Source organism: Luteimonas suaedae (assembly GCF_008312895.1).
Classification (GTDB): domain Bacteria; phylum Pseudomonadota; class Gammaproteobacteria; order Xanthomonadales; family Xanthomonadaceae; genus Luteimonas; species Luteimonas suaedae.
Genome location: NZ_VSSP01000005.1, coordinates 1 through 227,251 on the forward strand (window position 1 = coordinate 1; position 227,251 = coordinate 227,251).

Genomic DNA, 227,251 nt, shown 5'->3' on the forward strand with positions numbered 1-227,251 from the left:
TTGAAGACACTCCTGAAGTGAGATCAGGGTGTCCACTGAACCGTAGGAACTACCGATCCGGCTTGCATGAATTGCTAGGGTGCACTCGACGGCTCATGCTGCAAGATGTTGACGAGTTTTCCCAATGGATCTCGAACATAGAACCGGCGCACTCCCCAGGGCTCGCTGACGGGACCATACTCGATGGGAGTGCCGGAGTCCTTTACTCTCCGAAGAGCCTCCGCAAGATCGTCGACCTCGATCGAAAGCTCGGGAACCGGCGTGTCAGAACCGCCCTGGCTGGCGAAACTGACCTGCACCGACATCATTGACGGGGAAGCGTAGGTACGGAGCCAGCCATGATCCATGACCAGATCGAGACCGAGAACGCCACGATAGAAAGCATCCGCTGCCTCAACGTCAGTGGTTTCGACATTGGCAACGATTCGTTGAACTTTCATCACGCACTCCCAAGATCCTGCCGTGCGCCATAGTGCCTGAATCCAGGCCGAAGCGGCTTCGGTCGTCAGGCGTCGTCGCGGCGATCGATCGTGGAGATGGTACCTTGCGCCAGCGCGCATAGAACCTCCGTGTCGCCGTCTTGACTTGAAATTTCGCAGCGGCAGACGGCCTGCTTCCTTCCCGCATGGACAACGACGGCTCGAGCGATCAGGACACGCCCTAGAACTGGGCGAACATAGTTGATCTTGAACTCGGACGTCACAACAGAAGGTCCCAATGCGAATCCACCGGCAAAGGTGAGTGCATTGTCTGCGGCGTAAGCAATGACGCCGCCGTGGACGAAGCCATGTTGCTGCTTCAATTGCTCGGAGATCGGAACACGGAGTTCGATCCCCTCTGCGGAGAACTGCACAAGCTCAGCCCCCAACAATTCGCTGAAGGGTTGGGCATGTAACACTTGCTGTGCGTCATGCAGGGAGAGTGGCATATCACAAGCTCACGGAATGATTGTGGTGACGCGTAACACCTGAGCTAAATCGTGAAGCGGCTCCGGGTCGAATGAGCGGCTAGACACTGTTGATGCTGGCATCGAGCAACCTGCTTGCTTCGTGCTTCACCAAGTGAACGAACTTGGTCAGCTGGTCCGGGCGCATGGCCAGACGATCCTTCTCATGGCCGAGATAGGCCCGTCGCGCCTCCTGCAATACCGGTCGAAGCTCGACGGGCAAGCGCGAACTCGATGATACCCGCAAGAATGTCCCTGTGCAGCCATTCTCCGAACTGCAGCTCCCGCCTGGCCGGATAACGCCAAGGGACGATGTCGCCGCGGACGACGACGGTGACCTCCAGGGCGCGGAGCGTCTCGCTTTGACCGGGTGGTGCTGAGACGTTCAGCAGATCGAGCAACAGAGCCCGGCGTACGGCGTCATCAGGTCGTGCAGACACGGTAACCAGCAAGTCGATGTCGCTGTATGGCTTCAGGCCACCGTCCAACGCGGAACCATACAAATGGACGGCCAGTAAAGTCGATGCCAGATGACTCTGGATGACATCGCACGCCCGTGACAGCTGTGCTGCTGCTTCGGCGGGTACCGAGTTGCTCATGATGTCCCACACCCGAGTTAGACCGACCGGCGAAGCGGGTTCGGCTTGAAACGAATTGTTAGGCGGCGTTGCCGTGACTCTCACCCCTGGCTAACGCCGCAACGCTTAGTTCAATGGTCCCACGATCTAGATGGAGATCAATGCATGAAGATGGAACGACTCCGTCTGTCCGGCGGCACCGAGCTGTCGTTCGTCACGGCAGGCGAGGCGTCCAAGCCCGCCGTGCTGCTGCTGCACGGAACCCCGAACTCGGCGCGAATGTTCCGGGGAGTCGTGCCCGCGCTGGCGCAGGCCGCCTATGTGATCGCGCCTGATCTGCCCGGCCATGGCGAGTCCGACGTGCTGCCGACAGTCTCGTTTGCCGCGATCGGTCAGGCCATCTGCGAACTGCTCGACCGGCTCGAGATCGGGCCGCGATTCATCTACCTGCATGATTGGGGAGCGCCGGTGGGCCTGCAGATTGCGATGCAGGCGCCCGAGCAGGTGCTGGGCCTCATCATCCAGAACGCCAACGCGCATCGAACGGGGTGGGGACCAGGATGGGCTGCGCAGCTGGCCTACTGGTCGCAGCCGAACGCGGAAAACGAGGCGGCGGTCACCGCACATCTGACCCTCGCGGGCACGCGCGACACGTACATCTCAGGCGTTCCATCGGACGTGGCCGAGCGGATCCCCGCCGAACACTGGGAAGAGGATTGGCGGGTGATGAATCTGCCAGGACACATGGACACGCAGCGAGCGCTGATCGCAGACTATGAGAACTACGCCGCCCGCTTCGACGCCATTGCCGAGTACCTTGAGCGCTGGCAGCCGCCTGCCCTGATGGTCTGGGGAAGGCACGATATCTATTTCGAACTCGCCGAGGTGCTGTCTTGGATGCGCGCGCTGCCAAGGATGGAAGCCCATGTCCTCGACGCCGGCCACCTGCTGCTTGAGACGCATGCGGCCGAAGCCGTGTCGCTGATGCTCGACTTTATCAGGCGCTGGCAAAAGGAAGGCGAAGGAGCGGAACGGCATGAGTGACGCCGATTCGTACAAGCCAATTGTTAGGCCGCACTCCGTGAAATCCGCAGCATCCCTTCTTCATCTTCTCGCTCTGCCACCTCGAATCGCGCACCTCTCATGCAACGCCGTGCAGCTTCATTGTCAGGCTCTACGGCCCCGATAAAGGCCTTTACCTCCGCCAACCCGTCCAAAGTTTGCAAGTTGGAGAGAATTCGCCTCCCTATGCCCTTCCCTCGCATAGCCGGGGCAACCGCTAAGGCGAGCCCGGCTGTTCCATCATCATATCGCTCGACATCCACAATCCCGACAGGGCTTCCTGTCGTATAAACAATCCATGCGTGACGGGCCAGCACTCTACGGCCTCGAAACTCCACTCCTGGTGAGTCTTGCAGGAGCGCTGGAATACGGCGGAGCCATTCGCGCCCTCCGAGAAAGCGCTGTGTGTCCGGATCGTCGAACCATCCCTCAACTTCTTTGACCGAGGCCGAGGTGAACGGAATGAAGTTGAGTGCGTTTTCGTTCTGATGCATGAGAACCTCGCGTTGTGATGCGGTCTAACGCCTGAATTAGGTCGACCCGCGAAGCGGGTTCGGCTTGGATGAATTGTCGGGCCGCGCCTCGGTCACCACTTGGCGCTCGGCGACGTGGCCAGGATTTCGTAGAGTCCAAAGACGTCATTGTTGTCGGCGCCAGGATCGCCGATGGCGTAAAGGGTGCCAAAGACAGCCTCGTAGGTGGCGCTACGACTGATAAGACAGAGATCTTCGGGCGAGACGCCGGCTGCCAGCACGCGCTCGATGGCCGGGCCAACCTCGGCAAAGGACCCATCAGGATTCCGCTTGCAGTTGGCAACGATGTTGTCGAGCGTAGATGGGTCGGCAAGCGGATTTATGATCTCTCGCCAAAGATGTTCGACCAGATCTTCTCTCGATGCCATGGGGAAGGCTCCCTAGTGGCCTAACGCCTGAATCAAGCAGCGCCGCGAAGCGGCGCTGCTTGGATGGATTGCCAGACCGTACGCTGTCCATGATACGGCATCAGTGCGCTGCCGCCGGGAGTTCGGTTGGCGAAGGCGTGTGCGGTGCGCTCCGGCGCTGCGGCGCGGCGTTCGGGTTGTCCATGTCCGAGAAGATCAACCATGGTCCGCCGGACGCACGGCGTAGAGTGAGCGTGAACTTTCCGGTATCGCCGGGCGTATTGTCGTAACCATATGCACCGATGATGTAGCCGATCGTGTCTCCGGCGGCAAAAGCGAGCGCGCGTAGCCGTAATTGGCCGCCCCCCTGGCCTTCATAGACTGCCCGGATGGCCGAGCGTCCGCGGATTGGCGGACGATTGCTTTGCAGCACAAATCCATCTTCCGCAAACAGCGAGGCGAGGGCGACCGCGTCGCCCGCGCGCCATGCGCGCTCATAGTCGCGAAGCACTCGATCCAGCTGAGGCGGCAACGCGACTTCGGGAAGCCCTGTGGACGCGACTGGTTCTGGGGCATTCTGGCCAAGCAGTGGTCCCGTCGCCAACATGAGGCCGAAGACGACAACAGTGAGGATGGAACGGCTCATATGTCTCAATCCGATTGGAGTGTCGACGGTCCAACACCTGAGTTAATCCGATCCGTCAAGCAGCTTGGGCTTGAACGGATGGTTGGCGATCACTAGAAGACCATCACGTGGTCAACAAGATACCTGCCGTCTTGTTGGACAAGAACCATCTCTGCTACGAAGTCTCCCGGCTCTTTGGTGAAGCGCTGCTTCCAGACAACAGCGACAGACTCTGGGCGCCGGAAGGTAGCGACGAACTCGCGGTCTGCGAAGAAGCCCTTTGTGCTCTGGTAGTCCTGGCAGATCCACTCCAACTGCTCCTTGGAGAGACGCTTTTCAGGCGATCAGTGAAGTCCACGATGTGCCTGTCATGGTCGATTGCGGTTGAGGCATCCATCAAGTTGTCCATGATCGGATCGGCAACCGACAAGATTTCAGTGTCTGATTTTCCGGACAGATCCATGTGACTCCTCCTATGAACGCTAACGTTTGAGCTGAGCGGCGTGCAGCGGCCAGGGCGCCTTGTCGTTGCGTGTCCACTCGAGCAAAGGGTTAGGCATCCCTGGTGTACGCCGGTGCTGACGGATGTGTGTTGTGGAACGCCCCATACCGTCGGTCCGACGGATAGTACTCGGAAGCGAACTGCACTTTTGCAGCAGCTTCCTCGCCCGCAACCTCAGCAATGAATGCAAGCGTCAGGTCGATACCCGCAGACACGCCAGCAGAGGACCAAACGTTGGCGTCCCGTACGAAGCGTTCTTCGACCACCTCAACGCTTCCCAGCGCACGAAGGCGCTCAAGCGATCCCCAGTGTGTGGTCGCCCTCTTGCCCTCGAGTAGGCCGGCAGCATGCAGAACGAAGGAGCCAGTGCAGACTGAGAGGACAGCCTTGCAAGCCTTGCCTCGCGCGGCTACGAAGTCGAGCAGCTTCGCATTGTTGATCTCGGTTCGGGTTCCCTGGCCACCAGGCACCAGAAGGTAGTCGAGCGCCGGGCACTCCTCGAAGGAAAAATGCGGATTTATTGAGAGACCCTTGGCGCAACTGATCGGTGCTGCGTGCTCCGCGACCACCAGGCAGTTGGGGCCGCCGGCAACCTGCTGCCACATAGTGACCATTTCCCAGGGGCCGACGAAGTCAAGTTCTTCGACGTTGGGAAAGACGAGTATTCCGAAGGTCATAGCGGGCCGCTACTGGAGTTCTGGGATAGCTAACGTGTGAATTAATCCGTGCCGCGAAGCGGCATCGGCTTGAATGAACTGTTATAAATTGTTGCCGCTACATTTCTCACGGAATAACTGGAGTGGCATATCTCCTAGGCCTCGTATACGGCCATCCGAGTAGGTCGTAGCCATTTTCATCTCTGCTGGTAACCCAACGAAGAAGATGATTTGCCCGTCTCCTCGATTTACGTCTTCTTTTATGTAGTAGCTAGCCGGAGGGTATTCGTCCCCGATGCTATAGTGGAACTCCGAATTTGGTTCCTTCTTCAGGAATTCGTTGATTATTGCCTTGAATTTCCCATCGGCAGATGGCACATAGTTGACCAAGGCGATCACACTTGCCTCCCGGATCTGATCTTCAACCGAGAGTTCATAGAAGTTTTTCTCCGCCTCTCTTGCGTAGATCTCTGGATCAATTCCTACTTCGCTTCCCCCGACCTTATGGAATCCATTCGGAATAAGAACTGGCATTGCAAAGAATGCGACGAAGTAGGAGATTGCGAGGAATGAGAGAGCAAATCCGCCACCGAACGCAAGCCCTTCAAGGAACTTCTTGGTCATGATCTATCCTTAATGCATAACGCCTGAATTAAGCCGACCCGCGAAGCGGGTTCGGCTTGAATGAATTGTTAGGCGCCACGTTGCACCAATGGGACGAGGAACGCGTGTATTGCAGCCATTGCTAAGAGGCCCGCAAGGAGGGACAAAGCGCTGAATTGCCAGCCATGTGGAGCCAGAAGACCTGCCAGGACGATGCTAAAGAGGAATGGCGTGACCGCCAACATTGCGGCTGGAGGGACGGAGATGCGCTTGCCACAAGCTTTGCACTGAGCAGATAGCGCTGGGCCCAAGAATGACTTCCTGAGTTGCGACATCGCTTGATTATGGCAGTACGGACAGGTGGTCATATCTATGGCTGCAGTGATGCTTGTGGTGGCGCCAAACTTCTTTATCGACCCCAAATCGGGGTGATAGCGCCGAGTATTCATGTGGTCGGCTGCGTCGTCAACTTCCACAAAGGTTTGTGAAATCAGCAGCTTGGCAGTGGATCAGCGTTCTTATCGGAATGGCTGGCGCGGCCCGCATGTCGTGTTGGATGCAGTGATATCTGTTATCGCCGTTAAATCGTGGTGGTAAACGGATGTTGCAGCCGGCCATAGGTTTGGCCGGCTCCGTCGACCCGGCAAGTCGCATGGCTGCATCGATGAGGTCGATCCAGCCTGCGCGCGAAGCTCCGCTTCACCCCGTCTTCCTCTCCGCAATCTGTCGCAGCGCCCGCTCGAACACTTCTATCGGCTGGCCACCCGAGATCAGGTCGCGCTGTTCGATGATGACGGCCGGCACGGCATTGATACCTTTGCGCGAGTAGAGCTGTTGTTCCGCGCGCACCTCGGCCGCGTAGGCGTCTGAGGCGAGGATGTCATGTGCGCGGTCCGGTGCCAGTCCGGCCATGCCCGCGATGTGGACCAGGGTGTCGTGGTCCGAGACGTCCCGCCCGTCGGTGAAGTACGCGCGCAGCAATGCATGCTTGAGTGCAACCTGGCTGCCTTCGAGCCGGGCCCAGTACAGCAGTCGGTGGGCGTCGAACGTGTTGTAGATGCGGCGGCGGTCCGCCGCGAAAGTGAAGCCCAGCTCGGCGCCGCGCTGGCGAATGCGTTCATGGCCTTCGGCAAGCTGTGCAGGGGACAGGCCGTACTTCGTCTGCAGGTGCTCGGCGATGTCCTCGCCTTCGGGCGGGAGCTGCGGGTTCAGTTCGAATGGACGGAAATGGAGCTCGGCCTGTATCTCGCCCTGCATACGTTCCAGTGCCCGTTCCAGCGACGCCAGCCCGATGGCGCACCACGGGCAGACCACGTCGGAGACGAAGTCGATGCGCAGCGGCACGCCGCCGGTCGCTGTCGCGTTCATGCCTGCAGCATCGGCAGCTTCAAGTCCTGTTCCGTCGCGCACTGCCTGGCGATGTCGTATCCGGCATCCGCATGCCGCATCACCCCGGTGCCCGGGTCGTTCCACAGCACCCGCGCGATGCGCTTGTCGGCTGCTTCCGTGCCGTCACACACGATGACCACGCCGGAGTGCTGCGAATAGCCCATCCCCACGCCGCCGCCATGGTGCAGCGACACCCAGGTCGCGCCGCCGGCCACATTGAGCATGGCATTGAGCAGCGGCCAGTCGCTGACGGCGTCGCTGCCGTCCTGCATGGCCTCGGTCTCGCGGTTGGGTGAGGCGACGGAGCCGGAGTCGAGATGGTCGCGGCCGATGACCACCGGCGCCTTCAGTTCGCCGCTGCGCACCATCTCGTTGAAGGCCAGGCCCAGCTTGTGGCGCAGGCCCAGGCCGACCCAGCAGATGCGCGCGGGCAGGCCCTGGAAGGCGATCCGCTCGCGGGCCATGTCCAGCCAGTTGTGCAGGTGCTTGTCGTCGGGGATGAGCGCCTTGACCTTGGCATCGGTCCTGTAGATGTCCTCCGGGTCGCCGGACAGGGCCACCCAGCGGAACGGACCGATGCCGCGGCAGAACAGCGGGCGCACGTAGGCGGGCACGAAGCCGGGGAAGTCGAAGGCGTTGGCGCAGCCTTCGTCCTTGGCCATCTGGCGGATGTTGTTGCCGTAGTCGAACGTCGGAACGCCCTCGGCCGCGAAGGCGAGCATGGCCTCGACATGGGTGCGCATGGAGCGCTTGGCGGCGTCGCGCACCTTGTCCGGGTCGGCCTTCTGCTCGGCGAACCACTGCGCCACGGTCCAGCCGATCGGCAGGTAGCCGTGCACCGGGTCGTGGGCGCTGGTCTGATCGGTGACGGCGTCGGGGCGCACGCCGCGCTCGACCAGTTCCGGCAGCACTTCGGCGGCGTTGCCGAGCAGGGCGATGGACTTCGCCTCGCCGGCCTTCGTGTACCTGTCGATGCGAGCGAGGGCGTCGTCGAGATCGGTCGCCTGCTCGTCGACGTAGCGGGTCTTGAGGCGCATGCCGATGCGGCTCTGCTGGCATTCGATGTTGAGGCTGCAGGCGCCGGCCAGGCTGGCGGCCAGCGGCTGCGCGCCGCCCATGCCGCCGAGGCCGGCGGTGAGGATCCACTTGCCGCTGAGGTCGCCGCCGTAGTGCTGGCGGCCCATCTCAACGAAGGTCTCGTAGGTGCCCTGCACGATGCCCTGGCTGCCGATGTAGATCCAGCTGCCGGCGGTCATCTGGCCGTACATCATCAGGCCCTTGCGGTCGAGTTCGTGGAAGTGCTCCCAGGTGGACCAGGCGGGCACCAGGTTGGAGTTGGCGATCAGCACGCGCGGCGCGTCGGCATGGGTAGGGAACACGCCGACGGGCTTGCCGGACTGCACCAGCAGGGTCTCGTCGTCGCCGAGGGTCTTGAGTATCTCCAGGATCCGGTCGAAGCAGGCCCAGTCGCGGGCGGCGCGGCCGATGCCGCCGTAGACCACCAGGTCCTCCGGACGCTCGGCCACGTCCGGGTCCAGGTTGTTCTGGATCATCCGGAACGGGGCCTCGGTCAGCCAGGACCTGCAGGTTAGGTCGCTGCCGCGCGGCGCGCGGATGCTGCGGGTGGGATCGTGGCGGGGGTCGGACATGCGTGGCTCCGGGAGCGGTTGGCGATGCGCCGAGGTGAGGCGGGGCGCGGAATATCGGGATTATCGCATTGGGGTGCAGAAGGCCCGGAGGTGCGGGCCGCGACGATCTGCTCCCTCCCCCGTTTATGGGGGAGGGCTGGGGTGGGGGCGACGGAGCCGCGACTGCGTCCGGTGTATGGATATTTCGAGTGAGCGGCTTGTGGATCTGCCCACTCGATGGCGAGTGGCGGCGTTCGATGTGCCTGCGCCGGTTTGCCCCCATCCCAACCTTCCCCCGCAAGCGGGGGAAGGAGCGGAGTGCGGGTGTTTGCGGGAGCGGGTGTGCGAATGAGTGGGCGCAGACTGCGTGCGCCAGCGACGGCGGGCGGCAGGGGCGGCCTGCCGTGGATGGCCGGCTCAGAACAGCAGGTTCACCATCGCCACCACCACCAGGGTGTAGGTCAACGACAGCGGGGCGCCGACACGCCACAATTCACGTGCGTTGTAGCCGGCGGGGCCGGTGATCATCGACAGCACCGGATTGGACTGTGTCATGAAGTTGTTCGAGGCCGACAGCGCCACGATCAGGGCGAAGGCGGTCGGGTCGCCGCCGGCGGCGAGCGCGAGGTTGATCGCCAGCGGCACCACCACGATGGTGGCGCCGACGTGGCTGATGACCAGGGAGAAGGCGGTGGTCAGGATGGCGACGGCGATCTCGATCACCCACACCGGCAGCCCGCGGGGCAGCTGTTCGATGGTATGGCCGGCCACCCAGGCGGCGGCGCCGCTGCTGTCCATGGCCCAGCCCAGCGGGATCAGGCAGGCCATCAGGAACACCGTCTTCCAGTTGATGGCGCTGTAGGCCTCGTCCATCTTCAGCACGCCGCAGACCAGCATGCCGGCCACGCCGGTCATCAGCGCGATCGAGGTGGGCACGCGCGAGGACAACGCGATCAGGATGGTGACGGCAAAGATCGCCATCGCGATCTTGAACTTGTGCGGGCGCTGCTCGCCCTTGGGGAAATCGGTCACCACCACGAAGTCGCGGCTGGAGCTTTCCGACAGCGCCTGCCAGAAACTGTGCAGCACCAGCATGTCGCCGGCGCGCAGCGGCAGGTCGCGCACGTTGTCGCGGATCACCTCCTCGTCCTTGCCGCGGTTGACCGCCAGCAGGCGGATCCCGTGCTGGCGCCGCAGCTGCAGCTCGTTGGCGCTCTTGCCGATGAACTTGGAGGTTGGCGGGATCACCGCCTCCGAGATGCCGGCGCGGGCCGGATTGAACAGGTCGCCGAAGTTGCGCAGGCGCGTGCTCATGCGCAGGAACTGGTTCTGCGCGAAATCCGACACCTGCTGCCGCGTGCCCATGGCCCCGAGCACGCTGCCGACCCAGATACGGGTGTCGGCAGCCGGCGCCAGCTTCGCCTCGTTGTCGCTCTTGAGCGCCAGCAGCACGGGGGCGTCATGCAGGGCCTCGGCCTCGCCGAAGGTCATGCCGACCAGTGGGCTGTCGGCGGTGACGGTGAGCTCGTACACGTCGCCTTCGATGCCGTAGACGCGGGCGAAATAGCTCTGCGTGCGCGCCGGGGTCACGTTGCTGTCGTTGCCCTCGCGCAGCTGCCGGTTGCCGAAGAAATGGAAGTAGGCCAGGCCGGTGGCCAGCAGCACCAGGCCGATCGGCAGCGGGGCGAACATGTTCAGTGGTTCCAGCGTCGCCACGCCGGAGGGCAGGTTGGCGTTGGCGGCCACCAGCAGGTCGTTGAGCAGGATCAGCGGCGAGGTGCCGACCATCGTCAGGCTGCCGCCCATCACGATCGCCACGCCCAGCGGCAGCAGCAGTTGCGACAGGCTCATGCCGGTGCGTGAGGCCAGCCGCGAGGCCACCGGCAGGTACAGCGCCATCGCCGCCGGGTTCTGCATGAACGAGGAATTGAGGCCGGCGACCGCCGAGGTCAGCAGCAGCAACCGCTGCTCCACGCCGTGCGCGCGCCGCAGCAGCCAGGCGGCCAGGCGGTTGAGGGCGCCGGTGCGGTCCAGGCCCATGCCCAGGATCATGGTGGCGATCACGCTGATCACGGCGTTGGACGAGAAGCCGTTGAACACGTCTTCCGACGCCACCTGCCCGGTCAGTCCCAGCAGCACCAGCACCACCAGCGCCACTAGGTCGGCGCGTACCCGCTGGAACACGAACAGCAGCATCGTCAGGCTCACCAGACCGAGGACGATCTTCATGTCCGTGGTGAGCGAGAGGGCGGTGTCCATTTAGGGCCGGGATTGGGGATTCGGGAGTCGGGATTGGGAAAGCGGGCCGCAGCGGCGGACCGTCAGCCGGTGGACCCGATGCCGTTGTCCCGACAAGGGCCGGGGTCCAGTTCGCTTTGCCGGCGGATTACGATGGATCCCGGCCTTCGCCGGGGCGGTGTCGGGTCCGGCGGCCGGCGGCGCCGGGTTCCGTGCCGCGAGACGCGCATCTCAAATGCCTTTCGCTTTTTCGAATCACGAATCACGAATCACGAATCCCGGTCGTAAAGCAAATCCCACACACCGTGGCCCAGGCGCTGGCCGCGGGTCTCGAAATGGGTCTGCGGGCGCCAGTCCGGGCGCGGCACGTGCCCGCGCGCACCGGCGCGGTTGCGCAATCCCGCCGTTGCGTCCAGGACGTCCCACATCTGTTCGGCATAGTCCTGCCAATCGGTGGCGAGGTGCAAGCGCCCGCCGGGCGCCAGCTTGCGCACCAGCAGGTCGGCGAAGGCCGGTTGCACCAGGCGGCGCTTGTTGTGGCGCTTCTTGTGCCAGGGATCGGGGAAATAGATGCGGATCTCGTCGAGCGAGGCGTCGGCGATCTCGTGCTCGAGCACCTCCACCGCATCGTGGTGGTAGATGCGGGCGTGGTCGCTGCCGTCCTCGGCCAGGGCATTCAACAGGCGGCCGACGCCTGGGGCGTGCACCTCGATGCCGATGTAGTCGCGCGTGGGGTCCTGGCGGGCGGCGTAGCGCAGCGCCTCGCCGTTGCCGAAGCCGATCTCCAGTACCCGTGGCGCGCTGCGGCCGAATACGGCGTCGAAGTCGCGCGGGCCGGTCTGCTGGTCGGCGGGGCGGAAATCCAGTCCGAAACGCGGCCACGACTGGTCGAACGCCCGCTGCTGGGCCTCGCTGAAGCGGCCCTGGCGCAGTACGAAGCTGCGCACCCGGCGACGGCCGGGCTCGACGGTGAAGGGCTTGTCGCGGCCGGTCTCGCTCATGCCGCCGCTGCGCGCGGAACGGCCCGCGCCGGGCAGTTCGTAGGAGCGCGCCGTGCGCGCGATGCCGTGGGCAGGTCGTCGTCTGCGAATTTCCCTGACCGACGCGCCTGCCGGTCCAGAATCGCCGCATCCACCGGATCCTGCCAGTACCCGCGGCATCGCGCCCGTGGGGCGCTCCTACGGGAGGGCGATTGACGTCGGGCGTGGCGCATCGCCATCAGCCGATCAGACCGTCCACCGGGCTGGAGGCGCTGGCGTAGCGCTTGCGCGGGATGCGGCCGGCGAGGAAGGCGTCGCGGCCGGCCTCCACCGCCAGTTTCATCGCCCGCGCCATGCGCACCGGATCCTTGGCGCCGGCGATGGCGGTGTTCATCAGCACGCCGTCGCAGCCCAGCTCCATCGCGATCGCGGCGTCGGACGCGGTGCCGACGCCGGCATCGACCAGCACCGGCACCTTGGCGTTCTCGATGATCTCGAGCAGGTTGTACTTGTTCTGGATGCCCAGGCCGGAGCCGATCGGCGCGGCCAGCGGCATCACCGCCACGCAGCCGATCTCCTCCAGCCGGCGCGCCAGGATCGGATCGTCGCTGGTGTAGACCATCACCTGGAAGCCGTCGGCGACCAGTTGCTCGGCGGCCTCGAGCGTCTGCACCACGTCGGGAAACAGCGTTTTCTCGTCGCCCAGCACCTCGAGCTTGGTGAGGTTGTGGCCGTCGAGCAGCTCGCGCGCCAGGCGGCAGGTGCGCACCGCGTCGGCGGCGGTGTAGCAGCCGGCGGTGTTGGGCAAGATGGTGTAGCGGTCGGGCGGCAGCACGTCGAGCAGGTTGGGCTCGCCCGGATTCTGGCCGATGTTGGTCCGGCGGATGGCCACGGTGACGATCTCGGCGCCGGCGGCCTCGGTGGCGGCGCGGGTTTCGTCGAGATCCTTGAACTTGCCGGTGCCGGTGAGCAGGCGCGAGCGGTAGCGCTTGCCGGCGATGACCAGTGGGTCGTGCGCAGACGAATCGTTCATGACCGGATTATGGCGGTTCACGCCGTCGAAATGTAGGGACGCGGTGAATGCCCGCTCTTGTAGGAGGGACTTCAGCCGCGCCCCCGCACTTCTGTAGGAGGAGCTTCAGCCCCGACCCCGCACATGACGGCAGGTCCGTCCTGCCGTTGTTCCCCTTCGCAACGCGCGGCGCGGCTTCATCGCCGCCGCCGACGGGCTGCGCGGCGCGGCACGTGTCATCAAAACTGAACCTTCGCCATGCAGCATCGGCGGCCGTCGCGCAGCTCCGCGATGTCCTTCCCCCGTATCAGGATTGATTCACATGCAGATGAAGCGCCGCCGCCTCAGCGGTTCGATCCGCCGTGCCCTCGTCGTCGGTGCCTGCGCCGCGATGGCTTCCGCCCCGGCCTGGGCACAGCAGGACGCAGCATCCGCCACGGACGGCATCGACCGGCGCACCGACGCCACCGAACTCGACAGCATCGTGGTGACCGGCCGCGCCGGCACCGGCATCCGCACCAAGGCCGAGACCAGCTACTCGGTCACCAACATCGAAGAGGAGACGCTGCGCCTGCAGGCGCCCACCAGCGTGACCGAATCGCTCAAATCGGTGCCCGGCTTCTGGGTCGAGGCGTCCGGTGGCGAGGGCAGCGGCAACGTCCGCGTCCGCGGCATCCCGGTCGACGGCTTCGGCTCGGTCAACATCCTCGAGGACGGCGTGCCGGTGGTGCACGATCCCTCGCTCGGCTATCTGAACGGTGACCAGGCATTCCGCCTCGACGAGACCATCGAGCGTATCGAGGTGGTGCGCGGCGGCCCGTCGTCGGTGATCTACCCCAACGCCCCGGCCGGCGCGATCAACTACATCCCGCGCCAGGTCGGCGACGAGGACGAGGGCATCGCCAAGGTCACCGTGGGCGACTACGGCCTGAAACGCCTCGACTTCTGGTACGGCACGCCGGTGGCCGGCGACTGGAAGCTGGGCCTCGGCGGCTTCTACCGCCAGGACGACGGCATCCGCGATCCCGGCTACACCGCCAACGACGGCGGACAGTTCCGCGTCAACCTGGCGCGCGAGTTCGAGCGCGGCCGCCTCAGCATCGACGCCAAGCACCTGGACGACAAGGTCATGCTGTACCTGGGCATCCCGATGCGCACCGACGAGAACGGCGATATTCGTGCGGTGCCGGGGTTCGACGGCCACCATGGCACCGTGGCCGGCCCGGAAACCCGCCGCCTGGCGATGCCAATGGGCGGTGATGGCGGCGACGGCGGCGTCTGGGACTACGACAACGCCAAGGGCACCCACGTCCGGCGCGACCAGCTGACGGTGAAGTTCGACTACGACCTGGGCGCGGGCTGGCAGGTGTCCGACGCGCTGGGCCTCACCCATACCAAGACCACCCGCAACGGCGTGTTCGCGCTGAACCTGCAGAGCGCGTCGAGCTTCCTGGAGAACCAGGCCGAGGACCTCGCGTCGCAGATCGCACAGGTGCCGGGTGCCGCCGGCCTGCAGCTGAGCTACGTCAACGCGCCGGGCGGCGTCTTCGACGTCGCCGGCCAGAACGGCAACGGACTGATGATGGTGGGCGGCCTGCGTGGCCTGGAGATGCCGGTGAAGGAGCTGGTCAACGACCTGCGCCTGTCGCGCGACTTCGATGTCGGCGGCCAGAACCACAATCTGACCCTGGGCTACTACTACGCCAACACCAACGAGGACTTCGACCGCTATTCCTCCAACGTACTGCTGGACGCGCAGGACAACGCGCGCCTGCTGAACCTGGAGGTGGTGGACGCCGACGGCAACGTGCTGGCCGCCTTCACCGAGGACGGTGTCCGGCGCCACGGCTACGAATGGGGCAATGCCTCGGGCGAGTCCACCACTCACGCGCTTTACTTGGCGGACGAGTGGCAGGTGAACGATGCCCTGCGCATCGACGCCGGCGTGCGCTGGGAGGAGATCACCGCCGAGGGCTGGACCGAGGTGCGCACCACGGCCGACGGCGGCACCCCGGCCACGGCCTCGATGCTGACCGGCTCGGGCCGGTTCCTGCACTACGACACCAGTTCCGACAAGGTCGGCTGGACCTTGGGCGCGAACTACCAGTTCGGGCGGAATTCGGGCGTATTCGGCCGCTGGACCTCGGCCTTCCGCCTGCCCAGCCTGGGGAGCTACGTCACCCGCGGCGACAACGCCTGCGATGACAGTACCGGAGCGGAATTCGACCAGTGCGTGTCCGAGCGGCAGGCCACCAACAATGATGCCGCCATCACCCAGACCATGGACCTGGCGGAGATCGGCTACAAGTACAGCGACGCGTTGTTCAGCCTGTTCGCCACCGGGTTCTACACCAAGTACGACAATGTCGGGTTCAACAACTACGTGTTCGACGTCAATACCGGGGTCTCGACCCGGGAGCAGGGCTACGCCAGCACCCGCACCTACGGCCTGGAGCTGGAGGGCGCCTGGTATCCGGCCGACTGGTTCGACCTGCAGCTGACCGCCACTTTGCAGAATCCGGAATACCGGGACCTGAGATACACCGAGGACTCGGACGAGGGCCCGATGCTGCGCGACTTCGTTGGCAACCGCCTGATCCGGGTGCCGGAGACCAGCGTGCGCCTCGTGCCCGGCGTGAATCTGCTGGACGGCCGCCTGCGTCTGCAGCTCGCCTGGGAATACCAGGGCGACCGCTACGTCGACAACGCCAACTCGGTGAAGCTGCCGGCGTACGACGTGTTCAACGCCAGCGCCCGGCTCGAGATGACGCCGCAGTTCGCGCTGTATGGCTACGTCGACAACCTCGGTAACTCGCTGGGCCTGACCGAGGGCAACCCGCGCGCAGGTGAGCTGCAGAGCGGTGACGCCGGCGCCAACAGCTTCATCGCCCGGCCGGTGCTGGGACGGGCGTTCCGCCTGGCGGTGATGTACCGCTTCTGACGAAAGCTCCCGGGGGAGAGGGCTGGGGTGAGGGGGAGCGCCGGAGCAGTCGAGCGTTCGGTAACAACGCAGATTCGAGTGAAGGCCCCTCGGCTCCGCTCCCACGACGGACTCGCAATGAAATCAAGCATAGTCATGCAAAGCCTCGTCCTGCTCGCTGCTTTCCTGCCGTTCGCGGCATCGGCCGCCTGCGACCTCGCAGCCCCCGACGCCCGTGCCGCCGGCGCCGACTGCGCGCAGGCCTGGATGGATGCCAACCTGCGCCTCAACGACCTGCAGGTGATCGGCACCCACAACAGTTACAAGCTGCCCACCTGGCCGCATCTGCTGGCCGCGCACCGCGAACGCGATCCGCAGGGCGCGGACGGCATCGACTACGGCCACCTGCCGTTGCGCGAGCAGCTGGCACGCGGCGTGCGCGCATTCGAATTCGACGTCTACCATGACCCAGAAGGCGCGCGCTATCGCCATGATTCGCTGCCGCGCGACCAGCGCGCCGCCCTGCGGCGCCCCGGCTTCAAGGTCATGCACCTGTCCGACATCGACTACCGCAGCAGCTGCCAGCCGTTCGCCGAATGCCTGCGGATCGTCCGCGACTGGTCGCGCGCGCATCCGCGGCATGTCCCGCTGCTGATCCAGATCAACGCCAAGGACGGTCCCGCCGCGCCCGGCGCGGTGCAGCCGCTGCGTTTCGATGCGGCGGCGTTCGATGCGCTGGATGCCGAGATCCGCAGCGCGTTCCCGGACGAGGCGCTGATCGTGCCGAACGAAGTGCAGGGCGACGCCCCGAGCCTGCGCGACGCGGCGCTCGCCGGCCGCTGGCCGCGCCTGGGCGAGGCGCGCGGGCGGGTGCTGTTCGCGCTCGACGAGGGCGAAGAGAAGGTGGCGCTGTATCGCGGCGAACGACGCGCGCTGGAAGGCCGGGTGCTGTTCGTCAATGCCGCCGCGTCCTCCCCGGCCGCGGCATGGCTGACGCGCAACGAGCCTGTGGAGCAGGGCGTGGACATCGCCGAGGCCGTAGCCGCGGGCTTCCTCGTCCGCACCCGCGCCGACGCCGACACGCGGGAGGCGCGCCGGAACGACACGCGCCGCCGCGAGGCCGCGCTGGGCGGAGGCGCGCAGGTCGTCTCCACCGATTACATCGAACCCGATCCGCGGTTCGGCGACTACCGGGTCGGACTGCCGGGTGGTGCGGTCGCGCGCTGCAATCCGCATCGCGCCGCGCAACGCTGCGGCGGCCTGCCCATCGAGGAATGATCATGCTGCGTCGCCTGTGTTTCGTCGTCCTGACTATTTGCGCCATGGCCGCTGCGGCCGCGGAACGCGACTCGCTCGTGCTGCGCGGCGAGATCGACGGCGGCGACCACCAGCGCTACCGCGAGGTGCCGTTCACCGTGCCGGCGGGCACCGCGCGCATCACCGTGGCGTTCGACTACGACGGCCGCGAGGACAAGACCACCATCGACCTGGGCCTGCTGGGGCCGGACGGCTTCCGCGGCTGGAGCGGCGGCAACAAGCGTGAATTCACCGTATCGGCGTACGACGCCACGCCCTCCTACCTGCCGGGCGCGTTGCCGGCCGGGGAGTGGCGGTTGCTGCTGGGGATTCCCAACATCCGCGCCGGCGCATCCGCGACCTATACGGCCGAGGTCCGTTTCACGCCGGTCGGCGCGGAAGAGCGCCTGCCCGGGTCGCTGCAGCCGGTGCTCGGGAAGGAGGCGCGGTGGTACCGCGGCGACCTGCACATGCACAGCGCGCACAGCGACGCCAGCTGCGACAGCCAGGGCGGCGAGCGGGTGCCGTGCCCGCTGTTCCTGACCCTGCAGGCGGCCGCTGAGCAGGGCCTGGACTTCGTCGCCCTGACCGATCACAACACGGTCTCGCACCTGCACGACATCCGCGGGCTGCAGCCGTACTTCGACCGCCTGCTGCTGATCCCGGGCATGGAGGTGACCACGTTCCAGGGCCACGCCAATGTCTTCGGACTGCAGGCGCCGCTGGATTTCCGCGTCGGCGACACCGTACCGGACTGGAACGCGCTGCTGCGGGAGGCGCAGGCGCGCGACCTGCTGCTGTCGGTCAACCATCCGGTGCGGCCGTCGGACGAGCGCTGCATGGGATGCGGCTGGACGCCGAGCGGCGGGACGGACTGGTCGCGGATCGCGGCGGTGGAGGCCATCAACGGCGCCGACGCCGACACGCCGATGTCGGGCATCCCGTTCTGGCATGCGCAGCTCGATGCCGGCCATCGGCTCACCGGCGTTGGCGGCAGCGACAACCACGACGCCAAGCTGACGCAGTCGCAGTTTGGCCGCAGCCGGATCGGCGCGCCGGTGACGGCGGTGCATGCGGCGTCGTTGTCGCAACCGGCGATCCTCGACGGCATCCGCGCCGGCCGCGTCTTCGTCGACGTCGAGGGCAGCCGCGATCGCGTGCTCGACCTGATCGCACGCTACCGCGCGAACGAGATCGCCATGGGCGGCACGCTGGCGTTGCCGGCCGGTGCCGAGGCCGATTTCGAGCTGCGCCTGGCCGGCGTGGCGGATGCGCGCGTGGAGGTGATCGTCGACGGCGAAATCGCGCCGCTGCTCGCCGATTCCGTCGTGCCCGACACCGGGCAGCCCCTGCGCTGGCGCTGGCGCAGCGATGGCGGCCGCCACTGGCTGCGCGTGGACGTGCGCGACGCCGGCGGCCGGCTACTATTGGTCGGCAATCCGATTTACGTCAATTTCTGAGAAGTGAGTGAGGAGGAGTGGGAAATGAGAGAAGAGCGTGATGACCTGCTCTTCTCTCATTTCTCACTCCTCTCCACTCGTTTCTCGCTCCTCATCCGCCACCGAGCGCGTGCACGATCTCCACTCGGTCGCCGTCATGTAACGCATGCGCATCGTGGCGGCCACGCGGCACGATCTCGCCGTTGACCTCCACCGCGACGCGACGTTCGGCCAGGCCCTGAGTCCGGAGCAGGTCGCTGATCGTGGCCGGGTCGGGCAGGGCGACGCGGTCGCCATTGAGCTGGATATCCATGGCCGCCATTGTCGCCGCTCGCGCGGCGACATTCAGCCCCGTCCGGCAAAACATGATGCGCTGCGGCGTGAGCGCCCATGCCGATCGTGGAACCATGCGCGACCATCCGCCGCCGTATGTCCCTTGCCGGCGGCCTTTGCCACGATTCTGGAGAAGTCATGCGCCTGCCACGCCTTGCCCCCGCCGCCCTCGCCACCGCGCTCGTGCTGGCGGGCGGCTCCGCTGCCGCCGACGAAGGTCAGTTCTCGCGCACCATCTTCTTCGGCGACAGCCTGACCGATGCCGGCTTCTTCCGCCCGCTGCTGCCGCCGGAAGTGCGGGCGGTGACCGGGCAGTTCACCACCAATCCCGGCTGGGTCTGGGCACAGTTCGTCGCCGACCACTACGGCACCGACGCTTCCGCCAACGGCAACGGCCAGGACGGCGACAACTACGCCGTGGGCGGCGCCTGGGTGGTTGGCGACCGGACCGGGGATCTGGGGCCGACGCCGTCTGTGACCAGCCAGGTCTCCACCTATCTCTCGTCGACCGGCGGCGTCGCCGATCCCGACGCCCTGTACTCGATCTGGGCCGGCGCCAACGACATCTTCGCGATCGCCGCCGGCGCGCCGGTGGAGGAGACGCTCGGGACCGCCGTGGCCGGCCAGGTCGGCCTGGTCGGCGCACTGCAGGGCGCCGGCGCGCGCTACATCCTGGTGCCGACCCTGCCCGACATGGGCATCACCCCCGCCGCACGGGCGCAGGGCCCGCAGGCCCAGGCGCAGCTGACCGCGCTGGCGACGGCCTACAACGAGGCGCTGTTCGGTGGCATCGCCAGCGCCGGATTGCGGGTGATCCCGCTCGACACCTTCAGTTTTCTGCAGGAGGTGGTCGCCGATCCGGGCCTGTACGGCTTCGCCAACGTCACCGGCACCGCCTGCCAGCCGCAGATCACCGCGCAGTCGCTGACCTGTAACCCGAGCAGCTACGTCACGCCGGATGCGGCGAAGACCTACCTGTTCGCCGACGGCGTGCACCCGAGCGACGCCGGCCATGCGGTGATGGCGGACTTCGCGATCTCGGTGCTCGAGGCGCCGGCGCAGATCGCGGTGCTGCCGCAGTCGGCGGCGGTGATCGGCCGCGCCCGCGCCGACCGCGTCGCCTGGCATCTGGACGGCAAGCCGGCCGGCGACGGCAGCAACTGGTGGGTCGACCTGCGCGGCGACTACCAGCGCTACGACGACGGCGACGCCTACGACGGGCTCGCGCCGGCGCTTACCGGCGGCGTCGACTGGACCCGCGGCAACCTGGTGTTCGGCGTGTTCGGCGGCTACGGCGTGACCAAGCAGGACTGGGGCCTGCGCCGCGGCAGCTTCGAGCATTCCGACCTCACCCTCGGCGGCTTCGCCGGCTGGTACGGCGAGCGCGGCGGCTGGGTCAATGGCCAGCTCAGCTATTCGCGGCTCGACTTCGACAGCGACCGCGACGTCTGGCTGGGCCCGGCACGGCGCACCCACCACGGCTCGGCCGACGGCGACAACCTGACCGTCGCGGTCAACGCCGGCTGGGACTTCCAGCACGGCAACCTGCGCCATGGCCCGGTGCTGAGCCTGGTCTCGCAGCGGATCGACGTCGACGGCTTCGCCGAGAGCGATCCCGACCTGTCCACCTCGCTGGCGTACCCGGACCAGAACTTCGACTCGCTGATCGGCAGCGTCGGCTGGCAGCTCGCGGTGGCGGAGGGGCACCTGCGCCCGTACGCGCGCCTGACCTGGGACCGGGAATTCGAGGACGCGCCGGAAGAGGCGTTCGCGCGTGCGCAGTCGATCCCGGGCACGGACTGGTTCGCGGTGCCGGGCATGGCCTACGACGACAGCTATGCCACCGTCGCCCTCGGCGCGCGCACCACGCTGTTCGGCCTGGACGCCAACTTCGGCCTGAGCACCACGCTGTCGCACGCCGACAACGGCAACACGACCGTGCACGCGACCTTCGGCAAAGGGTTCTAGAGCCCAGCGCAGGCCGGACCCCAGGTACACGTCGGAGATCCGTAGGAGCGCGCCATGCGCGCGATGCCGCGGGCATGTGCCGCCGCGATTCCGTCTGCCGGCGCGTCTTCCGGTTCACGACGGGACTGTCGATGCCCCGAGACCGGAGATGCCCGCGGCATCGCGCGCGTGGCTCGCTCCTACCGGGTGTCGGCGCCCGGATTGCCAAGCCCCGCCCGGCGGCTCTAGACTTCCACCGCAACGCGGGTGTAGCTCAATGGTAGAGCTGTAGCTTCCCAAGCTACTGACGAGGGTTCGATTCCCTTCACCCGCTCCATCGCATTGTCTGCGGACTTCCGTAGAAGTCAGGAGAGCTACAAGTCCTTGTTACGCAAGGACTTTTCCTCTCTTCTATGTTCTGCCGTAGTCCACTGTGATCCGCCTGCAGCCTAGACTTTTAAGTTCATGAAAGTCCATTTTTGAGGGCACGGCTGATTCCGGATTGTTGATGGAGGGGCGAGATCGACGTGACCAGCATCTGGTTCCTGACTCATGTTCAGGAGCAAGAGCGTGACACTCCCAGACCGGGCTCTGTCCGACTAGATCGACCATGTCGCGCTGCACGCATCATGGACACCATGGACCTGCGAACCGGCGTTGGGATCTCGCCACGGTCGTTTTCCGCGTCCGTCGGCTTACGCCAAGCCTGGTCGACCAAGTTCGAGTTGCGATCCGCGCGATACGATCAGGTGGAACGAGCCGCTATCGCAGAGGACGAAGAAGTGGTGGATTACCTTGCTTCGGTCTGCTGTGGTGCGGGGGAAGCCACTGCTCGCTCTTCAGCGACGATGCGCACCGGCACACCCAAGGCATCCGAGAGAGCCGCCTGACTATCCACTGCAGCCTCGTTTCCAATGTCGACCGTCAAAACCAGATCGCCGGCACGCTCATCGATGTAGCCGCCATAGCCGGAGGGGAGAAAGTGCGTGATGATGTCGCGACGTTTAAACGCGGCGCGCAGCTGATCGACAGAATGTAGCGCGCCGGTCTGGATTTCCACTCGCACCCTATCGTCTCCGAACTGGTAAGGCAGGGAGCCTTCTCCCTCTTTGCCAGTCAGCCTGACCACGACATGGAAATCCGGCTCTCGCTCGATATAGATCCCGGCGATACGATCACGAAACCGCTCCTGGAGAGCTGCCGTAAGCGGCCCAGTGTCGGGTTCACTTATATTGGTCTCGACTCTCATGGGGCCTTCGGGAACACCCGCCGGTCGGACAGGTCCGGAAACCATTCCGCCCGCACTCGGCAGCTCTTGCGCCAAGGTTGGAGTCGCTGCAAGCAACACGAGCGGTAATACGGTGGTAGGCCATCTATTCATGTTTTCTCGCGACATACGGCCAGTTTTCACCGGCCGTACTGTATCACTGTGACTAAGGCCAATTATGGCCTCACGGGTAGACGAGGTTCAGCCCGAAATTGCTGCAAGCATAGTCTGTGCTCGTGTACCAGCAAGTATGCCGGTATGCCGCGTCGATACCGGTGCGGTTCACAGATGTCGGACATGGATCCTCCTGAGTTGTGGGAGCGACGACGACCTGCAATGGGTGTCGCACGCCTCTGCGCCGGCGAGTTCCGGTGGCGAGATGAGCGGTACGAGTCGTCGGTGCTGGCGCGGGTCAAATGCAGCCGCGGATGAGATCCGCCGCGCGCTCGGCGATCATGATCACCGGAGCATTGGTGTTGCCGCCGGGCAGGACCGGCATCACCGAGGCGTCGATCACGCGCAGGCCGTCGACGCCGCGCACGCGCAGTTGCGGGTCCACCACCGAGGCCGCGTCCTCGCCCATGCGGCAGCTGCCGGCGGGGTGGTAGACGCTCTCGGCCTTGGCGCGGATGAAGGCTTCCAGCTCGCAGTCGGATAGGTCCTCGCGCGCCGGATAGATTGGAGCGCCGCGATATGGGGCGAACGCCGACTGCTTCAGGATCTCGCGCGAGAGGCGCGCGCACTCGACCATCATCTTCAGATCGAAGCCATCGGCGTCGCTGAGGTAGTTCGCCTCGATGCGCGCCTTGTCGCTGGCGCGCGCGCTGGCCAGGCGAATGCGGCCGCGACTGCGCGGGCGCAGGAAGCAGGCGTGCAGGGTGTAGCCGTCGCCGGCCAGGCGTTTGCGGCCGTGGTCGTCGAGCATCGCCGGGACGAAGTGGAGCTGGATGTCGGCGCGGTCGTCGGGCGCCAGGCGCGAGCGCACGAAGCCGCCGGCTTCGGCGATGTTGCTGGTGCCGGCGCCGGAGCGGTTGCGCAGGTAGTAGCCCCAGGCGATGCGCGCATCACTGAGGCGGTCGTAGGTGAGCCGCTGGGTGGCGTGGTACAGCGTGCAGATGTCGAGATGGTCCTGCAGGTTGCCGCCGACGTCCGCCGCCTCGACCTGCACCGCGATGCCATGGGCGCGCAGTTCCTCCGCCGGGCCGATGCCGGAGAGCATCAGCAGCTGCGGCGAATTGATCGCGCCGCCGCACAGCAGCACCTCGCGCGCGGCGGGCTGGTGGAAGGCCCGGCCACGCGCGCCGTACACCACGCCGCTGGCGCGTCCGCTTTCGAAGGTGATGCGATTGACCAACGCACCGGTCTCGACGGTGAGATTGGGACGCTCGCGCGCCGGGCGCAGGTAGGCCACCGCGGCCGAGCAGCGCGCGCCGTCCTTCTGCGTGACCTGGTACAGGCCGACGCCCGCCTGCTGCGGACCGTTGAAGTCATCGTTGTGCGGAAATCCCGCCTGCTGCGCGGCTTCGATGAAGACCCGCGACAGTGGATTGACGTGGCGCAGGTCGGAGACGGCCAGCGGTCCGTCGCCGCCGTGCAACGCATCCGCGCCGCGACGGTTGCCTTCCGAGCGCCGGAAGTAGGGCAGCACGTTGTCCCAGTGCCAGCCGGTCGCGCCGCGCGCGGCCCAGTCGTCGTAGTCGCCGGGCACGCCGCGGATGTAGCACATCGCGTTGATCGAACTGGACCCGCCCAGCACCTTGCCGCGCGGCCACCACAGCGTGCGGTTGTCCAGCTGCGGTTCGGGCGCGGTGTCGTAGTTCCAGTTCACGCCCTTGCGGTTGACCAGCTTGGCCAGCCCCGCGGGCATGTGGATGAAGGGATGCCAGTCGCGCGGGCCGGCTTCCAGCAGCAGCACGCGGACGTCGGGATCCTCGCTCAACCGGTTGGCGAGCACGCAACCCGCGGAACCGGCGCCGATGATGATGTAGTCGTAGGCGGGCGCGGCGGGACGGACGGGCATCGTGCGACGCTAAGCGGCGGCGCTAGAGCATATGCTCTTGCCGGCGCAGGCGTCGCGCCGGCCTTGCGACTGTTCGAGGAGTGGCCGCGCGGACCGCGTCCGCCAGACGCCGTGGCGATGTCGGTGCCGCGAAGCCGGCGTTGACGCGCGGAGAGGTTCGGGCCAGATTCCGCTGGACTCCCGCGACCGGCCGACGCATGCAGCCTTCTTTCAAGGACGCCCTTCGCGTCTGGCTCAAGATCGGCCTGGTCAGCTTCGGCGGACCGGCCGGGCAGATCGCGCTCATGCACCGGTTGGTCGTCGAAGAGAAGCGCTGGATCAGCGAGGCGCGCCTTCCTGCACGCGCTGAACTACTGCATGTTGCTGCCGGGGCCGGAGGCGCAGCAGCTGGCGACCTACATCGGATGGCTGCTGCACCGGACACGCGGCGGGTTGGCGGCCGGGCTCCTGTTCGTGCTTCCCGGTTTCGTGCTGATGCTCGGCATCGCCGCCGTGTATGTCCTGTACGGGGACGTGGGCGTGATCCGGGGGCTGCTGTTCGGCATGCAGGCCGCCACCCTGGCGATCGTGGTCGAGGCGGTGCTGCGGATCGGCCGCAAGGCGCTGAAGCATCGGCTGCTGTGGGGCATCGCCGCGTTGTCGTTCCTGGCGATCTTCGCCTTCGGCGTGCCGTTTCCCCTGGTGATCCTGGGCGCCGCGCTCGCCGGCGTGGCCGGCGCGTGGCTGCGTCCGGCGGTGTTCCTGCCGGCGCAGACCGATGGGGCGGACGAGGTGGCGCTTGCGCAGCAGACGCATCCGTCGGCGGGCTGGACGCTGCGGGTGCTGCTGAGCGGCGCGGCGCTGTGGGGCCTGCCGCTGTTACTGTTGCTGGCGACGCTGGGTGTCGGCCATGTCTTCGCCGACGAAGCCCTGTTCTTCAGCAAGATGGCGCTGGTGACGTTCGGCGGCGCCTATGCGGTGCTGGCCTACATGACCCAGCAGGCGGTCGAACGCTACGGTTGGCTCGGCCCGACCGAAATGGTGCAGGGCCTGGCGCTGGCGGAAACGACGCCGGGGCCGCTGATCCTGGTGATCACCTTCGTCGGCTTCCTCGGTGCCTACGGCGACCCCGGCGCACTGCATCCGTTGCTTGCCGGCGTGCTCGGCGCGTCGCTGTCCACCTGGGTCACGTTCGTTCCCTGCTTCCTGTGGATCTTCCTCGGCGCGCCCTACATCGAACGCCTGCGCAACCGCCGCCTGCTCTCGGCCGCGCTGACCGGGATCACCGCGGCGGTGGTCGGCGTCATCGTGAACCTGTCGCTGTGGTTCGCGATCCACGTGCTGTTCGCCGAGGTCGGCCGCTGGCAGGGCTGGGGCCTGCGCCTGCCGTTCCCGGTCGTTTCCTCGCTGGACGTCGCGGCGTTGGCGCTCGGCGCCTTCGCGATGCTGGCGATGCTGCGCTTCGGGGTCAGCCTGCTGAAGACCCTGGCCGCCTGCGCGTTGCTCGGGTTGCTGGCGCAAGGGGCAGGCATCGGCTAACGTGCCGCGGAATGCTCCCGGGGCGTCTGCCGCGCAGCCACGTTCATGACCGCCGAAGTCCCGAAGCAGCGCATCGCGCGCTTCCGCGCCGCGCTCGTCGCCTCGCCCGCGCTGTGGTGGGCGCTGCTGTACTTCTTCTCGCTGCTGTGCGGGTACTACGTGCTGCGGCCGGTGCGCGACGCCATGGGCGCCTCGAGCGATGCGGCCGCGGTGTTCCCGCGCTGGCTGCTGGACCTGGCCGCCGCGCACGGCATCGCGCTCGACGACTACACGCTGCAGATCCTGTTCACCGGCACGTTCTTCGCGATGCTGCTGCTGCAGCCGCTGTACGGCGCGCTGGTGGCGCGGTTTCCGCGGCGGGTGTTCCTGCCGGTGGTGTACCTGGTGTTCATCGCCTGCCTCGGTGGTTTCTGGTGGGCGTTCGACACCGATGCGTCGGGTCGCGGCGCGGTGTTCTTTGTGTACATCGCGGTGTTCAACCTGTTCGCGGTGACGGTGTTCTGGAGCTTCATGGCCGACGTGTTCGACAACGACCAGGCCAAGCAGGTCTACGGCTACATCGGCGCCGGCGGCACCCTCGGCGCGCTGTCGGGGCCGGTCATCACCCGGGTGCTGGTCGAGCCGCTGGGCGTGGCCAACCTGTTGCTGGTGTCGGCCGGGTTCATGGCGCTCTGCCTGCTGTGCATCGTTAAGCTGCGGCCCTGGGCGGTCCGCCGCGAGCGGACCCACCGCGAGCAGAGCGGCGAATGGCCGATGGGCGGCTCGGTCTGGGCCGGGTTGCGCCTGGCCTGGCAGGATCCGCTGCTGCGCGCGCTGTCGATCCTGATGTTCTTCGGCGTCGGGGTCGGCACGCTGCTGTACAACGAGCAGGCGGCGATCGTGCGCGAGTTCTACCCCAGCGCCGAGGCCGCGACCCGTTACTACTCGACCATCGACTGGGCGGTGAACACGCTCACCATCTTGGTCCAGGTGCTGCTGACCCGCTGGCTGCTGCGCCGCTACGGCGTGGCGCCGCTGCTGTTGCTGCCGGCGTTGGCGATCCTGGTCGGCTTTTCGCTGCTGTCGGCCTCGCCGTTGCCACTGCTGGTGGCGGTGGTGCAGGTGGTCACACGGGCCAGCGAGTTCTCGCTCAACAAGCCGGCGCGCGAGACCCTGTACACGCGCATGGCGCGCGAGTCGCGCTACAAGGCCAAGGCGGTGATCGACACCGCGGTCTACCGCGGCGGCGACGTCACCTTCGTCTGGGTACACAAGCTGCTGGCCGGGTTCGGCTCGAACGTGGTGTTCCTGGCGGGCCTGGGGGTCGCCGCGGGCATGACCTTCGGCGCATGGCGGGTGGTGCGGGAACAGCGCAGGCTGCCGGAACACGCCAGCGAGGTCCGCCGCCATGCAGAGTCGTCGTGAGTTCCTGTCCGCCGGTCTGGCGACCGCCAGCCTGTTCGCGTTGCCGGCCTCGTTGTGGAGCGCCTCTGGGCGTGCCGCCGAACCGCTGCGCATCCTGGTCCTCGGCGGCACCGGCTTCCTCGGTCCGCATTTCGTCGAGGCGGCGCGGGCACGCGGGCACCGGCTGACGCTGTTCAACCGCGGCAAGAGCAATCCGACGCGCTTCGACGGTACCGAGTTCGCGGACATCGAGCAGCTGCGCGGCGACCGCAAGAGTGATCTCTCGGCACTGGAGGGTGAGCGCGAGTGGGACGCGGTGCTGGACACCTCGGCCTACATTCCGGCCGACGTCACCTGCAGCGCCGAGCTGCTGGCGTCTCGCGCGAAGCACTATCAGATCATCTCGACGGTGTCGGTCTATGCCCGCAACGACATCGCCAACGACGAGGGCAGTCCGCTCGCGACGCTTGCAGACCCCGCGGTGACCGAGGTCACCGGCGAGACCTACGGCGGGCTCAAGGCCCTATGCGAACGCGCCGCCGAGACCGCCATGCCGGGGCGCGTGACGGTGGTGCGGCCGGGTCTGATCGTCGGGCCCGGGGATCCCACCGACCGCTTCACCTACTGGCCGGCGCGTGCCAACCGCGGCGGTGAAATCCTGGCGCCGGGCAGCGCCGGTGACCGCACGCAGTTCATCGACGTGCGCGACCTGGCGGCGTTCATGCTGCACCTGATCGAGACCGGCACCGTGGACGTCTTCAATGCCGATGCCCCGGCGGGGGCATTGACCATGGGTGCGCTGCTGACCAGTTGCCAGGCGGCGGCCAGGCGCGCCAACACGATCCACTGCGTCCGTGCGCCATGTCCGCAGCCGCCGGGACACGATTCGGCCGTGACCTGGGTGCCGGCGGAGTTCCTGGCCGCGCAGGCAGTCAGTCCGTGGCAGGACATGCCGGTGTGGATCCCGGCCGAAGGCGACTACGCCGGCTTCGGCCGCACCAGTACCGAGCGCGCGCAGCGCGCCGGCCTGCGCTACCGGCCGCTGGACGAGACCGTGGCCGACACCCTGGCGTGGTGGCGCGCGCTGCCGGAAGAGCGGCAGGCGGGGCTGAAAGCCGGGCTGTCGGCCGAACGCGAGGCCGAGGTGCTGGCGGCCTGGCACGCCGCGAAACCCCCGGCTCCGTAGGAGCGCGCCATGCGCGCGATACCGCGGGCGCGTCCGGTGCCGGCGATTGGCGGCGCCTGTGGCGAGCCGGAAGGTGCGGCGGTGTCCGGAATCCCGTGGCGGCGAAATGCCCGCGGCATCGCGCGCATGGCGCGCTCCTACGGTCGATGCATGCGCTACGGGACGGCCACGAAGACATCGAGCCGCATCGGGCAGGCCGCGCGCATGGCGCGCCGCTTCAGGTCATCAGCGGCAGTGCGAACAGGATCGCGCCCAGCACGAACGTGCCGGTCAGCGCATGCACCAGCGGATGGTTCACCCGCAGGAACACGAACTGCTCGATCGTGCGCCCGACCCAGAACAGCGCCATGAACAGCAGCAGCGCGCGTCCGAGCGGCGTAGCGCGCAGTTCGGTCGGGAACAGGAAGCAGATCGCGGCGATCCCGGCGAACACGTAGATCAGCCGCAGATTGAGGATCTGGGTGATCGCACGGGTAGGCAGCGCCGCCTTGCGCAACTCGTGTTTCCAGCCGAACAGCTTCCAGAACGCCAGGTGGAACAGCGCGAAACCGAGGCTGTGCAGCCCGCAGAGCAGGATCAACCATTCGTTCGACATGGCGCGGCCTCCGCTATCCGGCGGTTGCAGCGCGTTCGCCCGCGGCGGCACGCGGCGAGACCCACATGGAGATCCGGGCTCGGAGCACCACGTCGCCTTGCGGATCGCTGACGACCACCTGCACCGGAAGCTCGTAGCCCGCATCCGCCGCGTGCGGCGGGAAGTCGGGCGTGGCGACGGCACGCATCGTGCCGCGCGCCTTCTTCAGGTAGTCGACCTGCATGCCCTTGGGAATCCAGCGCATGCCGGCCGGGAGGCTGGCGTCGGTGGTCAGCCCGCCGATGAACTCGGCCAGGTTGCACAGTGCGATTGCATGCACCGTGCCCAGGTGGTTGGTGACGCGACGGCGGTGACGGATCGTCGCTTCGCCGCGGCCGGGCTCCAATGACACCAGCGCGGGGCGGATGCCGGCGAAGTACGGCGCCTTCCAGCACACCAGCCGCGAGAACAGCCACCGGCCCAGCGGCCGGGGTTCGAACCTGCGATACAGCGACAGCACCGATATCCCCATGACACTGGCTCCATTTCGAGCCCCTCTCCCTCCGGGAGAGGGGTTGGGGTGAGGGTACGGCGAAGCCGCAATGGTTCGGGCTCCTACCGCCTCCGGCCCCGCCGCGTGGCGGGGCATCCCATCATCGGTAGTGGCGTGCGGCATGCTCCGTGGACACGCCTGCGTACGGCTCAGGCCGCTTCGCGCGACGAACCTTTGCCCTGCGACCGGTCGTAATGGCTCGCGGCGACCAGTTCATGCGGATCGAAGTCGTCGACGCTGATGGTGTCCAGCGTGAGTTCGCGCAGCTCTTCCAGCAGCACGCGCTCGTCGGCGGTGATCCAGCCCTCGCGCACGCCCTCGTCCAGCTGGGTGTCGAAGTCCAGCGCCTCGATATCACTGTTCTTCAGCGCCTTGAGGAACTTGCGCTCGACCGGCTCGGCCTGGATCGCCTTGACCAGGTAGCTGTTGATGCGACCGGCGGGGTTGTTGTCGCAAGGCGTGGTGAACACGTCCTCGGCGAGGCGGTCGCGGGCGTCGTTGGGATTCATCAGCAGCGAGGCAACGCGGTGCCCGAGGCGATCGCTCGGCGCCACCGCGCGGCGGCCGAACGGGAAGATCAGCGCCCACAGCAGCCAGCCGACCGGACGGATCGGGAAATTGCGCAGCGCGCCGGAGAACGCCATCTCGATCTTGTGCACGCAGTCGTGGAACGCCCAGGCCAGCAGCGGCTGGTCACCCGTGGGGCGCTCCTGGTCCTCGTAGCGCTTGAGCATGCTGCTGGCGATGTAGAGCTGGCTGAGCACGTCGCCCAGGCGGCCGGACAGCGACTCCTTGAACTTGAGCTTGCCGCCGAGCAGCAGCATCGAGGTATCGGCCATCAGCGCCAGCGCCGCCGAGTAGCGGTTGAGCTTGCGGTAGTAGCGACGGGTGTAGGCGTCGCCCGGGGCGGTGCCGAACTTCGCACCGGTCAGGCCGAACCACAGGCTGCGCACGGCGTTGGAGATGGCGAAGCCGATATGGCCGAACAGGTTGCGGTCGAACTCGTGCAGGCGCTCGCGCTCGTCCTCGAGTTGCGCGGCCTTCATCTCCTTGAGTACCCACGGATGGCAGAGGATCGCGCCCTGGCCGAAGATCATCAGGCTGCGGGTCATGATGTTGGCGCCCTCGACCGTGATCATGATCGGGACCGCCTGCCAGTTGCGCCCGGCGTAGTTGCGCGGGCCGAGGATGATGCCCTTGCCGCCGTGGATATCCATCACGTCGCGTGAGACCTCGCGTGCCATCTCGGTGCAGTGGTACTTGGCGATGGTGGAGGGCACGGCGGGGTTCTCGCCACGCGCGACCGCGGCGGCGGTCGCCTGCGCCAGCGCGCTGATCGCGAAGGCACGGCCGCCGATGCGCGCCAGTGCCTCCTCCACGCCTTCGAAGCGTCCGACCGACAGCCCGAACTGCTTGCGGATGCGGGCGTAGGCGCCGGTGACGATCGCTCCCATCTTGGCGCCGCCGCTGCCCGAGGACGGCAGGGTGATCGAACGGCCGATCGACAGGCACTCGACCAGCATCTGCCAGCCCTTGCCGGCGTAGGCCTCGCCGCCGATCAGCTGGCTGAGCGGGATGAAGACCTCCTTGCCGCGGATCGGACCGTTCTGGAACGGGCTGTTGAGCGGGAAATGGCGGCGGCCGATCTCGACGCCGGGTGTCTCGCGCGGCACCAGCGCCAGGGTGATGCCGATGTCCTTCTTCTCGCCGAGCATCCCTTCCGGGTCGTACATGCGAAACGCCAGGCCGATCAGCGTCGCGACCGGCGCCAGGGTGATGTAGCGCTTGTCGAAGGTGAGCTTGACCCCCACCACGCGCGCGCCGTTCCACTCGCCCATGGTGACGATGCCGTAATCCGGGATCGAGGTGGCGTCGGAGCCGGCGAACGGACCGGTCAGGGCGAAGCAGGGCACCTCGCGTCCATCGGCCAGGCGCGGCAGGTAATGCTCCTTCTGCTCCTGGGTGCCGTAGTGCATCAGCAGCTCGCCGGGGCCGAGCGAGTTGGGCACGCCGACGGTGGAGCTGACCACGCTGGAGATCGAGGCCAGCTTCTGGATCACCTTGTGGTTGGCCAGCGCGGTGAAGCCGAGCCCGCCGTACTCCTTCGGGATGATCATGCCGAAGAACTTGTTCTTCTTGATGAACTCCCACATGTCCGGTGGCAAGTCGGCGTCGACGTGGGTGATCTCCCAGTCGTTGGTCATCCGGCACAGTTCCTCGGTGGGCCCGTCCACGAACGCCTGCTCCTCGGCGCTCAGCAGCGCCTTGGGCTGGTCGAGCAGCACCTGCCAGTCGGGCTTGCCGGAAAACAGCTCGCCCTCGAAGCCGACGGTGCCCGCTTCCAGCGCGGTGCGCTCGGTCTCCGACAGCGGCGGCAGGATCTTCAGGTAGAAGCCCAGCAACGGCTTGGTGATCAGCGGCCGGCGGATGCCCGGGATCAGCAGCGGGACTGCGATCAACGCGACCAGCACGGCCGCGATCGCGGTTGCGACCGCGTTGGCGCCGAGCAGCCAGCAGGCGACCAGCAGGGTGGCGGTGATCGCGACCCACACCGCCAGCCGCAGCCGGTGGTAGGCGGCGAAGGCGCCGGCGAGGAGAAGGGCGAGAAAGGGAATCGCGACGCTCATGTGGCACTCCAGGGACCGCGAGGCTTGGTGGATGGAGTCGTGGCCGCCCCCGCGGGCAGCATTGACCATACGCTCAAGTATGGTAAGCCCGTCCGGTCCTGTCAATGATGCCCGGCGGGACGTCCCGGACGCATGACGAACCTTTTGCGCACGCCGGCGTATGGATACACTGACCGGCATGACATCCGCCGCCGCCCCGGCTTCCGGCAAGCCGAACCCGAAACCGCCGGAACGCAGCGGCCGCCTCAGCGCCGAGGACTGGGCACAGGCGGCCCTGGACCTGATCGCCGAGCAGGGCGTGGCCGCCGTCGCGGTGGAACCGCTGGCGCGGCGCCTGGGCGTGACCAAGGGCAGCTTCTACTGGCATTTCCCATCGCGCGATGCGTTGCTGCAGGCGGCGCTGGAGCGCTGGGAGACCGTGGAACAGGAAGCGGTCTTCGGCGAACTGGAGAAGATCTCCGATCCGCACGAGCGGCTGCGCGCGCTGATCCACATGGTCGCGCACGAGATCAAGTCGCACGTGATCTACAGCGCCATGCTGCAGGCGCTGGACCATCCGATCGTGCAGCCGGTGATCGGGAGGGTCTCGGAGCGGCGGCTGGAATACCTCACCGCCTCGTTCCGCCAGGTGGGTTTCGGCCGCAGCGCGGCCCAGCACCGTGCCCGTCTCGCCTATACCGCGTATGTCGGCTTCCTGCAGCTGTCGCTGCAGCTGCCGCAGTCGCGGCTCGATCACGACACGTTCGACGAGTACATCGAACACGTCATGGCGACGCTCATCCCGCGCTGACGCGCTGCCGCCTTCGGCCGGCCGCCGGCACCTCCCAGGCAGGAGGGGCTTCAGCCCCGGCCGCGCCGCTCCCTTGTAGGAGGGGCTTCAGCCCCGATCGCGCGCGAACCAGCAAGATGCCCTCTGCCGTTGTATCCCTTCGCAGTGCGCGGCGGCGCGTTCATCGGTGAGCGCTAACGACAGGTCTGCCTGGCGCGGTCGGGGCTGAAGCCCCTCCTACAGGAGAGTTCCCGCGGCTGCGGCGGAGCGGCAACGGATGTCCGCACGCCAGCAGCACGATGCGACCGGGTTCACACCGAATGTCGCGTTCAGCCCCTGGTGCAGGTGCAGCAAGACCCGGCCGGCGGCGATCCCTAGAATGTCCCGGGACAACACTGCCTGGGAGGGCGCATGAACGCAGTCACGCCGTTACACGACACCGATCCCACGCGGGGCAGCCGCCTGGAGGCGCTGAACCGCTGGGTGAAGGAGGTGGCGGCGCTGACCCGTCCGGAGCGCATCCACTGGTGCGACGGCAGCCAGGCGGAGTACGACTGCCTGCTTGCCGCGATGCAGGCTGAGGGCACGCTGCTGCCACTCAATCCGGATACGCACCCGAACTGCTGGCTGCATCGCTCCGACCCGGACGACGTCGCCCGCGTCGAACACCTGACCTTCGTCTGCACCCGCGAGCGCGACGACGCCGGCCCCAACAACCACTGGATGGCGCCGGCCGAGGCCCACGCGAAGATCGACGCGCTGTTCGAGGGCTGCATGCGCGGGCGCACGCTGTACGTGGTGCCGTACTGCATGGGCCCGATCGATTCGCCGCTGGCGCGCTGCGGCGTGGAGATCACCGACTCACCGTACGTGGTCGCCAACATGCGCATCATGACCCGCATGGGCGAATCGGCGCTGGCGCGGATCGAGCGTGAGGGGGCCGAAGGCGCCGCTCGCGGCGAGCGGGCGGACACGTTCGTCAAGGGACTGCATTCGCTCGGCGAACTCGATCCGGAGCGGCGTTTCATCATGCATTTCCCGGAGGAACTGACGATCAAGTCTTACGGTTCCGGCTACGGCGGCAATGCGCTGCTCGGCAAGAAGTGCCATGCCCTGCGCATCGCCTCCTGGCAGGCGCGGCAGGAAGGCTGGCTGGCCGAGCACATGCTGATCGTCGGCATCGAGAACCCGCAGGGCGAGACGCACTACATCGCCGCCGCATTCCCCAGCGCCTGCGGCAAGACCAACCTGGCGATGCTGATCCCGCCGGAAAGCTACCGCGAGGCCGGCTGGAAGGTCTGGACCGTGGGCGACGACATCTGCTGGATGCGGCCGGGCGCGGACGGCCGGCTGTGGGCGATCAACCCGGAGGCCGGCTTCTTCGGCGTCGCGCCGGGCACCTCGGCCAGGTCGAACCCAAACGCGCTCGCCACGATCGCGCACGACACCATCTTCACCAACGTCGCCGTCACCGACGACAACCAGCCGTGGTGGGAAGGCCTGGACGATCGCGTGCCGACGCTGGACTGGCAGGGGCGGCCGTACGATCCGGCCAACGGCCCGGCCGCGCATCCCAACTCGCGCTTCACCGTCTCGGCGAGGCAGTGCCCGACCTACTCCCCGCATGCGGAGGATCCGCAGGGCGTGCCGATCTCGGCGATCGTCTTCGGCGGCCGCCGCGCGTCGCTAGTGCCGCTGGTATTCGAGGCCCGCGACTGGACCCACGGCGTCCTGGTCGGCGCCGCCATGGCCTCCGAGACCACCGCCGCCGCCGCCGGCAAGACCGGCGTCGTCCGCCGCGACCCGATGGCGATGAAGCCGTTCTGCGGCTACCACTACGGCGACTATTTTTCCCACTGGCTGTCGTTCGACGAACCGGGGGCGAAACTGCCGAAGATTTTCCACGTCAACTGGTTCCGTAAGGACGCGGACGGCGGGTTCATATGGCCGGGCTTCGGCGAGAACCTTCGCGTGCTGGAGTGGATCGTCAGGCGGGTCGAGGGTCGTGCCGGTGCAGTCGATACGCCGATCGGCAAGGTGCCGAGCATACGGGATCTCAACCTCGGCGGCGCGAGTGTGTCTGCGGCCGCGATCGAGGCCCTTGTTGCCATCGACAGTGATGGTTGGCAACGGGAGCTCGACGAGATCGGTACGTTCTTCGACGGTTTGGGCGATCGGATTCCGCCCGCGTTGCGGACCCGATAGAGGAAGGCGGGCCGGAACCCTCCTTCGAATCGATCCGCGAACAGCTCGGTCGTGAATGTCTGAGTCGAAGCGGAACGCCGATTTCCGGGCCGATCAGCAATGTCTCGCTACCGGCGACCTAGTCTCCTGTCGCGATCCCGTAGGCCACGCAAAGCTGTGGACGCGCTGGCCCAGGAACATAGGGGCCGATAGAATGGATCCGCGCCGGTCCGGCGGGATACGGAACAGGTTCGTGAACACGCAGCTGTCGTCTTTGGTGAACGCCGCCGGGGCCGCCGCAGCCGGTGGACGCTGGCAGGAGGCCGAAAGACTATGGAGCCAGGTGCACGCACTGGCCCCGGGCAACGTGCAGGCACTCTTCAGTCTGGGCGTGCACGCCTTCCAGCGCGGAGACTCGCAGGCCGCGCTGGAATTCCTCCAACAGGCACGCACGCGGGCGCCGCGCGACCCAATGGTCCTGCTGACCATCGGCCGGGTTCATCGCGAAGCCGGGCGGCCGGAGCAGGAGTGGAGCGCGATCGTCGCCGCGCTCGAGATCGATCCCTATTTCCTGCCGGCACTGCTGGGAAAGGGCGAGTTCCTCGAGCAGCAGCGCAAGCCAAGGATGGCCGCGGACGTCTTCCGCAATGTGCTCAAAGTCGCGCCGGCCGAGCCCGAATGGCCGCCTGCGCTGCGCCGACGGCTTGCGCATGCGCGCGAGGCGGTCGAGCGTGATACTCAGGAGCTCGTCGACTACCTGGGGCACCGGGTGGCCGCGAAGCAGGCCACGGTGGACCAAGCACTGGCGGGACGTTGGGACGAGGCGGTATCGATCCTGGCGGGGCGCACCCGGCCTTACCATTCGCACTGCAACCAGCTGCACGTGCCGCGGCTGCCGGCGCTCACCTTCTACGACGACGCACTGTTCCCATGGATGTGCGAGCTCGAATCTCGCACCGACGCGATCAAGACCGAGTTGCAGGAAATGATCGTCAGCCGTGGCGAGGAGTTCGTCCCCTACATCCAGTACGCGCCGGGCGATCCGGTCAACCAGTGGGACAAGCTCAACCACTCGCGCAACTGGAGCGGTTTCCATCTATATGCGCACGGCGAACCGGTGGAGGAGCACTTGGCGCAGTGCCCGCGGACGGCCGAGGCACTGGCGCTTGTGGATTCGGCGGACATCCCGGGCCTTTGCCCGAACGCGATGTTCTCCGCGCTGGTGCCGGGCGCGCATATCCCGCCGCATACCGGCGAAACCAACGCACGGCTGGTCGCGCACTTGCCGCTGGTGGTGCCGGACAAGTGCAGCTACCGCGTCGGCTACGATTGGCGGCAATGGCGCGAAGGCAAGTGCTGGGTGTTCGACGACACGATCGAGCACGAGGCGCGCAACGACAGCGACCAGCTGCGCGTAATTCTGATGTTCGATGTGTGGAATCCGCTGCTAAGCCCGGCCGAGCGGGAAATGGCGACGGCGCTGGCGGCTGCGATGCGCGAGTGGCGCACCGCGAGCGACGTGGTTTGAGTCGGGAGGTTATCCTGGTTGTACCGCCCAATGGATGATGCTGATGCGCTGTCTCGTGCTCTCGTTCTTTTGGTTGTTCGCACAGCCGTTGGCTGCGCAACAGATCACCCATGCCTGCTCCAGCGTGGCGCAACCTGCCGCGCGACTGGCCTGCTACGACAAGGCGTTTCCGCCGCCGCCAGAGGTGATCGAGGCGGCAACGGAAAAGGCACAGGCCGGCTTCGGTTTGAACCAGCCGCGCGAACCGTTGCGCAATCCAGGGCAAACAGTCGAGCAGGTCGACCCGGAACGCATCGAAAGCCAGGTGATGAAGGTCGATCATGGTCGCGACGGACAGCGAATTTTCACGCTTGAGAACGGACAAGTCTGGACGCAAACCGAGTCGCGCAGCAGCGGTCACGTGCAAGCCGGTGATGCCGTGCAGGTGCGTAAGGCCTTAATGGGCGGCTATCACCTGGTAATGCCGAACGGCGTGGTCGTGCGCGTGCGTCGCGTGCGTTGAGGGCATGGCGTGTCGGCATCTAGCGGCCAGCCGTTGAATGCAGCGCAGGCAGAGCGCTTCAGGCAGGCTCTGCGGATGTTGCAATCCGGGCAGCGTGAGCAGGCACAGTCCATTGCCGAAACCCTGACCGAACAGGCGCCGCAGGCAGCGGATGCGTGGCAGTTGCTGGGCATGTGCCTGGCGGATAATGGCCGCCAGGAGCAAGCCAATGCGGCGTTTGAACACGCATTGGCCTTGCTACCGAACAATGCCGTGGTGTTGCGCAATTACGGCGTGTCCCTCGCCCGGCACGGCAAGGTGTTGCGTGCACAAGGCCAGTTGGGAGCAGCCGAGTCCGTACTGCGCAAGGCGCTTGCGTTGTCGCCGGAACAGGCGTCTGCCTGGGTCGATCTGGGCGTGGTGCTGCGTTTGCTGGGGCGCGCCGACGAGGCGCTGGCCGCGTTCCGGCGGGCAGAAGGAATGCTGCATCAGCGAGGCGCCAGCCAGCCTGAATTGCAGGGCGCCATTAACGGTGTATTGGTCGACTTAGGCCGTCCGGCGGAAGCATTGGCGGGTGCGCGCAAGCTCGTCGCCCTGCATCCGGGGCATGCACCGGCTCATGAAACATTGAGCAATCTGCTGTGGGAGAACGGCGTGGAACTCGCGCCGGGCGAAGATCCACTGAGCGAGTTTCGTGCCGCGGCGCAGGCCCAGCCGGAAAATCGCGCGCTGCAACTGGCCTTCGCGCGAATGTTGTTGACGGCGAAGCACGCGGATGAGGCCTTGGTGCTGCTGCATCCGTTGCGCAAGCGCGAACCAGGAAACGCATTGCTGGATTGGTTTGTCGCCGACGCGCTGGACGCGCTGCAACAGCACGAGCAAGCCGCACCGTTGTACGCAGCCGCGGCGCGCGGCGAATTGGGCGTGTTGCCGGAGTTTCTCAACGCACGTGCGCGACATGCGTTTCGCACTCAGCATTTTGATTTGGCCGCAAGTTGCGCGGAAAAAGCGGTAAAGATCGATCCGCACGATCAGGAAGGCTGGAGCCATCTGGGAACGGCATGGCGGCTGGCGGGTGATGAACGCGAACATTGGCTGTGCGACTACGAAAGACTGGTGGGCTATGTCGAAATCGTGCCACCACCGGGTTTCAGTGACTTGTCCGTGTTCCTGCGAACATTGGCAGCCGCGCTGGAAACCATGCACAGTGCAAAACGGGAGCCAGTGAACCAGAGTGTGCGTGGCGGTACGCAGACGGCGGGCCAACTGTTCGGACGTGGCGATGCGGTCATCCGCGCGGCGGAGGCTGCCCTGGGCACGGCAGTGGAAAATTGGCTGACCACACTGCCGGATGATGCGACGCACCCGTTCCTGTCACGCAAACAGCGCGGCGTGCGCTTCGTCGGCTCGTGGTCGGTGAAGCTCAGATCATCGGGGCGTCATTCCAATCATATCCACCCCAAGGGCTGGGCGAGTTCTGCCTTCTACGTCGCGCTGCCCAGCAGCGTGCTTGAACCGGACAGCGAATCCCGCGCCGGATGGATCCAGTTCGGGCAGCCGTTGGAAGATCTGGGGCTCGACCTGCCGCCGCGTCGCGTGATACAGCCCAAGCAGGGTCACTTGGCGCTGTTTCCTTCCTACATGTGGCATGGCACCACACCATTCGATGGCAGGGAATCGCGCCTGACCGTTGCCTTCGACATGCAGCCAACCATGTAGATGCCGCCGCAGCGGTTCGTAAGCCGGTGAACGAGTGCGGAGTGCCGAATCGACGGCGACGGATGTTCCCTGATTTCGGCAATTGCGCAGAGATTGAATAGCTTTTACGCTGCATTGGCACAATATTGCGCATCCTGCCGCTTCCGTAGCGGGCCTTCAATCCTGTCGAGAAAGCCGCCATGCACCTTGAGCTCGCTTGTTCCGTCCGTCCGTCAATCCCTTCCCCAGTCCGTAAGCCTCGACAGTGTCGCATTCAGCATCTGCCGCTCGCCATCGTGGCCGTCTGGCTCTTGGCCATGGGACAAGTGTTCGCGCAGGACGCGGCGGACCTGGCGTCCGTGCCCGCTGCCGAGCAAACCTCGCCGTCGGCCAGGACGGGAAGCAATGGCAAGGTGTGTCATTACGAGGTTGTCACCGGCAGCCGGATGAAGAAAAGGGTGTGCCACACGCCCGAGCAATGGGAGGCCCGCGAAAGAGCGGCGAGGGATCTGGTGCGCGAAATTGATGGCAAGTCGTTGCCATACACGGACGACAGAGGCGGTTAATACCAGGTTTTCGCCCAGCCCGGGAACTCTGCCCGGAGACTGAGGAAGAAGTGGCTATCATCGCGATAGCCGCGCGCAATGCGCTTGAGGATATTGATCCAGTTGTCGATGCCTTCGAGCAGGCGGATGCGTACGGGCGACCGCACCTGGCTGATGATGTCGCCATCGTCGGGTTCAAGACATTCTGCGAAGTGCATTCGGGTCGGGATCCCGCTTTCCCGGGCATGGCGTAGCCACTGATTTCAGAGGCTGTGCCGGTCCCACGCCGTGAATTCGGAGTGCGATTGAAGCCGGGGCTCGATCCAATCTCTGGCTCCCGCGGCTTGGGCGGTCGGCCAGTGCGGTCGAGTTTGGCGTCTGTTTTCGGGGTACAAGAAAAGCGGCGGGCCAAGGCCCGCCGCTTTCTTTTGACTCGAAACGCTTTCTTGGATCAGAACTTCAGCGAGATATTGCCGAAGATGTAACGGCCTACCTGATCGTAACCGCCCAGGGCGTTGGCGTTGGCGGACAGGCCGCTGTCTCCCGAGAACGGCGGCTCCTTGTCGAGCACGTTGTTCACGCCCAGAGAGATCACGGCCTGGCCAAAGGACAGGCTGCCGTTCAGGTCGAGATAGTTGTACGACGAGACACCATCGTCAAGCCAGATGACACGATCGTCGCTCAAGAGCGGGCTGCCGTCCACGTCCTTGTAGTCCATCCCGCCAATATGGCGCCAGCGCAGGCCTGCGGTGTAGCGATCCCACGCATAGCTCACCGAGGCGACATGACGCCACTTCGGGGTCTGGCAGAGGCGGGTTTCGTTGACCAGGCCTTTGCAGTCGTAGCCGGTGCTCGGCTCGCTGGCCAGCGTCTGGGTGAAGTCCTTTAGGACGTAGTTGCCCACCAGGCTGGTGCGCAACTGGCCCGGACCCATGGAGAAGGAATAGTCCGCTGCCAGGTCGAGACCCGTACGTTCGAAAACGCCGATGTTGTCGGGCAGGTTGTTGATGTGACCAGTCGCTGGATCCGAAGCCAGGCCCACCCACAGGTCATACTCACCTGCGCGTGCGTCGCGGTGGATCCGGTCGCAGTACAGCTGCTGTTCCATGCACAGGATCTGGATGGTGTTGTAGCCAATGCCGCCGATCGCGCCCTCGATCTCGATGCTGTACCAGTCCAGGGACAGGTTCAGGTTTTCGATCGGCTCGATGGCGAAGCCGATGGTGTAGGTATCGGCCTCTTCCGGTGCCAGGTTGGGGTTGCCGCCGGTCAGGTTGAAGTACTGGTTGGCCGGGTTGCCCGGTACGTTGCCGTAGGCGTCGACCGGAACGCCGGTCAGTGCGCACTGGGCCGCGGTGTAGGACGGGTTCGGGCCGGCGCAGAGGTCGGTGCCGCCGTCGTTCAGGGCAATGCGCTGCGTGTAGTACAGGTCGTTCAGCCCCGGCGCACGCACGGCGCGGTTGTAACCGCCACGCACCAGCAGCTTGTTGTCCCAGAACACGCTGCTCAGGCCCAGCTTGTAGGTGTCGTAGATGCCCGAGGTTTCGTCGTCCGAATAGCGATAGCCCAGCGAGGCATCGAAACGGTTGAAGGCACCGTCGCCCACGTAGATCGGCAGCGCGGCTTCGAAGAAGAACTCGTTCACGGTGTTGGAGGCATCCACCGGCAGGCTGGCGGCACCGGCGCCGGCGAAGTTGCCCGCGGCGGAGTCGGAGTCGTATTCGCTGAAGAAGGAGTAGTCGCTGCGCTGCATGCCGACAGCCAAGCCGATTTCCTCGCCATCCGCGGTCGGGAAGCCCCATCCGAGGTAGCCGTTGGCCTCCGCGGAGAATGCGCGGTAGCCGGTCTTGAAGCTGCTGAAGCTGGTGCCGGCCATCGCCTGTGCAGCTTCTGGATCGATGTCGTCGGTCCAGATGTCGTACGGCTGGCAGCCCTGGAAGGTGCCATAGACCGGGTCGTTGCAGCCCAGCGCGGCGGCGGCGATCCTGCTGATGAGGAAGTCGTTCTTGCCGATTTCAATGGACTTGGTCTTGCCGGACACCAGCGACACATCGTAGGTCCAGGACGAGTCGAAGAAGTTGCCCCTCAAGCCCGCGGTGATGCGGTGGGTGTTGTCGTCCCACATGCTGATGCGCGGGCCGCCTTCCACGTTGCGCTTCCACATGGTGATGCGGGCCATGTCGGTGTCGACGCCGGCGTCGGCGCACAGGGTGCCGATCCGCGGATTGGTGCAGTCGACGTTGACCGGCACGCCGAAAGCGCCGGATTCCGCGATCTGGATGTCGGAGCTGCGTTCGAGGAACAGCGCCTCGATGTACGGCTCGAAGTACTCGTTGATCTCATAGCTGCCCATGAAGCCAGCGGTAATGCGCTTGTCTGGACGCTGGTAGAAGTTGATCGGCGCGTAGTTGTACACATAGGAGCCGTTCTCATACCCGCTGCCGTTGTAGACGTAGTTGGCATTGGTGCCTTGCGGCCAGGGGATGACGCCACCGGCCCCGTCGTTGAGGGTAGGGTCCCACCGGTTGACCGTGAAGCGGCCCGGGTGGGCCGTGCCGGAGCCACCGCACTGCGGGGCGTCGTACCACACCGAGCAGTGGGAATAGTCGCGCTGGCCGTGATAGAGGGCGTCGTTTTCACGCCAGGTCAGCCAGCCCACCGCGTGCCCCCGGTTGTCGGCGAAGCTGCCTCCCAACACGATGTCGGCGTTGCGGCTGATGCCGTCGAAGCCGGAGTTGCCGCTCGGGGCCTCAAAGCCCGCATCTTCGTTGAGGCCCTGCCAATACTCGTTGTCGTTGTCGTGCTGGTAGGCCGAATAGCCGAGATTGAGGCTGAGGCCTTCGAACTTGTCGTCCAGCACGAAGTTGACCACGCCGGCCACGGCGTCCGCACCGTAGATGGCCGAAGCACCGCCGGAAAGAATGTCGACGCGTCGGATTATCGCCGCCGGGACGATGGATGGGTCGACGACTTCATTGCGGCTGAACGGCAGGCGACGGCCATTGACCAGGGTCAGCGTACGCTCGGGGCCCAGGCCGCGCATCGAAATCGTCGCATGGCCGAAGGCGCCGTTGTTCTCGAAGTTGTCGAAACTCAGGTCGACCTGCGGGTACTGATTGACCAAGTCCTCAACGGTGGTGGCGCCGAAGGTCGTGAATTCTTCGGAGCTGATCTCCGTTATTGGGCTGGACGCGGTGAACGTCTGGCTTTTGATGCGTGAGCCGGTGACCGTGATCGCATCGAGTTCGACCGCCGTACTTGTTTCGGTCTGCTCCTGCTCCTGCGCCATGGCCAGGCCGGTGCCTGCCATGGTGGTGGCGCTCACCGCGAGCGCGAAGACGATCGCGTCGCGGAGCTTGGTGGTCTTCAGTGTCATCTCTCTCTCCAGTCTGGAAAATTCCCCGATAAACCTGCCATTCAGCGTCAAGCGAGACAGCAAAGTCGGCAAGGTCAGGTCGATATTAGCCCCGTGGCAGTTAGAATTAAAGTGCGGTTAAGTTTTTGCTTCAAATCCGTTACTTCGGGTGATCGTTCTAAAAACGGAACAATGTGGCAGCAGGATCCTGCAGGGCCTGGACAGCGGCTGTCGGAACCACGGCTGCCAAGATCTTTCGAGGCCGGCACGCCTTCGCGACAAGCCAAAAACTACGGTCCCGTAGGGGGCGTAGCAAAAGCATCTGCGTGCAATACCTGAAGCGGTCGGCGCATCGCGCATCGAACTGATCAGCCCAACGCCGTTCATTGCAGGCTGGAGTTTTCCGATCCCGCCATGCATGCGCCGAGGAAATCATCCTTTGAGGCGCCCTGTTAATGGGGTGAATGCAGGATTGTCCGCAACAAGAGTGCGGATCCGAGCCCGCTTGGTTCAGCAGGGCATACCTCTCCGGAAACGACAACGACCCCGTACGGGGCCGTTGTCGATGGGCATGTCAATCCACAACTTCGATCGGCAAAATCTTGCCTCAGAAGGACTGTTTGTAGTTGAAGTAAATGAACCTGCCCGGGATCAAGTACTGGGCGTCGAAAGTGTTCGCAAAAGCATTCGAAGACAGCGGCGGATGCTTGTCGAACAGGTTGCGTACGCCGAGGGTGAACTCGGCATTCCAGGGCACCGTCCAACCGGCCTGGACGTGCGTGTAGGTGGTGCCGCCAAGATAGTTGATCGGAGTCAGTGTCGGTGCCGCGACAATCTCGGTCGTACCAGGACGGAACTGGTACTGGTCGATCGTGAAGTTCGGGTCCGAGCAAAGATTGATCAGGTCCGCGTACTGAGGGTCGATCTCTGTAAGCGCAACAGCAGTGTTGCGGAAGTTCGTGCAGCTTTCGCGCACACGGCTCCTGTATTCCAGCGTCGCCGACGCAGTGAAGTCGGCATACTGCCAGGCGGTTAGGTTGGAACGCAGGCGATGGTGCGGAGCACCCTGGGACGAGCCGCTCTGCACCTGGCCGACCAGGTTGCCACTTGAAATGTGGCCGTCACCATTGAGCTCGCCGTGCGCCGGCTTGCCGACGTCGCCGAAATGGGACACGTATGTGTTGTCCCAGCGGAACTGGAAGTTGCCCGAGTCGCCGCCTCGAATCGGCAAACAATCCGACAGTAGCGCCGCGCTTACAAAACTAAAGCTCGTTAATTAAATCATCACAGTGCGGGACTTATTGCGGAGCGGGAGTCTTACGTCTGTTTGAGACGGTAAGGGTCAGTGAGTTATCGGGCGCCTCAGACCGAGGAAGAGCCAAAAAAGCACGGCCCCTTTCGGGGCCGTGCGAAGTGAAGCCGAAAAGGACTGGATTGATCAGAAGCGCTGCTGGTACTTCATGTACATGAAGCGGCCGATGTCGAAACCACCGTAGTAGTTGGTGTTCGAGCTCGGCTGCGTGTACATCGGCGGACCAAGGCGGTCGAGCACGTTGTTGGCGCCCACCGAAATGGTGGCGTTCCACGGGGCCTGCCAGCGGAACTGCACGTCGTTGAAGGTGTTCGAGCCGACGCGGTTGAGCGCCCGGGTCTGCGCCGGGTTGGCCGCCACGTAGTCCGGATCCGAGCACTCGCCCGCCGCGAAGGTCGTGCTGAGACAGGACTCCTTCATCGCCGAGTAATAGCGCATGTTCCAACTGGCACCGAAATCGCCTTGCTCCCAGGTCAGGCCCAGGTTCGAACGCAGCCGGAAGTTGGCACCGTTGGTGTCGGCGAAGCTGTTGTTCTGGGTCACGAACGGCGCGGCATTGTCGGTCTTGAACTCGTTCTTGGTGACATAGGTGCTCTGCCAGTCGATGCCGAAACGGCCGTAGCCGGTGTCGAAGCGGTAGGCGGCGCCGAAATCAAAGCCTTCCATCTCGATGTAACCCGCGTTGCGGCTACCGAACTCCATGAAGTTGACGATGCCGAGGATTGGATCACGGGTGAACGAGGTGCAGCGCGAAGCGATGTTCTCCACATAGCAGTCGTTGAGCATCTGCGTGGGCGTGTCGGCGACGATCGTGTTCTCGATCTTGATGGCCCACCAGTCGACGTTCATGCTCAGGCCGTCGGCGAAGCCCGGGCTCCAGACGAAGCCGACATTCTTGCTGGTCGACTCTTCCGGGGTGAGCTGCTGGTTGCCGGCGCCCGTGAAGAACGCCAGCGGGGTCTGCGCGTTCGCCTGTGCCGTGGGGACGAAGCCCTGCTGCAGCTGGCGGTAGGTCTCGATGTTGGCGATGTCCTGGCCGCAACGGGCCTGCACGGCGGAGTCGCCCGCCGCTGCACCGCGTAGGCTGTCGCACGGATCGGTGAAGAACGAGAACGTCTGCGAGCCGCCACCGTAGAGGTTGTTGATGGTCGGAGCACGAAAGCCCTGGGCCCAGGTGGCGCGGATCAGCAAGTCATCGATCGGTTTCCACTTCAGTCCGAACTTGCTGTTGATCGTGTCGCCGAAGGTGTCGAAGTCCGAGTAGCGACTGGAGATGTTAAGGCTCAGCTCCTGCGCGCCCGGGGCGCCCATCAGGATCGGCACGAACAGCTCGCCGTAGATGGACTCTTCGCTGTAGCTGCCGCGGGTGGCGCGACCGGCCAGGTTGGTCGAACCACCGGTGACCGCCAGGCCGTCGGGGATGAATTCGCCCTGTTCCTTACGGTGCTCGACGCCGAGGGCGAAGGACATCTCGCCGGCCGGCAGCTCGAACAGGCCGCCGGTGATGTTGGCGGTATAGATGGTGGTTTCGGTCTCCCCCGTCGAATGCTCGCGCTGGAACAGGAAGTCCTGCACCTCCTGGCTCGCCAGGCTGCCCGGGCCGGCTTCACCGTAGTGCAGCAGCGGGTTCCACGGCACGCAGGCGGTGAATGCGATCGGGTTGTCGGGCGTGCCGCACTGCACCTGTCCGAGGTCGTTCAGGAAGGACGGCCCGAGCGCACGCTGCACGTTGGCCAGGTTGAAATTGCCATAGGACGCCTGCAGCACCTTGTTCTGGTTGTACATGGCGCCGACGTCCCAGTCGAAGTAACGCTCGCCGACCTCGAAGCTGCCTTCCAGAGCGCCGGTGAAGCGCCAGGTGGTCACGTCACTGGTCGAAACGCGCGGCACTTCCCAGCCGCGGCGCCACCAGTTGCCGATGTCGTTGCCGACCGGGTTGAAGTAGCTGTCGGCGTCGAGCGGTACGCCGTTGCCGGCGTCGAACGAGGCGAACGAACCCGCCTGCATCGGGTAGCCGGCGATGGAGCGGTCGGTGATGCGATTGCTGTACATCATGTTGCTGCGGAAGCGCACGTTGTCGGTAATGTCGTAGCTGCCATCTACGAACAGCGACTTGCGCTCCAGCGGGGTACGCAGGTGCATCTGCAGGCCGGCATTGCTCTTGTGGGTCGGGTTCTGGCCGCCGTCCTGGTTGATGTAGTCGGCCGGATTGCGCGGATCGCCGCCCGGACGCACGATGACACGCGCGTTGCGATTCGGATTGCTGTCGGAAGCTGGCGGGTAGATGACGTTAGGCAACGGATTGTTGGTCGGGTTGCTGACGAAGCCGCCGTACTCGCCCACCACGGTCCAGTTGCGGCCGGGATGGCGGTCGCCCAGCGGCTCAGCACTGAACGGACGGTCGCGCTGCCAGACTTCGTCTTCCCTGGCGTACTCGACGCCCATGGTGATCGAGCCGCGGTCATTGCTAGCGCCCATCACGAAGTCGTACTTCTCGACCGCGCCGTCGCCTTCGCCGTACTGGCCGTAGTAGACGCTGCCCTGGATGCCTTCGTAGTTGGAGCGGGTGATGATGTTGACCACGCCCGCCATCGCGTCGGAGCCGTACACGGCCGAGGCGCCATCCTTCAGCACCTCGATACGCTCGACCATCGCCGCCGGGATGGTGGAGATGTCCTGGATGCCGGTGGTGGTGATGCCCAAGCGTTTGCCGTTGACCAGCACCAGGGTGCGCTGGGCGCCCAGGTTGCGCAGGTCGATCGCCTGACCACCGGCGGCCTCACCCGAGGACAGCGGCGCAGCGCGGCTCAGTGGTGGCGAACCGGCGGCGGTAATGTTCTGCAGGATGTCGGCGACCGACTGGAAGCCCTGGTTCTCGATCTCGGCGCGGCTGATGGTCAGCACCGGCTGCGCGGTCTCGATATCGACCTGGCGGATACGTGAGCCGGTCACCTCGATGCGATCGAGGGTGGTGGCTTCGCCTTCCTGAGCGTAGGCAACGCCCGTGCCCGCGAGGGCGGTGGCACCTGCAGCGAGCGCGAGGGTAATCGCGTCGCGAAGCTGGGTGGTCTTGAATGTCATCTCTCTCTCCAAGTGAGTCTTGGGAAAATCCCATGGGAACCCGCCGTTGGCGTCAAATGAGACGCCTAATTCGGCAAGGCCGGGGCCGATGGTAGCCCCCCTTGGAGAAAAATTAAAGTGTCGTTAATACGCGAGCGGACAGCGGGAACTTCACGCCATTTCCGGTGCGGAAACCAGCTCTGCTTAGAGGTCTTGCTCGTAACGGACGTAAGGCACGGTGCCCTCGTCCTCGCCGTTCTCGCCGCGTGGTGAGAACGGGTTCCTGCCGCGGGTGACGACGTTCTCGGCGCCCACGGTCAGCTGGCCGCTCCAGGGCGTGCGCCAGGTCAGCCCCAAACCCAGGCCTTCCCAGCGAGGTTGACCTGGGGTGTCGATCACCTGGCCGATGACATTGGCGCCGAAGTCGCCGAAGCCGCCGCCGACGCTCAGCGACTTGCTGTCCCAGCGGTCGGCCATCCCATCGGGGGCCTGGGTAAAGGGAATGAGCCGCGCCTTGGCGACCGTGCCGGCGATCGAGACGTAACCCTGGTCACGGATGTTCTTCTGCACGAAGACGGTCAGATCGTTGCCGTCCACCTGGCCGCCACCGCCGCGCGCGGCGCCACTGGAAGTCAGCCAGGCTGGCAGGTTGCCGCTGGTTTCGCCGACCGAGACGCCGACGCTGCCGCCGGGGCGGCTGAGTGCGGCGGTCGCGGTGTTGCGGCGTCCGCCGTCGTCACCGCCGATACCGTCGTCCAGCGACGCCAGCAGGCAGTTGTTGGCGAGATTGCCCAGCGCATGCGACAGGCCGCTCTGGTGGTCGCAGAGCAGGGCCAGCGAGTCGCCGGCCTCCAGGCCGAACGCGGCATCGAGGCGGTTGCCGCCGAAACGGAGTCGGGCGCCGGAGCTGGCGACATCGTCGTCGGTGGGCTCGAGCACCAGCAGCGCCTCGAGCTGGCCGCTGGCGTTGTTCCAGATCGGCAGTACGGTCTGGTCGTCACGCCTGGGCTGGCTCTGTGCGTGCGCACCCGCCGCAACGCCGAAGGCGAGCAGGGCGGCGAGCGCGAGCTTGGCAGGACGCAGCGGCATGGCGGACGGTCGACCCGAAGGCGAAGTCGGAAGTTCCCCGGAACAGCGGGATCCGACTCTACGCCGTTTATGTTTATTTAACAATCCCCTGCTCCCGTCGAACGACCCCGTGAGGGGCTACTGCAACCGCGTCGGAGCCGACATTGGAACCGGTCCGGCGGTGAACAAGGCGTCAATGGCGGCGTGGTCGAAAGTGTAATTCTGGCCGCAGAATTCACAGCGGACGTGGACGCGGCCGTCGACCTGCGCGGCCCGGGCCTCGTCCTGACCCAGCGACTGCAGCACGGCCGCCACCCGGTCGCGGGAGCAGGAGCAGCCGAAGCGCAGCGGCCGTTGATCCAAGAGCTGTGGCGACTCCTGATGGAACAGCCGTTGCAACAGGGTGGAGGTGGGGCAGGTGAGCAGTTCCGGCGCCGTCAGGGTGTCGAACAGGGCGCTGGCGCGATTCCAGCCGTCGGCGTCGCCCTCGTCGCCCGGCAGCTTCTGCAGCATCAGCCCGGCGGCAGCGGTGTCGTCGGCCGCCAGCGCCATGCGCGTCGGCAGTTGCTCGGACTGGCGGAAGTACTCCTCGAAGGCGACCGCCAGCGAGTCCGAGGCGAGCGCCACCAGCCCCTGATAGCGCTGCGGCTCGCGGTCGCCGGCGCGCGGGTTCTCGATGGTGATGGCCAGGGTGGCGCCATCGCCGGCCTCGCGCAGGCCGTGCGACAGGGTCGTGGCGCCTTCGGCGAGGCGGACGATTCCCCGCAACGTACCCGCGGCGGTGCACTCGGCGAACAGGGTGCGCAGGGCGCCCTCGCCGCGCAGTTGCACCGACAGGCGCCCGTCGATCTTGGCGTGGCCGGTGAACAGCGCGGCGGCGGCGCTCGCTTCGCCCAGCAGTTCCGCGGCCGCGGCAGGATAGTCGTCGCGCGTGCGGATGCTGCTCCAGGTGTCGCGCAGGTGCACGCGCACGCCGCGCACGCCGGCGTCGGGCAGCAGGAAACGGGTCAAGCGGTCGCTGTCGGGTCGGGGTGCGGTCATGCTCGGAGCGGTGGATGGGGCGGGCCGCCATCATGTCGGATAATGCGCGCGATACGCCGGACAAGATGGAGAGACGAACGTGATAGATGGGGCTGCGGTCGCGAGGCGCAAGCCCAGGGCTCGGCAATGAACGCGCGCACTCGGGCGCCGCGTTGGCGGCGTTGGCGCAGGCGCTTGCTGATGTTGCCGCTGGTGCTGGTGCTGCTCAGCATCCTTCAGGTGCTGGCACTGCGCTTCATCGACCCGCCGTTCTCGATGTTCATGGCGGCGCGGCAGCTGCGGGCCTGGACCGCGGGCGACGGCGACTTCCGCGTTGCCTATCGCTGGCGCGACTTCGATCGCATCGCGCCGACGCTGCCGCTGGCGGCGATCGCCGCCGAGGACCAGAACTTCGCCGCGCACCACGGTTTCGACCTGAAGGCGATCGAGAAGGCGCGCGCGCACAACGCCCGGGGCGGGCGGCTGCGCGGCGCCAGCACGATCAGCCAGCAGGTGGCGAAGAACCTGTTCCTGTGGAACGGGCGCAGCTGGGTGCGCAAGGGCCTGGAAGCCTGGTACACGCTGCTGTTGGAGCTGATGTTGCCGAAGCAGCGGATCCTCGAGGTCTACGTCAACGTCGCCGAGTTCGGCGACGGCGTGTACGGCGCGCAGGCGGCGGCGCGGACTTTCTTCGGCAAGGACGCGGACGCGCTCGGGACTGCCGAAAGCGCGCGCCTGGCCGCGGTGCTGCCCAACCCCAAGGGCTACAGCGCGGCGCGGCCGGGTCCCTACGTGCAGCGCCGCACGCTGGCGATCCAGCGGCAGATGCGGCAGATCGGGGGCGTGGCGCATCTCGATCAATTGCAGTGAGGCGTCCGATGTCAGCGGCCGGGCCTTTGCCGTTTGTAGGAGCGGCTTCAGCCGCGACCCCGCGCATCCGGAGCGCGGACAATGCGCCTGCCAAGCCGGATCCGGTCGCGGCTGAAGCCGCTCCTACAGGAGGGGCCGATGCCGGGGAGGCGGCGGGTTAGGATGTGAAGATGCCCCGTGACCTGCTGACCGTCATCGTCGCCGCCTACAACGAGGCCGAAGCGTTACCCGTGCTGCAGGCGCGGATCGCGGCGGCGCTCGACACGTTGGCGGCCGATGCCGTGGACGGCCGCGTGCTCTACGTCGACGACGGCAGCCGCGACCGCACTTGGGAGGTGCTGCGGGAGTTCGCCGCCGCCGACCCGCGCGTGTCGCTGCTGCGGCTGTCGCGCAACTTCGGCAAGGAAGCGGCGCTGACCGCCGGCCTGGACCTGGTGGAGGAGGGCGCGGCGCTGATCCTCGACGCCGACGGGCAGGATCCGCCGGAACTGATCCCGCAGTTCGTGGCACGCTGGCGTGAAGGCTACGACGACGTCCACGGCACCCGGCTGCAGCGCGAAGGGGAGGGCTGGCTCAAGCGCGCCTCCGCGCACCTCTTCTATCGCGTGATGCAGCGGTTGTCGAAGACGCCGATCCCGGTTGACACCGGTGATTTCCGCCTGCTGTCGCCGCGGGCATTGGCGGCATTGCGGCAGTTGCGCGAGCGCCATCGGTTCATGAAAGGGCTGTTCGGCTGGGTCGGGTACAACCGGGTGGCGATTCCCTACCTGCGCGAGCCGCGGCTGGCGGGCGCCAGCAAGTTCGGCTTCTGGCGGTTGTGGAACTTCGCCCTGGAGGGCATCACCAGCTTCTCCACCGCACCGCTGCGGCTGGCGACCTATGTCGGCCTGGGGACCGCGGCGCTGGCGTTCGTGTACGCCGTGTCGATCGTGATCAAGGCCCTGTTCCTGGGTGACCCCGTCGCCGGTTGGCCGACGATGATGTCGGTGATCCTGTTCCTCGGCGGTGTGCAGCTGATCGCGCTGGGAATGATCGGCGAGTACCTTGGACGCCTGTACGACGAATCGAAGCAGCGGCCGCTGTATCTCGTCGACACCTGGCTGCCGGCGACCGGAGTATCCTCGCGCCAGGACCAGCCGAGCGGAGGCGAGCATCATGCGTACGGTGAGACAGCTGCTGGAAGCGAAGGCGCCTGAGATCTTCGCCGTCGGCCCGGATGTTCCCGTGCTCGAGGCGATCCGGCTGATGGCGCAGAAGCACATCGGCGCGGTACTGGTGGTGCAGGGCGGCCGCCTGGCCGGAATCCTGTCCGAGCGCGACTACGCGCGCAAGATCGTGCTGGAGGGCCGCTCCTCGAAGGACACCCCGGTGCGCGACATCATGACCGCCGAGGTGATCACGGTACAACTGGACGACAACGTGCAGCGCTGCATGCAGATCGTCACCCGCGAGCGCATCCGCCACCTGCCGGTGACCGATGCCGCAGGCAACGTGCTCGGCGTGGTTTCGATCGGCGACCTGGTCAAGGCGGTGATCGAGGACCAGCAGCTCGAACTGGATCAGTTGCAGCGCTACATCTCGTCCTAGGGTCAATGGCGCTTACCGGCGTTCTCTTGCGCGTGTACGCGGACACACAAGGCATCGGCCGACCGGCCGGAGAACCGTAGGAGCGCGCCATGCGCGCGATGCCGCGGGTGTCGGCAGAATCCGGTGGATGCCGCGATCCTGGCCCGGCAGGCGCGCCGGTCATCGGAATTCGCGGGCGGCGCAATGCCCGCGGCATCACGCGCATGGCGCGCTCCTACGGTATCAGCGAAGGGCCGCCTATTTCGCGTATTCGCCGCCGCAGTCGCTGTCCTCGCCGCCGCCCAGTTCGATGGTCGCCAGCAGCGCCGCCGGCGGCGCGATGCTGCCGAGCGTCACCGCCAGCGCGCCGCGAAGGCCGAGCCGGCCGAGGTCGGGGCGGATGCCAGGATTGGCGAACGTGCCGTCCACCACCAGCGGCGAGCGCAAGGTGAGAATGCTGCGATCCTTGGGGCGCGGCCGCAGAATCAGGTCCAGCGTTTCCTCGCCCAGGTCGATGCTGCCCTCGCCGACGATGATGGTGTCGGTGGTGTCGAACGCCAGCGCACGCGCTTCCATCACGCCGTCCTGCACGGCGAAGTCGCCGAACGCACAGCGGACCGGGATGATGCGGTCGCCGGTCAGCAGGAAGGCCAGCGCTTCGGCGATGTCGATGCCGGCCAGTTCCAGCAGCAGGTTGCTGATCTGGCCACGGCCCATGCCGATGGCGATGTCGCCGTCGGCGCTGCCGAGCATCTGCGCGACCGAGTTGCCGCTGCCGGTGATCGCCAGCCGCCCACCGATGTCGCCGGTGGCCTCCTGCGCCAGTTCCGCGTCGGGAAACAGCCGGCCCAGGTCGAGGCCGCGCAGTTCGGCGTCCAGGCGCGTGCGGATCGGCTGGTCGCGGGCATTCATGCGGACGCTGGAACGGATCTCGCCCCCGGCGGCGCCGAAGTTCAGCGGCTCCAGGCGCACCAGGCCGTCCTCGAGCAGCAGGCGGCCGTCCATGTCGTCCAGCGGCAACACCGGGGACTCGATGCGCTGCGCGCGCAGACGCACGTCGGCATTCATCGCGTTCAGCTTTTCGAGCTCATAGGGCGTGTCCGGAAGCACGCGGCCATCGGCCGCTGGCCGCGCCTGCGGCCCTCCCTCGTCATCTGCCTGGGGATCGCCGCCGATGAAACCGGCAAGATCGTCGAAGTCGAGCAGTTTCGAGGTCAGCTGTGCCCGGAAGAACGGGCGCTCGCCGCCGAAGGTGACGCTGGCGTCACCGCTGAGATCGCTGTCGCCGACCGTTCCGGTGAATCCGTCGTAGCGCCAGGTGTCGCCGTCGCGGCGGAAGCGGCCGTCCAGCGAGTACGGCGGCGTCGGCGGCAGCGCGATGCCGAGCAGGGGATAGAGGTCTTCGAGATCGTCGCCCGACAGGGCCAGGCGCAGGTCGAAATCCCGCAGCCGGAACACGTTCACCAGCGCGCCGCGGGCATGCGCGTGCGTTGCGCCGGCGCTCGCGCGCAGGTCGACGCGATACGGCTGCCCGGTGTCCTGCAGGTCGAGCGGCGACTCCGCGCGCCCGCGCAGGCGGAAATCGCTGCCCCGCCAGCGGCCCCCGCCCTCGAGCACGACCGGCGGCGCGGCGTTTTCGGTGCGTGATGCGCGGCTGGCGACGTCGACCTCGATCTCGGTGTCGCGCGCCGCATCGACGAACAGCAGGCGGCCGTCGTCGACCCAGAGCTGGCCGAGCTGCGGTGGCGTGCCGTCGCCGTCCTGGTCGTCGAAGTTCCAGTTGCCGCCTTCGGGTCCGGTCTCCAGGCGCAGGTGCGGCTTGGCCAGCCGGATCCCCGGAATCAGGAACTTGCCGCGGAACAGCAGCGATGGCACATCGACGCCGAATTCCAGCCGCTCGGTGCTCGCCATCAGCGGCTGTTCGGACCAATCGGCGTTGCCGAGCCGCAGTGCATCGGCGCGGACCGTCGTGACCCGGCCGAGGCCGACGTCGAGGCTTCCGATCTCGAAGCTGCGACCGGTGCGCGCCTCGACCGCGCGTTCGACCGGACCCTTGAACCAGTTCCAGTCCCACAGCGCGAACAGCACGATCAGTGCCAGCAGCACCGCGGCAAGCGCGGTCCACCAGGGATGGTCGACGATCGCGTCGAGGTGCCGCGACCGATGTCGGGGAGCGGGCATCATGGCCTTCGCCGCAATGAAGCATTTCCCGCACCATCGGCAGACGCCGGTCAAGCGGGAGTGAATGCGGTCGGCGCCGGTTCAGTCGCGGTGGACGTGGCGGCGGCGCCGAGCGTGTCCCGGCGGTTCTTCGGAACGGCGCCGGCGGCCCCCCGCGGCCGCCTTCTATTCGTCCGCCCGCTCGCAGCGCAGCGTGCGGCCGGTATCGTCCTGGCTCAGCGCGGCATAGTCGCCGTCGACGACAAAACGTAGGCCGACGTCGGACCAGGTACGTGGCTTGCTGCCCGTGATCGCGCCCAGGCTCACCACGCGGCCGTCGCTCATGCTGACTCGGGCGCTGCGCCCGTCGCCGAGCAGGTCGACACGATTGCCGCCGTCGCAGTGGTAGCGCGCGTCGATGGCTTCGTTCTCGACCGTGGCCGCGGTCGCCGGCTCGGGCTCCGGTGCGGTGTCGGCGACGTCGGCGGCAGGCGCTTGGTCGACCTGCTGCCGGCAGGAGGTCGCGAGCAGCGACAGGCCGATTGCAAGACAGAAGAGGAATCTGGTCATGAGGAGTTCGCCTCCGGGCACGGGATGGCCGGAGGCCAATGATAAGCATCCCGCGTCAAGCGGGCGCGACCACCTGGGCCATCACCGCGATGTAATGGCAGACGCTGCCGGCGATGCAGAACAGGTGCCAGATGGCGTGGGAGTACGGCACCGACTCGCGGTGGTAGAAGTACGTGCCCAGGGTATAGGCGACGCCGCCGGCCATCAGCCAGCCGAACGTCCACGCGTCCAGCGCCGCGATCACCGGTTTGATCGCGACCAGTACCAGCCAGCCCATGGCGAGGTAGATCAGCGTCGACAGCCGCTTGAAGCGACCGGTGAAGAACAGCTTGAAGATCACGCCGGCGAGGGCCAGCGTCCAGATCGCGGCGAACAGCGACCAGCCCAGCGCGCCGCGCAGGGGAATCAGGGTGAATGGCGTGTAGGTGCCGGCGATCAACAGGTAGATCGCGCAATGATCGAACACCTTGAGCCGGCCCTTGAGCACCGGATGGGCGACGGCGTGGTATAGCGTGGAGGCGAGATAGAGCAGCAGCAGGCAGAGACCGAACACGATCGATGCGCCCAGCTGCCAGGCGTTGCCGTGCAGCGCCGCCAATGTGATCAATACCGCACCGCCGGCGAGCGCCGCGGCCGCGCCGACGCCATGGGTCAACGCGCTCGCCAACTCCTCGCGTTGCGCACGCAGTTCCGCGGTCAGGATCATGGCGACACCTTCGGCGGGACGGGTGGAGCAATTGCTCGGTTTTCGCGGCGTACGCGGAAGCGGCAGACTGGAGACGGGGTCGTTGCGATGGCAGGCGTCATTGGATCGGTTGGCGATCGCGGCCACGATCGCAGGTGTTATCCATGGGCTCCGGTGTCGCGGGGGTCACAACTTGCTGCAGTTCCGTGTCGGGCCTTCATCCTGGTGCAGCTGCACGTCCGGGCCGTCGACCATCAGGCTCAGTGCTTCGCCGACGTAGGCGTCGCCGCCGCCCTGCGAGGCCGACTCCGCACGCGGCAGGGTGATGGTGCGGCCGTCGGGCAGGGTGACGTCGGCGATGGCGCCGGCATAGGAGATGCGCAGATCGCTGTCGTCGTCGCATCGGTAACGGACGGCGACGTCGTCTGCCGCGACCGGCGGATCCACCGGAGCGATCGCGCCGGGCGCGGTCTCGATGTCGGCCGTCGCGCCCTCGGCGTCGGAGGACTCTCGCGGTTGGCAGGCGACGCACGACAGGACCAGCGTCGCGCAGAGCACGGCATGCCATTTTTCGTTCATCGCTCGCTCCCGTGCGTGGGCAAACGCGAAGCCTAGCGCGGCCGCCGGTAACGACAGGTGATGGCGAGGCGTCAGTCCACGGCCATCGCGTGCGCGTGCTCGCGGGTGGCCAGCAGCGCCACGTCGGGCCAGCGCTCCGCCGTCAGCTGCAGGTTGACCCGGGTGGGTGCCAGGTAGACCAGGTGGCCAGCGGCGTCGATGCCGAGATTGGAGGCATTCTTCTCGCGGAATTCCTCCAGCTTCTTCGGATCATCGCAGCGCACCCAGCGGGTGGTGACCACGCCGACCGGCTCGAAGCCGGCGTCGACGCCGTATTCGTCCTTGAGCCGGTAGGCGGCGACGTCGAACTGCAGCACGCCGACCGCGCCCAGGATCAGGTCGTTGGACATCAGCGGGCGAAAGAACTGGGTCGCGCCTTCCTCCGACAGCTGCGCCAGGCCCTTCTGCAGCTGCTTGAGCTTGAGCGGGTCGCGCAGGCGCGCGCGGCGGAACAGTTCCGGGGCGAAGTTGGGAATGCCGGTGAAGGCCAGCGCCTCGCCTTCGGTGAAGGTGTCGCCGATCGAGATGGTGCCGTGGTTGTGGATGCCGATCACGTCGCCCGGCCAGGCCTCGGCGGCGATCTCGCGATCGCTGGCCATGAAGGTCAGGGCGTTGGCGAGCTTCTGCTCCTTGCCGCTGCGCACGTGGAAGGCCTTCATGCCGGCGACGAACCGGCCCGAGCACACGCGCATGAAGGCGACGCGGTCGCGGTGCTGCGGGTCCATGTTGGCCTGGATCTTGAACACGAAGCCGGTCAGCTTGTCCTCGGTCGGCTGCACGGTGCGAGTGGTGGTCGCGCGCGGCTGCGGCGACGGCGCGTGGCGCACGAAGAAGTCCAGCAAGGGCTGCACGCCGAAGTTGTTGACGGCCGAGCCGAAGAACACCGGCGTCTGCCGGCCGGCCAAGTAGGCTTCGGCGTCGAACGGGTGCGAAGCGCCCTGCACGAGCTCGAGCTCGTCGCGCAGTTCGGTCAGCATTTCGGTACCGATGCGCGCCTCCAGGCCCGGATCGTCGATCGAGGTGAAGATGGTCGAGTCCTGGCGGGTGAAGTTGCGGCCCGGTTCGTACAGGTGCACCTCGCCGCTGACCAGGTGCACCACGCCCTTCAGGCGCTGGCCCATGCCGATCGGCCAGGTGACCGGCGCGCACTGGATGCCGAGCACGGACTCGACCTCGTCGAGCAGGTCGATCGGATCGCGGCCCTCACGGTCGAGCTTGTTGATGAAAGTCATGATCGGCGTGTCGCGCAGCCGGCAGACCTCCATCAGCTTGATGGTGCGTTCCTCGACGCCCTTGGCGACGTCGATCACCATCAATGCGGAGTCGACCGCGGTCAGCACGCGGTAGGTGTCCTCGCCGAAGTCGGCGTGGCCGGGGGTATCGAGCAGGTTGACGATGCGACCCTCGTACGGGAACTGCATCACCGAGCTGGTGACGGAGATCCCGCGCTCCTTCTCCAACGCCATCCAGTCCGAGGTGGCGTGGCGCGCGGCCTTGCGGCCCTTCACCGAGCCGGCCATCTGGATCGCGCCGCCGAACAGAAGCAGCTTCTCGGTCAGCGTGGTCTTGCCGGCGTCGGGGTGCGAGATGATGGCGAAGGTGCGGCGTCGCGCGGCTTCTGTGGAAACGTCGGACATGGGAAGTGGCGCCGAGGGGCGCCGTTCGGGAGGCGGGAGGGAGCAATTATAGGATTTCCGCCCATGTTCTGCGCTGCAGCGTGTCGCGGCCGGATGCCGGCACCGTGCCCTTAGCTCGTCATCCCGGCGCAGGCCGGATCCATTTCCCGCAGTTCAGCGCGCAGTGGCGCGATGCATACGGCAGAAAGACGTTTGGTTCAAGGGCTTCGGAGACAGCGGCGCCCGGGCCGGGGCATGCTCCCCGGCTCGGTCAGCCATCCATGGCTGACTCGCCGCCGCAGGCCATCCATGGCCTGCTTTCCGCATACCCCGACCCGGGCGCCGCACCGGTCATTTGCTTTCGGATGCTTGGAAGCCCTCCCACCGAAGCCGTCGGGGGTTTTAGCGGGAGACGTGCCGCGGGGATTGCGGAGAGCTGACCATGGATGGTCAGCGGCCCTGAGTCCGGCCATGGATGGCCGGACCGAAGGGCGGAGTAATCCCCGCGGCGCGGCTCACGCCCCGCGCGGCAAACCGAAGGCGCTTTCGTGCTTTAGAAGCGATGGGATTCTCGGGCTTCGGGTCCGGCGACATCGGCATCGGCATCCGGATCGCGGAAGCGCAGGATCCCGCGCGGGCCGAACATGCGGAACGGGATCGACTGCAGGCGCATGCCGCGGTTGACCTGGACCACGAAGTGCAGGTGCGGGCCGCTGCTGAAGCCGGTGTTGCCGGACAGGGCGATGCGCTGGCCGCGACGCACGCGCTCGCCGGCGCGCACGAACACGCGATCGGCGTCGAGATGCGCGTACACCGCCATGCTGCCGTCGTCGTGCAGGATGCGCACGAAGTTGGCGCGAGCGTCGTAATGGTCCTCGGTGCCGGCATCGCGGAAACCGGATTCGATCTGCATCACCACGCCGTCGCGGGCGGCCAGCACCGGGGTGCCGACGTCCACCGCGAAATCGACTGCGTGCCGGTTCTCGATGTCGGCGTGGCTGAAGGCGCCGCCCCAGCCCTGCTCGACGTACAGCTGGCGGGTCTGCAGTGGCCAGGCGTATTCGACGTCCCGCGGGCGGGCACTGGGGTGGCCGGGCACGGCCTGCAGGCGTAGCTCGGCACGGCCGGACGCGTTGCCGGCGATCCGGGCGACCAGCGTGCTGTCGTGGGCGGGGACGGTGGCGCGGGCCGGCAACGCCGGCTCCGACTGCGACTGCGCTCCGCCGGTGGCGTGCAACACCACCTCGATCGGTCCGTCGAGCGGGTTGTCGGCCCAGGCGAGGATCAAGCCTTCACGCTGCTCCAGCCGCAGCCGCGCGACCGGGCCGGGTGCAACCTCCACCGGGACGACCGTGACCTCGGTGTCGCCGGCGTGCTCGCCGACACGGTCGCCGTAGTGCACAACGCCGTCGGCGCCGATCCAGCGATAGACACGCGCGGCCTGCGCGGATGTCGCCGTCAACAGCGCCGCGAACAGCAGTGCGGCCGGGTGTGCGCGTGGGCGCATCGGATCAGCGCAGGCAGTCGGGGTCGAGCTGCAGCGCCTGGACCACATCCTGCAGGTCGAATGCGGTCACGGCGCGATCATCGTGCACCGCGTACAGCACGCCGGCCGGGAACCGCGGCGTGGCCGCGGCGTGCAGGGCGATGCCGTCGGTGTTCGCGGTCAGGCGGCCGCTGAAGCTGCCGCGCGGGGCGAGGTCGGCGCGATCGAAGACATGGAATGTGGTCAGCGGTGTGAGCTGGTCGACCGCGATCCAGTAGCCGCCGTCGGCGCGGCAGGACCACAGCGCCACGCCCTCGGCCTCGCCGACGAAGCTGTCGTCCGGAAGGCTGACGCCGGTGTAGCGGCCATCGAGCGTGTACGCGTGCAGGGTGGAGACGTTGCTGCGGTCCTCGTCGGCGATCAGCAGGCGGTCGTGCAGCGGATCGCCGGCGATCGACTCCACCATGCGCAGCGCGCCGCGCTCGCCGGTATCGCCGAAGGCGCCCAGGTACTCGGCCTCGAACGTCCCGTCGTCGTCGAGCTGCAGGCGGTATCGTCGAACCCGCTGGTCGAGTTCCTCGCGCGGGGGCACCACGTCGAAATGCTCGCCGTACATGAAGCTGTCGGTGATGTAGGCCTGCAACTCGTCGGGTGCCGCCTCGTGCAGCCACAGGCCGTAGGGGCTGCGCAGCTGCTGCTCGCCGAAGCTGCCGAGCGGGCGGAAGTCCGGAAGGCGCAGCACCTGCGCACGCGGCACGTCGCGTTCGACCACGAACACCCGATCGCCGTAGACCAGCAGCCCGTTCGGGCGGGTGAACTCGCCCAGCGCCTTGCCCTTGCCGCCGATGGTGCGCAGGCGTTCGCCGCTGTCGCCGTCGAACAGGATCAGCCGATGGCTCGACTTGGCGGTGGCGATCACCCAGGTGGCACCGTCCGGATGGGCCCAGGTGGTCAGCGAGTCGAGCTCGTCGGCGTGATTCTCCTCCGTGACGAAGACCTCCCCGACCGTGACCGCGTCGCGGGCCGTGCCGATGATGTGCCCGTCGGACTCCGGCTGCGGCGGAGGCGCGAGGCTGGCGCAGGCGGCAAGCAGGCTGCAGGCAAGCAGCAGGGCGAGGCGGCGGAAGGTCGGCATCGCGGAAGTATGGCGGAGCAGTGCGCGAAACGGGCATGCCGGATGTGGTGCGGCCGTCACAGAAATTCCATCTCTCGATCCGCATGAAGCGATTGACATTGCGAAAAACCGCTGGCAATCTGCGGGCTATCCATCGAGACCGGCGGAGGGACAGGCCCTTTGATGCCGGGGCAACCTCAACCTGAGCCGCATGCGGCTCCGGGTGAAAGGTGCCAAGTCCTGCGGGGACCTGAGCGTCCACCGGAAGATGGTTGCGGACCGCCTCCCCCACGGCGGGCGCAATTCCGCCGACCGGCTTCCTGCAGACATCGATGGCTCCTCCACTTCCGGAAGGTGCCATGAGCCTGGTCGAACCTGCGGTCGCCACCCCCGAACCCCTGCCACGTTTTCCCGTGCCGGCCGAACGCGCCGTGCCGGCGGGCGACGCCGCTGCGCGCGGCAGCGTCGAGATCGACCTCGCGTTGCGCCATGCCGGTGTGCGGCGGGTGCGCCTGGCCTGGGAGATCCAGGGCCAGGCCGATGCGCCGGTGGTCCTGGTGGCTGGCGGCATCTCGGCGCACCGCCATGTCGCCTCCAGTTCCGCCTTTCCGGAACGGGGCTGGGTGCAGGACCTGGTCGCGGCCGGGCGTACGCTCGATCCGGCGCATTGCCGCATCCTCGCCTTCGACTACGTCGGCGCCGACGGCCGCCTCGATGCGCCGATCGACACCGCCGACCAGGCCGATGCCGTCGCCATACTGCTCGACGCGCTGCGGATTCCTCGCCTGCAGGCGTTCGTCGGCTACTCGTACGGGGCGCTGGTCGGACTGCAGCTGGCCGCGCGCCATCCGGCGCGGCTCGAGCGTCTGGTCGCGGTCAGCGGCGCGCACCGGGCCCATCCCTACGCCGCCGCCTGGCGCGCGCTGCAGCGGCGCGCGGTCGCGCTCGGGCAGCTGCAGTGCGCCGACCTGCAGGGGCTGTCGCTGGCGCGGCAGTTCGCGATGCTGAGCTACCGCACCGAGGAAGAGTTCGGCGAGCGCTTCGATGCGCCGCCGGAGATCGTCAACGGCCGCGTGCGCGTGGCCGCCGAGGACTATCTCGACGCGGCCGGTGCGCAGTACGTGGCGCGCACGCCGGTGACCGCGTGGTTGCGGCTGTCCGAATCGATCGACCTGCACTGCGTCGACCCGGCCGCGGTGCATGTGCCGACCACCGTGGTCGCCGTGGAAGGCGACCGCCTGGTGCCGCTGTCCGATTCGGTGGCGCTGGTGGAGGGGCTGGGCCGACGCGGCCGGTTGCGCGTGCTGCGCTCGCCCTACGGCCACGACGCATTCCTGAAAGAAACCGACCGCATCGACGCGCTGCTGCGATCGGCGCTGCACAACGAAGGAGACGCCGCATGAGCATCATCGAAGACACCACCCCCGCGAACGCCTGTCCGGGCGCCGCCACCCGCGCGGTGCGCGCCGGCATCGATCGCGACCCGGCCTGGGGCGCGGTGACGCCGCCGCTGGTGCTGTCGTCGAACTTCAGCTTCGCCGGCTTCGCGGCCAAGCGCGAATACGACTACACCCGCAGCGGCAATCCCACCCGCGACCTGCTCGGCGACGCCCTGGCCGAGCTCGAGGGCGGCGCCGGCGGCGTGGTCACCTCGACCGGGATGTCGGCGATCACCTTGCTGTTGCATGCGCTGCTGCAGCCCGGCGATCGCCTGGTGGTGCCGCACGACGCCTATGGCGGCAGCTGGCGGCTGTTCGATGCGCTGTCGCGCAAGGGCCATTTCGAGCTGGTCACCGCCGACCTGACCGATCCGCGCGCGCTCGCCGACGCACTGGCGCAGGCGCCGAAACTGGTGCTGGTCGAGACGCCCTCCAACCCGCTGCTGCGGATCACCGACCTGCGTTTCGTGATCGACGCCGCGCACCGCGCCGGCGCGCTGGTCGCGGTCGACAACACCTTCCTGTCGCCGGCGCTGCAGAATCCGATCGCCGCGTTCGGCGCCGATGCGGTGCTGCACTCGACCACCAAGTACATCAACGGCCACAGCGACGTGGTGGGCGGTGCGCTGGTGGCGGCCACGCCGGAGCTGCACGAGCAGTTCACCTGGTGGGCCAACGCGCTCGGCATCACCGGCGCGCCGTTCGACAGCTTCCTCACCCTGCGCGGATTGCGGACGCTGGATGCGCGGCTGCGCGTGCACCAGGAAAACACCACCGCGATCGCCGCGCAGCTCGATGCACATCCGGCGGTCGCGCGCGTGTATTGGCCGGGCCTGGCGTCGCACCCGGGCCATGCGGTCGCGGCGCGGCAGCAGAAGGGCTTCGGCGCGATGCTCAGCCTCGAGCTCGCCGGCGACGGCCGCGCCGCGCAGGAGCAGGCGGTACGTGCCTTCGTCGACGGGCTGCAGTGCTTCACCCTGGCCGAATCGCTCGGCGGCGTGGAAAGCCTGATCGCGCATCCGGCGACCATGACCCATGCGGCGATGACGCCGGAAGCGCGGGCGCAGGCGGGCATCTCCGATGGGTTGTTGCGGCTGTCGGTGGGGATCGAGGCGGTCGAGGACCTGCAGGCCGACCTGGCCGCGGCGCTGGTGCGTGCCGAAGCCGCGCAGCGCGGTGCCGCGCGCAAACGGGTGGACGCATGAGCACGGTCGCCAGCCTACCGCTGCCGGCGCGGCGCGGCGCGCGTTCGCCGACGCAGCGGCCAGCGCCGCGGCTGGCGCTGCTCGGTACCGGTACCGTCGGCAGTGCCTTCGTCGCCCGCTGCGAACGCCTGCGCGCGCAGGGCGTGGCGTTGCCCGCGTTCGCGTGGCTGTCGAATTCGCGCACGCTGGTGAGTGGCGGCGGCGATCCGCGACGTGCGGTCGAGGAGGCGCGGGCGGCGCCCGCGCGCGCCGGCAGTTGGCCGCCGTGGGTGGAGAGCGAGGGCTTGCGCAGCGGCGACATCGTCGTCGATGCCACCGCCAGCGACGGTGTCGCCGGCTGGCACAGCGAGTGGCTGGCGCGCGGTATCCATGTGGTTACCGCCAACAAGCTTGGCAACGGCGCCGACCTCGCGCGCGCCCAGGCGATCGCCGCTGCGCAGCGCGAGCGTATTGGCGTGCAGTATGGCGACAGCGCCACCGTCGGCGCCGGGCTGCCGTTGCTGCGCAGTATCCGCGAGCTGGTCGCCGGCGGCGACCGCATCCGCACGATCGAAGGCGTGCTCTCGGGATCGCTGGCCTGGCTGTTCGATCGCTACGATGGCACGCGCGCGTTCTCGGACCTGGTGCGCGAGGCGCGCGATGCCGGGTTTACCGAGCCGGACCCGCGCGAGGACCTGGGCGGCGAGGACGTGCGCCGCAAGCTGCTGATCCTGGCGCGCGCCGCCGGGCTGCCGTTGGAACCGCACGCCGTGCGGGTCGAGTCGCTGTTGCCCGAGGAACTCGCGCGCGCCGCACTCGCGCAGGTGGACGAGCGGCTCGCATTGCTCGATGCCGGCCTGGCCGAACGCCAGCGCCAGGCCCGCGCCGACGGTGCGCGGCTGCGATTCGTCGGCTGTTTCGACGACGCTGGTGCCAGCGTCGGGCTGCGCGCGCTGCCCGACGCGCATCCGCTATGCGCCGGCCGCGGCACCGACAACCTGGTCGCGATCGGGAGTTGTCGCTATCGCGAGCAGCCGCTGGTGATCCGCGGCCCCGGCGCCGGCGCCGAAGTCACCGCGGCGGCGTTGCTCGACGACGTGTTGCGGATCGCGCGCGCGGCGGCGTAGTACGTTGCCGGTCGTTCGCAACGCGCACGCTCCGCGGTTTCGGCTGCGGCGCGTCCGGGCAACTCATTCCACCTGCAACAGGCGCTGGTAGATCCGCAGGTCCTCCGGCGAGAAGCAGCAGAACAAGACGCGGCCGATGCCGTCCAGGCGCGCCGCGGTCTGGCGCACCGTCGTCACCGCAACATTCGCCGCGGCAGCGGCCGGATAGCCGTAGAGGCCGGTACTGATGCACGGGAAGGCGACGCTGCGCAGCCCGTGGGCGTCCGCCACTTCCAGCGAACGCCGATAGCACGAGGCCAACAGCTCCGGCTCGCCAGCGCCGCCGCCGCGCCAGACCGGACCGACGGTGTGGATGACGTGGCGGGCCGGCAAGCGGTAGCCGCCGGTGAGCCTGGCGTCGCCGGTGTCGCAGCCGCCGAGGCCGCGGCATTCGGACACCAGCTCCGGACCGGCCGCGCGGTGGATCGCGCCGTCCACGCCGCCGCCGCCGAGCAGCGAGGGATTGGCGGCGTTGACGATGGCATCGAGCTGCAGCGTGGTGATGTCGGCCTGCAGCGCCTCGAGGATGGCGGTCATCGTGGTGCGCGGCTTTCCGTCAGTGCGCTTCCAGCGCCTGCAGCAGCGCGGCCTCGAACCGCGCCGGTGCTTCCACCTGCGGCGAATGGCCGAGATCGTCGAACGCGACCAGGCGCGCGCCGGGAATCGCAGCCGCCGCGCGTTTGCCGAGCGCGGGGTAATCCCCCAGCCGCGTTGCGAGCTCCGGCGGCGCGCGGTCCCTGCCGATGGCGGTGCGGTCGCGCTGGCCGATGAACAGCGTCGTCGGTACGCGGATGTCGCCGAACTCGTGCACCACCGGCTGGTTGAACACCATGTCCGAGGCCAGCGCCTGGTTCCACGCCACCTGCTGCTTGCCCGGGCCGGCGTACATGCCGGCCAGCATCTCCACCCAGCGTTCGTATTCCGGCTTCCACTGCCCGCTGTAGTAGACCTCGCGCTGGTAGCGCTTGATCGAATCGAAATCGGTCTTCAGCTCGCCGGCATACCAGGCGTCGATGTCCTGCCAGGGCACGCCCTCGGCCTTCCAGTCTTCCAGCCCGATCGGATTGACCAGCACCAGGTGCTCGACCGCGTCCGGATACTGCAGCGCATAGCGCGCGGCCAGCATGCCGCCCATGGAATGGCCGACGACCGCGGCGCGTTCGATGCCGAGCGACGCCAGCAACGCCTGGGTGTTCGCCGCCAGCTGCGCGAACGAGAACTGGTAGCGCTCCGGCTTGTCCGACTTGCAGAAGCCGATCTGGTCCGGTGCGACGACGCGGTAGCCGGCGCCGGTCAGTGCCTCGATCGCAGATTCCCAGGTCGCGGCGCAGAAGTTCTTGCCGTGCAGCAGCACCACGCTGCGGCCGTTGGCGGTCGCGGTGGGGGCGACGTCGAGATAGGCCATTTCCAGCGACTGCCGCTGCGAGTCGAAGGCGAAAGTCCGCACCGGGTGCGGGTACTCGAAGCCCTGGAGTCTCGGGCCGTAGACGGAAGGGGCGGATTGCGCCGTCGCCACCGCCGGCGCGAGCAGGAGGAAGGTAGCGAGAAGGCGGATGGACGGGGGCATGGAGGCTCCGGGGCAGAATCCGCCCACAGCTTACCGTCCGCATGTCGACGCGTCGCATTGCAGCACGCCGTCGCCGCTGCGGACGGTACGTACGCCCGGCGGGTATCCCGGCAGACCGCGCACGGATCGGAGCGGGGCGGGCCCTGGATGAAGGGCGCAGCGCGGGTTGCGGTTTACCGCGGCGAAGCCGGTCAATCCACGCGGAGCGGCGAGCCTCGCTCCGGCCGCGTCAATCGATGCAGGTATAGATCAGGGTGCTGTCGTCGGACGTGATGCCCCAAGAAACCGGTTCGCCGTGGCAGTTGGTGCCGCGCGCACCGACAACCTGGGTATGGTCTTCGCCGTAGTAGTAGCGGACCCAGCCCGGCTTGGGTGCGGCGCTGACCAGGCTGCTTGCGATCACCGCGCCCAGCCCGAGCGCGAGCCATCGGCTTTCATGACGGTGCCTCCCGACATGCGGCCACGTGGCCGCACCGGGGAACCTACACCGATGCGCGGGTCGGTGCACCCTGCGCCGCCGCATTGCGGCAGCCGACCGGGAGGGCACGCAGGGCGGGCCCGACCCGCCGCAGGGATCGCCGCGGCCTCGCTCTGCGCGGCTCCCCGTGCACCGCACGGCCGGTATGCGATACGTGCGCGTTCGATGGGGCCCAGGACGCGCGGGGCACCGGCCGTCCGTGCCGGTGCCCGCGCGGCGGAACACGGGTGCCTATTCCAGCCCGTCCGCGATCGCGTCGACCAGGGTGCCCGGGGCATCGTCGCCGCTGAACTCCCAGAAGAAGGCGCCGCCCAGGCCCTGCACCTTCACGTACTGCATCTTCTCCGCGACCATCGCCGGGGTGTCGTACGACCAGAAGGTGTTGCCGTCGTACTTCCAGGTGGCGCGCGCCTGCGCGTCGGTGTGAACGCTGCCGGGCCTGTCCTTGAGCACCTTGTAGTCCTCGATGCCTGCCTCGTAGGCGCCCGGCGCCGCGCTGCCGCTCTGGTACAGGCCGTTGTTGGCGTTGGGCACATTGGTCCAGCCGCGGCCGTAGAAACCGATGCCGAGGTTGAGCTTGGCCGCCGGCACGCCGCGGTCGAGGAAGGCCTGGATGGCGTCGTTGCTGTTGTAGTAGCGCTGGTCGCCGGTGGAGGGGTCATCGGGCGAGTCGAACAGCGCCGAATGATGGTTGGTCTGCGGATCCCAGGCGCCATGGAAGTCGTAGGTCATGACGTTGATGAAATCCAGGTACGGGTGGTACTCGCCGGGATCGGTGACGCGGATCTTGTCGATGCCGGCGCCGACCGCCACGGTGAGCAGCAGGCCCGGACGCACCGCGTCGAGCTGGCGGCGGAACTCGGCCAGCAGGGCGGTGAAGTTGGCGCGGTCCTCCGGCGTCCCGCAGCTCAGCCCGCAGGCGACTGGGTACTCCCAGTCGATGTCGATGCCGTCGAACACGCCCGCCGCCGCGCCCGGACCGCCGGCGCCGTCGGTGACCGGCAGGTTGCCGTGGACGTACGCGTCGATGCAGGAGGCGACGAAGGCTTCGCGGTTTTCCGGGCGTGCCGCCGCGGAGAATCCGCGCGACCAGGTCCAGCCGCCGAGCGAGATCAGCACCTTCAGCCCGGGATGCCTGGCCTTGAGCTTCTTCAGCTGGTTCCAGTTGCCGCGCAGCGGCTGGTCCCAGGTGTCGCCGACGCCGTCGACGCTCTGCGCCGCGCCGAACGACTTGGTGTAGTCGGCGAAGGCATCGCCGCCGGCGCCGGTGTTGGGATCGGAGGGCTGGGTGACGCCGACCTCGCAGCGGTTGTTGCGGACGTTGCCGAACGCATAGTTGATGTGCGTCAACCTGGCGGCCGAGCCGCTGGTGTCGATGTCCTTCACCTGGTAGTTGCGGCCGTAGATGCCCCACTGGGTGAAATAGCCGATCACGTGCTTGCCGCCGCCACCGCCGCCGGGCAACGTGCCGGTGCTGATCTGCGGGCTCAGGCCGGAAGGGTTGCCGGCACGATCGCGGGCGCGCACCCGGTAGGCGTAGGTGCTGTCGGCCGTCAATGCGCTGTCGGTGTAGCCGGTGGTCGCCGGCGATCCGACCAGCGTGCCGTCGCGGTAGACGTCGTAACCGGCCACGCCGCTGCCGCCGGCGTTGTCGGTCGACGCGTCCCAGGCGAGGGTGATGCTGCTCGCGGTCTGGCTGGGCGAACGCAGGCCGGTCGGGACGCTCGGCGGGGTGGTGTCGTCGGCGGGCAGGGCGGTGACGGTGATCGAAACGGTTGCCGAGGCGGTGCTGGCGCCGTCGTCGTCGGTGGCCACGGCGCCGAGCGTGTAGCTTCCGGCCGCAACGTCCGGCCAGTCGACGCCGTAGGGCGCGGAGGTGTCGATCCCCAGCGAGGCCTGGCCGTTGAAGAACTCGACCTGGCCGATGCTGCCGTCGCCGTCGGTCGCGTCGGCGGCCAGGGCGATCGTGGCGCCTGCCGTGAAACTCGCGCCGCTGGCCGGCGCGGTCAGCGACACCGATGGCGGCTGGTTCTCGCCGCCGCCGGTCCCGCAGGCGCCCAGGTCCTGGTACCAGCCGCAGGAGGGGCAGTGGCTCGGCGGCGCGTTCCAGATCGGAACCAGGGCCTGATAGAGCCGGTTCTCGTAGACCAGCCGATCTCCCGGCTCGTAGATCGCGGCGGCATTCCAGGCCGGAATTCCTGCACAGCTCGCGTTCTGGCTCTGCGCCTGGACAGGTGCGATCCACGCGGACGCGAGCAGGAAACACAGCAGCAGCTTTGCGTGCTTGCGATACATGACGGACTCTCCTTGGATTCGGCGCCTCGATGAAGGCGAAGGATCGGACGATCGCCAGCAGTCATCCCGCAGCCGAAGACAGCCGGGGCGACCGCAGACGCCGGTCGTCCGTCACTGCAGGCAGGTTGTCCGACGGATCGGTGGTGCAGCCTGGTGGAAGGCGTTGATGGAGCCGATGTGGAGGCTGCGTTCCGCCTGCATCGGAAACCGGGTGCGGGCGACACGCACGAACGGATGCGGCTGCGTAGACGATCGTGCTCGATGACATCGTTGTCAAAGGAAAATTACGCGATATGGGAGAAGAATCACACATGTCGATGACAACGATGCCTGCGGCCGTGCGCGCGGGTCAGGACGAGTCCGTGCAGGACGCAAAGCGCGCCAGAAGTAGGACGCGATATGTCTCGTGCGAAGCTGGCGCGACGCTACGCGCGGACCTGGTTGACCTGCACCAGCCGCTCAACCGTGTCCGGATACTGCAATGCATCGCGCACGGCCAGCATGCCGCCCATCGCAGAAGGTGACGATGCTTACAGGTGGTTGTCGACGGCAGGACGACGCCGGGGCGCGGCGTGGATATCCACTCGCGGCGCGCGTCACTCGCCTTCGCGCTTGGTCCGGTCCGGGACGCTCCGGGCGTCCGTCTCCTGCCACGGCAGGCGGCCCTCGACTTCCAGATGCAGCGCGAATACCAGGAATGCGCGGATCAGCACCATCAATCCCAGCATGAACAGGCTGTCGAGGGTGTAGTCGATCGTCACCGTGCGGATGATGTCGGCGGCCACCAGGAACTCCAGGCCCAGGATCAAACCGCGCACGCTGTGGCGTCGGTAGGAGAGATAGGCGCCATGCCCGCCCAGCCTGCGCAGCTCGCGCGGCCACAGCACCGTGGCGAAGACGAAGCCAGCGACGATCACCGCCGCCCCCACGCCCTCCAGCACCTGGATCAGGATGCCGATGAGCTGAGTCAGCGTTTCGCCTACCGGGAACATCGTGGTTTCAGCACTCGATGACGTTGACTGCCAGGCCGCCGCGCGAGGTTTCCTTGTACTTGTCGCGCATGTCGCGGCCGGTGTCGCGCATGGTCTTGATCACCTTGTCGAGGCTGACCTTGTGCTTGCCGTCGCCGCGCAGCGCCATGCGCGAGGCGTTGATCGCCTTCACCGATCCCATCGCGTTGCGCTCGATGCACGGGATCTGCACCAGGCCGCCGATCGGATCGCAGGTGAGGCCCAGGTTGTGTTCCATGCCGATCTCGGCGGCGTTCTCGATCTGGCTCGGGTTGCCGCCGAGTGCGGCGGTCAGGCCGGCCGCCGCCATCGAGCAGGCGACGCCGACCTCGCCCTGGCAGCCGACCTCGGCGCCGGAGATCGAGGCGTTCTCCTTGTACAGGATGCCGACCGCGGCGGCGGTGAGCAGGAAGTCGAAGACGCCCTGTTCGTCGGACTTGGGACAGAAGCGGTCGTAGTAGTGCAGCACCGCGGGCATGATGCCGGCCGCGCCGTTGGTCGGCGCGGTGACCACGCGGCCGCCGGCGGCGTTTTCCTCGTTGACCGCCAGCGCGTACAGGTTGACCCAGTCGAGCACGCTCAGCGGGTCGCGCATCGCCGCTTCCGGGCGCGAGGACAGTTCGCCGTACAGGATCGGCGCGCGCCGGGTCACGTTCAAGCCGCCGGGCAGGGTGCCGGTCTGGCGGATGCCGCGCTGCACGCAGGACTGCATTGCGGCCCAGAGTTCACGCAGGCCATCGCGGATCTCGTCGGCGCTGCGCCAGCACTGTTCGTTGGCGAACATCAGCTGCGCGATGGTGAGGTCGTTGTCGCGGGCGCGCTGCAGCAGCTCGTCGCCGCTGGAGAAGGGATACGGCACCTGGGTGGTGTCGGCGACGATGCGGTCCTCGGCGGCCTCGTCCTGGTTGACCACGAAACCGCCGCCGACCGAGTAGTAGTCGCGGCTGGCGATCTCGTTGCCGTCGGCGTCGAAGGCGGCGAAGCGCATGCCGTTAGTGTGGTAGGGCAGCTTCTGCCGCTTGTTCATCACCAGGTCGCGTTTTTCGTCGAACGCGATCTCGTGCTCGCCGTGCAGACGGATGCGCCCGGCGCCGCGGATGCGCTCGAGCGCGCCGGGAATGACGTCCGGGTCGATCCGGTTGGGCAGTTGGCCTTCCAGGCCCATCATCACCGCCTTGTCGGTGCCGTGGCCGCGCCCGGTCAGCGCCAGCGATCCGAACACCTCGGCGCGCACCCGCGCCACGTCGGGCAGGCGGCCGGCCTCCACCAGCCAGCGCTCGACGAAACGCGCGGCGGCGCGCATCGGTCCCACCGTGTGCGAGGAACTCGGCCCGATGCCGATCTTGTAGAGGTCGAAGGTGCTGACTGCCATCGGGCTATTCTACGCGCCCGCCCCGTGCATTCCCTGTCCGCCGCATGTCCGGCCTGATCCTGTACCAGCGCGATGACTGCCCGCTGTGCGACCGCGCCCTCGCGGTGCTGGCCGAAGCACGCGCGCCGGAGTTCGAGACCGTGTGGATCGACGGCGACGCCGCGCTGGAGGCGCGCTACGGCGCCCGCGTGCCGGTGCTGCGCCACGACGGCCGTGAACTCGGCTGGCCGTTCGACGCCGAAGCGGTGCGCGCCTTCGTGACGCCGCAGCGGCCATGAGGCTGCACGGCGCGCTAGCGCTTGTCTTCCCCCTTTGAAAAAGGGGGATTAAGGGGGATTTGCTTTGGCCTTGACTGAGCCGGGCGCCCGGCCAATCCCCCCAACCCCCTTTTCAAAGGGGATTGTCGCCAAGCCGTCGAATTGATCGCAGGAAAACAGGGGAAACCCCAGGATCAAGCCATAAAAGCTATCCGCGCTGATCCGTGGCCAAAGAAGCGTTTTCTGATCGCAGCCGGCATCGCTATTCCGCCGGCTGAAAGACCACCTTGGTGCTGATCGCGATCGCGTCCGGGATCACCGCGGTGTCCTCCCAGTCGCCGCTGCCGACGCCGAACTCGAGCCGGTTCACCGTCGCCCTGCCGGTCAGCACCGGCTGCTCGCCCGGCGTCCAGGTAAAGGTCAGGGTAACCGGCCGGCTGATGCCGCGCAGGCTCAGGGTGCCGTCGGCGGCGTAGCGGCCGTCGTCGAGCGCGCGGAAGGTGTCGGCGCTGTAATGCGCCTGCGCGAACTTCACGCTGTCGAAGAACACGGGACCGCGCAGTTCACCGTCGTAGTCGGCGTTGCCGGTGGTCGCGCTCGCCAGCGGGATGACGACATCGAGCCTGGCGTCGGCGAGGTTGTCCGGATCGAACGCGAACGTGGTGCGGAATCCCGGGAAGCGGCCGCTGAACACCTCGCCCTGGTAGGTGCCGGCGAAGACCAGGCTCGAGCCTGGCGCCTGCACGTAGTCGGCGGCGAGCGCCGGCGCGCTGAACAGCAAGGCGGTGGCGAGCAGGAAGGCATTACGCATCGCGGGAATCCTCGGGGGGCGTGGGAGCGGTGTCGGCGGAGCCGGTGTGCAGCCATCCGCGCGGCAGCATCCGCGCCAGGGTGGCATCGCGCAGGAACAGGTGATGGTAGAAGGCGGCCGCCGCGTGCACCAGCGCCACCGCGACCAGCAGCCAGAACAGCCAGGCGTGCGCGGCGATGGCCGCTTCGCGCAGCGCTTCGTCCTTGCCCGCGATCGCCGGCAGGTTGAACAGCCCGAACCACTGCAGCGGATAGCCGGCGGCGGAATTGAACAGCCAGCCGCTGAGCGGGATCGTGAACAGCAGCGCGTACAGCAGCCAATGCGTGAACACGGCGGCACGCTCCTGCCATCGGGGGATGCCCGGCACCGGGCGCGGCGCGCCGGTCGCCAGGCGCCAGAGCAGCCGCAGCAGCGCCAGCGCCAGGATGGTGAGGCCGAACGACTTGTGCAGCGCGTAGATGCGGATCTTGTCGGGGCTGTTGAGCATGTCGACCATCAGCAGTCCCACGATCCCCTGACCGAGGATCAGCAGCACGATCAGCCAATGCAGCAGCTGGCTGACGCCGCCCCAACGTTGTTCGCTGTTCTTCCAGATCATGGATTCGGGTCCGGCTCGGGTTCGGGGGGCGGCGGCAGCGGCAGGTCGTAGGTCGACACCGGGACCTCGGTCACATCAGGGGGCGAAGCGGTGGCGGGCATGGCGCGCCCGGCACCGCCGCGGATGCGCGTCGCCTCGGCCTCGATCCGCAGCTCGACCGTATCGCCGATCACCGACCGCCATGCATCGATGCCGAACGCGGCACGACTCAGGGTGGTGGTCGCGGAGAAGCCGACGGTGCGGCGGAACGGCGGCATCGGGTGGCGCTTGAGTGCGTTGAAAACGACCTCGAGGGTGGCCGGCCGCGTCACTCCGCGCAGGGTGAGACTGCCATGGACGGCGGCGCGGTCCGCATCCAGCGGCTCGACGCGCTCGGAGACGAATCGTGCCTCCGGGTGGTGCTCGGCATCCAGCAGGCCGCGCGCGAGCACGGCGCGGTTCCAGCGTTCGTCGCCCAGATCGAGCGCGGCGATCGGCACCTGCGCCTCGAGCCGTGCGCTGGTCCAGTCGTGCGGGTCGAACAGTAGCGTGCCCCGGCTGCCCGACACGGTGCCGACGGCCCTGGAGAATCCGGCATGATCGACCGCGAACACCACCCGCGTGTGCACCGGGTCGAGCGCATAGGCCTGCACCTGCGCGCGGACATGACCGCCGCAGGCGAGGCCGGCGAGCAGCACGAGCGCTGGAACGGGAAGGCGTGGCGCGGATCGCGACATGGTCGGCCGTACGGCGGGGGTGCCACGATTCTAGGCCACGCGGGCACGTGGACGCGGCCGCGTCGTGCTTGCGCCGGCAACGCAGCGTTGCGAGGATTCATCCGGGGCGCAGGGACAGCGGAGAGAAGACGCATGGAGAGCAAGTCGATCCTGCCGGGGTTTCTGGCGCTGTTGCTGGCGCTGCCGGTCGCGGCGAGCGTGCCGGAGACGCCGCGGTTCCGCGCCGTCGGCGTCGCCGAAGGGCTGCCTTCGACCGACATCCTCGGGCTCGCCCGCGACAGTACCGGCTATCTCTGGATCGCGACCGCGGACGGACTGGCGCGCTACGACGGCAGCGGCACGCGGGTCTGGCGCCACGATCCGGACGATCCGGATTCGCTCGGCGAGAGCTTCGTGCAGGCGGTGCACGTCGACGGCCGCGACCGGGTGTGGGTGGCGACCGGCGAGTTCGGCATCAGCATGCTCGACCGCGACAGCGGCGGCTTCCGCCACTATCGCAAGGCCACCGATCCGCGGATCGACAGCGACAACGTGTTCTCGCTGACCCACCGCGGCGACGAGATCTGGTTCGGCACCTACGAAGGCAGCCTGCACCGGTTGTCGCCGGACGGCGCCATCACCGTGTTCGCGCACGATCCGGACGATCCGGCGAGCCTGCCGCCGGGCCTGGTGTTCGCGCTGGCCGCCGACGCCGCCGGACGGTTGTGGATCGGCAGCTTCGGCGGCCTGGCGAAATTCGAGGACGGAAGGATCCAGCGTATCGCCCTGCCGGGCGGACAGCCGACACCGCGGATCTTCTCGATCACGATGATCGGCCCGGAGCTCTGGATCGGCACCGCGGCCGGCGTGTTCGTCGGCGATGGCGATGGCGACGGCGACTGGCGGCAGCCGCCATGGTCGTCGATGTTCGAGCATCCCAACGCGGTGATGGCGATCGCGCGCGACGTCGACGGCGGGCTGTGGCTCGCCAGCCAGCGCAATCTCTGGCGCGGGCTGCCGGGGCAGGCGCCCAGGCCGGTCGCGCTCGGATCGGCGATGAAGCAGCAGGTCCTGCACGCGCTGGTGCTGCAGGACGATGGCGCGTTGTGGGTGCCGATGCCCGGAGTCGGGCTGGGCTACTTGCGTTCGGACTGGCGTCAGGTGGCGCAGTTCCAGGGCGAGGAGAACGGCCTGTCGAACGACATCTATCGCGCCGTGGCCGCGGCGGAAGACGGGGGCGTGTGGCTGGGCGGGCACAACGGCGCGCTCAACTGGCTCGGCGCCGACGGCACCGTCGAGCGCTTCGAGCAGGCCATCGACGATGCGCTCGCCGGCCGCCGCATCTATGCCGCGGCCGAGGACCGGATCGGCAATCTCTGGCTCGGCCTGTCCAACGGCCTGCTGCGGATCACCCGCGCCGGCGCGATCGACGGCTGGCGCGCCGACGATGCGCAGGCGCCGACCCTGCCCGGCTGGACCGACCACCTCCGCATCGCGCCCGACGGCAGCGTGTGGGCCTCGATGCAGGGTGCGGGCGTGCAGCAGCGTGACCCGGCCAGCGGCGCGGTGCTGACGAACATCCCGGCGCATCCGGAGTCGGGCCTGAACACCGGCGACATCGAGGACCTGGCGATCGCGCCGGACGGCGGCGTGTGGGTGGCGGGGCACGAAGGCGTCTCGCGCCTGGATCCGGAGCGGGCGGTGTTCACGCTGGTGGACGCGACCCGCGGCGGGCGCGTGTTCGCGCTCGCGTTCGAAAGCGCGGACGCGTTGTGGCTGCAGCGCATGGAAGGACTAGCGCGCTACCAGCGCGGCGACGATGGGTGGCGGCTGACCGCGCGCGTCGGCGCTGCCGAAGGCATGCCGGCGATCGGGGCCAGCGCGCTGCGGGTCGACGGCCGCGGGCGGGTCTGGCTGTCGACGCTGCGCGGGCTGTATCGCTGGGATCCGCAGGCGCGCACGCTGCGCCACTACGGCGTCCAGAACGGTTTCAGCAGCCAGGAGTTTGTCGATCGCGCGCTGGCGTTGAGCGCGCGCGACATGCTGGTGGCCGCCGCCGCGGACGGCAGCGTGATCATGATCGACACCGAGGCGCCGGACCCGTCGCCGTCGTCGCCGACCCTGGACTTCGACGCCTTCGAGGTGCGGCGCGAGGGCCGCTGGCAGGCGGTCGCGCAGGCCGATCGCGTCGAACTGGCCAACGACCAACGCGAATTCCGCATCAAGACCCGTCTGCTGGCCTTCGACGATCCGCTGGCGAACCGCTACTGGTCCAAGCTCGACGGCATCGACAGCGATTGGGTGTCGCAGGGCGCGAGCGGCGAGCGGGTGTTCGCGGGATTGCCGGCCGGGGACTACCTGTTGCACCTGCGGGGGCTCGCCGGCGGCGGCGCACTGGCGCCTGGCCGGCAACTGCGGATCCTGGTCCATCCGCCGTGGTGGAAGACGCCGTCGGCGTTGGCGCTGTTCGTGGCGACGGGCCTGCTGCTGGCGTGGTGGGCGGCGACGGCCTACCGCACGCGGCTGCGGCGGCGCAACGCCTGGCAGCTGGTGCAGCACAAGCGCGAGCTGGCCGAGCAGGCGTCAGAGGCGAAGACGCGGTTCCTGGCGACATTGGGGCACGAGGTGCGCACGCCGATGACCGGGGTGCTGGGGATGAGCGAGCTGCTGCTGGAGACGTCGCTGGACGGACGCCAGCGCGGCTACACCGAGTCGATCCGGCGCGCCGGCGAGCACCTGATGCGGCTGGTGAACGACGCCTTGGACCTGGCGCGAATCGAGGCCGGCAAGCTGCAGCTGGACCCGCAGCCGTTCGACCTGCGCGGCCTGCTGGACGACGTGAGCGGGCTGATGGCGCCGCTGGCGCAGCAGCGCGGGCTGGCGTACCGGGAGCAGGTGGTGCGTGGGGTGCCGCAGTGGGTACGCGGCGATGCCGGCCGTGTCCGGCAGATCCTGCTGAACCTGCTGGGCAATGCGATCAAGTTCACCGAGCAGGGGCAGGTGGGGCTGCGGGTGGAACCGGGAGAAGGTCTGGTGCGGTTCGTGGTGTCGGATACCGGTCCGGGATTGAACGCGGAGCAGAAGCAGCGATTGTTCCGGCGATTCGAGCAGGCGGAGGGGGCGCGCACGGCGGCGCGCTACGGCGGTAGCGGGTTGGGGCTGGCGATCTGCCAGGAACTGGCGGCGGCGATGGACGGGCGGATCGAGGTCGACAGTGCGCCGGGCGAGGGCACGCGGTTCACGGTGGAACTGCCGCTGCCGCCGGCGCCGGCGACGGCGCGTGCCGCCACCGCGCCGGAGGCGACATGCGCGCCCGAGGGATGCGAGCTGCTGCTGGTCGAGGACGATGCCATCGTCGCCGAGGTGATCGGCGGACTGCTGCGCCTGCAGGGCCACCGGGTGACCCATGCCGTCCATGGCCTGGCGGCCCTGGCCGAGGTGGCCGCCGGCGACTTCGACCTGGCGCTGCTGGACCTGGACCTGCCGGGCATCGACGGCCTGGCGCTGGCGCGGCAGTTGCGCGCGCAGGGCTTCATGCGACCGTTGATCGCGGTCACCGCGCGTGCCGATGCCGAGGCCGAGCCGCTGGCGCGCACCGCCGGCTTCGACGCGTTCCTGCGCAAGCCGGTCACCGGCGAGGCGCTCGCGGCGACCATTCGCGAGATGCTCGACCTGCGGGGTCGCCGGGAGCCTTTGGATTGGAGTGCGACCTAAAAACGCGTTTCTTGCCATGGATCAACGCGGATGATCGCGGATAAAGCTGCGGAGAAGGGGCGAAAAGCTCCGGTTCTGCTTCGATGCGTATCCGCGTGTATCTGCGTTGATCCGTGGCGAATGGGTTTTGAGTTAGCGCTCCAGTCGGACCGGGGCGACCGCCGGGCTTGCCACGGCCTCCACGCGCCGCGGGCCAGACTGCGGCGATGCCCGCCTCCCCGGATCTCGTCGAGCTGCGCCCGGAGGGCCTGTACTGCCCGGCCGGCGATTTCCACATCGACCCGTGGCGGCCGGTCCCGCGCGCGGTGATCACCCACGGCCATGGCGACCACGCCCGCGCCGGCATGGTCGAATACCACTGCAGCGACGGTTCGCTGCCGCTGCTGCGCTGGCGTCTGGGCGAACAGCGCTATCGCGTGCATGGCCATGGTGAACCGTTCGCGCTCGGCGATGCCAGGGTGTCGCTGCATCCGGCGGGGCACGTCCTGGGCTCGGTGCAGGTGCGGATCGAGGCCGGTGGCCGCGTCTGGGTCGTGTCCGGTGACTACAAGCGCCAACCCGATCCCACCTGCGCGCCGTTCGAAGTGGTGCCCTGCGATACCTTCATCACCGAAGCCACCTTCGCGCTGCCGGTGTACCGCTGGCCGGATACCGGCGATGTCGCGCGCGACATCGTCGCCTGGCGCGAGCACTGCGCCGCGCGCGGCGAGGTGGCGGTGCTGTTCTGCTATGCGCTCGGCAAGGCGCAGCGGTTGCTGGCCGAACTGGCGGCACACACCGACCGGCCCGCGCTGCTGCACGGCACGATCGCCGCAGGCGTGCGGGTGTATCGCGGCGCCGGCATCGCCATGCTCGACGCGCATCCGGTCGCCGAGCAGGAGAAGGGCCGCGACTACGCCGGCGAGCTGGTGCTGGCGCCACCGTCGGCCGCGGGCAGCGCCTGGATGCGGCGCTTCCGTCGCGTGCAGACCGGCTTCGCCTCGGGCTGGATGCGCATCCGCGGCAATCGCCGGCGGCGCAACTACGATCGCGGCTTCGTCGTCTCCGACCATGCCGACTGGCCCGCCCTGATGCGCACCGTGCGCGAGACCGGCGCACGCCGCGTCATCGCCACCCACGGCAGCACCGACGCGATCGTGCGCATGCTGAACGAGACCGGCATCGCCGCGGAGGCGTTCCGTACCGATTTCGGGGACGAGGCGTGAGCGTGATGACGGCATCGGACACCGGCGGCGACGTCTGTCCATGAAACGCTTCACCGCGCTCTATCGCGAACTCGATCGCAGCACCGCCACGCTCGACCGGCGCGCGGCCCTGGTGGCGTACTTCCAAGCCGCACCGCCCCGTGATGCGGCCTGGGCGCTGCACCTGCTGTCCGGCGGCAAGATCGCCGGCGCCAAACGCCGGATCGCCAGCACCCGTGAGCTGCACGAGTGGATCGCCGCCGAGACGGGGCTGCCGGGCTGGCTGGTGGACGAGAGCCGGGAGCAGGTCGGCGACCTGGCCGAGACGCTGGCACTGCTGCTCGACGATCCTGCCGAGCCGGCCACCGAGGTGGCGCTCGCCGACTGGATCGAAAAGCGCCTGCTGCCGGTCGCCAACCGCGAACCCGAGCTTCGGCGCGCGCAGGTGGTCCAGGCTTGGCACACGCTGGCGTTCGACGAGCGCCTGGTGTTCAACAAGCTGCTGACCGGCGCGCTGCGCGTCGGCGTCTCCCGGCGCACGGTGCAGCAGGCGCTGGCGGAGATGAGCGGTGTCGACATCGCCCGCATCGCCCAGCGTATGCTCGGCGCGTGGATGCCGACGCCTGCGTTCATGCGCGACCTGGTGTCACCGGAAGCGCTGCCTGGCGACCGCCAGCAGCCGTATCCGTTCTTCCTGGCCTCGCCGCTGGAGGCGGCGCCCGAGTCGCTGGGCGACATCGACGACTGGCTGCTGGAATGGAAGTGGGACGGCATCCGCCTGCAGCTGATCCGTCGCGGCGGCGAGGCGGCGTTGTGGTCGCGCGGCGAGGAGCGGCTGGACGGGCGTTTCCCCGAGATCGAGCAGGCCGCGGCGGGGCTGCCCGACGGCTGCGTGATCGACGGCGAACTGCTGGCCTGGGGCAGCGACGACGGCGCCACGCCGCTGCCCTTCATCGCCCTGCAGAAACGCATCCAGCGCCGCAAGCCGGGCCCGAAGCTGCTGGCCGACACGCCGGTGCGCGTGCAGGCCTACGACCTGCTGGAACTGGACGGCGAGGACCAGCGGGAGCTGCCGCTGCAGACACGACGCGCGCGCCTGGAGAGTCTGCTTGCCGCGCATGGCGACCCGCGCATCGTCGCCTCGCCGCTGGTCGAGGCCACCGACTGGGGGCAGGCCGCGGCGCTGCGCGAGGACGCTCGCGCACGCGCGGTGGAAGGCCTGATGCTGAAGCGGCGCGACTCGCCGTACCGCGCCGGGCGCCGTCGCGGCGACTGGTGGAAGTGGAAGGTTGATCCGCTGACGGTCGACGCGGTGCTGCTGTACGCACAGTCCGGGCATGGTCGCCGCAGCACGTTGTACACCGACTACACCTTCGGCCTGTGGGACGGCGACGCGCTGGTGCCGGTGGCGAAGGCCTACTCTGGACTCAACGACCAGGAGATATTGACGTTGGACCGATGGATCCGCGCCAACACGCTCGAGCGTTTCGGACCGGTGCGCTCGGTGCGCGCCGAGCACGTGTTCGAGCTCGGTTTCGAGGCCGTCAACCGCAGCGCGCGCCACAAGTCCGGTATCGCGGTGCGCTTCCCGCGGATCCTGCGCTGGCGGCACGACAAGCCGGTGGCCGAGGCCGACCGGCTCGACACCCTGCGCGCGTTGGCGCGCTGAGCGCGTCGCCCGCAGCGCGGATCAGCGGGCGCTGTGGGTATGCACCGCGTCGACCAGCACCGCCACGTGCTCCGGGTCCATGTCCGGCGACATGCCGTGGCCGAGATTGAAGACGTGGCCGTCGCGCGAGCCGCCGTTGCCGGCGGCGTAGGCGTCCAGCACGGCGGCGACCTCGCGGCGGATCGCCTCGGGCGAACCGTAGACGACCGCGGGATCGAGGTTGCCCTGCAGCGCGACCTTGCCCCCGGTGCGGCGCGCGGCTTCTTCCAGGCCGATCAGCCAGTCGACGCCGACGCCTTCGGCGCCGGAGTCGGCCAGTGCCTCCAGATGGGCGGCGTTGCCCTTGCCGAACAGGATCAGCGGCGTGCGCTGCGCGTCGTCGCCGCGCTCGAGTTCACGGGCGATCCGGGTCAGGTACGGCAGCGAGAACTCGCGGTACATCGCCGGCGACAGCACCCCGCCCCAGGTGTCGAACACCTGCAGCGCCTGCGCGCCGGCCGCTCGCTGTGCGGCGAGATACGCGATCACCGCATCGGTGTTGACCGACAGCAGCGTGTGCAGCGCCTGCGGCGCGTTCAGGGCCATCGCCTTGATGCGGCCGAAGTCCTTGCTGCCGCCGCCCTCGACCATGTAGCAGGCCAGCGTCCACGGGCTGCCGGAGAAGCCGATCAGCGGGACATCGCCGTCGAGCTCGCGGCGAACGGTGCGCACCGCGTCCATCACGTAGCGCAGTTCGGTCTCCATGTCCGGCACGCCGAGCTTCGCGATCGCCGCGGCGTCGCGCACCGGGTGCCGGAACTTCGGGCCCTCGCCCTCGACGAAGTACAGCGCCAGGCCCATCGCATCGGGAATGGTGAGGATGTCGGAGAACAGGATCGCGGCATCGAGCGGGAACCGGCGCAGCGGCTGCAGGGTGATCTCGCAGGCGATCTCGGGATTCTTGGCCATCGCCAGGAAGCTGCCGGCCTGGCGGCGGGTCTCGCGGTACTCCGGCAGGTAGCGCCCGGCCTGGCGCATCAGCCAGACGGGGGTGCGGTCGACGGGTTCGCGGCGCAGCGCGCGCAGCAGGCGGTCGTTCTTCAGCGGTGCGGACAAGACGGTTTTCCTCGGGTCAAGGCGTGCCACCGGCGCGCGCACGCCGGGGCGTCGCAGACGGCGGACGGGCAGGGGGATCAGGGTTTCGGCGCGTCGGCGCCCTTGGCATAGACCAGCCGGTAGCCGCGCTTGAGTTGCAGGTCGCGCGCCTGCTCCAGCGCGGCCGCGGCGCTGGCCTGGTCCATGAACTGCTCGCGCCGCAGCTGGCTGCGGCCGCCGATCTGCCCGGACTCGCGGATCAGCGTCCAGCCGCCCAGCAGGTCCGGCTGCAGCATCAGCTGCACGAAGCGCGGCGCTTCGTGACTTTCGGCGGGTTGTTGCAGCAACAGGCGCATGGGCGCAATTGTAAGGCGCCCGGCGCCTGTGCTGCGTCGCGCGCAAAGCTCCCGTCCGTAGGAGCGCGCCATGCGCGCGATGCCGCGGGCATGGCGCCGCCCGCGAATCCCGGTGACCGGCGCGTCTGCCGGTCCGGAATCGCGACGTCCACCGGATCCTGCCGGCACCCGCGGCATCGCGCGCATGGCGCGCTCCTACGTAGGAGAGCCGGTCAGCCGCGCAGCACGGCGAGTACGGCGCTCTCCGGCACGTCCGACAGCACCCGTGCGCGGCCGGCGCCCTCCCAGACGATGAAGCGCAGGCCGCCGGCCTGGGCCTTCTTGTCCAGGCGCATGTGCGCGAGCAGGGATTCCGGGTCGAGACCGGCGGGCAGCGCCACCGGCAGGCCGAACCGCGTCAGCAGCACGCGCAGGCGTTCGCCGTCCTCGGGCCGCGCCAGCCCCAGCGTCTCCGACAGCCGCGCCGCCAGCACCATGCCGACCGCGACCGCCTCGCCATGGTTCAGGCCGCCATAGCCCTGCTCGGTCTCGATCGCATGGCCGAAGGTATGGCCGAAATTCAACAGCGCGCGTTCGCCGTGCTCGAACGGATCGCGTTCCACGATCGCCGCCTTGTGCGCACAGCTGCGGGCGACGGCGGTGGCCAGGGCGTCGTCGTCCATCGCCAGCAGCGCGTCGGCGTGGGCGTCGAGCCAGTCGAGGAACGATGCATCGACGATCGCGCCGTACTTCATCACTTCCGCCAGGCCCGCGCGCAGCTCGCGCGGCGGCAACGTGCGCAGTACCGCGGTGTCGGCCAGCACCGCACGCGGCGGGTGGAAGGCGCCGACCAGGTTCTTGCCCTGCGGCAGGTCGACCGCGGTCTTGCCGCCCACCGAGGAATCCACCATGGCCAGCAGCGTGGTCGGCAGCTGCACGCAGTCGATGCCGCGCATCCAGCAGGCCGCGGCGAAACCGGCCAGGTCGCCGACCACGCCGCCGCCGAGCGCCAGCACGCAGGCGTCGCGGCGCGCGCCGAGCGCCGCCAGGGCGTCGATCGCGCGGCCGAACCAGTGCAGGGTCTTGGAAGATTCGCCGGCCGGCAGCGCGAAATGCGCCAGCGAGAGTTCCGGCCTCGCCGCGCGCAGCGCCTCGGCCACGCGCGCGGCGTACAGCGGCGCGACCGTGTCGTCGCTGAGCACCAGCGCCTGGCGCCCGCGCACCTGCGCCGCCAGCGCGGCGCCGTCGTCGAGCAGTCCGGGCGCGATGGTGATGCGGTACGGCTGCGCGCCCGCCACGTCCACCTCGATCCGGTTGGATGCCGCGGCGCTCATGCCGACTCCGCCCGGGACCGGCCGTTGCGCGCGTCGGGCCGCTGCCAGCGCTGCTGCAGCAGGCGCCCGAGTTTCGACACCGCGGCGGTGGCTTCCAGGGTTTCGGTGTCGAAGCGCAGGTCGGCGACCTCGCGGTACAGCGGTTCGCGGATCCCGGCCAGGCGCCGCAGCACCTCTTCGCGATTGTTCCCGGCCAGCAGCGGCCGCGAGCGGTCGCGTGCCAGGCGCTCGAGCTGCCGCTCGACCCCGGCGTGCAGGTGCACGACGAAGCCGCGTTCGCGCATCAGGGCGCGGTTGCCGGCATCGAGCACCGCGCCGCCGCCGGTGGCCAGCACCAGCCCGTCGCGTTCGAGCACCGCCGCCAGCGCGGCGCGTTCGCGTGCGCGAAAGCCGGCCTCGCCCTCGCAGTCGAAGATCATGACGACGCTGGCGCCGGTGCGTTCCTCGATCTCGTGGTCGAGATCGACGAAGGCCAGGCCGAAGCGGCTGGCCAGCCGTCGGCCGACCGAGGACTTTCCGGCGCCCATCGGCCCGACCAGTACGAGATTGGGAGCGGGGTTCATGCAGGCGATGCTAGCAGCGCGCGAGGCGCTTTAGCGCCACCGTCACCCGGTATTCGCGCCATGGTTACGGGCGCGGGTGCATTTTGGCGGTTCTGGCGCCCGGCGCCGCCAACATCCGGTTCGGGAGGACGCATGTCTGTCGCGAAAGTCATCGAGATCAATGCCGCATCCGCCACCAGCATCGAGGATGCCGTCAAGCAGGGACTGAAGAAGACGTCCGAATCAGTGAAAGGCATCCGCGGCGTCTGGGTCAGCGAGATCAAGGCGGCGGTCGGCGACAACGGCGACATCAAGGAGTGGCGGGTGAACCTGCGGATTACCTTTGTGGTGGAGTGAGGTCGTCGCGGGCAACGAGGCCCGCCGCGGCGTCGTCCGGGTCGACTCCGTAGGAGCGCGCCATGCGCGCGATGCCGCGGGTATCGGCAGGATCCGATGGATGCCGCGATTCCGGACCGGCAGGCGCGCCGGTCACCGGAATTCGCGGGCGGTGCGACACCCGCGGCATCGCGCGCATGGCGCGCTCCTACGGAGGGGCGACATCGGGGACGCGATCGGCCGATAGGCGCACCGTCCATTGCGCGATCGACGGCAGCATGCGCAGCGCCTGGCGGCTGACACGCTCGTAATGCTGCACGAAACGTTCGACCTCCTCGCGCGCCATCGCCCGACGCCGCGGTTGCGCGGCCTGCAACGCCTGCTCCTGCTGCCACCGCCACTCCGGCACGATTTCGAAGCCGGGTGGCCGCAGGAACAGCAGGCGGTCGATGCGGCGCCACAGCCGCGGATAATCACGTGCGAGCGCGCGGTTGCAGTGACGTCGCCAGACGCCGTCACGATCCTCGTTACGTTCCAGCGCATTGACCGGTTCCACCAGGGCCGCCTCGTCTTCCGCCGGCGTGCCCAGGCACCATCCCTCGAAGATCGTCAGCCCGGTTCCCTCCACGCATGGCCAGTCGCCCCGCGGCAGGCGTGTGTCGGCAATCTTGTCGAAGCGCGGGAGCGCGACCGCGGCGCCTGTGCGCAGTGCATCCAGGGTCGTGCAGGCCAGGGCGAGATCGTGCGTGCCCGGCGGGCCGCGGGTGGCGAGCAGCGGGTGAACATCGCGGGCAAGGTCGGCGCGGGCGTCGCGGTCGAGATAGAAATCATCGAGCGAGACCGTCGCGGTTCCGATCCCGCATGCCCGCGCCCGCGCCGCGACCTGGGCGGCGAGCGTCGACTTGCCGCTGCCCTGCAGTCCGCAGATGCCGTAGATGCGGGCGCCGGACCCCAGCGCGTCGTCGAGCACCCGCGCCACGAAGGCATCGGCGAAACCGTTGCCGGACGTCGGGTGCGGGGACGGCGCCATCGCGCCACAATAGCGCAATGACCGATGCCGACCTCTACGCCGAAGCGCTGTCCACCTTCGATGCGCTGTTCGACCAGGCGCAGGCCGCGGGCGAACCCGATCGCACCGCGATGACCCTCGCAACGGCCGCGCTCGACGCCCGGCCGTCGGCGCGGATCGTGCTGCTGAAGGCGCACGACGCGCGGGGCTTCGTGTTCTACACCCACCTCGACGGACGCAAGGGGCGCGAGCTGCAGGAGAACCCGCACGCGGCGCTGCTGTTCTACTGGCCACGCGTGCGCAGCGGCGTGCAGGTACGGATCGAGGGGCTGGTATCCGTGGTCGACGACGCCGAGGCCGACGCCTATTTCGCCTCGCGCCCGCGCGGCAGCCAGCTCGGCGCCTGGGCCTCGAAGCAGTCCGAGCCGCTGGATTCGCGCGCGGCCTTCGAACGGCGGCTGGCCGGGTGCGAGCGCGAGTTCGAGGGCCGGCCGGTGTCGCGGCCGTCGCGCTGGGGCGGCCTGCGGGTGCGGCCGGAGCGGATCGAGTTCTGGTACGGCGCCGAGCACCGGTTGCACGAACGACATCTGTACGCATGCGACCGGGCCGGGGAGTGGTCGCGGCGGATGCTGTATCCATGAGCGGGCGCTGCATGGTACGCGTGGCCGTCCGCGCCGATGCGACGGCGTGGGCGCCGCTGCGCCAGGCGCTGTGGCCGGACGAGGATCCGGACCGGCACGGCGCGGATATCGACGACATCCTGTCCAAGCCCGGGCGCGCGGCCGGTTTTCTGGCCGTCGGCGCCGACGGCGCGGCGCTCGGGTTCGCCGAGGCGACGATCCGCGTCGACTACGTCAACGGCACCCGGAGCAGTCCGGTCGGCTTTCTCGAGGGCTGGTACGTGGTGCCGGCCGCGCGCCGCGACGGCATCGGTCGCGCGCTGGTGGCCGCGGTCGAGGACTGGACGCGGCAGCAGGGCTGCGCCGAACTGGCGTCCGATACCTGGATCGACAATGCTCCGGCCGAACGCGCGCACGCCGCCTGCGGCTTCGAGGAGACCGAGCGCGTGGTCTATTTCCGCAAGCGGCTGGACGGCTGAGACATGGGCCCGCGCCGCATCGTCTGCTTGACCGAGGAGCCGACCGAGACGCTGTACGCGCTCGGCGAGCAGGACCGCATCGTCGGCATCAGCGGCTTCACCGTGCGTCCGCCCCGGGCGCGGAAGGAAAAGCCGAAGGTCAGCGCGTTCACCAGCGCCAAGATCGACGAGATCCTGAAGCTGCGGCCGGACCTGGCAATCGGGTTTTCCGACATCCAGGCCGACATCGCCGCCGAGCTGGTGCGCAACGGCGTGGAGGTGTGGATCAGCAACCATCGCAGCGTCGAGGGCATCCTCGACTACGTGCGCCGGCTCGGCGCCCTGGTCGGGGCCGGGCCGCGCGCCGATGCCTACGCGGACGAACTGCGGCGCGGGCTCGATGCGGTCGCGGCGGAGTCGGCGCGCCTGCCGCGGAGGCCGAAGGTGTACTTCGAGGAGTGGGACGAGCCGCCGATCACCGGCATCCGCTGGGTCGCCGAACTGGTCCGCATCGCCGGCGGCGACGACGTGTTCCCGGAACTGGCGGCCGAGCCGCTGGCCAAGCAGCGCATCCTCGCCGACGGCGCCGAGGCGGCCCGGCGCGCGCCGGACATCGTGCTCGGCTCCTGGTGCGGCAAGCGTTTCCGGCCGGAGAAGGTGGCCGCGCGGCCGGGCTGGGCGGCGGTACCGGCGGTGCGCGACGGCGAGCTGCACGAGATCAAGTCGCCGCTGATCCTGCAGCCCGGCCCCGCCGCGCTGACCGACGGCGTGCGCGCGATCGCGGACATCGTGCAGGCCTGGGCCGCGCGCCGCGCGCCCTGATCAGGCCGGCGCGCGGGTGCGCCCGGCGAGCGCGGCGCCGACGGCCGCCAGCGCGCAGGTCAGCGCGAAACTCAGGCCGAACGCCAGCGCCGGCGCGCGCGTGAGCAAGGTCGCCACCACCGAACCGCTCACCGCCAGCACCGTGGCGATGGCGAGCGCGTCGGCCAGTTGCAGGGCGGAACTGTTGCGGCCCTGTTCCGCCGGCGCCGACAGTGCCAGGGTGAGCACCGACAGGCTGGGGTAGGTCACCCCCATGCCCAGGCCAGTCAGCGTCCAGCCCACGAGGGCCAGTGCAACGCCGCCGGGCAATAACAGTCCCAGCGGCACCAGTGCGATGCCGGCGGCCATGAGGGTCAGGCCGACCCGCAGCAGCGCGGCGCGCGTCCACGCCCGCGTCGTGTGGCCCTGGTACCAGGAACCCAGCGACCAGCCCAGGGCGCCCACGCTCAGGCCCACCCCGGCCCACGCCGGCGACAGCCCGAACTCGCGCGACAGCATCAGCGGGATGAATACCTCGGTGCCGAAGAACGCCGCGCTGGCCAGGGCGCGCAGCGCGATCACGCTGGGCAGCCCGCGCCGCAGGCCGAAGCTGCCGGCCGGCAGCAGCCGTTGCGCCGCGAGCAGCAGCCCGCCGAGGGACAGCGCCAGCAGGGCAAAGCCGAGCGCGTCGTGGCGCTGCGCCGCCAGGTGCAGGGCACAGGCGCTGGTGGCCGCGAGCACCGCCCAGGGCAGGCGATCGTCGCCTTCCGCGCTCCCGCCTGCCTGCGCCGCGGCCAAGCCGCGCAACCCGGGCCGCATCAGCCATGCCGCCGGGATCGCCAGCAGCGGCACCGCCAGGAATACCCAGCGCCAGCCCAGGTGCTCGACCATGAGTCCGCTGATGGCCGGGCCGATCAGCGACGGCACCACCCAGGCCGCCGAGAACGCGGCGAACACGCGTGGCCGCAATGCGACCGGATAGGTCCGCCCGACCACCACGTAGACCGCGACCGACAGCGCGCCGGCGCCGAATCCCTGCACGATCCGGCCGGCCAGAAGCATCGCCATGTTCGTCGCCAGCCCGGCGATCAGCAGGCCGGCGACGAACCAGGCCACCCCGCGCCACAGCACCGGCGCCGGACCGCGCGCATCGGCGCCGCGCCCGGCGGTGACCATGCCAACCACGCTCGCCGCCAGCGTGCCGCCGAACGCTAGCGCGTACAGCGGCAGCCCATCCAGTGCCTGGGCCACGGTCGGCATCGCGGTGGCGACCGCCAGCGCCTCGAACGCCACCAGCGACACCAGGGCCACCATGCCGATCGTCAGCGTCCGGTAGCGCGGCGACAGCACGCCGTCCGTTCGCCCGGGAGCGGCCGCGCCGTCGGGCGCCGGCACCTCGACATCCTCCTGCGTCTGCATTCGGCACCTCGGGAAGACAGGTGTGCAGCTTAGGACCTCGAGTCCACTTGAGATCAATCTGTTGGGCAGGAAGGATGGATGGACCACCGCATTCCGGGATGACGAGCCATCTCGTCCGCGCCTGCCTGCGATTCCCGGGCCGCCCGGTGCGCAAGTCTGTTCCCATCGACCGGCGCGCCTGCGATCATCGTCGCTTCCTTCCCCGGAGCGATGCGATGAACCAGGCGGCGATGCAGGATCTGGCCAAGCTGTTGTTGCGCATTACGCTGGGGGCGCTGATCCTGCTGCACGGTATCGCCAAGCTGCAGAACGGGCTCGACCAGATCGAATCGTTGCTGCGGATGCACGGCTTGCCGACGTTCTTCGCCTACGGCGCGCTGGTCGGCGAGGTGCTGGCGCCGCTGATGCTGATCGTCGGCTTCCATGCCCGCATCGGTGCGGTGCTGGTGGCGGCGAATATGCTGTTCGCGCTGTGGCTGGCGCACTTGGGACAGTTCGGCCAGCTGAACGCCCAGGGCGGCTGGGCGCTGGAACTGCAGGCGATGTTCCTGGTCGCCGCGGTCACGGTCGCGCTGCTGGGCCCCGGGCGCTTCTCAGTCAATGCACGTTGATGCCGCCGGCCGTGCCGGGCACCACTCGATCCGTCAGGATCGATGCTTGCCGGTCATGGCGACCCATGCGTAGAGCGGAGCTTGCTTCGCGCTCCGGCTCCCGGGCTCCAGATCAGTCGCGCGAACCTGCCGCGTGTCCGCTCATTGCGGATAGACGTCGCGGCTGAAGCGCAACTCCGAGCGCACGCCGTCCCCGGTCACGATCTCCAGATCGAAGCGCAGGGTATCCGGCGGGGTGACGCGGACGATGCCGACATAGTCGAGCAGCGCCTGTTCCGGATCCGCCCCGTCATCACCGCTGCGCACCTCGCGCAGCTCCAGCGGCTGGCGCACGCCGCGCAGGTCGATGACATTGCCCCGGATCCGCGCCGGCAGCGCCGTTTCCTGCCGCTCCGGCCCCTCGCGCACCCCGACCAGCAGCAACACGCTGCGCGGACTGCGTTCGATGCCGTACTGCCGCGCCACGGCCTCGTTCAAGGCGGCCGTGGGTACCACGCTGGCACGGACGGTGACGTCGCCGGCGCGTACCACCGCCTCCCGGTGGCTCTGCGCGGCGCGGTCGTCCGGCGGCACCGGTGCGACGCCGCAGGCGGTCAGCGTCATCGCCAGCAGCATCGCGGCCACCGCAATTGGTGAGGTCGCCAGCACCCCGTAGGAGCGCGCCATGCGCGCGATGCCGCGGGTGTCGGCAAGATCCGGTGGATGCCACGATTCTGGACCGGCAAACCCACCGGACATCGGAGTCGCCGGCGGCGATGCGCCCGCGGCATCGCGCGCATGGCGCGCTCCTACGAGAGCGGCATCGATCGTAGCGGTGCGGCCGCGGCGCGGCTCAGTCATTGGCCGCCGACAGCTCGCCGCCGCGGACGGTCGCGTTGCGGATCGCCTGGGCCGCCAGCGCGCGCAGGCCGCCGGCCTCGAAGGTCTCCACCGCGGCGTGGGTGGTGCCGCCGGGCGAGGTCACGCGGCGACGCAGCTCGGCCGGTGATTCGCCAGACTCGGTGAGCATGCGCGCGGCGCCCAGTACCGTCTGCAGCACCAGCGTGCGGGCGGCATCGGCGGGCAGGCCTTCGGCCTTCGCCGCCTCTTCCATCGCCTCGGCCAGCAGGAACACGTAGGCCGGGCCGCTGCCGGAGACCGCGGTCACGGCATCCATCTTCGCCTCGTCGTCGATCCAGACGGTGGTGCCGGCGGACGCCAGCAGCGCCTCGGCCCGCGCGCGGCCCGCGGCATCGACCCGCGGATTGGCATACAGCCCGGTGACGCCGGCGCCGAGCAGGGCGGGGGTGTTGGGCATGGTGCGCACCACGGCCATTTCACCACCGAGCCAGCGGTCGAGCTGCGCCGAGGTGATGCCGGCGGCGATCGAGACCGCCATCGGCCGTTCGGCCTGGGCCTTGTCGCCCAGCGTCGCGCAGACCTCGCGCATCACCTGTGGCTTGACCGCGAACACCCAGGCGTCGGCGCCGTCGACCGCGGTGCCGGCATCGGCGAATACCGACACGCCGAAATCGGCGGCCAGGCCCTGGCGGGCGGCCTCGTTCGGCTCGGCGACGCGGACCGTCGCCGGCGCCGCGCCGTTGGCGATCAATCCGCCGATCAGGCTGCGGGCCATGTTGCCGCCGCCGATGAAGGCGACGGTGCCGGGTGCGGCGGTCGATGCGCGGTGGTCGGTTGCTGTGGGCATGGAATGCGATCCGGTACGTGCCGACCGCCTAGGATGCCTGACCGACCGCGGGAACGCACACCGCCGGTCGTCTCGTAGGAGCGCGCCACGCGCGCGATACCGCGGGTATGGCACCGCCCGCGCATTCCGGGGACCGGCGCGCCTGCCGGTCCAGAATCGCGGCATCCGCCGGATCCTGCCGACACCCGCGGCATCGCGCGCATGGCTCTCTCCTACGAAGGCGGGGTGCGATTCACCGCCTTTCGCGCGGCCCGAATAGCGCCGTGCCTACGCGCACCAGCGTGGCGCCCTCGGCGACTGCCTGTTCGAGGTCGTCGCTCATCCCCATCGACAGCGTGTCGACGCCTGAATGCGTCGCCGCCAACGCATCGAACAGCGCCCGCATCCGCGCGAAGGCGGCGCGGCGGCGCTGCGGATCCGGATGCGGCGCCGGGATCGCCATCAGTCCGCGCAGCGCCAGCCGCGGTTCGGCGGCGACCGCCGCGGCCAGGGCAGGCACGTCTTCCGGACGGCAGCCATGCTTGCTGTGCTCGTCATCGATATTGACCTGCACCAGCGCATTCAGCGGGGCACGCTGCGGCGGGCGGTGGCGCGCCAGCGCGGCGGCCAGTTTCGGCCGGTCGACCGTCTGTACCCAGTCGAACAGCTCGGCCGCCTGTTTCGCCTTGTTCGACTGCAGATGGCCGATCAGGTGCCATTCGATCGGCTGGCCGGCGAGCGCGGCGATCTTGCCTGCCGCTTCCTGCACGTAGTTCTCGCCGAAGCCGGGCCGCGCCTCGCCCCGCGCCAGGCGCAGCGTGCACAAAGCGTCGATCTCGCCGGCGTCGCGGGTCTTGCCGACCGCCAGCAGCACCGGCGCTGGCCGGTCCGCATGGCAGGCGGCGTTGACGATCCTGAGAGTCACGGCCTGCAGCCGCTGGGCGAGTTCAGTGTCCTGGGGCATCGGCGTGAGTGCCGGCGCGTGGCCGGTCAGTTGTTTGCGGCTGGATTTGTGACGCGAGTAGAGGGCTATACTGCCGCCCGGGGGTAGGCTGGGCCAGCCTTGGCGTTGGTCCGGGCTTCATCGATACAGTTGCTGTGCAGGGGACACGCATGGATATCGCCGAACTATTGGCGTTCTCGGTCAAGAACAAGGCATCGGACCTGCATCTGTCGGCGGGGCTTCCGCCGATGATCCGCGTCGATGGCGACGTACGCCGCATCAACATCCCGGCGCTCGATCACAAGCAGGTGCACGCGCTGGTGTACGACATCATGTCGGACAAGCAGCGCCGCGACTACGAGGAATTTCTCGAGGTCGACTTCTCGTTCGAGATTCCCGGCCTAGCGCGCTTCCGCGTCAATGCCTTCAACCAGAACCGCGGCGCCGGCGCGGTGTTCCGCACCGTGCCTTCGGAAGTGCTGACGCTGGAGGACCTCGGCTGCCCGCCGGTGTTCCGGCAGCTGATCGACCAGCCGCAGGGCCTGATCCTGGTGACCGGGCCGACCGGCTCGGGCAAGTCGACCACGCTGGCGGCGATGGTCGACCACATCAACAAGAGCGAGTACGGGCACCTGCTGACCATCGAGGACCCGATCGAGTTCGTGCACACCGCGCAGAAGTGCCTGATCAACCAGCGCGAGGTGCACCGCGACACCCACGGCTTCAACGAGGCGCTGCGCTCGGCGCTGCGCGAGGACCCCGACTACATCCTGGTCGGCGAAATGCGCGACATCGAAACCATCCGCCTGGCGCTGACCGCGGCCGAGACCGGCCACCTGGTGTTCGCCACCCTGCATACATCGAGCGCGGCCAAGACCATTGACCGCATCATCGACGTGTTCCCCGCCGGCGAGAAGCCGATGGTGCGCTCGATGCTGTCCGAGTCGCTGCGCGCGGTGATCAGCCAGGCGCTGCTGAAGAAGGTCGGCGGCGGCCGCACCGCGGCCTGGGAGATCATGGTCGGCACCCCCGCCATCCGCAACCTGATCCGCGAGGACAAGGTGGCGCAGATGTACTCCGCCATCCAGACCGGCCAGCAGATGGGCATGATGACCCTCGACCAGCACCTGCAGGACCTGGTCAAGCGCGGCCTGGTCACGCGCGCGCAGGCCAAGGACTATGCGAAGGACAAGCGTCTTTTCGAGTGATTGAAAAGACGCGTGATTCGTAAATTCGTGATTCGTGATTCGCTAGGAGCCGGGTTCTGATGCAGTGACTGGATGCTGACAGGGAGCCGAGGTGCTCTTTATCGAATCACCAATCACCAATCACGAATCACGGCTCCGCAGGAGCCAACAATGAGCAGCATCGATTTCACCTCGTTCCTCAAGCTGATGGCGCACCAGAAGGCGTCGGATCTGTTCATCACCGCCGGCATGCCGCCTGCGATGAAGGTCAACGGCAAGATCTCCCCGATCACCCAGAACCCGCTTACCCCGCAGCAGTCGCGCGACCTGGTGGTCAACGTGATGACGCCGCCGCAGCGCGAGGAGTTCGAGAAGACCCACGAGTGCAACTTCGCCATCGGCGTGTCCGGCGTGGGCCGCTTCCGCGTCTCGTGCTTCTACCAGCGCAACCAGGTCGGCATGGTGCTGCGCCGGATCGAGACCAAGATCCCGACCATCGAGGAGCTGAACCTGCCGCCGATCATCAAGACCCTGGCGATGACCAAGCGCGGCATCATCATCTTCGTCGGCGCCACCGGCACCGGCAAGTCGACGTCTCTGGCGTCGATGATCGGCTACCGCAACCAGAACTCGACCGGCCACATCATCACCATCGAGGACCCGATCGAGTTCGTGCACAAGCACGAGGGCTGCATCATCACCCAGCGCGAGGTCGGCATCGACACCGACAGCTGGGAGAACGCGCTCAAGAACACCCTGCGCCAGGCGCCGGACGTGATCATGATCGGCGAGGTGCGCACCCGCGAAGGCATGGACCACGCCATCGCCTTCGCCGAGACCGGCCATCTGGTGCTGTGCACCTTGCACGCCAACAACGCCAACCAGGCGATGGACCGCATCATCAACTTCTTCCCCGAGGACCGCCGCGGCCAGCTGCTGATGGACCTCTCGCTCAACCTCAAGGGCGTCGTCGCCCAGCAGCTGATCCCGACCCCGGACGGCAAGGCCCGCCGCGTCGCCATGGAGATCATGCTCGGCACCCCGCTGGTGCAGGACTACATCCGCGACGGCGAGATCCACAAGCTCAAGGACATAATGAAGGAGTCCACCAACCTCGGCATGAAGACCTTCGACCAGGCCCTGTTCGAGCTCTACCAGGCCGGCGAGATCTCCTACGAGGACGCCCTGCGCTACGCCGACTCCGCCAACGAGGTGCGCCTGCGCATCAAGCTCGCCCAGGGCGGCGACGCGCGCACGCTGTCGCAGGGCCTGGATGGGGTGGAGGTCGCCGAAGCGAACTAGCGCCGGGCGGATCTGCGATCCGCCGAACGCGCCGACTGCTGTAGGGAGGCCACGTGGAAATCTGCCTCGTTTCTCGAGGTCGCGCCGCCGGACGATTCCGAGTTCCGCGACTCATCGCCAACATCACACGGTTTCGGCGAGCAGTAGCCCGTCCCTGATCGCCGGTCGCAGGTCGCTTCCGCAGCGTTCCCGAGCTCGCACCGAACGGTAGCTGCACTTCATGGCGCTCCTGGGTTGGGGGAGTGCATGTTGCTGCCGGCAGGAAAGGATCTCGCCATCGCGTGTAGGATCCGCATTGGCCTGTCGTGTGAGTGTGCCCATGCCGCTGCCATCGTTGTTGTCCGAACCTGTCCTGCTGCTAGACGAGGCCCGTGCCCGCCGCAACCTGCGACGCATGGCGGAGCGCGCCGCCGCTGCCGGGGTGCGGCTGCGCCCCCATTTCAAGACGCACCAGAGCCATACGATTGGCCGCTGGTTCCGCGAGCTTGGAGTCGAGGCGATCACCGTCTCCTCGCTGGCCATGGCGGAATACTTCGCCGCCGACGGCTGGCGCGACCTCACCCTGGCCTTTCCGTTCCATCCCGGGATGCGCGATCGGGTCGATGCGCTGGCCGCGCGCATTGCCTTCGGTATCGTCCTGGCCGATCCGCAGGCGCTGGACGGGGTGCGGTTCTCCACGCGCGTGGACGCGTGGCTGAAGATCGATGTCGGCAGCCGCCGCACCGGCTTCGATCCCGAGGATCTCGACATGCTGCGCGACCTGGCCGCAGTGCTCGCCGGGCGCGACGACATCCGCCTGCGCGGCCTGCTTGCCCATGCCGGCCACAGCTATGACGCGCGCGGTGCGCAGGCGATCGCCGCCGTCCATGCGGAGTCGCTGGGCCTGCTCGGCCGCCTGCGCGACGACCTGGCAGCCGTCTCCGGTCCGCTGGAACTGTCCGTGGGCGATACGCCCACCTGTTCCACGGTCGGCGCCTTCCCGGGGGTGGACGAGATCCGCCCCGGCAACTACGTCTTCTACGATCTCTCGCAGTGGCAGATCGGCGCCTGCGGGGTGGAGGACATCGCCGTGGCCATGGCCTGTCCGGTGGTGGCGCGCCATCCGGCGCGCGGCGAGCTGGTGGTCCATGGCGGCGCGGTGCATTTCTCCAAGGACGCGATGGACTTCGACGGGGAGCGCATCTTCGGCCTGGCGGTGGAGGCCACGCCCGAGGGCTGGGGCGCATTGCGCCCGGAGATCCGGCTGGTCCGGTTGTCGCAGGAGCACGGCATCGTCGCCGCGCCCGACGAGGTGATCGCCCGTACCCGCCCCGGCGAGACCCTGCTGTTCCTGCCGGTGCACTCGTGCCTGACCGCGGACGCGATGGGCCGCTATCTGACCCTGGCCGGCGAACCTGTCGCGATGATGGGATAGCGGCGGCCGCGCCTGCCGAACGCCGGTGGCGGACGCGGATACCCGGTGGCGCTGACGCCTTCGACGGAAGCCATTGCCGGTCTTCGCGCGGATTTCTCAAACAGGGTGGAAGAATCGGATCGTTCGTTCGACGCCGGTTGGCGGACGAGCGCGTCCGGTCCGGCACCGGATGACCGCCGTCGGCATGGCCACTATTTCGATGGAGGAGCGCTCATGAATACGGTGTTCAGACTGGTCGCGGCCTTCGCTGCGGGTGCGGCCGCCATGTACTACCTCGATCCGGCCACCGGCCGCCGCCGCCGCGCGATGGTGCGCGATCAGGCGGTTTCGGCCTGCCACGATGCCGAGCACTTCGCGCGCGCCAAGTCCAAGCGCGCGGCCGATCGCGTGCACGGCATGCTGGCGGAGACGCGGTCGAAGTTTGCCGGGCAGCCGGTCGATGACCACAAGCTGCGCGAGCGGGTCCGGGCCAAGCTCGGCCACGTGATCGACCGATCCGGCGCCGTCGAGGTGGAGGTGCACGACGGCCGCGTGATCCTGAGCGGCGGCGTGCCGGCTGCGGAGATCGAGGACGCGGTGCGGGCCGTCGCGGCGATGCACGGCGTCGAGGACGTGGAGAACCGGCTGTCGGCATCGACGCCTGGGTCCGGCGGCCGCAGCGAAGGTGCCGCCGAAGCACCGAACCTGCAGCACTAGAGCGGGAATGCACGGCGAGGCTGCGGTGTTGCGGCTTTCGTAGGAGCGCGCCATGCGCGCAATGCCGCGGGTGGCTCCGGTTGCCGTGGCGGCGATTCCCGCCGTCTGCAGCCGCGCCGGCATCGCGCGCATGGCGCGCTCCTACGCGTGGTGTGCCGGCATGGTGCGCCTGCAGGTTCCCATGTGGATGGCCGCTATGTCGCCTTCACCCGGGTCCGGCGGCGGATGCGCTCGCCCAGGTGCTGCGCGTCGAAGGGTGCGTGCACCTTCATGTCGTTGTCGAAATAGCAGTACACGTCGCGGGCGCGTCTGGGTACCGAAGCGCGGCCGGCGCGCCGTGCGTCGCGGGGTTGCGTACCGCGCGACCAGGCATCGATGCGCCGTGCCCAGTCGTCCAGCGCGGCGTCGCTATAGCCGCTGGCGTAGAGCTCCTTGTCGCCGTGCAGCCGCAGGTACATGAAGTCGGCGGTGACGTCCTCCAGCAGCGGCCACCTGCCGGCGGTGTCGGCGACCACCAGTGCCACGTTGTACTCGCGCAGCAGGTCGATGAAGCCGGGGTCGCGGAAACTTTCGTGGCGGATCTCCAGTGCGTGGCGCAGCGGCCGCGCATGATCGATCGACAGTGCGCTGCGGCCTTTCATCCGTGCCGTGTCGCGGCGCCGCGCCAGCCCCAGCACTTGCCCGGTGTCCTTGGGCAGGAGCGCAAGGAAATCGCGGATGCGGCCCTCGTCATAGCGGAAGCTCGGCGGCAGCTGCCACAGCAGCGGGCCGAGCTTTTCGTGCAGCCGCAGCAGGCCGGAGGCGAGGAAATTGGACAGCGCCTGCCGTGCGTCGCGCAGGCGCAGGCGATGGCTGATGAAGCGGTTGCCCTTGAGCGCGAAGACGAAATCGTCCGGGGTCTGCTCGTACCAGTGTTGGAAGCTTTCGGGCCGCTGCAGCGAATAGAACGTGCCGTTGATCTCGATCGTGGAGAACGTGTGCGAGGCGTACTCCAGCTCCCGTCGCTGCACCAGGTCGTCGGGATAGAACACGCCGCGCCATGGCTTGTAGCGCCAGCCGGAGATTCCGATCCGCACGCGGCTGCGCGCCGGAGATCGCGATGTCGATTGCGCACGGCGGGCCATCGCGTGCGGACGCTACCGCGGCGGCGCGGCGCGGGTGGCAGGGCAGGGCGCTGCAGACGGCGCGGGATGCCATGTCATGGAACAAGTACCGGACAGGACCATGGACAGCCTGCTGGCGGTGCCGGCAAGGCATCGTGAAACGGATTTGCCGTCGCCGGGGCGTCGGTCGGGAGCAGGTGGCGACAGGCGCTGTCGATCGGCAGCAAGCCGGCGCGCCTGCCGTGCAATGGACCATTCCGCAGGCTTGATGCTGTTTTTACTCTATCCGTAGCACAATGGCCGACTTCTTCCACCGGACCGGAGATCGTAATGGCCCACACCCTCCCCGAACTGCCGTACGCCTACGACGCGCTCGAGCCGCATATCGATGCGCAGACCATGGAGATCCACCACAGCAAGCACCACCAGGGCTACGTCACCAACCTCAATGACGCGGTCAAGGACACCGATTTCGCCGATACGCCGGTCGAGGAGCTGATCAGCGACATCGACGCGCTGCCGGAGAAGATCCGCAAGGCGGTGCGCAACCATGGCGGCGGCCACGCCAACCACTCGCTGTTCTGGACGGTGATGTCGACCGACGGCGGCGGCAAGCCGGGCGGCGAGGTGGCTTCCCGCATCGAAAGCGACCTGGGCGGCTTCGAGGCCTTCAAGGAGGCCTTCACCAATGCCGCCAAGGGCCGTTTCGGCAGCGGCTGGGCCTGGCTGGTGGTCGGCAAGGACGGCAAGCTCGCCGTCGAGGACTCCGCCAACCAGGACAACCCATTGATGAAGGGCATCGGTTCCGGCAACACGCCGATCCTGGGCCTGGACGTATGGGAGCATGCCTACTACCTGAAGTACCAGAACCGCCGTCCGGACTACATCTCGGCGTTCTTCAATGTCATCGACTGGAACGAGGTCGAGCGGCGCTACCGGGCTGCCGTCGGCTGAGCCTGCCAATCCGTGCCGAACCCTGAGGAAGCCGGGCCTGTCCCGGCTTCCTTTTTTTTTGCGGCTTTGAAGCCCCTCTCTCCCTTCGGGGGCGACAGTGCACGGCTTGCGCGCCATTGGCGCGCGTGCGCTGGAGCGTCCGTGCCGCTGGCAAGGGCCGGGGCCGGGGCGCAGAGCGGGGGTTGGGGTGAGGGTATGGCGAAGGCGCGATGGTCGACGCCTGCCGCATTGCCGAATCCTTGCGATGGGCCAAGGCCCACCCACCCGCATAGGGTGGGCCTTGGCCCACCATCATCGTCTTGCGCGCGCGTGAGCCAGTGATTCGCAAGCAGCATCCTTCACCTCGGAGGGAGAAGGCCGATATCCCGATCCATCTGGGATTCCGCCCAAGCCTCTGACCCGAGTCACCGTGCCCGACCGGATGGAGGCCCAGGTCCCGGCCCGAACTTGCGCGCCGATTCACCGCCGCGCGAAGATGGCGCGGTCCCCTTACCTGACGAAGCCATGGAAATCGCGAACCGACGGGTCGGCACGATCCATTTCACCCTCAAGGACGAACACGGGCAGCAGATCACCACCACGCATGGACACGACCCGCTGGTCTACATCCACGGCACCAATGCGATCGTGCGCGGCCTGGAGCAGGCACTGGAGGGCAGGAGCGCCGGCGACCGGTTCGAGGTCACCATCCCGCCGGAGCACGGCTTCGGTCCACGTCACCCGGAACTGGTGCAGACCCTCCCGCGCAGCACGTTCACCGGCGAGAGCGAGCCGGCGGTCGGCGGCAAGCTGGAGGCGCAGACCGCGCGCGGCCCGCTGCAGGTGGTGGTGACCGCGGTCGAGGGCGACACCATCACCGTCGACGGCAACAACCCGCTGGCCGGGCGGCCGTTCGTGGCCGAGGTGGAAGTGGTCGACGTGCGCCTGGCGACGCCCGACGAACTGCAGTTCGGCCTCGGCTGAGGCGGCCGGACCGGCGATGGACGGATTCGTCGCCCTGGGCAATGCCTTCGCCGCCCTGTCCGCCGGCGGCGCGATCGCGGCCGGACTGGCGTTCTTCGCGGCGATCTACGCGCTGTTCTGCGGCGGCAACTGGCTGCTGACGCGATACCTGCTGCCGGCGCTGGGGCTCGGGCGCCGCATCGATCCGCGTCCGCTCAGGCCCGGCCAGATGCGCAGCGAGATCGCCTCATCGCTGGGGTCGGTCGCGATTTTCGGCCTCGGCAGCCTGCTGCCGTGGTGGTTCCTGCAACAGGGCTGGGCGCGGCTGGCGCAGGATCCGGGGCCGCTGCGGGTCGTCGCCGAAGCCGCGGTGCTGCTGGTGTGGAACGACGTCCACTTCTACGCCAACCACCGCCTGCTACACACGCGACCGCTGCGCCGCTACCACCAACAGCACCATCGCTCGCTGGTGACCACGCCATTCGCGACCTACAGCTTCCATCCGCTGGAGGCGGCGCTGCTGGGCAACGTGATCCTGCTGCCGATGCTGTTGCACGACTTCAGCTTCGCGGCACTGCTGTCACTGCCGGTGCTGAGCCTGTTGCTGAACAACCTGGGGCACAGCAACTACGACTACGCGCCCGGCGTGGGGCCGGACCACTGGCTGGCCGCCAGCCGCCGGCACCATCTGCATCACGCCTGCTACCACGGCAACTACGGCTTCCTGTTCAACTTCATGGACCGCTGGTGTGGCACGCGCCTGGCGGTTGACGCGGCGAGGGCGCAGCTGGATGCCTTCGCCGCCCGCGCATCCCGGCACCCGTAGGAGCGCGCCATGCGCGCGATGCCGCGGGCATTGCGTCGCCCGCGAATTCCGGTGACCGGCGCGCCTGCCGGTCCGGCATCGCGGCATCTACCGGATCCGGCCGGCCCCGCGGTATCGCGCGCATGGCGCGCTCCTACGGAAGGTCAGGGCGCCCCGCTTTGTGCGGTCCCGGGACCCCCGAGTTTGCTCGGCTACCCAAGTCGGTAATCACCGCTGCCGGAAACGCGGCAACTACCGCTCCAGGCGTTTGCAGCGCCATCGCCGCCGCCACGCGGCGGGCCTGCCGGCGACGCGGCGACCCGCTAGAATGCCGCCATGCCCGTCGATCCGACCCCGCTCGCCAACCAACTGTTGATCGCGCTGCCGGCGTTGACCGATCCGAACTTCGCCGGTTCGCTCGCGCTGATCTGCCAGCACGATGCGGAAGGCGCCATGGGCGTGGTGGTCAACCGGGCGTCGGAGTACACCCTGGGCGAAGTCTTCGAGCAGATGGGGATCGACAGCGACGACGCGCTGCTGCGGTCGCAGCCGGTCCTGGCTGGCGGTCCCGTGCATCCGGAGCGCGGTTTCGTGATCCACGACGGCAGCCGTGGCTGGGATTCCAGCCTGGCGATCGCCGACGACCTGCACGTGACCACCTCGCGCGACGTGCTGGAGGCCATCGCCCGGGGCGAAGGCCCGTCCCGGGTCGCGGTGGCGCTGGGCTGCGCCGGTTGGGGCGCGGGCCAGCTCGAGCAGGAGCTGACCGAGAACAGCTGGCTGAACGCGCCGGCCGATGCCGAACTGCTGTTCGCGCTGCCGCTGGAGGCGCGCTGGCAGGCGGCCGCCGGCCGCATCGGCGTCGACATGCAGCGGCTGGCCGACTACGCGGGCCACGCATGAGCGCGGTCCGCGCCGACGGTACCGTGCTCGGCTTCGACGTCGGCGCGCGCCGCATCGGCGTGGCGGTGGGCAGCGGCTTCGGCCACGGCGCGCGCGCGCTGGCGGTGATCGACGTGCACGACGAGCTGCCGGACTGGCGCAGCATCGACCGGCTGCGTGACGAGTGGCGGCCGGACGTCATGGTGGTGGGCGATCCGATGACGCTCGACGGCGGCGACCAGCCGATCCGCCGGCGTGCCAGGCACTTCGCCCACGAGCTGCATGCCCGTTACCGCGTGCCGGTGGTGTTGATGGACGAGCGCGCAAGCTCGGTTGAAGCCGCCCAGCGGTTCGCCGTGGACCGCGCCGCCGGCCGCCGCCGGCGCCGCGACGCGGCGGCGCTCGATGCGGTGGCAGCGGCGATCATCGTCGAGCGCTGGCTGGCGGCGCCGGACGACGCGGTGCCGATATCCTAGAATTTCCCCGCACTCCTCTCCCGTAGAGCGGAGCTTGTTCCGCTGTTCCCGGCCGCCGGAGCCACGTAGCGGAGTGTGCTCTGCTCTACGGGGCGGAAAGAAGCCGTCCACGATCAAAGGGCATCCCTCCAGCGCATGATTTCGCAAACCGATCCGGAAGGCCGCCTGCGCCACCTGCTGACACTCGAGCACCTGCCGCGCGAGGTGTTGCTGCGGCTGCTCGATCGCGCCCAGGCAATCATCGACGGCGATATCGGGAGTGCGGCGCTGGCGGGGCGAGCGGTCTGCACGCTGTTCTTCGAACCGTCCACGCGTACGCGGATGAGCTTCCAGCGCGCGGCGCAACGGCTCGGCGCCGACGTGCTCAACTTCGACGCGTCCACCTCGTCCACCACCAAGGGCGAGAGCGGCCGCGACACGCTGAAGACGATCGAGGCGATGGGCGTCGACGCCTTCGTGGTCCGCCACCACGAGAACGGCGCGGTGGCGGCGCTCGCCGCCGCGGCCGGGCCCGGCACCGTCCTGGTCAACGCCGGCGATGGCCGCCATGCGCACCCCACCCAGGGCCTGCTCGACATGCTGACCCTGCGCCAGGCCCGGGGCACGGACTTCGCGCGACTGAAGATCCTGATCGTCGGCGACGTCAAGCATTCGCGCGTCGCCCGTTCCGACCTGCGCGCGCTGCGCGCGCTGGGGGTAGGTAGCAGCGGGACCTCGGAGATCCGCGTCTGCGGACCGGCCGCGCTGCTGCCCGACGACGACATGCTGGCCGGGTGCACGGTCGGCGACGACTTCGACGCTGCGCTCGAGGGCGTCGATGCGGTGATGATGTTGCGCCTGCAGCGTGAGCGCATGGACGAGGGGCTGGTGCCCTCGCTGCAGGCCTACCACGACGCCTATGGCCTGACCGCGGCACGCCTGCGCCGCGCCGCGCCCGGGGCCGCGGTGCTGCACCCGGGGCCGATGAATCGCGGCGTCGAGATCGACGACGAGGTCGCCGACGGGCCGCAGTCGCTGATCCTGCGCCAGGTGGCCAACGGCGTGGCGGTGCGCATGGCCGTGCTGGAGACGCTGCTCGCCGGGCGTTGAGCTGCGTCGCCGACCGATCCCGATCCGTAGGAGCGCGCCATGCGCGCGATGCCGCGGGTATTTCGCCGCCACGGGGTTCCGATCGCCGGCGCGCCTTCCGGCTCGCGCCAGGAGCCCGATGATGGCCAAGACCGGAACCGCCGTCGGCATCGCACGCGCGGGCGCATGGCGATGGTCGCGCGGCGCAGCGGTCAAGCGGGCGATGTTGGCATCTTCCCAAGGCGCCGAACGTGGCTGGGGCCGATGCGTCACGCGGCATCGCGCGCATGGCGCGCTCCTACGGGGGAGGTCGTCAATGCCGGCGCTGGGCGAACATCCATTGCCAGAGCTCCGGCGTCGCATACGCCGGATCCCAGCTGTTGTGGTTGGCGTCCGGAAACTCGGTGTAGCGCGCATCCGCCGCATCGGCGGCTTCCAGTGCAGCAGCCATGCGCCGTGATTGCTCCGGCAGGACCAGGTCGTCCAGGGCGCCATGGAAGATCCAGGTGGGGACATCGCGCAGGCGCTGCGCCGCGGCGGCGTACGGATCGGCTTCGCCGGCCACGGCCTCGACCTGCAGGGACGGGCGCTGTGGCGGCGCGTCGAGACCGCCGCAGACCGGCGCGATCGCGGCGAATCGACGCGGCTGCGCCAAGGCCAGTTCCCAGGTGCCGTAACCGCCCATCGAGATCCCGGTCAGGTAGGTACGGTCGCGGTCGCCATCGAATTCGGCGGTCGCCGCCTCCAGCGCCGCCCAGGCGATCGCGGCGCTGTCGCTCCATTCGGTGTTCGCCGGCGCCTGCGGGAATACCACGATCGCCGGGAAGTCGTCGGCATGGCGGCGGACGTGCGGGCCGAGCCCGACCTGGGTCGGCTTGTCGCCGTCGCTGCCGCGCTCGCCGGAGCCGTGCAGGAACAGGATCACCGGCGGCCGCTCGCCGCCGGCGCTGCGCGCGGGCACGAAGACCCGGTAGGCGTGGCGTTGTCCGCCGACTTCCACCGCGCGCTCGAGAAAGCGCCCACGGTCGGGCGCCGGGTCGTCGGCGCAGGCCGCGAGCGGGGCGATCAGCGCGGAGGCCGCCAGCAGGGCGGCGAGGGCGCCGCCGGCGCGTTGGGCGGATGTCGTCTGGGAATCCAGGGTCATGGGAGTCACCATGTTCATTCGGGTCCGGCCGGGCGGGGGAGGGCGTTGACCGGTTGCGACGCCGGCCGTCGGTCGCAATGACACGATACCGCCGCCGGGGCCGCCTGTGGCATCGCGTCAGCGCAGCAGGATGAGCGTCGCCAGGCCCAGGAAGCTGAAGAAGCCCATGATGTCGGTGACTGCGGTGACCACCACCGTGCCGGCGACCGCCGGGTCGATCCGCATCCGCCGCAGCAACAGCGGTAGCAGCACGCCGGCGAGCGCGGCGGAACTGACGTTGATCACCAGGGCCGCGGCGATGACCAGCGACAGCAACCAGTCGTGGAACCAGAAGTAGGCGACCGTCCCTACCAGCGCGCCGATCAACAGCCCGTTGATCAGCGCCACGCGCGACTCCTTCCACAGCAGGATGCCGGCGTTGCTGGCGCCCACCTGGCCCAGCGCCAGGCCGCGCACCATCAGGGTCAGCACCTGCACGCCGGCGTTGCCGCCGATGCCGGCGACGATCGGCATCAGCACCGCCAGCGCGACGACCTGTTCGATCGTCGCCTCGAAGCGGCCGATCACGAACGCCGCCATGAACGCGGTCAGCAGGTTGATGCCCAGCCACACCACGCGGCCGCGCACGGCGCGCCGGATCGGCGAGAACAGGTCCTCCTCCTCGTCTAGGCCGGCGGCGCTCAGCGCCTGGTGCTCGGCCTGCTCGCGGATGATGTCGACCACGTCGTCGATGGTGATGCGGCCGAGCAGGAAATTGCCGTCGTCGACCACCGGCGCCGAGACCCAGTCATGGTCGGAGAACTGGCGCGCCACTTCCTGCGCGGACTGGTTGACGTGGAGCGCGGTCAGGCCGTCGTCGATCAGCTGGTTGAGGGGCATGTTCGGCTCGCAGGTCACCAGGTCCTGCAGTGCCACCCAGCCCATCAGCTGGTGGCGGCGGTTGACCACGTAGAGGTGGTCGGTGTGCTCGGGCAGCTCGCCGCGCAGGCGCAGGTAGCGCAGTACCACGTCGACCGAGGTGTCGGCGCGCACCGTCACCACGTCCGGGTTCATCAGGCGGCCGGCGGTATCCTCCTCGTAGGAAAGCACCTGCTCCAGGCGTTCGCGGTTCTCGCGCGCCATCGACTTGAGCACCTCGTCGATGACCGTGTCCGGCAGGTCATCGACCAGGTCGGCGAGGTCGTCGATGTCGAGGTCCTCGACCGCGGCGACGATCTCGTCCGGATCCATGTCCGCGATCAGGCTCTCGCGCACCTCGTCGCCGACGTGGACCAGCACCTCGCCGTCGTCCTCGGGATCGACCAGGCCCCACAGCACCATGCGCTTGGCATGCGGCAACGATTCGAGCAGGTTGCCGATCTCGGCGGGCGAGAGCGTGTTGACCAGGCGCCGCACGGGGCCGAGACGGCCGCTGTCGAGCGCGTCGGAGAGCAGACGCAACTGGCGCGCGGTCTTGTCGTGGCGGGCGGCTTCGGCCATGCGGTTCTTCCGTTGGCGCGTCGTGCCCCCAGAGGCGCGACAGGGTCAGGTGTTCATGCGCGCATTATCGCCGCTGCGCCCGGATATGCCCACCCTGGATCGCACGTCGCCGCCCCGTAGAGGCGGAGCTTGGTCCGCTGCTCTCGGCTCCGGAGCCCACCTGGCCGAGCAAGTTCTGCGCTACAAGAGCGACGGCCCTGGAGCCGCCGTGGCGAAGCTTGCTCCGCTCTACGCAAGGAAAGGGCGGACGCCGTGCGCCTGGCGGTTATCGTCGTGCCGCGGCCAGCCACTTCTCGATGCCGGCGCGGTCGCGCGCGCGCAGCAGGGCCGGCGCCTGCGCACGCAGGCGGCCGAGGTCGAGCCCGCGGATCGCGCGCCGTACTTCCAGCAGCGTGCCCGGGTGCAGGCTCAGTTCCTCCAGGCCCAATGCCAGCAACAGAGGAGTGAAGGCGGGATCCCCGGCCATCTCGCCGCAGACCGCCACCGGCTTGCGGCGCGCCTTGGCGGTGCGGATCACGTTGCGCAGCAGGCGCATCATCGCCGGATGCAGCGGATGGTAGAGCTCGCCCAGCGCCTCGTTGTTGCGGTCGGCCGCCAGCAGGTACTGGGTCAGGTCGTTGGTGCCCACCGAGATGAAGTCCACCGCGCCGATGAAGGTCGGCAGCGCGATCGCCGCGGCCGGCACTTCGATCATCGCCCCGAGGGGGATGTGTTCCGCGACCTCGTAGCCCCCGCTGCGCAGGTCGCGCGTGACACGCGTGATCAGGCCGGCGACCGCCAGGAGCTCGGCGCGCTCGGTGACCATCGGGACCAGGATCCGCAGCGGGCCGTAGCCGGACGCGCGCAGGATCGCGCGCAGCTGGCTGACGAACACCTCCTCGCGTGACAGCGACAGGCGCACGCCGCGGCAACCCATCGCCGGGTTCGGTTCCCGCGGCAGGGTCAGGCCGCTGCGGTCGCTCTTGTCGGCACCGAGATCGAGCGTGCGGATCGTCACCATGCGCCCGGTCATGCCGAGCACGGCGTCGCGGTAGGCGCGGAACTGCTCTTCCTCGTCGGGCAGGCCTTCGCGCTGCAGGAACAGGAATTCGGTGCGGTACAGGCCGATGCCGGCCGCGCCGAGCGCGTGCGATTCGGCCACGTCCTCGCGTGATTCGGCGTTGGCGTAGAGCCTGATGTCGACGCCGTCGAGGGTGCGGGTCGGCTCGCGCCGCAGGCGGTGGAGCTGCTTGCGTTCGCGTCGCTCCTCGCGCACGCGGGCGCGGTAGGCGCGCAGGTCGGCCGCGTTCGGCTCCACCACCACCTGGCCGCCGGCGCCGTCCACGGCGACCACGTCGCCGTCGTTGATCTGTTGCAGCGCCTCGGGTGCGCCGACCACCAGCGGCAGGTGCAGGCTGCGGGCGAGGATGGCGCTGTGCGACAGCATGCTGCCGCCGGCGGTGATCACCGCCAGCACGCCTTGCGACTGCAACTGCACCAGTTCCGAGGGCCCCACGTTGTCGGTGACCAGGATCTCGCCGGCGACGCCCTGCAGCTCCGCCTCGCGGCTGTGCAGCGCCGCATGCAGGCGCCCGACGACGTGGTCGATGTCCTCCAGGCGACTGCGGAAATAGGCGTCGTCCATCCCCTGGAACACGCCGGCCAGGCGGTCGCGGTGCAGGCGCAGGGCGTAGTCGGCGCTGTAGCGGCCCTTGCGGATCAGGTCGTCCAGGCCCTGCAGCAGTTCCGGGTCGTCGAGCAGCAGTGCATGCAGGTCGACGAACTCGCCGACCTCGTGCGCGAGTGCGCCGTGCAGGCGTTCGCGCAGGCCGCGCAGTTCGCCGCGGACCTGCGTGATCGCGTCGTGCAGGCGCGTGAGTTCCGCCTCGACGGCATCGGCGCGGATGTGTTCTTCGGAGACCTCCAGGGCGTGCGGCAGACGGATCCGGGCACGGCCGAGGGCATTGCCCCGGGATGCGCCGTGACCGGAAAACGTCCGGCGCATCAGGGTCTGTTAACGCTTATGGCGCACGCCGCGCCGGGTCTGCGGGCGCGCGGGGCAAGGAAGAACGAGGGCGCGTATGTCGATTCCATCAGCATTGACAGGCCTAGCTGTCCTCATCGAACCGTCGTTCGAACAGCGACGTCACCGCCTCGACCGCCGCCGCCTCGTCCTCGCCCTCGACCCGCAGCACCACCGGCGTGCCGGGGCCGGCCGCCAGCAGCATCACGCCCATGATGCTCTTGGCATTGACCTCGCGGCCCTTGGCGTTGAGGGTGGCGTTGCAGCGGAACGCCGACAGCACCTGCACCAGCTTGGCGGTGGCGCGCGCGTGCAGGCCGAGGCGGTTGGAGACCACCAGTTCGCGTTCGATCATGTCCGGCCTCCGTCGCTTCCGGTCGGTCGCCGGACATCCGTTCCCGATGCGCACGCGGCGCCGCCCGTGGTCGCGCAGGATTCAGGCGTCGTCATGGATCACCCCGTTGCGCGCGCCCGCGGCGGCGACCGCCGGTAGTTCGTCCAGGCCCAGCTCGGCGTAGTTCATGACCCGCAGCAGCATCGGCAGGTTGAGCGCGGACACGCGCCGCGCCGGGGTGCCCAGCCGTGCCAGCTTCGCCGCCAGGTTGCTCGGCGTGGCGCCGTAGAGGTCGGTCAGGATCAACACGCCCTGGCCATCGTCGACCCGGCGCATCGCAGCGCTGGCCTGCGGCAGGATCGCGTCCGGATCGGCCTCGAACGGCACCTCGAACGCCTCCGCCTTCAGCGGCAGGTTGCGCAGCATGCCCCGCACCACCGCGATCAGGGCGGTGCCGATGCCTTCATGGGTCACGAGCAGGAGTCCGACGGCCATGCCGACAACTTAGCAGAGGCGGGTGACGGGCAGGAAGCGGCCGCGCGCAATGAACCGTTGCGGCCGGTGGCCGTAGGAGCGCGCGATGCCGCGGGTGTCGGCCGGATCCGGTGGATGCCGCGATTCCGGACCGGCAGGCGCGCCGGTCGCCGCAATTCGCGGGCGGCACAACGCCCGCGGCATCGCGCGCATGGCGCGCTCCTACGGGCCCTAGTCCAGTTCGCGGTGGAACGTCGCCACGTCCTCCCAGCCGTGCTCGCGCGCGTGCCGGGCCATCTTCTCGGCAAGGTAGACCGAACGGTGGCGGCCGCCGCTGCAGCCGAATGCGACGGTGATGTAGCTGCGCGTATCCGAGCGCATGCGCGGCAGCCAGTGGTCGAGGAACGCGGCGACCTGCGCGTAGTATTCGGCGACGTCGGGCTGCTCGTCCATGTGTTCGCGCACCGCGGCGTCGCGCCCCGACAGCGGGCGCAGGCGCGGATCCCAGTGCGGGTTGGGCAGGCCGCGGGTGTCGAACACGAAGTCGGCGTCGGGCGGCACGCCGCGGCGATAGGCGAACGACTCGAACAGCAGCGACGGCGAGCTGTCGAGGGCGAGCCCGAGTTCGGTGATCACCCGCCTGCGCAGCTGGTGGACATTGAGTTCGCTGGTATCGATCACGTCATCGGCGAGCGAGCGCAGCGGCTTGAGCACCTGGCGCTCGAGCGCGATCGCGTCGGCCAGCGCCAAGCCGACGTGGCTGAGCGGATGGCGACGGCGGGTGTCGGCGTAGCGCTTGAGCAGCACCGTGTCGGCGGTGTCGAAGAAGATGAGCTTGGGATCGAAGCCGAGTCCCGCCACCGCCGACAGCCATTCCGGAATGTTGGCCAGATCGCGGTGGCGGTTGCGCACGTCGATGCCGACCGCGAGCTTCTGCGGCGAGCCGTCGCCGCTGCCGAGGCTGCGTACGAAGTGCGGCAGCAGGTCGGCCGGCAGATTGTCGGTGCAATAGAAGCCAAGGTCCTCGAACGTGTTCAGCGCCACCGACTTGCCGCTGCCGGACATGCCGGTGACGATCAGCAGGGTGGGCGGAGCGACCGTGGTCATGACGCCCCTCGCTCGAGGAAATGCGAGTGCCGGGCGAGGAAGGCGGCCGCCGGGTCCAGGCCCTTGGCGCGCAGGACGTGGGTACGGGTAGCGGCCTCGGTCAGCACCGCCAGGTTGCGGCCGGGCATCACCGGCAGGGTGATCATCGGCACTTCCAGGTCGAGCACCGGGCGCGAGCCGAGGTCGCCGGTCAGCCGTTCCATGCCGCCGTTGTCGGTGCGCGGCGCATCGTAGTTCGGCTTGGCCAGGTGCACGATCAGGCGCAGGTACTTGTTGCGCTTGACCGCGGTATCGCCAAACATCTCGCGGATGTTGAGCACGCCCAGGCCGCGCAGCTCCAGCAGGTCCTGCAACAGCTCCGGGCAGGTGCCGTCGAGCACGTCGGGCGCGATCTGGGTGAACTCCGGTGCGTCATCGGCGACCAGGCGATGGCCGCGGGTGATCAGCTCCAGTGCCAGCTCACTCTTGCCCGAGCCGGACTCGCCGGTGATCAGCACGCCGATCGAGTAGATCTCCATGAACACGCCGTGCAGGGTGACCCGCGGCGCCAGCGCGCGCGCCAGGTGGTACTGCAGGTGGTTGAGCAGCTCGTGCCCGCGCCGCGGCGAGGTCCACAGCGGGATGCCGGATTCCTCGGCCATCTGGCGCAGGTCCTCGGGGCAGTTCTGGTTCTTGCTGACGACCAGCGCCAGCGGGCGGAACTGCATGATCTTCTCGATCGTCTCCCAGCGCTGGCGCGCGTCGAGCGCATCCAGCCAGGCCAGCTCCTCGGTGCCCAGGATCTGCACCTTGTTGGGATAGATGATGTTGAGGTAGCCGGCCAGCGACGGTCGCCGCGCCACCGTTTCCACCGCTTCCAGCACCCGGGTCTGGCCCTGCTGCCCGGCCAGCCAGCGCAGATCCAGCCGCTCCTGCTGGTGATCGAACAGGTCCTGCGCGCTGATGCTGGCGTTCATGCTCCCGGTCCCCCGTGTCCGGCCGCGCTCATGCCGCGCGCCGCCGTCGCGCGTCGCCGAGCAGGAGCGCACGCACGGCCGTTACGTCCGCGGCGGCGCGCAGCCGCTCGCGGAAGCCGGCGTCGGCGAAACAGCCGGCGAGATCGGCGAGGATCTGCAGGTGCGGTTCGGCGTGGTCTTCGGGCACGCGCATGGCGAACACCAGGTCGACCGGGTCGCCATCACAGGCATCGAACGCGATCGGGTGCGCCAGTCGCACGAAGGCGCCCAGCGGCACCCGCCCGCCACGGGCGTGCGGGACCGCCACGCCATGGCCGATCCCGGTGCTGCACAGGCGCTCGCGCTCGTGCAGGCAGGCGGCGACCGCGGCCGCATCCGCCGGGCCTGCGCCCAGCAGGCCGGCGACGACATCGAGCAACGCGTCGCGCGATACCGGCTCGGACAGGATCACGATCCGGTCGGCGGCGAGGAGGTCGGTGCAGGGCATTGCAGTGAAACGTCTCGGGCGATCGCGCCGCTATCTCAGCCGAAGCTGCCTGCGCGCACGGGGTGCTCGCCGCGATGGTGGTCGACCATGCGGTTCTTGTGCTTGACCAGCAGGCGATCGAGCTTGTCGGCCAGCAGGTCGATCGCGGCGTACATGTCGATCGCACTGGCGTCGGCATGCAGGGTCCGGCCGGGCAGCGCCACGGTGGCTTCCGCCTTGTGGTGGGGCTTGTCGAGGCTGAGCTGGGTGCGCACGTCGAAGGGGCGTTCGAAGTGACGCGACAGTCGCTGCAGCTTGGTGTCGACGTAATCGCGCAGGGCGGGCGTGACCTCGATCTGGTGGCCGTGGGTTTCGATGCGCATCGGCGAGCCTCCTGGGGCGTCGTGGGATCAAGACTGCATCGCGCGGGTGCCGGCCGCTGCGTCAGGGGACAGGTTACCCCAAGCCGGACGGCAGGCGCGATGTCCGCAGGGTTCGACCGCGGCGGCGGCCGGCAGTTCAGCCCAGACGCACGCGATCGTGCGAGGAGGGAATGTTCAGCGCTTCCCGGTACTTGGTCACGGTGCGCCGGGCCACGGCGATGCCGGCCGCCTTCAGGGCCTCGGCCAGGCGCGCGTCGGACAGCGGCTTGTGCGGGTTCTCGGCGTCCACCAGGCTGCGGATCATCTGCTGGATCGCGGTGCTCGAGGCCTGGCCGCCGCCGTCGGTGCCCACGCCGGAGGCGAAGAACTGGCGCAGCGGCAGGGTGCCGCGCGGGGTATGGACGTATTTGCGGGCAATCGCGCGTGAAACCGTCGATTCGTGCATGCCGATCTCGGCCGCCACCTCGCGCAGGGTCAGCGGGCGCAGCGCCTGCGGCCCGAATTCCAGGAATCCCGACTGTTGCCGCGCCAGGCAGCGCGCCACCTTGAGCAGGGTCTCGCCGCGGGCCTGCACGTTCTTGAGCAGCCAGCGGGCTTCCTGCAGGCGGCCGCGCAGGTAGCCGGCATCGGCCTCGCTGGCGTGCTGGATCATGCGTTCGTAGCCGCGATGGATGGTCAGCCGCGAATGCGGGCCGCCCACCAGGGTGACCTTCCAGACGCCCTGGTGGCGCTCGATCGCGCAGTCCGGCGCGACATAGGTGTCGCTGGCCACGCCGCCGATCTGGGCCCCGGGGTGCGGGTCGAGCGAGCGCAGCAGCTGCAGGGCGGTGCTGGCTTCGCAGGCGTCGCAGGACAGGGCCTCGGCCAGGCCGTCGACGCCGATCCGCGGCAGGTCCTCGATCAGTTCGGAGACGATGCGCCCGGCGAGGGCGCGGCCCGGCGTGTCGGCGGGCAGGAGATCGAGTTGCAACAGCAGGCATTCTCGCAGGTCGCGGGCGCCGACGCCGGCCGGGTCCATGCGCTGGATCTGGCGCAATACGGCAAGAATCTCGTCAGCGCTGCACTGCAGCTCGGGCTGCAGGGTCAGTGCGATGTCCTCGAACGACGCCCGCAGGTAGCCGTCGTCGTCGATGGCGTCGATCAGGGCCTCGCCGATGCCGCGGTCGCGTCGCGACAGATGGCTCAGGTGCAACTGCCACGACAGGTGCTCGCGCAGGCTCTCGGTGTGCACCAGGCGCTCGGTGGGGTCGCTGTCGTCGTCGCTTGCAGGCCCCGATCCGCTGCCGCCGTACCATGACTCCTCGACGTCCCAGCGCGTGAATTCTTCGGCGTCATTCGCGGTCGCGTCGCTTCCGGGGCCCGCGGCATCGGCGGCGGGTGTCTGGATCGGTGCGTCCTCGCGCCAGTCGAGCAACGGATTGCTCTCCACGGCGCTGACGATCTCGGCCTCCAGTTCCAGCGCCGAGAGCTGCAACAGATGCAGCGCCTGCCGCAGTTGCGGAGTCAGGACCAGGTGCTGTCCCAGCGATGTCTGCAGGCGTGGCTTCATCTTCCCAACGAGAGAACGGTCGGCGGGGCCGGGCGCGGACAGGTCCGCGGCGGTCCGGTTCGACGCATCCGTGACGAGCGACGCGCAGCGGGGCTACAGGCGAAAGGATTCGCCCAGATAGACCCGACGCACGTCGGGATTGGCCAGCAGCGCGTCCGGAGCCCCCTGCGCGAGCACGCCGCCTTCGTTGAGGATATACGCGCGATCGCAAATGCCCAAGGTCTCGCGCACGTTGTGGTCCGTGATCAGCACCCCGATCCCGCGATCCTTGAGGTGGCGGATGATGCGCTGGATCTCGCCGACCGAGATCGGGTCGACGCCGGCGAAGGGCTCGTCGAGCAGCATCAGCCGCGGCCGCGCCGCCAGCGCGCGGGCGATTTCGACCCGGCGGCGCTCGCCGCCGGACAGGCTGGCGCCGATCTGGTCGACGACATGGGACACCTGCAGCTCGTCGAGCAGGCTCTCGAGCTCGGTTTCGCGGCCCTGGCGGTCCAGGTCCCCGCGCAGTTCCAGCACCAGGCGGATGTTGTCGGCAACGCTGAGCTTGCGGAACACCGAAGGTTCCTGCGGCAGGTAGCCGACGCCGAGGCGGGCGCGCCGGTACATCGGGTCACTGGTGATGTCGCGACCGTCCAGTTCGATGCGGCCGGCGTCGGCCGGCACCAGGCCGACGATCATGTAGAAACAGGTGGTCTTGCCGGCGCCGTTGGGGCCGAGCAGGCCCACCACCTCGCCGGCGTCCAGGGTCAGCCCGAAGTCGCGCACGACCTCGCGCGCGCGGTAGCGCTTGCGCAATCCTTCCGCGACCAGCATCAGCCGTCGTCCTGCGGGGTCTGGTTGCGGGGCTGGATGCGCATCTGCACGCGGCCGGCGTCGTTGCCGCCACTCTCCACGCGCCCGCTCTGCATGTTGTAGACGATGCGCTGGCTCTTCATCGAACCGCGCGGCTGGTCGACGAAGGCGTCGCCGGTCAGGGTCACGATTTCGGTCGCCATGTCGTAGTCGATCTTCCTGGCACGTGCGGTCATGGGCGAGCCGTCGTCCATCTGCTGCTTCAGCACCGCCGGCGTTCCGGTCAGGACCGCGCGGGAGATGTCGCCATTGCGCGAGTGGATGTCGGCGCGGTCGGCGCGGATGTCGAGCGTGCCCTGGGTGATGACCACGCCCTGTGACAGCACCGTCGGTGCGCTGTCGTCCAGCATGCCCACTTGGTGGCCGGCATCGATGTCCATCGGCTTGTTGCGATCGGATTTGCGCGCGTCCGCCGCCGATGGCGCCAGCGCGAAGGCGAGGGCAAGGACCAGCAGGGCACTAGCGGCGCGTGGGGACATAGCGTTGTTTCACCTGGGATTTGAACGTGTACCGCTTGCTGGCGAGGTCGACTTCCAGGCCGCGGCCCTGGATTGTAGAGCCGGGCTGCTCCACGGTCACCAGAACGTCGCTGCGGGCGATATCGGTCTCGGGGTATAGGTTCAGTTGCTCGGTGTTCATCGTCACCGGGCGGGGATTGCCTTCGGGGCTGGTCACCCGGACATCGTCGCGCAACCGGACCTCGTCGTGGTCTGCAGTGACCACGCCGGTCCTGGAGCGTGCTTGCCAGTAGCCGCCGCCGCGCTCGGGCAACAGGAACAGCGGCTCGTCGAGTGTGATGGTGCGGTCCTGCGGATGTTGTTCGAGCAGTGGTGCGCGCAGGGTGAACGATTCGATGCCTTCCTTGTTGAGCGCGGTCAACTCGAAATCGTGCAGCACGTAGTCGGAACGTCCCTGGTCGGGCGCCATCGCGGTGTCGTCGGCGCGCTGCCGCCAGACCGACCAGCCGGAGACGACGGCGGCGACCAGCAGCACCACGGTGAGGGCGAGGCGCCAGTTCATGCCGGCGCCGCCGCGGCGATCAGCGCTTCGACCCGGTCCTGCGCGGTCAGCAGCAGGTCGCAGAGCTCGCGCGCCGCGCCCTCGCCACCGCGCGCGCGGGTCTGCCAGTGCGCATGCGCGGCGGTCCAGGGGTGCGCGTTGGCCGGTGCGGCGGCCAGGCCGGCGACGCGCATCGGCGCGAGATCCGGCAGATCGTCGCCCATGAAGGCGACCTCGTCGCGGTCGATGCCCAGGCGGGTGCGGATCTCCTCCACCTTCGCCCGCTTGTCGCCGACCGCGCAATGCGCCTGCACCCCGAGTTCGGCGGCGCGGCGCTCGACCGCGGCGCTGGCGCGGGCGGTGACCAGCGCGACCGCGATGCCGGCCTTGCGCAGCAGCGCCAGGCCCTGCCCGTCATGGACGTGGAAGGCCTTCATCTCGCCGCCTTCGGCATCGAACAGCAGACGGCCATCGGTCAGGGTGCCGTCGACGTCGAAGCACGCCAGGCGGATCCTGGCGGCGCGCGCGAGCAGGGCTTCGGGGTAGTCGGGGAGATCGGGCATCGGCAGGGTCGGCGGGTGGCGGGGTGCGAAGGGGAACCCGGATCAGACGACGCGGGCGCGCAACAGGTCATGAATGTTGAGTGCACCGACCACGCGGCGTGCGCCGTCGACGACCAGCAGGGCGTTGATCTTGTGCGTCTCCATCAGCCGCGCGGCCTCGACCGCCAGTGCATCGCTGTCGATCGTGATCGGGGTGCGGGTCATCACGTCGACGATCCGGGTCGCGCGTACGTCGACGCCCTCGTCGGCCAGCGTCCGGCGCAGGTCGCCGTCGGTGAACAGTCCGAGCAGGCGATCGTCGGCGTCGACCACCGCGGTCATGCCCAGGCGCTTGCGGCTCATCTCCAGCAGCACGTCGCCGAGGCTGGCGGCCTCGTCCACGCACGGGATGTCGTCGCCGGTGTGCATGACGTCGGCGATGTGCAGCAACAGGCGCCGACCGAGCGCGCCGGCCGGGTGCGAACGAGCGAAATCGTCGGCGGTGAAGCCGCGCGCCTCCAGCAGCGCGACCGCCAGCGCGTCGCCCATGGCCAGGGTGGCCGTGGTGCTGGCGGTGGGCGCCAGGTCGAGCGGGCAGGCTTCCTCCGGCACGCTGACGTCCAGATGCACGTCGGCTTCGAGCGCCATGGTCGATTGCGGGCGTCCGGTCATGGTGATCAACGGGTTGCCCTGGCGCCGGAACACCGGCAGCAGCATCAGGATCTCGTCGGACTCGCCCGAATAGGACAGCGCCAGCACCACGTCGGCATCGGTGACCATGCCCAGGTCGCCGTGACCGGCCTCGCCCGGATGCACGTAGAACGCAGGCGTGCCGGTGGAGGCCAGGGTCGCGGCGATCTTGCGGGCGATATGCCCGGACTTGCCCATGCCGGTGCAGACCACGCGACCGCTGCAGTCGAGCACCAGCCGGCAGGCGGCGCTGAAGGCGCCGTCGATGCGCGCGGCGACGGCTTCCAGGCCACGGGTCTCGATTTCGATCACGCGGCGGCCGCTGGCGGCGAACTCCGGGGCGCGGGCGGTCTGTGTTCCGTTTGCGGCCATTTCTAAGCGCAGGCCTTTCCGTTAGGCTAATCGGTTCATTTTATGCCTTTCCCGCTCCGAGGGTTTGCAACCGGCCATTGGCACGGATTCGGGGCTCAGGCGCGCTTAAGCAGGAGTTTTTCCGGTTGGACGCACAGACGATCCGCAATCTGATCGAACAGGGCCTGCCCGGGGCACGGGTACAGGTGCAGGGCGAGGACGGCGTGCACTTCGAGGCGCTGGTGGTCTCCGACGCCTTTGCCGGCAAGCTGCCGCTGGCGCGGCACCGCATGGTCTACGCCACCCTGGGCGAGCTGATGGGCGGCGAGATCCATGCCCTGGCGCTGCGCACGCTGACGCCGGAGGAGCACGGCTGAGGTCGCGGACCGGGACAGGAAGAACGTTCGCTCTTCCCCCCGGACGCCGGCCATCGGCCCATCGCCATGCAGAAGATCACAGTCACCGGCGGACGCCCGCTCGAGGGCGAAGTCGCCATCTCCGGCGCCAAGAACGCCGTGCTCCCGATCCTGTTCGCCAGCCTGCTGGCGGACGGCCCGGTCGAGATCGGCAACGTCCCCAACCTGCACGACGTGCTCACCACTGCCAAGCTGCTGGCGGAGCTGGGCGCGGGCGTGCGCCATGATGTCGAACGCGGTCGCTTCGCGATCGATCCACGCAGCGTGCGCAACCATGTCGCGCCGTACGAACTGGTGCGGACGATGCGCGCCTCGGTACTGGTGCTCGGGCCGCTGCTGGCCAGGCACGGCGCCGCCGAGGTCTCGCTGCCGGGCGGTTGCGCGATCGGCTCGCGCCCGGTCGACCTGCACATCGGTGCGATGCAGGCACTGGGCGCCGAGATCGAGGTGGAGCACGGCTACATCAAGGCGCGTGCAGGACGCCTGCGCGGCGGTCGCATCGATTTTCCGCTGGTCAGTGTCGGCGCCACCGAGAACGCGCTGGCGGCGGCCACCCTCGCCGAGGGCACCACGGTCATCGACAACGCCGCGTGCGAACCGGAGATCGTCGACCTGGCCGACTGCCTGGTGGCGCTCGGCGCCGACATCGAGGGTGCGGGCACGCCGCGGATCGTGATCCGTGGCGTGGAACGGCTGCGTGGCGGCACCCACGAGGTGCTGCCGGACCGCATCGAGACCGGCACCTTCCTGGTCGCCGCGGCGATGACCGGCGGCTGCGTCACCGCGACCCGCACGCGCGCCGACACCGTGGCCGCCGTGCTCGACAAGCTGCGCGAGGCGGGCGTGTCGATCGACGTCGACGGCGACCGCATCCGCGCCGACATGCGCGGCCGGCGGCCGCGGGCGGTCGATCTGGTCACCGCGCCGCACCCGGGCTTCCCGACCGACATGCAGGCGCAGCTGATGGCGATGAACTGCATCGCCGAAGGCACCGGCACGATCGACGAGAACATTTTCGAAAACCGCTTCATGCACGTCAACGAGCTGCTGCGGCTCGGTGCCGACATCGACATCGACGGCCATCGCGCCACGGTGACCGGCGTGGAACAGCTGAGCGGTGCACCGGTGATGGCGACCGATCTACGCGCTTCGGCCTCGCTGGTGCTGGCCGGGCTGGTGGCCAAGGGCGAGACCGTCATCGACCGCATCTACCACCTGGATCGCGGCTACGAACGCCTGGAGCACAAGCTCTCGGCGCTGGGCGCGGACATCCGGCGCATCGGCTGACGGTGGGCCAAGGCCCACCGTTATCGCCCTACCGGATTGACCGCAACTGCAGATCGATATGGTCGCGGCCGTTGCGCTGTTGCAGGATCCGCGCCGGCACCGGCATGCCCTCGACGATCCAGGCGGTGATCTTGCGGCTGCCATCCTCGCGGATCACGCGGGTGGCTTCCTGCGACCGGCCGGCGACGTCGATCGTTTCCTTGCCGTCGATCCTGAACTTCTGCGGCCGGGCGCGCCCGTCCTCGACCAGGCGATAGTTCAGCGGCTTGCCGGCGGCCACGTCGCGCACGAGCGCCAGGTTCATCAGCATGCCGTCCATGTCGCCGGGGCGCAGCTTCACCGGGCCGGCCTTCTCCGGGTCGACGTCGCCGCTCCAGCGCGCCTCGCCCTTGTCCCAGTCGTAGCTGGCCTCGATGTTGCGTTTCTTCACCAGCATCGCCGCCAGGCCGGTCTCGCCGCCCTGGGAGTCGGTGCTGCTCAGCGGTCGCCATTGGCCGCCGTTTTCCTCGAACGTGGTGCTCTGCGACAGGCGCGCGCCCATGCCGGTCACCTCGAGGCTGTATTTCCAGCGACCTTCGCCGGCGGCCGCCAGGGTCATCCTGCCGTCGCCCTGCATGCCCATGTAGTTGGCGCGGTAGTCGGCGGAGAACGGCTCCAGCGCCCAGCTGGCGGTGCTGGCGAGGCAGAGCGCCGCCGCCATCAGCAGCCGGTGCGTCGTCGAAAAGGTCGGGGTGCGGGATTGGATGCTCATGCTCACTCTGCTCCTTGATATTCGATCAGACGCAAATCGACGCCGTCTCCGTCCTCGTCGCGCTGCAGGATGCGTACCGGCGTCGGTACGCCGCGGGCGACCCAGACGATGGTCTCGTCGTCGTCGTCCTCGACCCGTGAAACGCGCAAGGCGTTGTAGCTCAGTTCGCCGACCTCGATGATTTCCGGTTCCTCGGCGACCTGGTAGACGTGATCGCGGGCGCGGCCGTTGTCGACGAAGCGGTATTGCAAGGTCTTGCCGGGTTCGGCGTCGCGGATGATGGCCAGGTTGATCAGCAGCGCGCTCATGTCGCCCTCGCGCAGCGCCACCGGATCGCGGCGGCGCTTGCTGACGTCGCCAGTCCACTGCGCAACGTCCGCTTCCCAGTCGTAGGTGCCGGTGATCTTGCGACCGAAGAACAGCGCCTTGCGCACCGTGCTCTGGCTGAGCGGGCGATAGCGGTCGCCGGCGGCTTCGACGTTGAACACCGTGCTCTGCCCGACGTTGAGGCGGGCGATGCCGACCAGGCCGCGGCGGCCGCGGATGTCGAGGTCCAGCTGCCACTGCGGACCATCGCGGCGGGCCAGGCGCATGGTCGCGTCACCGGCGGGCTTGCCCTGGTACCAGGCGTCGTAGGTGGCGACGAACGGCTCCAGCGTCTCGGCCTGCGCGGGGGGCAGGGGAGGCAGGGCAGGCAGGGGAGGCAATGCCGGGGACAGCAGCAGTGCGGCGATGAGGGAAACGGCATTCATATGGACGCCATCATGCAAAGCGGTTGTTGGCTGTCAGCTGAAGCGGTGTGTCGAGCACGCGGCCGTCGAGATGAACATGATGTTCATGCAGGACGATCCGGCCCTCGACCAGCCAGCGCACGGTCTCGAGCAACAGTGAGTGCTCGCGCGCCAGCACCCGTGCCGCCAGCGCCGTCTCGTCGTCGCCGACCGGTACCGGTACGCACGCCTGCGCGATCACCGGCCCGCCGTCCAGGTCCGCGGTGACGAAGTGCACACTGGCGCCGTGTTCGCACACGCCCGCCTCCAGCGCGCGCCGATGGGTGTGCAGGCCCTTGAACGCGGGAAGTAGCGATGGATGGATGTTGATCATGCGGCCGGGGCGGGCGTCGACCATGGCCGCGTCCAGCAGTCGCATGTAACCGGCACATACGATCAAGTCGGGGTGGGCGGCATCGATGCGCGCGAACAGCTCGGCGTCGAAGGCGTTGCGCGAGGCGAACGCCTTCGGATCGAGTGCGACAGCGTCGATGCCTGCGGCGCGCGCGCGCTGCAGCGCGCCGGCCTCGGCGCGATCGGAGAACACCCCGACCAGTTCGGCCTCGAGCGTTCCGGCGGAGATTGCATCGATCAGCGCCTGCAGGTTGCTGCCGCGGCCCGAAGCGAGGACGGCGATGCGGCGGCGTCCGGCATCGGAGACGGCGAGCCCGGACAAGACGCGTCCTCAGCCGATGCGGACACGGTCGTCGCCGGCAGCCGCGATCACCTCGCCGATGCGCCAGTGCGGCAGCGACTGGGCTTCGAGTGCGGCGCCGATCGGCGCCATCTGCTCCGGCGGCACGACCAGCACGAAACCGATGCCGCAGTTGAAGGTGCGCCACATTTCCTCGCGTGCCACCGCGCCCTCGCGCTGCAGCCAGTCGAACACCGGCGGCAGCGGCCAGGCGGAGGCCTCGATCGTCAGGCCCAGGCCCTCCGGGATCACGCGGATGATGTTCTCGGTCAGGCCGCCGCCGGTGATATGGGCCATGGCGTGCACGGCTGCGCCGTGTTCGCGCAGCAGCGCCAGCATCGGTTTCACGTAGAGGGTGGTCGGCGCCATCAACGCGTCGATCAGGCGGGTGCCGTCGAGATCGAGCTCGGCCGGTCGTCCGGCGCGGTCGAAGATGCGGCGGATCAGCGAGTAACCGTTGGAATGCGGGCCGCTGGAGCCGATCCCGACCAGCACGTCGCCGGCGCGGACCGCGGTGCCGTCGAGCAGTGCCGACTTCTCCACCGCGCCGACGCTGAAGCCGGCCAGGTCGTATTCCCCCGGCGCGTACATGTCGGGCATCTCGGCGGTCTCGCCGCCGATCAGGGCGCAACCGGCGAGCTCGCAGCCGTGCGCGATGCCGCCGACCACGGCGGCGGCGGTGTCGATATCGAGCTTGCCGGTGGCGAAATAGTCGAGGAAGAACAGCGGCTCGGCACCCTGCACCAGGATGTCGTTGACGCACATCGCCACCAGGTCGATGCCGATGGTGTCGTGGCGGTTCAGCTGCTGCGCGAGCTTGAGCTTGGTGCCGACGCCGTCGGTGCCCGACACCAGTACCGGCTCGCGGTAGCGGCCGGAGAGGTCGAACAGGGCGCCGAAGCCGCCGAGTCCGCCCATCACCTCGGGGCGGAAGGTGCGCTTGACCAGCGGCTTGATCCTGTCGACGAGCGCATTGCCGGCATCGATGTCGACGCCGGCGTCGCGGTAGGTGAGCGGAGTGGGGGCGGTCACGGACGCGGGCCTGCAGGGGCAAAAACATGATTCTAGCCTGCGCAGGAGCGGGGGAACGAGTGGAGAGAAAGGAAAGAAGCACGCGACAGGCCGGAACCGCCGCTCTCGTTTCTCGTTCCTCTCCACTCGTTTCTCGCGCTTTGTGGCACCATTCCGCCGTTGTCGCAGCGAAGGACGAGGAATGCCGCAGGCCAGCAAGCCAACCAAACGGATCAAGCGGTGGACGGGCTGGCTCCTGGCGGTCGGGCTGCTCGCCGCCGGCCAGGCAGCGGCCCAGCGCGTGGAGGGCGACACCGCCCAGGCGCAGGGCATGTACGAGGCCGAGGTCCGGGTCAACGGCCAGCGCGAGGCGGAGCGCAAGGCCGGCTTCAGCCGGGCCTTGGCGCAGGTGCTGGCCAAGCTGTCCGGCGATCGCACCGCGGCCAGCCGCCCCGGCGTCGCACAGGAGCTGCGTCGCGCCGGGGACTACGTGGAGGGGTACGACTATCGCCAGGACGAGGGCGTCTCCGCCAGCGGCGCGCCGAGCTTCGAGACGACCCTGGTGGTGCGCTTCGACGAGGATGCGGTGGACGCCGTGGCCGCTGCGCTGGGGTTGCCGATCTGGCCGGAACCACGGCCCAAACCGGTGCTGTGGCTGGCGATCGACGACGGCAAGGGCGCACGCCTGGTCAATCTCAACCAGAACAACGTGGTGCGGCCGATCCTGAGCCGGGCGCAGCAGCGCGGCTACCGCCTCGGCCTGCCGCGCGGCAGCGCCGCCGAGCAGGCCGCGGTCGGTGCCATCTGGCGTGGCGACAGCGGCGCCGTGGCGCGGTTGTCGGCACGCTACAGCCCGCCGATGCAGCTGATCGGCAAGCTCTACCGGGCCGACGGCGGCTGGAAGGCCGACTGGACCTTCGTCGACAACGGCCGCGTGCTGTCGCAATGGTCGAGCGAGGATGCCAATGCGCGCATCGCCATGGCGGCCGGCGCCGACGGTGCTGCCGATGCCCTGGTCGAGCGTTACGCGCGGGCCAGCGAAGCCGGGCCGACCGGCAGCTACCGGGTTGCCTTCGTCGGCATCGGCAGCAGCGATGATTTCATCCGCCTGTCGGGCCATCTGCAGGGCCTGTCGGTCGTGCGCCGGATCACGCCGGTGCGGGCGACCGCCGACGGCGTCGAGTTCGAACTCGAGCTGTTGACCGGACTGCCGGGCTTCCGCCGGCTCGTCGACGAGCGGGTGCTGATGGAGGTCGAGGCGCCGCTGCAGACCGGCACCCCGGTCTTCCGGCTGGTCCGGTGACCACGCCATGAGCGAACCTGCCGGCGCGGCGATCGCGCTGTTCCTCAAGCGGCTGCAGTGGGGCCTGGTGCTGGCCGTGGTCTTCTGGCTGCTGCTGGCGCTCGGCCCGATCCTGACGCCGTTCGTGCTGGCGGCGCTGCTCGGCTGGCTGGGCGACCCGCTGGTCGACCGGATCGAGCGCAGCGGCCGCTCGCGCGCGGTGGCGGTGACGCTGGTGTTCGCGCTGATGGTGCTGTTGCTGGTGCTGGCGTTGCTGATCCTGGTGCCGATGCTCGAGGAGCAGATCGTCACCCTGATCGACACCCTGCCGAGCTACCGCGAATGGTTCATGCAGACGGCGATCCCGTGGGTGGAGCAGCGCACCGGGTTTGAGATCTCGACCTGGCTGGACCCGCAGAGCCTGATCGAGCTGGCGCGCGAGCACTGGCAGCAGGCCGGCGGCATCGCCGCGACCTTCTTCGGCTACGTGCAGCGCTCCGGCTTCGCGTTCCTCACCTGGATGGTCAACCTGGTGCTGTTGCCGATCCTGACCTTCTACTTCCTGCGCGACTGGGATCGCCTGGTCGAGCGGGTCGCCGCGCTGGTGCCGCGCGATCACCTGGCCACGGTGACGCGACTGGCGCGCGAGTCCAACGACGTGCTCGGTGGCTTCCTGCGCGGGCAGTTCATGGTGATGCTGGCGCAAGGTGCGTTCTACGCCGTGGGACTGCAGGCGATCGGGCTCCGGCTCGGGATCCTGGTGGGCCTGATCGCCGGGCTGATCAGCTTCGTGCCGTACCTGGGCGCGACCGTCGGCGCGGTGCTGATGCTGTTGGCGGCGCTGGTCCAGGAGCAGGGGATCGACTGGCAACTGCTGATCCTGGGCTCGGTGGTGTTCGTCGCCGGGCAGCTGCTCGAAAGCTACGTGCTGACCCCGCGCCTGGTCGGCGACCGCATCGGCCTGCATCCGGTGGCGGTGATCTTCGCGGTGATGGCGGGCGGGCAGCTGTTCGGGTTCGTGGGCATGCTGCTGGCGCTGCCGGTCGCCGCCGTCGCCAACGTGCTGATCGGCTTCGCGCAGGAGCGCTATCGCGAGAGCCAGCTGTACGCCGGCGCGCCTGCCGGCCTGGTGATCGGCGAGCCGGCCGGGGGTGAAGGCGAGGACGGGCGCAGCGAGCCGCCGCAGGCGTGAGCCCGCGTCGCGACGGTCCCGGCCGCGACGGCGGGCAATTGCCGCTGGCGCTGCGCTGCCCGCCTGACCAGCGCTTCGAAGCGTTCGTCCCGGCGTCCGAAGCGGTATTGCCGCCGCTGCGCGCACTGGCCGCCGCGGCCGGTGGCGACTGGTGCTACCTGTCGGGTGCGGCGGGCACCGGCAAGACCCACCTGGCACTGGCGACCTGCGCCACGGCCGAGGTGCACGGTCGGCGCGCGGCCTACCTGCCGCTGGCCAGCGCCGCCGGTCGCCTGCACGAGGCGCTGCAGTCGCTGCACGACTACGACCTGATCGCGCTGGACGGGCTCGACGCCGTGGCCGGCCATCGTGACGACGAGCTCGCGCTGTTCGATTTCCACAACCGTGCGCACGACGCCGACAAGGCGGTGCTGTATGCGGCGCGCGCGCTCCCCGCGGATTTGCCGCTGACCTTGCCGGACCTGCGCTCGCGCCTGTCGCAATGCGTTCGCATCGTGCTGGCGCCGCTCGACGACGCCGGGCGCCGCGAGGTGCTGCGCGTGCGCGCGCAGCGGCGCGGATTGATGTTCGACGATGCCGCGATCGACTGGCTGCTCAAGCGCGTCGATCGCGACCTGGTGAGCCTGACCGCGCTACTCGACCGGCTCGACCGCGCCTCGCTCGCCGCACAGCGGCGGTTGACGGTGCCGTTCCTGCGGCAGGTGCTGGGGGGAAGGGAGTAGGGAGTGGGATCGAGGGACGGGACGCGCGCGTCCTTGCTCGCCTTTGCGGCGGCGTTCCTCAGGCTAAGGTCGGTCGAGCAGGTGTTGTTCGATTGTCGGCTGCTGGAGGGCAACGACTGAGATCGAAATGGATCCCAGCTTTCGCTGGGATGACGACCAGAAGCCGCTACGCCCACTCCTCACTCCTCACTCCTCGGACCAGCCGTTACCCCCAGCATCTCGTCCAGCTCGGCCAGCCGCTGTGGCGTGCCGACGTCCGTCCAATGCCCGCGATGGTGCTCGCCGGTCACCTGGCCCTCCGCCATCGCCGCGCGCAGCAGCGGCGCCAGCTTGAAGCGCGGCGGATCGGCGTCGGCACCCGGTGCAGTGCCGATGGTGCGGCGCCAGTCGTCGAACAGCGATGCGCGGTAGATGCCGATCCCGGCGAAGGTGAGCCGGCGATCGCCGTCGTCGAGTACGTCGCCGTCGTCGGCGAGGGCGAAGTCGCCGCGCGTGTGGTGCGGCGGATTGTCGACCAGCACCAGGTGCGCGTCGCCGGCCGGCCGCCGTGGCAGCCGCGCGAAATCGAAGTCGGTCCAGATGTCGCCGTTGACCGTGATGAACGGCGCATTGCCGAGCAGCGACAGCGCGTGCCACATGCCGCCGCCAGTTTCCAGCGGCGTATCGCCCTCGTGCGAGTAGCGGATCCGCAGGTTCCATCGCGAACCGTCGCCGAGCGCCTTGGGGAACTGTTTCGCCAGCCACGACGTATTGATCACCACCTCGCGCACACCGGTGGCGGCGAGGCGTTCCAGGTGCCAGACGATCAGCGGCTTGCCGCCGGCCGCGAGCAGCGGCTTCGGCGTGGCATCGGTCAGCGGCCGCATGCGTTCGCCGAGGCCGGCGGCCAGAATCAATGCCTTCATGCGCGAGAACCTGCGGCGGCGGATGCCGGACAGGCGGGCAGAGCCCGGGTCCGGAGAGTGGCGCAACGGCGCGAGCTCCGCGCGACAGGGACATCGGCCGCGGCCAGGATCGCATCGATGATCTGCATGCATTCTCCACGCGGCGGCGGCCGCTCGTGCGGCACAGGGTAAACTCCCGAGCCTGTTTCAGCGAGGTGTCGCGATGACCCTGCAGGTGGTGCTGTTGTCCGGCGGTTCCGGCACACGATTGTGGCCGCTCTCGCGCGAGGCCTATCCCAAGCAGTTCCTGCCGCTGGCGGGCGAGGACACGATGCTGCAGGAGACCTGGGCGCGGGTGGCGCCGCTGGGCGGCGCCGCGCCGATCGTGGTCGCCAACGAGGAGCACCGCTTCCTCGCCGCCGAGCAACTGCGGCAGGCCGGTGCGCCGACGCCGGCCATCGTGCTCGAGCCGACGGGGCGCAATACCGCACCGGCGATCGCCGCTGCGGCGCTGCAGGCGATGGCCGGTGGCGACGATCCGGTGCTGCTGGTATTGCCGTCGGATCACGTCGTACGCGACGCCGATGCGTTCCGCGCGGCGGTGCAGCAGGCGCTGCCGGCCGCCGAAGCGGGGGCGCTGGTGACGTTCGGCATCGTCGCCGACACGCCGGAAACCGGGTTCGGCTATATCCAGGCCGCGCCGGGCAAAGGCGTGCGCGACGTGCTGCGCTTCGTCGAGAAGCCCGATGCCGCGACCGCACGCGGCTATCTCGACAGTGGCGACTATTACTGGAACAGTGGCATGTTCCTGTTCCGGGCATCGGGCTACCTGCGGGAACTGGAGCAGTTCCGGCCGGATGTCCTGGCGGCGGTGCGCGCGGCCTTCGATGCGGCGACACGCGACGGCGACTTCGTGCGGCTCGACCGCGAAGCGTTCGCCGGCTGCCCGTCGGATTCGATCGACTACGCGGTGATGGAGAAGACCGGTCACGCCAAGGTGCTGCCGGTCGACATCGGCTGGAGCGATGTCGGCTCCTGGTCGGCGCTGTGGGAGGTCAGCGAGCAGGACGCCGATGGCAACGCCCACCACGGCGACGTAATCGCGGTCGACAGCCGCAACAGCTACGCCTACGCGCGGCGGCTGGTCGCGCTGGTCGGCGTCGACGACCTGGTGGTGGTGGAGACCGACGACGCGGTGCTGGTGGCGCGCAAGGACAAGGTGCAGCAGGTCAAGGAGGTGGTGGCGCGGCTGAAGTCGGACCAGCGCAGCCATGCGGTGCTGCATCGCGAGGTGCACCGGCCCTGGGGCAGCTATGACTCGATCGACGCCGACGATGGGTTCCAGGTCAAGCGGATCAAGGTCAAGCCCGGCGGGCGGCTGTCGCTGCAGTCGCACAAGCACCGGGCCGAGCACTGGATCGTGGTGCGCGGCGTTGCGCGCGTCACCCGCGACAACGATGTATTCGATCTGTACGCCAACCAGTCGACGTACATCCCGCTCGGCGCGAAGCACCGGCTGGAGAATCCCGGCGCGGAGACGCTCGAGCTGATCGAGGTGCAGTCCGGCGGTTACCTGGGCGAGGACGACATCGTCCGCTACGAGGACGTGTACGGCCGCTCGTAGGCATGTTCCGCGATTCCGTCCGGAGAAACGGCACGCTCACCGGGGTTTAGCACGCACCGCCGATGCGCTGCGGGAAAAGAGCTGCGGATGCATCGCGGGCGGACCGGCACGGCGTCCCGGTGCGGGACACGCCGTGAATCCGTCCATGGAGGCTCGTCGACGCCATCCATGGCGCCGACGGTCCCGCACCGGGACGCCGAGCCGGCCCTGGATGCTGACCGGGCGCTTCTCGTGCGGATCACCGGTCAACCGAGAGCCGTTGCAGCCCTCGACCTGAGAACACCGGTCGTGCCCGAAGGGCTACGCCGCCACGGCCTTGGTCTCTGTCTCCAGCGAGGCCAGCCAGGCGTCGTCGGAGCCTTCTTCCACGCCCTCGAACAGGAACGTCGACAGGTAGCGCTCGCCGGTGTCGGGCAGGGTGGCCAGGATCACCGAACCCTCAGTCGCGGTTTCGGCCACCTGCAGCGCCGCGGCGACGGTGGCGCCGGCGGAGATGCCGACGAACAGGCCTTCCTCGGCAGCGAGTCGGCGCGCGGTGTCGCGGGCGACGGTGTCGTCGACCGGACGGATCTCGTCGGCGATGCCGCAGTCGAGCACCGCCGGCACGAAGTCCGGCGTCCAGCCCTGGATCTTGTGCGGCTGCCAGTCCTTGCCGCCGAGCAGCGAGGCGCCGGCCGGCTCCGAGGTGACGATGCGTACTTCCGGCCGCGCGACCTTCAGCACCTGGCCGACGCCGGTGAGGGTGCCGCCGGTGCCCCAGCCGCTGACGAAATAATCCAGCCGGCGGCCGGCGAAATCGCGCAGGATCTCCGCGGCGGTGGTCTGGCGGTGATAGGCCGGGTTGGCCGGGTTCTCGAACTGCCGCGCCAGGAACCAGCCGTGCGTCTCCGCCAGTTCGGCGGCCTTGCGGACCATGCCGCTGCCGCGCTCGGCGGCGGGGGTCAGGATCACCTTCGCGCCGTAGGCGCGCATCAGCTTGCGACGCTCGACCGAGAAGGTCTCCGTCATCACCGCGACGAACGGATAGCCGCGCGCGGCGGCGACCATCGCCAGCGCCACGCCGGTGTTGCCGGAGGTCGCTTCGACGATGGTCTGCCCGGGCTTGAGCGCGCCGCTGCGCTCGGCGTCGAGCACGATCGCCAGCGCCAGCCGGTCCTTGACCGAACCGCCGGGGTTGAACGATTCGACCTTGGCGTAGAGCGAGACGTACGCGGGCGGCAGCCGGTGCAGCTTGACGACGGGTGTGTGGCCGATGGTATCGAGGATGCTGTCGTGGATGGTCATGATGGTGGCCTGCTTAAGGGAATTGTCGAGGAAGGCTCAGGGACTCTGCCGTCCGCTGTTCTCCCCCTTTGAAAAGGGGGATTGAGGGGGGCGAAAGCCGCCGCTTGCAAGCCGCAGGCTTGCGACGGCTTGAGCGCCCCCGCGCGTTGCGCGGGGGCCGGGAATGGCGCCGCAATTTGCGTTTTGCTGCGCACCGTGAAGAGCAAATCCCCCCAGCCCCCCTTTTTCAAAGGGGGGTTCAAGGCATCTGGTACGGCGAGTGCGGTGCACGGTCATGCCGCTTCGTCCAGTACACCGGGGGATCCGCCAGCCACCGCCGTGCCCAGCGGCGCCGCGCCGAACCAGTGCAGGGTCTGCGCGAACGCCGCCACCTCGCCGAGGATCAACAGGGCGGGCGCGCGCACCGCGTAGCGCTCGGCGAGCGCCGGCAGTTCGTCCAGCGTGCCCGCGATCACGCGCTGTTCCGGCCGCGAACCGTTCTCGACCAGCGCGAACGGGGTCCGCGGATCGCGACCGTGCGCGAGCAGCCGTGCGCGCAGGGTGTCGAGCATCGCCACGCCCATGTACACCGCCAGCGTCTGGTGCTCCTGCGCCAGCGCCGCCCAGTCCAGGGTGTCGAGTGAGGCCTTGCAGTGCGCGGTGACCAGGCGTGCCGACTGCGCATGGTCGCGATGGGTGAGCGGGATGCCGGCGTAGGCGGCGCAGGCCAGCGCGGCGGTGATGCCGGGCACGACCTCGTAGTCGATGCCGTGCGCGCGCAGGTGCTCGAGTTCCTCGCCGCCGCGTCCGAACACGAACGGATCGCCGCCTTTCAGCCGCACCACGCGTTTTCCGGCCTGCGCATGTTCGACCATCAGCGCGTGGATCCGCGCTTGGGTGGTGCGGTGGTCGCCGGCCTGCTTGCCGACCGTGATGCGCTCCGCGTCGCGGCGCGCCAGCGCCAGCACCTCGGCGCTCACCAGGCGGTCGTGCAGGATCACGTCGGCCTCGTTGAGCACGCGCAATGCGCGCAGGGTGAGCAGGCCGGGATCGCCGGGGCCGGCGCCGACCAGCGCGACCGAACCGATGGCTGCGGATCCGCTGTCGTCGCCCGGCCGCAGCTCGGCTTCGAGCAGGCGCTCCGCTTCGAGATGGTGCCGCCGGCGCAGCAGGCCCTGCAGAGGTCCGGTCAGCAACCGCTCGAATGCACGGCGTCGCGCGCCGATGTCCGGCCAGCGCGCACGGATGCGCGCGCGCCGGCGCGCCAGCAGCGTCGCCAGCGCAGCGAAGGATTCATCGAACTGTGCCTCCAGCCGTTCACGCACCAGCCGTGCCAGCATCGGCGCGCCGCCGCCGCTGGAGACGGCGATCTGCAGCGCGCCGCGCTCGAGCCGGGCCGGCACCTGGAAACGCGACAGTTCCACGTCGTCGACCACGTTGACCCACACGCGCTGCGCCTCGGCGGCTTCCGCGACCTCGCGGTTGATCGCGGGATCGTCGGTGGCGGCGATCGCGAGCCAGGCGCCACGCAGCCATTCGCGACGGAAGCGGCCGGCGCGATGTGTGATCCTGCCGTCGCTGGCCCAGGCGGCGAGGTCGGGTTCCAGCGCCGGCGCATTCACGATCACCCGCGCGCCGGCCTGCAGCAGCGCCTCGGCCTTGCGCCGGGCCACGGCGCCGCCGCCGACCACCAGCACGCTGCGCCCGCGCAGGTCGGCGAACAGCGGGTACAGCGGTGGAGCGGTTTCGGCGGACATGGCTCGGCTTCGCGACAGGTCGCATGGACGCTAACGAGCGCGCGTCGCCGACGGAAATGGCCTGCCGGTCTGGCGACATGCGATTTCGGCATAAGCGGCGGCCGCCCGTGCGTGGACAATCCAGGCGGGCAGCGGATATGCTCGAAATCCTTTCATCATGATTGAAAGATATTAGAGCGGGAAGGCGCTATCGAAGTGCATGACACGCTCTAGTGCCTGCGGACGACGCGTCCGTCCGGGAACCCGCCATGACCCTTACCCAGCTACGTTATCTGGTCGCCATCGCCGACGCCGGGCTCAACATCACGCTCGCCGCCGAGCGCGTGCATGCCACCCAGCCGGGCCTGTCCAAGCAGCTCAAGCAGTTGGAGGACGAGCTCGGTTTCCAGCTGTTCGTGCGCAAGGGACGCAGCCTGGAAGGCATCGCCCCGGCCGGCGAGCAGGTGCTGCAGCATGCGCGCCGCATCTTGGAGGAGGCCGGCAACATCCGCAGCTACGCCGCCAACGAGCGCGGCGAGCACAGCGGCCGCCTGCTGCTGGCGACCACCCACACCCAGGCGCGCTATGTGCTGCCGCCGGTGATCGCGGAGATCAAGCGCAGGTTTCCGCAGGTCAACGTCGACCTGCAGGCGGCCGGCGATGCCGAGGTGCTGCAGAAGCTCGCCCAGGACGGGGCCGACCTCGCCTTGATCAGCACCGCCGGACCGCCGCCTCAGGACGGGGGCGTGGTGGTGCCGCTGTACCGCTGGCGGCGCGTGCTGCTGGTGCCGCGGGCACATCCGCTGGCCGGACTGAACCGTGCGCCGACCCTGGCCGAGCTGGCCCGCCATCCGCTGATCAGCTACGAGTCCTCGACCCGCGCCGACTCCTCGCTGCAGCGCACCTTCGCCTCCGAGGGCGTCGAGCCGCAGGTGGCGATGACCGCGCGCGACGCCAACCTGATCAAGACCTACGTGCGCGCGGGGCTCGGTGCCGGGCTGCTGGCGGAAATGGCGATCGGCGTGCGCGAGGACGAGGACCTGCGCCTGCTGCCGGCGCCGGAAGCGCTGCCAGAATGCATCACCTGGGCGGTGATCCCGCGCGGCCGCGTGCTGCGCGAGTACGCGCTGGCGCTGCTGCATGCGCTGGCGCCGCAGATCGACCGCCGCGACCTGCGCCGGGTGCTCGAGGGCAACGAGGAACCGCATTGGCCGGTGCCACCGACCTGGACCGAGCTGAGCCAGCCGATCTCGGTGTGACGCCGGCGGCGGACGCATTCGGCGTTGCCGCTTCGTAGGAGCGCGCCATGCGCGCGATACCGCGGGCGTTTCCGGCCTCGATCATCGACGGTCCCGCCGCGAGCCGGAAGGCACGTCGGTGGACGTCATCGCATGGCGGCGCCATGCCCGCGGCATCGCGCGCATGGCGCGCTCCTACGGGTGGATCGCGATTCGGCCGGCCTCAGGCAGCCATGCCGGGCTCGTCGAAGTGCAGGCCGCATTCGCGCTTCAGGCCGAAGAAGCGCGTGTCCTCGATGCGCATGCCCGGCTCCAGCCTGCGGGTGGTGTGGATGTCGCCGATCGAGACATAGCCCTCGTGCCAGAGCGGGTGATAGGGCAGGTCGTGCTTCTGCAGGTAGATCCAGACATCGCGGTCGCTCCAGTCGGCGATCGGGTGCAGTTTCCAGCGGCCGTCGCGCAGCTCCAGGAAATCGATGCCGGCGCGGGTGTCGGCCTGCTGCCGCCGCAGCCCGGCGATCCAGGTGCGCACGCCAAGTTCGCGCAATGCGCGCTGCATCGGATCGACCTTGTGCAGGCGGTTGTAGCGGTCGATGCCGTCCACGCCTTGTTCCCAGAGCCGTCCCATGCGTGCCTCCGCCCAGGCGGCGCCGAGGTGCGGGCGATACACCTTCAGGTTGAGGCCGAGGCGACCGGTCAATGCATCGACGAATCGATAGGTCTCCGGGAACAGGTAGCCGGTATCGACCAGGATCACCGGCATGCCGGGCTGTTGCCGGGTGGCCATGTGCAGCGACACCGCTGACTGTGCACCGAAGCTCGACGACAGCGCGTGCGTGCCGGCGGTGTTCTCCAGCGCCCATGCGATGCGGTCGGGCGCGCTGCGTCGCGACAGCCAGCGGTTGAGTTCGGCCAGGGCCTGCGTGGACTCGGCGGCGGTGATCGGATCTGGCGGGCTCATGCGGACGCCTCCATGGGGATGGACGTGATGGGAATGGCGCGGCGAACGTCGCGCTCGGGAATGGCGACCGCGCCGCTGCGGACCAGGAAGTCGCCGAAGCCCTCGCCCGCGTCACGTTCGCGCGCATAGGCGGCGAACAGCGGATCGAGCGCTTCGAGGATCGCCGGCTCGTCGATGTTGTCGCGGTACAGCGTGTTGAGCCGCTGGCCGCGATGGTCGGCGCCCAACATCAGGTTGTAGCGGCCGGGGGCGCGGCCGACCAGGGCGATCTCGCCCAGGTACGGCCGCGAGCAGCCGTTGGGGCAGCCGCTGATGCGCAGGTGGATCGGCGCATCGCCGATGCCGTGCCGTTCGAGCAGCGCCTGCACCTGGTCCAGCAGCGCCGGCAGGTAGCGCTCGGCCTCGGCCATCGCCAGGCCGCAGGTCGGGAAGGCCACGCAGGCGAGCGCGTTGCGCCGCAGCGGACTGGCATGGCGCCAGCCGTCGAGGCCGAACTCCGCACACAGCGTATCCACGCGCGCGCGCAGCGCCGGTGGGATCCGCGCCAGCACCAGGTTCTGGTTCGGCGTCATCCGGAACTCGGCGCCGTCGCCTTCGTCCTGCAGCAGCCGCGCGAGCGCGCGCAGGCCGCTGAGGTGGCGAACCGCTTCGCCGCGGCCGTCGAGGGCGCCGTCGACGATCCGTCCCGCCGGGATGCGCAGGCCCAGGTGCAGGCGCCCGTCCTCGCCCTCGCTCCAGCCGAAGCGGTCGCCGTTATGCGAAAAAGCGAACGGTCGCGCCGGGGGGAAGGTGATGCCGGCGCGCCGTTCGACCTCGGACTTGAACCAGTCGAGACCACGATCGTCGATGGTGTACTTGAGCCGCGCACGCTTGCGCACCTCGCGGTTGCCGTGGTCGCGCTGCGCGGTGACCACGGCTTCGGCGACTGCGGTCACCTGGTCCGGTCCGATGAAACCGATCACGCTGCCCAGGCGCGGGTAGGTCTCCGGGTCGCCATGGCTGGCGCCCATGCCGCCGCCGATGCTCACGTCGTAGCCGAGCAGCGCGCCGGTCTCGTCGAGGACGGCGATGAAGCCGAGGTCCTGCGCGAACACGTCGACGTCGTTGACCGGCGGAATCGCGAAGCCGATCTTGAACTTGCGCGGCAGGTAGCGGTCGCCGTAGATTGGCTCCTCCTCGCCGCCGCTGGAGGCGATGCGCTCCTCGTCGAGCCAGATCTCGTAGTAGGCGCGGGTGTTGGGCAACAGGTGTTCCGACAACGCCGCGGCCTGCGCCTGCACCGCCGCGTGCGCCGGCGACAGGTGCGGGTTGGCGGCCACCGCGACGTTGCGGTTGACGTCGCCGCAGGCGGCCAGGGTGTCGATCAGCGCGGCGTTGATCGCCTGCATGGTCGCCTTGAGTTCGGTCTTGATCACGCCGTGTAGCTGGAACGCCTGCCGGGTGGTGATGCGCAGGCCGCGCTCGGCATAGGTGGTGGCGATGGCGTCGAGCTGCAGCCACTGCGCCGGCGTGACCACGCCCCCGGGGGTGCGGGTGCGGATCATGAAGGCATAGGCGGGCTCGAGCATGGCCTGGCGGCGCTGCTCGCGGACGTCGCGATCGTCCTGCTGATAGCTGCCGTGGTACTTGATCAGCGTCTGGTCGGCCTCGCGCAGCGCGCCGGTGACCGGATCGGCCAGGCTGTCCAGCAGCGAGCCGCGCAGGCGCGCGCTCTCGGCCTTGATGTCCTCAACGGAATGCGTGCTCATCGCGGGTCAAGTGTTCTTGAAGGTGGAACGGCTGTTTCGTAGGAGCGCGCCATGCGCGCGATGCCGCGGGCATTGCGCCGCCATGCGATTTCGTTCGCCCGCGCGCCTTCCGACTCGCAGCGGAACCGCCGATGACCGAGACCGGAGACGCTCGTGGCATCGCGCGCATGGCGCGCTCCTACGGAAGGAGCCGCGGATGGACACCGGATCAGTAGGTGTCGCGCGCATAGCGGCCCTCCTGCTGCAAGCTGTCGAGGTATTCGCCGGCCGCCTCGGGATCGCGGCCGCCATGGGTGGCGATCACGTCCAGTAATGCCGTGTGCACGTCCTTGCCCATGGCGATCGCGCCGCAGACATACAGGTGCGCGCCGCCCTCCAGCCAGGCGTACAGTTCGCGGCCGCGTTCGCGGATGCGGTGCTGCACGTAGGTCTTGCGCGGCGCGGCCGCGGACTCCGGCGCCGCGCCTCGTGCGTCCACGCGGTCGCGTGAGAATGCCAGGTCGATGCGATGCAACTGCCCCGACTTCAGCGCCCGCTGCCATTCCAGCTGGTAGAGGAAGTCGCTGCGGAAGTGCGGATTGCCGAAGAACAGCCAGTTGCGGCCACTGGCGCCGATCGCCACGCGTTCCTGCAGGAAGCCGCGGAACGGGGCGACGCCGGTGCCGGGGCCGATCATGATCACGTCGCGCGCCGGATCGGCCGGCAGGCGGAAGCGTTCGTTGCGCTCCAGGTAGACCGGGATCGGGGCACCCTCGCCGGCGGCGGCCAGGAAGTGCGAGGCGACGCCGAAACGCCGCGCTTCGCCATGCAGATAATCGACGTGGGCGATCGTGAGATGCGCCTCGTCGCCGACGGCCTTGCGGCTGGAAGCGATCGAGTACAGCCGTGGCGTCAGCGGCCGCAGCGCGGCCACCAGCGCGTCGGCGGGCCAGGCCGCGGGCGCCTCGCGCAGCAGGTCGATCACCTGCCGGTCCCCGGTCCAGCGGGCCAGTTCCGCGTTCCGTTCCGGTGCCAGCAGCGCGGTGAGCGTGGCGTCGCCGGCGCGCTCGGCGTGCGCGGCGAGCAGCGGTCGCGCCAGCCGGGTCAGCTCTCGCCGTGCGCCCAGCCACTCGCGCAGCGGCAGCTCGTCGCCGCCATGGGCGACGGCCGCATCGCCGTCGAGTGCGAGCGTGGACAGCACCTCATCCACCAGTTCCGGCGCGTTGCGCGGCCACACGCCGAGCGCATCGCCGGGCTCGTAGTGCAGGCCGGCATCCTCCAGCGAGAGCTCGAAGTGGCGGATGTCGCGGTCGCTGCCGCCGGCGGTAATGCGCTGGTCGACCAGCAGTTCGGCGGCGAACGGGCGGTCGCGATCGTAGGCAGGCACGGCCGCCGACGGTGGCCGCAGCGGGGTGACGGTTGCGCTCGGCTTCAGCGCCTCCCGGGCGGCGGCGAGCGCCTGCTGGCGCCAGGGCGTGGCGACGGTGTCGATGTCGAGGTCGGCGTCGCCGCGGTCGAACATGCGGGTCGCGCCGAGCTCGGCCAGGCGGGCGTCCAGCGTCTGGCCGATGGCGCAGAACTGCGGATAACTCGAATCGCCCAGGCCGAGTACCGCATAGTGCAGCTGGGGCAGTTTCGGCGCACGCTTGCCGGTGAGGAAGGCATACAGGTCGCGGGCGTCGTCGGGCGGGTCGCCGTCGCCCTGGGTGCTGATGACGAGATAGAGGTGGTGCTCGTGCTTCAGTTCGCGCACCGGATAGGCATCGGCGCTCAGCAGCCGTACCGTCAGGCCGCCGTGCTCGACATCGGCCGCCAGCCGCTCGGCCACGCGTCGGGCATTGCCGGTCTGGCTGCCGTAGACGATGGTGAGGCGGTTTCCGGTCGCGACCTCGCTCTGCGCGGCCGGCGCTTGCGCCGTCGGCGCAGCCGAGCGCGATGCCAGGCCCGCCGCGTAGCCGGACAGCCACCACAGCCCGGCGCCGTCCAGGCCGTCGGTGAGCCGGCGCAGCGCATCGGCGTGTTCGGCGGACAGCGGCGGCGCGGGCAGGGCTTGCGGAGACATCGTCGCGGACCGGGGAGGTGGGAACGATCACGAGGCTAGGCGCCCGCGCCGGCGATGGAAAAGGATGTCCGGTTATGCGGACATGCCCGGGTGTCATCTACGACCGCGCGGCAGGTACGCACGGCGACGGCGGCATCGTGGAGTTCGTTGCCTGTCCACAGGCCGGGTCGCTGGCATCGTGTTGCGACCGGGAAAGCCGCGTCTTAGTCCGTGTCGATCCGTGGCAGAAACGCTTTCCGGATGACTGCATCGACAGGTTGCAGAATGCGGTCGAGGAGCAGCCGGGCAGCCGGTCAGCGGCCCCCGCGGAACAGTTGCGCGATCCCGAGGATCAGGATCGAGCCGAGCAGGGCGCCGATGAAGCCCGCGGGCTGTCCGGCCGCGTACCAGCCCAGTTGCTGGCCCAGCCAGCTGGCGACGACGGCGCCGCCGATCCCCAGCAGGGCGGTCAGGATGATGCCCAGCCGCCGCCGGCCTGGTGTCACCAGCCGCGCCAGGATCCCGACGACCAGGCCGAGCAGGATGATGTGGAGCCAGTTGTTGCTGCCGAACGGTTCCATGGCGTGCCTCTGTCGATTGTTCGGCGCTAGCCTAGCGCATGAGGCCGCGCCACTCGCGGCGGCGCGGCCTCATGCGCCCGATCGAATCCATCCAGGGTGGCAATCCATTCGCAGCGCCGGCGGATCGTCGTGGCTGCGCCAGAGGCCGGTGTCGGCCGCCTCGCGCTTGCGTTCAGTGCTCAGTCGGCCCGCACCTTGCGGGGCTCAGCAGCAACCGTGGTCGCCGTGGCGGGTGCCGCTGTCGGCCGCGACCGCTGCGCCGGTGGTTTCGCCGCGCTCGCCGGCCCGGTGGTGCTCGAGCAGCACGCGCGCCACGCAGGCGGTGACCCGCTTGCCCATCGGGATGTGCAGGAACTCGTTGGGCCCGTGCGCATTGGAATGCGGGCCGAGTACGCCGGTGATCATGAACTGCGCACCGGGGAACTTCTCGCCCAGCATGCCCATGAACGGAATCGAGCCGCCTTCGCCCATGTACATCGCCGGCTGTCCGTAGAACGCACGGCTGGCCTCGTCGATGGCGCGGTCCAGCCAGTGTGACAGTGCCGGCGCATTCCAGCCGGTGGCGGCCTTCTCCAGCTCCAGGGTGACCGTCGCGCCGTTGGGCGGGTCCTGCAGCAATGCTTCCTGCAGCAGCGCGCCGGCGCGCCGGCCGTCGACCGTAGGCGGCAGCCGCAGCGACAGCTTCACCGCGGTCTGCGGGCGCAGCACGTTGCCGGCGGAGTCCAGCGTCGGAATGCCGCCGACGCCGGTCACCGACAGCGCCGGGCGCCAGGTCCGGTTGAGCACCAGTTCGGCCAGGTCGTCGTGCATCGGCTTCAGGCCCGGCAGCAGCGGAAACTTGTCGTAGACGGCGGTGCCGAGCACTTCGGCGGCGCGACGCGCCTGCTGCAGCCGCTCGGTCGGGATTTCCGCGTGCAGGCCCTCGACCAGGATGCGGCCGCTGGCCTCGTCCTCGATCCGCGACAGCAGCTGCCGCAGCAGGCGGAAGCTGGATGGCACCACGCCGGAGGCGTCGCCCGAATGCACGCCTTCCTCCAGCACCTTCACCGTCAGGTTGCCGCCGGCCAGGCCGCGCAGCGAGGTGGTGCACCACAGCTGCTCGTAGTTGCCGCAACCCGAATCCAGGCACACCACCAGCGACGGCTTGCCGATGCGCTCGGCGAGATGGTCGACATAGGCCGGCAGGTCGTAGCTGCCCGATTCCTCGCAGGCTTCGATCAGCACCACGCAGCGCGCATGCGGCAGCTGTTGTTCGTGCAGGGCGAGGATCGCGGCCAGCGAGCCGTAGATCGCGTAGCCGTCGTCGGCGCCGCCGCGGCCGTAGAGTTTCTGGTCGCGCAGCACCGGTTTCCAGGGGCCGAGGTCGTCGTCCCAGCCGGTCATCTCCGGCTGCTTGTCCAGGTGCCCGTAGAGCAGCACGCAGTCGTCGTCGCTGCCGCCGTGCGCGGCCGGGATCTCGATGAAGATCAGCGGCGTACGGCTTTCCAGACGCACCACGTCGACTCGCATGCCGGGGATCGGCTGCGCCTTCGCCCAGCGTTCCATGAGCGTGACGGCATCCTCCATGTAGCCGTGGGCGACCCAGTCCGCATCGAACATCGGCGACTTGTTGGGGATGCGGATGTATTCGACGAGCTGCGGCACGATGTCGTCGTCCCACTTCTCCGAGACGTACCGGTCGACCTTGCTGGCGTCCATCGCGCACTCCGTAACGGGAAAGCCTGCAGTTTAGCGCTCCGGCGGCGGTAGGACTTTTCCTACCCGGCGACGCGGCATCAGCCGGCTCGGCATCGGCCGTAACGGCGATACGCCGGCGCCGGGCAGTGGTCGAGACTGTGCACACCGGCGAAGCGCCACGGCGCCGGCCGGCGAGGCAAGAAGTCATCCATTCATTCGAAGGAGCCATGAGCATGAACGCACTCAAGACCGGTTTCACCTCCCTGCTGCTGTCGCTGCTGATGCTGGGCAGCGCACTGGCCAGCGACAAGGTCAACATCAACACCGCCGATGCCACCACGCTGGAGAGCGCCCTGGTCAACGTCGGCCCGTCCAAGGCCGAGGCGATCGTCGCCCACCGCAAGGAGCATGGCGTGTTCAAGAGCGTCGAGGAACTGGCGATGGTGAAGGGCATCGGCCTGAAGACCGTGGAGCGCAACCGCGACCGCATCGACCTGGGCAGCGCGCCGCAGCGCAGGACCACCGCGGCGCCGGCCGCCAGCTCGCCTGCCAAGGGCGGCGCGCAGCAGCGCTGAAGCACCACTGGGAGCGCGCAGGGGACGCGCGGTCGCCAGCGGAGGAGCAGGGACGCTCCGGAGGATCCGGCAGGATGCCGTTACAGGGACGTAATCGCCGTCCACCCGTGCATGACGCGCGGGTGGGCGGCGGCTTTTTTGCGGCACCACATGCATGACGGGCCTCCGACGTGTATCGCACCGTCACCCGGTCCGCCCAGGCGCTCGCCGTTCGCCCGGGCGCCGGTCGTTACACTGCCGGCATGACTTTCGAGCGGCTGCGCGCGCAGGTGATTCCCGCCAATGAGTACCGGCGCGAGCGCTGGCGCAACGGGCTGGGCTGGACCCGGCGGATCGCCGCCTGGCCGGACGCCGATGCCTGGCAGTGGCGCCTGTCGATCGCCGAGATCGAGCGGCCGGCGCCGTTCTCGGCGTTCCCCGGCGTCGACCGTGAACAGGTGCTGCTGGCAGGCGCCGGCCTGCGGCTGCGTTTCGACGACGGCGACGAGCGGCTGCTGTCACCGCCTTGCGGCAGCGCGTGTTACCCAGGCGAGCGCGCGCTGACCGGCGAGCCGGTCGACGGCCGCGTGGAGGTGTTCAACCTGCTGTGGCGGCGCGATTCGATGCAGGCACAGCTGTGGCGCCGTCCGCTGGTCGGGCCGATGCTGTTCTTTGCCGACCGGCGCGAATGCTGGGCGTTGCACCTGCTGGCCGGGCAGGCGCGCTTCGACCCCGATGCCGGGTTGCCGGCGATGGCGCAGGGCGACACCGCGCTGCTGGCCGCGCCCGAACGGCGGCGCTTCCTGCTCGATGGCGGTGGCGAGCTGCTGGCGATGCGCCTGCGCGCACGCGGCTGAGCGCCGGCGCACGGCCGCGGGCGGCTCAGTAGACGTCGCGGCGGTAGCGGCCTTCGGCGAGCATGTCCTCGACCTGCGCGGCGCCGAGGACGTCCCGCAGCACCGCATCCACGCCCGGCGCCATGCCGCGCAGGCTGCCGCAGACGTAGAGTGCGGCGGCGTCGGCGATCCAGGCGCGCAGCGTGTCCGCGGCTTCGCGCAACGCGTCCTGCACGTAGCGGCCGGGCCGGTCGCGGGAGAACGCCAAGTCGATCCGCTGCAGGTGTCCGCGGTCCCGCCATCTCAAGATCTCGTCGCCGTAGAAGCCGTCGTGGGCGGCATTGCGTTCGCCGAACAGCAGCCAGTTGCGATGGGCGCCGGACTGCTCGCGCGCCTGGAGGTGTGCGCGCAGGCCGGCGATGCCGGTGCCGTTGCCGATCAGGATCAGCGGTCGCGCAGTATCGGGCGGGTGGAAGTTGGGATTGCTACGGATGCGCAGGGCGATGCGCTCGCCCGGCTGCGCGTACCGGCACAGCCAGCCGCTGCCCAGTCCCGGGCGGCCGTCGGCGCGCGTCATCATCCGCAGCAACAGTTCGATGCGGCCGGTCTGCGGCAGCGAGGCGATCGAATACTCGCGATGCGGCAACGGCTGCAGCCGCGCCGCCAGCGCCTGCGCGTCGAGACCGCGCACCGTGTCCGCGGCCGGCAGGTGCGAGCGCGCCAGCAGCGCGGACAGCGGCTCGCTTCCCGCCGGGCCGGTCACGGGCGTCTCGCCCGGCATCCGGATCGCGGCCAGCCATGCCGACACCGACTGCGCCGGATTGCGCGGACCGATCTCGGCGATGTCGCCGGCCTGCCACTGCGGTTGCGTTCCCTCCGGCGGCGTCAGCGCCAGGTGGAACGCCGCGCCGCCGGCGCTGCCGGGGTTGAGCTGCGCGCGGTCGCGCAGGGTCCAGTGCGCGTAGCGCGGCGATGCCCAGTCCGACAGGTCCGGCGCATCGGCCAGCAACGACAGGTGGTGCTGCCATAGCCGCAATGCGCCCGGATCGCCGTTGTCGACTTCGACCGGATCGCACAGCGGACGCGCGCCGGACTGCCGCAGCCAGCGGTGGAGCGCATGGCCGAAGCCGCAATAGTGCGTGTATTCGCGATCGCCCAGGGCCAGGACCGCGTACGCCAAGTCCGGCAGTGCCACTGACGTAGACAGCGCCTCGGCGGCGAAGCGCAGGACGTGGTCCGGTGGATCGCCCTCGCCGGTGGTGCTGACCACGAACAGCGCGCGCTGCGTCCGTGCCAGCGCCGCGGGATCCAGGGTGGCGAGGTCGCGCACGCGCGTGGCGATGCCGGCCTGCCACAGGCTGTGGGCGGTGCGTTCGGCGAGGTCCCGTGCGTAGCCGGTCTGGCTGGCCCAGAAGACCGTCAGCGGCGGCGCACCGGCCGCGTCCGTCACGGTCGCGCCCCGCGCGTGGCGGACCCCTCGCCACTGTCGCGCGAACAACCCAGCATAGGCTGCCAGCAGCAGTGCCGCCCATAGCCAGTGCCCGGGACGCGGCGGCGCCAGCCACCAGTCGTCGCCGTGCAGCGGCAGCATTGCCAGTGCCAGGACGGTCAGCGCCAGCAACAGCAGCAGGTTGCCGGCACGTTCGCGCGTCTGCGCCGATTGCGCGGGCGTGCTCATTCCGCGACCAGCCGTTCGAATGCGGGGGTTGCGCGATAGACCGGTCCGTCGCTGCCGCGCTGCGCGAATCGCACGGCAAGCTCGCGCCGGGCGGCGAGTGCGAATCCGGCTTCGGGCCCGAGCACCGTCAGCGCCGTGGACCAGGCATCGGCGCGCATCGCGTCGCCGGCGACCACCGTCACCGCGGCCGCGGCATCGGCGACCGGCGCGCCGCTGCGCGAATCGATGCTGTGCGAATAGCGACGGCCGTCGTGCTCGAAGCGATGCCAGCCATCGCCCGAGGTCGCCACCGCGCACCCGTCCAGCGGTAACACGCACGGCGCTTCGTCGGCATCGGCAATGGGCTCGACCAGCACCCGCCAGCGCTCGCCGTCGGGGCGGCGCCCGAGGCCGCGCAGCTCGCCGCCGACCTCGACCAGGGCCCCGTCGATGCCGGCGGCGCACAGGTAGGCCGTCACGACATCGACGCCGAACCCCTTGGCGATCGCGGACAGATCCAGCCGCAGGCCGCCGGGCTGCCGCAGCCGCGTGCCGCTTGCGTCCAGCTCGAGTCGCCGCCAGCCGCAGTGCGGCCGGACCGCGTCGAGCGCGGCAGGGCCGGGCACGCGCGGATGAGCACCGTCCGGGCCGAAGCCCCAGAGATCGACCAGCGGCCCCAGCGTGGGGTCGAACGCCCCGTCGCTGATCGTCGCGATCTCGAGCGCTGCCTGCAGCACGATGAGAAACGCCGGCGGCAGCGCATGCCAGGTGTCCGCTGGGGCACGGTTGTAGCGGCTGATGTCGCTGTCCGGCTCCCACGGGCTCATCTGCGCGACCACCGCGTCCAGGCGCGCCTGGATGCCGTCATGCAGCGGGCGCAGTGGCCGCGTGCGCGACGCCGACAGGCGCACCCGCCAGGTGGTGCCCATGGTCTCGCCGCCAAGGTCGGCGATTGCGTTGTCGGCGGACGGTGCGCGCATTCCGGCCTACTGCGGCAGCACTTCCAGCGTGGCGACATAGACCAGGCGGCGTTCGGAGGCCTGCGGCACCGAGGTGCGCGCGTCCTGCGCGGTGGCCTCGAGCCAGTACATGCCCGGTTCCGGCCAGATCACGGCGAACTCGCCGGCGGCATCGGCGCTGGTGCGGATCTCGTCCTGTGCATTGCGGTAGCGGGTGCCGCCGCGGACGATCTCCAGTTCGACGCCGGCGGCGGGCTCGCCGTCCAGCAGCAGGCGAAAACGCGCCTGCTCGCCGGCGAACAGGTCGTTCGGATGCGTCAGCGGCTGCAGCTCCAGGCCTTCGCCGGTCACGGCCAGGGCGTCGGCGTCGGGAGCGCCATTGGTGACGAAGGTCTCCACTCGACTGAGGCTTTCGGTGACGCGCAGGTTCTGCGCATCGGATGGCACTTCGCGCGCGAACGCGTCCGGCGTCAGGCCGCGGCGGCGCTCGGTCTTGCCGTCGGCTTCCCAACTCGCCATCAGGCCGCCGTTGACCACCGCGATGCGATAGGTGCCGGTCTGGGTCAGCTGCAGGTCGAACACGCTGCGGTACTTGCCGGTTGCCGGATTCTGCGCCGCGGTGCGGCTGCCGTCCGGCGCGGTGATGGCCAGGTTGTCCAGGCGCAGCGGCACGTGGTTGAAGAAGAACAGGTCGTTGGAGACCGCCGCGTCGACCGTGACCCACGGGTCCTCGCCGGCCAGCACGGTCTGCGAGGGTTGCAGCCAAAACTTGTGGGCGAAGGCCGAGAGCGGCAATGCCGCGGCGAGAGCGAGGGTCAGCGCGAGGGCCTGTTTCGTGCGGGTGTGCTTCTGAGCGTGCTTCTTGTGGGCGTGCTTCATGCGAAATCTCCCGGGTCGGATGGGCGCAGGCGTGGGCAGGACGGGAAGGTGGGGAATGAATGGCGCCGCGGCGGTTGACGCGCCGGCGGTGCGATCGGGTGCGGAGGCAAGGTCACGGCGTGACGGACAGGGCGACGGCGCCGAGCTCGCTCTCGCCCTGCGCCCGGCCGGACTGCGGCGCGCGCGCCGGCCACGTGAACGGGATCTTCAGCAGTTCGCGGCCGCCGACCTCGCGCACCGCCTCGACCACCAGGACGTAGTCGCCGGGCGCCAGGTCTGCCAGCTGCGGCATGGCGTCGTCGAAGCGCAGGCGATGCTTGCCGGCCGGACGGGTCGGCCCGGTGACGCCGTCCACCGGCACCTCAAGCGTGCGCCCGGACTTGCGCCACCACTGCCGCAGGTCCGGCAGCCATTTGATCCCGTGGCCCTCGGCGGTGTCCTTCATCATGTACCAGACCGAGAGGTCGGCGGCGGCCTTGCCGTCGGCGCCTTCCAGCCACACCGCGACGTAGGGGCGGTGGTACTCGGCGACCCGCAACTGCGGGATCTCGACATCGATGGCGAGATCGCCCGCGTACGCGGGCGCGGCCAGCAACGTGCCGAGTGCGATGGTCAGTTGGACGCGCATGGAAGCTCTCCGGTTCCGAATCAGTGGATGAACAGCAACGCCAGCAGTACCGGGATCACCAGCCCCAGGCCGACGTAGGGCCAGGTCATGCGGCGCTGGCGTGCATGCAGCTGCAGCAGGAACAGCCCGGTGACGGTGAACACCACGCAGGCGATCGCGAACAGGTCGATGAACCAGCCCCAGGCCGGGCCGGTGTTGCGGCCCTTGTGCAGGTCGTTGAGATAGGAGATCCAGCCGCGGTCGGTGCGCTCGAACTCGACCGCGCCGGTGGCGCGATCGATCGCCAGCCAGGCGTCGCGTCCCGGACCCGGCATCGACAGGTAGATGTCCTCCGGAGACCACTCCGCCGGTCGTGCGCCGATCGACAGCTCCACCGCGTCGGAGAGCCAGCGAGCCAGCGCCGGCGGCAGCGGCGCATCTCCGTCCGGTTGCTCGGCGCGCAGCGCCTGCTGCAGCCCGTCCGGCAACTGCAGCGCACGGGTATCGACCTGCGGGTCGCCTTCGATCTTCGCCGCATGGTTGAGGGTGATGCCGGTGACCGCGAACAGCAGCATGCCCACCAGGCACACCGCGGCGCTGATCCAGTGCCACTGGTGCAGCGTGCGCAGCCAGAAGCCGCGCCGCTGCTGGCGGCTGGACGGGTCGGTGCTGGCGTTGCGCTCGCGCAATCGGATCGGCTCCCCTGGGGTCCGTGGATCAGAACCGGACGTTGACGCTGGCCCAGACGTTGCGGGCCTTGTCCTTGTTGTTGTAGTCGTCGAGATAGATCGGCGTATAGCTGCCGTCGTCGTTCTCGCTGAAGGTGGTGCGGAAGCTGGTGAAATCCTCGTCCAGCAGGTTGTTGATCCGCGCGGCGACGGAGACATGGTCGTTGAACCGGTACTGCGCAGCCAGGTGAAGGACCTCGTAGCCCTTGTAGTAAAGCGCGTTGCCGTCGTCGTCGGTGCTGCCGCGGTAGCGCCTGGAGCGGGTCTCGCCGATCAGTTGCATGCTGAACCGGTCGGTGACGGCCCAGTCGAGCGTGGCGTTGAGCATGTGCCGGACCGATTGAGTCAGCGGCAGTCCGGCGTCATCGCCGCTGAGGCGCTCACTGTCGGTATAGGTGTAGTTGGCGCGGATCGACAGCGGTTCGACGAGACGATAGCGACCGGCGACCTCGATGCCGCGGATGCGGGCCTCGTCGACATTGATGTACTGGTTGACGTTGCCGGTGCCCAGCACCGCCCAGTACTCGCCGAGGTTGACGCACGGGCGCACGCCGCCGGTGTCGGTGCAGCTGCGGCTGACCTCCGCGCGTTCGATCTTGTCCTCGAAGTCGTTCTGGAAGGCGGTGATGTTGAAGTTGTGCGCGCCGCCGGGGGACGTCCAGTACAGCGCGATCTCGCTGTTGACGCTGGTTTCCGGTTCCAGGTCCGGATTGCCGGCCCAGGGATTGGTGCCCTGGCCGCCGAAGCCGGTGATGCCGTCGTACAGGTCGGTGGTCTTGGGCGTCTTGTAGCCGGTGCTGACGCCGCCCTTCAGGGTCCAGTTCGGGGCCAGGTCGTAGACCGCGTAGGCACGCGGGCTGAGACTGCCGCCGAACAGGTTGTGGTCGTCGTGGCGCAGGCCCAGGGTGAGGGTCAGCGGATCGACCGGCGACCAGTTGTCCTCGGCGAACAGCGACCACATCCGGTGCTTCTGCACGGTGCCGTTGCCGTAGCCGCCGCTCTCCATGCCGAACACACCGTCCTCGAGTTCGCCGTCGATCGCCTGGCCGCCGACCACGAAGTGATGGTCGCCGCCCAAGCCGTCGTAGGGAACGTCGAGCTTGGCGTCGAGCGTGTACTGGCTGCTTTCCATGGTGCGCGCGGGGCGCGGCAGGAACGCCGCTTCCGCCAGGGCCATGCGCTCGGCCTCGTCCAGGCCGGCGTAGTCGCCGGTGCCGTCGTAGATCTGCTGCAGCAGCACCCGCTCCTCGACCGAGAAGGGCAGGGTACGGCCCTCGTTGGCGGTCTCGATCCGGGCCAGGGAGACGAAGCTGTCGCCGAAGCGCCACGTGCCGTGATGGGTCAGCGCCCACTGGTCGCGGGTGAACCTCTGCTCGTCCACGTAGCCCACGCGCGGAGCCACCAGGCCGGTGCGGGACTGCCAGATGGTCTCGATGCTGTCCACGGTGCCCAGTGGATACGACGTGCTGCCGAGATTGTTGGTGTACGGACGGTTGTCGTATTCCTGTTCCGAGGTGTCGTAGTCGAAGGTGACGCTCTGGGCGTCGGTCGGCGTCCAGCTCAGGGTGAAGCCGGCATTGGTGTTGGTGTTGTCCACCGTCTTGCCGCCGCCGCCGAAACCGAGCGCGCGCTCGTGCGGCGCGCCGGCCGGGTCGCGGATGACTTCGTACTCCGGCGTGGAGGCGTCGCGCCGGTACCACGATCCACGCACGCCCAGGCCCAGCCGGTCGGCGACGAGCGGGCCGGCGAGGGCGAAGTCGAAGGTGCTGTCCGCGCCGAAGTCGTCGTTCTCCTGGTAGTTGTGCGACGCCGTCGCCGAGCCGTACCAGCGTTCCCCGACCTTGCGGGTGATGATGTTGATCACGCCGCCCAGCGCGTCGGCGCCGTACAAGGTGGAAGCCGGGCCGCGGATCACCTCGATGCGCTCGATCATGTCCAGCGGCGGGACATGGTTGAACTGGTTGCCGCCGAAGTTGTTGGGATAGATGTCACCGTGGTTGTTCTGGCGCCGGCCGTCGATCAGCACCAGCGTGTAGTCCGCGCCCATGCCGCGCATGCTGATCGACTTCTGCCCGGTCTTGTCGGAGGTCTCGCCGACGTCCACGCCTTCCAGGTCGCGGACGGCGTCGATCAGCGTCATGTAGGGGCGCTTGGTCAGCTCCTCGTGGGTGACGATGGAGATGCTGGCCGGCGCGTCGGTGAGCTTCTGCTCGAAGCCGGCGGCGGTCACCACCACCGCGTCGAGATCGGTGGTGGCGGCGCCCGCGTCGGCAGAGCGCTCCGCGGCGGCCGGCGTGGCGGCGAGGAGCAAGAGGATCGCCGCCGACAGCGTGGCGCGACGGGGGGTGCGAACGGCATCGGCCATGGGCGGCTCCGGAGGCGGGTCAGGTGGTCTCGGCCCAGGTCTGGCGGCGGCTCGACAGGCGTTGACGTGGGGTGGGGCACCAGGCGAGCCGCGGTCGATCGCCCGCGGCGGCGCTGCTGGATGCGAATTTTAATGAGAATTATTCTCAAATCAAGGGCGCGGGCGTGCGTCTGGATGCCGGTGCGATGTTCGGTGCGCCGAATTGATTCCGGAAACGATGCCGAAAGCCGGCCTCAGCCGCGGTCGTCACGGGTCCAGACGGCGCCGTCTTCGACCCGGACCGGGAACTTCGGCACCGGTGCGTAGGCCGGCGCGCACAGGACACGGCCGTCGCGGACATCGAACTTCGCCCCGTGCAGGGCACACTCGATGCTGGCCTCGCCGGCGTCGAAGGCGCCCGCAGAGAGCTCGAAGTCCTCGTGGCTGCAGCGGTCCTCCAGCGCGTAGAAGGCGCCGTCGTGGTTGAAGACCAGGATCGGCGTGTCGCCGTCCCAGGCCACCCGCATCTCGCCGGGCAACAGTTCCGAGGTCGCGCAGACGCGGACCCAGCCCTGGTTATCCATCGGCGGCATCAGGTCGGCCCGCGGCGGGACTGGATCGGCATGGGCGGACGGTCGTGCAGGTCATCCCCGGCGATTGTAGCGGCGGCGACGGCGGTTTTCCGATCCGCGATCGTCCGCATCCGGGCCGCTTCTTTCGGGTGCGGCCGGAACCGCTGTTTACAGCGCCTTCTCCAGCACTTCGAAGCGCAGGTCGTCGCGCTTCGGAATGCCGAAGCGGACATCGCCATAGGGGAACGGCTTGTAGACGCCGGTGCGTCGGTAGCCGCGGCGTTCGTACCAGGCGATCAGCGATTCGCGCAGATCGATCACGGCCATGCGCATGGCCGGCAGGTGCCAGTCCTCGCGCGCGATACGTTCGGCTTCGGTCAACAGGACGTGGCCGAGACCGGCACCCTGCAGGTCGGGCCGCACCGCGAACATGCCGAAGTAGCCGACACCGTCGTCCTCGGCGACATGCGCGCAGGCGAGCAGCGCCGGTTCCGCAGCGCCGTCGGGCGTGGTCTCGGCCAGCAAGACCCGGCTGCGCGGACGCGCAATGTCGGTGCGCAGCAGGTCGGGGTCGATACGGCTGCCTTCGAGCAGGTCGGCCTCCGTGGTCCAGCCGACGCGGCTGGCGTCGCCGCGGTAGGCGGAGGTCACCAAGGCGACGATGGCATCGACGTCGGCAGGCGTGGCGTCGCGGAACCCCTGGACTGGCGTCATGAGCATTGGGACTGGCGGGCGGACGAGACGCGATTATCGCGGCAACGCATCGAGCGCGTCACGTACCGCGGCGAAGGCGCGCTCGACGTCGTCGATGCGCGTGCGCCAGTTGCATACGGCGGCGCGCAGGATCGCGCGGCCGTCCAGCCGCGACGCGGAGAAGAAGGCGGTGCCCTCGGCGACCAGGCGCGCATGCAGCGCCGCCAGCGCCGCATCGTCGCCGTCGGCGAGGCGGAAGCAGGCGACGTTCAGTCGCACCGGGGCGGCCGACCGCAGGCGCGGCTCGGATTCGACCAGGGTGCCGAAGTGCCGTGCAGCGGCGCAGTTGCGCTCGACGATATCGGCATAGCCCGCGCGGCCGTATGCGCGCAGGCCCGTCCACAGCGGCAGCGCGCGCAGGCGACGCGAGTTCTCGGGGCCCAGGTGCAGATAGTTGTCGGCTGCCGCTTCGGGCGGCGCCAGGTAGTCGGAGCGGTTCTGGAACACCTCCACCTGCAGCGGCAGATGGGCGTTGAACATGACGGCGCAGTCGTAGGGGAGATTGAGCCACTTGTGCGCATCCACGGCGACCGAATCGGCCGCTTCGATGCCGGCCAGGCGCGTCCGGTACCGCGGGGACGCGGCGGCGATGCCGCCGAATGCCGCATCCACGTGCAGCCAGAAGGGGAACGCGTGTTTGAGCCGCGCGATCGCCGCCAGGTCGTCGAAGTCGGCGGTGTTGACGGTGCCGGCGCTGGCGCAGACGATCGCGGGCGCGTCGTTGCCGGCCAGTGCATCGCGCAGCGCGTCCACGTCGAGCGCCTCGCGGCCGGGCAGCGGCGGCAGCGGACGCAGCGCGTTGCGGCCCAGGCCCAGCATCGACAGCGCCTTGCCGATGCTCGAATGGGCGCTGCCGGCGAACACCGCAGGCGCGGGCAGGCCGCCCGCACCGTCGGCGGCGATGTCGTGGCCCATGGCGCGCCCGTACCATTGCCGCGCCAGCGCCAGGCCGCTGAAGTTGGCCATCGTCGCGCCGGTCACGCACACGCCGGTCCAGCCCGTGGGCCACCCCAGCAGTTGCCGCAGCATGTCGAGCGCCTGCATTTCGATCTGCGGCGCGCAGCTGTCGCCGCTGCGCTGCTGTGCGTTCTGGTCGTAGGCGGCGGTCAGCCAGTCGGCGGCGAGCGCGGCGGGCGTGACGCCGCCGGTGACGAAGCCGAAATAGCGTGGTCCGGCGCTCGCGGACAGGTAGCGGTCGTAATCGCGATGAAAACCGTCCAGCGCCGCCGCCGCGCCGATGCCTGCTTCCGGCAGCGTCGCGGCGCTGCCCGGCCCTTCGGCCGAGAGCCGGGCGGCAGCCGGCCGCTCGTCGAGCCCGTCCAGGAACGCCTGCGCCAGGCGCAGCGCCCGTTCGAGCACGGCATCGAAATCGTCGAGGTCCCGCGCGAGCCGTGGATCCATTGCGCCGGGTTCCGCGCCGCGCTAGCCCAGCAGGCCGCGCACCTTGCGCAGCGCGGCGACGAAGGCGTCGATCTCCTCGTGCGTGTTGTAGAACGCGAGCGAGGCGCGGCAGGTGGCGGCGACGCCGTAGAACTGCAGCAGCGGATGGGCGCAGTGCTGGCCGGAGCGGATCGCCACGCCCTCCAGGTCGAGCAGGGTGGCCAGGTCGTGCGCGTGCGCGCCCTCGACCAGGAACGACACCACCGCGGCCTTGTCCGGTGCGTTGCCGAAGATGCGCAGGCCGTCGACCCTGGCCAGTTCCTCGTTCAGATGCGCTAGCAGTTCGGCCTCGCGCGCCTCGATCCGCTCCAGCCCCAGTACCTGCAGGTAGTCGACCGCGGCGCCGAGGCCGACGAAGCCGGCGATATTGGGCGTGCCGGCCTCGAACTTGTGCGGCGGGTCGTTGAACACGGTGCCGTCGAAGCTGACCTCGCGGATCATCTCGCCGCCGCCGATGAACGGCGGCATCGCCTGCAGGTGTTCGCGTCGCGCCCACAGCGCGCCGGTGCCGGTGGGGCCGCACATCTTGTGCCCGGTGAAAGCGTAGAAGTCGCAGCCGATTGCGGCGAGGTCGATCCGGCGGTGCGGCACCGCCTGCGAGCCGTCGACCACGGTGACCACGCCGCGCTTGCGCGCCTCGCGGCAGATCGCGCGCACCGGATTGACGGTGCCGAGCAGGTTGGACACGTGCGCCACTGCCAGCAACTTCACCTCCGGCGTCATCGCTGCGTACAGCGCGTCGAGGTCGAGCGTGCCGTCGTCGTTGATCTCGGCGACGCGGATCGTGGCGCCGGTGCGTTCAGCGACCAATTGCCAGGGCACGATGTTGGCGTGGTGCTCCATGCGCGAGACCAGGATGACGTCGCCGGGCTTGAGCCGCGGCAATGCCCAGGAGTACGCGACCAGGTTGATGGCGAAGGTGGTGCCGCTGCACAGCACCAGTTCGTCGGCGCGCACGTTGAGCAGGGTCGCCAGCTTCTTGCGCGAGGCCTCGTACGCCTCGGTGGCCTCGCTGCCGAGCTGGTGCACGGCGCGGCTGACGTTGGCGTTGAAGCGACGGTAGTAGCCGTCCATCGCCTCGATCACCGCCGAGGGCTTCTGCGAGGTGTTGGCGTTGTCGAAATAGACCAGCGGGCGGTCGTGCACCGAGCGGTACAGCAGCGGGAAATCGGCGCGCACCCGGCCCCAATCGATGCCGGCCTGCGCGCCCGGGGCGGGTGGAACGGCATCGGCGGCGTGCGGCATACTCATGCCGGCGCCAGCGCCTGCAGGGCGCGGTCGAGATGGCTGTCGAGCGTCTCGCGGGCGGCGGATGCTGCGACCGCGGACAATGGCTCGCGCGCGAACGCGGCCGTCAGCAGCCTGCGCGCCTCGCCTTCCGGCAGGCCGCGCGTACGCAGATAGAACAGCGCCTCGGCATCCAGCCGGCCGACGGTGGCGCCGTGCGCGGCCTGTACCTCGTCGGCGTGGATCACCAGCACCGGCTGGGTGTCGATCTCCGCGCCTTCGGAGAGCAGCAGGTTCTTGTTGGACAGCTGTGCGTCGCTGCCGTCGGCGCCCTCGTGGATGGTGATGCCGCCGTGGAACACGGCGCGCCCGCGGCCGGCGCCGATGCCGCGCCACAGCAGGCCGCAGGTGGTGTCGCGGGCGAGGTGCTCGATGCCGAGCCGGGTATCGAGATGACGGCGGCCGGTGGCCAGCAGCACGCCGTTGGCGGTTAAGTGCGCGCCGGCGCCCTGCAGGCGCACGTTGAGCTCGTGCCGCGACAATGCGCCGCCCAGTTCCAGGTCGACGCGCTCGTAGCGCGCCGATGCCGCCAGCGTGGCCTCGGTACGCAGGAACGCGGTGGCGCCGTCGGCCCCGGACTGCACGCGTGCATGCAGCAGGCGGCCGCCGTCGCCGACGTCGATGTCCATCAGCGCGTTGTCGAGGTGGCGGTGCGTACCGGCGGCGAGGTGATGTTCGACCAGCTGCAGCGAGGCGCCGTCGCCGATCGTGATCGCGTGCCGCAGGTGCCAGGCCAGTTCGCGGTCCGCCTGCGGCGCGCCGATGAAGACCAGGTGGACCGGCGCATCGATCTGGGCGCCGGCTGCGGCCCGCAGCACCACGCCGTCATCGGCGAGGGCCGCGGCGAGCCGCGCGAACACGGCGTCACTGCGGTCGTAGCGGGACGCATCGCCGGAGCCGCGCTCGGCCTCGCCGGCGCGAGGGCGCAGGGTCAGTCCGTCCGGCAGTGCATCCAGCTCGGAGAGCATTTCGGCGTGACGGCCGTTGACGAACACCAGCCGCGGCGACGGAATCCCGGCCAGCAGTGCCGGATCGATGTCCGGCACGGTTTCAGCGGCGGCGAATGCGCGCCGCTCGAGCGCGCGCAGCGGCGTGTACTTCCAGGCTTCGCTGCGCGGCCCGGGCAACCCGTCGCGCAGCGCGGCATCGAGCGCCGCGCGACGGCGTGCGTCGCCGTCGAACCCGGCGGCGAGCGAGTCGAGCAGCAAGCTCATGCCGCGACTCCGGAATGCCGGTGCGGGACGCCCGCGGAAATGGGGTGGAGCGACTGCAGGTTCATGCCGCACCCCGGCCCGCCGGCGTAGCCGTCGGGCGTTCGTCAGCGCGCAGACCAGTGGTCTGCAAACGCGCTTTTTCACCCGGCGCGATGCGGTCCTTGACCCAGGCGTAGCCGTGCTCCTCCAGCTGCAGCGCCAGCTCCGGCCCGCCGCTCTCGACGATGCGGCCGTCGGCGAGCACGTGCACCCGGTCGGGCCGGATGTAGTCGAGCAGGCGCTGGTAGTGCGTGATGAGCAGGAACGCACGCTTCGGGGAGCGCAGCGCGTTGACGCCCTCGGCGACGTTCTTCAGCGCGTCGATATCGAGCCCGGAATCGGTTTCGTCCAGGATCGCCAGCTTCGGCTCCAGCACCGCCAGCTGGAAGATCTCGTTGCGCTTCTTCTCGCCGCCCGAGAAACCCTCGTTGACGGCGCGGTGCAGCAGGCTGTCGTCGAGGTGCAGGGTGCCGAGCTTCTCGCGCACCAGCTTGAGGAACTGCATCGAGTCCAGCTCGTCCTCGCCGCGCACCTTGCGCTGCGCGTTGAGCGCGCTGCGCAGGAAATAGGTGTTGTTCACGCCCGGAATCTCCACCGGGTACTGGAAGGCGAGGAACACGCCGGCGGCGGCGCGCTCTTCCGGCTCCAGTGCCAGCAGGTCACGGCCGTCGTAGGTCACCGAGCCTTCGACGATGTCGTAGCCGCCGCGCCCGGCCAGCACGTTGCCGAGCGTGGACTTGCCGGCGCCGTTCGGCCCCATGATGGCGTGCACCTGGCCCGGCTGCAGTTCCAGCGAGAGACCCTTGAGGATGTCGTTGTTGCCGACGCGAACGTGGAGGTCTTTGATTTTTAGCATGGGGATTCGGGATTCAGGGGTTGGTGTTTGGGTGCGCGGGGAACTTTGGTGCCGACTGGAGCGAGGAGTGAGTGAAGAGGAGTGAGGAGTGAGTAAAAGCGGGAGCAACGACGAGCCACGTTCCGGCTTCTGCTCTCTCTCATTCCTCACTCCTCTTCACTCACTTCTATCTCTCGCTCCCACCGTCAGCCGACCGAGCCCTCGAGGCTGACTTCCAGCAGCTTCTTGGCTTCGACCGCGAACTCCATCGGCAGCTCGCGGAAGACCTGCTTGCAGAAGCCGTCGACAATCAGGCTCACCGCGTCCTCCTCGGAGATGCCGCGCGAGCGGCAATAGAACATCTGGTCGTCAGAGATCTTGGAGGTGGTCGCCTCGTGCTCGACCGTCGCCCCGGGATTCTTCACCTCGATGTAGGGGAAGGTGTGGGCGCCGCAGCGCTTGCCGATCAGCAGGCTGTCGCACTGGGTGTGGTTACGCGCGCCATCGGCACCCCGGTCCACTTTCACCAGGCCGCGGTAGGTGTTCTGGCCACGGCCGGCGCTGATGCCCTTGCTGACGATCTTGCTCTTGGTGCGCTTGCCGATGTGGATCATCTTGGTGCCGGTGTCGGCCTGCTGGCGGTGGTGGGTCAGCGCGACCGAGTGGAACTCGCCGGACGAATCGTCGCCCAGCAGCACGCAGCTCGGATACTTCCAGGTGATCGCCGAGCCGGTCTCCACCTGGGTCCAGGTGACCTTGCTGCGGTCGCCGCGGCATTCGGCGCGCTTGGTCACGAAGTTGTAGATGCCGCCGCGGCCTTCCTCGTCGCCCGGGTACCAGTTCTGCACGGTCGAATACTTGATCTCAGCGTCTTCCAGCGCGACCAGCTCCACCACCGCGGCGTGCAGCTGGTTCTCGTCGCGCATCGGTGCGGTGCAGCCCTCCAGGTAGGACACGTGGCTCTTGTCCTCGGCGATGATCAGGGTGCGCTCGAACTGGCCGGTATGGCCGGCGTTGATGCGGAAGTAGGTCGACAGCTCCATCGGGCAGCGCACGCCCTTGGGGATGTAGACGAAGCTGCCGTCGGAGAACACCGCCGAGTTGAGCGCGGCGAAGTAGTTGTCGCCGGTCGGCACCACGCTGCCCAGGTACTTCTTCACCAGTTCCGGGTGGTCCTGGATCGCCTCGGACATCGAGCAGAAGATGACGCCCTTCTCGGCCAGCTCCTTCTTGAACGTGGTGCCGACCGAGACCGAGTCGAACACCGCATCCACGGCCACGCCCGCCAGGCGCGCACGCTCGTGCAACGGCACGCCGAGCTTGTCGTAGGTGTCGAGCAGCTCCTGCGGTACCTCGTCGAGCGAGTTGTACTTCGGCCCCTTGGGCGCGGCGTAGTAGCTAATCGACTGGAAATCGATCGGCGCGATCTTCAACTTGGCCCAGCGCGGCACCGGCATGGTCAGCCAATGCCGGTAGGCGGCCAGGCGCCATTCGGTCATCCATTCGGGCTCGTTCTTCTTCGCCGAGAGCGCGCGGACGACGTCCTCGTCCAGGCCCGGCGGCAGCGAGTCGGACTCGATGTCGGTCACGAAGCCGGCGGCGTAGCGCCGGCCGAGCTGCTCGTGGATTTCCAGGTTGCGGATGGGTTCGATGATTTCGGTGGCCATGGGCTGCCTACTGTCTAGACGGTGGCGAGGCGAGCGGCGATCCGTTTCGCCCCGGGGGAAGAGGATGGGGGTGGCGCGTCGTCGAGCATCTGCGCCAGGCTGACGCCGCGCAGCGCATCGGCGACCACGTCGTTGATACGGCGCCAGTTGGCGCGCACCCCGCACTGGTGGGAGATGCCGCACAGGCCGTCGTCGAGGCTGCATTCGGTCATCGCCAGCGGGCCTTCCATCGCCTCGACGATCTCGATCAGGCTGATCGCCGCGGCCGGGCGCGCCAGCCGGTAGCCGCCGTGCGCGCCGCGAAAGCCTTCCACCAGGCCGGCCTGCGCCAGCGGCTTGAGCACCTTGCTGACCGTCGGCGCCTCCAGGCCGGCGCGCTCGGCCAGGTCGGCCGCGCACAGCACCGTATCCGGGCGCGCGGCGAGCACGGTCAGGACGACGGTGGCGTAGTCGGTAAGGCGGGTGACGCGCAGCATGGCGGCGGATTCCATAAAACGTACCGAAATTGTACGCTTTCGGGTCGCCGAGACCAACCGGTGCGTTCAGCGGCCAGACGTACATGCCGGGTCGCCCGAGTGCGGTGCAGGTTGGGTGTGTCGGCGACCGATTCTTCGGTGAGGGGCGGTGGATTCGTAGGCGCCGGAATCAGCGGCGCCCGGTCCGGGGCATGCTCCCCGGCTCGGTCCGGCCATCCATGGCCGGACTCGCCGCCGCAGCCCATCCCTGGGCTGCTGTCCGCATGCCCCGGCCCGGACGCCGCATCGGCGATTCATTTACGGGTGCCCGGATGCTTTCCCAACAGAAGCCTCCGAACGTTGGAGCGGGAGCAGTGCTGGGGCGAAGCAAACCATGGCTGGCCTGTGGCCCTGCGTCCGGCCATGGAGCGCCGGACCGAAGGGTGGAGCAACTCCCGTTGCACTGTTTCCGCCCCCGGTGGGCTGGTCGAAGCCGCTCCTGGATCCAGGATCTCAAGAGCAAGCGGTCGCAGGCAATGAATAGCCTGCCGCGCAGCTTCTGCTGTCCACACCCCTGCCTGGATGCCGCACCGGAGATTCATTTACGGATGCTCCAGTGCTTTCCAACCGAAGCCACCGAATCCTGAAGCGGGAGACGCGTCGTGGGGATTGCGGAGAGCTGCACAGGGATGTGCAGCGGCCCTGAGTCCGGCCATGGATGGCCGGACCGAAGGGCGGAGCAATCCCCACGGCGCGGCTCACGCCCCGCGCGGTAGCCGAAGACGCTCATCCGAGTGCGCAGCACCCGAAGACACCATTGGCGAATCGCGACCGCTTGCACCACAATGCAGTTTCCCTCACGAAACCGTAGCGACTCGATGTCGAAGAAGAAAGGAAAGAAGAAGATCGAAGCCCGCCTGTCGTCGATCCACGGCAACGGCATCTTCGCCACGGAGGCCATCAAGAAAGGCGAGCGGGTCATCCGCTATAAGGGGAAACTACGGACCCACGAAGAGGTCGACGAGGAATACGGCGACATCGACGAGAACGGCCACACCTTTCTCTTCACCCTCAACGATGACTATGTCATCGACGCCAACGCCGGGGCCAACATCGCGCGCTGGATCAATCACAGTTGCGACCCCAACTGCGAGGCGGTGGTCGAAGAGGACGAGAAGAAGCGTCCGCACAAGGACAAGGTCTTCATCGAGGCGATCCGCGACATCGCTGCCGGCGAGGAGCTGACCTACAACTACGGCATCACCCTGGAAGAGCGGCATACGCCCAAGCTCAAGAAACTATGGGGCTGCCGCTGCGGTGCAAAGAACTGCACGGGCACGATGTTGCAGCCCAAGCGCTGATTGCGCTGCGGGCATCGATCAATGTCGCGTCGCCTCGCGACGCGGCCCTGCCGTCTACAGGCGTTCCTCGCGCAGTTCCGCCGATGCGATCCGCCACGCCCGCTGTTCGGCGCTGGCGCCGTCCACCACCGCGCGCCGCAGCACGTAGTGGCCGGCGTAGCGGTGCACACTGCCGTCCTCGTGCCGGGCCGTCACCGCCACCGGGATCTGCAGGTAACGGGAGCCGGCCGCGCCCTCCACGGTGCCCGGCGCGCCGACCTCCACCGTGACTTCCGCGGTCTGCGCAAACCCGGCGGCGAACCGTTCCTCGGTCTGCCCGCTGGCTTCGCCATCGTTGGACCACAGGTGATAGGCGCGGGCGTAATCGCCCTGGTCGATCGCGGCGTAGTACTCGCGGATGACGGCCGCGGCGTCCTCCACAGTCGGTTCGCCGACGCCGGCCTGGGTATCGTCATCCGGTGCCGCGTCCGCTTCCCCGGCGGACAGACCGGCCTCAGGTTCGTCTTCCAGCGGCGGCAGGCCGAAATTCCCGTCCGGCGCGAGCCAGGGCTCCGGTGGCGGCGGTTCGCCGCCGAGCGGCACCTGCCCGGGACCCGGTGCGTCGGGCATCCCGGTGATGCCGCCGGCCGGCGGCGCCGGTGCCGGCAAGGCTTCGGGTTCCGCCGCGCCACGTGCGTCGGCGGCTTCCTGTTTGCCGTCGCCACAGGCGGCCAGCGACAGCGCAGCGAGGCCGAGGACGAGGGCGTGAAGAAAGCGGGCGCGCGTGCGCATGTCGGTTCCGGGTGCGTGCGTTTGCGGTGCGGCAAGCCTACGCCGCGGCTGTGAACCCGCGGTTAGCGGCTTTCGTCCAGCTCGGTCAAGGCGACCCGGCGTGGCCGCAACCATGCGAGCAACAGGCCGAGCAGGGCCATCGCGGTCAGGTCGAAGGCGACCTGCTTGAGCATCAGCGGCAGCGGCAACGGCTGGCCGACATAGGCCAGCAGGTGCCAGGGCACGAACGACACCAGCCCGATGGCGATGCCGAAGCCCAGCCCAGTCCCCAACTGCACGTCCTCCGCATCGTGCAGGCGTCGATACAGCCATGTCATGGAGAAGCCGATCAGCAGGTACGCGATCACGATCCAGCCGAAGCGCGCGTTGGCCTCTTCCTGGCTGCGGTACAGCGAGGCGTGGGCGAGATAGTCCGCGCGCAGCAGCACGCCGTGGACCAGGAAGCCGAGCAGCAGTGCGGCCATTGCCACCACCACGCCGCAGACCCAGAAACGCTTGTCCATGACCGCCCCACCGGATGCGCCGCTCATCACGGCATCGCTGCGATGCTAACGCCCGGGCGTGTCGCGCGTCGATGTCGCCGTCCCGGTATCGCCCACCGTTGCCGCTTCAGTCCGATTCCGCGACCGCGGCGGCGAGCAACAGCGGCAGCGGATCGTAGGCGCCGTCGGCCGCATAGATGCCGTAATGCAGATGCGGCGAGGTGCCGCGCGCGTTGCCGGTGGTACCGACGCTGCCGAGCAGGCTGCCCGGCCAGACCACGTCGCCGGCCGCCAGGCTCGGCGCCCAGTCGTCCAGGTGCGCGTAGTAGTGCCGTTCGCGCGCCGGCCCCAGCACCCAGACCTGGCGTCCGCCGAGCCCGCCTTCGCGCACCGCGGTGATGATGCCGGGCGTGGCGCTCACCACGTCTGCGCCGCGCGGCGCGAAGATGTCGACGCCCTCGTGGCTGCGGTCGGCGCCGCGCGGATCGCCGAAGGTGTCGGCGACGCGGGCCGCCTCGACTTCGCGGACCGGCATCGTTAGCGTCGCCGGCGGCGGCATCCGCGACAACGCCCAGGCCATGCGCGGCTTCGCCATGAACGGCTGTTGCCAGGCCCAGGCGCCGGCATAGGCGGCCGCGATCAGCACCATCGCCCAAGCGGTGATGCGGAGCGCGGCGGCGTGGTAGTCCTTGCCGGAAGTCGCAGGGGCCGTGGTCTCGTCCACACGCCCAGTCTGGCAGGGCACCGATGAAGCGGCCGTGGCCGCGACCTGGCTCAGCCGGCGCGCAGCTGCGCCTCGAGCTTCGCCTTCAGCGCGTCGTCGAGTCCGAGCTGCCGCGCCAGTTCGTCCAGGTAGGCGCGCTCCATGTAGTTCTGCTCGTCGACGGCCATCAGGCTGGCGAGGTACATCTCCGAGGCGATCTCCGGTGTGGCGGCCGCGCGGGCTACTTCGGCGGGATCGAGCGGCTTCTCCAGTTCGGCGTGCAGCCAGCGCTGCACGTCGGCGTCGCTGTCGAGGCGCGAGAACTCGCCCTCGATCGCTTCGCGCTCGCGCGCATCAATGTGCCCGTCCGCCTTGGCGGCGGCGACCAGCGCCTTGAGGATCGCCTCGCTGTGCAGCTCGGCCTGCGGTGGCGGCAGGCGGTCGACGGTCTCCGGCTCGACCGGCGCGCCCTGCTGCTGGCGCTTGTAGTCGCCGTAGGCGCGGTAGGCCATCACCCCGATCGCGGCGAGGCCACCATAGGTCGCCAGTTTGCGGGTCTTGCGGTTGCCGCCCAGCAGCAGGCCAAGCGCGCCGCCGGCGATCGCGCCCTTGCCGAAGTCGGCATTGAGCACGTCGCCAAGGCCGCCGCCCGCCGCCCGCCCGGTCGCCGCAGCGTCGTCGTGGCCGGCGCGGCCGGACTTGAGAAGGTGGTCCAACAATCCCTGAAGCTGCATGTCTGCGATCCGGATGAGATGAGGCGACGATTGTAGACGTGCCGGTAAACGCGCCGTCGTCCACGAAGGCGCCGGACACCAAGGCTGCCGGGCCGGGCGTCCTCAGCTGCGCTGCTGCAGCGCCAGCCTTACCCCGAGGGCGACGAATACGCTGCCGAGCACGCGCGCGCGCCAGCGCGAGAATCCGGCGCCGGCCGCCGAGCGTCCGATGCGGCCGGCCAGCAATGCCAACGACACGCCGTAGAGCAGCCCGATCAACGACAGCAGCAGGCCCAGCACGATGAACTGCAGCCAGACCATGCCGCGTTCCGGATGCACGAACTGCGGCAGGAAAGCAAGAAAGAAGACGGCCACCTTCGGGTTCAGTACGCCGATCGCCACCGAGCGCAGGAAGACCCGCCGTTGCCGGGGTGCCTGCGTGTACGGCGCATCCGCGTCCGCCGGACGCTCTCCCGAGCGCCATGCCTGGATGCCGAGCCAGACCAGATAGGCCGCGCCGGCGTACTTGAGAAGTTCGAAGGCCAGTGCCGAGGTCGCCAGCAGGGCCGAGAGGCCCAGCCCGGCGGCGAGCGCGTGGATCGATGTCGCCGCCTCCAGGCCGAGCGAGGCGTGCATGCCGCGGCGCGCGCCGCCGGCAGCGGTCTGCGCGATGATCCAGGCCGTCCCGGGGCCGGGAATCAGAACCAGTGCAACGGCTGCGGCGAGGTAGGCGAGCAGGGTGGGGACATCGAACAAGGTCATAGGGACAGGCTCGGTCGAAAAACGGACGGTGCGGATCGGCCGGCGAAGTGCGGGAGCGCCGACATGAAAAAGGCCGGGCGCTCATGCGGAGCGGGCCGGCCTCATTCATCGCATCGGGGCGGCGGTGCCGCCCCGAGCATCGCGCGCGACTCAGGCGGCGGCGTCCTTGAGCTTCTTCAGCGGACGTACCTTGACCTTCACCGAGGCGGGCTTGGCGGCGAACCACTGCTCTTCCTTGGTGAACGGGTTGATGCCCTTGCGCTTGGCCTTGGCGGGAACCTTGACGGCGGTGATCTTCAGCACGCCCGGCAGGGTAAAGGTGCCGGCGCCCTTCTTGCTGACCGAGGCGGCGATGGTGCCTTCCAACGCGGCCATCACGGCGCGCACGTCCTTGGCGGCGACGCCGGAGGTGTCGGCGACGTGGGCCACCAGGCCGGACTTGCTCAAGGGCTCCTTGATCGGCTTCTGGGCGGTCGGCTTGGCAGCCGCCTTTTTCGGGGCAGCGGCTTTCTTGACCGCCTTTTTCGCTTTCTTCGCCATGTTTTCCTGATTCCGTGATGGATGATTGTAGGAGTGGCCGGGCATCGCCCGGTAGACGGAATGTAGGGCATGCGCGCGCTGCCGCCAATAGGAAAACGCAAAAAACTAGGGTTTTTTCGCTTTCGGGCGATCCGCATCATTCGTGCCAGTGCGCCGCGGGTACGGCGGCCAGCACCACCAGCACGCGGCGAGCAGTACCGCGAACGTGCTGTAGGCGGCCACGAAGATCCACCACGGCGCCTCGAAAAAGATCATCCGCGAGAGCCAGTACTGGATGAAGGAAGCGTCGTAAGAGGCCTGCCCGGCACGGATTCGCAGCGCCTGCTCCCAGATGGTCAGCGGACACAGCCGCCCCAGCCAGGCCTGCGCGGCGATCAGCACCATGAGCGCCAGGTGCGCGATCCGGAATCCGCGATGACGCACCCAGCGCCAGCCGAGCGGTCCGCCGGCGAGGATCCCCAGCGCGCCGGCGACCACGAAGGCGACGACGACCACGTGCGCGGCCAGGATCGCATCGGCCAGCCAGCCGGCGACTGCGGGCGTCATGGCGTGCCCCGTGCCGGCCACCTTCGTCCGCCACGCACGCCGCGCCGGCGGCCCGGTCTACGCGCGGGCGCTTGGGGCGCGGCGCCCTGAACCGCCGCATTGCGCAGGCCCGGGTGGCGGGTGTGCACCGATGGCTCGGGTTGGCAGGCAAGCGTTGCCATCGCCGCATGGTCTCATGTCGATGGTGCCGGCGGGCCCGCAGGACCTGCGACCGGCAGGGGAGCTACAGTTCCGGGGAGGGCGGTCGCTAATCAGTGGAGCGTTCATGGTCGTTTTCCCCGGATGGTGAACAATGGGTCCTGCCGTTCGCCACAAGGGGGCCAGATGAGCAGCTATCGGCATGGACGGAAAAGCGGCGATACCTGCAGCCGCAGGCGCTGCAGGCGCCGCCGGATCGCCGGCTTCACGCTGGTGGAGCTGGTGATCGCCATGGCGATCTTGATGGTGATCGCGATGCTGGCGATCGGCCAGTTCTCGGACTACGTCGAGCGCTCCAAGGTGGCGACCGCCAAGGCGGACATCGTGGCGATCTCCCACGACATCGAGCGCTACCGCATCATCCATGGCGCCCTGCCGGGCTCGCTTGCGGGTGTCGGCCGCGCGGGCTATCTGGATCCATGGGAGCGGCCGTACCACTACCAGGATCTCACCGGCAAGGGCGCGAAGGGCAAGGCGAGGAAGGACAAGCGGCTCAACCCGTTGAACTCGGATTTTGATCTTTTCAGCGCCGGCAAGGATGGTGTGTTCAAGACTCAGGTAGACAACAAGGACAGCCTCGACGACGTGATCCGCGCGCGCGACGGCGCGTTCATCGACCTGGCGGAAAAGTTCTGAACCCATGCCGTTGCAGTCCGGCCCTCGAATGAAGCGCGTCTTCCTGGCCACGCGGTTCGGGCGGCGCATCTTTCTGATGTTCTGCCTCGCCGCGCTGGTGCCGGCGATCACCGTGTTCTGGATGACCTGGCGCGCCTCGGCCACCGCTGCCGAGGCCTCCGCGATGCGCGGCCTGCACGAGACCAACAAGAGCTATGCGCTGGGCGTGTACCAGCGCCTGTATACGGCGCGTCAGGCGCTGGGCGCAGCCGATCCGGAGGCGCTGGAGGGCGCGGGCGGCGACATGCTGTCGATGTTCTTCAGCGACGTGGTCGTGGCCGATGCGCCCGACGGCGGCGATGCGCTGCCGACGAGCCGCTTCCGCGGGCGATTGCGCGCGGCCGGGGTCCCGCCGCGTGCGGAGGTGATGGTGCTGGCGCCGGACATGGCCGGCCAGGCACACGACGTCGTCCTGCTCAGGCGGTTCCCTGGCAACGGCCAGGGCAGCGTGATCGCCGGCCGCCTGGACCGCGCCTACCTGTGGGGGAACCCCGAGGAGATCGGCAATGCGGCGCGCATCTGCGCGCGCGCCGAGGACGGCGACGCATGGCTGTTCTGCGGCGGCGATCGCGAACCGGGCGGCGACGGCACGCGGCGGATCGAGACCGAGTGGACGCTGTTCATCAAGCCGCAGTTCGCGGCGCCCGCCTGGACCTTCGCCGCGTCGATGGAGGCGCCGGGGGCGCTGGCGCACTATTCGCGCTTCGTGGCGCCGTTGATGGCGGGCATCCTGCTGTTGGCGATGCTGCTCAGCTCGCTGCAGATCCGGCGCGTGGTCGGGCCGCTGGAGGTCCTGCTCGGCAGGATCCGCGCCTTCGGCGGCGGCGGTGCACGCACCGGGGCCGCGGTGGGGGACGAGTTCGGACTGCTGTCGGACACCTTCGACGAGATGCGCGCCCGCATCACCCAGCAACTCGATACGTTGCGGATCCTGTCGGAGATCGACCATCTGATCCTGGCCAGGGTACCGCTCGAGGAGGTGATCGAACTGGTGCTCGCCAGGATCGTGGAGATCACCGGCGGCGCCAGCGTCTGGGTGCTGCTGGCACGGCCCGAGGATGGCCCGTCCGCCGAATGCCACGCGCGCGCGCGCGGCGCCTGCGAGACCTCGGTGGCGCCGCTGCCCACGGTGCCGCCGGTGCTGCAGCGCATGTCCCCGCGGGACGGGGCCCGGGGCGTGGTGTTGCGCACCGGCGAGCTCGGGCCCGCGCTGGCGCGGAAAGGCGACGCGGACCCGGTCGAATCGCACGCCTGGGCGATCGCGCTCGGCGGCGAGGACGAAACCCGGGTCTGGCTGCTGCTGGGACGCGAGGGCAATGCGCAACCGGCGGAGACGCTCCAGGGGCAGGTGCGCGACCTGGCCGAACGGATCGCCGTTGCGGCCGCGTTCGTCAAGCACCATGACCTGCTGCTCTACCAGGCTCGCCACGATCTGCTCACCGGGCTGCCGAACCGGCTGGCCACCTTCGAGACGCTTGCCTCGGCCATCGAGGAGGCGCGGCCCTCGGCGCAGGCCTTCGCCGTGGCCTTCGTCGACCTCGACCGCTTCAAGGCGATCAACGACGGCCTGGGCCATGCACTGGGCGACGACATCCTGGTGCAGAGCGGCGAGCGCATCCGCGCCAGCCTGGCGCCGGGCGACTTCGTGGGCCGGTTCGGCGGCGACGAGTTCTTCGTCATCCTCCGCGGCGCCTCGCGGCCGGAGCTGGTGACCGCGGCGATGGCACGGATGGACGAGGCGTTCGCGCGGCCGATCATGGTCGGGCATCGCGAGTTCCACCAGCGCTTCAGCGCCGGCGTGGCGTTCTTTCCGCGCGACGGGATCGAGGCCGGCACCCTGGTGCGCAATGCCGACGTCGCGATGTACCGGGCCAAGCAGACCGGCGGCGCGCGCACCGCGTTCTTCGAGACCGAGATGAACCAGCGCGCGGAAGAGCGCGTGCAGATGGAGAACGAATTGCGCACGGCCATCCAGGAGGGGCAGATCGAGCTGCACTACCAGCCCCGCGTGGACAGCCGCGACGACCGCATCGTCGGCGTCGAGGCGCTGGCACGCTGGATGCACCCGAGCCGAGGCGTCGTCCCTCCCGACGCGTTCATCGGGCTGGCCGAGGAGTGCGGGCTGATCGAGCCGCTGGGGAAGCTGGTGCTCGACAAGGCCTGCCGGCAGTTGGCCGAATGGCAGCGGATGGGCTTCGAACTCGGGGTGATGGGCGTCAACGTCTCCGGCCACCAGCTGCGCTCCGGACGCCTGTGCGGCTACGTGAAGGAGACGATCGCCGCCAGCGGCATCGCACCGGAGCGCCTGGAACTGGAGGTCACCGAGACCATGCTGGTACTGGACAGCGATTCCGGGATGGCGCAGCTGCAGTCGATCCGCGAGCTCGGGGTGAAGGTGGCGATCGATGACTTCGGCACCGGCTACTCGTCGCTGGCGTATCTGACGCGCCTGCCCAGCGACACACTCAAGATCGACCGCGCCTTCGTGGTCGACCTGCAGGGCGGCGATGCCGCGGTCGAGGCCGTGGTGCGCTCGATCATCGCCATCGCCCGCGATCTGGGCAAAGGCGTGGTGGCGGAAGGACTGGAATCGATGGAGCAGGTGCGCATGATGCGCGCATGGGGCTGCCACGTGATCCAGGGCTACGTGTACGCTCGGCCGCTGACGGCCCACGGCATCACCGGAATACTGCTCAACGGCGGGATCGTCACCCCGGCGGACGCGCCGAGCCCACCGCGGTGATCGACACCGGCGCCGGCGCGTGAACGGCGCGCCCGGAGCGGGCGCTCAGTCTTCCTCCTGGCGTGGGCGCCAGCTCTCCGTCAGCTTCTGCTGCACCTGCGGCGGCACCGGTTCGTAGTGGCTGAAATCGATCGCGTAGCGGCCGCGGCCGGCGGTGATCGACTTCAGCTCGGCGGCGTAGCCTTCCAGTTCCGACAGCGGCACCTGCGCCTTGACCACGATCTCGCCGCCCTTGGCGGCATCGGTGCCGTTGATGCGCGCGCGCTTGCTGGCCAGGCCGCCGCTGATGTCGCCCATGTGCGCCTCGGGCGCGTGCACCTCGAGGTCGACGATCGGCTCGAGCACCTGCGGCCGGGCCTTGCCGGCGGCGTCGAGGAAGGCCTTGCGCCCGGCCGCCACGAACGCGACCTCCTTGCTGTCGACCGGGTGGTGCTTGCCGTCGTACACCGTCACCCGCAGGTCCTGCATCGGATAGCCGGCGACCGCGCCGCTGCGCAGCACCTCGCGCACGCCCTTCTCCACGGCCGGGATCAGCTGGCCCGGGATCACCCCGCCCTTGACCTCGTCGACGAACTCGAAGCCGCCGCCACGCGGCAGCGGCTCGATGCGCAGGAACACCTCGCCGAACTGCCCGGCGCCGCCGGTCTGCTTCTTGTGGCGATGATGGCCCTCGGCCTTCGCGCCGATGGTCTCGCGATAGGCGATGCGCGGCGGCCGCGTGCGCACCTGCACGCTGTGGCGCTCGCGCAGCCGGTCGAGGTTGATGCGCAGGTGCAGGTCCGAGAGCCCGTGGATCACGGTCTCGTTGGTCTCCTCTTCGTGCTCGACCCGGAAGCAGGGGTCCTCCTCGGCCAGCTTGTGCAGGGCGTTGGCGAGCTTCTGTTCGTGCCCCTTGCTGGCGGCCTCGATCGCCAGTCCGAACATCGGCTGCGGGAACTGCAGCGGCGCCAGGTGGATGTGGTCCTCGTCGTGACTGTCGTGCAGCACCGCATCGAAATGCAGTTCGTCGACCTTGGCCACCGCGGCGATGTCGCCCGGCACGGCGCGATCGATCTCCACGTGGTCCTTGCCCATCAGCTTGAACAGGTGCCCGACCTTGAACGGCTTGCGGCCATCGTCGACGAACAGCTGGGTGTCCTTCTTCAGCGTGCCCTGGTAGACGCGGAAGATGCCGAGCTTGCCGACGAAGGGATCGTTGACGATGCGGAACACGTCGGCGATCACATGCGCATCGGGATCGGGCGAGAGCGTCACCGGCGCGGCATCGGCGCCGGCGCCCTTGAGGAACTGCGGTGGATTGCCCTCGCCGGGATGCGGGAACAACCGTTCGGCGGCGTCGAGCAGTTCCTTCACGCCGGCGCCGGTGCGTGCCGAGACGAAGCACACCGGCACCAGGTGTCCCTCGCGCAGGCACTGCTCGAAGGCGTCATGCAGCTCCTGGCCGGACAGGCCCTGCTCGCCGAGGTCGAGGTAGCGGTCCATCACCGTCTCGTTGATCTCGACCACCTGGTCGAGGATCTTCCGGTGCCAGTCGGCAACCGGGCCGAGATCGCTGTCGCCGTCGGTCCGGCCGAAGCAGTCGACCACCCGCGCGCCATCGTCCGCCGGCAGGTTGAGCGGCAGCAGCTCCGGACCGAACTCGCCGCGCAGCTCGTCCAGCACGCGCGCGCAGTCGGCCCCGTCGGCGTCGATGCGGTTGACGACGACTGCGCGGCACAGGCTGCGCTCGCCGGCGCGTTCCATCATCCGGTGGGTGCCGTACTCGACCCCGGTGACGGCGTCGACGACGATCGCGACGGTCTCCACTGCCGCCAGCGCCGACAGGGTGGGGCCGCGGAAATCCGGATAGCCGGGGGTATCGATCAGGTTGACGTGGATGCCGCGGTGGTCAGTGCTGGCGATGGCGGCGTCGATGGAGTGGCCGCGCTCCTTCTCCAGCGGATCGTGGTCGGACACGGTGTTGCCGCGTTCGACGGTGCCTGCCGTGGAAAGGGTGCCGCCGGCATGCAGCAGGGCTTCGAACAGGGTTGTTTTGCCGGCGCCCGGGTGGCCTGCGAGGGCGATGTTGCGGATGTCCGATGTCGAGTAGGGCATGTGGCCGCTCCTCCCTGGGTGAGGGGATAGACGAGGCCGTCATGGCTGTCCGCGGGGAGAAGCGCTGCCGCCGGAGCGGACGCTCGGCGGGCGGTCATGGCGGGAGGGCACAGTAACGCCTGCGCGAACGCAGCGTCCCGTTGCAGCGCAGCAATGCAACGCGGACGTAACGCGGGCAAGGGTAGTTTGTCCGGATCGGCGCCCGCCAATCATTCCATCCTGCAAGGAGATCGATCCATGGGTATTTCGCGCAACGCCACCGCACATTGGGAGGGCGACCTCAAGTCCGGCAAGGGCAGCCTCAGCACGCCGCAGAGCGGATTGCTGGACGGCGTCCGCTACGGCTTCAACACGCGCTTCGGCGACGAAAAGGGCACCAATCCGGAAGAACTGATCGCCGCGGCGCATGCCGGCTGCTTCACCATGGCGTTGTCGGCCAAGCTGACCGAGGCCGGGCATCCGCCGGAGTCGGTGGATACCCGGGCCGAAGTCGACCTGTCGATGGAGGGTGGACCGACCATGACCGAGATCCGCCTGAAGACCAAGGCCAAGGTGCCGGGCATCGACGACCAGAAGTTCCGCGCCATCGCCGACGACGCCAAGCAGAACTGCCCAGTGTCGAAGGCGCTGTCGGCGGTGCCGATCACGCTGGAGGCGGAACTGCTCGGCTGATTTTTCGAAGCGGACGCGTTGTGGTGGGCCAAGGCCCACCATGATCTGTTGCCTCCAGCTAGCGCGTGCCGTCACTCGCCCAGCGTCAGGCTGAGCATCACGCGGCGGGCCGGCTCCCAGGACTGCAGACCGCTGCTGCCTGCCGACCATGCATACCGATCGGCGGCGTTATACACCCGCAGCCGCCATTGCGCCGGGATCCGCCCCAGCGCAAACCGGTAGCGCGCGCCGACATTGAGCAAGGCGTAGCCGGACGTGTACGTGTGGCCGTGGGCATCGGCCGGTGCGCGGCCGTACCAGGTGGCGTCGGCGTCGAACGACACCCGTTCCCACGCCGGCGGCCGATAGCTGAAGCTGGCCAGCGCCAGCGTCGACGAACGCCCCACCGGGCGCTCGCCGATGACGCCGGCCTCGACCAGCGCGCCTTCCAGCCGCGGCCGCAGCCATGACACGCCGGCGACCACGTGCAGGCGCTCGGTGACCTGGCCGGCAGCCGACAACTCCACCCCGCGATGGCGCACGTCGGTAAGGAAGCGGTAGACGCCGTCGGCATCCAGGCCCGGTTCCGGCTTGCCGATCTCGAACGCAGTGGCGACCACCGCCAGCCCGGCCGCCGCCTGCCATTTGATGCCCAGCTCCGACTGCCGCGCCATCGCCGGCGGCAGCACCTCGAAGCGGTTGGCGGCGTTCTGCGGCGCGGTGCCCGCTTCCTCGATCCCGCGCGTGGTCGAGGCGAACGCGGTGAGCGTCGGCGACAGCGGCAGCACCAGCGACGCGTTGTGCAGCCATTGCGCCGAGGTGCGGCTGGCGGCCGCGCCGTCGGCGGACCAGGAGGATTCATCCAGGCGCACGCGGCGCAACCCCAGGTTGACCGCCAGTCCACTGCGGCGCAGGTGCTGCCAGCCAAGCGCGAGTTCGTCCTGGTCGATGCCGGCGTGGGAATGCGCGCCCCCCGGGTCGTCCGGCGGCGGTGCGTGCGGAATGGGCTCGAATAGCGATACCCGGCCAAGATCGATGGTCTGCACGCGCGGATTGCGGTAGTCGGACCGTCGTGCGCGCGCGGCGAGGGTCAATACGTCGCGCCGCGTTTCGCCGCTCCAGTCGCGCCGGGCGGCCGCCTCGTAGGCGCGGGCGAAGACCTCGCGGTCGCGGGCGACCACGGTGGAGGCGCTGGCGTCGCCGCCCGCGGTGACATCGCGGAACAGGTTGTAGTCCGAACGCGGGCGGTCGACGCGCGAGTGGATGTCGGAGAAGGAGAAGTTCCAGGCGTCGGGACGTGCGCGTGACCGCAGCAGGGCGCCGTAGGTGGTGTTGCGGGTGTCGAAGCGCGACCACGGCTGTCCCGGGTAGCGCAGCCGGTCCGGTTGCGGCAGTGCATGCGCGCCAGCCGGCTGGAAGCCGGCATCGGCCTGGTAGGCCTGATCGTAGACGCCGTAGAAGACGGTGGCTTGCCAGTCGTCGCCGATCTCGAAACGCGGCACCAGTCCGAGGCTGTGGTAGCGCGCTTCGTTGCCGAAGATGTAGCGGGCACTGGGCGATCCGAGTACGCCGCCGGACAGCGATGCGCGCCCGTCTTCGCTGCGACGGCTGAAATGGCCGCGCAGGTAGGGGCGCGGGTTGCTGTCGAGCAGGTGCTGGAAGCCGAGCTCCAGGCGTGCGCGTTCTTGGGTGACGTCCGGCAGGCGGTACTGCACGATTCCGGACGGCGCAGGAAAGTCGACCGGCAGGGCGGCCGGTCCGACCAGGATCCGGGCGCCATCGACGATGGTGTCCGGCGGTGGCGCCGCGCGCACGAAGTACGCGCCGTCGATCCGGTAGTTGCCCGCCTGCTGCAGGTTGAAGCCGCGGACCAGTGACTCGGAGTACAGGCCGATGCTCTCCTGGCCGATGCGGCTGCCGAAGGCGTCGTCGGCTTCGCCGATGACGTCCTGCTGCGCGAGGATGGGGGCGGGCAGAGCGGCGAGGCCGGCGACGGCGAGTGTCAGCGCAGTTGAAGCGCAGCGGAAGGAACGGCGGGTGCGATGCGTCATGGAATCGTGCGGATGGGCGACGGCGACGATCGTGGAGCGCCACGGGCCGTTGACATAGCGCACCGATCGATGATGAGGTGTGCGCCATATGCACAGCTTGCAATCGCTACCGCCGCTCGAGGCGCTGGCGGCGGTGATCGCGGCCCAGCGCTCCGGCTCGTTCACCGCCGCCGCCGAATCGCTCGACCTCACCCATGGTGCGGTCAGCCGCCGGGTGCAGGCTGTCGAGCATTGGCTGGGCACGCCGCTGTTCGAGCGTCACGGCCGCGGCGTGCGGATCACGCCGGCCGGCCAGCGCTTCGTCGCCCAGGTGGAACAGGCGCTGGCGAGCATCCGCGAGTCGGCGGATCGCTGGCGGCCGCGTCGCGACCTGCCGGTGGTGCGGCTGAGCGTGGTGCCGTCGTTCGCGCGCCTGTGGCTGATGCCGAGGTTGCCGGAGCTGCAGGGCCTGCCGCCGGTCTGCCGGATCGAACTGCAGATCGAACACCGGGTCGCTGACCTGGCCGCGGAGCAGAGCGACCTGGCGATCCGATACGGTCGTGGGCGCTGGCGCGGCGTGGAAAGCCGCCTGCTGTTCTCCGAGCGGCTGTATCCGGTGGCGGCGCCGGCGCTCGCCGCCGAACTCGGTGCTGCCGGAGCGGCGCGCATCGCGGAGCTGCCGCTGCTGCACGATTCGGATACCAGCCAGTGGCGCGCATGGATGCGCGCGTGCAAGGCGCCGTTCCGGACCAAGGCGGCCGACCGCCGGTTCGAGGACTACGATCTGGTGCTGGCCGCGGCGCGCGTGGGATTGGGCGTCGCCCTGCTGCGCGCGCCGCTGGTCGACGATGCGCTCGCGGATGGCAGCCTGGTGCGGGTCGCGCGCGCGGAGATCCGCAATGTGGCCGGCCATTACCTGGTCTGCGCGCCGGGCGAAGCACGCGCGCCGGTGGCGCAACTCGCCGCACGCCTGCTGACCACGACCGCGGCGCTACGGCGATGACGCCGGCGGTGCTGTTCCTGCACGGCGCCGGGGCCGGCGGCTGGGAATGGAACGTCTGGCGCGCCGTGTTCGAGGCGGCGGGGCTGGCCACCGCCGCACCGGACCTGCAACCGGCCGCTTCGGGCCTGGCGCATACCACGCTGGACGACTATGCCGCGCAGGCGCGGGCTGCATTGCAAGCGCTGCCGCGACCACGCGTGCTGGTCGGCGCCAGCCTCGGCGGACTGCTGGCCGCGATGTGCGCGCACGAGGCCGATGCACTGGTGCTGGTCAATCCGCTGCCGCCCGCGCCGTGGCACGAGGAATTGCCGCCACGCGCTTGGCCAGCGATCGTGCCCTGGCGACACGAAGTGCGGCTCGCCTCGACCCGGCGTGCGCTGCCCGATGCCGACGAGGCCACCGCCCTGTACGCCTTTCGCCATTGGCGCGACGAGAGCGGTCGGGTGCTGGGCACCGCGCACGCAGGCGTGGCGATCGAACGGCCATCATGCCCGCTGCTGTGCATGACCTCGACCGTCGACGACGACGTCCCGCCGGCGGTCACCGCAGCGCTGGCCGCGGCATGGGGCGCCGACCTCCTGCGATCGCCCGCGATCAGCCACGTCGGTCCGTTGCTCGGGCGCGACGCAGCCGCTGCAGCGCAGCAGGCGCTGGCATGGTGCCGGGGTTCGAAAAAGCCGGCCAACGTCATCTCGTCATGAGCCGGGCTAGCAGGCAGTGGTCGCCCCTCTGCTCTTGCGAATCCCCATTCCCCAATCCCCAATCCCGGCCCTTATAGTGTCCGCTTTCGGACACGGAGCGATTCGATGCGCCGCACCCTGTGTTTCCTCGCCGCCATCGCCCTCGCGGCCGGCGCCGCGCAAGCCGCGGAACTGCGCCTGCTGACCGCGGCGCGTATCCACACCGCCGACCCGGCGTCGCCGACGGCCGAGGCGCTGGTCTGGGATGACGCCGGCCGCATCCTCGCGGTCGGCAGCGCCGAAGACCTGCGCCAACGTCATCCGCAGGCCGAGACGATCGATCTCGGCGATGCGGTGGTGGTTCCCGGCCTGATCGACGCGCACGCGCACCTGATGAACCTCGGCTACGCACTGATGAGCGCGGATCTGGCCGGCGCGCGCAGCAAGGACGAAGTGATCGAGCGCCTGCAGGCCTATGCCGAGGATCTGCCCGAGGGCGCCTGGCTGCACGGGCGCGGCTGGGACCAGAACCTGTGGCCGGAAAAGGCGTTCCCCACCGCGGCCGATCTCGACGCGGCGTTCCCGGATATCCCGGTGTGGCTGGAGCGTGTCGACGGCCATGCCGGCTGGGCCAACTCGGCCGCGTTGCGCGCCGCCGCGCAGCGGGACGGTGCGCCCGCGCTCGACGGCGAGTGGCAGCCGGACGGCGGCCGCATCGTGCGTGAGGACGGCGCACCGAGCGGCGTGTTCGTCGATGCGGCGATGGCGCTGGTGGAGGATGCGGTCCCGGCGCCGGACGCGGCGCTGCGCGAGCAGGCACTGGAGCGCGCACTGGCCGCGGCGGTGCGCAACGGCCTGACCGGCGTGCACGACATGGGCGTTTCGCGTGCCGACCTGGCACTGTACCGCCGCTTCGCCGGTGCCGGGCGCCTGCCACTGCGGATCTCGGCCTATGCCGATGGCGACGGCGGCGCGCTCGACGACCTGTGCCGCGAAGGCCTGTACCGGCACGCGGGCGGTCGCCTGCGCATGCAGGGCGTCAAGCTGTACATGGACGGTGCGCTCGGCAGTCGCGGCGCCGCGCTGCTGGCCGACTACAGCGACGAGCCCGGCAACGACGGCCTGCTGCTGACCGAGCCGGAGGCATTCGCCGCCGCGGTGCGCAAGGCCCGTGGCTGCGGCGTGCAGGTTGCCACGCACGCGATCGGCGACCGCGGCAACCGTCTCGTGCTCGATACCTACGCCGAAGCGCTCGGCACGCGTGCCGAAGGCGATCACCGCTGGCGCGTCGAGCACGCACAGATCGTGGCGCTGCAGGACATCCCGCGCTTCGCGCAGCTGCACGTCATCGCGTCCATGCAGCCCACGCACGCCACTTCCGACATGCCCTGGGCCGGCGATCGCCTCGGCGAGGAGCGGCTTGCGGGCGCCTACGCCTGGCGGCGTTTCCTCGACGCCGGCGCGCGGCTGGCGCTGGGTTCCGATTTTCCGGTGGAGTCGGTCGATCCGCGCCTGGGTTTGTATGCGGCGGCGACGCGGCAGGATCGCGACGGGCAGCCGCCGGGCGGCTGGCTCGCCGAGCAGAAGCTGACGACTGCCGAGGCGTTGCGTGGATTCACCGCCGACGCCGCCTACGCCGGCCGCGCCGAGGACGAGGTCGGGCGCCTGTCGCCGGGCCTGCGCGCGGACTTCGTGGTGCTGGCGGAGGATCCGCTGACGGTGCCGGTCGAGCGTCTCGACGAGCTGACGATCCGGTCGACCTGGGTGGATGGGGCGCCCGTGTACGAAGCGGAGTGAAGCGCCACAAAAAAAGCATCGGTGTCGTTGCGTAGGAGCGCGCCATGCGCGCGATGCCGCGGGCGTTTCGCCGTCCGCACATTCTGGTGACCGGTGCGTCTGCCGGTCCAGAATTGCGGTATCCACCGGATCCTGCCGGCACTCGCGGCATCGCGCGTATGACGCGCTCCTACGAAGAGCGCGAGTGCTACCAGCCGATTTCGCCGTGCACCACGCTGACCGCATGGCCGCCGGACCAGATCTCGCCGTCGGTGTCGACCTGCAGTTCCAGCGTCGCGTCGTAGCCGACCTCGCGCCCCTGGCTGGCGCGATAGCGGCCGTCCGCGCCCGGCAACGCGTCGCGCGTGGCTAGCCACGCCGCCAGGGTGGCGTTGGCTGCGCCCGAGGCGGCATCCTCGAAGCGCGCGGGCGCGCCGACCCAGGCACGCACGGCGAGGTCGTGACCGCTGCCGGCATCGGCGCGCGCGAACACGCACAGGCCCATGCTCTCGGTCGATTCGGCCAGCAGGCCGATCGCGTCCCAGTCCGGGGTCGCGCTGCGCAGGGTGCGCTCGTCGGCGAGTTCGGCCAGCCACCAGCGGCGGCCGCCGTCCATCAGCACCGGCGGCAGCCGCCCGGGCAGCAGGCCGTCGAGGACGTGGCGCAGGCGCGGATCGCCGCGTTCGGTCGTCTCCAGCACGCTGGCGCGCGGCGTACGCACCGCGATCGTGCGTGCAGTGCCGTCGCCCAGCACCCGCAACGGCAGCAGGCCGGCGATGCCTTCCTGCACCAGCAGGCCGTCGCGCGGCGCGATGCGGCCGGCTTCGAGCAGCGCGTGCGCGGTGCCGACGCTGGGGTGGCCGGCGAACGGCACCTCGCGACGCGGGCTGAACATGCGGATGCGGTAATCGGCTTCCGCGCTGGTCGGCGGGAACACGAACGTGGTTTCCGGCAGGCGGGTCCAACGCGCGATCGCCTGCATGGTGTCGTCGTCCATGCCCTCGGCATCGAAGACCACGGCGAGCGGATTACCGGCGCCCGGACGATCGGCGAACACGTCCAGCTGCACGAAGCGGCGTGAAGTCATGGGGAGGCAGGTTGTGGGAGGGGGGAGATCGCGCAGCTTACCAATCGGGGCGGCCGTGGCGATGCCCACGGGTTCCAGCCCCCGGCCACGGCGCCCGGGTTTGCCTGGCGGGACCGGACGCCGGAACCGGCAGCAGCGGAGCGGGCTCCGCTCTACAATGCGCAGCTTCGTGCGTCCATTCCGGATGCCTTCGCCTTGCCGCCGCCGATGCCTCTTCCAGACCCTTTGCAGACCCACTGGATCGTTCTCAAGTTCGGTGGCACCAGCGTGTCGCAACGCACGCGCTGGGACACCATCGGCCAGCTGGCGCAGGCGCGCGGCCGGCAGCACGACGCGCGCGTGCTGGTGGTCGTTTCGGCGCTGGCCGGCACCACCAACGCGCTGCAGGCGATCGCCGACGGCGTGGCGGATCCGTCGGCGCATGTGGCGGCGCTGGCGCAGCGGCATCGCGATTTCGCCGCCGAACTCGGGCTCGACGCCGATGCGGTGCTGCAGGAGCGGCTGGCCGCGCTGCACGCACTGGCCACGGACGGACGCGCCGCCACGCGCCCGCTCGACTGGCAGGCCGAGCTGCTGGCGCAGGGCGAGCTGCTGTCCTCGACGCTCGGCGCCGCGTACCTGCGCACGCAAGGGCTGGCGTTCGGCTGGTGCGACGCCCGCGACTGGCTGGACGCGCTGGCGCTGCCGAACCAGAGTGCGTGGTCGCGGCGGCTGTCGGTGGCGTGCCGGCGCGAAGCCGACGACGCCTGGCGCGCGCGCTTCGGCGCGCAGCCGGCGCCGCTGCTGCTGACCCAGGGCTTCATCGCCCGTCACGGCGACGGCGGCACCGCGGTGCTCGGCCGCGGCGGCTCCGACACCTCGGCTGCGCTGTTCGGCGCATTGCTGCGCGCGCGGCGGGTCGAGATCTGGACCGACGTGCCCGGCATGTTCAGCGCCAATCCGCGCGAGGTGCCGGACGCCCGCCTGCTCACGCGCCTGGACTACGCCGAGGCGCAGGAAATCGCCACCACCGGCGCCAAGGTGCTGCATCCGCGCGCGCTCGGCCCCTGCCGCGACGCCGGGGTGCCGCTGGCGATCCTCGATACCGCCCGCCCCGACCTGCCGGGCACCAGCATCGACGGGTCGGCCGCGACCGTGCCGGGCGTCAAGGCGATCAGCCGCCGCAACGGCATCGTGCTGGTGTCGATGGAGACGGTGGGCATGTGGCAGCAGGTCGGCTTCCTGGCCGAGGTCTTCGAGCGCTTCCGCGTGCACGGGCTCTCGATCGACCTGATCGGATCGTCGGAGACCAACGTCACCGTCTCGCTCGATCCCAATGACAACCTGGTCAGCACCGACGTGCTCGCGCGGCTCTCGGAGGACCTGGCACGGTTCTGCCGGGTCAAGGTGATCGCGCCGTGCGCGGCGATCACCCTGGTCGGGCGCGGCATGCGTTCGCTGCTGCACAAGCTGTCGGACGTGTGGGCGGCGTTCGGGCGCGAGCGCGTGCACCTGATCTCGCAGTCGTCGAACGACCTCAACCTGACCTTCGTCATCGACGAGGCCGACGCCGAAGGCCTGCTGCCGCAGCTGCACGCGCAGCTGATCGGCAGCGGCGCGATGCCGGTGCGCAACGTCGAGGTGTTCGGCCCGCGCTGGCGCGAGATCGCCGGCGCGCTGCGCCCGCGCGAGACGCCGTGGTGGCGCGGCGAACGCGAACGCCTGCTGGCGCTGGCGACACCCGGCACGCCGCGCTACGTCTACCACCTGCCCACGGTGCGCGCCCGCGCCCGCGCGCTGGCGGCGATCGAAGCGGTCGATCGCCGCTACTACGCGATCAAGGCCAATTCCCATCCGGCGATCCTTGCCGCCCTGGTGGAGGAGGGCTTCGGGCTGGAATGCGTATCGCTGGCGGAACTGCGGCACGTGTTCGATGCGGTGCCGGCGCTGACGCCTGACCGCGTGCTGTTCACGCCCAGCTTCGCCCCGCGTGCCGAATACGATGCGGCGTTCGCGCTCGACGTGACGGTGACGCTGGACAACGTCGAGGCGCTGCAGCGCTGGCCGGAGACCTTCCGCGGCCGCGCGCTGTGGCTGCGCGTGGACCTCGGCCGCGGCGAGGGTCACCACGAGAAGGTGCGCACCGGCGGGCTGGCCTCCAAGTTCGGGCTGCCGGTCGCGCGGATCGAGACATTCCTCGCCGCCGCGCGTGCGCTCGACGCGCGCGTCACCGGCCTGCATGCGCACCTGGGCAGCGGCGTGGAGACGGCGCAGCACTGGCGCTCGGTCTGCGACGAGCTCGGCGGCATCGCCGAGCGCTTCGGCAGCATCGAGACCATCGACATCGGTGGCGGCCTGCCGATTCCCTACCAGGACGACGACGAGCCGTTCGACCTCGACGCCTGGAGCGCCGGCCTGGCCGAAGTGAAGTCTGCCTATCCGAACTACCGTCTGGCGATCGAGCCCGGCCGCTACCTGGTGGCCGAGTCCGGCGTGCTGCTGATGACCGCCACACAGGTGGTGGAGAAGGGCGGCATCCGCCGCGTCGGCGCCGATGCCGGCATGAACGCGCTGCTGCGTCCGGCGCTGTACGACGCCTATCACGGCGTCCACAACCTGACGCGGCTGGAGGAGGCGGCCGACGTCGCCTTCGACGTGGTCGGCCCGATCTGCGAGTCCGGCGACGTCTTCGGCAAGCAGCGCCGGCTGCCGGCCGCCACCGCCGAGGGCGACGTGCTGCTGATCGCCGACGCGGGCGCCTACGGTTTCGTCATGGCCAACACCTACAACCTGCGGGCACTGCCGGCGCAGGAGGTGCTGGCATGAGCGGCTGGACGTTCGCCCGCGACGCGATCCGCGCGTTCCGCTTCGTACACTGCGGCTTTGACCAGCAAAGCGGCGTGGCGCAGCTGGTCTACGCCTTCGACGACGGCCCGGAGCTGGTGGAGACGGTCACCGTGCCGGGGGCGCCGTTCGAACTGGACGCGGCGCGCGCCGCGGCTGCCGGACGCGCGCTGCGTCTGCTGCACCTGGTCGCCGGGGTGAGCTACTACAAGGCCGCGGTGCCGGCCGAGATCCGCATCGACGATGCTGCGATCGATGCGGAGACGGCGGCGCTGCTGGAAGAAATCTACGTACACGGCCTGGGCGAGTTCGCCTACCGCAACGGGCTGGACCTGCATGGGCGCATCAGCTTTCCGGCGGCCTCTGTAGGAGGGGCTTCAGCCCCGACAGCCCCAGACAGCCCCATCGGTGGCGGCCCTGGTGGCCGCGCGACCGCGCGCCATGAAGGGAAACAACGGCAGAGGACACCTGCCGGCGACTTGCACGGGGTCGGGGCTGAAGCCCCTCCTACAGGGGAGGCAGCGCCCGCCATCGGCCTGCGCCAGCACGCGCTGGTCGCGATCGGCGGCGGCAAGGATTCGCTGGTGTCGATCGAGGCGCTGCGCGCGGCTGGCGTGGCGCAGACCGTCACCTGGATCGGTGGCTCGCAACTGATCCGCGCCTGCGCCGAACGCACCGGCCTGTCGACGCTCAACATCGACCGCCAGCTGGCACCGGAGCTGTTCGACTACAACCGCCAGGGCGCCTGGAACGGGCATATCCCGGTGACCGCGATCAACTCGGCGATCCTCGCCTTCGCCGCGATCCTGCAGGGCGTCGACCAGGTGGTGTTCTCCAACGAGCGTTCGGCCAGCTACGGCAGCCTGATCGAAGGCACCGGCGAGGTGAACCACCAGTGGTCGAAAGGCTGGACCTTCGAACGCGACTTCGGCGCCTACCTGCAGCGCCACGTCGCCGCCGATCTGCACTACTACTCGCTGCTGCGGCCGTTCTCGGAACTGGCGGTGGCGCGGCAGTTCGCCAGGAGCGACCGCTACGACGCGCATTTCTCCAGCTGCAACCGCAACTTCCACCTGCTCGGCGAGCGCCCGGTCAACCGCTGGTGCGGGATCTGCCCGAAATGCCACTTCGTGTTCCTGGCGCTGGCGCCGTTCATGCCCAAGCCGCGGCTGGTGGCGATTTTCGGCCGCAACCTGCTCGACGACGCGGAGCAGGTCCCCGGCTACGATGCGTTGCTGGAATACCGCGACCACAAGCCGTTCGAATGCGTCGGCGAGGCTCGCGAGTCGCGTGCGGCGATGGCCGCGTTGGCGCGACGGCCGGAGTGGCGCGAGGACGCGGTGATCAAGCGTTTCGAGCGCGAGATCGCGCCGCAGCTCGATGCGCAGGAACTGGCCATCGCGCCACTGCTGCGGGTCGACGACACCCACCGGATCCCGGCACCGCTGTGGGAGCGGCTGCGTGCGCATTTCGCAGCTTGAAGGGCGCCGCGTTGCGCTGTGGGGCTGGGGCCGCGAAGGTCGGGCGGCTTATCGCGCGTTGCGCGATAGGGAATCGGGAATCGGGAATCGGGAATCGGGAACAGCAAAGGCAAAGGCGGACGTAGGGTCGATGCGGCCGCTGACGCTGTTCTGCACGGGCGAGGAAGCCGTCGAAGTCCGTGCGCTGGGCGATGTGGCGCTGACGGTGGAGACGGAGGCGACGGCGGAGCGGTTGGCGGCGTTCGATGTGGTGATCAAGTCGCCCGGCATCAGCGCCTACCGGCCCGAGGTGCTGGCCGCGGCGGAGCGGGGCACGTGCTTCGTCGGCAGCACTGCATTGTGGTTCGCCGAGCGCGCCGACGCGCGCACGCTGTGCGTCACCGGCACCAAGGGCAAGAGCACCACCAGCGCGCTGCTGGCACACCTGCTGCGTGCCGGCGGGCAACGCACCGCATTGGCCGGCAACATCGGCCTGCCGCTGCTGGAACTGATCGATGACCAGGCCGACGCCTGGGTGATCGAACTGTCCAGCTACCAGACCCGTGATGTCGCGTCTTCTGGGGTGCGGCCGGAGATCGCGGTGGTCACCAACGTCTTTCCGGAGCACCTGGACTGGCACGGTGGCGAGCAGCGCTACGTCGAGGACAAGCTGGCGCTCGTGGCCGAGGCGTGCCCGCGCGTGGCGGTGCTCAACGCCGAGGATCCGAGACTGGCGGCACTGGGCGAACAGATCGATTCGCGTGTGGGAGTGGCAGCGGCACGCCGCCGCCGGGGAGTCGCGACAGCCGGTGCGGCCGGTGTGGTGCGATGGTTCAACCGTGCGGACAGCTGGCACCTGCGCGGCGGCATGCTCCACCGCGGCGAGCTGGCCGTGCTCGATACCGCCGGGCTGCCGCTGCCCGGCCGCCACAATCTCGGCAACCTGTGCGCGGCGCTGACGGCGATCGACGCGTTCGGCCTCGATGCCGCCGCACTGGCGCCGCACGCCGCCTCGTTCGTGCCGCTGCCGCACCGGCTGCAGGCGCTGGGCGAGCGCGACGGCATCGCCTGGGTCAACGATTCGATCAGCACCACGCCGCACGCCAGCCTGGCGGCGCTGGAGGTGTACCGCGACGCGCGGGTGGCGATCCTGCTCGGCGGCCACGACCGGGGCGTGGACTGGCACGCGTTCGCCGATCGCCTGCGCGAGCGGCCGCCGCATGCGGTGGTGACGATGGGGCAGAACGGACCGCGGATCCACGAGGTGCTTGCCGCAGTGGCAGACGGAACATGGCGGCTCCGCGCCGCGGACGACCTGGCCGCGGCGGTCGACGCCGCCCGCGCCGCGCTCGGCGAGGCGGGTGGAGTGATCCTGCTTTCGCCGGGAGCACCCAGCTTCGGTCCGTATCGCGACTACACCGAACGCGGCCGCCATTTCGCCGCGCTGGGCGGCTTCGATCCGGACGCGATCACGGCCGTCCAGGGCCTTGGCGTTGCCTAGGAACGAGTAACGAGTGAAGTGACGTTTCGCGGGCCCCGCCGGTTTGGCGGATGCGCTTCACTCCAATCCCCGTGCGCCTTCCGGATCGGGGCCGAAGCCGGCGTTCGTGGTTGTCGTTGTTCGCCTGCCGGAGTGCGTGGGACAAATGGAGCAGCGGGCAGTGGAGGAGCCGCTTTCACCCGTTCCTCGTTCCTCTCCACTCGTTCTTCGCCAACGATCCGCGCTAGGCTTGCGGCCCCGGCATCCAAAGAGTAAGAGGCATCCATGATCCGCATCAGATCCGCCGCGCTGGTGCTGCTGCTGTCCGCCGCCGCCGCCGTGCAGGCGGCGCCACGGGCCGATCCGGTGGAGTGGACCATCGACGATGCGGCCTTCAGCGGTGTCCTGGTCTACGACGATGCCGACAGCGGGCCGCGCCCGGGCCTGGTGATGGTGCCGAACTGGATGGGCGTGAGCGATCACGCGGTCGCGCGTGCGCGCACGCTGGCCGGCGACGATTACGTGGTGCTGGTGGCCGACGTGTACGGCAAGGGCGTGCGTCCGGCGGACGACGGCGAGGCGCGGCAGCAGGTCATGCAGGTGTACTCCGATGGCGGCACGACGTTGCGCGCACGTGTCGCCGCGGCGGTGCAGGCGCTGGCGGCGCAGGCCGGGCAGGCGCCGGTGGATCCGGAGAGGATCGCCGCGATCGGGTTCTGCTTCGGCGGTTCCGCGGTGCTGGAACTGGCGCGCTCGGGCGCCGAGGTCGCCGGGGTGGTCAGCGTGCACGGCGGCCTGGAGACGCACCTGCCAACCGGCGACAACCGGATCGGTGCTTCGGTGCTGGTGCTCAACGGCGCCGACGACACCTCCGTCACCGACGCGCAGATCGTCGCCTTCCGGCAGGAGATGGATGCCGCCGGTGCGGACTGGCAGTTCGTCGACTTCGGCGGCGCGCGCCACTGCTTCACCCAGGTCGAAGATGCGAACGCCGATCCCGAGGACAACTGCCGCTATGACGAGCGTGCCGCCCGGCGCGCATTCCGGATGATCGGCGAGTTCTTCGGGGAGATTCTTTCCAACGACGAGGCTTGACAGTCAGCGCACCTTTGCCGCGGAAGACCGTGTGGGAGCGACGGCAGTCGCGACTGCCCGCGTCCGTGCAGATATCGACCTAGGGGCGACGGCCGCAACCCGCCATCATGTCGCGACTGCCGTCGCTCCCACACCTGTTGGCGGTTTTCCTCGAAGGTGCGCCGGGCAGTGCTGCGGTTCGCAACTCCCTCAGTGTCCGCGTTCCACCGCGTAGCGGGCGAGCCCGCGCAGGGCGGCGACCGCGGCATTGTCCGGCAGTCGGTCGAGCACACGTTCGGCGGCTTCGGCGTATTCGCGCGCACGTCCGCGGCTGTAGCCGAGCCCGTCGCTGGCCTCGATCGCCGCCAGTACCTCTGCCATCGCGTCGCCGTCGCCGTTTTCGACGATGCCGCGCAGACGCTCGCGGACCGGCGCCTCCGATCGGGCCATGGCGTGGATCAGCGGCAGGGTCGCCTTGCCCTCGGCGAGATCGTCGCCCAGGTTCTTGCCCAGTGCATCGGCGTCGGCGCTGTAGTCGAGCACGTCGTCGGCGATCTGGAACGCGTAACCCAACTGCAGGCCATAGTCGTACAACGCCTGCTGGGTGGCGGCATCGGCGCCGGCGGCCAATGCGCCCAGCCGGGTGCCGGCGGCGAACAGCACGGCGGTCTTGCGTTCGATCACGTCGAGGTAGGCGGCTTCGTCGGTATCCGGGTTGCGCACGTGCAGCAACTGCAGCACCTCGCCTTCGGCGATGCGGTTGGTGGTGTCGGCGAGGATTCGCATCACCTCCATCCGCTCCAGCTCCACCATCAGCTGGAAGCTGCGCGAATACAGGAAATCACCGACCAGCACGCTGGCGGCGTTGCCCCAGATGGCGTTGGCGGTGCGGCGGCCGCGGCGCAGGTCGGACTCGTCGACCACGTCGTCGTGCAGCAGGGTGGAGGTATGGATGAATTCGACGATCGCCGCCAGCTGGTGGTGCTCCGGCCCGCCGCCGCCGCAGGCGCGCCCGGCCAGGGCGACCAGCATCGGCCGCAGGCGCTTGCCGCCGGCGGAGACGATGTGCTCGGCGACCTGGTTGATCAGCACCACCTCCGAGGCCAGGCGGCGGCGGATCAGGGCGTCGACGGCGGCCATGTCCGGCGCGGCCAGGGCCTGGATCGCGGCCAGATCGGGGATTTTCACGAGATTGGCCTGGTCCATGGGGTCGCCGTGCCGGGAGAGCCGGGATTATACGGGCCGGCGCGGAGCGCTCCGACGCGCCGGCACGGCATTCCCCGACGCCGGATCGGGATTGGCTCGGATAGCCGGGCGCCGGCCGCTATAATCCAATCGTCCTCGCCGCTTCCGGCAAGCAATCCAAGGAACCTCTTCATGGCCCGTGGCATCAACAAGGCGATCCTGGTCGGCAATCTCGGCAACGACCCCGAAACCAAGTACACCCAGGGCGGCATGGCCATCACCAAGATCAGCCTGGCCACCACCAGCGTGCGCAAGGACCGCGACGGCAACAGCCAGGAGAACACCCAGTGGCACCGGGTCACCTTCTTCGGCAAGCTCGGCGAAATCGCCGCCGAATACCTGCGCAAGGGTTCGCAGGTCTACATCGAGGGCGAGATCCGCTACGACAAGTACACCGGCCAGGACGGCGTGGAGAAGTATTTCACCGAGATCGTGGCCAACGAGATGCAGATGCTCGGTGGCCGCGGCGAAGGCGGCGGTAGTGGCGGTGGCGGTGGCGGTGGCGGTGGCGAACGTCCAGCGCGTCCGCAGCGGCAGGAGTCGGCGGCGCCGCGCAAGCAGCCGTCTTCGCAACCGGCGCCGATGGACGATTTCTCGGACGACGACATCCCGTTCTGAGCGGGCGGTATACGAAGCCGCGGTGCCGCGCTGGACCGGGCCTGTCTTCTTGAATCTCGAGGTGGGAATGCCGACTTGGCTGGTCACTGGTGGCGCCGGATTCATCGGTGCGAATTTCATCCTGGGGGCAGTCTCGGCAGGCGTCCGGGTGGTGAATCTGGACCTGCTCACCTACGCCGGCAATCTCGACACTCTGGCGCCGCTGGATGGCGATTCCGGTCACGTCTTCGTGCAGGGCGACATCGGCGATCGCGCGCTTGTGGACACCCTGCTGGCGCGGTATCGGCCGGAGGCCGTGATCAATTTCGCCGCGGAGAGCCACGTCGACCGCTCGATCGACGGTCCGGCGGCGTTCGTGCGGACCAACGTGGTCGGAACGCTGGCGCTGCTCGAGGCGGTACGTGACTACTGGCGCGCACTGCGCTCGCCGATGCGCGAGAATTTTCGGTTTCTGCATGTGTCCACCGACGAGGTCTACGGATCGCTGGGCGCATCCGGCCGGTTCAGCGAAACCACGCCCTATGCGCCGAACTCGCCGTATTCAGCCTCGAAGGCGGCCTCGGACCACCTGGTGCGTGCCTTTCATCACACCTACGGCCTGCCGGTCCTGACCACGAACTGCTCGAACAACTACGGTCCCTACCAGTTTCCGGAAAAGCTCATACCGCTGGTGATCGCCAAGGCTCTCGCCGGTGAGCCGCTGCCGGTATACGGCGACGGCCGCAACGTCCGCGACTGGCTCTATGTCGGTGATCATTGCGCGGCGATCCGTGCAGTGATCGAACGTGGCGGCGTGGGCGAAACCTACAATGTCGGCGGCGATGCCGAGCGCGAGAACATCGAGGTGGTGAAGGCCATCTGTGACCTGCTGGACCAACGCCGACCACTGGCGGACGGACGCGTGCGCGCAGATCTGATCACCTTCGTCTCTGACCGCCCAGGGCACGATCGCCGCTACGCGATCGACGCCTCGAAGCTGCAGCGGGAGCTCGACTGGCGCCCCGAGGTGACCTTCAAGGAAGGCATCGCCCGCACGGTCGACTGGTATCTCGACAACCAGGTCTGGGTGCGGCGCGTGCTCGACGGCAGCTATCGCCTGGAGCGGATCGGGAGCGCGGCATGACGCAACGACGCGGCATCGTGCTCGCCGGCGGCTCCGGAACGCGGCTCTACCCGGCCACGCAGGCAATCAGCAAACAGCTGCTGCCGGTCTACGACAAGCCGATGATCTACTACCCGCTCAGCGTGCTCATGCTGGCGGGCATCCGCGAAGTCCTGGTGATCAACACGCCCCACGCGCAGATGCTGTTCAGGGCCCTGCTTGGCGACGGCTCGCAGTGGGGCATGCGGATCGAATACGCCGTCCAGCCGAGCCCGGAGGGTGTCGCGCAGGCGTACCTGGTCGGTCGCGACTTCCTCGATGGACGGCCCAGCTGCCTGGTGCTGGGCGACAACATCTTCCATGGCCCCGGGCTCACCGGACTGCTTCGCAGCGCGGATGCGCGAACGCGCGGAGCATCGGTATTCGGCTACTGGGTTCGTGATCCGCAACGCTACGGTGTGGCGGAGTTCGATGATGAAGGGCGTGTCGTCGGCCTCGAGGAGAAGCCGGTCGAGCCCCGATCCCACTACGCCGTCACCGGCCTGTACTTCTATGACGGGCGCGCGAGCGACTTTGCCGCGACCCTGGCGCCTTCGGCGCGCGGCGAGCTGGAGATCACCGATCTCAGCCGTTGCTATTTGGCCGAAGGTTCGCTTCATCTGGAGAAACTCGGGCGTGGCTATGCCTGGCTTGATACGGGAACACATCAGTCCTTGCTCGAGGCGTCGAACTACATCGGTACCATCGAAGCGCGACAGGGACTGCGAGTGTGCAGTCCAGAGGAGATCGCCTGGCGCAACGGGTGGATAGATTCGGATCAATTGCGCACGCTGGCCGCGCCGCTGGCGAAGAACGGCTACGGCGAGTATCTGCTCGGACTCGCCGAAAGCCTGGTGGTGACGTGAGGGTCATCGAGACCGACCTGCCGGGTTGTCTGATCCTCGAGCCGGATGTGTTCGAGGACGAACGCGGCTCCTTCTACGAAGCGTTCAATCGCGACAGGCTCGCGGAGTACGGACTCGCGCCAACCTTCGTGCAGGGGAACGTGTCCCTGTCCTCGCTCGATGTGCTGCGGGGACTGCACTACCAATGGCCGAATCCGCAAGGCAAGTACATGTCGGTGCTGGAAGGCGAGGCTTGGGACGTCGCGGTCGACATCCGTCGCGGCTCGCCCACGTTCGGGCGCTGGACGGCCGTCCATCTCAGCGCGGTCAACAGAAGGCAGTTCTGGATACCTGAAGGATTCGCTCACGGGTTCGTCGCGCTCGCCGAGCGGACGCTAGTGACCTATCTCTGCACCTCAACCTACGATCGCGAAGCCGATGCCGGTATCCGCTGGAACGACGCCGATCTGGCGATCGACTGGCCCGTCTCCGATCCCGTGTTATCGGCAAAGGACGCACGCGCGCCGTTTCTCGCCGACATGCCGGAAGCGCGCCTGCCGCTATACCGGGAATGAGAATCCTGTTGTTCGGCGCCGATGGGCAAGTCGGGCGTGAGCTGCGCCGCGCACTCGCGCCTCTGGGGACGCTCGTGCTCTCGACGCGGAATGGCAGGCTCGCCGACGGCAGCCATTGCGAAGCCGCAGATCTGGAATGGCCTGGCACGCTGACCGCCCTGATCGACCGTGCCGCTCCCGACATCGTCGTCAACGCCGCCGCCGACACGGCCGTGGACCTGGTGGAGGATGCGCCGGAACGTGCGTTTCGAGTCAATGCCGAAGCGCCCGCCGCCATCGCCGCCGCCTGTGCCCGGTGCGGTGCCCTACTGGTGCATTACTCCACCGACTACGTCTTCGACGACGGATCCGAACGGCCACGTCGCGAGAGCGACGCGCCCAAGCCTCTTAACGTCTACGGCGCCAGCAAGCTGGCCGGAGAGGAGGCGGTACGTGGCAGCGGTGCGCGCCATCTGTTGCTGCGTACGTCATGGGTCTATGCCATGCATGGGCGCAATTTCCTGCTGACGATGCTGCGCCTGGCGGCTGAGCATGGCGTCGTACGCGTGGTCGACGATCAGTTCGGCTCGCCGACGCCTGCTTCCTGGCTCGCCGACGCCACCGCTCACGTGCTGCAGCGGCCCCCTGTCGGCTCCGGCCTGTGGCATGTTTCCGCCTCGGGCTGCACCAGCTGGCACGGTTTTGCCGATGCCATCTTCGAACTCGCGCAGGCGCACGGGCTGCTCGGCCGGCGCCCGGAACTGGTATCGATAGCAACATCGGACTATCCGGCGACAGCAAGGCGGCCGGGACGTTCCTGCCTGGATTCCTCGCGTTTCCGGGCGGACTTCGGTATCGACGTGCCGGAATGGCGCAGTGCTCTGGCTGGCGTCCTGGAGCGGATGGCGAGCGCAGCGACGAGAATCTCGTCGTGAATGGGGAGCGGCCGCGCCGTACCGTTCGGCCGCCATGATGGCGGCCGCTTGCGTTCGGTCGCCGGCGCTGACATACACTAGGCGCCTTTCCGGTACGGATTCAGGAGGGTACTGCATGAAATTCCAGCCGATCGCCCTGGCGATTGCGTTGTCGGCCTGTGCCGGCGTCGCCACCGCGCAGCAGCCGCAGCAACAGCAACCGCCGCAGCAGGCGGCGCAGCAAGCGCAGCAGCAGCAACTGACACCGGAGCAGCAGGCGCAGTTGCAGCGCCAGGATGCCGACATGACCCGGGCCGCGCAGCAGGTGGTGCAGATGATCGACGCCAATCAGGCCGGCGAGGTCTGGGACATGTCCACCGCGGCGGTCAAGCGGATGATTCCGCGCGACAGCTTCGTGCAGCAGATCACCGGCGATCGCCAGCGGCTCGGCGCGCCGAGCGGCCGTGGCGATGCGGTGGTGTCGCGGTCGCAGTTCGAGGCCGGCGGCGAAGTCCCGGAGGGGATCTACATCAACGTTGCCTTCCCGACCAGGTTCGCCAACAGCGAAGAGCCGGTGCGCGAGCTGGTGTCGTTCCGCCTGGACGAGGACAAGGTCTGGCGCGTTTCCGGCTACAGCCTGCGTTGAGGTTGCCTGCCGCCGAACGCCCGCGACGGGATCCAGGCCTGGATCCCGTCGTCGTGTCCGGGCCTGACCGGCCGCGGTTTCCGGATGGCTGGCGGCGAGTGCCGGGCCCGATGGCCGTTCCGGCCGGCGACCCGGCCACAGAAGACCGCGTGATCCGATGACCGAGACGCCCGCCGCGCCCAAGCGCTCCGCGATCGACCGCTTCCTCAACGTCGTCGAATCGGGCGGCAATGCGCTGCCGCACCCGGCGACGTTGTTCGCGATCCTGGCCGTGCTGGTGATCGTGCTGTCGTGGATCACCTCGCAGCTCGGCATGTCGGTGCAGCATCCGACCACGGGCGAGACCATCACCCCGGTCAACCTGCTGAGCGTGGCAGGGCTGCACCGCATCCTCACCGGGCTGGTCACCAACTTCACCAGCTTCGCGCCGCTGGGCACGGTGCTGGTGTCGTTGATCGGCATCGGCGTGGCCGAGCATTCGGGCCTGATCGGCGCCGCGCTGCGGCAACTGGTGCTGGCGGCGCCGCGTTTCCTGCTCACGCCGGTCATGGTGTTCGCCGGGGTGATGTCGAACATGGCCAGCGAGATCGGCTATGTGCTGCTGGTGCCGCTGGCCGGACTGGTATTCCTGGCCGCCAACCGCCATCCGATCCTGGGCATGGCCGCCGCGTTCGCCGGCGTGTCCGGCGGCTACTCGGCCAATCTGCTGCTGGGCACGATCGATCCGCTGCTGGCGGGGCTTTCGCAGGAGGCGGCGCGAATCATCGATCCGGCGTACACCGTCAGCCCGGCGGCGAACTGGTACTTCATGATCGTGTCGACTTTCCTGGTCACGGGCCTGGGCTGGTGGGTGACCGAGCGCGTGGTCGCGAGGCGTTTTCCCGATGCGCCGAAGGCGGACGCCGACGGCAAAATCGAGCCGATGACGCGCGAAGAGCGGCGCGGCCTGCTGTTCGCGCTGGTCGCCAGCGCCGTGCTGACCGCGCTGGTGCTGTGGGGCACGGTGCCGGCCGACGGCTTCCTGCGCAATCCCGAGGACGGCGACCTGCTCAACTCGCCGTTCCTGCAGGGCATCGTCGCGCTGATCTTCGCCTACGGCGTGGTCGCCGGTGTCGCCTACGGCATCGGCGCCGGCACCATCCGCAGCGACCAGGACGTCATCAAGGGCATGGGCCAGAGCATGAGCACCCTCGGCGTGTACCTGGTGCTGGTGTTCTTCGCCGCCCAGTTCGTCGCCTTCTTCAACTGGACCCAGCTCGGGCTGATCTTCGCGGTCAACGGCGCCGGCGTGCTGACGCAGCTGCAGCTGCCCGGAATCGTCCTGTTCGCCGCCTTCATCCTGCTGACCGCCTGCGCCAACCTGTTCATGGGCTCGGCCTCGGCCAAGTGGGCGCTGATGGCGCCGGTGTTCATCCCGATGTTCATGCTGCTCGGCTATTCCCCCGAGCTGACCCAGATCGGCTATCGCATCGGCGACTCGGTGACCAACATCATCTCGCCGATGATGAGCTATTTCGCGTTGATCATCGCCTTCCTGCAGCGCTACGAGCCGAAGGCGGGCATCGGCACGGTGGTGGCGGTGATGCTGCCGTATTCGATCACCTTCCTGATCGGCTGGACGATCCTGTTCTCGATCTGGATGGCGATCGGTGCGCCGATCGGGCCGGGGGCGCCGTTGCAATACATTCCTGCCGGTTGAATCGTGTCCGCTGCCGCGGCCGTCGAAGCGGCCGCGGATTCCCGACTCCCAGCCGCGGACAGCCGCGAGCACTGCATTGCTGATCACCCGCCCGCTCCCGCCCGACACCGACCTGCTTGCGGTCCATCGCTTGGCGCCGGCGCGCTACCCGCTGCTGCTGCAGTCGGTCGCGCACGGCACGGCGCAGGCGCGCTGGGACCTGCTGCTGCTGGCGAGCGGACCGTCGTTGCGGCTCGATGCCTTCGGCATCACCCGCGATGCCGAAGGCAGCACGGTCGACGGTGGCTTCCTGGACGCGCTCGACGCGCGCTGGCGCGCGCTGCGATTGCCGCGCGAGGAACCGCGCTGGCCATTCCGCGGCGGCTGGGCGCTGTTCCTCGGCTACGAACTGGCGGAGCAGGTGGAGCCGGTGCTGCGACTCCCGGCCGCGGCCGGAGCATTGCCGGTGGCCTGCGCGCTGCGCTGCCCGGCGGCGATCCTGCGCGATCACGCCACCGGCGAATGCGTCGCCCTGGCCGAACGCGGCCACGAGGCCCTGCTGGAGTGGATCGTCGCCGATGCGGACGCCGGTGATGCGAGCCCCTCGCCGCCATGGCGTGCGCCGCGGACGCTGCACGAGGACGATGCCGATGCCTTCGTCGCCGGCGTCGCGCGGATCCTCGGCTATCTCGCCGCCGGCGACGTGTTCCAGGTCAACCTGTCGCGCGCCTGGCAGGCGCACTTCGATGCGCCGCCGGATCCGGCCGCCCTGTACGCGCGCCTGCGCACGGTCAGCCCGGCGCCGTTTTCGGGGCTGTTCGCCGACGCAGGGTGCAGCGTGGTCAGCGCGTCGCCGGAGCGGCTGGTGTCGGTCCGCGGCGACCTGGTCGAGACCCGTCCGATCGCCGGCACCCGCCCGCGCCTGGAGGGCGACGACGACGCGGCGCGGGTGCGCGAACTGGCCGGGCATCCGAAGGAGCGCGCCGAGCACGTGATGCTGGTCGACCTGGAGCGCAACGATCTCGGCCGCGTCTGCGTGCCGGGCAGCGTCGAGGTCGACGAGCTGATGACGGTGGAGAGCTACGCCCAGGTGCACCACATCGTCAGCAACGTGCGCGGGCGGCTGCGCGCCGGGGCCACGCCGGGCGAGGTGATCGCGGCGGTGTTTCCCGGCGGCACCATCACCGGCTGTCCCAAGGTGCGCTGCATGCAGATCATCGCCGAACTGGAAGCGAGCGGCCGCGGCGCCTACACCGGCGCGATGGGCTGGCTCAACCGCGATGGCGACCTCGACCTGAACATCCTCATCCGCAGCGCCGAGGTCGAAGGCGACGTGCTGCGTTTCCGCACCGGCGCCGGCATCGTCGCCGACTCCGACCCGCTGCGGGAGCTCGAGGAGACGCGCGCCAAGGCGCGCGGGATGCTGCGGGCGTTGGGTTCGTGATGCACGGGCATGGTTGTGATTGCGTGCTTCGGAAGGGGCTTGTTGGCGGGGCTATTCCTTGGAGTCAGCCGTGGCGACGGCCCGTTTCTCACCGCAGCGGAAGGGGCTGCCTGGCGCGGCGACGGCCTCATTTTCGCTGCAACGGAGACGGCTGCCTGGCGCGGCGCGGTATCCTGACCGTATGAATCCAGTTCCGAAGTTCGATGGAGGTGCCGGTGGGCGGCTCCGGTAGAGGTAGGCGCGCGATCGGCGTGCTGTTCGTGCTGTCGGCGCTCGCCGCCGGTGCGCTGGCGTACTGGGCGTACGCGCGCTACCAGGCGTTCGTCGACGGTCCGCTGTCCGGCATCGACGCCGGCGCTACCGTGCTGGTCGAGCGCGGCGACTCCTTCCAGCGCGTGCTGGCGAAGTTGCGCGATGCCGGCGTGCACGATGGGCACGAGCTCGAGTGGCGGCTGCTGGGGCGACGGCTCGGCGCCGCCGGCCACCTGCAGGTGGGCGAGTACGCGCTCGAGCCCGGCATCAGCGCGCGCGAGGTGCTGCTGCGGATGCGCGACGGCAAGGTCGTCCGCCACCGTTTCACCCTCGTCGAGGGTTGGAACATTCGCGAGTTGCGCGCTGCCTTGGCGCGTGCCGATCCGCTGCTGAACGAGACCGCCGAACTCGACGATGCGGCGCTGATGGCCGCGCTGGGCCATCCCGGCGTCCATCCGGAGGGCCGCTTCCTGCCCGAGACCTACCTGTACACCCGCGGCGACAGCGACCTGGGCCTGCTCCGGCGCGCGAACACGGCGCTGGAGGCGGCGCTCGACGCCGCCTGGGCCTCGCGCGCCGAGGACCTGCCGCTGGCGTCGCGGGAGGAGGCGCTGGTCCTGGCCTCAATCATCGAGAAGGAGACTGGCATCGCCGAAGAGCGCGGCGAGATCGCCGGCGTGTTCGTGCGCCGGCTGCAGGCCGGCATGCGCCTGCAGACCGACCCCACGGTGATCTACGGCATCGGCAGCGGCTACGACGGCAACATCCGCCGTCGCGACCTGCAGACCGATACCCCCTACAACACCTACACCCGCGACGGCCTGCCGCCGACGCCGATCGCGATGGCCGGCGCCGAGGCGATCCACGCGGCGACCCATCCCGCGCCCGGCGACACCCTGTACTTCGTCGCCGTCGGCGACGGCAGCGGCCGGCACGTGTTCTCGCGCACCTATGCCGAACACAACGCCGCCGTGCGCCGCTACGTGCAGCGCTATCGCGAACGTTTCGCGCCGGATTCGCAGTGACCCGGCTGCCGTCCCATCCCCGCTTCGTGTCGCTGGAAGGCGGCGAGGGCGCCGGCAAGACCACGGTGCTCGACGCGCTGCGCGACGCGTTGCGGCGCAGCGGCGACGAGGTGGTGTGTACGCGCGAGCCCGGCGGCACCCCGTTGGCGGAGATGATCCGCGACCTGCTGCTCGATCCCGACCACGAGCCACCCGCCGCCGAGGCCGAACTGCTGCTGATGTTCGCCGCGCGCGCGCAGCACGTGCGCGAGACCATCCGCCCGGCGCTCGAGCGCGGCGCCTGGGTGCTCTGCGACCGCTTCACCGATTCCAGCTACGCCTACCAGGGCGCCGGCCGCGGATTGGACGCGGGCTTCATCGCCGCGCTCGAGCGGCACGCGGTCGGCCTGCAACCGGGACTGACCCTGCTGCTCGACATCGACGTCGACCGCGGCCGCGCGCGAGTCCGTGGCCGCGATCCCCAGCCGGACCGCATCGAGCGCGAGCGCGACGATTTCTTTGAGCGCGTGCGCGCCGGCTACCGCGCGCGTGCCGCCGCTGAACCGGATCGCTTCCGCGTGATCGACGCCGGGCAGGCCGCCGACGCCGTCGCCGCCGAGGCGGTGCGGCAGCTGCAGGCATGGCGGGTGCAGGCATGACGGCGGAGTTCGCGCCCTGGCAGCAGCGCGTCTACGACCGCGCCGTTGAAGCCCTGGACAGCGGGCGCATGGGTCACGCCCTGCTGCTGTGCGGCCCGGCGCTGCTGGGCAAGCGCGCGGTCGCCGAGCGGCTGGCGCAGCACGTGCTGGGCTGCGCGCAGGATCCGCGCGCGCAGCGGCTGTTCGCCGCCGGCACCCACCCCGACTACAGCGCGATGGGCTTCATCCCGACCAAGGACGGCAGCCGCCTGCGCAGCGAGCTCGTGATCGAGCAGATCCGCGAGCTGTCCGCCAAGCTGACCTTGACGCCGCAATACGGCGCCTCCCGGGTCGCGCTGATCGATCCGGCCGACGCCATCAACCACGCTGCCTGCAACGCGCTGCTCAAGACCCTGGAGGAGCCGCATCCGGGCCGCTACCTGTGGCTGGTCGCGGCCAACCCGATGCGGCTGCCGGCGACGATCCGCAGCCGCTGCCAGCGGCTGGACTTCCGCCTGCCGCCGCACGATGAGGCGCTGGCCTGGCTGCAGGCGCAGGGGCATGCCGCGGACGCCGCCGGCGAGGCGCTCGACGCCGCCCGCGGCCATCCCGGACTGGCCGACGCCTGGCTGCGCGACGGCGGCATGGAGTTGCGCCGTGCCGTCGCCGCCGATCTCGGCGCGATCGCCCGCGGCGAGCTGGCGGTGACCGAAGCCGCCCGTCGCTGGACCGGCGACGACGATGCGGCGCAGCGCCTGCGCCATGCCGCGGACCTGGCGGCGACGCAGGCCTCCGCCGGCTTGACCGACCCGATGCGAAGCCGCAGGCTGGTGGCGTGGTTCGATGCGGCCAATCGCACCCGCGACCTGTTGCGCACCACGGTGCGCGCCGATCTCGCGGTGCTCGAACTGCTGCTGGCCTGGGTGAAGGTCCGCGCCTAGCCGATGCCCGATCGGCATCGGCTGCGGACCTGAACGCCCGACCAGGGGTGAGCACGGGGCGTTTGCGAGGCACTGCCTCGCGCCTCGGGTGAACGCCCCGCGCGGCGCGGGGCCGGCAAGCCGGGCGGGACGATCCGGAAGCCGACATGGTGCGCCATGGACGGCTTGGCAATCGATCGGGGAAGCAACAGCATGAGCACGACAGCCATACAATCTCGGCAAGGCATCCTGTCGCTGACGGTGAAGGACAAGGCGGCGCTGTACAACGCCTACATGCCCTATCTCAAGCATGGCGGCATCTTCGTCCCCACGCCCAAGCGCTACTTCATCGGCGACGAAGTGTTCCTGCTGCTGGTGCTGCCCGAGTCGAACGAACGTCTGCCGGTGGCCGGCAAGGTGGTCTGGGTGACGCCCCCCGGCGCCCAGGGCAACCGCGCCGCCGGCATCGGCGTGCAGTTCGCCGACACCAACGAGGGCGAGGCGGTGAAGGGCAGGATCGAGACCCTGCTGGCGGGCACCCTCAACGCGGAAAAGCCCACGCACACGATGTAGCCGAATCGACGGGGATCGGGCAAGCGTTTCCTACCGCGCTGCAGTTCACGTCGCCCCCCGTAGGAGCGCGCCATGCGCGCGATACCGCGGGCATTTCGTCGCCACGGAATTTCGGAGACCGATGTGCTTTCCGGCCCGCACAGGAGCCGTTGATGGTCGACACGGAAGCACCCGCGGTATCGCGCGCATGGCGCGCTCCTACGGAAAGCGGGCAAGGCGTTTGCCTATTCATTGGCGGAAAGAACTGCCCGGCGTGACCGGTTTCGGCGATCGCTTCCGTTCTCGCGTCTGACGGCAGTGAACACGTTCTGATGAGGTCCCCATGAAACACCCCCTCCATATCGCGCTGCTCTGCACGGCGGCGGCGCTCGCCGTCGCCTGCACCGCGTCCACCGAATCGCCGCCGACAGCCGGGCCGGCCGTTTCGCCGCCGGAAATGGCGCTGGTCGCCAACCTGCTCGAAGGCCTCGGCGATTACCGTTTTCCGGTCACCAGCGAGCATCCCGAGGTCCAGCGCTGGTTCGACCAGGGGCTGATGCTGACCTACGGCTTCAACCACGACGCCGCCGAACGCTCCTTCGTCAAGGCCACCGAACTGGATCCGGAGTGCGCCATGTGCTGGTGGGGCGCGGCGCTGGTGCTCGGTCCGCACGTCAACGCCGGCATGGATCCGGCCAACAACGATCGCGCCTGGGAGCGCTTGCAGAAGGCACGCGCGCTGGCGTCCGGCGCCAGCCCGCGCGAGCGGGCCTTCATCGAGGCGCTGTCGGCGCGCTATGCCGAGCAGCCGCCCGAGGACCGTCGCCCGCTCGACGAGGCCTACGCCGCCGCCACGCGCAAGCTGATGCGGGAGCGGCCGGACGATCCCGATGCCGCCGTGTTCCACGCCGAGGCGCTGATGGACCTGCAGCCCTGGGACTACTACGACGCGCAGCTGCGGCCGAAGGGACATACCGAAGAAGTCGTCTCGGTGCTGGAATCGGTGATCGACCGCGAGCCCGACCACGCCGGCGCCCTGCACCTGTACGTGCATGCGGTCGAGGCCTCGGCCGATCCGCAACGCGGTGTCGCCGCCGCCGACCGGCTGCGCGAACTGATCCCCGGCTCCGGCCACCTGGTGCACATGCCCGCGCACATCTACGCCCGGGTCGGGCGCTGGCACGACGCAGTGATCGCCAACCAGCGCGCGATCGAAGCCGACGACGCCTACCTGGCGCTGTGCCGCGGCAACGCCCAGGGCGTGTACCCGCTCGGCTACGTGCCGCACAACCACCATTTCCTGTGGTTCGCCGCCAGCATGGAGGGCGACAGCGCAGTGGCGCGCAAGGCGGCGCTGCAGACCGCCGAGCGCACGGACCTGCCGGAGCTGATGCGCGAGCCCGGCTTCGCCGGCCTGCAGCATTACTGGTTGACGCCATGGTTCGAACGCGTGCGCTTCGGCCGCTGGGACGAGATCGCGGTCACGCCGAATCCCGCCGAGGACCTGCCGTACGTCACCGCGATCTGGCACTACGCGCAAGGCATGGCCGCGGTGCGCCAGCAGCGCCTCGATGATGCCGAGCGCCACCTCGCCGCGCTGCGGCCGCTCGCGGCCGATCCGCAGATGGGCACGCTGATGGTCTGGGACCGCTACCCGCTGGCGTACGCGGCGCGGATCGCCGAACGCAGCGTCGCTGCCGAACTCGCGTCGGCCCGCGGCGACCACGACACGGCGATCGCCGCGCTGCGCGAGGCGGTGGCCATCGAGGACGGCATACCCTACGACGAACCGCCCGGCTGGCATGCGCCGGTGCGGCAATCACTGGGTGCGGTGCTGCTGGAGGCGGGCCGCGCCGGCGAGGCCGAGCAGGTCTACCGCGAGGAGCTCGCGCGCAACCCCGGCAACGGCTGGTCGCTGTTTGGACTGACGCAGAGCCTGCGGGCGCAGGACAAGACGAACGACGCCGCGTCGGTGGAGGCCGAGCTGGCCGAGGCCTGGCAGCACGCCGACATCGAGTTGACGGCGTCGCGGCTCTGACCAGACAGGGTTCCCGTAGGAGCGCGCCATGCGCGCGATACCGCGGGTGCCTGCAGGATCCGGCGGATGCCGCGATTCTGGCCCGGCGGGCGTGCCGGGCCCCAGAATTTGCAGGCGGCGCCATGCCCGCGGTATCGCGCGCGCGGCGCGCTCCTACGGAGAAGCGGACGTATCGGCGGCGGCGGTTTCCTGTCGCAATGCCGCGTCGCTCCAACCCGGTCGCGGCGCGAAGCGGTCGCCGTGCTTCGCCTGCAGCGCCCGCAGCTTCTCCAGCAGCGCGTCGGCTCCGGTCTCGCGGATGTACTGGATCGGGCCGCCGCGGAACGGCGCGAAGCCGGTACCGAAGATGACGCCGGCATCGAGCAGGTCGGCATCCTCGACCACGCCCTCGTGCAGCGCCGCCACCGCCTCGTTGAGCAGCGCCAGGATCAGCCGGTCTTCCAGGTCCTCCGGCGCCTGGTAGTCCTTCGGCAGCTCCGGCTTCTTCGGCTTGCCGTTTTCCCAGGCATACAGGCCCTGGCCGTCCTTCTTGCCGCGCTTGCCGGGCTCGGGCGGCGTGGCCAGCGCGGGCGGAATCTCCAGGCCGAGGAACGGCGCCAGCTCCTGGCCGACGCCGGAGGCGACATCCAGGCCGACGGTGTCGATCAGCTCGATCGGCCCCACCGGCATGCCGAAGCGCACCGCCGCCTTGTCGATCGCCGCGCCCGGCACGCCTTCCGAATACGCGGTCGCCGCCTCCAGCATGTAGGGAAACAGCAACCGGTTGACCAGGAAGCCCGGGGTGCCGGCGACCGGCACCGGCAGCTTGTCCAGTGCGCGGCAGAAGGCGGCCAGGCGCTTTTCCGTTTCCGGCGCCATGGCGTCGTGGCGCACGATCTCCACCAGTGGCATCTGCGCCACCGGGTTGAAGTAGTGCAGGCCGGCGAACCGGTCCGGGCGACGGATGCCCTCGCGTAGCTCCGTCAGCGGGATCGACGAGGTGTTGCTGGTGAGCAGCGCGTCGGACTTGAGCTTTGGCTCGACCTGCGCGTACAGGCCGCGCTTGGCGTCGGCGTCCTCGATGATCGCCTCGATCACCAGGTCGGCCTGGGCCACGCCCGCGCCTTCGAGATCGGACTGCAGTCGCGCCGCGACCTCCGGACGCTCGTTGTCGTCCTTCACCTTCTTCGCGAACAGCTCCTGCGCGCGCGCGAGCGCCTTGTCGATATAGGGCTGCTCGCGATCCTGCAACGTGACCTGGAAGCCCTTGTAGGCCGACCAGGCGGCGATGTCGCCGCCCATCACCCCGGCGCCGACCACGTGCAGGCGGGTCACGCCATGGTCCTTGCCGCCCAGGCCCTTCAGCCGTTCCTGCAGGAAGAACACCCGGGTCAGGTTGCGCGCGGTCGGCGTGGCGGCCAGCTTGACCACGGACTTGCGTTCGGCTGCCAGCAGCGCCTGGACACCGCCGCCGCTGCGGCGCCAGGTCTCGATCATGGCGTAGGGCGCCGGGTAGTGATCCTTGCGCGCCTTGCGCGCGACCTGCTTGACCAGAATCGGCGCCAGGATCTGCCGCGCCGGCCAGGTGTTGGTGAGCCAGCCCAGGAAGCGCTGCTTGAACGGCCGCTGCCTGCCCTTGCGCGCGAGCGTCGCGGCGGTATCGACCAGTAGCGCCGGTTCCGACACCTTGTCGACCAGTCCGGTTGCCCGCGCCGCCGAAGCCGACAGGCTGCGCCCGGTCAGCATCATGTCGAACGCCGCCGGCGCGCCGACCAGCCGCGGCAGCCGCACGCTGCCGCCCCAGCCGGGATAGATGCCGAGCTTCACCTCGGGCAGGCCGATGCGCGTCGACGGATCGTTGCTGGCGACGCGGTAGTCGCAGGCCAGCGCGATCTCGGTGCCGCCACCCATGCAGAAGCCGTGGATCGCGGCGACGGTGGGGCAGGGCAGGTCGGCCAGGCGCTGAAATACCTGTTGCCCGCGCCGGATCGAATCGCCGATCGTGCCCTTGGCATCGAACTCGCGAAACTCGCGGATGTCGGCGCCGGCGATGAAGCCCTTGGCCTTGGCCGAGCGCAACACCACTGCCTGCGGTGGATCCAGGGCCAGCCGCTCCAGCAGGCTGTCGAGCTCGATCAGCACGTCCTGGGCGAAGGTATTGACCGATTCGCCGGCGCGGTCGAACGACAGCACCAGCACGCCGTCCTCGCGCAGTTCGGCTTGCCAGTGGCTGAAGCGCAGTCCGTCGAGGCCTGCAATCATCGGGACCATCCGTTAGGGTACGGGAAGCCCCTTATGATCCAGAGGTCGTTCGGCCGGCGTCAAATCCGCCCGTCGGAACGTCCCGCGGGCGCATGGCGCCGCCGTCGATCTCGTGCAATCAGATGCCATGGCTTGTGGCAGTGGCGCGTCGACCCCAGATCGGATCACCGTAGCAAGCGGAACTTCGCCCCCTGCCGAAGGTCACAGTGCCCAGCCGAACGGCCGGGCGAGAAGGAGCGCCGGCCCGATGGCCGAAAACGATACCCATCAGTTGGACCAGGAGTTGGTCAGGCGCGTGCAGCGCGGAGACAGCGCGGCTTTCGACCTGCTGGTACGCAAGTACCAGCACCGGATCGCGGCGCTGATCGGCCGCTACGTGCAGGACTGGAGCGAATGCCAGGACGTGGCCCAGGAGACGTTCATCCGTGCCTACCGTGCGATCGGCAATTTCCGCGGCGATGCGCAGTTCTATACCTGGCTGCACCGGATCGCGGTCAATACCGCCAAGAACCATCTGGTCTCCGGCAACCGCCGCCCGCCGACCGAGGACATCGACGTCGGCGACGCCGAGCAGTTCGATTCCGGCGTGCGCCTGCGCGACACCGACACGCCCGAACGTGAACTGATGCGCCAGCAGTTGGAACAAACGGTGATGCACGCGGTCGAAGGGTTGCCCGAAGAGCTGCGCGTGGCGATCACGCTGCGCGAGGTCGACGGACTGAGCTACGAGGAGATCGCCCAACGCATGGACTGCCCGATCGGTACGGTGCGCTCGCGCATCTTCCGTGCCCGCGAAGCGATCGACCTGGAGCTCAAACCCCTGATGGACACCGAAACCACAGCCGAGCGTGCCACCCGATGATGCCGACCGACGACAGCGACGCCCTGCAGATCGGGCCCGATCCCGACAAGCTCTACCTCTACCATCGCCAGCAGCTGTCGGCGATGCTGGATGGCGAGTTGTCGCCGGACCAGGCCCGTTTCATGCTGCGGCGGCTGCAGCACGACACCGAGCTGGCCAGCTGCTGGGAGCGCTGGCAGGTCTGCGGCGACGTGTTGCGCGGACAGCGCAATGCGCTGCTGCCGGCCGATTTCGCGCAGCACGTCGCCCGTGCGATCGCCGATGACGGAGGCGTCGCGGAGCCGGTATCGGCGACGGCCGGGCGCACGCGCCTGTGGCGCTGGGGCGGCGGCGCGGCGCTGGCTGCCTCGGTGGCGATGGCGGCGCTGTTCGTCGCGCGCGAGCCGTTGCAGGCGCCGGGCGATGTGTCCGAGGCGCCCACGCCGATGATCGCCGCGGTGCCCCCGCCCACGGCCACCGATGAGACGCAGACGCCCGCGGACGCCGCCGGTGCGCTCGAATCCGGTCTCGCCCTGGCGGGCGCCGCGGCGGTTGCGGCCGCCGAGGTTCCGCGCCGCAACGAGGAGCGGCGTTCGCGCGGCCAGAGCCAGCGTGCCGCGACCACCCGCGAACAGCGCCGTGCCGAACAGGCACCGGCGACGGTTGCGGTGGCGGCGCGCAATCCGCGGCAGCCTGCAGTCGACCGGCGGGCACTGCCGGCGCCTCCCGCGGCAGACGTGTCCACGGCGGTCGCCGCCACCGGTTCCGACGCCGCCATCATCGATCCGTTCGCCGTGAGCCCCGCCTTGCCGAGTCGGCCGTGGCCGCGCGCGATCGCGCCCGAGTTGAGTGGTCGCGGCGGCGGCTTCACGGTCGGCTATGGCGATTCCGGCGCCAGCGCCTCGTTCCATCCCTTCGAGCCGCGCATGGCCGCCGGTCAGGTCGGATCAAGTGCGGCCGGCCTTTCGCTCGCGCCGGCCACCGCCATCGGTGCGTCCGCGACTCCGGTCGCCGAGCCCGGCGCCGAGCCCGCCGATCTGCGCTAGCCGGCGCGACCGCGTGCGGCAGGCGCCCGCAGGCGCCTCCGGACCGCGACAAGACCGACTCCCTTCCCACGATTTATCGAGGATGGTTCCCCGATGAAAGCACCGCTACCTGCTGTTGCCCTCGTTCTGGTCACCGCCGCCGCCACCGCGGCCGCGGTGCTTCCGACGACCGAACCGATTGCCGCGCCCGCCACCGTCGCCGCGGCGGGCCAGGAGGTGGCACCCCAGGCCGTGCGCGCGCCGGCGCAGCCGTTGGTGACCGGCCTTCCGGACTTCACCCGCCTAGTCGAACAGGTCGGACCGGCCGTGGTCAATGTCGAGGCGACCATCGGCGCGCCGACCGCGCAGCGCAGCCAGTCTCGCGGCGGCCAGATGCCCGAGGACGAGATGATCCCGGAGATCTTCCGCCGCTTCTTCGGGCCGGGATTCCCATTCCCGGGTGGCCCGGGCGGTCCGCAGGGGCCGCAAGGACCGAGCGGCCCGCGTGGCACCTCGATGGGCACCGGATTCCTGATCTCCGGCGACGGCTACGTTCTGACCAACCACCACGTCGTCGATAACGCCGACGAGGTGAAGGTGCGCCTGCACGACCGGCGCGAGTTCACCGCCGAGGTCGTCGGCAGCGACGTGCAGTCCGACGTCGCCGTGCTGAAGATCGACGCCAGCGGCCTGCCGACGCTGCGCGCCGGCGATTCGCGCCAGGTGAAGCCGGGGCAGTGGGCAGTGGCGATCGGCTCGCCGTTCGGGCTCGACCAGTCGGTCACCGCCGGCATCGTCAGCGCCGTCGGCCGTTCCAACCCCTATGCCAACCAGCAGTACGTGCCGTTCATCCAGACCGACGTCGCCATCAACCGCGGCAATTCCGGTGGCCCGCTGCTCAACACCCGCGGCGAGGTGATCGGCATCAACTCGCAAATCTTCAGCAACTCCGGCGGCTACATGGGCGTGAGCTTCGCCATCCCGATCGACATGGCGATGAACGTGGCCGACCAGCTCAAGACCTCGGGCCGGGTACAGCGCGGCCAGATCGGCGTGCAGTTCCAGGCGCAGAGCATCACCCGGGAACAGGCGAACGGATTCGGCCTGCCCGATACCCTGGGCGCGTTGGTCAACGTGGTCGTGCCCGGCAGCCCGGCCGAGAAGGCCGGCATCGAAGTCGGCGATGTCATTCGCGAGGTCGATGGCATCACCATCACCCAGCCCAGCGACCTGCCGCCGATCGTCGGCAACAAGGCGCCCGGTACACGGGTGAAGGTCACCGTGTTCCGGGAAGGCCGGAACCGCGGGTTCACCGTCACCCTGGCGGAACTCGATGAAAGCCTGTTGGCGGGTGGTCCCGTTCGCGGTGCGCCCGGTGGCACGCCGCGGCCGACGGACTCGACTTCGTCCAATCCGCTCGGCCTCGTCGCCCAGGACCTGACCGCCGCCCAGCGCCGCCAGCTCGGCCTGGAGGAGGACGAGGGCGTACGCATCGTCGGCGTCGAAGGCTTGGCGGCGCGGCAGGCCGGGATCCAGCCCGGCGACGTGGTGCTGCGGGTCGGCCGCACGCCGGTCGGCAGCGCATCGGCGCTGGACCGCCAACTGCGCGACGTGAAGCCCGGGCAGACGGTGATGCTGCTGGTCAGCCGCAACGGCGGCAGCCAGTTCATCGCGGTCACCCCGCGCGGGGACGACGAGGAGTAGGCGCGCCGGCACCGGGTGTCGGAACCGGCCTATCGTCGTAGGAGCGCGCCATGCGCGCGATGCCGCGGGCATCGCGCCGCCCGCAAATTCCGCTGACCGGCGCGCCTGCCGGTCCCGAATCGCGGCATCCACCGGATCCTGTCGGCACCCGCGGCATCGCGCGCATGGCGCGCTCCTACGGAGCGGTCCGGCTGCGACCGTGCGTGCAGCGACCGGCGACGGACGCCGCGATCATCGTTCTCCTTCGCAACGCGCGGCGGCGCGTTCATTAGCCGTCGCCGCCGATCAGGCTGCCTGGCGCGGTCTGCTTGGCGCAAGACGGCCGGGTGCGCTGTGCGATAATGCCGCGTTTTTCACGCTGCACGGCCGCAGGGACGGCCCGCCTGACCCCATGAGCGCCGATCCGATGCGGAACATCCGCAACTTCTCCATCATCGCCCACGTCGACCACGGCAAGTCGACCCTGGCCGACCGCATCATCCAACTGTGCGGCGGCCTGACCGAGCGCGAGATGGAAGCGCAGGTGCTCGACAACAATCCGATCGAGCGCGAGCGCGGCATCACCATCAAGGCGCAGTCGGTGTCGCTGCCGTATACGGCGAAGGACGGACAGGTCTACCGGCTCAACTTCATCGACACGCCCGGCCACGTCGACTTCAGCTACGAGGTCAGCCGCTCGCTGGCGGCCTGTGAGGGCGCGCTGCTGGTGGTCGACGCCGCCCAGGGCGTGGAGGCGCAATCGGTGGCGAATTGCTACACCGCGGTCGAGCAGGGCCTGGAAGTGGTGCCGGTGCTCAACAAGATCGACCTGCCGACCGCCGACGTCGACAAGGTGAAGGCCGAGATCGAGGCGGTGATCGGCATCGACGCCACCGATGCGATCGCGGTCAGCGCCAAGACCGGGCTCAACGTCCTGGATGTGCTCGAGGCCATCGTCACCCGCATCCCGGCGCCGGTGCCGCGCGACACCGACAAGCTGCAGGCGCTGATCATCGATTCCTGGTTCGACAACTACCTGGGCGTGGTCTCGCTGGTGCGGGTGATGCAGGGTGAGATCCGGCCCGGCAGCAAGATCCTGGTGATGTCGACCGGGCGCTCGCACCAGGTCGACGGCGTCGGCGTGTTCACGCCCAAGCGCAAGGCGCTCGACGCGCTGCGCGCCGGCGAGGTCGGCTGGATCAACGCCAGCATCAAGGACGTGCACGGCGCGCCGGTCGGCGACACGCTTACCCTCGCCGCCGACCCGGCGTCGAAGCCGCTGCCCGGCTTCCAGGAAATGCAGCCGCGCGTGTTCGCCGGCCTGTTCCCGGTCGACGCCGAGGACTATCCGGACCTGCGCGAGGCGCTGGACAAGCTGCGCCTCAACGACGCCGCGCTGCGCTTCGAGCCGGAGAGCTCCGAAGCGATGGGCTTCGGTTTCCGCTGCGGGTTCCTGGGCATGCTGCACATGGAGATCGTGCAGGAGCGGCTGGAGCGCGAGTACGACCTCAACCTGATCAGCACCGCGCCGACCGTGGTCTACGAGGTGCTGAAGACCGACGGCAGCGTGATCCCGCTGGAGAACCCGGCCAGCCTGCCGCCGGTCAACCAGGTGGAGGAGGTGCGCGAGCCGATCATCCGCGCCAACATCCTCACCCCGCCCGACTACGTCGGCAACGTGATCACCCTGTGCGAGGAGAAGCGCGGCCGCCAGATCGGCATCCAGTATCTCGGCAGCCAGGTGCAGATCAGCTATGAGCTGCCGATGGCGGAAGTGGTGCTGGATTTCTTCGACAGGCTGAAATCGGTCTCGCGCGGCTATGCCTCGCTCGACTACCACTTCCTGCGCTTCGAGGCCGGCCCGTTCGTGCGCGTGGACACGCTGATCAACGGCGACAAGGTCGATGCGCTGTCGATCATCGTGCACCGCAGCCACGCCGATCGCCGCGGCCGCGAGCTGACCGACAAGATGAAGGAACTGATCCCGCGGCAGCAATTCGACGTCGCCATCCAGGCCGCGGTCGGCTCGCAGATCATCGCCCGCAGCACGGTCAAGGCACTGCGCAAGAACGTGCTGGCCAAGTGCTATGGTGGCGACATTTCGCGCAAGAAAAAGCTGTTGGAAAAGCAGAAAGAAGGCAAGAAGCGGATGAAGCAGGTCGGACGGGTCGAGATTCCGCAAGAAGCCTTCCTGGCGGTATTGAGTAGCAGCCGTGATTCGTGATCGAGAGGCGGTGATTCGTGATTCGTGATTGGTGATTCGCAAAAGCGGACAGCGCACAGGCGTTTGCTTTTATCGAATCACCAATCACCAATCACGAATTACCATCTCAATCACCAATCCCGGCTCCGAAGGAACACACATGAAATGGTTTGAAATCGCCCTGGTGGTCCTGACCCTGGCCACCGGCATCATCTGGCTGCTCGACCGGCTGTTCTTCGCCAAACGCCGCGCCGAGCGCGCCGGATTGCTGGAGGAGAAGGAGCCAGTGGTGGTCGACTACGCCAAGGCCTTCTTCCCGGTGCTGGCGGTGGTGTTGATCCTGCGCAGCTTCGTGGCCGAGCCGTTCCGGATCCCGTCCAGTTCGATGATGCCGACCCTGCTGATCGGCGATTTCATCCTGGTCAACAAGTTCGCCTACGGCCTGCGCCTGCCGATCAGCAACCGCAAGTTCATCGACCTCGGCGAGCCCGAGCGCGGCGACGTGGTGGTGTTCCGGCCGCCCCACCAGCCGGACCAGGACTGGATCAAGCGCGTGGTCGGCCTGCCCGGGGACGTGGTCGAGTACCGCGACAACACCGTCTACGTGAACGGCGAGGCCTTCGGCTATCGCCCGGTCGGCGACGGCCGCTACGTCGGCGAAGGCCGCGGCCGCGAGATGACCGGCGCCGAACTGCTGGCCGAGCGCATGCCGGGCCGGGAGCACCAGGTGCTGGAGATCACCCACCTGCCGTTCGATCCGGGCCAGGGCGAATGGACGGTGCCCGAAGGCGAGTATTTCGTGATGGGCGACAATCGCGATAGGAGCGACGACAGCCGGTTCTGGGGGTCGCTGCCGGAGAGCCAGCTGCGTGGCAGGGCCTTCCTGGTCTGGATGCATTGGGACGGCAGCGCCGGCGGGGTCGATTTCGGCCGGATCGGCAACGGAATCCAGTAGTATCCGTATCCAATGCGCATTCCTCGGGGGAGAAAGGCAATGAAACGCAAGCAGAAGGGGTTGACCCTGCTGGGCTTCGTGATCGTGCTGGCGGTGGTTGGGTTTTTCGCCTATATCGCGATGAAACTGTTCCCGATGTATTCCGAGTACTACAGCGTGCGCGCGGCGCTGAAGGGGTTGTCGCAGGAGGCGGGCATCGCCAACCAGGATCCGGCACGGATCCAGGACCTGTTCTTCCGCCGCCTGTACATCAACTACTCGGAAAACGTGAAGAAAGAGCACGTCAAGCTTAAGCGCGTCGACAACGGCTGGCAGATGGACGTGCAGTACGAGGTGCGCAGGCCGATGGTCGCCAACCTCGACGTGGTCGGCAAGTTCCAGACAACGCAAATGCTCACGCGTGGCGCCGGCGAAGCCAACTGAGCCCTTCGGCCATCGCTTCACCGACCAGGGCCTGCTCGCGCAGGCCCTGACGCATCGCAGCGCCGGGGCGCCGCACAACGAGCGCCTGGAATTTCTCGGCGACGCGCTGCTCGACCTGATCGTCGCCGAGGCCCTGTACGCACGCTGGCCGCGCGCGGACGAGGGTGCACTGACCCGCGCCCGCGCCGAGCTGGTCCGCGAATCGACGCTCGCACGGCTGGCGCGCGAGCTCGATCTGGGGCCGAAGCTGATGCTCGGCCCGGGCGAGATGAAGTCCGGCGGTCACCGCCGCGATTCGATCCTCTCCGATGCACTGGAAGCGGTGATCGCCGCGATCTATCTCGACGCCGGCTATGACGCCTGTCGCGCCGCGGTGCTGTCCTGGTTGGCGGCCGAGCTGGACGGGCTCGAGATCGCCAAGGTCGGCAAGGACGCCAAGACTCGCCTGCAGGAGTGGCTGCAGGCGAAGCAGCGGCCGCTGCCGGCCTACGAGCTGCTGACCGAGTCCGGCGACGACCATGCCAAGACCTTCCACGTGCGCTGCAGCGTGTCCGAGCCGGAGGTGTCCGCCGAGGGCGAGGGCAACTCCCGCCGCGCCGCCGAGCAGTTGGCCGCGGAAGCCGTGCTGGCGGCATTGGCCCGCCTGGACTGATTTTTCCGGGCCCACGCCCGCCCGTTGGGTCCGGCTCTCCGTAGGAGCGCGCCATGCGCGCGATACCGCGGGCAGTTCGCCGCCACGGGATCCCTGGCGCCGACGTGCTTTCCGGCTCGCGCAGGAGCCGTAGATGGCCGACGCGGAAACACCCGCGGCATCGCGCGCATGGCGCGCTCCTACGAAAAGCGGGCGAATGGCAACGTAGAATGCCGGCATGACATCCCCCTCCAGCTATCGCGCCGGCCACGTTGCCGTCATCGGCCGTCCCAACGTCGGCAAGTCGACCCTGGTCAACGCGCTGGTCGGCGCCAAGGTCAGCATCGTCTCCAACCGCCCGCAGACCACGCGCCACCGCCTGCTCGGCATCGCCACCTTCCCGCAGGGGCAGCTGGTGCTGGTCGACACGCCCGGCCTGCACCGCGACCAGGGCAAGGCCAGCGCCTCGGCCATGCACCGCTGGATGAACCGCGCCGCCCGCGGCGCGCTCGAGGGCGTGGATGCCGTGCTGCTGGTGGTCCAGGCCGGGCGCTGGGACGAGGAGGACGGCGCCGCCTACGAGGTGCTGCGCGGGGCCGGCGTGCCGGTGGTGCTGGTGGTCAACCAGGTCGACCGCCTGCGTGACAAGGCGGCGCTGCTGCCCTACCTGGCCGAGGTGTCGCGGGAGCGCGAGTTCACCAGCGTGCATCCGGTCTCGGCGCTCAAGCGCATCGGCCTGGAGGCGCTGGTCGATTCGGTCCTGCCGCTGTTGCCGCAGCAGGACGCGCTGTACGGCGAGGACGAGATCACCGACCGCAGCCAGCGCTTCCTCGCCGCCGAGCTGCTGCGCGAGCAACTGATGCGCCTGCTCGGCGCCGAGTTGCCGTACGCGACCACGGTGGAGATCGAGCGCTTCGAGGAGGACGGCGCGATGTACCGCATCGGCGCGGTGATCTGGGTCGAGCGCGAGGGCCAGAAGGCGATCGTGATCGGCAAGGGCGGCACCCGCCTGCGCGAGATCGGCACCAAGGCGCGGCAACAGATGGAGCGCCTGTTCGACCACAAGGTCTTCCTCGAGACCTGGGTGCGCGTGCGCGAGGGCTGGTCGGACGACGAGGCGGCGTTGCGGGCGTTTGGATATGAAGAGCCGTGATTCGGGATTCGTGATTGGTGATTCGCAAGGGCGGGGCGTGGGTGGGTCGCCATGACCGCCAGAGCGCGGCTTCGATACGAATCCGGTGGGATGCAACCTGATCCGGCAAAGTCACAGGCCCCGCTTTTAGCTTTTGCGAATCACCAATCACCAATCACGAATCACCAATCACCAATCACCAATCACCGCTCCCATGCGCTACACCCAAGAACCCGCCTACGTCCTGCATGCGCGCCGCTGGCGTGAGACCAGTCTGCTGGTGGAGGTGCTGAGCCAGGAGCATGGTCGGCTGGGGCTGGTTGCGCGCGGGGTGCAGGGGCCGAAGCGGCAGGCGCTGCGCGCGGCGCTGCAGCCGCTGCAGCACATCCGCCTGGACGCGACCCAGCGCGGCGAGCTGGCCTGGCTGTCCGCGGCCGAGGCCGTCGACCAGGCGCCGCGACTGGCCGGCGATGCCGGGATGGCGGGCTTCTACATCAACGAACTGCTGATGCGACTGGCGCCGCGGCAGGATCCGCGCCCGGAGCTGTATGCGCTGTACGGCCAGGTGCGCACGCAGCTGCGGGAGCAGGCGCCCCTGGCGTGGACACTGCGGCGGTTCGAGCGCGACCTGCTGGAGGCGCTGGGCGTCGGCTTCGCCCTCGATGTCGACGGCGACGGCGTGCCGATCGATCCGGCCGCGCGCTACCTGCTCGACGCCGAGCACGGCCCGCGCCGATTGCTGGGCGAGCGCGACGGCGGCGAACGCGGCCGCACCGCGACCGGCCGCGCGCTGCTGGCGCTCGCCGCGGACACGATGCCCGGGCCGGACGACCTGGCCGGGCTGCGCCGCAGCCTGCGCACCGTGCTGGCGCATCATCTCGGGCCGCGCGGGCTGAAGTCGTGGGAATTGATGGCGGAACTGGGGCGGATCGGCAGCGGCGACGGCTGATCGCAACCCCGGGGCGGAGGCATGCCGACCTCGGCCACCGTCTCGAGTGCAGTCGGATCGAATGACGCTTGTGCTTGAGCATCGTCATTCCGGCGAGGCGGGAAGCGCTTCACGACATCCGAAGGACTGATCATCCCTGGACGTCAGGCCATCGCAATCGCCGTCCTTGGGTTCCCGCCTCCGCGGGAACGACGAGCACGGCGTCGGGCTCGCCTGTTGCGGGCGGGGTCAGCGCTCATCCGCCGCCGCCGTCGTCTGCAGCGGCTGCCGCTTCCAGGGTCTTCGCCACCGCAGACAGGAAACGCTGCAAGGCCGTGTCGCCGGCGGGATCACCTTGTAGCGCCGCCACTGCCGCCTGTAGCCGCGCGGCGCCGACGAATCCGCAACTGGCGCGCAGCTTGTGCAGGGCCGCACGCACTGCCGCCAGGTCGCCGTCGGCGGCCGCGGCGACCACGGTGTCGCGCGCATCGGGCAGTTCCGCCAGGAACAACTGGCGCAGGGCGGCGACGTTGGTCGCGCTGCCGCCCAGCGCGGCCGCGGCGGCGGTGTCGTCCCATACGGCTGCGGTGTCGGCGGGTTCCGCGCCGCCGGTATCCTGGCGGGGATCGCCGGACGTTGCCTCCGCGACCGGTCCCTTGAGCGCGTCACGGATCGCCGCCTGCCAGGCCGCCGTCGTCAGCGGCTTCGTCACCACCGCCAGGAAGCCTTCGGCCAGCAGGCGCGCGCGTTCGGCCGTCTCGTGCGCTGCGGTGTGCGCGATCGCCGGGGTCTGCAGTCCCTGCGCACGCAGCCAGGCGAGCAGTCCGCCGCCGCTGCCGTCGGGCAGGTTGACGTCGAACAGCCACAGCGCATGCGCGCCGGACAGTGCCAGCGCGCGGGCCTCGGCGACGGTGGCGGCCGGTTCGACCTCGGCCGGCAGCGCCTCCGCCGCCAGGCAGAGGAAATGGCGGCTGGCGGGTTCGTCCTCGAGCAGCAGCAGTTTCGGCTTCATGGCGCGCTTCCCCGGCATAGGTATGCTTCCGGCATGACGCGTTGCATCGTACTCCTTGCCGCCCTGTGGCTGGCCGTCGGCAGCCCGGCGGCGCAGGCGCGCACGATGACGGCACGGATCGACCGGGTGGACACCGCGGTGGCGACCCTGTGGCAGGTGCGCGTGCGCCTGGATTGGCCGGCGCATGCCGCGCACGGCGAGTTGCGCCTGGAGGCGGCGCGGGTCGAGGCGCCGACGCTGGGCTATCGCTTCCGCGATCTCGCCTGGCGCTGCCCGCTGTCGCGCAACGCCGAAGGCCGGTGGCGCTGCGATGGCGAAGTGCGCAGCGGCCGCGCCGCGCCCCTGCGACTGGCGGTCGACCTTGGTCCGGCGACCACCGACGCCGTGCTGGCGCAGGGCCCGGCGCGGATCGCGCTGCGGCGCAGTGCCGCCGCGCCCGATGAAACCGCGATCGACCTCACCCGCGTGCCGCTGGCCTGGGCGCAGGCGCTGCTGAGCCAAGGGTGGGAAGCGGGCCGCCTGAATGCCGGCACCCTCGACGGCGCGATCGCGGTGCAGGCGCCCGGACAGGGGCCGCTGCGGATCGATGGCGAGCTGCGACTGACCGCGGCCGCGTTCGACACCGCCGACGCCAGCGTCGCCGGCGAGGATGTCGGTGCACGCGTCGGAATCGACTATCGCCGGCTCGGCGACACCGACCTGGTGGCGCTCGATGCCGAACTGCGCGGTGGCGAACTGCTGTTCGGCAATGCCTACCTGGACCTGCCGGACACGCCGGTTCCGCTGCGCATCGACGCGATCCGCGAAGGTCCCGATGGCGGCTGGCGGTTGCCGTCGTTCGAATGGCGCGACGGCGCCGCCCTGCACGCGCACGGATCGGCCGCGCTGGTCGCGGACGGCAGCCTGCGCGAACTGGAGGTCGCGTTGCGCAGCGACGATGCATCGCTGCTGCCGGCACGCTACCTGTCCGGGTGGCTGGCGCTGGGCGGCCTTGCCGGCCTGCAACTGGACGGCGCGCTGGGCGTGCAGCTGCGCGTCTCCGACGATCGCCTGCAGGCGCTGGATGTGCGGTTGCAGGCGCTGGACCTGCGCGACGGCGGCGGCCGCTTCCGCTTCGATGGTCTCGACGGCGATTTGCGTTTCGCCGGCGAGGCCGAGGTCGACAGCGAGCTGCGCTGGCGCGGCGGTGCCCTGCGCGAGATCGGATTCGGCCCGGCGTGGCTGCCGTTCCGCGCCCGTGGCGGGGAGCTGCGCACGCGCGAGCCGGTCGAGGTGACCATCCTCGGCGGCCGGCTGCGCTTCGACGGTTTCGCCGTGCGTCCACCGGGCGACGGCGAGGGCCTGCGGCTGCGGTTCGGGCTGGCGGTGGAGGCACTCGAGGTCGCGCGCCTGGCCGAGTCGCTGGACTGGCCGGCGTTCGGCGGCACGCTCAGCGGCGAGATCCCGCAGGTGCGCTATGCCGACGAGCGCCTCGACTTCGACGGCGGACTGTCGGTGCGGGTGTTCGACGGCACGATCGACGTCTCGGCGCTGTCGATGGAGCGCCCGTTCGGGGTCGCGCCCACGCTCTCGGCCGACCTCGCCGCGCGCGATCTCGACCTGCTCGCGATCACCCGCGTGTTCGACTTCGGCAGCATCAGCGGGCGCCTGTCCGGCCGCGTCGACGGGCTGCGCCTGGTCGACTGGCGGCTGTCGTCGTTCAATGCCGCCCTGTACACCGGGCGCCGCCCGGGCGTGCGCCAGCGCATCAGCCAGCGCGCGGTGCAGAATATCTCCAGCGTCGGCGACGCCTCGTTCGTCGGCAGCCTGCAGGGGCAGCTGATCGGTTTGTTCGACGACTTCGGCTATGCGCGCATCGGCATCACCTGCCGGCTCGCCAACGAGGTCTGCCGGATGGGCGGCCTGCGTTCAGCCGGCAACGCCTTTACTATCGTCGAAGGCGCGGGACTGCCGCGGCTGCAAGTGGTGGGCCACAACCGCGATGTCGACTGGCCGCTCCTGGTCGAGCGCCTGAGCGCCGTCGCCGGCGGCGATGTCGCGCCGGTGGTGGAGTGACGGGCGAAATCGGTGACGGTGGCGGATGGCGCACAGCGATCCGACGCCGCCATCCCGGCGCAAGCCGGGATCCCTATTGCTGGTGCTTCTACGCAGTTGCGCACCAGTACCGGCAAGATCAAGGTCGATCCCGGCTTGCGCCGGGATGACGGAAAAAGCGGTTACGCTTTCCGCCGCTCGCCTTTCACGCGCACAGTTTGGGTCATCGAGGAGACACGACATGAAGCACTGGTTGGGAATGCCGATCGCCGTCGCGCTGGTGTTGAGCGCCTGCGTGACCATCAACGTGTATTTCCCCGCCGCCGAGGCACGCGAGGCGGCGCGCGAGTTCGTCGACAACGTGATCGGCGAGCAGGGCGCGAAGCAGGAGCAGGAGGATGTCGAGCTGTTCCCCGAAGAGCCGGGTGGCATGGCGCGCGCGCCGGCGGCCTTCCATCCGCTGATGCTGGTCGGGATCGCGCCGGCCCATGCGCAGGACCAGCCGGACATCACCATCAGGACGCCGGCGATCGAGGCGATCCGCGGGCGCATGCGCGACCGCTTCCGTGGCACGCTGCTCCCGCATTTCGAGTCCGGCGCCCTGGGGTTCGGCAACGACGGCACGGTCTCGGTGCGCGACGCCGGCAAGATTCCACTTTCCGACCGCGTCAAGGTGAACCAGGCCATCGCCGACCAGAACCGCGACGCGCGCGCGGTGTACAAGGAGATCGCGGTCGCCAACGGCCATCCCGAATGGGAAGGGCAGATCCGCGACGTGTTCGCGCGGCAATGGGCCGAGCGCGCGCGCAGCGACTGGTGGGTGCAGGACGCGAGCGGCAACTGGAAGCAGAAGTAGGAGCGTGCCATGCGCGCGATACCGGCGTCGCCTGATCGTGGGGTGGCGCTTCGGTCGCGATGCCCTTGCCGAAGCTCCGCTCCGCTCGTGATCCGCGCGGGTATCGCGCGCATGGCGCGCTCCTACGAGGGCACGTCGAGCTGCCACATCTGCGACAATGGCCGGCTTTCCGCCCGCAGCCTGACGCCACGTGGCCCGTATCGACCAGACCCCGTTCGAACTCGAGATCCTCGATCTCAGCCATGACGGCCGCGGCGTCGCTCGTCGCGACGGCGGCAAGACCGTGTTCGTGTCCGGCGCGCTGCCGGGCGAGCGGGTCATGGCGAAACAGACCCGACGTTCGCGCAGCTTCGACGAGGCGGTGACGCTGGAAGTCCTGCAGCCTTCCGCCGACCGGGTGGAGCCGCGTTGCCCGCACTTCGGCACCTGCGGTGGCTGTGTGCTGCAGCACCTCGCCGAAGACAGGCAGATTGCGGCCAAGCAGCGGGTATTGCTGGAGAATTTCGAGCGCATCGGCCATGTCACTCCGGAGACGGTGCTGCCGCCGCTCACCGACGCCGCCTGGGGCTATCGCCGCAAGGGCCGGTTCTCGGTGCGCCGGGTCGAGAAGAAGGGCAAGACCCTGGTGGGCTACCGCGAGCAGGATCCGCGCTTCGTCGCCGATCTGTCGCAATGCCATACCGTGATTCCGCGGATCGGCGATCGCATCGAGGCGCTGTCGCGGCTGGTCGACGGGCTCGAGGCGCGGCGCGGGATCCCGCAGATCGAGTTCATCGCCGGCGACGATACCGTCGCGCTGGTGTTCCGCCATCTCGCGCCGCTGTCGGAGGCCGATCGCGGCGCGCTGGTCGCATTCGCGCAGGCGCACGGGTTCGCGATCCTCCTGCAGCCGGGCGGCGTGGATTCGGTGCATGCGCTGTGGCCGGAGGCGCCGCCGCTGTCGTTCCGGCTGGCGCCCTGGAACGTGGAGCTGCTGTTCCGGCCGCTCGACTTCATCCAGGTCAACGCCGGCCTCAACGAGAAGATGATCGCGCGCGCATTGGAACTGCTCGACGTGCAGCCTGGCGAGCGCGTGCTGGACCTGTTCTGCGGCCTGGGCAACTTCACCCTGCCGCTGGCGCGCGTGGCCGGCGAGGCGGTGGGCGTCGAGGGCGAGGCCGGGCTGGTGGCGCGTGCGCGCGAGAACGCCGCGCACAACGGGCTGGAGAACGCGCGCTTCTTCGCCGCCGATCTCGCCCAGGACCTGTCCGGGCACCCGTGGATGCGGCAGGGATTCGACCGCCTGCTGCTGGATCCGCCGCGCTCCGGCGCCGATGCCGTGCTGCGGCAGCTGCCGCTCAAGGGCCTGAAGCGCATCGTCTACGTCAGCTGCCATCCCGCGTCGCTGGCGCGCGATGCCGGCTACCTGGTCAACGAACGCGGCTGGAAGCTGCGCAGTGCCGGGGTGATGGACATGTTCCCGCACACCGCACACGTCGAATCGATCGCGATGTTCGAGCCCTGACGGGCTCGGCCTTGTTCGTGGGGTCGCGACTCCCGTCGCTCCCACATGGAAGGCGCGGACCGCGCCCATCACTGTCATCGGCACAGTTGTTGTGGGAGTGGCGGTGGCATGCCACCGCCGGGGAGTCGTGACCGGCGCATCGGCGCCGATGCCGTCGGGATCGAGCCCTGTTCGCTGGGGGCACTACGCCTGTCGGTCCCACAAAGGCGGAAATGCGCACCATTCACGCGCCGCCGCGCCACGCCATTACAATCGCCCTCCGACCGCGAAGGAAATCCCCATGCTCGTCATCGGCGTTGCCGGACACGAACTCAGCGCCCGCGAACGCGACTGGCTGCAGCACGATGCCTGCGCCGGCGTGATCCTGTTCACCCGCAACTTCGCATCCCGCGAACAGGTCGCGGAGCTGTCCGCGGCGGTCCGCGAGGCCGCGCCGCGGCCGCAGCTGATCTGCGTCGACCAGGAAGGCGGCCGCGTGCAGCGCTTCCGCGACGGCTACAGCGCGCTGCCGCCGCTCGACGTCTTCGGCCGCCACCATGCGCAGGACCCACGGGGCGCACTGGCGGCCGCGCGCGAGCATGCCTGGCTGATGGCCAGCGAGGTGCGCGCCAGCGGCGTCGACCTCAGCTTCGCGCCGGTCGTCGACCTGGGGCGCGGCAACCTGGCCATCGGCGATCGCGCCTTCGCCGCGGATCCGGAGGTGGTCGCCGATTTCACCCGCGCCTACGTCGAGGGCATGCACTCGGCCGGCATGGCGGCCACGCTCAAGCATTTCCCCGGACATGGCTCGGTGCGCGAGGACACGCACTTCGACGCCGCGATCGACCAGCGTCCGCTGGAAGTGCTGCGTCGCGAGGACTTGGTGCCCTTCGTCGCCGGCATCGAAGCCGGCGCCGATGCGGTGATGCTGGCGCACGTGACCTATCCGCAGGTGGCGCCGGAGCCCGCCGGTTATTCGCCGCGCTGGATCAACGACATCCTGCGCGACGAGATGGGCTTCCGCGGCGTGGTGTTCTCCGACGACATCGGCATGGCCGCCGCGCATTCGGCAGGCGGCATCAAGGCCCGCGTCGACGCCCACCTGGACGCCGGCTGCGACGTGGTGCTGGTCTGCCATCCGGAACTGGTGGAAGAGTCGCTGGCCGCGGTGGAAGGGCGCAGCCTCAACACCATGGCGCTGACCGGCCTGATCGGGCGCGGCGCGCTCGGCTGGGATGGCCTGCTCGCCGATGGCCGCTACGGCAACGCGCGCGCCGATCTCGGCGGCCGCCGGGAGCGGCAGGCATGACCCCGCGCCTGGCCGACGCCCTGCGCGACGCGGAACTGATCCACGACCGTGCGACCCTGGACGCCGCGATCGCGCGCATGGCCGCGGAGATCCACGTCGACTACCGCGACGACGAGCTGCCGCCGCTGTTCGTCACCGTCATGCACGGCGGCCTGCCGTTCGCCGCGCAGCTCGCCTTCGCGCTCGGCGAGCTCGGCCTCGATCTCGAGTTCGACTACCTGCACGCCACCCGCTATCGCGGCCAGACCACCGGCTCGGGCCTGGCCTGGCTGCATCGCCCGGCCACGCCGATGCGCGATCGCCGCGTGCTGCTGGTCGACGACATCCTCGACGAAGGCCACACCCTGCATGCGGTCACCCGCTGGTGCGAGGACCAGAATGCCGAGGAAGTGCGCACGGCCGTGCTCGCGGTGAAGTTGCACGACCGTGGGCTGGAGGACATCGAGGCCGACTACGTCGGGGTGGAGGTGCCGGACCGGTATGTCTTCGGCTACGGCATGGACTACCACGAGCAGGGCCGGAACCTGCCGGCGATCTACGCGCTGGCAAAGTAGCGGATCCGCGCCGCCGTTTCCGCGAAGGTGGGAAATGCTTCACGGCAGTCCGAAGGACTGATCATCCATGGCCGTCAGACCGCGAGAGAAAAGTCCATGGATCTCCGCCTGCGCGGAGATGACAGGCAAGGTGAAGTGACGGTCGAACGGACAGGAGCAGATGAGATGAACGCAGCCCCCGAGATCGCGCTCGCCGTCATCGGCGGCACCGGCCTCTACCGCCTCGCCGAGCTGGAAGACGTCGAGACCCACCAGCCACCGACGCGCTACGGCGCCTTGTCCGGGCCGGTGCGGATCGGCACGCTGGCCGGTCGGCGGGTCGCCTTCCTGGCGCGCCACGGCGAGGAACACTCGGTACCGCCGCACAGGATCAACTACCGCGCCAACCTCGCCGCACTGCAGGCGCTGGGCGCGCAGCGGGTGCTGGCGCTCAATACCGTCGGCGGCATCGGCGAGCGTTTCGGGCCGCGGGTGCTGGCGTGCCCGGACCAGCTGATCGACTACACCTGGGGCCGGATCTCGACCCTGTGCGAAGAGCCCGGCAGCGAGGTGCTGCACGTGGATTTCGGCGATCCGTATACGCCGGCACTGCGCGCCGAGGTGCTGGCGGCTGCGCGCGCGGCGGACGTGGCGATGGTCGACGGCGGCTGCTACGGCGCGACCCAGGGCCCGCGCCTGGAGACGCGCGCGGAGATCGCGCGATTGCGCCGCGATGGCTGCGATCTGGTCGGCATGACCGGCATGCCCGAAGCCGGACTGGCGCGCGAACTCGGCCTGGACTACGCCTGCATCGCCATCGTCGCCAACTGGGCAGCGGGATGTGGAGATGCAACAGAGATCACATTTCGAGAGGTACTGGACAACGTCGAGGCGGCGTCGTCGGCGTTGCCGCCGTTGCTGCGGATGCTGCTGCAACCGCAGCGGTGATTGCATGTTGCCGCGGTTGCTTTGCATACTCGGGCTGCGTGCCCGCTTCGGGGACTCGTGGCGGCGTGCGCACCGGCATCCAGACAAGGTGGAAGGTTTATGCAATACGGCACAGTGAAGTGGTTCAACGACGCCAAGGGTTTCGGCTTCATCGCTCCCGAGGACGGTGGCTCCGACGTCTTCGTCCATTACTCCGCGATCGATTCGCAGGGCTTCAAGAGCCTGCAGGAAGGTCAGCGCGTCAGCTACGAGGTCACCCAGGGGCCGAAGGGCGCGCAGGCCACGGGCGTCACGCCGGTCGCCTGACCGGAGAGCTCGCAGATTTCCGCCGGCCCCGCGCATTGCGCGGGGCTTTTTCTTGAGGGTCGTGCATGCACATCGGCATCGTCGGTTACGGCAGTGCCGGACAGGCCGCGGCGCTGCTGCTGAGCCGCGACGGACACCGCGTCGAGGTGTTCGAGCGCGTGCCGGAGCCCGGTCCGGTCGGCGCGGGATTCCTGCTGCAGCCAGTCGGACTGGAGGTCCTGTGGGAGCTCGGGCTGCTGGATCCGGCGCTGTCGCATGGTGCGCGCATCTCCCGGCTCTATGGCGAAACCGCCCGCGGCCGGCCGGTCATGGACATGCGCTACGGCGAACTGGATCCGGCGTTGTTCGGGCTCGGCATGCAGCGCGCGGCGCTGTTCTCGCTGCTGGACGCGGCCTGGCAGGAAGGACGCGTGCTGCACGCCGGTTGCGCGATCACCGCGCTCGATCCGGAGCGCGCGCAGGTGACCGATGCCGGCGGGCGCCGGCATGGCCCGTTCGACCTGCTGGTCGTCGCCGACGGTGCCGCTTCCGGGCTGCGCGGTCAGGTGCGGGCCGCGCGCATGGATCGCGCCTATCCGTGGGGGGCGCAGTGGTGCCTGGTGCCCGGGCAGGACTGGCGCTGGCCGGACGAACTGCGCCAGCGCTACGTGCGTGCCCGGCGCATGGCGGGCATGCTGCCGGTGGGCAGTCGACCCGGCGATCCGGTGCGGCGGCTGAGCTTCTTCTGGAGCACGCCGGCGGCGGCGTTCGAGGATGGCGAATGGCAGGGCGAGGCGGCCTGGCGGCGCGAGGTCGCGGAGGTGTGGCCGGAGGCCGCCGACGCCGTGCGGGTGACCACGCTGCCTGCCGGACTGGCGCAGGCGCGCTACCGCGACACCGTTCACCGCCGCTGGTTTTGCGGCCGCACGGTGCTGATCGGCGACGCCGCGCACGCGATGAGTCCGCAGCTGGGGCAGGGCGTGAACATGGCGCTGCTCGATGCGCGCGCCCTGCGCGATGTACTGCGCGAATGCCGCGATGTCGCCTCCGCGTTGCCGTTGTTCGAGCAGCGCCGACGCGCGCATGTCGACATCTACCATTTCTGGAGCCGCTGGCTGACACCGCTGTTCCAGTCGCATCACGATCGTGTCGCCGGGATGCGCGATATCGGCTTCCACCCGCTGACCCGGATTCCGGGCCTGCGCGCGCAGACCCTGCGCGTGCTGACCGGCACGCGCCGTGGCTGGTTCGGCCGGCTGCCGCTGTCGGCGCCGTTCCGGCAGCGGTTGCTGCAACTGGCCACGCAGGGGCCGGCGGCGGATGCGCCACGCGCCGTGATCACGCCTTCGACACCGGCCCCCTAGAATCGACGGCAGCCCCACCGGAGTTCCGATCATGGCAGCCAGTTCATCGCACGCGGCCGATGCGGCCCTCAACCAGCCCCCCGAGTTCGCGCCCCGTGACCTGTGGGACAGCGACCGGGTGCTGCGCGAGTCGGTGGCGCGCGAAGGCGGCGAGGCGTTCTGCGCGCATCTGGCCGACTACGGCCGCCGCGCCGGCGACGAGATCCATGCGCTCGGCTTCGACGCCAATCGCGACCGGCCGCGCCTGCGCACCCACGACCGCTTCGGCCAGCGCATCGACCGGGTCGAGTTCCACCCGAACTACCACGCGGTCATGCGCGCCGCGATCGAAAGCGGCGTCGCCGGGCTGTCGTGGTCCGATCCGCGCCCGGGCGCGCACGTCGCGCGTGCCGCATTGATCTATCTGCACCACCAGGTCGAAGCCGGTACCAATTGCCCGCTGACCATGACCCACGCCGCGGTGCCGGTGCTGCGGCGTGCGCCGGCGCTCGCCGAGTGGGCGCAGAAGGCGATCGCCGGCGCCTACGATCCCGAGGACGCGCCGATCGCCGGCAAGTGCGGTGTCACCGTCGGCATGGGCATGACCGAAAAACAGGGCGGCAGCGACGTGCGCGCCAATCTCACCCGCGCCACGCCGCTGATGGCCGACGGCGAGTACGCGCTGTTCGGGCACAAGTGGTTCTTCTCCGCGCCGATGTCCGATGGCTTCCTGGTGCTGGCACAGGCGCCCGGCGGGCTGAGCTGTTTCCTGCTGCCGCGCTGGCGACCGGACGGCACCCGCAATGCGTTCCGGCTGATGCGGCTCAAGGACAAGCTCGGCGACTGGTCCAATGCCTCGAGCGAAGTCGAGTTCGACGACGCCTGGGCATATCGCATCGGCGACGAGGGCCGCGGCGTGGCGACCATCATCGAGATGGTGATGCTGACGCGGCTGGACTGCATGCTCGGATCGGCCGCGGAAATGCGCATGGCGCTGGCGCAGGCGATCCACCATGCGCGCCATCGCGCCACCTTCGGCAAGCACCTGGTGGAACACCCGCTGATGCGCAATGTGCTGGCGGACCTGGCGCTCGAGTCCGAGGCCGCGCTCGCGCTGTCGCTGCGCGTCGCGCGCGCGGTGGACGCCGCGCCGCGCGATACCGGCGAGGCCGCCTTCGCCCGCATCGCCACCGCGATCGGCAAGTACTGGATCTGCAAGCGCGCGCCGGCATTCGTCAACGAGGCCCAGGAGTGCCTGGGTGGCAACGGCTACGTCGAGGAATCGATCCTGCCGCGGCTGTACCGGCAGGCGCCGCTGAACTCGATCTGGGAGGGCAGCGGCAACATCCAGTGCCTGGACGTGCTGCGCGCGCTGGCGCGCGAGCCGGCGAGCGCTGTGGCGGTGCTGGCCGAACTCGATGCCGCGCGCGGCCGCGATTCGGCGTTCGACGCCAGTGCCGATGGCCTGCGCGAGACCCTCGCCGATCCGGCGAACACCTCTGAATCCGACGCCCGCCTGCTGGTCGAGCGCCTGGCGCTGGCGCTGCAGGCGGCGGTGTTGCTGCACGCCGGCAGCCCGGCCGCGGAAGCTTTCTGCCGCAGCCGCCTGGGCGGCGGGCACGGGCTGGCGTTCGGCACCCTGCCGGCGGACATCGACTTCGGCGCACTGATCGACCGCGCATTCTGACCCACTCGTAGGAGCGCGCCATGCGCGCGTTGCCGCGGGTGCCGGCCGGATCCGGTGGATGCCGAGATTCCGGACCGCCGGGCGCGCCGGTCACCGGAATCCGCGGGCGGCGAAATGCCCGCGGTATCGGGCGCATGGCGCGCTCCTACGACGGTGGAGGGCAGGGTGCGGCAGAATGCGATGCTGTTCGGGCATTCCGTCTCCGAACCGCCGACAAGATGCCCGCCGACACCCGTCCTCCCGCCATCGCCCTCATGGGCCCGACCGCTTCCGGCAAGAGCGCGCTGGCGCTGGAATGGGCGGAACGCGGCGGCGGCGAGATCGTCAGCGTCGACTCCGCGCTGGTGTACCACGGCCTGGAGATCGGCGCGGCCAAACCGGACGCCGGCGAACGCGCGCGGGTGTCGCACCATCTGCTCGACCTGCGCGATCCGTGGCAGACGTACTCGGCCGCGGAGTTCGCCGAAGACGCACGCGCGGCGATCGCCGCGATCGTCGCGCGCGGCCGGTTGCCGATCCTCGCCGGCGGTACCGGCCTGTATTTCCGCGCGCTGCTGCAGGGGCTGTCGCCGATGCCGCCGGCCGACCCCGACACGCGCGCCGCGATCGCGGCCGAGGCGCAGGCGCGCGGTTGGCCGGCCCTGCACGCGGCGCTGGCCGCGGTCGATCCCGAGGCGGCGGCGCGCATCGGGCCGACCGACCCGCAGCGCATCCAGCGGGCGCTGGAGGTATACCGGCGCAGTGGCCGCCCGATCAGCGACTGGCAGCGCAGCGCCGCCGTGGCGCCGCCTCTGCCGTGCCGGGTGCTGAAGCTGGCGATCGCGCCGGACGATCGCGCCGAACTGCACGCGCGGATCGAACGTCGTTTCGACGCCATGCTCGCGGCCGGTTTCCTCGACGAAGTGCGTGCCCTGCGCGCGCTGCCGCAGCTGCGGACGCATCCGCGGCCGCTCGAGCTGCCGGCGATCCGCGCGGTCGGCTACCGGCAGGCATGGGAATACCTCGATGGCGCCGGGACCGCCGCCGGGTTCCGCGACCGCGCGATCTTCGCGACGCGCCAGCTTGCCAAGCGCCAATACACCTGGTTGCGCGGCGAGCGCGACCTGCGCTGGTTCGATCCGGCGCGCGACGGCGAAGGCCTGCGACGGACGCTGGACGCATTCCTGGCGTCGCCCTGAGCGGATCGCCGGTGCCGGTACCCGAAAAAACACGACGCCGGCACGATTTCCGCCCAACCGCGCGCAGCGATCAGCTCCGATTTGTGTAACATCGGCGTGTCGCCGCCACGGGGGAACGGGTCGGGCGATGCGGCCCATGGCCGCCCACAACAATAACCAAGCTGGGGAAACACCATGTCCAAGGGACAGTCCTTGCAGGATCCTTTCCTGAATGCGTTGCGGCGCGAGCGTGTGCCGGTTTCGATCTACCTGGTCAACGGCATCAAGCTGCAGGGCACGATCGAGTCGTTCGACCAGTTCGTCGTGTTGCTGCGCAATACCGTCAGCCAGATGGTCTACAAGCACGCCATTTCCACCGTGGTGCCGGCACGCAACGTGCGCGTCGGCCCGGGCGGCGGCCATGTGCAGGCGTCGCCGTCCGACGGCGAACCGGCGTCCGGGGACGAACCCGACGACAACGAGTAGGCCGCGCGCCGCAGTGGGCAGTGATGCGGCGCGGCTGTCGTCGCACGGTGCATTGACAATGTCCGGCCGGAGCCCCATATCGGGAAGCCTGACCGTGCCCATGGAGGCGCCGACGCGTGTTTGAACGCAGCCGCAAGGGCGAGCATGCCCTCCTGATCCAGCCCCACGCCGGCGGCCCGCCCGACGAGGATGCGCTGGAGGAATTCGCCGATCTCGCCCGTTCCGCCGGCGCCGCCGTGGCGGTACAGCTGAACGCGCGCATCGACAAGCCCAATCCGGCCACCCTGATCGGCAGCGGCAAGCTGGAGGAGGTGAAGGCCGCGGCCGACGCCAGCGGCGCCGACCTGATCCTGATCAACCACCCGCTCACGCCCGGTCAGGAACGCAACCTGGAGAAGGCGTTGGAGCGGCGCGTGGTCGACCGCACCGGCCTGATCCTCGACATCTTCGCCCAGCGTGCGCGCAGCCACGAAGGCAAGCTGCAGGTCGAGCTCGCGCAGTTGCGGCACATGTCCACGCGGCTGGTCCGCGGCTGGACCCACCTGGAGCGCCAGCGCGGCGGTTCGATCGGCCTGCGCGGTCCCGGCGAGACCCAGCTCGAGACCGACCGCCGGCTGCTGCAGAAGCGCGTCGAGCAGTTGCAGCGGCGGCTGGACAAGGTGGAAGTGCAGCGCACCCAGATGCGTCGTGCGCGTGTGCGCAGCGAAATGCCGCGTGTGGCCCTGGTCGGCTACACCAATGCCGGCAAGTCCACCCTGTTCAACACGCTCACCGGCGCCGGCGCCTACGCCGCCGACCAGCTGTTCGCCACCCTGGATCCGACCGTGCGCAAGATCGCGCTGCCAGGCGGCAACGCGGTGCTCGCCGACACCGTCGGCTTCGTCCGCGACCTGCCGCACGAACTGGTCGCCGCATTCCGTTCCACCCTGTCGGAGGCGCGCGAGGCCGACCTGCTGCTGCACGTGGTCGATGCCGCCGATCCGCTGCGCGGCGAGCGCATCCGCCAGGTCGACATGGTGCTGGCCGAGATCGGCGCCGGTGACATTCCGCAGCTGCTGGTGTTCAACAAGATCGACCGGCTGCCGCTGGCGGGCGCGGCGATCGACACCGGCGCCGCGACGGATGCGCATGCCGACGGAGACGGTGCCGGGACCCGCGTGCCGATGGCGCCCCGCCACGACCGCCCGCACGGCGCCGCGGCGGACGAGCCCGGGCGCGAGCGGGTCTGGATCTCGGCCCGCGAGGACCGCGGACTCGACCTGCTGCGCAATGCATTGACCGCACACCTGGGCCTGCGCCGGATCGTCGCCGACCTGGCACTGCCCGCCAGCGCGGGGCGCCTGCGCGCGCGCCTGCACGAACTCGACGCGGTACGCGGCGAACGCCACGACGAAGACGGCTGGCATCTGCGCATCGACCTGCCGCACACCGATGCCGCCCGCCTCGCGGCGCAGGCCGACGGCGCCCCCCTGCGGCCGCTGCTGGACGGTGCGGGTTGATGGGCCCTCTAGCCGCCGCCTCGGCCCGTCTTCCGTAGGAGCGCGCCATGCGCGCGATGCCGCGGGCATTTCGCCGCCGGCGAACTTCGGTGACCGGCGCGCCTGTCGGTCCGGAATCGCGGCATCCACCGGATCCGGCCGGCGCCCGCGGCATCGCGCGCATGGCGCGCGCCTGCGGCAACGGCAGCGATTCGTCAGGGCCGTTGCGGCCGATTCGCCGGGACTGCACGCGGGCTGCACCTTGCCCTCGGGCACTGCAGGCCACACATCAGTAGAATGTGCCTCCCGTGCCGTCCCCGGCGGTCGCGCGGCGCGATTCCCAGATTGGAGCAGGCATGGCCTGGAACATTCCCGGCAAGAAAAACAATGGCGGTTCGCGTGGTAGCGACCGCAACCCCTGGAAGCCCGGCGGCGGTGGCCGCGGGGGAGGCGGTGCCTTCGACGGTCTGCTGAATTCATTGCGCGGCCTGTTCGGCGGTGGTGGCGGCGGACCGCTGCGCTGGATCGGCCTCGCGCTGGTCATCTGGCTGGCCTTCAGTTCTTTCACCCTGATCGGCGAGCAGCAGCGTGGCGTGGTGCTGCGCTTCGGTCTGGCGGTGCGGGTGATGCAGCCGGGTCCGCACTTCAAGGCGCCGTGGCCGATCGAGCGCGTGGTCAAGGTCAACGCCACCAGCATCCGTACATTCAGCAACACCGTGCCGGTGCTGACCCGCGACGAGAACATCGTGGTGGTCTCGCTCAACGTGCAGTACCGGGTCGGTGATCCCGAACTGTTCCTGTTCGGTACCCGCGATGCCGCCCGCGTGCTCGAGCAGGTCGCCCAGGGCGTGGTGCGCGAGCAGGTCGGCCGCTCCGACCTGGACACCGTGCTCGGCGCACGTGGCCCGCTGTCGGCGCTGGCCGCCAAGCAGCTGCAGGATTCGCTCGACATCTACCGCACGGGCCTGATCGTCACCGAACTCAACCTGCAGGACGCGCGCCCGCCGGAAGAGGTGAAGCCTGCCTTCGATGCGGTCAACAGCGCGCAGCAGGTGCAGGAAAGCCTGGTCAATGAGGCTCGCGCCTACGCGGCCAAGATCGTGCCCGAGGCGCGCGGCGAGGCCTCCCGTACCCGGACCGTGGCCGAAGGCTACAAGACCGCCGCCATCGCCCGCGCCACCGGTGACGCCGCCCGTTTCTCGCTGCTGCTCGACGCGTACCGCAGTGCGCCCGACGTCACCCGCAAGCGCCTGTGGCTGGAGACGGTGCAGCAGGTGCTGTCCGACAACCGCAAGGTGGTCGGCGGCGACGGTCGCCAGCTGATCTACGTGCCGATGACCGGGCAGGGCCGCAGCGGCAGCGGCGATGCCAACAACAACAATCCCCCGGTGCTGCCAGCCGAGTTGCTCTCGCCGACGGTCGGCGCCAGCCGGGATGAGGCGGGCCAGGGCCAGCGCACTCCGCGGCCCATCCGCGGCGAAGGAGGTACGCGATGAGAATCACCACCCTGATTCCGGTCCTGATCGTCGTCCTGCTGCTGGGCCTGTTGGGTTCGGTGTACGTGGTGCGCGAAGGCCAGGTCGGCCTGGTGTTGCACCTGGGGCGCGTGTCGCGCACCGATATCGGCCCCGGCCTGCACTTCAAATGGCCGATGATCGAGACCGCGCGCGTGTTCGATCGCCGTTTCAACGCCCTCGACTTCTCGCCGGAGCGCTACCTGACCTCGGAGCGCAAGGATGTCAGCGTCGACTTCGTGGCGATCGTGTTCATCGAGGACGTCGGCGACTTCTACCGCGCCACCGCCGGCGACGAGGAGAACGCCAGCGACCGCCTGGCACCGATCATCAAGGACTCGCTGCGCAACGAGATCAACGCCCGCACCCTGACCCAGCTGGTGTCCGGCGACCGCAGCGAGGTGATCGCCCGGCAGTTGCAGTCGATCAACGAAGGCGCCAAGAACCTCGGCATGCGGATCATCGACATCCGCCTCAAGCAGATCGATCTGCCGACCGACAGCGAGGTGATCGGGCAGGTCTACAACCGCATGCGCGCCGAGCGCAACCAGGTCGCCGCGCGCCTGCGCGCCGAGGGCGAGGAGCAGGCCCGGCAGATCCGCGCCACCGCCGACCGCGACCAGGCCGTGATCCTGGCCGAGGCCGAGCGCGATGCGCAGACGCTGCGAGGCGAGGGCGATGCCGAGGCCACGCGCCTCTACGGCGAGGCCGCCGGCCGCGATCCTGGCTTCTTCGCCTTCCAGCGCAGTCTGGAGGCGTACCGGGAATCGTTCGACGACGGCAACGCGGTCATCGTGCTCGAGCGCGACGATCCGTTCCTGCAGTACATGCGCAGCGATCGATGAGCGACCTGTGGGCGGCCCTCTGCCTGGTGGCAGTGCTGGAGGGCCTGATGCTGTTCGCCGCCCCACGCGGCTGGAAGCGCGCGGCCGAACAGATGCTGGCCATGCCCGACCGCCAGCTGCGCACCATCGGCGGCATCGTCCTGGCCGCCGGCGTGGTGGGGTTGTACCTGATCCGCAGCAGCTGAGCCGCCCCCGGGCCGGTGGTCCGGTCGCGCCAGCCGCTGCCGCTCTTCGGCATCCAGCGCAAGGGTGGCATTCCCTCAGCAATCCCGGATAATGCACAAAAGCCGGACGGGCCCTTTGCCCGCCGGCTTTTTCCGTGTCCAACCCACCGTGATCCACCCCCGTAGGAGCGGCCCATGGCCGCGATACCCGCGACCCTTCCGCGCCCGCACAGGCGCGACCGGTCCGCTCCTACCGCCAGCCAGGAGTCCTCCATGGGTCAGTCAGTCGTCGTTCTCGGTGCCCAGTGGGGCGATGAAGGCAAGGGCAAGATCGTCGACTTGCTCACCGAGCGGATCGGTGCCGTGGTGCGCTTCCAGGGCGGCCACAACGCCGGCCATACCCTGGTCATCGGCGGCAAGAAGACCGTGCTACACCTGATCCCGTCCGGCATCCTGCGCAAGGACGCCCTGTGCCTGATCGGCAATGGCGTGGTGCTCAGTCCCGCGGCGCTGCGCAAGGAGATCGACGAGCTCGAGGCCGAAGGCATCGACGTGCGCTCGCGGCTGAAGATCAGTCCGGCTACGCCGCTGATCATGCCGTACCACATCGCCCTGGATCAGGCCCGCGAGAAGGCTGCCGGCGGCGCCGCCATCGGCACCACCGGCCGCGGCATCGGCCCGGCCTACGAGGACAAGGCCGCGCGCCGCGGCATCCGCGTGGCCGACCTGCATTACCCCGAGCAGCTCGCCGAGAAGCTGCGCAGCACCATGGACTACCACAACTTCGTGCTCACGAAGTTCCTGGGCGTGGAGGCGGTGGACTACCAGCAGACCCTGGACGAGGCGCTCGAATTCGGTGAGTACGTGCAGCCGATGAAGTCCGACGTGGCCGGCCTGCTGCACGACCTGCGCAAGCAGGGCCAGCGCGTGCTGTTCGAGGGCGCGCAGGGTTCGCTGCTCGACATCGACCACGGCACCTATCCCTATGTCACCTCCAGTAACACCACCATCGGCGGCGCGCTGGCCGGTAGCGGCGTGGGCGCCGACGCCATCGACTACGTGCTCGGCATCGCCAAGGCCTATGCTACGCGCGTCGGCGGCGGTCCGTTCCCCACCGAATTGCACGACGACGTCGGCAAGACGATCGCCGAACGCGGCCAGGAGTTCGGCGCCACCACCGGTCGTCCGCGCCGTTGCGGCTGGATCGACCTGGTCGCGCTCAAGCGCGCGGTGGCGATCAACGGCATCAGCGGGCTGTGCATCACCAAGCTCGACGTACTCGACGGCCTGCCGAGCCTGAAGGTCTGCATCGCCTACCGCTACCGCGGCAAGGAGACCGAGTACGCGCCGCTCGACGCCGCCGGCTGGGACGAGTGCGAGCCGGTGTACTTGGAGTTCCCGGGCTGGAGCGAGTCCACCCACGGCATCACCGAGTGGGACAAGCTGCCGCCGGCCGCGCGCGCCTACCTGCGCGCGCTGGAGGAACTGTCGGGCAGCCCGCTGGCGATGGTGAGCACCGGTCCGGACCGCGACGCCAATATCGTGCTGCAGGATCCATTCGCCTGAGGCAACGCGTATGTGGACACGGATCGTCCTGATCCTCGCCCTGGCGGCCGCGCCGGCCGCCAGGGGACAGCTCCCCGACCTGCCGCCCGTGGTTTACCCGCCGGTTGCCGAGCGCGCGGAGCGCCTGGTGGAGTTCGTGCCTGCGGGCTGGCGCCTCGAACACGCCGCCCGCGGCCGCCTCGATGCCGACGACCGCGACGACGCGCTGCTGGTGCTGCGCATGGCGCGTCCGGGCAACATCCTGCCGAACGAAGGATTCGGCCCCGACCTGTTCGACAGCAACCCGCGCATGCTGGTGGCCGTATTCGCCGCGGACGATGGCTACCGGCGCGTGATGGTCGACCACGCCCTGATCCCGCGGCCCGACATGCCGGTCTTCGACGACTACCTCGAAGACGATCCGGCCGCCGCGATCAGCATCCATGGCAACCGGTCGGTCTCGGTGCGCCTGCACAGCTGGGCCAGCGCCGGCACCTGGTTCACCCGCAACGTGGTGTTCACCTTCCGCCACCAGGACGGATGCTTCCGCCTGATCGGCTACGACGACCTGGAGGTGCACCGCGCCTCGCTGGAGAGCCGGGAGACCAGCGTGAACTACCTCACCGGCCGCGCCTGGACCCGGACCGGATCCATGGAGGAGGACACCGGCCGGCCGCGGCGCGGGTCGCGCCTAAGCCCCAACCCGGCCGTCTGCATCGGCGAGGTGGGCGACGGACTGGAATACCGGCCGCCGGTCGGGATCGATTGAGCGCCTCTCCGGCAGCCAGGCCCGCAGCCTGCCAGGCGGCGGTGTTCGCTGTGCGCGACCTGCAGCATTTCATGCGCATCAAGCCAGGGGGCGCAGCGCAATCGTCACGCAGAAGACCGCCATTGCCGCACGGTTGTGAAGGTGCCGCACACGTGATGCACGCGCCGCGCTCACCCGGCTGCCGCTAGCCTCGTTGCCGTCCCCCACGACGAGGTGCCCAATGAACGCAGATCCGCGCGAAAGCCCGAGCGAGACCGAGCAGGAAGCCCCGGCGGCCGATCGTGAACGCGGCGGCAAGGACATCCTCGAGCCGCCCATGTCGCCCCCACCCGGTGCCCGCCGGCCCAATCCGGACGATCCCGACGAGGAAATCCGCGACTACGAAGGCGCCATCGAGGGCGATCCTGGTGACAGCAGCGCCGACGAGATCGCGCCGCGGCAGCCACAAGACCGACGCGGCGACGACAAGCCTGGCGCGCGACGCGACGAAGCTCCGGACGCGCAGGCCGACGAAGCCGACATCAAGAAGAAGGCGCCGACCGATCTGCCCGGCGCGATGGGCGGCGGGCTGATAGGCGGCTGAGCCCGGCTCGCAATGAGCCCGGCTCGCGATACGAGCAGGCGTGCGCAGGCCTTGCGCAGCGACGTTTGCGGCGCTTGCGGGAGAGCAAGCACCGATCCGTGCGCGCAATGACGTGGAAAGCATTCGCACTGCACGTCGGTGCGAGGTGCGCCGGGTCGAGCATCACATCGGTGCATTGCCGGACAGGCGACAATGGACGGCCCGCCTGATCGTAATGCCCGCTCGCTTTGAGACCCGAACGCCTGTTGCCGCTGATCGTCGCGACCGCATTGTTCATCGAGAACATGGATGCCACGGCGATCTCGACCTCGTTGCCGCAGATCGCGGCGGACCTGGGCGTGGCGCCGGTGGCACTGAAGTTGGCGTTGACCACCTACATGCTGGCGCTGGCGGTCTTCATCCCGGTCAGCGGTTGGGTGGCGGACCGCTTCGGTGCGCGGCCAACCTTCATGGCGGCGATCGGGGTGTTTCTGCTCGGCTCGCTCGCCTGTGCGGCGTCGGGTTCGCTGGCCGAGCTGGTGGCGGCGCGGTTCGTGCAGGGCATGGGTGGGGCGATGATGGTGCCGGTGGGGCGCCTGGTCTTGCTGCGCAGCGTGCCCAAGGCCGAGCTGGTGCGCGCGCTGAGCTGGTTGACCATTCCGGCGCTGCTGGGGCCGATGCTGGGGCCGGTGCTGGGCGGCTTCATCACCACGTACAGCCACTGGCGTTTCATCTTCCTGATCAACATCCCGATGGGGCTGCTCGGCATCTGGCTGGCGTGGCGGCACATCCCGCTGCTGCGCTCGGCGGTCGGGCCGCTGGACTGGCGCGGGTTCGCGCTGTCGAGCCTGGGACTGGCGCTGACGATCTTCGGCTTCGCCTCGGTGGGCCGGCAACTGGTGAGCACGCCGCTGGCGCTGGGCTGCGCACTGCTGGGGCTGGTCGCGCTGGCGCTGTACGCGCTGCACGCGCGACGGCACCCGCATCCGCTGCTGCGGCTGGACCTGTTCCGGCTGTCGACCTTCCGCAACGGCGTGATCGGCGGCTCGCTGTTCCGCATCGGCATCGGCGCCACACCATTCCTGCTGCCGTTGATGCTGCAGCTGGGGTTCGGGCTCAACCCGCTGGAATCGGGCTTGATCACGTTCACCTCGGCGGCCGGCGCGATGTTCATGAAGACGGTGGCGCCGGCGATCCTGCGGCGCTTCGGCTTCCGCCGCGTCCTGGTGATCAACGCACTGATCGCCTCGGCGCTGCTGTGCGGCTTTGGCCTGTTCCGCGCGGACACCCCGTATCCGCTGATGATCGGCGTGCTGCTGGTCAGCGGCTGCTTCCGTTCGCTGCAGTTCACCAGTCTCAACGCGATCGTCTACGCCGACATCGAACCCGAGCGCATGAGCCAGGCCAGCAGCCTGGCGGCGATGGCGCAGCAGGCGTCGCTGGCCCTGGGCATCACCATCGGCGGCTATGCGCTGAGCATGGCGAGCGCGGCCACGGGTGATCCCATGGGCACGGTGACCAACTTCGGCTTCGCGTTCCTGACGGTCGGGCTGATCTCGGCCAGTTCGGTGCTGGCGATGCTGCGCCTGGCGCCCGAGGCCGGCGCGGAGATGTCCGGCCGCGCACGGCAGGGCGAGGAGATGACCGAACCAAAGCCGGTTGGGCGGCCAGGGACCTGAGCGGCGAATGGTCATGGTGCTCTTCGCTTCCCCACCGCAGACCCTGCTCGACGACGCCGAAGGCG

At 69.2% G+C, this 227,251-nt stretch carries 205 protein-coding genes, 1 tRNA gene, 6 pseudogenes and 1 riboswitch (1 of these 213 cut by a window edge); of the genes and pseudogenes, 106 read left to right on the forward strand and 106 right to left on the reverse strand.

Translation table 11 applies throughout. The annotated features are described in order from the left end of the window. Positions 1-74: 74 nt before the first annotated feature. The 4 genes and pseudogenes from FXO19_RS09185 to FXO19_RS19820 all read right to left on the reverse strand — a co-directional run. Positions 75-440: a VOC family protein gene (locus FXO19_RS09185; protein ID WP_149194798.1), complete on the reverse strand. Its 366-nt coding sequence runs from the start codon at positions 438-440 to the stop codon at positions 75-77. A 65-nt stretch (positions 441-505) separates the two neighbouring features. Beyond that, positions 506-928 (reverse strand): PaaI family thioesterase, encoded by a 423-nt coding sequence (locus FXO19_RS09190; protein ID WP_149194799.1) that lies wholly within the window; start codon positions 926-928, stop codon positions 506-508. 79 nt (positions 929-1,007) lie between these two features. Continuing rightward, entirely contained in the window at positions 1,008-1,193 is a 186-nt protein-coding gene (locus tag FXO19_RS19815; RefSeq protein WP_425481460.1) for an aminoglycoside adenylyltransferase domain-containing protein, read from the reverse strand. Continuing rightward, positions 1,177-1,545: pseudogene (locus tag FXO19_RS19820) on the reverse strand (aminoglycoside adenylyltransferase family protein); the annotation flags it as partial. The pseudogene FXO19_RS19820 and the gene FXO19_RS19815, both read right to left, overlap by 17 nt. 144 nt (positions 1,546-1,689) lie before the next feature. Here FXO19_RS19820 and FXO19_RS09200 point away from each other — a divergent pair. After that, positions 1,690-2,568, forward strand: coding sequence for an alpha/beta fold hydrolase (locus FXO19_RS09200; RefSeq protein WP_149194800.1), 879 nt, complete (start codon positions 1,690-1,692; stop codon positions 2,566-2,568). A gap of 23 nt (positions 2,569-2,591) precedes the next feature. Here FXO19_RS09200 and FXO19_RS09205 read toward each other — a convergent pair whose 3' ends face one another. The 3 genes from FXO19_RS09205 to FXO19_RS09215 all read right to left on the reverse strand — a co-directional run bounded on the left by FXO19_RS09205 (position 2,592) and on the right by FXO19_RS09215 (position 4,112). Continuing rightward, positions 2,592-3,080, reverse strand: coding sequence for a GNAT family N-acetyltransferase (locus FXO19_RS09205; protein WP_149194801.1), 489 nt, complete (start codon positions 3,078-3,080; stop codon positions 2,592-2,594). A gap of 92 nt (positions 3,081-3,172) precedes the next feature. Further along, positions 3,173-3,487 (reverse strand): hypothetical protein, encoded by a 315-nt coding sequence (locus FXO19_RS09210; RefSeq protein ID WP_149194802.1) that lies wholly within the window; start codon positions 3,485-3,487, stop codon positions 3,173-3,175. 100 nt (positions 3,488-3,587) lie between these two features. Beyond that, a complete protein-coding gene (locus tag FXO19_RS09215; RefSeq protein ID WP_149194803.1) occupies positions 3,588-4,112 on the reverse strand; it encodes a YybH family protein in 525 nt (174 codons plus the stop codon). 107 nt (positions 4,113-4,219) lie between these two features. Between FXO19_RS09215 and FXO19_RS19235 the strand changes: the two genes are divergently transcribed. Next, positions 4,220-4,558 carry a hypothetical protein gene (locus tag FXO19_RS19235; protein WP_187775720.1) on the forward strand — a complete coding sequence of 113 codons (339 nt, stop codon included), beginning with the start codon at positions 4,220-4,222 and terminating at the stop codon, positions 4,556-4,558. A gap of 85 nt (positions 4,559-4,643) precedes the next feature. Here FXO19_RS19235 and FXO19_RS09225 read toward each other — a convergent pair whose 3' ends face one another. From FXO19_RS09225 to FXO19_RS09255, 7 genes are all read right to left on the reverse strand, one after another. Beyond that, positions 4,644-5,270, reverse strand: coding sequence for a DJ-1/PfpI family protein (locus FXO19_RS09225; RefSeq protein WP_149194804.1), 627 nt, complete (start codon positions 5,268-5,270; stop codon positions 4,644-4,646). A gap of 81 nt (positions 5,271-5,351) precedes the next feature. Continuing rightward, positions 5,352-5,873: a hypothetical protein gene (locus FXO19_RS09230; RefSeq protein ID WP_149194805.1), complete on the reverse strand. Its 522-nt coding sequence runs from the start codon at positions 5,871-5,873 to the stop codon at positions 5,352-5,354. A gap of 678 nt (positions 5,874-6,551) precedes the next feature. After that, positions 6,552-7,220: a DsbA family oxidoreductase gene (locus FXO19_RS09235; RefSeq protein WP_149194806.1), complete on the reverse strand. Its 669-nt coding sequence runs from the start codon at positions 7,218-7,220 to the stop codon at positions 6,552-6,554. Then, the gene (hutU, locus tag FXO19_RS09240) at positions 7,217-8,890 is read right to left on the reverse strand and encodes a urocanate hydratase (RefSeq protein WP_149194807.1); all 1,674 of its coding nucleotides are present in this window, start codon (positions 8,888-8,890) and stop codon (positions 7,217-7,219) included. The genes FXO19_RS09235 and hutU overlap by 4 nt, the downstream gene beginning before the upstream one ends. 396 nt (positions 8,891-9,286) lie before the next feature. Next, entirely contained in the window at positions 9,287-11,128 is a 1,842-nt protein-coding gene (locus FXO19_RS09245; RefSeq protein WP_149194808.1) for an SLC13 family permease, read from the reverse strand. Positions 11,129-11,376: 248 nt separating this feature from the next. Continuing rightward, positions 11,377-12,108: a tRNA (guanosine(46)-N7)-methyltransferase TrmB gene (gene trmB / locus FXO19_RS09250; RefSeq protein WP_149194809.1), complete on the reverse strand. Its 732-nt coding sequence runs from the start codon at positions 12,106-12,108 to the stop codon at positions 11,377-11,379. A 217-nt stretch (positions 12,109-12,325) separates the two neighbouring features. Then, positions 12,326-13,120, reverse strand: coding sequence for a thiazole synthase (locus FXO19_RS09255; RefSeq protein WP_149194810.1), 795 nt, complete (start codon positions 13,118-13,120; stop codon positions 12,326-12,328). A 301-nt stretch (positions 13,121-13,421) separates the two neighbouring features. On the opposite strand from FXO19_RS09255, the gene FXO19_RS09260 reads away from it, so the two are divergent. The 3 genes from FXO19_RS09260 to FXO19_RS09270 all read left to right on the forward strand — a co-directional run bounded on the left by FXO19_RS09260 (position 13,422) and on the right by FXO19_RS09270 (position 18,775). After that, positions 13,422-16,040, forward strand: a complete 2,619-nt coding sequence (locus FXO19_RS09260) for a TonB-dependent receptor (protein WP_255516365.1) — start codon at positions 13,422-13,424, stop codon at positions 16,038-16,040. A gap of 135 nt (positions 16,041-16,175) precedes the next feature. Continuing rightward, positions 16,176-17,297 (forward strand): Ca2+-dependent phosphoinositide-specific phospholipase C, encoded by a 1,122-nt coding sequence (locus FXO19_RS09265; RefSeq protein WP_149194811.1) that lies wholly within the window; start codon positions 16,176-16,178, stop codon positions 17,295-17,297. Between the two features lie 2 nt (positions 17,298-17,299). Then, the gene (locus FXO19_RS09270; protein ID WP_149194812.1) at positions 17,300-18,775 is read left to right on the forward strand and encodes a CehA/McbA family metallohydrolase; all 1,476 of its coding nucleotides are present in this window, start codon (positions 17,300-17,302) and stop codon (positions 18,773-18,775) included. A gap of 91 nt (positions 18,776-18,866) precedes the next feature. Here FXO19_RS09270 and thiS read toward each other — a convergent pair whose 3' ends face one another. Continuing rightward, a complete protein-coding gene (gene thiS, locus FXO19_RS09275) occupies positions 18,867-19,067 on the reverse strand; it encodes a sulfur carrier protein ThiS (protein ID WP_149194813.1) in 201 nt (66 codons plus the stop codon). Between the two features lie 158 nt (positions 19,068-19,225). Here thiS and FXO19_RS09280 point away from each other — a divergent pair, with 158 nt between their 5' ends. Further along, complete coding sequence (locus tag FXO19_RS09280) at positions 19,226-21,055, forward strand: autotransporter domain-containing protein (protein ID WP_149194814.1); 1,830 nt, start codon at positions 19,226-19,228, stop codon at positions 21,053-21,055. Positions 21,056-21,297: 242 nt separating this feature from the next. Then, positions 21,298-21,371: transfer RNA gene (locus FXO19_RS09285), tRNA-Gly, on the forward strand. A gap of 453 nt (positions 21,372-21,824) precedes the next feature. On the opposite strand, the gene FXO19_RS09290 is transcribed toward FXO19_RS09285, so the two are convergent. Both FXO19_RS09290 and FXO19_RS09295 read right to left on the reverse strand, forming a co-directional pair. Further along, complete coding sequence (locus tag FXO19_RS09290) at positions 21,825-22,283, reverse strand: hypothetical protein (RefSeq protein ID WP_149194815.1); 459 nt, start codon at positions 22,281-22,283, stop codon at positions 21,825-21,827. Between the two features lie 430 nt (positions 22,284-22,713). Continuing rightward, complete coding sequence (locus FXO19_RS09295; RefSeq protein ID WP_149194816.1) at positions 22,714-24,321, reverse strand: GMC family oxidoreductase; 1,608 nt, start codon at positions 24,319-24,321, stop codon at positions 22,714-22,716. Positions 24,322-24,518: 197 nt separating this feature from the next. On the opposite strand from FXO19_RS09295, the pseudogene FXO19_RS19555 reads away from it, so the two are divergent. From FXO19_RS19555 to FXO19_RS09310, 4 genes and pseudogenes are all read left to right on the forward strand, one after another. Then, positions 24,519-24,599, forward strand: a pseudogene (locus FXO19_RS19555) (hypothetical protein); the annotation flags it as partial. A gap of 79 nt (positions 24,600-24,678) precedes the next feature. Beyond that, complete coding sequence (locus tag FXO19_RS09300) at positions 24,679-25,839, forward strand: chromate transporter (RefSeq protein WP_223115470.1); 1,161 nt, start codon at positions 24,679-24,681, stop codon at positions 25,837-25,839. A gap of 45 nt (positions 25,840-25,884) precedes the next feature. Further along, a complete protein-coding gene (locus FXO19_RS09305) occupies positions 25,885-27,243 on the forward strand; it encodes an NTP/NDP exchange transporter (protein WP_149194817.1) in 1,359 nt (452 codons plus the stop codon). Next, a complete protein-coding gene (locus FXO19_RS09310) occupies positions 27,227-28,408 on the forward strand; it encodes an NAD-dependent epimerase/dehydratase family protein (protein WP_149194818.1) in 1,182 nt (393 codons plus the stop codon). The genes FXO19_RS09305 and FXO19_RS09310 overlap by 17 nt, the downstream gene beginning before the upstream one ends. Positions 28,409-28,625: 217 nt before the next feature. Here the strand turns inward: FXO19_RS09310 and FXO19_RS09315 are convergent, their stop codons facing one another. The 3 genes from FXO19_RS09315 to FXO19_RS09325 all read right to left on the reverse strand — a co-directional run bounded on the left by FXO19_RS09315 (position 28,626) and on the right by FXO19_RS09325 (position 32,162). Beyond that, the gene (locus FXO19_RS09315; protein ID WP_149194819.1) at positions 28,626-29,003 is read right to left on the reverse strand and encodes a hypothetical protein; all 378 of its coding nucleotides are present in this window, start codon (positions 29,001-29,003) and stop codon (positions 28,626-28,628) included. Positions 29,004-29,016: 13 nt separating this feature from the next. Further along, complete coding sequence (locus FXO19_RS09320; protein WP_149194820.1) at positions 29,017-29,514, reverse strand: hotdog fold domain-containing protein; 498 nt, start codon at positions 29,512-29,514, stop codon at positions 29,017-29,019. A gap of 170 nt (positions 29,515-29,684) precedes the next feature. Beyond that, entirely contained in the window at positions 29,685-32,162 is a 2,478-nt protein-coding gene (locus FXO19_RS09325; protein ID WP_149194821.1) for an acyl-CoA dehydrogenase, read from the reverse strand. Positions 32,163-32,340: 178 nt separating this feature from the next. Here FXO19_RS09325 and FXO19_RS09330 point away from each other — a divergent pair, with 178 nt between their 5' ends. The 6 genes from FXO19_RS09330 to FXO19_RS09355 all read left to right on the forward strand — a co-directional run bounded on the left by FXO19_RS09330 (position 32,341) and on the right by FXO19_RS09355 (position 39,388). After that, positions 32,341-32,952, forward strand: coding sequence for a TetR/AcrR family transcriptional regulator (locus FXO19_RS09330; protein ID WP_149194822.1), 612 nt, complete (start codon positions 32,341-32,343; stop codon positions 32,950-32,952). Between the two features lie 390 nt (positions 32,953-33,342). After that, positions 33,343-35,136 (forward strand): phosphoenolpyruvate carboxykinase (GTP), encoded by a 1,794-nt coding sequence (locus FXO19_RS09335; RefSeq protein WP_149194823.1) that lies wholly within the window; start codon positions 33,343-33,345, stop codon positions 35,134-35,136. A 232-nt stretch (positions 35,137-35,368) separates the two neighbouring features. Continuing rightward, a complete protein-coding gene (locus tag FXO19_RS09340; RefSeq protein ID WP_255516366.1) occupies positions 35,369-36,643 on the forward strand; it encodes an aspartyl/asparaginyl beta-hydroxylase domain-containing protein in 1,275 nt (424 codons plus the stop codon). A 34-nt stretch (positions 36,644-36,677) separates the two neighbouring features. Continuing rightward, positions 36,678-37,145 carry a hypothetical protein gene (locus tag FXO19_RS09345; RefSeq protein WP_149194825.1) on the forward strand — a complete coding sequence of 156 codons (468 nt, stop codon included), beginning with the start codon at positions 36,678-36,680 and terminating at the stop codon, positions 37,143-37,145. 9 nt (positions 37,146-37,154) lie between these two features. Next, complete coding sequence (locus FXO19_RS09350) at positions 37,155-38,843, forward strand: putative 2OG-Fe(II) oxygenase (RefSeq protein ID WP_255516367.1); 1,689 nt, start codon at positions 37,155-37,157, stop codon at positions 38,841-38,843. A 296-nt stretch (positions 38,844-39,139) separates the two neighbouring features. Further along, positions 39,140-39,388, forward strand: coding sequence for a hypothetical protein (locus tag FXO19_RS09355; protein WP_149194827.1), 249 nt, complete (start codon positions 39,140-39,142; stop codon positions 39,386-39,388). Here FXO19_RS09355 and FXO19_RS09360 read toward each other — a convergent pair. The 6 genes and pseudogenes from FXO19_RS09360 to hslO all read right to left on the reverse strand — a co-directional run. Continuing rightward, positions 39,385-39,615, reverse strand: a pseudogene (locus tag FXO19_RS09360) (transposase); the annotation flags it as partial. The gene FXO19_RS09355 and the pseudogene FXO19_RS09360 sit on opposite strands and share 4 nt — an antisense overlap. 203 nt (positions 39,616-39,818) lie before the next feature. Beyond that, on the reverse strand, positions 39,819-42,794 hold the full coding sequence (locus tag FXO19_RS09365) for a TonB-dependent receptor domain-containing protein (RefSeq protein WP_149194829.1): 2,976 nt from the start codon (positions 42,792-42,794) through the stop codon (positions 39,819-39,821). 535 nt (positions 42,795-43,329) lie between these two features. After that, positions 43,330-43,896: a TonB-dependent receptor gene (locus FXO19_RS09370; protein WP_187775721.1), complete on the reverse strand. Its 567-nt coding sequence runs from the start codon at positions 43,894-43,896 to the stop codon at positions 43,330-43,332. Positions 43,897-44,160: 264 nt separating this feature from the next. Further along, positions 44,161-47,115, reverse strand: a complete 2,955-nt coding sequence (locus FXO19_RS09375; protein ID WP_149194831.1) for a TonB-dependent receptor plug domain-containing protein — start codon at positions 47,113-47,115, stop codon at positions 44,161-44,163. A gap of 183 nt (positions 47,116-47,298) precedes the next feature. After that, on the reverse strand, positions 47,299-48,147 hold the full coding sequence (locus FXO19_RS09380) for an XOO1806 family protein (RefSeq protein ID WP_187775729.1): 849 nt from the start codon (positions 48,145-48,147) through the stop codon (positions 47,299-47,301). 153 nt (positions 48,148-48,300) lie between these two features. Further along, positions 48,301-49,203, reverse strand: coding sequence for an Hsp33 family molecular chaperone HslO (gene hslO, locus FXO19_RS09385; protein ID WP_149194833.1), 903 nt, complete (start codon positions 49,201-49,203; stop codon positions 48,301-48,303). A gap of 126 nt (positions 49,204-49,329) precedes the next feature. Between hslO and mtgA the strand changes: the two genes are divergently transcribed. The 3 genes from mtgA to FXO19_RS09400 all read left to right on the forward strand — a co-directional run bounded on the left by mtgA (position 49,330) and on the right by FXO19_RS09400 (position 51,639). Further along, positions 49,330-50,052, forward strand: a complete 723-nt coding sequence (mtgA, locus tag FXO19_RS09390; RefSeq protein ID WP_149194834.1) for a monofunctional biosynthetic peptidoglycan transglycosylase — start codon at positions 49,330-49,332, stop codon at positions 50,050-50,052. A gap of 170 nt (positions 50,053-50,222) precedes the next feature. Beyond that, positions 50,223-51,248 carry a glycosyltransferase family 2 protein gene (locus FXO19_RS09395; protein WP_149194835.1) on the forward strand — a complete coding sequence of 342 codons (1,026 nt, stop codon included), beginning with the start codon at positions 50,223-50,225 and terminating at the stop codon, positions 51,246-51,248. After that, the gene (locus FXO19_RS09400) at positions 51,208-51,639 is read left to right on the forward strand and encodes a CBS domain-containing protein (protein ID WP_149194836.1); all 432 of its coding nucleotides are present in this window, start codon (positions 51,208-51,210) and stop codon (positions 51,637-51,639) included. The genes FXO19_RS09395 and FXO19_RS09400 overlap by 41 nt, the downstream gene beginning before the upstream one ends. Before the next feature lie 237 nt (positions 51,640-51,876). Here FXO19_RS09400 and FXO19_RS09405 read toward each other — a convergent pair whose 3' ends face one another. The 7 genes from FXO19_RS09405 to FXO19_RS09435 all read right to left on the reverse strand — a co-directional run bounded on the left by FXO19_RS09405 (position 51,877) and on the right by FXO19_RS09435 (position 59,888). Next, positions 51,877-53,799, reverse strand: a complete 1,923-nt coding sequence (locus FXO19_RS09405) for an AsmA family protein (RefSeq protein WP_255516368.1) — start codon at positions 53,797-53,799, stop codon at positions 51,877-51,879. 165 nt (positions 53,800-53,964) lie between these two features. Next, complete coding sequence (locus FXO19_RS09410) at positions 53,965-54,348, reverse strand: DUF4139 domain-containing protein (protein ID WP_149194838.1); 384 nt, start codon at positions 54,346-54,348, stop codon at positions 53,965-53,967. Between the two features lie 55 nt (positions 54,349-54,403). Then, on the reverse strand, positions 54,404-55,054 hold the full coding sequence (gene trhA / locus FXO19_RS09415; protein ID WP_149194839.1) for a PAQR family membrane homeostasis protein TrhA: 651 nt from the start codon (positions 55,052-55,054) through the stop codon (positions 54,404-54,406). A gap of 165 nt (positions 55,055-55,219) precedes the next feature. Next, a complete protein-coding gene (locus FXO19_RS09420) occupies positions 55,220-55,612 on the reverse strand; it encodes an MliC family protein (RefSeq protein WP_149194840.1) in 393 nt (130 codons plus the stop codon). Positions 55,613-55,683: 71 nt separating this feature from the next. Further along, entirely contained in the window at positions 55,684-57,288 is a 1,605-nt protein-coding gene (locus FXO19_RS09425; protein ID WP_149194841.1) for a peptide chain release factor 3, read from the reverse strand. 532 nt (positions 57,289-57,820) lie between these two features. Beyond that, positions 57,821-58,774 (reverse strand): peptidoglycan DD-metalloendopeptidase family protein, encoded by a 954-nt coding sequence (locus FXO19_RS09430; protein ID WP_149194842.1) that lies wholly within the window; start codon positions 58,772-58,774, stop codon positions 57,821-57,823. 4 nt (positions 58,775-58,778) lie between these two features. Further along, complete coding sequence (locus FXO19_RS09435) at positions 58,779-59,888, reverse strand: NHL repeat-containing protein (RefSeq protein WP_149194843.1); 1,110 nt, start codon at positions 59,886-59,888, stop codon at positions 58,779-58,781. Between the two features lie 127 nt (positions 59,889-60,015). After that, positions 60,016-60,142: riboswitch (SAM riboswitch) on the forward strand. 84 nt (positions 60,143-60,226) lie between these two features. Between FXO19_RS09435 and metX the strand changes: the two genes are divergently transcribed. The 3 genes from metX to FXO19_RS09450 are packed head-to-tail and all read left to right on the forward strand — an operon-like array spanning position 60,227 to position 63,617. Next, positions 60,227-61,270, forward strand: coding sequence for a homoserine O-succinyltransferase MetX (gene metX / locus FXO19_RS09440; RefSeq protein WP_149194844.1), 1,044 nt, complete (start codon positions 60,227-60,229; stop codon positions 61,268-61,270). After that, positions 61,267-62,511: an O-succinylhomoserine (thiol)-lyase gene (locus FXO19_RS09445; protein WP_149194845.1), complete on the forward strand. Its 1,245-nt coding sequence runs from the start codon at positions 61,267-61,269 to the stop codon at positions 62,509-62,511. Before metX ends, FXO19_RS09445 begins: the two co-directional genes overlap by 4 nt. Continuing rightward, positions 62,508-63,617 carry a homoserine dehydrogenase family protein gene (locus FXO19_RS09450; RefSeq protein ID WP_149194846.1) on the forward strand — a complete coding sequence of 370 codons (1,110 nt, stop codon included), beginning with the start codon at positions 62,508-62,510 and terminating at the stop codon, positions 63,615-63,617. Before FXO19_RS09445 ends, FXO19_RS09450 begins: the two co-directional genes overlap by 4 nt. A 63-nt stretch (positions 63,618-63,680) precedes the next feature. On the opposite strand, the gene FXO19_RS09455 is transcribed toward FXO19_RS09450, so the two are convergent. The 6 genes from FXO19_RS09455 to FXO19_RS09475 form a co-directional block, all read right to left on the reverse strand. Next, on the reverse strand, positions 63,681-64,193 hold the full coding sequence (locus FXO19_RS09455; RefSeq protein ID WP_149194847.1) for an O-acetyl-ADP-ribose deacetylase: 513 nt from the start codon (positions 64,191-64,193) through the stop codon (positions 63,681-63,683). Between the two features lie 19 nt (positions 64,194-64,212). Then, the gene (locus FXO19_RS09460) at positions 64,213-65,223 is read right to left on the reverse strand and encodes an alpha/beta fold hydrolase (protein ID WP_149194848.1); all 1,011 of its coding nucleotides are present in this window, start codon (positions 65,221-65,223) and stop codon (positions 64,213-64,215) included. A gap of 229 nt (positions 65,224-65,452) precedes the next feature. Next, positions 65,453-65,626, reverse strand: a complete 174-nt coding sequence (locus FXO19_RS19240) for a hypothetical protein (protein ID WP_187775722.1) — start codon at positions 65,624-65,626, stop codon at positions 65,453-65,455. A gap of 306 nt (positions 65,627-65,932) precedes the next feature. After that, entirely contained in the window at positions 65,933-67,996 is a 2,064-nt protein-coding gene (locus FXO19_RS19735) for a glycosyl hydrolase family 18 protein (RefSeq protein WP_149194849.1), read from the reverse strand. A gap of 596 nt (positions 67,997-68,592) precedes the next feature. Further along, positions 68,593-68,988, reverse strand: coding sequence for a DUF1622 domain-containing protein (locus tag FXO19_RS09470; RefSeq protein WP_149194850.1), 396 nt, complete (start codon positions 68,986-68,988; stop codon positions 68,593-68,595). Between the two features lie 7 nt (positions 68,989-68,995). After that, positions 68,996-70,378 (reverse strand): L-serine ammonia-lyase, encoded by a 1,383-nt coding sequence (locus FXO19_RS09475; RefSeq protein WP_149194851.1) that lies wholly within the window; start codon positions 70,376-70,378, stop codon positions 68,996-68,998. 44 nt (positions 70,379-70,422) lie between these two features. Here FXO19_RS09475 and FXO19_RS09480 point away from each other — a divergent pair, with 44 nt between their 5' ends. Continuing rightward, complete coding sequence (locus FXO19_RS09480; protein ID WP_149194852.1) at positions 70,423-70,656, forward strand: glutaredoxin family protein; 234 nt, start codon at positions 70,423-70,425, stop codon at positions 70,654-70,656. 241 nt (positions 70,657-70,897) lie between these two features. Here FXO19_RS09480 and FXO19_RS09485 read toward each other — a convergent pair whose 3' ends face one another. Genes FXO19_RS09485 through FXO19_RS09495 form a run of 3 tightly spaced genes read right to left on the reverse strand, consistent with a single transcriptional unit; the run spans position 70,898 to position 72,760 of the window. Next, entirely contained in the window at positions 70,898-71,446 is a 549-nt protein-coding gene (locus FXO19_RS09485) for a YceI family protein (RefSeq protein WP_149194853.1), read from the reverse strand. Continuing rightward, the gene (locus FXO19_RS09490; RefSeq protein ID WP_149194854.1) at positions 71,439-72,044 is read right to left on the reverse strand and encodes a cytochrome b; all 606 of its coding nucleotides are present in this window, start codon (positions 72,042-72,044) and stop codon (positions 71,439-71,441) included. The genes FXO19_RS09485 and FXO19_RS09490 overlap by 8 nt, the downstream gene beginning before the upstream one ends. Further along, positions 72,041-72,760, reverse strand: a complete 720-nt coding sequence (locus tag FXO19_RS09495) for a YceI family protein (protein WP_149194855.1) — start codon at positions 72,758-72,760, stop codon at positions 72,041-72,043. The genes FXO19_RS09490 and FXO19_RS09495 overlap by 4 nt, the downstream gene beginning before the upstream one ends. 132 nt (positions 72,761-72,892) lie before the next feature. Here FXO19_RS09495 and FXO19_RS09500 point away from each other — a divergent pair, with 132 nt between their 5' ends. The 3 genes from FXO19_RS09500 (at position 72,893) to FXO19_RS09510 (ending at position 79,306) form a co-directional block, all read left to right on the forward strand. Beyond that, complete coding sequence (locus FXO19_RS09500) at positions 72,893-76,453, forward strand: hybrid sensor histidine kinase/response regulator (protein ID WP_255516369.1); 3,561 nt, start codon at positions 72,893-72,895, stop codon at positions 76,451-76,453. 206 nt (positions 76,454-76,659) lie between these two features. Next, on the forward strand, positions 76,660-77,658 hold the full coding sequence (locus FXO19_RS09505; RefSeq protein ID WP_149194856.1) for a ligase-associated DNA damage response exonuclease: 999 nt from the start codon (positions 76,660-76,662) through the stop codon (positions 77,656-77,658). Positions 77,659-77,698: 40 nt separating this feature from the next. Continuing rightward, positions 77,699-79,306: an ATP-dependent DNA ligase gene (locus FXO19_RS09510; RefSeq protein WP_149194857.1), complete on the forward strand. Its 1,608-nt coding sequence runs from the start codon at positions 77,699-77,701 to the stop codon at positions 79,304-79,306. A 21-nt stretch (positions 79,307-79,327) separates the two neighbouring features. Here the strand turns inward: FXO19_RS09510 and hemE are convergent, their stop codons facing one another. The 4 genes from hemE to FXO19_RS09530 all read right to left on the reverse strand — a co-directional run bounded on the left by hemE (position 79,328) and on the right by FXO19_RS09530 (position 82,612). Next, on the reverse strand, positions 79,328-80,401 hold the full coding sequence (gene hemE, locus FXO19_RS09515) for a uroporphyrinogen decarboxylase (protein ID WP_149194858.1): 1,074 nt from the start codon (positions 80,399-80,401) through the stop codon (positions 79,328-79,330). Between the two features lie 77 nt (positions 80,402-80,478). Further along, entirely contained in the window at positions 80,479-80,736 is a 258-nt protein-coding gene (locus FXO19_RS09520) for a WGR domain-containing protein (RefSeq protein WP_149194859.1), read from the reverse strand. 212 nt (positions 80,737-80,948) lie between these two features. Further along, positions 80,949-82,049, reverse strand: coding sequence for a 3-dehydroquinate synthase (aroB, locus tag FXO19_RS09525; RefSeq protein WP_149194860.1), 1,101 nt, complete (start codon positions 82,047-82,049; stop codon positions 80,949-80,951). Further along, positions 82,046-82,612: a shikimate kinase gene (locus FXO19_RS09530; protein WP_149194861.1), complete on the reverse strand. Its 567-nt coding sequence runs from the start codon at positions 82,610-82,612 to the stop codon at positions 82,046-82,048. Before FXO19_RS09530 ends, aroB begins: the two co-directional genes overlap by 4 nt. Before the next feature lie 132 nt (positions 82,613-82,744). Between FXO19_RS09530 and FXO19_RS09535 the strand changes: the two genes are divergently transcribed. Beyond that, positions 82,745-82,948, forward strand: a complete 204-nt coding sequence (locus tag FXO19_RS09535) for a dodecin family protein (protein WP_149194862.1) — start codon at positions 82,745-82,747, stop codon at positions 82,946-82,948. 187 nt (positions 82,949-83,135) lie between these two features. Here FXO19_RS09535 and FXO19_RS09540 read toward each other — a convergent pair whose 3' ends face one another. Then, entirely contained in the window at positions 83,136-83,957 is an 822-nt protein-coding gene (locus FXO19_RS09540) for a kinase (RefSeq protein ID WP_149194863.1), read from the reverse strand. 17 nt (positions 83,958-83,974) lie between these two features. Between FXO19_RS09540 and pdxH the strand changes: the two genes are divergently transcribed. The 3 genes from pdxH to FXO19_RS09555 are packed head-to-tail and all read left to right on the forward strand — an operon-like array spanning position 83,975 to position 85,836. Continuing rightward, entirely contained in the window at positions 83,975-84,577 is a 603-nt protein-coding gene (pdxH, locus tag FXO19_RS09545) for a pyridoxamine 5'-phosphate oxidase (protein ID WP_149194864.1), read from the forward strand. A gap of 11 nt (positions 84,578-84,588) precedes the next feature. Further along, on the forward strand, positions 84,589-85,035 hold the full coding sequence (gene aac(6') / locus FXO19_RS09550; protein WP_425481462.1) for an aminoglycoside 6'-N-acetyltransferase: 447 nt from the start codon (positions 84,589-84,591) through the stop codon (positions 85,033-85,035). A gap of 3 nt (positions 85,036-85,038) precedes the next feature. Beyond that, complete coding sequence (locus FXO19_RS09555) at positions 85,039-85,836, forward strand: cobalamin-binding protein (protein WP_149194866.1); 798 nt, start codon at positions 85,039-85,041, stop codon at positions 85,834-85,836. Here FXO19_RS09555 and FXO19_RS09560 read toward each other — a convergent pair whose 3' ends face one another. Continuing rightward, positions 85,837-87,129 carry an MFS transporter gene (locus FXO19_RS09560; protein WP_255516379.1) on the reverse strand — a complete coding sequence of 431 codons (1,293 nt, stop codon included), beginning with the start codon at positions 87,127-87,129 and terminating at the stop codon, positions 85,837-85,839. It lies immediately after the preceding gene. A gap of 320 nt (positions 87,130-87,449) precedes the next feature. On the opposite strand from FXO19_RS09560, the gene FXO19_RS09565 reads away from it, so the two are divergent. Then, positions 87,450-87,845 (forward strand): DoxX family protein, encoded by a 396-nt coding sequence (locus FXO19_RS09565; protein WP_149194868.1) that lies wholly within the window; start codon positions 87,450-87,452, stop codon positions 87,843-87,845. Positions 87,846-87,986: 141 nt separating this feature from the next. Here the strand turns inward: FXO19_RS09565 and FXO19_RS09570 are convergent, their stop codons facing one another. The 3 genes from FXO19_RS09570 to FXO19_RS09580 form a co-directional block, all read right to left on the reverse strand. Next, positions 87,987-88,511 carry a DUF4426 domain-containing protein gene (locus FXO19_RS09570; RefSeq protein WP_187775723.1) on the reverse strand — a complete coding sequence of 175 codons (525 nt, stop codon included), beginning with the start codon at positions 88,509-88,511 and terminating at the stop codon, positions 87,987-87,989. Positions 88,512-88,677: 166 nt separating this feature from the next. After that, positions 88,678-89,532, reverse strand: coding sequence for a pyrroline-5-carboxylate reductase (gene proC / locus FXO19_RS09575; protein WP_149194870.1), 855 nt, complete (start codon positions 89,530-89,532; stop codon positions 88,678-88,680). Positions 89,533-89,764: 232 nt separating this feature from the next. After that, entirely contained in the window at positions 89,765-90,475 is a 711-nt protein-coding gene (locus tag FXO19_RS09580; protein ID WP_149194871.1) for a YggS family pyridoxal phosphate-dependent enzyme, read from the reverse strand. A 149-nt stretch (positions 90,476-90,624) separates the two neighbouring features. On the opposite strand from FXO19_RS09580, the gene FXO19_RS09585 reads away from it, so the two are divergent. The 4 genes from FXO19_RS09585 to FXO19_RS09600 all read left to right on the forward strand — a co-directional run bounded on the left by FXO19_RS09585 (position 90,625) and on the right by FXO19_RS09600 (position 95,053). Next, a complete protein-coding gene (locus FXO19_RS09585) occupies positions 90,625-91,662 on the forward strand; it encodes a type IV pilus twitching motility protein PilT (RefSeq protein ID WP_149194872.1) in 1,038 nt (345 codons plus the stop codon). Positions 91,663-91,812: 150 nt separating this feature from the next. After that, positions 91,813-92,943, forward strand: a complete 1,131-nt coding sequence (locus FXO19_RS09590) for a PilT/PilU family type 4a pilus ATPase (RefSeq protein WP_149194873.1) — start codon at positions 91,813-91,815, stop codon at positions 92,941-92,943. A 319-nt stretch (positions 92,944-93,262) separates the two neighbouring features. After that, positions 93,263-94,357, forward strand: a complete 1,095-nt coding sequence (locus tag FXO19_RS09595; protein ID WP_187775724.1) for an alanine racemase — start codon at positions 93,263-93,265, stop codon at positions 94,355-94,357. Between the two features lie 45 nt (positions 94,358-94,402). Then, positions 94,403-95,053: a BON domain-containing protein gene (locus FXO19_RS09600; RefSeq protein WP_149194875.1), complete on the forward strand. Its 651-nt coding sequence runs from the start codon at positions 94,403-94,405 to the stop codon at positions 95,051-95,053. Between the two features lie 194 nt (positions 95,054-95,247). Here FXO19_RS09600 and FXO19_RS09605 read toward each other — a convergent pair whose 3' ends face one another. Continuing rightward, positions 95,248-96,177 (reverse strand): DUF72 domain-containing protein, encoded by a 930-nt coding sequence (locus FXO19_RS09605; RefSeq protein ID WP_149194876.1) that lies wholly within the window; start codon positions 96,175-96,177, stop codon positions 95,248-95,250. 309 nt (positions 96,178-96,486) lie between these two features. On the opposite strand from FXO19_RS09605, the gene FXO19_RS09610 reads away from it, so the two are divergent. From FXO19_RS09610 to FXO19_RS09635, 6 genes are all read left to right on the forward strand, one after another. Beyond that, positions 96,487-97,110, forward strand: coding sequence for a superoxide dismutase (locus FXO19_RS09610; protein ID WP_149194877.1), 624 nt, complete (start codon positions 96,487-96,489; stop codon positions 97,108-97,110). A gap of 504 nt (positions 97,111-97,614) precedes the next feature. Then, on the forward strand, positions 97,615-98,073 hold the full coding sequence (locus FXO19_RS09615) for an FKBP-type peptidyl-prolyl cis-trans isomerase (protein ID WP_149194878.1): 459 nt from the start codon (positions 97,615-97,617) through the stop codon (positions 98,071-98,073). A 16-nt stretch (positions 98,074-98,089) separates the two neighbouring features. Beyond that, positions 98,090-98,878, forward strand: coding sequence for a sterol desaturase family protein (locus FXO19_RS09620; protein ID WP_223115471.1), 789 nt, complete (start codon positions 98,090-98,092; stop codon positions 98,876-98,878). A gap of 315 nt (positions 98,879-99,193) precedes the next feature. Further along, on the forward strand, positions 99,194-99,760 hold the full coding sequence (locus FXO19_RS09625; protein WP_149194879.1) for a YqgE/AlgH family protein: 567 nt from the start codon (positions 99,194-99,196) through the stop codon (positions 99,758-99,760). Further along, positions 99,757-100,215, forward strand: a complete 459-nt coding sequence (gene ruvX / locus FXO19_RS09630; protein ID WP_149194880.1) for a Holliday junction resolvase RuvX — start codon at positions 99,757-99,759, stop codon at positions 100,213-100,215. Before FXO19_RS09625 ends, ruvX begins: the two co-directional genes overlap by 4 nt. 135 nt (positions 100,216-100,350) lie before the next feature. Beyond that, the gene (locus tag FXO19_RS09635) at positions 100,351-101,304 is read left to right on the forward strand and encodes an aspartate carbamoyltransferase catalytic subunit (protein WP_149194881.1); all 954 of its coding nucleotides are present in this window, start codon (positions 100,351-100,353) and stop codon (positions 101,302-101,304) included. Between the two features lie 292 nt (positions 101,305-101,596). On the opposite strand, the gene FXO19_RS09640 is transcribed toward FXO19_RS09635, so the two are convergent. The 15 genes from FXO19_RS09640 to FXO19_RS09710 all read right to left on the reverse strand — a co-directional run bounded on the left by FXO19_RS09640 (position 101,597) and on the right by FXO19_RS09710 (position 114,632). Further along, entirely contained in the window at positions 101,597-102,427 is an 831-nt protein-coding gene (locus tag FXO19_RS09640; protein WP_149194882.1) for a carboxylesterase family protein, read from the reverse strand. Positions 102,428-102,544: 117 nt separating this feature from the next. Then, on the reverse strand, positions 102,545-103,906 hold the full coding sequence (gene mgtE, locus FXO19_RS09645; RefSeq protein ID WP_149194883.1) for a magnesium transporter: 1,362 nt from the start codon (positions 103,904-103,906) through the stop codon (positions 102,545-102,547). A 265-nt stretch (positions 103,907-104,171) separates the two neighbouring features. After that, entirely contained in the window at positions 104,172-105,890 is a 1,719-nt protein-coding gene (gene ptsP, locus FXO19_RS09650; RefSeq protein WP_149194884.1) for a phosphoenolpyruvate--protein phosphotransferase, read from the reverse strand. Positions 105,891-105,993: 103 nt separating this feature from the next. Further along, positions 105,994-106,263: an HPr family phosphocarrier protein gene (locus FXO19_RS09655; RefSeq protein WP_149194885.1), complete on the reverse strand. Its 270-nt coding sequence runs from the start codon at positions 106,261-106,263 to the stop codon at positions 105,994-105,996. Between the two features lie 81 nt (positions 106,264-106,344). Further along, the gene (locus FXO19_RS09660; protein WP_149194886.1) at positions 106,345-106,737 is read right to left on the reverse strand and encodes a PTS sugar transporter subunit IIA; all 393 of its coding nucleotides are present in this window, start codon (positions 106,735-106,737) and stop codon (positions 106,345-106,347) included. A gap of 210 nt (positions 106,738-106,947) precedes the next feature. Next, entirely contained in the window at positions 106,948-107,823 is an 876-nt protein-coding gene (gene rapZ, locus FXO19_RS09665; RefSeq protein ID WP_149194887.1) for an RNase adapter RapZ, read from the reverse strand. Then, complete coding sequence (gene hprK / locus FXO19_RS09670) at positions 107,820-108,779, reverse strand: HPr(Ser) kinase/phosphatase (protein WP_149194888.1); 960 nt, start codon at positions 108,777-108,779, stop codon at positions 107,820-107,822. Before hprK ends, rapZ begins: the two co-directional genes overlap by 4 nt. A 28-nt stretch (positions 108,780-108,807) precedes the next feature. Then, on the reverse strand, positions 108,808-109,266 hold the full coding sequence (locus FXO19_RS09675; protein ID WP_149194889.1) for a PTS sugar transporter subunit IIA: 459 nt from the start codon (positions 109,264-109,266) through the stop codon (positions 108,808-108,810). A gap of 35 nt (positions 109,267-109,301) precedes the next feature. Continuing rightward, positions 109,302-109,628, reverse strand: coding sequence for a ribosome hibernation-promoting factor, HPF/YfiA family (gene hpf / locus FXO19_RS09680; RefSeq protein ID WP_149194890.1), 327 nt, complete (start codon positions 109,626-109,628; stop codon positions 109,302-109,304). 136 nt (positions 109,629-109,764) lie between these two features. Next, a complete protein-coding gene (locus FXO19_RS09685; RefSeq protein WP_149194891.1) occupies positions 109,765-111,177 on the reverse strand; it encodes an RNA polymerase factor sigma-54 in 1,413 nt (470 codons plus the stop codon). 93 nt (positions 111,178-111,270) lie between these two features. Further along, a complete protein-coding gene (lptB, locus tag FXO19_RS09690) occupies positions 111,271-111,990 on the reverse strand; it encodes an LPS export ABC transporter ATP-binding protein (protein ID WP_149194892.1) in 720 nt (239 codons plus the stop codon). Further along, positions 111,990-112,508 carry a lipopolysaccharide transport periplasmic protein LptA gene (gene lptA / locus FXO19_RS09695; protein ID WP_149194893.1) on the reverse strand — a complete coding sequence of 173 codons (519 nt, stop codon included), beginning with the start codon at positions 112,506-112,508 and terminating at the stop codon, positions 111,990-111,992. The genes lptB and lptA overlap by 1 nt, the downstream gene beginning before the upstream one ends. Then, positions 112,489-113,049 (reverse strand): LPS export ABC transporter periplasmic protein LptC, encoded by a 561-nt coding sequence (gene lptC / locus FXO19_RS09700; protein ID WP_149194894.1) that lies wholly within the window; start codon positions 113,047-113,049, stop codon positions 112,489-112,491. The genes lptA and lptC overlap by 20 nt, the downstream gene beginning before the upstream one ends. Next, entirely contained in the window at positions 113,046-113,597 is a 552-nt protein-coding gene (locus tag FXO19_RS09705; protein WP_425481463.1) for a KdsC family phosphatase, read from the reverse strand. Before FXO19_RS09705 ends, lptC begins: the two co-directional genes overlap by 4 nt. 36 nt (positions 113,598-113,633) lie before the next feature. Beyond that, a complete protein-coding gene (locus tag FXO19_RS09710; RefSeq protein ID WP_149194896.1) occupies positions 113,634-114,632 on the reverse strand; it encodes a KpsF/GutQ family sugar-phosphate isomerase in 999 nt (332 codons plus the stop codon). Between the two features lie 125 nt (positions 114,633-114,757). On the opposite strand from FXO19_RS09710, the gene FXO19_RS09715 reads away from it, so the two are divergent. Together FXO19_RS09715 and murA are read left to right on the forward strand one after the other, a co-directional pair. Continuing rightward, a complete protein-coding gene (locus FXO19_RS09715) occupies positions 114,758-114,988 on the forward strand; it encodes a BolA family protein (RefSeq protein WP_149194897.1) in 231 nt (76 codons plus the stop codon). A 66-nt stretch (positions 114,989-115,054) separates the two neighbouring features. Beyond that, positions 115,055-116,314: a UDP-N-acetylglucosamine 1-carboxyvinyltransferase gene (gene murA / locus FXO19_RS09720; RefSeq protein WP_149194898.1), complete on the forward strand. Its 1,260-nt coding sequence runs from the start codon at positions 115,055-115,057 to the stop codon at positions 116,312-116,314. A gap of 28 nt (positions 116,315-116,342) precedes the next feature. Here the strand turns inward: murA and FXO19_RS09725 are convergent, their stop codons facing one another. From FXO19_RS09725 to purM, 4 genes are read right to left on the reverse strand one after another with little or no spacing between them, the layout of a single operon-like run. Further along, positions 116,343-117,065, reverse strand: a complete 723-nt coding sequence (locus FXO19_RS09725) for a DUF3108 domain-containing protein (protein WP_149194899.1) — start codon at positions 117,063-117,065, stop codon at positions 116,343-116,345. Positions 117,066-117,067: 2 nt separating this feature from the next. Next, positions 117,068-117,817 carry a DUF3108 domain-containing protein gene (locus FXO19_RS09730; protein ID WP_149194900.1) on the reverse strand — a complete coding sequence of 250 codons (750 nt, stop codon included), beginning with the start codon at positions 117,815-117,817 and terminating at the stop codon, positions 117,068-117,070. 10 nt (positions 117,818-117,827) lie between these two features. Further along, positions 117,828-118,511: a phosphoribosylglycinamide formyltransferase gene (gene purN, locus FXO19_RS09735; RefSeq protein WP_255516371.1), complete on the reverse strand. Its 684-nt coding sequence runs from the start codon at positions 118,509-118,511 to the stop codon at positions 117,828-117,830. 9 nt (positions 118,512-118,520) lie between these two features. Then, positions 118,521-119,561: a phosphoribosylformylglycinamidine cyclo-ligase gene (purM, locus tag FXO19_RS09740; protein WP_149194901.1), complete on the reverse strand. Its 1,041-nt coding sequence runs from the start codon at positions 119,559-119,561 to the stop codon at positions 118,521-118,523. A 181-nt stretch (positions 119,562-119,742) separates the two neighbouring features. On the opposite strand from purM, the gene FXO19_RS09745 reads away from it, so the two are divergent. The 3 genes from FXO19_RS09745 to hda are packed head-to-tail and all read left to right on the forward strand — an operon-like array spanning position 119,743 to position 122,736. Continuing rightward, positions 119,743-120,843: a DUF2066 domain-containing protein gene (locus FXO19_RS09745; RefSeq protein WP_149194902.1), complete on the forward strand. Its 1,101-nt coding sequence runs from the start codon at positions 119,743-119,745 to the stop codon at positions 120,841-120,843. A gap of 7 nt (positions 120,844-120,850) precedes the next feature. After that, positions 120,851-122,014, forward strand: coding sequence for an AI-2E family transporter (locus FXO19_RS09750; RefSeq protein WP_149194903.1), 1,164 nt, complete (start codon positions 120,851-120,853; stop codon positions 122,012-122,014). After that, on the forward strand, positions 122,011-122,736 hold the full coding sequence (gene hda, locus FXO19_RS09755; RefSeq protein ID WP_149194904.1) for a DnaA regulatory inactivator Hda: 726 nt from the start codon (positions 122,011-122,013) through the stop codon (positions 122,734-122,736). Before FXO19_RS09750 ends, hda begins: the two co-directional genes overlap by 4 nt. A 179-nt stretch (positions 122,737-122,915) precedes the next feature. Here hda and murU read toward each other — a convergent pair whose 3' ends face one another. Beyond that, positions 122,916-123,641, reverse strand: coding sequence for an N-acetylmuramate alpha-1-phosphate uridylyltransferase MurU (gene murU, locus FXO19_RS09760; RefSeq protein ID WP_149194905.1), 726 nt, complete (start codon positions 123,639-123,641; stop codon positions 122,916-122,918). A 202-nt stretch (positions 123,642-123,843) separates the two neighbouring features. Between murU and FXO19_RS09765 the strand changes: the two genes are divergently transcribed. Beyond that, complete coding sequence (locus FXO19_RS09765; RefSeq protein WP_149194906.1) at positions 123,844-125,244, forward strand: mannose-1-phosphate guanylyltransferase/mannose-6-phosphate isomerase; 1,401 nt, start codon at positions 123,844-123,846, stop codon at positions 125,242-125,244. A 300-nt stretch (positions 125,245-125,544) separates the two neighbouring features. Here FXO19_RS09765 and cysK read toward each other — a convergent pair whose 3' ends face one another. Together cysK and cysG are read right to left on the reverse strand one after the other, a co-directional pair. Next, positions 125,545-126,528, reverse strand: coding sequence for a cysteine synthase A (cysK, locus tag FXO19_RS09770; RefSeq protein ID WP_149194907.1), 984 nt, complete (start codon positions 126,526-126,528; stop codon positions 125,545-125,547). 272 nt (positions 126,529-126,800) lie between these two features. Then, the gene (gene cysG, locus FXO19_RS09775; protein ID WP_149194908.1) at positions 126,801-128,264 is read right to left on the reverse strand and encodes a siroheme synthase CysG; all 1,464 of its coding nucleotides are present in this window, start codon (positions 128,262-128,264) and stop codon (positions 126,801-126,803) included. A 248-nt stretch (positions 128,265-128,512) separates the two neighbouring features. Here cysG and FXO19_RS09780 point away from each other — a divergent pair, with 248 nt between their 5' ends. Then, positions 128,513-129,502 carry a LysR family transcriptional regulator gene (locus FXO19_RS09780; RefSeq protein WP_149194909.1) on the forward strand — a complete coding sequence of 330 codons (990 nt, stop codon included), beginning with the start codon at positions 128,513-128,515 and terminating at the stop codon, positions 129,500-129,502. A 202-nt stretch (positions 129,503-129,704) separates the two neighbouring features. Here FXO19_RS09780 and FXO19_RS09785 read toward each other — a convergent pair whose 3' ends face one another. The 5 genes from FXO19_RS09785 to FXO19_RS09805 form a co-directional block, all read right to left on the reverse strand. Continuing rightward, complete coding sequence (locus tag FXO19_RS09785; RefSeq protein WP_149194910.1) at positions 129,705-130,442, reverse strand: phosphoadenylyl-sulfate reductase; 738 nt, start codon at positions 130,440-130,442, stop codon at positions 129,705-129,707. Further along, positions 130,439-132,190 carry an assimilatory sulfite reductase (NADPH) hemoprotein subunit gene (gene cysI, locus FXO19_RS09790; RefSeq protein ID WP_149194911.1) on the reverse strand — a complete coding sequence of 584 codons (1,752 nt, stop codon included), beginning with the start codon at positions 132,188-132,190 and terminating at the stop codon, positions 130,439-130,441. The genes FXO19_RS09785 and cysI overlap by 4 nt, the downstream gene beginning before the upstream one ends. A 208-nt stretch (positions 132,191-132,398) precedes the next feature. Beyond that, a complete protein-coding gene (locus tag FXO19_RS09795) occupies positions 132,399-134,231 on the reverse strand; it encodes an assimilatory sulfite reductase (NADPH) flavoprotein subunit (protein ID WP_149194912.1) in 1,833 nt (610 codons plus the stop codon). A 293-nt stretch (positions 134,232-134,524) separates the two neighbouring features. Further along, positions 134,525-134,791 carry a GlsB/YeaQ/YmgE family stress response membrane protein gene (locus tag FXO19_RS09800; RefSeq protein ID WP_149194913.1) on the reverse strand — a complete coding sequence of 89 codons (267 nt, stop codon included), beginning with the start codon at positions 134,789-134,791 and terminating at the stop codon, positions 134,525-134,527. Positions 134,792-134,995: 204 nt separating this feature from the next. Further along, positions 134,996-136,489 (reverse strand): M20 family metallopeptidase, encoded by a 1,494-nt coding sequence (locus tag FXO19_RS09805; RefSeq protein ID WP_149194914.1) that lies wholly within the window; start codon positions 136,487-136,489, stop codon positions 134,996-134,998. 212 nt (positions 136,490-136,701) lie between these two features. Here FXO19_RS09805 and FXO19_RS09810 point away from each other — a divergent pair, with 212 nt between their 5' ends. Continuing rightward, positions 136,702-137,043, forward strand: coding sequence for a ComEA family DNA-binding protein (locus tag FXO19_RS09810; RefSeq protein ID WP_149194915.1), 342 nt, complete (start codon positions 136,702-136,704; stop codon positions 137,041-137,043). Between the two features lie 242 nt (positions 137,044-137,285). Next, entirely contained in the window at positions 137,286-137,879 is a 594-nt protein-coding gene (locus tag FXO19_RS09815) for a HutD/Ves family protein (protein WP_149195047.1), read from the forward strand. Positions 137,880-137,904: 25 nt separating this feature from the next. On the opposite strand, the gene FXO19_RS09820 is transcribed toward FXO19_RS09815, so the two are convergent. The 14 genes and pseudogenes from FXO19_RS09820 to FXO19_RS09885 all read right to left on the reverse strand — a co-directional run bounded on the left by FXO19_RS09820 (position 137,905) and on the right by FXO19_RS09885 (position 153,315). Next, on the reverse strand, positions 137,905-139,536 hold the full coding sequence (locus tag FXO19_RS09820; RefSeq protein WP_149194916.1) for a sulfite reductase subunit alpha: 1,632 nt from the start codon (positions 139,534-139,536) through the stop codon (positions 137,905-137,907). Further along, on the reverse strand, positions 139,533-140,495 hold the full coding sequence (locus tag FXO19_RS09825; protein ID WP_149194917.1) for an FAD:protein FMN transferase: 963 nt from the start codon (positions 140,493-140,495) through the stop codon (positions 139,533-139,535). Before FXO19_RS09825 ends, FXO19_RS09820 begins: the two co-directional genes overlap by 4 nt. A gap of 6 nt (positions 140,496-140,501) precedes the next feature. Then, the gene (locus FXO19_RS09830; protein ID WP_149194918.1) at positions 140,502-141,353 is read right to left on the reverse strand and encodes a DUF4198 domain-containing protein; all 852 of its coding nucleotides are present in this window, start codon (positions 141,351-141,353) and stop codon (positions 140,502-140,504) included. A 112-nt stretch (positions 141,354-141,465) separates the two neighbouring features. Next, a complete protein-coding gene (locus tag FXO19_RS09835) occupies positions 141,466-141,981 on the reverse strand; it encodes a DUF2271 domain-containing protein (protein ID WP_149194919.1) in 516 nt (171 codons plus the stop codon). A gap of 20 nt (positions 141,982-142,001) precedes the next feature. Beyond that, positions 142,002-142,649, reverse strand: a complete 648-nt coding sequence (locus FXO19_RS09840; RefSeq protein WP_149194920.1) for a PepSY-associated TM helix domain-containing protein — start codon at positions 142,647-142,649, stop codon at positions 142,002-142,004. 28 nt (positions 142,650-142,677) lie between these two features. Beyond that, positions 142,678-145,053 carry a TonB-dependent receptor domain-containing protein gene (locus FXO19_RS09845; RefSeq protein ID WP_149194921.1) on the reverse strand — a complete coding sequence of 792 codons (2,376 nt, stop codon included), beginning with the start codon at positions 145,051-145,053 and terminating at the stop codon, positions 142,678-142,680. 233 nt (positions 145,054-145,286) lie between these two features. Continuing rightward, positions 145,287-145,616 carry a non-heme iron oxygenase ferredoxin subunit gene (locus tag FXO19_RS09850; protein ID WP_149195048.1) on the reverse strand — a complete coding sequence of 110 codons (330 nt, stop codon included), beginning with the start codon at positions 145,614-145,616 and terminating at the stop codon, positions 145,287-145,289. A 156-nt stretch (positions 145,617-145,772) separates the two neighbouring features. Continuing rightward, on the reverse strand, positions 145,773-146,318 hold the full coding sequence (locus FXO19_RS09855) for a GNAT family N-acetyltransferase (RefSeq protein WP_149194922.1): 546 nt from the start codon (positions 146,316-146,318) through the stop codon (positions 145,773-145,775). 33 nt (positions 146,319-146,351) lie between these two features. Further along, positions 146,352-147,758 (reverse strand): pyridoxal phosphate-dependent decarboxylase family protein, encoded by a 1,407-nt coding sequence (locus FXO19_RS09860; protein ID WP_149194923.1) that lies wholly within the window; start codon positions 147,756-147,758, stop codon positions 146,352-146,354. 21 nt (positions 147,759-147,779) lie between these two features. Continuing rightward, complete coding sequence (locus FXO19_RS09865; protein WP_425481464.1) at positions 147,780-149,042, reverse strand: cysteine desulfurase; 1,263 nt, start codon at positions 149,040-149,042, stop codon at positions 147,780-147,782. 2 nt (positions 149,043-149,044) lie between these two features. Next, positions 149,045-150,298, reverse strand: coding sequence for a Fe-S cluster assembly protein SufD (gene sufD, locus FXO19_RS09870; RefSeq protein ID WP_149194925.1), 1,254 nt, complete (start codon positions 150,296-150,298; stop codon positions 149,045-149,047). Positions 150,299-150,443: 145 nt separating this feature from the next. Continuing rightward, a pseudogene (sufC, locus tag FXO19_RS09875) lies at positions 150,444-151,193 on the reverse strand (Fe-S cluster assembly ATPase SufC); the annotation flags it as partial. 185 nt (positions 151,194-151,378) lie between these two features. Continuing rightward, the gene (gene sufB, locus FXO19_RS09880; protein WP_149194927.1) at positions 151,379-152,839 is read right to left on the reverse strand and encodes a Fe-S cluster assembly protein SufB; all 1,461 of its coding nucleotides are present in this window, start codon (positions 152,837-152,839) and stop codon (positions 151,379-151,381) included. Between the two features lie 14 nt (positions 152,840-152,853). Then, positions 152,854-153,315: an SUF system Fe-S cluster assembly regulator gene (locus tag FXO19_RS09885; RefSeq protein ID WP_149195049.1), complete on the reverse strand. Its 462-nt coding sequence runs from the start codon at positions 153,313-153,315 to the stop codon at positions 152,854-152,856. Positions 153,316-154,172: 857 nt separating this feature from the next. Between FXO19_RS09885 and FXO19_RS09890 the strand changes: the two genes are divergently transcribed. Continuing rightward, on the forward strand, positions 154,173-154,655 hold the full coding sequence (locus FXO19_RS09890) for an SET domain-containing protein (protein ID WP_149194928.1): 483 nt from the start codon (positions 154,173-154,175) through the stop codon (positions 154,653-154,655). Positions 154,656-154,709: 54 nt separating this feature from the next. On the opposite strand, the gene FXO19_RS09895 is transcribed toward FXO19_RS09890, so the two are convergent. From FXO19_RS09895 to FXO19_RS09925, 7 genes are all read right to left on the reverse strand, one after another. Then, the gene (locus tag FXO19_RS09895; protein ID WP_149194929.1) at positions 154,710-155,426 is read right to left on the reverse strand and encodes a hypothetical protein; all 717 of its coding nucleotides are present in this window, start codon (positions 155,424-155,426) and stop codon (positions 154,710-154,712) included. A 62-nt stretch (positions 155,427-155,488) separates the two neighbouring features. Then, a complete protein-coding gene (locus FXO19_RS09900) occupies positions 155,489-155,929 on the reverse strand; it encodes a hypothetical protein (RefSeq protein ID WP_187775725.1) in 441 nt (146 codons plus the stop codon). Positions 155,930-156,035: 106 nt separating this feature from the next. Then, positions 156,036-156,557 (reverse strand): M23 family metallopeptidase, encoded by a 522-nt coding sequence (locus FXO19_RS09905; RefSeq protein WP_149195050.1) that lies wholly within the window; start codon positions 156,555-156,557, stop codon positions 156,036-156,038. Positions 156,558-156,682: 125 nt separating this feature from the next. Then, positions 156,683-157,345 carry a tellurite resistance TerB family protein gene (locus FXO19_RS09910; protein WP_149194931.1) on the reverse strand — a complete coding sequence of 221 codons (663 nt, stop codon included), beginning with the start codon at positions 157,343-157,345 and terminating at the stop codon, positions 156,683-156,685. A gap of 102 nt (positions 157,346-157,447) precedes the next feature. Next, on the reverse strand, positions 157,448-158,086 hold the full coding sequence (locus FXO19_RS09915) for a LysE family translocator (protein WP_149194932.1): 639 nt from the start codon (positions 158,084-158,086) through the stop codon (positions 157,448-157,450). Between the two features lie 150 nt (positions 158,087-158,236). Next, entirely contained in the window at positions 158,237-158,626 is a 390-nt protein-coding gene (locus tag FXO19_RS09920) for an HU family DNA-binding protein (RefSeq protein WP_149194933.1), read from the reverse strand. A gap of 105 nt (positions 158,627-158,731) precedes the next feature. Next, entirely contained in the window at positions 158,732-159,172 is a 441-nt protein-coding gene (locus tag FXO19_RS09925) for a DUF2784 domain-containing protein (RefSeq protein ID WP_149194934.1), read from the reverse strand. 324 nt (positions 159,173-159,496) lie between these two features. On the opposite strand from FXO19_RS09925, the gene FXO19_RS19245 reads away from it, so the two are divergent. Further along, a complete protein-coding gene (locus tag FXO19_RS19245) occupies positions 159,497-160,006 on the forward strand; it encodes a prepilin-type N-terminal cleavage/methylation domain-containing protein (RefSeq protein WP_255516372.1) in 510 nt (169 codons plus the stop codon). Positions 160,007-160,034: 28 nt separating this feature from the next. Then, positions 160,035-162,788, forward strand: a complete 2,754-nt coding sequence (locus tag FXO19_RS09935; RefSeq protein WP_149194936.1) for a putative bifunctional diguanylate cyclase/phosphodiesterase — start codon at positions 160,035-160,037, stop codon at positions 162,786-162,788. A gap of 45 nt (positions 162,789-162,833) precedes the next feature. Here the strand turns inward: FXO19_RS09935 and fusA are convergent, their stop codons facing one another. After that, entirely contained in the window at positions 162,834-164,882 is a 2,049-nt protein-coding gene (fusA, locus tag FXO19_RS09940) for an elongation factor G (RefSeq protein WP_149194937.1), read from the reverse strand. A gap of 237 nt (positions 164,883-165,119) precedes the next feature. Here fusA and FXO19_RS09945 point away from each other — a divergent pair, with 237 nt between their 5' ends. Next, positions 165,120-165,554, forward strand: a complete 435-nt coding sequence (locus FXO19_RS09945) for an OsmC family protein (RefSeq protein ID WP_149194938.1) — start codon at positions 165,120-165,122, stop codon at positions 165,552-165,554. Between the two features lie 71 nt (positions 165,555-165,625). Here the strand turns inward: FXO19_RS09945 and FXO19_RS09950 are convergent, their stop codons facing one another. Continuing rightward, the gene (locus FXO19_RS09950) at positions 165,626-167,584 is read right to left on the reverse strand and encodes a TonB-dependent siderophore receptor (protein WP_149194939.1); all 1,959 of its coding nucleotides are present in this window, start codon (positions 167,582-167,584) and stop codon (positions 165,626-165,628) included. Between the two features lie 88 nt (positions 167,585-167,672). On the opposite strand from FXO19_RS09950, the gene FXO19_RS09955 reads away from it, so the two are divergent. The 3 genes from FXO19_RS09955 to FXO19_RS09965 all read left to right on the forward strand — a co-directional run bounded on the left by FXO19_RS09955 (position 167,673) and on the right by FXO19_RS09965 (position 171,043). Beyond that, a complete protein-coding gene (locus tag FXO19_RS09955; RefSeq protein ID WP_149194940.1) occupies positions 167,673-168,566 on the forward strand; it encodes a LysR substrate-binding domain-containing protein in 894 nt (297 codons plus the stop codon). Beyond that, complete coding sequence (locus FXO19_RS09960; RefSeq protein ID WP_149194941.1) at positions 168,563-169,267, forward strand: alpha/beta fold hydrolase; 705 nt, start codon at positions 168,563-168,565, stop codon at positions 169,265-169,267. Before FXO19_RS09955 ends, FXO19_RS09960 begins: the two co-directional genes overlap by 4 nt. Before the next feature lie 105 nt (positions 169,268-169,372). Continuing rightward, complete coding sequence (locus FXO19_RS09965; RefSeq protein WP_149194942.1) at positions 169,373-171,043, forward strand: amidohydrolase; 1,671 nt, start codon at positions 169,373-169,375, stop codon at positions 171,041-171,043. A 187-nt stretch (positions 171,044-171,230) separates the two neighbouring features. On the opposite strand, the gene FXO19_RS09970 is transcribed toward FXO19_RS09965, so the two are convergent. Beyond that, the gene (locus tag FXO19_RS09970; protein WP_149194943.1) at positions 171,231-172,109 is read right to left on the reverse strand and encodes a PhzF family phenazine biosynthesis protein; all 879 of its coding nucleotides are present in this window, start codon (positions 172,107-172,109) and stop codon (positions 171,231-171,233) included. A 207-nt stretch (positions 172,110-172,316) separates the two neighbouring features. On the opposite strand from FXO19_RS09970, the gene FXO19_RS09975 reads away from it, so the two are divergent. The 5 genes and pseudogenes from FXO19_RS09975 (at position 172,317) to FXO19_RS09990 (ending at position 178,967) form a co-directional block, all read left to right on the forward strand. Continuing rightward, entirely contained in the window at positions 172,317-174,914 is a 2,598-nt protein-coding gene (locus tag FXO19_RS09975) for a bifunctional aspartate kinase/diaminopimelate decarboxylase (RefSeq protein WP_149194944.1), read from the forward strand. Beyond that, positions 174,911-175,297: pseudogene (locus tag FXO19_RS19740) on the forward strand (MurL-like N-terminal domain-containing); the annotation flags it as partial. The gene FXO19_RS09975 and the pseudogene FXO19_RS19740, both read left to right, overlap by 4 nt. Positions 175,298-175,438: 141 nt before the next feature. Then, a pseudogene (locus tag FXO19_RS19745) lies at positions 175,439-176,413 on the forward strand (MurL-like N-terminal domain-containing); the annotation flags it as partial. Then, positions 176,394-177,893 (forward strand): UDP-N-acetylmuramoyl-L-alanine--D-glutamate ligase, encoded by a 1,500-nt coding sequence (gene murD, locus FXO19_RS09985; protein WP_149194946.1) that lies wholly within the window; start codon positions 176,394-176,396, stop codon positions 177,891-177,893. The pseudogene FXO19_RS19745 and the gene murD, both read left to right, overlap by 20 nt. A gap of 264 nt (positions 177,894-178,157) precedes the next feature. Then, positions 178,158-178,967, forward strand: a complete 810-nt coding sequence (locus FXO19_RS09990; RefSeq protein ID WP_149194947.1) for a dienelactone hydrolase family protein — start codon at positions 178,158-178,160, stop codon at positions 178,965-178,967. Positions 178,968-179,156: 189 nt separating this feature from the next. On the opposite strand, the gene FXO19_RS09995 is transcribed toward FXO19_RS09990, so the two are convergent. After that, positions 179,157-180,134 carry a polyprenyl synthetase family protein gene (locus tag FXO19_RS09995; protein WP_255516373.1) on the reverse strand — a complete coding sequence of 326 codons (978 nt, stop codon included), beginning with the start codon at positions 180,132-180,134 and terminating at the stop codon, positions 179,157-179,159. Positions 180,135-180,323: 189 nt separating this feature from the next. Here FXO19_RS09995 and ssb point away from each other — a divergent pair, with 189 nt between their 5' ends. From ssb to FXO19_RS10060, 13 genes are all read left to right on the forward strand, one after another. Next, positions 180,324-180,809 (forward strand): single-stranded DNA-binding protein, encoded by a 486-nt coding sequence (gene ssb, locus FXO19_RS10000; protein ID WP_149194949.1) that lies wholly within the window; start codon positions 180,324-180,326, stop codon positions 180,807-180,809. A 67-nt stretch (positions 180,810-180,876) separates the two neighbouring features. Then, positions 180,877-181,932 carry a dTDP-glucose 4,6-dehydratase gene (rfbB, locus tag FXO19_RS10005; protein WP_149195051.1) on the forward strand — a complete coding sequence of 352 codons (1,056 nt, stop codon included), beginning with the start codon at positions 180,877-180,879 and terminating at the stop codon, positions 181,930-181,932. Next, positions 181,929-182,816: a glucose-1-phosphate thymidylyltransferase RfbA gene (gene rfbA, locus FXO19_RS10010; RefSeq protein ID WP_149194950.1), complete on the forward strand. Its 888-nt coding sequence runs from the start codon at positions 181,929-181,931 to the stop codon at positions 182,814-182,816. Before rfbB ends, rfbA begins: the two co-directional genes overlap by 4 nt. Further along, positions 182,813-183,370, forward strand: a complete 558-nt coding sequence (gene rfbC / locus FXO19_RS10015; protein WP_149194951.1) for a dTDP-4-dehydrorhamnose 3,5-epimerase — start codon at positions 182,813-182,815, stop codon at positions 183,368-183,370. Before rfbA ends, rfbC begins: the two co-directional genes overlap by 4 nt. Next, positions 183,367-184,284, forward strand: a complete 918-nt coding sequence (rfbD, locus tag FXO19_RS10020; RefSeq protein WP_149194952.1) for a dTDP-4-dehydrorhamnose reductase — start codon at positions 183,367-183,369, stop codon at positions 184,282-184,284. Before rfbC ends, rfbD begins: the two co-directional genes overlap by 4 nt. Positions 184,285-184,399: 115 nt before the next feature. Then, positions 184,400-184,909 (forward strand): DUF4019 domain-containing protein, encoded by a 510-nt coding sequence (locus FXO19_RS10025; RefSeq protein ID WP_149194953.1) that lies wholly within the window; start codon positions 184,400-184,402, stop codon positions 184,907-184,909. A 157-nt stretch (positions 184,910-185,066) separates the two neighbouring features. Then, entirely contained in the window at positions 185,067-186,608 is a 1,542-nt protein-coding gene (locus tag FXO19_RS10030) for an AbgT family transporter (RefSeq protein WP_149194954.1), read from the forward strand. A gap of 76 nt (positions 186,609-186,684) precedes the next feature. After that, complete coding sequence (locus tag FXO19_RS10035) at positions 186,685-188,031, forward strand: aminodeoxychorismate synthase component I (protein ID WP_149194955.1); 1,347 nt, start codon at positions 186,685-186,687, stop codon at positions 188,029-188,031. Positions 188,032-188,234: 203 nt separating this feature from the next. Then, on the forward strand, positions 188,235-189,308 hold the full coding sequence (gene mltG, locus FXO19_RS10040; protein WP_149194956.1) for an endolytic transglycosylase MltG: 1,074 nt from the start codon (positions 188,235-188,237) through the stop codon (positions 189,306-189,308). Next, positions 189,305-189,946, forward strand: coding sequence for a dTMP kinase (gene tmk, locus FXO19_RS10045; protein WP_149194957.1), 642 nt, complete (start codon positions 189,305-189,307; stop codon positions 189,944-189,946). Before mltG ends, tmk begins: the two co-directional genes overlap by 4 nt. Continuing rightward, complete coding sequence (locus tag FXO19_RS10050; protein ID WP_149194958.1) at positions 189,943-190,866, forward strand: DNA polymerase III subunit delta'; 924 nt, start codon at positions 189,943-189,945, stop codon at positions 190,864-190,866. Before tmk ends, FXO19_RS10050 begins: the two co-directional genes overlap by 4 nt. 192 nt (positions 190,867-191,058) lie before the next feature. Next, positions 191,059-191,418, forward strand: a complete 360-nt coding sequence (locus tag FXO19_RS10055) for a PilZ domain-containing protein (RefSeq protein WP_149194959.1) — start codon at positions 191,059-191,061, stop codon at positions 191,416-191,418. Between the two features lie 322 nt (positions 191,419-191,740). Beyond that, positions 191,741-193,435 (forward strand): tetratricopeptide repeat protein, encoded by a 1,695-nt coding sequence (locus tag FXO19_RS10060; protein ID WP_149194960.1) that lies wholly within the window; start codon positions 191,741-191,743, stop codon positions 193,433-193,435. Positions 193,436-193,588: 153 nt separating this feature from the next. Here FXO19_RS10060 and FXO19_RS10065 read toward each other — a convergent pair whose 3' ends face one another. Next, positions 193,589-195,676 carry a 3-hydroxyacyl-CoA dehydrogenase NAD-binding domain-containing protein gene (locus FXO19_RS10065; protein ID WP_149194961.1) on the reverse strand — a complete coding sequence of 696 codons (2,088 nt, stop codon included), beginning with the start codon at positions 195,674-195,676 and terminating at the stop codon, positions 193,589-193,591. A gap of 247 nt (positions 195,677-195,923) precedes the next feature. Here FXO19_RS10065 and rpoE point away from each other — a divergent pair, with 247 nt between their 5' ends. The 10 genes from rpoE (at position 195,924) to recO (ending at position 205,518) form a co-directional block, all read left to right on the forward strand. Then, entirely contained in the window at positions 195,924-196,538 is a 615-nt protein-coding gene (rpoE, locus tag FXO19_RS10070; protein ID WP_149194962.1) for an RNA polymerase sigma factor RpoE, read from the forward strand. Then, complete coding sequence (locus FXO19_RS19425; protein WP_255516374.1) at positions 196,535-197,563, forward strand: RseA family anti-sigma factor; 1,029 nt, start codon at positions 196,535-196,537, stop codon at positions 197,561-197,563. Before rpoE ends, FXO19_RS19425 begins: the two co-directional genes overlap by 4 nt. A gap of 93 nt (positions 197,564-197,656) precedes the next feature. Continuing rightward, a complete protein-coding gene (locus tag FXO19_RS10080) occupies positions 197,657-199,246 on the forward strand; it encodes a Do family serine endopeptidase (RefSeq protein WP_149194963.1) in 1,590 nt (529 codons plus the stop codon). 50 nt (positions 199,247-199,296) lie between these two features. Continuing rightward, positions 199,297-199,518, forward strand: a complete 222-nt coding sequence (locus FXO19_RS10085; protein ID WP_149194964.1) for a hypothetical protein — start codon at positions 199,297-199,299, stop codon at positions 199,516-199,518. Between the two features lie 134 nt (positions 199,519-199,652). Beyond that, the gene (gene lepA / locus FXO19_RS10090) at positions 199,653-201,449 is read left to right on the forward strand and encodes a translation elongation factor 4 (RefSeq protein ID WP_187775730.1); all 1,797 of its coding nucleotides are present in this window, start codon (positions 199,653-199,655) and stop codon (positions 201,447-201,449) included. A gap of 139 nt (positions 201,450-201,588) precedes the next feature. Beyond that, positions 201,589-202,383, forward strand: a complete 795-nt coding sequence (lepB, locus tag FXO19_RS10095) for a signal peptidase I (protein ID WP_149194966.1) — start codon at positions 201,589-201,591, stop codon at positions 202,381-202,383. 39 nt (positions 202,384-202,422) lie between these two features. Continuing rightward, on the forward strand, positions 202,423-202,806 hold the full coding sequence (locus tag FXO19_RS10100) for a DUF4845 domain-containing protein (protein WP_149194967.1): 384 nt from the start codon (positions 202,423-202,425) through the stop codon (positions 202,804-202,806). Then, the gene (rnc, locus tag FXO19_RS10105) at positions 202,784-203,458 is read left to right on the forward strand and encodes a ribonuclease III (protein WP_149194968.1); all 675 of its coding nucleotides are present in this window, start codon (positions 202,784-202,786) and stop codon (positions 203,456-203,458) included. The genes FXO19_RS10100 and rnc overlap by 23 nt, the downstream gene beginning before the upstream one ends. A gap of 217 nt (positions 203,459-203,675) precedes the next feature. Continuing rightward, on the forward strand, positions 203,676-204,590 hold the full coding sequence (era, locus tag FXO19_RS10110; protein WP_149194969.1) for a GTPase Era: 915 nt from the start codon (positions 203,676-203,678) through the stop codon (positions 204,588-204,590). Between the two features lie 193 nt (positions 204,591-204,783). Next, the gene (gene recO, locus FXO19_RS10115) at positions 204,784-205,518 is read left to right on the forward strand and encodes a DNA repair protein RecO (RefSeq protein WP_149194970.1); all 735 of its coding nucleotides are present in this window, start codon (positions 204,784-204,786) and stop codon (positions 205,516-205,518) included. A gap of 235 nt (positions 205,519-205,753) precedes the next feature. On the opposite strand, the gene FXO19_RS19705 is transcribed toward recO, so the two are convergent. Beyond that, on the reverse strand, positions 205,754-206,509 hold the full coding sequence (locus FXO19_RS19705; protein WP_305067718.1) for a response regulator: 756 nt from the start codon (positions 206,507-206,509) through the stop codon (positions 205,754-205,756). Between the two features lie 33 nt (positions 206,510-206,542). On the opposite strand from FXO19_RS19705, the gene FXO19_RS10125 reads away from it, so the two are divergent. From FXO19_RS10125 to FXO19_RS10220, 20 genes are all read left to right on the forward strand, one after another. Beyond that, positions 206,543-208,564, forward strand: a complete 2,022-nt coding sequence (locus tag FXO19_RS10125) for a hypothetical protein (protein ID WP_149194972.1) — start codon at positions 206,543-206,545, stop codon at positions 208,562-208,564. 220 nt (positions 208,565-208,784) lie between these two features. Next, positions 208,785-209,399, forward strand: coding sequence for a YdbL family probable chaperone protein (locus tag FXO19_RS10130; protein WP_149194973.1), 615 nt, complete (start codon positions 208,785-208,787; stop codon positions 209,397-209,399). A gap of 190 nt (positions 209,400-209,589) precedes the next feature. Then, on the forward strand, positions 209,590-210,903 hold the full coding sequence (gene rlmD, locus FXO19_RS10135; RefSeq protein ID WP_149194974.1) for a 23S rRNA (uracil(1939)-C(5))-methyltransferase RlmD: 1,314 nt from the start codon (positions 209,590-209,592) through the stop codon (positions 210,901-210,903). A gap of 280 nt (positions 210,904-211,183) precedes the next feature. Then, positions 211,184-212,191 (forward strand): beta-N-acetylhexosaminidase, encoded by a 1,008-nt coding sequence (nagZ, locus tag FXO19_RS10140; RefSeq protein ID WP_149194975.1) that lies wholly within the window; start codon positions 211,184-211,186, stop codon positions 212,189-212,191. Beyond that, positions 212,188-212,745 (forward strand): hypoxanthine-guanine phosphoribosyltransferase, encoded by a 558-nt coding sequence (locus FXO19_RS10145; RefSeq protein WP_149194976.1) that lies wholly within the window; start codon positions 212,188-212,190, stop codon positions 212,743-212,745. The genes nagZ and FXO19_RS10145 overlap by 4 nt, the downstream gene beginning before the upstream one ends. Before the next feature lie 165 nt (positions 212,746-212,910). After that, positions 212,911-213,672, forward strand: a complete 762-nt coding sequence (locus FXO19_RS10150) for an S-methyl-5'-thioinosine phosphorylase (RefSeq protein ID WP_149194977.1) — start codon at positions 212,911-212,913, stop codon at positions 213,670-213,672. Positions 213,673-213,771: 99 nt separating this feature from the next. Then, on the forward strand, positions 213,772-213,978 hold the full coding sequence (locus FXO19_RS10155; RefSeq protein ID WP_149194978.1) for a cold-shock protein: 207 nt from the start codon (positions 213,772-213,774) through the stop codon (positions 213,976-213,978). Between the two features lie 65 nt (positions 213,979-214,043). Further along, a complete protein-coding gene (locus FXO19_RS10160) occupies positions 214,044-215,321 on the forward strand; it encodes an FAD-dependent oxidoreductase (protein ID WP_149194979.1) in 1,278 nt (425 codons plus the stop codon). A 31-nt stretch (positions 215,322-215,352) separates the two neighbouring features. Beyond that, positions 215,353-216,987 carry an acyl-CoA dehydrogenase family protein gene (locus FXO19_RS10165; protein ID WP_149194980.1) on the forward strand — a complete coding sequence of 545 codons (1,635 nt, stop codon included), beginning with the start codon at positions 215,353-215,355 and terminating at the stop codon, positions 216,985-216,987. Between the two features lie 218 nt (positions 216,988-217,205). Further along, on the forward strand, positions 217,206-218,165 hold the full coding sequence (gene miaA / locus FXO19_RS10170; RefSeq protein WP_149194981.1) for a tRNA (adenosine(37)-N6)-dimethylallyltransferase MiaA: 960 nt from the start codon (positions 217,206-217,208) through the stop codon (positions 218,163-218,165). A gap of 174 nt (positions 218,166-218,339) precedes the next feature. Then, positions 218,340-218,630 (forward strand): RNA chaperone Hfq, encoded by a 291-nt coding sequence (gene hfq, locus FXO19_RS10175; protein ID WP_149194982.1) that lies wholly within the window; start codon positions 218,340-218,342, stop codon positions 218,628-218,630. Between the two features lie 116 nt (positions 218,631-218,746). Further along, the gene (gene hflX, locus FXO19_RS10180; RefSeq protein ID WP_149194983.1) at positions 218,747-220,129 is read left to right on the forward strand and encodes a ribosome rescue GTPase HflX; all 1,383 of its coding nucleotides are present in this window, start codon (positions 218,747-218,749) and stop codon (positions 220,127-220,129) included. A gap of 335 nt (positions 220,130-220,464) precedes the next feature. Continuing rightward, positions 220,465-221,604, forward strand: coding sequence for an FtsH protease activity modulator HflK (gene hflK, locus FXO19_RS10185; RefSeq protein ID WP_149194984.1), 1,140 nt, complete (start codon positions 220,465-220,467; stop codon positions 221,602-221,604). Next, complete coding sequence (gene hflC / locus FXO19_RS10190; RefSeq protein WP_149194985.1) at positions 221,601-222,467, forward strand: protease modulator HflC; 867 nt, start codon at positions 221,601-221,603, stop codon at positions 222,465-222,467. The genes hflK and hflC overlap by 4 nt, the downstream gene beginning before the upstream one ends. Beyond that, complete coding sequence (locus tag FXO19_RS10195; RefSeq protein WP_149194986.1) at positions 222,464-222,652, forward strand: DUF2065 domain-containing protein; 189 nt, start codon at positions 222,464-222,466, stop codon at positions 222,650-222,652. The genes hflC and FXO19_RS10195 overlap by 4 nt, the downstream gene beginning before the upstream one ends. 252 nt (positions 222,653-222,904) lie before the next feature. Beyond that, positions 222,905-224,197 (forward strand): adenylosuccinate synthase, encoded by a 1,293-nt coding sequence (locus FXO19_RS10200; RefSeq protein ID WP_149194987.1) that lies wholly within the window; start codon positions 222,905-222,907, stop codon positions 224,195-224,197. A gap of 10 nt (positions 224,198-224,207) precedes the next feature. Beyond that, complete coding sequence (locus tag FXO19_RS10205) at positions 224,208-224,945, forward strand: hypothetical protein (protein WP_149194988.1); 738 nt, start codon at positions 224,208-224,210, stop codon at positions 224,943-224,945. A gap of 220 nt (positions 224,946-225,165) precedes the next feature. Next, positions 225,166-225,528: a hypothetical protein gene (locus FXO19_RS10210; RefSeq protein WP_149194989.1), complete on the forward strand. Its 363-nt coding sequence runs from the start codon at positions 225,166-225,168 to the stop codon at positions 225,526-225,528. Between the two features lie 245 nt (positions 225,529-225,773). Further along, positions 225,774-227,186 (forward strand): MFS transporter, encoded by a 1,413-nt coding sequence (locus tag FXO19_RS10215; RefSeq protein ID WP_255516375.1) that lies wholly within the window; start codon positions 225,774-225,776, stop codon positions 227,184-227,186. Positions 227,187-227,199: 13 nt separating this feature from the next. Then, positions 227,200-227,251, forward strand: partial view of an alpha-ketoglutarate-dependent dioxygenase AlkB gene (locus FXO19_RS10220; protein ID WP_149195052.1) — the start only. 530 nt of this gene lie beyond the right edge of the window; the window shows 52 of its 582 coding nt (coding positions 1-52); the start codon lies at positions 227,200-227,202; its stop codon lies off the right edge, out of view.

Coding starts and splice junctions, on each gene's coding strand:
- FXO19_RS09185 (WP_149194798.1), bottom strand. CDS start 440: ATGAAAGTTCAACGAATCGTTGCCAATGTCGAAACCACTGACGTTGAG.
- FXO19_RS09190 (WP_149194799.1), bottom strand. CDS start 928: ATGCCACTCTCCCTGCATGACGCACAGCAAGTGTTACATGCCCAACCC.
- FXO19_RS09200 (WP_149194800.1), top strand. CDS start 1,690: ATGAAGATGGAACGACTCCGTCTGTCCGGCGGCACCGAGCTGTCGTTC.
- FXO19_RS09205 (WP_149194801.1), bottom strand. CDS start 3,080: ATGCATCAGAACGAAAACGCACTCAACTTCATTCCGTTCACCTCGGCC.
- FXO19_RS09210 (WP_149194802.1), bottom strand. CDS start 3,487: ATGGCATCGAGAGAAGATCTGGTCGAACATCTTTGGCGAGAGATCATA.
- FXO19_RS09215 (WP_149194803.1), bottom strand. CDS start 4,112: ATGAGCCGTTCCATCCTCACTGTTGTCGTCTTCGGCCTCATGTTGGCG.
- FXO19_RS09225 (WP_149194804.1), bottom strand. CDS start 5,270: ATGACCTTCGGAATACTCGTCTTTCCCAACGTCGAAGAACTTGACTTC.
- FXO19_RS09230 (WP_149194805.1), bottom strand. CDS start 5,873: ATGACCAAGAAGTTCCTTGAAGGGCTTGCGTTCGGTGGCGGATTTGCT.
- FXO19_RS09235 (WP_149194806.1), bottom strand. CDS start 7,220: ATGAACGCGACAGCGACCGGCGGCGTGCCGCTGCGCATCGACTTCGTC.
- hutU (WP_149194807.1), bottom strand. CDS start 8,890: ATGTCCGACCCCCGCCACGATCCCACCCGCAGCATCCGCGCGCCGCGC.
- FXO19_RS09245 (WP_149194808.1), bottom strand. CDS start 11,128: ATGGACACCGCCCTCTCGCTCACCACGGACATGAAGATCGTCCTCGGT.
- trmB (WP_149194809.1), bottom strand. CDS start 12,108: ATGAGCGAGACCGGCCGCGACAAGCCCTTCACCGTCGAGCCCGGCCGT.
- FXO19_RS09255 (WP_149194810.1), bottom strand. CDS start 13,120: ATGAACGATTCGTCTGCGCACGACCCACTGGTCATCGCCGGCAAGCGC.
- FXO19_RS09260 (WP_255516365.1), top strand. CDS start 13,422: ATGCAGATGAAGCGCCGCCGCCTCAGCGGTTCGATCCGCCGTGCCCTC.
- FXO19_RS09265 (WP_149194811.1), top strand. CDS start 16,176: ATGCAAAGCCTCGTCCTGCTCGCTGCTTTCCTGCCGTTCGCGGCATCG.
- FXO19_RS09270 (WP_149194812.1), top strand. CDS start 17,300: ATGCTGCGTCGCCTGTGTTTCGTCGTCCTGACTATTTGCGCCATGGCC.
- thiS (WP_149194813.1), bottom strand. CDS start 19,067: ATGGATATCCAGCTCAATGGCGACCGCGTCGCCCTGCCCGACCCGGCC.
- FXO19_RS09280 (WP_149194814.1), top strand. CDS start 19,226: ATGCGCCTGCCACGCCTTGCCCCCGCCGCCCTCGCCACCGCGCTCGTG.
- FXO19_RS09290 (WP_149194815.1), bottom strand. CDS start 22,283: ATGAGAGTCGAGACCAATATAAGTGAACCCGACACTGGGCCGCTTACG.
- FXO19_RS09295 (WP_149194816.1), bottom strand. CDS start 24,321: ATGCCCGTCCGTCCCGCCGCGCCCGCCTACGACTACATCATCATCGGC.
- FXO19_RS09300 (WP_223115470.1), top strand. CDS start 24,679: ATGTTGCTGCCGGGGCCGGAGGCGCAGCAGCTGGCGACCTACATCGGA.
- FXO19_RS09305 (WP_149194817.1), top strand. CDS start 25,885: ATGACCGCCGAAGTCCCGAAGCAGCGCATCGCGCGCTTCCGCGCCGCG.
- FXO19_RS09310 (WP_149194818.1), top strand. CDS start 27,227: ATGCAGAGTCGTCGTGAGTTCCTGTCCGCCGGTCTGGCGACCGCCAGC.
- FXO19_RS09315 (WP_149194819.1), bottom strand. CDS start 29,003: ATGTCGAACGAATGGTTGATCCTGCTCTGCGGGCTGCACAGCCTCGGT.
- FXO19_RS09320 (WP_149194820.1), bottom strand. CDS start 29,514: ATGGGGATATCGGTGCTGTCGCTGTATCGCAGGTTCGAACCCCGGCCG.
- FXO19_RS09325 (WP_149194821.1), bottom strand. CDS start 32,162: ATGAGCGTCGCGATTCCCTTTCTCGCCCTTCTCCTCGCCGGCGCCTTC.
- FXO19_RS09330 (WP_149194822.1), top strand. CDS start 32,341: ATGACATCCGCCGCCGCCCCGGCTTCCGGCAAGCCGAACCCGAAACCG.
- FXO19_RS09335 (WP_149194823.1), top strand. CDS start 33,343: ATGAACGCAGTCACGCCGTTACACGACACCGATCCCACGCGGGGCAGC.
- FXO19_RS09345 (WP_149194825.1), top strand. CDS start 36,678: ATGATGCTGATGCGCTGTCTCGTGCTCTCGTTCTTTTGGTTGTTCGCA.
- FXO19_RS09355 (WP_149194827.1), top strand. CDS start 39,140: ATGGGACAAGTGTTCGCGCAGGACGCGGCGGACCTGGCGTCCGTGCCC.
- FXO19_RS09375 (WP_149194831.1), bottom strand. CDS start 47,115: ATGACATTCAAGACCACCCAGCTTCGCGACGCGATTACCCTCGCGCTC.
- hslO (WP_149194833.1), bottom strand. CDS start 49,203: ATGACCGCACCCCGACCCGACAGCGACCGCTTGACCCGTTTCCTGCTG.
- mtgA (WP_149194834.1), top strand. CDS start 49,330: ATGAACGCGCGCACTCGGGCGCCGCGTTGGCGGCGTTGGCGCAGGCGC.
- FXO19_RS09395 (WP_149194835.1), top strand. CDS start 50,223: ATGCCCCGTGACCTGCTGACCGTCATCGTCGCCGCCTACAACGAGGCC.
- FXO19_RS09400 (WP_149194836.1), top strand. CDS start 51,208: ATGCGTACGGTGAGACAGCTGCTGGAAGCGAAGGCGCCTGAGATCTTC.
- FXO19_RS09405 (WP_255516368.1), bottom strand. CDS start 53,799: ATGCCCGCTCCCCGACATCGGTCGCGGCACCTCGACGCGATCGTCGAC.
- FXO19_RS09410 (WP_149194838.1), bottom strand. CDS start 54,348: ATGACCAGATTCCTCTTCTGTCTTGCAATCGGCCTGTCGCTGCTCGCG.
- trhA (WP_149194839.1), bottom strand. CDS start 55,054: ATGATCCTGACCGCGGAACTGCGTGCGCAACGCGAGGAGTTGGCGAGC.
- FXO19_RS09420 (WP_149194840.1), bottom strand. CDS start 55,612: ATGAACGAAAAATGGCATGCCGTGCTCTGCGCGACGCTGGTCCTGTCG.
- FXO19_RS09425 (WP_149194841.1), bottom strand. CDS start 57,288: ATGTCCGACGTTTCCACAGAAGCCGCGCGACGCCGCACCTTCGCCATC.
- FXO19_RS09430 (WP_149194842.1), bottom strand. CDS start 58,774: ATGCGCCCACGCGCACACCCGGCCGCACTGCTGTTCGCGGCGCTGTTG.
- FXO19_RS09435 (WP_149194843.1), bottom strand. CDS start 59,888: ATGCCGACCTTCCGCCGCCTCGCCCTGCTGCTTGCCTGCAGCCTGCTT.
- metX (WP_149194844.1), top strand. CDS start 60,227: ATGAGCCTGGTCGAACCTGCGGTCGCCACCCCCGAACCCCTGCCACGT.
- FXO19_RS09445 (WP_149194845.1), top strand. CDS start 61,267: ATGAGCATCATCGAAGACACCACCCCCGCGAACGCCTGTCCGGGCGCC.
- FXO19_RS09450 (WP_149194846.1), top strand. CDS start 62,508: ATGAGCACGGTCGCCAGCCTACCGCTGCCGGCGCGGCGCGGCGCGCGT.
- FXO19_RS09455 (WP_149194847.1), bottom strand. CDS start 64,193: ATGACCGCCATCCTCGAGGCGCTGCAGGCCGACATCACCACGCTGCAG.
- FXO19_RS09460 (WP_149194848.1), bottom strand. CDS start 65,223: ATGCCCCCGTCCATCCGCCTTCTCGCTACCTTCCTCCTGCTCGCGCCG.
- FXO19_RS19735 (WP_149194849.1), bottom strand. CDS start 67,996: ATGTATCGCAAGCACGCAAAGCTGCTGCTGTGTTTCCTGCTCGCGTCC.
- FXO19_RS09470 (WP_149194850.1), bottom strand. CDS start 68,988: ATGTTCCCGGTAGGCGAAACGCTGACTCAGCTCATCGGCATCCTGATC.
- FXO19_RS09475 (WP_149194851.1), bottom strand. CDS start 70,378: ATGGCAGTCAGCACCTTCGACCTCTACAAGATCGGCATCGGGCCGAGT.
- FXO19_RS09480 (WP_149194852.1), top strand. CDS start 70,423: ATGTCCGGCCTGATCCTGTACCAGCGCGATGACTGCCCGCTGTGCGAC.
- FXO19_RS09485 (WP_149194853.1), bottom strand. CDS start 71,446: ATGCGTAATGCCTTCCTGCTCGCCACCGCCTTGCTGTTCAGCGCGCCG.
- FXO19_RS09490 (WP_149194854.1), bottom strand. CDS start 72,044: ATGATCTGGAAGAACAGCGAACAACGTTGGGGCGGCGTCAGCCAGCTG.
- FXO19_RS09495 (WP_149194855.1), bottom strand. CDS start 72,760: ATGTCGCGATCCGCGCCACGCCTTCCCGTTCCAGCGCTCGTGCTGCTC.
- FXO19_RS09500 (WP_255516369.1), top strand. CDS start 72,893: ATGGAGAGCAAGTCGATCCTGCCGGGGTTTCTGGCGCTGTTGCTGGCG.
- FXO19_RS09505 (WP_149194856.1), top strand. CDS start 76,660: ATGCCCGCCTCCCCGGATCTCGTCGAGCTGCGCCCGGAGGGCCTGTAC.
- FXO19_RS09510 (WP_149194857.1), top strand. CDS start 77,699: ATGAAACGCTTCACCGCGCTCTATCGCGAACTCGATCGCAGCACCGCC.
- FXO19_RS09520 (WP_149194859.1), bottom strand. CDS start 80,736: ATGCGCCTGTTGCTGCAACAACCCGCCGAAAGTCACGAAGCGCCGCGC.
- aroB (WP_149194860.1), bottom strand. CDS start 82,049: ATGAGCGCCGCGGCATCCAACCGGATCGAGGTGGACGTGGCGGGCGCG.
- FXO19_RS09530 (WP_149194861.1), bottom strand. CDS start 82,612: ATGAACCCCGCTCCCAATCTCGTACTGGTCGGGCCGATGGGCGCCGGA.
- FXO19_RS09535 (WP_149194862.1), top strand. CDS start 82,745: ATGTCTGTCGCGAAAGTCATCGAGATCAATGCCGCATCCGCCACCAGC.
- FXO19_RS09540 (WP_149194863.1), bottom strand. CDS start 83,957: ATGGCGCCGTCCCCGCACCCGACGTCCGGCAACGGTTTCGCCGATGCC.
- pdxH (WP_149194864.1), top strand. CDS start 83,975: ATGACCGATGCCGACCTCTACGCCGAAGCGCTGTCCACCTTCGATGCG.
- FXO19_RS09555 (WP_149194866.1), top strand. CDS start 85,039: ATGGGCCCGCGCCGCATCGTCTGCTTGACCGAGGAGCCGACCGAGACG.
- FXO19_RS09560 (WP_255516379.1), bottom strand. CDS start 87,129: ATGGTGGCCCTGGTGTCGCTGGTGGCGTTCGAGGCGCTGGCGGTCGCC.
- FXO19_RS09565 (WP_149194868.1), top strand. CDS start 87,450: ATGAACCAGGCGGCGATGCAGGATCTGGCCAAGCTGTTGTTGCGCATT.
- FXO19_RS09570 (WP_187775723.1), bottom strand. CDS start 88,511: ATGGCGCGCTCCTACGGGGTGCTGGCGACCTCACCAATTGCGGTGGCC.
- proC (WP_149194870.1), bottom strand. CDS start 89,532: ATGCCCACAGCAACCGACCACCGCGCATCGACCGCCGCACCCGGCACC.
- FXO19_RS09580 (WP_149194871.1), bottom strand. CDS start 90,475: ATGCCCCAGGACACTGAACTCGCCCAGCGGCTGCAGGCCGTGACTCTC.
- FXO19_RS09585 (WP_149194872.1), top strand. CDS start 90,625: ATGGATATCGCCGAACTATTGGCGTTCTCGGTCAAGAACAAGGCATCG.
- FXO19_RS09590 (WP_149194873.1), top strand. CDS start 91,813: ATGAGCAGCATCGATTTCACCTCGTTCCTCAAGCTGATGGCGCACCAG.
- FXO19_RS09595 (WP_187775724.1), top strand. CDS start 93,263: ATGCCGCTGCCATCGTTGTTGTCCGAACCTGTCCTGCTGCTAGACGAG.
- FXO19_RS09605 (WP_149194876.1), bottom strand. CDS start 96,177: ATGGCCCGCCGTGCGCAATCGACATCGCGATCTCCGGCGCGCAGCCGC.
- FXO19_RS09610 (WP_149194877.1), top strand. CDS start 96,487: ATGGCCCACACCCTCCCCGAACTGCCGTACGCCTACGACGCGCTCGAG.
- FXO19_RS09615 (WP_149194878.1), top strand. CDS start 97,615: ATGGAAATCGCGAACCGACGGGTCGGCACGATCCATTTCACCCTCAAG.
- FXO19_RS09620 (WP_223115471.1), top strand. CDS start 98,090: ATGGACGGATTCGTCGCCCTGGGCAATGCCTTCGCCGCCCTGTCCGCC.
- FXO19_RS09625 (WP_149194879.1), top strand. CDS start 99,194: ATGCCCGTCGATCCGACCCCGCTCGCCAACCAACTGTTGATCGCGCTG.
- ruvX (WP_149194880.1), top strand. CDS start 99,757: ATGAGCGCGGTCCGCGCCGACGGTACCGTGCTCGGCTTCGACGTCGGC.
- FXO19_RS09635 (WP_149194881.1), top strand. CDS start 100,351: ATGATTTCGCAAACCGATCCGGAAGGCCGCCTGCGCCACCTGCTGACA.
- FXO19_RS09640 (WP_149194882.1), bottom strand. CDS start 102,427: ATGACCCTGGATTCCCAGACGACATCCGCCCAACGCGCCGGCGGCGCC.
- mgtE (WP_149194883.1), bottom strand. CDS start 103,906: ATGGCCGAAGCCGCCCGCCACGACAAGACCGCGCGCCAGTTGCGTCTG.
- ptsP (WP_149194884.1), bottom strand. CDS start 105,890: ATGCGCCGGACGTTTTCCGGTCACGGCGCATCCCGGGGCAATGCCCTC.
- FXO19_RS09655 (WP_149194885.1), bottom strand. CDS start 106,263: ATGATCGAACGCGAACTGGTGGTCTCCAACCGCCTCGGCCTGCACGCG.
- FXO19_RS09660 (WP_149194886.1), bottom strand. CDS start 106,737: ATGGCCGTCGGACTCCTGCTCGTGACCCATGAAGGCATCGGCACCGCC.
- rapZ (WP_149194887.1), bottom strand. CDS start 107,823: ATGACCACGGTCGCTCCGCCCACCCTGCTGATCGTCACCGGCATGTCC.
- hprK (WP_149194888.1), bottom strand. CDS start 108,779: ATGAACGCCAGCATCAGCGCGCAGGACCTGTTCGATCACCAGCAGGAG.
- FXO19_RS09675 (WP_149194889.1), bottom strand. CDS start 109,266: ATGCCCTGCACCGACCTCCTCGCCGCCGACCGGATCGTGATCCTGTCC.
- hpf (WP_149194890.1), bottom strand. CDS start 109,628: ATGCGCATCGAAACCCACGGCCACCAGATCGAGGTCACGCCCGCCCTG.
- FXO19_RS09685 (WP_149194891.1), bottom strand. CDS start 111,177: ATGAAGCCACGCCTGCAGACATCGCTGGGACAGCACCTGGTCCTGACT.
- lptB (WP_149194892.1), bottom strand. CDS start 111,990: ATGCTGGTCGCGGAAGGATTGCGCAAGCGCTACCGCGCGCGCGAGGTC.
- lptA (WP_149194893.1), bottom strand. CDS start 112,508: ATGTCCCCACGCGCCGCTAGTGCCCTGCTGGTCCTTGCCCTCGCCTTC.
- lptC (WP_149194894.1), bottom strand. CDS start 113,049: ATGAACTGGCGCCTCGCCCTCACCGTGGTGCTGCTGGTCGCCGCCGTC.
- FXO19_RS09710 (WP_149194896.1), bottom strand. CDS start 114,632: ATGGCCGCAAACGGAACACAGACCGCCCGCGCCCCGGAGTTCGCCGCC.
- murA (WP_149194898.1), top strand. CDS start 115,055: ATGCAGAAGATCACAGTCACCGGCGGACGCCCGCTCGAGGGCGAAGTC.
- FXO19_RS09725 (WP_149194899.1), bottom strand. CDS start 117,065: ATGAGCATCCAATCCCGCACCCCGACCTTTTCGACGACGCACCGGCTG.
- FXO19_RS09730 (WP_149194900.1), bottom strand. CDS start 117,817: ATGAATGCCGTTTCCCTCATCGCCGCACTGCTGCTGTCCCCGGCATTG.
- FXO19_RS09745 (WP_149194902.1), top strand. CDS start 119,743: ATGCCGCAGGCCAGCAAGCCAACCAAACGGATCAAGCGGTGGACGGGC.
- FXO19_RS09750 (WP_149194903.1), top strand. CDS start 120,851: ATGAGCGAACCTGCCGGCGCGGCGATCGCGCTGTTCCTCAAGCGGCTG.
- murU (WP_149194905.1), bottom strand. CDS start 123,641: ATGAAGGCATTGATTCTGGCCGCCGGCCTCGGCGAACGCATGCGGCCG.
- FXO19_RS09765 (WP_149194906.1), top strand. CDS start 123,844: ATGACCCTGCAGGTGGTGCTGTTGTCCGGCGGTTCCGGCACACGATTG.
- cysK (WP_149194907.1), bottom strand. CDS start 126,528: ATGACCATCCACGACAGCATCCTCGATACCATCGGCCACACACCCGTC.
- cysG (WP_149194908.1), bottom strand. CDS start 128,264: ATGTCCGCCGAAACCGCTCCACCGCTGTACCCGCTGTTCGCCGACCTG.
- FXO19_RS09780 (WP_149194909.1), top strand. CDS start 128,513: ATGACCCTTACCCAGCTACGTTATCTGGTCGCCATCGCCGACGCCGGG.
- FXO19_RS09785 (WP_149194910.1), bottom strand. CDS start 130,442: ATGAGCCCGCCAGATCCGATCACCGCCGCCGAGTCCACGCAGGCCCTG.
- cysI (WP_149194911.1), bottom strand. CDS start 132,190: ATGAGCACGCATTCCGTTGAGGACATCAAGGCCGAGAGCGCGCGCCTG.
- FXO19_RS09795 (WP_149194912.1), bottom strand. CDS start 134,231: ATGTCTCCGCAAGCCCTGCCCGCGCCGCCGCTGTCCGCCGAACACGCC.
- FXO19_RS09800 (WP_149194913.1), bottom strand. CDS start 134,791: ATGGAACCGTTCGGCAGCAACAACTGGCTCCACATCATCCTGCTCGGC.
- FXO19_RS09805 (WP_149194914.1), bottom strand. CDS start 136,489: ATGGACGCCAGCAAGGTCGACCGGTACGTCTCGGAGAAGTGGGACGAC.
- FXO19_RS09810 (WP_149194915.1), top strand. CDS start 136,702: ATGAACGCACTCAAGACCGGTTTCACCTCCCTGCTGCTGTCGCTGCTG.
- FXO19_RS09815 (WP_149195047.1), top strand. CDS start 137,286: ATGACTTTCGAGCGGCTGCGCGCGCAGGTGATTCCCGCCAATGAGTAC.
- FXO19_RS09820 (WP_149194916.1), bottom strand. CDS start 139,536: ATGAGCACGCCCGCGCAATCGGCGCAGACGCGCGAACGTGCCGGCAAC.
- FXO19_RS09825 (WP_149194917.1), bottom strand. CDS start 140,495: ATGCGCGCACCGTCCGCCGACAACGCAATCGCCGACCTTGGCGGCGAG.
- FXO19_RS09830 (WP_149194918.1), bottom strand. CDS start 141,353: ATGAAGCACGCCCACAAGAAGCACGCTCAGAAGCACACCCGCACGAAA.
- FXO19_RS09835 (WP_149194919.1), bottom strand. CDS start 141,981: ATGCGCGTCCAACTGACCATCGCACTCGGCACGTTGCTGGCCGCGCCC.
- FXO19_RS09845 (WP_149194921.1), bottom strand. CDS start 145,053: ATGGCCGATGCCGTTCGCACCCCCCGTCGCGCCACGCTGTCGGCGGCG.
- FXO19_RS09850 (WP_149195048.1), bottom strand. CDS start 145,616: ATGGATAACCAGGGCTGGGTCCGCGTCTGCGCGACCTCGGAACTGTTG.
- FXO19_RS09855 (WP_149194922.1), bottom strand. CDS start 146,318: ATGACGCCAGTCCAGGGGTTCCGCGACGCCACGCCTGCCGACGTCGAT.
- FXO19_RS09860 (WP_149194923.1), bottom strand. CDS start 147,758: ATGGATCCACGGCTCGCGCGGGACCTCGACGATTTCGATGCCGTGCTC.
- FXO19_RS09865 (WP_425481464.1), bottom strand. CDS start 149,042: ATGCCGCACGCCGCCGATGCCGTTCCACCCGCCCCGGGCGCGCAGGCC.
- sufD (WP_149194925.1), bottom strand. CDS start 150,298: ATGAGCTTGCTGCTCGACTCGCTCGCCGCCGGGTTCGACGGCGACGCA.
- sufB (WP_149194927.1), bottom strand. CDS start 152,839: ATGGCCACCGAAATCATCGAACCCATCCGCAACCTGGAAATCCACGAG.
- FXO19_RS09885 (WP_149195049.1), bottom strand. CDS start 153,315: ATGCTGCGCGTCACCCGCCTTACCGACTACGCCACCGTCGTCCTGACC.
- FXO19_RS09890 (WP_149194928.1), top strand. CDS start 154,173: ATGTCGAAGAAGAAAGGAAAGAAGAAGATCGAAGCCCGCCTGTCGTCG.
- FXO19_RS09895 (WP_149194929.1), bottom strand. CDS start 155,426: ATGCGCACGCGCGCCCGCTTTCTTCACGCCCTCGTCCTCGGCCTCGCT.
- FXO19_RS09900 (WP_187775725.1), bottom strand. CDS start 155,929: ATGGACAAGCGTTTCTGGGTCTGCGGCGTGGTGGTGGCAATGGCCGCA.
- FXO19_RS09905 (WP_149195050.1), bottom strand. CDS start 156,557: ATGGTGCTGATCGCGGCCGCCTATGCCGGCGCCTGGGCCTGGCAACAG.
- FXO19_RS09910 (WP_149194931.1), bottom strand. CDS start 157,345: ATGCAGCTTCAGGGATTGTTGGACCACCTTCTCAAGTCCGGCCGCGCC.
- FXO19_RS09915 (WP_149194932.1), bottom strand. CDS start 158,086: ATGACCTTGTTCGATGTCCCCACCCTGCTCGCCTACCTCGCCGCAGCC.
- FXO19_RS09920 (WP_149194933.1), bottom strand. CDS start 158,626: ATGGCGAAGAAAGCGAAAAAGGCGGTCAAGAAAGCCGCTGCCCCGAAA.
- FXO19_RS09925 (WP_149194934.1), bottom strand. CDS start 159,172: ATGACGCCCGCAGTCGCCGGCTGGCTGGCCGATGCGATCCTGGCCGCG.
- FXO19_RS19245 (WP_255516372.1), top strand. CDS start 159,497: ATGAGCAGCTATCGGCATGGACGGAAAAGCGGCGATACCTGCAGCCGC.
- FXO19_RS09935 (WP_149194936.1), top strand. CDS start 160,035: ATGAAGCGCGTCTTCCTGGCCACGCGGTTCGGGCGGCGCATCTTTCTG.
- fusA (WP_149194937.1), bottom strand. CDS start 164,882: ATGCCCTACTCGACATCGGACATCCGCAACATCGCCCTCGCAGGCCAC.
- FXO19_RS09945 (WP_149194938.1), top strand. CDS start 165,120: ATGGGTATTTCGCGCAACGCCACCGCACATTGGGAGGGCGACCTCAAG.
- FXO19_RS09950 (WP_149194939.1), bottom strand. CDS start 167,584: ATGACGCATCGCACCCGCCGTTCCTTCCGCTGCGCTTCAACTGCGCTG.
- FXO19_RS09955 (WP_149194940.1), top strand. CDS start 167,673: ATGCACAGCTTGCAATCGCTACCGCCGCTCGAGGCGCTGGCGGCGGTG.
- FXO19_RS09960 (WP_149194941.1), top strand. CDS start 168,563: ATGACGCCGGCGGTGCTGTTCCTGCACGGCGCCGGGGCCGGCGGCTGG.
- FXO19_RS09965 (WP_149194942.1), top strand. CDS start 169,373: ATGCGCCGCACCCTGTGTTTCCTCGCCGCCATCGCCCTCGCGGCCGGC.
- FXO19_RS09970 (WP_149194943.1), bottom strand. CDS start 172,109: ATGACTTCACGCCGCTTCGTGCAGCTGGACGTGTTCGCCGATCGTCCG.
- FXO19_RS09975 (WP_149194944.1), top strand. CDS start 172,317: ATGCCTCTTCCAGACCCTTTGCAGACCCACTGGATCGTTCTCAAGTTC.
- FXO19_RS09990 (WP_149194947.1), top strand. CDS start 178,158: ATGATCCGCATCAGATCCGCCGCGCTGGTGCTGCTGCTGTCCGCCGCC.
- ssb (WP_149194949.1), top strand. CDS start 180,324: ATGGCCCGTGGCATCAACAAGGCGATCCTGGTCGGCAATCTCGGCAAC.
- rfbB (WP_149195051.1), top strand. CDS start 180,877: ATGCCGACTTGGCTGGTCACTGGTGGCGCCGGATTCATCGGTGCGAAT.
- rfbA (WP_149194950.1), top strand. CDS start 181,929: ATGACGCAACGACGCGGCATCGTGCTCGCCGGCGGCTCCGGAACGCGG.
- rfbD (WP_149194952.1), top strand. CDS start 183,367: ATGAGAATCCTGTTGTTCGGCGCCGATGGGCAAGTCGGGCGTGAGCTG.
- FXO19_RS10025 (WP_149194953.1), top strand. CDS start 184,400: ATGAAATTCCAGCCGATCGCCCTGGCGATTGCGTTGTCGGCCTGTGCC.
- FXO19_RS10030 (WP_149194954.1), top strand. CDS start 185,067: ATGACCGAGACGCCCGCCGCGCCCAAGCGCTCCGCGATCGACCGCTTC.
- mltG (WP_149194956.1), top strand. CDS start 188,235: ATGGAGGTGCCGGTGGGCGGCTCCGGTAGAGGTAGGCGCGCGATCGGC.
- FXO19_RS10050 (WP_149194958.1), top strand. CDS start 189,943: ATGACGGCGGAGTTCGCGCCCTGGCAGCAGCGCGTCTACGACCGCGCC.
- FXO19_RS10055 (WP_149194959.1), top strand. CDS start 191,059: ATGAGCACGACAGCCATACAATCTCGGCAAGGCATCCTGTCGCTGACG.
- FXO19_RS10060 (WP_149194960.1), top strand. CDS start 191,741: ATGAAACACCCCCTCCATATCGCGCTGCTCTGCACGGCGGCGGCGCTC.
- FXO19_RS10065 (WP_149194961.1), bottom strand. CDS start 195,676: ATGATTGCAGGCCTCGACGGACTGCGCTTCAGCCACTGGCAAGCCGAA.
- rpoE (WP_149194962.1), top strand. CDS start 195,924: ATGGCCGAAAACGATACCCATCAGTTGGACCAGGAGTTGGTCAGGCGC.
- FXO19_RS19425 (WP_255516374.1), top strand. CDS start 196,535: ATGATGCCGACCGACGACAGCGACGCCCTGCAGATCGGGCCCGATCCC.
- FXO19_RS10080 (WP_149194963.1), top strand. CDS start 197,657: ATGAAAGCACCGCTACCTGCTGTTGCCCTCGTTCTGGTCACCGCCGCC.
- FXO19_RS10085 (WP_149194964.1), top strand. CDS start 199,297: ATGCGCGCGATGCCGCGGGCATCGCGCCGCCCGCAAATTCCGCTGACC.
- lepA (WP_187775730.1), top strand. CDS start 199,653: ATGCGGAACATCCGCAACTTCTCCATCATCGCCCACGTCGACCACGGC.
- lepB (WP_149194966.1), top strand. CDS start 201,589: ATGAAATGGTTTGAAATCGCCCTGGTGGTCCTGACCCTGGCCACCGGC.
- FXO19_RS10100 (WP_149194967.1), top strand. CDS start 202,423: ATGAAACGCAAGCAGAAGGGGTTGACCCTGCTGGGCTTCGTGATCGTG.
- era (WP_149194969.1), top strand. CDS start 203,676: ATGACATCCCCCTCCAGCTATCGCGCCGGCCACGTTGCCGTCATCGGC.
- recO (WP_149194970.1), top strand. CDS start 204,784: ATGCGCTACACCCAAGAACCCGCCTACGTCCTGCATGCGCGCCGCTGG.
- FXO19_RS19705 (WP_305067718.1), bottom strand. CDS start 206,509: ATGAAGCCGAAACTGCTGCTGCTCGAGGACGAACCCGCCAGCCGCCAT.
- FXO19_RS10125 (WP_149194972.1), top strand. CDS start 206,543: ATGACGCGTTGCATCGTACTCCTTGCCGCCCTGTGGCTGGCCGTCGGC.
- FXO19_RS10130 (WP_149194973.1), top strand. CDS start 208,785: ATGAAGCACTGGTTGGGAATGCCGATCGCCGTCGCGCTGGTGTTGAGC.
- nagZ (WP_149194975.1), top strand. CDS start 211,184: ATGCTCGTCATCGGCGTTGCCGGACACGAACTCAGCGCCCGCGAACGC.
- FXO19_RS10145 (WP_149194976.1), top strand. CDS start 212,188: ATGACCCCGCGCCTGGCCGACGCCCTGCGCGACGCGGAACTGATCCAC.
- FXO19_RS10150 (WP_149194977.1), top strand. CDS start 212,911: ATGAACGCAGCCCCCGAGATCGCGCTCGCCGTCATCGGCGGCACCGGC.
- FXO19_RS10155 (WP_149194978.1), top strand. CDS start 213,772: ATGCAATACGGCACAGTGAAGTGGTTCAACGACGCCAAGGGTTTCGGC.
- FXO19_RS10160 (WP_149194979.1), top strand. CDS start 214,044: ATGCACATCGGCATCGTCGGTTACGGCAGTGCCGGACAGGCCGCGGCG.
- FXO19_RS10165 (WP_149194980.1), top strand. CDS start 215,353: ATGGCAGCCAGTTCATCGCACGCGGCCGATGCGGCCCTCAACCAGCCC.
- miaA (WP_149194981.1), top strand. CDS start 217,206: ATGCCCGCCGACACCCGTCCTCCCGCCATCGCCCTCATGGGCCCGACC.
- hfq (WP_149194982.1), top strand. CDS start 218,340: ATGTCCAAGGGACAGTCCTTGCAGGATCCTTTCCTGAATGCGTTGCGG.
- hflK (WP_149194984.1), top strand. CDS start 220,465: ATGGCCTGGAACATTCCCGGCAAGAAAAACAATGGCGGTTCGCGTGGT.
- hflC (WP_149194985.1), top strand. CDS start 221,601: ATGAGAATCACCACCCTGATTCCGGTCCTGATCGTCGTCCTGCTGCTG.
- FXO19_RS10195 (WP_149194986.1), top strand. CDS start 222,464: ATGAGCGACCTGTGGGCGGCCCTCTGCCTGGTGGCAGTGCTGGAGGGC.
- FXO19_RS10200 (WP_149194987.1), top strand. CDS start 222,905: ATGGGTCAGTCAGTCGTCGTTCTCGGTGCCCAGTGGGGCGATGAAGGC.
- FXO19_RS10205 (WP_149194988.1), top strand. CDS start 224,208: ATGTGGACACGGATCGTCCTGATCCTCGCCCTGGCGGCCGCGCCGGCC.
- FXO19_RS10210 (WP_149194989.1), top strand. CDS start 225,166: ATGAACGCAGATCCGCGCGAAAGCCCGAGCGAGACCGAGCAGGAAGCC.